Source organism: Marivirga tractuosa DSM 4126 (assembly GCF_000183425.1).
In the GTDB taxonomy this organism is placed as follows: domain Bacteria; phylum Bacteroidota; class Bacteroidia; order Cytophagales; family Cyclobacteriaceae; genus Marivirga; species Marivirga tractuosa.
Window position 1 is genome coordinate 2,015,001 of sequence record NC_014759.1, and the last position, 230,686, is coordinate 2,245,686.

198 protein-coding genes and 2 tRNA genes (2 of these 200 only partly in view) are annotated in these 230,686 nt (G+C 35.4%); 63 read left to right on the top strand and 137 right to left on the bottom strand.

The window, feature by feature from the left end; all coding sequences use genetic code 11:
- From FTRAC_RS08405 to rpmH, 4 genes are all read right to left on the bottom strand, one after another.
- Positions 1-244, bottom strand: the 5' portion of a protein-coding gene (locus FTRAC_RS08405; RefSeq protein ID WP_013453810.1) for a sulfite exporter TauE/SafE family protein. It extends 569 nt beyond the left edge of the window; 244 of the gene's 813 nt are visible here — the first part of the coding sequence; it begins with the start codon at positions 242-244; the stop codon falls past the left edge of the window.
- Positions 244-1,905: a S41 family peptidase gene (locus FTRAC_RS08410; protein WP_013453811.1), complete on the bottom strand. Its 1,662-nt coding sequence runs from the start codon at positions 1,903-1,905 to the stop codon at positions 244-246. The genes FTRAC_RS08405 and FTRAC_RS08410 overlap by 1 nt, the downstream gene beginning before the upstream one ends.
- A gap of 231 nt (positions 1,906-2,136) precedes the next feature.
- On the bottom strand, positions 2,137-2,538 hold the full coding sequence (locus FTRAC_RS08415; RefSeq protein WP_013453812.1) for a ribonuclease P protein component: 402 nt from the start codon (positions 2,536-2,538) through the stop codon (positions 2,137-2,139).
- A 21-nt stretch (positions 2,539-2,559) separates the two neighbouring features.
- Entirely contained in the window at positions 2,560-2,721 is a 162-nt protein-coding gene (rpmH, locus tag FTRAC_RS08420; protein WP_013453813.1) for a 50S ribosomal protein L34, read from the bottom strand.
- Between the two features lie 175 nt (positions 2,722-2,896).
- Between rpmH and FTRAC_RS08425 the strand changes: the two genes are divergently transcribed.
- Positions 2,897-4,594 carry a M61 family metallopeptidase gene (locus FTRAC_RS08425; protein WP_013453814.1) on the top strand — a complete coding sequence of 566 codons (1,698 nt, stop codon included), beginning with the start codon at positions 2,897-2,899 and terminating at the stop codon, positions 4,592-4,594.
- A 226-nt stretch (positions 4,595-4,820) separates the two neighbouring features.
- Here the strand turns inward: FTRAC_RS08425 and FTRAC_RS19270 are convergent, their stop codons facing one another.
- The 8 genes from FTRAC_RS19270 to FTRAC_RS08465 form a co-directional block, all read right to left on the bottom strand.
- Complete coding sequence (locus tag FTRAC_RS19270) at positions 4,821-5,603, bottom strand: M48 family metallopeptidase (RefSeq protein WP_013453815.1); 783 nt, start codon at positions 5,601-5,603, stop codon at positions 4,821-4,823.
- Positions 5,603-6,094 carry a DUF4870 domain-containing protein gene (locus FTRAC_RS08435; protein ID WP_013453816.1) on the bottom strand — a complete coding sequence of 164 codons (492 nt, stop codon included), beginning with the start codon at positions 6,092-6,094 and terminating at the stop codon, positions 5,603-5,605. The genes FTRAC_RS19270 and FTRAC_RS08435 overlap by 1 nt, the downstream gene beginning before the upstream one ends.
- On the bottom strand, positions 6,091-6,687 hold the full coding sequence (locus tag FTRAC_RS08440; RefSeq protein ID WP_013453817.1) for a DUF4389 domain-containing protein: 597 nt from the start codon (positions 6,685-6,687) through the stop codon (positions 6,091-6,093). The genes FTRAC_RS08435 and FTRAC_RS08440 overlap by 4 nt, the downstream gene beginning before the upstream one ends.
- A 172-nt stretch (positions 6,688-6,859) precedes the next feature.
- A complete protein-coding gene (locus FTRAC_RS08445) occupies positions 6,860-8,662 on the bottom strand; it encodes an acyl-CoA dehydrogenase family protein (RefSeq protein WP_013453818.1) in 1,803 nt (600 codons plus the stop codon).
- Between the two features lie 153 nt (positions 8,663-8,815).
- Positions 8,816-9,985 carry a thiolase family protein gene (locus tag FTRAC_RS08450; protein WP_013453819.1) on the bottom strand — a complete coding sequence of 390 codons (1,170 nt, stop codon included), beginning with the start codon at positions 9,983-9,985 and terminating at the stop codon, positions 8,816-8,818.
- Positions 9,986-10,026: 41 nt separating this feature from the next.
- Positions 10,027-10,386: a four helix bundle protein gene (locus FTRAC_RS08455; RefSeq protein WP_013453820.1), complete on the bottom strand. Its 360-nt coding sequence runs from the start codon at positions 10,384-10,386 to the stop codon at positions 10,027-10,029.
- 52 nt (positions 10,387-10,438) lie between these two features.
- Entirely contained in the window at positions 10,439-12,841 is a 2,403-nt protein-coding gene (locus tag FTRAC_RS08460; RefSeq protein WP_013453821.1) for a 3-hydroxyacyl-CoA dehydrogenase/enoyl-CoA hydratase family protein, read from the bottom strand.
- Between the two features lie 28 nt (positions 12,842-12,869).
- The gene (locus FTRAC_RS08465; RefSeq protein WP_013453822.1) at positions 12,870-13,325 is read right to left on the bottom strand and encodes a MarR family winged helix-turn-helix transcriptional regulator; all 456 of its coding nucleotides are present in this window, start codon (positions 13,323-13,325) and stop codon (positions 12,870-12,872) included.
- Between the two features lie 321 nt (positions 13,326-13,646).
- Here FTRAC_RS08465 and FTRAC_RS08470 point away from each other — a divergent pair, with 321 nt between their 5' ends.
- Together FTRAC_RS08470 and FTRAC_RS08475 are read left to right on the top strand one after the other, a co-directional pair.
- A complete protein-coding gene (locus FTRAC_RS08470) occupies positions 13,647-13,838 on the top strand; it encodes an LPXTG cell wall anchor domain-containing protein (RefSeq protein ID WP_013453823.1) in 192 nt (63 codons plus the stop codon).
- Positions 13,839-14,214: 376 nt separating this feature from the next.
- Entirely contained in the window at positions 14,215-15,312 is a 1,098-nt protein-coding gene (locus FTRAC_RS08475) for a cyanophycinase (protein ID WP_013453824.1), read from the top strand.
- Positions 15,313-15,384: 72 nt separating this feature from the next.
- On the opposite strand, the gene nqrF is transcribed toward FTRAC_RS08475, so the two are convergent.
- Both nqrF and FTRAC_RS08485 read right to left on the bottom strand, forming a co-directional pair.
- The gene (gene nqrF / locus FTRAC_RS08480; RefSeq protein ID WP_013453825.1) at positions 15,385-16,689 is read right to left on the bottom strand and encodes an NADH:ubiquinone reductase (Na(+)-transporting) subunit F; all 1,305 of its coding nucleotides are present in this window, start codon (positions 16,687-16,689) and stop codon (positions 15,385-15,387) included.
- Between the two features lie 152 nt (positions 16,690-16,841).
- Complete coding sequence (locus tag FTRAC_RS08485) at positions 16,842-17,822, bottom strand: radical SAM protein (protein ID WP_013453826.1); 981 nt, start codon at positions 17,820-17,822, stop codon at positions 16,842-16,844.
- Between the two features lie 213 nt (positions 17,823-18,035).
- On the opposite strand from FTRAC_RS08485, the gene FTRAC_RS08490 reads away from it, so the two are divergent.
- Entirely contained in the window at positions 18,036-18,554 is a 519-nt protein-coding gene (locus tag FTRAC_RS08490) for a hypothetical protein (RefSeq protein ID WP_013453827.1), read from the top strand.
- Between the two features lie 88 nt (positions 18,555-18,642).
- Here FTRAC_RS08490 and accD read toward each other — a convergent pair whose 3' ends face one another.
- Positions 18,643-19,482 carry an acetyl-CoA carboxylase, carboxyltransferase subunit beta gene (gene accD, locus FTRAC_RS08495; protein WP_013453828.1) on the bottom strand — a complete coding sequence of 280 codons (840 nt, stop codon included), beginning with the start codon at positions 19,480-19,482 and terminating at the stop codon, positions 18,643-18,645.
- 290 nt (positions 19,483-19,772) lie between these two features.
- Here accD and FTRAC_RS08500 point away from each other — a divergent pair, with 290 nt between their 5' ends.
- Together FTRAC_RS08500 and FTRAC_RS08505 are read left to right on the top strand one after the other, a co-directional pair.
- Complete coding sequence (locus tag FTRAC_RS08500) at positions 19,773-20,363, top strand: TetR/AcrR family transcriptional regulator (RefSeq protein ID WP_013453829.1); 591 nt, start codon at positions 19,773-19,775, stop codon at positions 20,361-20,363.
- A 29-nt stretch (positions 20,364-20,392) separates the two neighbouring features.
- Positions 20,393-21,469: a 3-oxoacyl-ACP synthase III family protein gene (locus tag FTRAC_RS08505; protein ID WP_013453830.1), complete on the top strand. Its 1,077-nt coding sequence runs from the start codon at positions 20,393-20,395 to the stop codon at positions 21,467-21,469.
- Between the two features lie 58 nt (positions 21,470-21,527).
- Here the strand turns inward: FTRAC_RS08505 and FTRAC_RS08510 are convergent, their stop codons facing one another.
- From FTRAC_RS08510 to era, 4 genes are all read right to left on the bottom strand, one after another.
- Positions 21,528-21,809, bottom strand: coding sequence for a YtxH domain-containing protein (locus tag FTRAC_RS08510; RefSeq protein ID WP_013453831.1), 282 nt, complete (start codon positions 21,807-21,809; stop codon positions 21,528-21,530).
- Between the two features lie 66 nt (positions 21,810-21,875).
- Positions 21,876-23,183 (bottom strand): ribosome biogenesis GTPase Der, encoded by a 1,308-nt coding sequence (gene der, locus FTRAC_RS08515; protein ID WP_013453832.1) that lies wholly within the window; start codon positions 23,181-23,183, stop codon positions 21,876-21,878.
- A gap of 55 nt (positions 23,184-23,238) precedes the next feature.
- A complete protein-coding gene (locus FTRAC_RS08520) occupies positions 23,239-23,625 on the bottom strand; it encodes a four helix bundle protein (RefSeq protein ID WP_245546040.1) in 387 nt (128 codons plus the stop codon).
- A 64-nt stretch (positions 23,626-23,689) separates the two neighbouring features.
- Positions 23,690-24,574, bottom strand: coding sequence for a GTPase Era (gene era / locus FTRAC_RS08525; RefSeq protein WP_013453834.1), 885 nt, complete (start codon positions 24,572-24,574; stop codon positions 23,690-23,692).
- Positions 24,575-24,684: 110 nt separating this feature from the next.
- On the opposite strand from era, the gene FTRAC_RS08530 reads away from it, so the two are divergent.
- Together FTRAC_RS08530 and FTRAC_RS08535 are read left to right on the top strand one after the other, a co-directional pair.
- Positions 24,685-24,757, top strand: a tRNA-Met gene (locus FTRAC_RS08530).
- A gap of 73 nt (positions 24,758-24,830) precedes the next feature.
- Complete coding sequence (locus FTRAC_RS08535; RefSeq protein ID WP_013453835.1) at positions 24,831-25,127, top strand: GIY-YIG nuclease family protein; 297 nt, start codon at positions 24,831-24,833, stop codon at positions 25,125-25,127.
- Positions 25,128-25,739: 612 nt separating this feature from the next.
- Here the strand turns inward: FTRAC_RS08535 and FTRAC_RS08540 are convergent.
- From FTRAC_RS08540 to mltG, 8 genes are all read right to left on the bottom strand, one after another.
- Positions 25,740-26,195 (bottom strand): DUF1772 domain-containing protein, encoded by a 456-nt coding sequence (locus FTRAC_RS08540; protein WP_013453836.1) that lies wholly within the window; start codon positions 26,193-26,195, stop codon positions 25,740-25,742.
- Positions 26,196-26,801 carry an START domain-containing protein gene (locus FTRAC_RS08545; protein ID WP_013453837.1) on the bottom strand — a complete coding sequence of 202 codons (606 nt, stop codon included), beginning with the start codon at positions 26,799-26,801 and terminating at the stop codon, positions 26,196-26,198.
- An 11-nt stretch (positions 26,802-26,812) separates the two neighbouring features.
- On the bottom strand, positions 26,813-27,223 hold the full coding sequence (locus FTRAC_RS08550) for a hypothetical protein (RefSeq protein ID WP_013453838.1): 411 nt from the start codon (positions 27,221-27,223) through the stop codon (positions 26,813-26,815).
- A gap of 96 nt (positions 27,224-27,319) precedes the next feature.
- Entirely contained in the window at positions 27,320-27,892 is a 573-nt protein-coding gene (locus tag FTRAC_RS08555) for a Crp/Fnr family transcriptional regulator (RefSeq protein ID WP_013453839.1), read from the bottom strand.
- A gap of 546 nt (positions 27,893-28,438) precedes the next feature.
- Positions 28,439-28,523 (bottom strand) — tRNA-Ser (locus FTRAC_RS08560).
- Between the two features lie 86 nt (positions 28,524-28,609).
- Positions 28,610-29,545: a YihY/virulence factor BrkB family protein gene (locus FTRAC_RS08565; protein WP_013453840.1), complete on the bottom strand. Its 936-nt coding sequence runs from the start codon at positions 29,543-29,545 to the stop codon at positions 28,610-28,612.
- Complete coding sequence (locus tag FTRAC_RS08570) at positions 29,542-29,946, bottom strand: acyl-CoA thioesterase (RefSeq protein ID WP_013453841.1); 405 nt, start codon at positions 29,944-29,946, stop codon at positions 29,542-29,544. The genes FTRAC_RS08565 and FTRAC_RS08570 overlap by 4 nt, the downstream gene beginning before the upstream one ends.
- A gap of 3 nt (positions 29,947-29,949) precedes the next feature.
- Positions 29,950-30,984, bottom strand: coding sequence for an endolytic transglycosylase MltG (mltG, locus tag FTRAC_RS08575; RefSeq protein WP_013453842.1), 1,035 nt, complete (start codon positions 30,982-30,984; stop codon positions 29,950-29,952).
- Positions 30,985-31,077: 93 nt separating this feature from the next.
- Here mltG and FTRAC_RS08580 point away from each other — a divergent pair, with 93 nt between their 5' ends.
- The 8 genes from FTRAC_RS08580 to FTRAC_RS08620 all read left to right on the top strand — a co-directional run bounded on the left by FTRAC_RS08580 (position 31,078) and on the right by FTRAC_RS08620 (position 42,007).
- Entirely contained in the window at positions 31,078-31,701 is a 624-nt protein-coding gene (locus FTRAC_RS08580; RefSeq protein WP_013453843.1) for an L-threonylcarbamoyladenylate synthase, read from the top strand.
- A gap of 23 nt (positions 31,702-31,724) precedes the next feature.
- Positions 31,725-32,354, top strand: coding sequence for a WbqC family protein (locus FTRAC_RS08585; RefSeq protein ID WP_013453844.1), 630 nt, complete (start codon positions 31,725-31,727; stop codon positions 32,352-32,354).
- 90 nt (positions 32,355-32,444) lie between these two features.
- Positions 32,445-35,039, top strand: a complete 2,595-nt coding sequence (locus tag FTRAC_RS08590) for an ATP-dependent Clp protease ATP-binding subunit (RefSeq protein ID WP_013453845.1) — start codon at positions 32,445-32,447, stop codon at positions 35,037-35,039.
- Positions 35,040-35,348: 309 nt separating this feature from the next.
- Positions 35,349-35,612 carry a hypothetical protein gene (locus FTRAC_RS08595; RefSeq protein ID WP_013453846.1) on the top strand — a complete coding sequence of 88 codons (264 nt, stop codon included), beginning with the start codon at positions 35,349-35,351 and terminating at the stop codon, positions 35,610-35,612.
- A gap of 874 nt (positions 35,613-36,486) precedes the next feature.
- Complete coding sequence (locus FTRAC_RS08605; protein WP_013453847.1) at positions 36,487-36,954, top strand: Lrp/AsnC ligand binding domain-containing protein; 468 nt, start codon at positions 36,487-36,489, stop codon at positions 36,952-36,954.
- Positions 36,955-37,761, top strand: a complete 807-nt coding sequence (gene lgt, locus FTRAC_RS08610) for a prolipoprotein diacylglyceryl transferase (RefSeq protein WP_013453848.1) — start codon at positions 36,955-36,957, stop codon at positions 37,759-37,761.
- Positions 37,762-38,191: 430 nt separating this feature from the next.
- Positions 38,192-41,056: an excinuclease ABC subunit UvrA gene (uvrA, locus tag FTRAC_RS08615; RefSeq protein ID WP_013453849.1), complete on the top strand. Its 2,865-nt coding sequence runs from the start codon at positions 38,192-38,194 to the stop codon at positions 41,054-41,056.
- 51 nt (positions 41,057-41,107) lie between these two features.
- Complete coding sequence (locus FTRAC_RS08620) at positions 41,108-42,007, top strand: bile acid:sodium symporter family protein (protein ID WP_013453850.1); 900 nt, start codon at positions 41,108-41,110, stop codon at positions 42,005-42,007.
- Positions 42,008-42,176: 169 nt separating this feature from the next.
- Here FTRAC_RS08620 and FTRAC_RS08625 read toward each other — a convergent pair whose 3' ends face one another.
- The 15 genes from FTRAC_RS08625 to FTRAC_RS08695 all read right to left on the bottom strand — a co-directional run bounded on the left by FTRAC_RS08625 (position 42,177) and on the right by FTRAC_RS08695 (position 59,806).
- On the bottom strand, positions 42,177-45,266 hold the full coding sequence (locus FTRAC_RS08625; RefSeq protein WP_013453851.1) for an efflux RND transporter permease subunit: 3,090 nt from the start codon (positions 45,264-45,266) through the stop codon (positions 42,177-42,179).
- 45 nt (positions 45,267-45,311) lie between these two features.
- On the bottom strand, positions 45,312-45,659 hold the full coding sequence (locus FTRAC_RS08630) for a four helix bundle protein (RefSeq protein ID WP_013453852.1): 348 nt from the start codon (positions 45,657-45,659) through the stop codon (positions 45,312-45,314).
- Positions 45,660-45,694: 35 nt separating this feature from the next.
- Positions 45,695-47,206, bottom strand: coding sequence for an efflux RND transporter periplasmic adaptor subunit (locus FTRAC_RS08635; protein ID WP_013453853.1), 1,512 nt, complete (start codon positions 47,204-47,206; stop codon positions 45,695-45,697).
- A gap of 21 nt (positions 47,207-47,227) precedes the next feature.
- On the bottom strand, positions 47,228-47,512 hold the full coding sequence (locus FTRAC_RS08640) for a hypothetical protein (RefSeq protein ID WP_013453854.1): 285 nt from the start codon (positions 47,510-47,512) through the stop codon (positions 47,228-47,230).
- A gap of 19 nt (positions 47,513-47,531) precedes the next feature.
- The gene (locus FTRAC_RS08645) at positions 47,532-48,716 is read right to left on the bottom strand and encodes a TolC family protein (protein WP_013453855.1); all 1,185 of its coding nucleotides are present in this window, start codon (positions 48,714-48,716) and stop codon (positions 47,532-47,534) included.
- A gap of 80 nt (positions 48,717-48,796) precedes the next feature.
- Entirely contained in the window at positions 48,797-49,267 is a 471-nt protein-coding gene (locus FTRAC_RS08650) for a hypothetical protein (RefSeq protein WP_148230056.1), read from the bottom strand.
- Positions 49,268-49,515: 248 nt separating this feature from the next.
- On the bottom strand, positions 49,516-49,758 hold the full coding sequence (locus tag FTRAC_RS08655) for a hypothetical protein (RefSeq protein ID WP_013453857.1): 243 nt from the start codon (positions 49,756-49,758) through the stop codon (positions 49,516-49,518).
- Between the two features lie 112 nt (positions 49,759-49,870).
- A complete protein-coding gene (carB, locus tag FTRAC_RS08660; protein WP_013453858.1) occupies positions 49,871-52,684 on the bottom strand; it encodes a carbamoyl-phosphate synthase large subunit in 2,814 nt (937 codons plus the stop codon).
- Positions 52,685-52,760: 76 nt separating this feature from the next.
- A complete protein-coding gene (locus tag FTRAC_RS08665) occupies positions 52,761-53,363 on the bottom strand; it encodes a class I SAM-dependent methyltransferase (RefSeq protein WP_013453859.1) in 603 nt (200 codons plus the stop codon).
- Complete coding sequence (locus FTRAC_RS08670) at positions 53,356-54,195, bottom strand: UbiA family prenyltransferase (RefSeq protein ID WP_013453860.1); 840 nt, start codon at positions 54,193-54,195, stop codon at positions 53,356-53,358. Before FTRAC_RS08670 ends, FTRAC_RS08665 begins: the two co-directional genes overlap by 8 nt.
- 124 nt (positions 54,196-54,319) lie before the next feature.
- A complete protein-coding gene (rplS, locus tag FTRAC_RS08675; protein WP_013453861.1) occupies positions 54,320-54,670 on the bottom strand; it encodes a 50S ribosomal protein L19 in 351 nt (116 codons plus the stop codon).
- A 100-nt stretch (positions 54,671-54,770) separates the two neighbouring features.
- Entirely contained in the window at positions 54,771-55,451 is a 681-nt protein-coding gene (gene trmD / locus FTRAC_RS08680) for a tRNA (guanosine(37)-N1)-methyltransferase TrmD (protein ID WP_013453862.1), read from the bottom strand.
- The gene (rimM, locus tag FTRAC_RS08685; RefSeq protein ID WP_013453863.1) at positions 55,441-55,989 is read right to left on the bottom strand and encodes a ribosome maturation factor RimM; all 549 of its coding nucleotides are present in this window, start codon (positions 55,987-55,989) and stop codon (positions 55,441-55,443) included. Before rimM ends, trmD begins: the two co-directional genes overlap by 11 nt.
- A gap of 12 nt (positions 55,990-56,001) precedes the next feature.
- Positions 56,002-56,622 (bottom strand): 30S ribosomal protein S16, encoded by a 621-nt coding sequence (locus FTRAC_RS08690; RefSeq protein WP_013453864.1) that lies wholly within the window; start codon positions 56,620-56,622, stop codon positions 56,002-56,004.
- A gap of 151 nt (positions 56,623-56,773) precedes the next feature.
- The gene (locus FTRAC_RS08695) at positions 56,774-59,806 is read right to left on the bottom strand and encodes a sensor histidine kinase (RefSeq protein ID WP_013453865.1); all 3,033 of its coding nucleotides are present in this window, start codon (positions 59,804-59,806) and stop codon (positions 56,774-56,776) included.
- A gap of 346 nt (positions 59,807-60,152) precedes the next feature.
- Here FTRAC_RS08695 and FTRAC_RS08700 point away from each other — a divergent pair, with 346 nt between their 5' ends.
- The 3 genes from FTRAC_RS08700 to lpdA all read left to right on the top strand — a co-directional run bounded on the left by FTRAC_RS08700 (position 60,153) and on the right by lpdA (position 65,976).
- Positions 60,153-62,885: a 2-oxoglutarate dehydrogenase E1 component gene (locus tag FTRAC_RS08700; RefSeq protein ID WP_013453866.1), complete on the top strand. Its 2,733-nt coding sequence runs from the start codon at positions 60,153-60,155 to the stop codon at positions 62,883-62,885.
- Positions 62,886-62,913: 28 nt separating this feature from the next.
- The gene (gene odhB, locus FTRAC_RS08705) at positions 62,914-64,509 is read left to right on the top strand and encodes a 2-oxoglutarate dehydrogenase complex dihydrolipoyllysine-residue succinyltransferase (protein WP_013453867.1); all 1,596 of its coding nucleotides are present in this window, start codon (positions 62,914-62,916) and stop codon (positions 64,507-64,509) included.
- Positions 64,510-64,572: 63 nt separating this feature from the next.
- Positions 64,573-65,976, top strand: a complete 1,404-nt coding sequence (gene lpdA / locus FTRAC_RS08710; protein WP_013453868.1) for a dihydrolipoyl dehydrogenase — start codon at positions 64,573-64,575, stop codon at positions 65,974-65,976.
- 85 nt (positions 65,977-66,061) lie between these two features.
- On the opposite strand, the gene FTRAC_RS08715 is transcribed toward lpdA, so the two are convergent.
- From FTRAC_RS08715 to FTRAC_RS08740, 6 genes are all read right to left on the bottom strand, one after another.
- Positions 66,062-66,667 carry a YkgJ family cysteine cluster protein gene (locus tag FTRAC_RS08715; RefSeq protein WP_013453869.1) on the bottom strand — a complete coding sequence of 202 codons (606 nt, stop codon included), beginning with the start codon at positions 66,665-66,667 and terminating at the stop codon, positions 66,062-66,064.
- A gap of 80 nt (positions 66,668-66,747) precedes the next feature.
- Positions 66,748-68,007: a M16 family metallopeptidase gene (locus tag FTRAC_RS08720; protein WP_013453870.1), complete on the bottom strand. Its 1,260-nt coding sequence runs from the start codon at positions 68,005-68,007 to the stop codon at positions 66,748-66,750.
- Positions 68,008-68,047: 40 nt separating this feature from the next.
- Positions 68,048-69,217 carry a type IX secretion system outer membrane channel protein PorV gene (porV, locus tag FTRAC_RS08725; RefSeq protein WP_013453871.1) on the bottom strand — a complete coding sequence of 390 codons (1,170 nt, stop codon included), beginning with the start codon at positions 69,215-69,217 and terminating at the stop codon, positions 68,048-68,050.
- 26 nt (positions 69,218-69,243) lie between these two features.
- On the bottom strand, positions 69,244-72,621 hold the full coding sequence (gene porU, locus FTRAC_RS08730) for a type IX secretion system sortase PorU (RefSeq protein ID WP_013453872.1): 3,378 nt from the start codon (positions 72,619-72,621) through the stop codon (positions 69,244-69,246).
- A gap of 110 nt (positions 72,622-72,731) precedes the next feature.
- On the bottom strand, positions 72,732-73,418 hold the full coding sequence (gene pssA / locus FTRAC_RS08735; RefSeq protein ID WP_148230058.1) for a CDP-diacylglycerol--serine O-phosphatidyltransferase: 687 nt from the start codon (positions 73,416-73,418) through the stop codon (positions 72,732-72,734).
- 3 nt (positions 73,419-73,421) lie between these two features.
- Positions 73,422-74,066, bottom strand: a complete 645-nt coding sequence (locus FTRAC_RS08740; protein WP_013453874.1) for an MBL fold metallo-hydrolase — start codon at positions 74,064-74,066, stop codon at positions 73,422-73,424.
- 122 nt (positions 74,067-74,188) lie between these two features.
- On the opposite strand from FTRAC_RS08740, the gene FTRAC_RS08745 reads away from it, so the two are divergent.
- The 3 genes from FTRAC_RS08745 (at position 74,189) to FTRAC_RS08755 (ending at position 79,474) form a co-directional block, all read left to right on the top strand.
- Positions 74,189-75,247, top strand: coding sequence for an NAD(P)/FAD-dependent oxidoreductase (locus FTRAC_RS08745; RefSeq protein WP_013453875.1), 1,059 nt, complete (start codon positions 74,189-74,191; stop codon positions 75,245-75,247).
- Between the two features lies 1 nt (position 75,248).
- Positions 75,249-78,497, top strand: coding sequence for a PD40 domain-containing protein (locus tag FTRAC_RS08750; RefSeq protein ID WP_013453876.1), 3,249 nt, complete (start codon positions 75,249-75,251; stop codon positions 78,495-78,497).
- 98 nt (positions 78,498-78,595) lie between these two features.
- Complete coding sequence (locus tag FTRAC_RS08755) at positions 78,596-79,474, top strand: YicC/YloC family endoribonuclease (protein WP_013453877.1); 879 nt, start codon at positions 78,596-78,598, stop codon at positions 79,472-79,474.
- Between the two features lie 214 nt (positions 79,475-79,688).
- Here the strand turns inward: FTRAC_RS08755 and FTRAC_RS08760 are convergent, their stop codons facing one another.
- Entirely contained in the window at positions 79,689-80,189 is a 501-nt protein-coding gene (locus tag FTRAC_RS08760) for a DUF6702 family protein (RefSeq protein WP_013453878.1), read from the bottom strand.
- 84 nt (positions 80,190-80,273) lie between these two features.
- Here FTRAC_RS08760 and FTRAC_RS08765 point away from each other — a divergent pair, with 84 nt between their 5' ends.
- Together FTRAC_RS08765 and FTRAC_RS08770 are read left to right on the top strand one after the other, a co-directional pair.
- Positions 80,274-80,861, top strand: a complete 588-nt coding sequence (locus FTRAC_RS08765; RefSeq protein ID WP_013453879.1) for a HupE/UreJ family protein — start codon at positions 80,274-80,276, stop codon at positions 80,859-80,861.
- Between the two features lie 26 nt (positions 80,862-80,887).
- On the top strand, positions 80,888-83,197 hold the full coding sequence (locus FTRAC_RS08770; RefSeq protein ID WP_013453880.1) for a M1 family metallopeptidase: 2,310 nt from the start codon (positions 80,888-80,890) through the stop codon (positions 83,195-83,197).
- A 538-nt stretch (positions 83,198-83,735) separates the two neighbouring features.
- Here the strand turns inward: FTRAC_RS08770 and FTRAC_RS08775 are convergent.
- Positions 83,736-84,125: an STAS/SEC14 domain-containing protein gene (locus tag FTRAC_RS08775; RefSeq protein WP_013453881.1), complete on the bottom strand. Its 390-nt coding sequence runs from the start codon at positions 84,123-84,125 to the stop codon at positions 83,736-83,738.
- 278 nt (positions 84,126-84,403) lie between these two features.
- Here FTRAC_RS08775 and FTRAC_RS08780 point away from each other — a divergent pair, with 278 nt between their 5' ends.
- Complete coding sequence (locus FTRAC_RS08780; protein ID WP_013453882.1) at positions 84,404-84,634, top strand: cytochrome b5 domain-containing protein; 231 nt, start codon at positions 84,404-84,406, stop codon at positions 84,632-84,634.
- Here the strand turns inward: FTRAC_RS08780 and FTRAC_RS08785 are convergent.
- Positions 84,623-85,822: a Na/Pi symporter gene (locus FTRAC_RS08785; protein WP_316928291.1), complete on the bottom strand. Its 1,200-nt coding sequence runs from the start codon at positions 85,820-85,822 to the stop codon at positions 84,623-84,625. The two genes, FTRAC_RS08780 and FTRAC_RS08785, sit on opposite strands and share 12 nt — an antisense overlap.
- Before the next feature lie 278 nt (positions 85,823-86,100).
- Between FTRAC_RS08785 and FTRAC_RS08790 the strand changes: the two genes are divergently transcribed.
- Positions 86,101-87,240: a hypothetical protein gene (locus FTRAC_RS08790; RefSeq protein WP_013453884.1), complete on the top strand. Its 1,140-nt coding sequence runs from the start codon at positions 86,101-86,103 to the stop codon at positions 87,238-87,240.
- Positions 87,241-87,652: 412 nt separating this feature from the next.
- On the opposite strand, the gene FTRAC_RS08795 is transcribed toward FTRAC_RS08790, so the two are convergent.
- The 8 genes from FTRAC_RS08795 to dapF all read right to left on the bottom strand — a co-directional run bounded on the left by FTRAC_RS08795 (position 87,653) and on the right by dapF (position 98,609).
- Positions 87,653-88,336: a hypothetical protein gene (locus tag FTRAC_RS08795; RefSeq protein ID WP_013453885.1), complete on the bottom strand. Its 684-nt coding sequence runs from the start codon at positions 88,334-88,336 to the stop codon at positions 87,653-87,655.
- Positions 88,337-89,229: 893 nt separating this feature from the next.
- Positions 89,230-89,553 carry a type II toxin-antitoxin system PemK/MazF family toxin gene (locus FTRAC_RS08805; protein ID WP_013453887.1) on the bottom strand — a complete coding sequence of 108 codons (324 nt, stop codon included), beginning with the start codon at positions 89,551-89,553 and terminating at the stop codon, positions 89,230-89,232.
- On the bottom strand, positions 89,544-89,789 hold the full coding sequence (locus FTRAC_RS08810) for an AbrB/MazE/SpoVT family DNA-binding domain-containing protein (RefSeq protein WP_013453888.1): 246 nt from the start codon (positions 89,787-89,789) through the stop codon (positions 89,544-89,546). Before FTRAC_RS08810 ends, FTRAC_RS08805 begins: the two co-directional genes overlap by 10 nt.
- A 665-nt stretch (positions 89,790-90,454) precedes the next feature.
- A complete protein-coding gene (locus FTRAC_RS08820; RefSeq protein WP_013453890.1) occupies positions 90,455-92,242 on the bottom strand; it encodes a hypothetical protein in 1,788 nt (595 codons plus the stop codon).
- A gap of 212 nt (positions 92,243-92,454) precedes the next feature.
- Complete coding sequence (locus tag FTRAC_RS08825) at positions 92,455-93,648, bottom strand: M20 metallopeptidase family protein (RefSeq protein WP_013453891.1); 1,194 nt, start codon at positions 93,646-93,648, stop codon at positions 92,455-92,457.
- 258 nt (positions 93,649-93,906) lie between these two features.
- The gene (locus tag FTRAC_RS19275; RefSeq protein WP_013453892.1) at positions 93,907-94,416 is read right to left on the bottom strand and encodes an SPOR domain-containing protein; all 510 of its coding nucleotides are present in this window, start codon (positions 94,414-94,416) and stop codon (positions 93,907-93,909) included.
- Positions 94,409-97,762, bottom strand: coding sequence for a preprotein translocase subunit SecA (gene secA, locus FTRAC_RS08835; protein WP_013453893.1), 3,354 nt, complete (start codon positions 97,760-97,762; stop codon positions 94,409-94,411). The genes FTRAC_RS19275 and secA overlap by 8 nt, the downstream gene beginning before the upstream one ends.
- A gap of 67 nt (positions 97,763-97,829) precedes the next feature.
- Positions 97,830-98,609: a diaminopimelate epimerase gene (dapF, locus tag FTRAC_RS08840; RefSeq protein WP_013453894.1), complete on the bottom strand. Its 780-nt coding sequence runs from the start codon at positions 98,607-98,609 to the stop codon at positions 97,830-97,832.
- 180 nt (positions 98,610-98,789) lie between these two features.
- Here dapF and dcm point away from each other — a divergent pair, with 180 nt between their 5' ends.
- Entirely contained in the window at positions 98,790-100,028 is a 1,239-nt protein-coding gene (gene dcm / locus FTRAC_RS08845; protein WP_013453895.1) for a DNA (cytosine-5-)-methyltransferase, read from the top strand.
- On the opposite strand, the gene FTRAC_RS08850 is transcribed toward dcm, so the two are convergent.
- The 6 genes from FTRAC_RS08850 to FTRAC_RS08875 form a co-directional block, all read right to left on the bottom strand.
- Entirely contained in the window at positions 100,004-100,768 is a 765-nt protein-coding gene (locus FTRAC_RS08850) for an Eco47II family restriction endonuclease (RefSeq protein WP_013453896.1), read from the bottom strand. The two genes, dcm and FTRAC_RS08850, sit on opposite strands and share 25 nt — an antisense overlap.
- 35 nt (positions 100,769-100,803) lie before the next feature.
- Positions 100,804-102,627: a TrkH family potassium uptake protein gene (locus tag FTRAC_RS08855; RefSeq protein WP_013453897.1), complete on the bottom strand. Its 1,824-nt coding sequence runs from the start codon at positions 102,625-102,627 to the stop codon at positions 100,804-100,806.
- Positions 102,628-102,650: 23 nt separating this feature from the next.
- Positions 102,651-104,471 (bottom strand): TrkH family potassium uptake protein, encoded by a 1,821-nt coding sequence (locus FTRAC_RS08860; protein ID WP_013453898.1) that lies wholly within the window; start codon positions 104,469-104,471, stop codon positions 102,651-102,653.
- A gap of 40 nt (positions 104,472-104,511) precedes the next feature.
- Positions 104,512-105,507, bottom strand: coding sequence for a bifunctional heptose 7-phosphate kinase/heptose 1-phosphate adenyltransferase (locus FTRAC_RS08865; protein WP_013453899.1), 996 nt, complete (start codon positions 105,505-105,507; stop codon positions 104,512-104,514).
- A 1-nt stretch (position 105,508) separates the two neighbouring features.
- On the bottom strand, positions 105,509-106,711 hold the full coding sequence (locus FTRAC_RS08870) for a pyridoxal phosphate-dependent aminotransferase (protein WP_013453900.1): 1,203 nt from the start codon (positions 106,709-106,711) through the stop codon (positions 105,509-105,511).
- Positions 106,712-107,254: 543 nt separating this feature from the next.
- Positions 107,255-108,085: a hypothetical protein gene (locus tag FTRAC_RS08875; RefSeq protein WP_013453902.1), complete on the bottom strand. Its 831-nt coding sequence runs from the start codon at positions 108,083-108,085 to the stop codon at positions 107,255-107,257.
- 94 nt (positions 108,086-108,179) lie between these two features.
- Here FTRAC_RS08875 and FTRAC_RS08880 point away from each other — a divergent pair, with 94 nt between their 5' ends.
- Both FTRAC_RS08880 and chrA read left to right on the top strand, forming a co-directional pair.
- A complete protein-coding gene (locus FTRAC_RS08880; protein ID WP_013453903.1) occupies positions 108,180-109,154 on the top strand; it encodes an isopenicillin N synthase family dioxygenase in 975 nt (324 codons plus the stop codon).
- Between the two features lie 3 nt (positions 109,155-109,157).
- Positions 109,158-110,336, top strand: a complete 1,179-nt coding sequence (chrA, locus tag FTRAC_RS08885; protein WP_013453904.1) for a chromate efflux transporter — start codon at positions 109,158-109,160, stop codon at positions 110,334-110,336.
- 72 nt (positions 110,337-110,408) lie between these two features.
- Here the strand turns inward: chrA and FTRAC_RS08890 are convergent, their stop codons facing one another.
- The 14 genes from FTRAC_RS08890 to FTRAC_RS08955 form a co-directional block, all read right to left on the bottom strand.
- A complete protein-coding gene (locus tag FTRAC_RS08890; RefSeq protein WP_013453905.1) occupies positions 110,409-111,593 on the bottom strand; it encodes a hypothetical protein in 1,185 nt (394 codons plus the stop codon).
- A gap of 57 nt (positions 111,594-111,650) precedes the next feature.
- Positions 111,651-112,577 (bottom strand): S66 peptidase family protein, encoded by a 927-nt coding sequence (locus FTRAC_RS08895; protein WP_013453906.1) that lies wholly within the window; start codon positions 112,575-112,577, stop codon positions 111,651-111,653.
- A 90-nt stretch (positions 112,578-112,667) separates the two neighbouring features.
- Positions 112,668-113,198 (bottom strand): OmpH family outer membrane protein, encoded by a 531-nt coding sequence (locus tag FTRAC_RS08900; protein ID WP_013453907.1) that lies wholly within the window; start codon positions 113,196-113,198, stop codon positions 112,668-112,670.
- Positions 113,199-113,216: 18 nt separating this feature from the next.
- Complete coding sequence (locus FTRAC_RS08905; protein ID WP_013453908.1) at positions 113,217-113,759, bottom strand: OmpH family outer membrane protein; 543 nt, start codon at positions 113,757-113,759, stop codon at positions 113,217-113,219.
- Between the two features lie 6 nt (positions 113,760-113,765).
- Positions 113,766-116,432, bottom strand: a complete 2,667-nt coding sequence (locus tag FTRAC_RS08910) for a BamA/OMP85 family outer membrane protein (protein WP_013453909.1) — start codon at positions 116,430-116,432, stop codon at positions 113,766-113,768.
- Entirely contained in the window at positions 116,429-117,157 is a 729-nt protein-coding gene (locus tag FTRAC_RS08915) for an isoprenyl transferase (protein WP_013453910.1), read from the bottom strand. Before FTRAC_RS08915 ends, FTRAC_RS08910 begins: the two co-directional genes overlap by 4 nt.
- A gap of 78 nt (positions 117,158-117,235) precedes the next feature.
- Positions 117,236-117,952: a type IX secretion system protein PorG gene (gene porG / locus FTRAC_RS08920; protein ID WP_148230060.1), complete on the bottom strand. Its 717-nt coding sequence runs from the start codon at positions 117,950-117,952 to the stop codon at positions 117,236-117,238.
- Between the two features lie 3 nt (positions 117,953-117,955).
- Positions 117,956-119,188 carry a hypothetical protein gene (locus tag FTRAC_RS08925; protein ID WP_013453912.1) on the bottom strand — a complete coding sequence of 411 codons (1,233 nt, stop codon included), beginning with the start codon at positions 119,186-119,188 and terminating at the stop codon, positions 117,956-117,958.
- A 61-nt stretch (positions 119,189-119,249) separates the two neighbouring features.
- Complete coding sequence (locus tag FTRAC_RS08930) at positions 119,250-120,137, bottom strand: NAD kinase (RefSeq protein WP_013453913.1); 888 nt, start codon at positions 120,135-120,137, stop codon at positions 119,250-119,252.
- Positions 120,130-120,792, bottom strand: coding sequence for a CBS domain-containing protein (locus tag FTRAC_RS08935; protein ID WP_013453914.1), 663 nt, complete (start codon positions 120,790-120,792; stop codon positions 120,130-120,132). The genes FTRAC_RS08930 and FTRAC_RS08935 overlap by 8 nt, the downstream gene beginning before the upstream one ends.
- The gene (locus FTRAC_RS08940) at positions 120,789-121,556 is read right to left on the bottom strand and encodes an alpha/beta fold hydrolase (RefSeq protein WP_013453915.1); all 768 of its coding nucleotides are present in this window, start codon (positions 121,554-121,556) and stop codon (positions 120,789-120,791) included. The genes FTRAC_RS08935 and FTRAC_RS08940 overlap by 4 nt, the downstream gene beginning before the upstream one ends.
- A gap of 133 nt (positions 121,557-121,689) precedes the next feature.
- On the bottom strand, positions 121,690-122,286 hold the full coding sequence (locus tag FTRAC_RS08945) for an anthranilate synthase component II (protein WP_013453916.1): 597 nt from the start codon (positions 122,284-122,286) through the stop codon (positions 121,690-121,692).
- Complete coding sequence (locus FTRAC_RS08950) at positions 122,283-122,816, bottom strand: CvpA family protein (RefSeq protein ID WP_013453917.1); 534 nt, start codon at positions 122,814-122,816, stop codon at positions 122,283-122,285. The genes FTRAC_RS08945 and FTRAC_RS08950 overlap by 4 nt, the downstream gene beginning before the upstream one ends.
- The gene (locus FTRAC_RS08955) at positions 122,813-123,265 is read right to left on the bottom strand and encodes a GatB/YqeY domain-containing protein (protein WP_013453918.1); all 453 of its coding nucleotides are present in this window, start codon (positions 123,263-123,265) and stop codon (positions 122,813-122,815) included. The genes FTRAC_RS08950 and FTRAC_RS08955 overlap by 4 nt, the downstream gene beginning before the upstream one ends.
- 56 nt (positions 123,266-123,321) lie before the next feature.
- Here FTRAC_RS08955 and FTRAC_RS08960 point away from each other — a divergent pair, with 56 nt between their 5' ends.
- The 6 genes from FTRAC_RS08960 (at position 123,322) to FTRAC_RS08985 (ending at position 127,497) form a co-directional block, all read left to right on the top strand.
- Positions 123,322-124,041 (top strand): pyridoxine 5'-phosphate synthase, encoded by a 720-nt coding sequence (locus tag FTRAC_RS08960; RefSeq protein ID WP_013453919.1) that lies wholly within the window; start codon positions 123,322-123,324, stop codon positions 124,039-124,041.
- A gap of 101 nt (positions 124,042-124,142) precedes the next feature.
- Positions 124,143-124,541 carry a transposase gene (locus tag FTRAC_RS08965; protein WP_013452759.1) on the top strand — a complete coding sequence of 133 codons (399 nt, stop codon included), beginning with the start codon at positions 124,143-124,145 and terminating at the stop codon, positions 124,539-124,541.
- A gap of 8 nt (positions 124,542-124,549) precedes the next feature.
- On the top strand, positions 124,550-125,386 hold the full coding sequence (locus FTRAC_RS08970) for an IS3 family transposase (RefSeq protein WP_013452758.1): 837 nt from the start codon (positions 124,550-124,552) through the stop codon (positions 125,384-125,386).
- A gap of 251 nt (positions 125,387-125,637) precedes the next feature.
- Positions 125,638-126,402, top strand: a complete 765-nt coding sequence (locus FTRAC_RS08975) for an alpha/beta fold hydrolase (RefSeq protein WP_013453920.1) — start codon at positions 125,638-125,640, stop codon at positions 126,400-126,402.
- 24 nt (positions 126,403-126,426) lie between these two features.
- Positions 126,427-126,879, top strand: a complete 453-nt coding sequence (locus FTRAC_RS08980; protein WP_013453921.1) for a YciI family protein — start codon at positions 126,427-126,429, stop codon at positions 126,877-126,879.
- Positions 126,880-126,897: 18 nt separating this feature from the next.
- Entirely contained in the window at positions 126,898-127,497 is a 600-nt protein-coding gene (locus tag FTRAC_RS08985) for a trimeric intracellular cation channel family protein (RefSeq protein WP_013453922.1), read from the top strand.
- 2 nt (positions 127,498-127,499) lie between these two features.
- Here the strand turns inward: FTRAC_RS08985 and FTRAC_RS08990 are convergent, their stop codons facing one another.
- The 5 genes from FTRAC_RS08990 to FTRAC_RS09010 form a co-directional block, all read right to left on the bottom strand.
- Positions 127,500-127,955, bottom strand: a complete 456-nt coding sequence (locus FTRAC_RS08990; RefSeq protein ID WP_013453923.1) for a hypothetical protein — start codon at positions 127,953-127,955, stop codon at positions 127,500-127,502.
- Positions 127,956-127,981: 26 nt separating this feature from the next.
- The gene (locus FTRAC_RS08995) at positions 127,982-129,472 is read right to left on the bottom strand and encodes an MltF family protein (protein WP_148230061.1); all 1,491 of its coding nucleotides are present in this window, start codon (positions 129,470-129,472) and stop codon (positions 127,982-127,984) included.
- Positions 129,473-129,684: 212 nt separating this feature from the next.
- Positions 129,685-130,233, bottom strand: a complete 549-nt coding sequence (locus FTRAC_RS09000; protein WP_013453925.1) for a DUF4199 domain-containing protein — start codon at positions 130,231-130,233, stop codon at positions 129,685-129,687.
- A gap of 40 nt (positions 130,234-130,273) precedes the next feature.
- Positions 130,274-130,738, bottom strand: coding sequence for a nuclear transport factor 2 family protein (locus FTRAC_RS09005; protein ID WP_013453926.1), 465 nt, complete (start codon positions 130,736-130,738; stop codon positions 130,274-130,276).
- An 88-nt stretch (positions 130,739-130,826) separates the two neighbouring features.
- Positions 130,827-131,552, bottom strand: coding sequence for an RluA family pseudouridine synthase (locus tag FTRAC_RS09010; protein WP_245546043.1), 726 nt, complete (start codon positions 131,550-131,552; stop codon positions 130,827-130,829).
- Positions 131,553-131,655: 103 nt separating this feature from the next.
- On the opposite strand from FTRAC_RS09010, the gene FTRAC_RS09015 reads away from it, so the two are divergent.
- The gene (locus tag FTRAC_RS09015) at positions 131,656-132,054 is read left to right on the top strand and encodes a transposase (protein WP_013452759.1); all 399 of its coding nucleotides are present in this window, start codon (positions 131,656-131,658) and stop codon (positions 132,052-132,054) included.
- An 8-nt stretch (positions 132,055-132,062) separates the two neighbouring features.
- Positions 132,063-132,899: an IS3 family transposase gene (locus FTRAC_RS09020; protein ID WP_013452758.1), complete on the top strand. Its 837-nt coding sequence runs from the start codon at positions 132,063-132,065 to the stop codon at positions 132,897-132,899.
- Between the two features lie 215 nt (positions 132,900-133,114).
- Here FTRAC_RS09020 and FTRAC_RS09025 read toward each other — a convergent pair whose 3' ends face one another.
- The 10 genes from FTRAC_RS09025 to FTRAC_RS09070 all read right to left on the bottom strand — a co-directional run bounded on the left by FTRAC_RS09025 (position 133,115) and on the right by FTRAC_RS09070 (position 149,858).
- Positions 133,115-134,308: a class I SAM-dependent rRNA methyltransferase gene (locus FTRAC_RS09025; protein WP_013453928.1), complete on the bottom strand. Its 1,194-nt coding sequence runs from the start codon at positions 134,306-134,308 to the stop codon at positions 133,115-133,117.
- A 239-nt stretch (positions 134,309-134,547) separates the two neighbouring features.
- On the bottom strand, positions 134,548-135,384 hold the full coding sequence (locus FTRAC_RS09030; RefSeq protein ID WP_148230062.1) for an endonuclease/exonuclease/phosphatase family protein: 837 nt from the start codon (positions 135,382-135,384) through the stop codon (positions 134,548-134,550).
- Positions 135,384-137,663: a beta-glucosidase BglX gene (gene bglX / locus FTRAC_RS09035; protein ID WP_013453930.1), complete on the bottom strand. Its 2,280-nt coding sequence runs from the start codon at positions 137,661-137,663 to the stop codon at positions 135,384-135,386. Before bglX ends, FTRAC_RS09030 begins: the two co-directional genes overlap by 1 nt.
- A 7-nt stretch (positions 137,664-137,670) precedes the next feature.
- Positions 137,671-138,459, bottom strand: coding sequence for a carboxylesterase family protein (locus FTRAC_RS09040; protein ID WP_041650555.1), 789 nt, complete (start codon positions 138,457-138,459; stop codon positions 137,671-137,673).
- The gene (locus tag FTRAC_RS09045; RefSeq protein WP_013453932.1) at positions 138,449-139,786 is read right to left on the bottom strand and encodes a glucoamylase family protein; all 1,338 of its coding nucleotides are present in this window, start codon (positions 139,784-139,786) and stop codon (positions 138,449-138,451) included. The genes FTRAC_RS09040 and FTRAC_RS09045 overlap by 11 nt, the downstream gene beginning before the upstream one ends.
- Before the next feature lie 98 nt (positions 139,787-139,884).
- Positions 139,885-141,879, bottom strand: a complete 1,995-nt coding sequence (locus FTRAC_RS09050) for a glucoamylase family protein (RefSeq protein ID WP_013453933.1) — start codon at positions 141,877-141,879, stop codon at positions 139,885-139,887.
- Positions 141,880-141,956: 77 nt separating this feature from the next.
- On the bottom strand, positions 141,957-143,252 hold the full coding sequence (locus FTRAC_RS09055) for an Ig-like domain-containing protein (RefSeq protein ID WP_185094449.1): 1,296 nt from the start codon (positions 143,250-143,252) through the stop codon (positions 141,957-141,959).
- 46 nt (positions 143,253-143,298) lie between these two features.
- Positions 143,299-144,774 carry a RagB/SusD family nutrient uptake outer membrane protein gene (locus FTRAC_RS09060; RefSeq protein ID WP_013453935.1) on the bottom strand — a complete coding sequence of 492 codons (1,476 nt, stop codon included), beginning with the start codon at positions 144,772-144,774 and terminating at the stop codon, positions 143,299-143,301.
- Positions 144,775-144,784: 10 nt separating this feature from the next.
- On the bottom strand, positions 144,785-147,754 hold the full coding sequence (locus FTRAC_RS09065) for a SusC/RagA family TonB-linked outer membrane protein (protein ID WP_013453936.1): 2,970 nt from the start codon (positions 147,752-147,754) through the stop codon (positions 144,785-144,787).
- Between the two features lie 265 nt (positions 147,755-148,019).
- Positions 148,020-149,858, bottom strand: coding sequence for a 7TM diverse intracellular signaling domain-containing protein (locus FTRAC_RS09070; RefSeq protein WP_013453937.1), 1,839 nt, complete (start codon positions 149,856-149,858; stop codon positions 148,020-148,022).
- A 194-nt stretch (positions 149,859-150,052) separates the two neighbouring features.
- Between FTRAC_RS09070 and FTRAC_RS09075 the strand changes: the two genes are divergently transcribed.
- The gene (locus FTRAC_RS09075; protein ID WP_013453938.1) at positions 150,053-151,555 is read left to right on the top strand and encodes a hypothetical protein; all 1,503 of its coding nucleotides are present in this window, start codon (positions 150,053-150,055) and stop codon (positions 151,553-151,555) included.
- A 143-nt stretch (positions 151,556-151,698) separates the two neighbouring features.
- Positions 151,699-156,978 carry a trifunctional serine/threonine-protein kinase/ATP-binding protein/SpoIIE family protein phosphatase gene (locus FTRAC_RS09080; RefSeq protein ID WP_013453939.1) on the top strand — a complete coding sequence of 1,760 codons (5,280 nt, stop codon included), beginning with the start codon at positions 151,699-151,701 and terminating at the stop codon, positions 156,976-156,978.
- 94 nt (positions 156,979-157,072) lie between these two features.
- On the opposite strand, the gene FTRAC_RS09085 is transcribed toward FTRAC_RS09080, so the two are convergent.
- The 3 genes from FTRAC_RS09085 to FTRAC_RS09095 all read right to left on the bottom strand — a co-directional run bounded on the left by FTRAC_RS09085 (position 157,073) and on the right by FTRAC_RS09095 (position 158,485).
- Positions 157,073-157,273, bottom strand: a complete 201-nt coding sequence (locus tag FTRAC_RS09085) for a hypothetical protein (RefSeq protein ID WP_013453940.1) — start codon at positions 157,271-157,273, stop codon at positions 157,073-157,075.
- Positions 157,274-157,370: 97 nt separating this feature from the next.
- Positions 157,371-157,865 (bottom strand): VOC family protein, encoded by a 495-nt coding sequence (locus FTRAC_RS09090; RefSeq protein WP_013453941.1) that lies wholly within the window; start codon positions 157,863-157,865, stop codon positions 157,371-157,373.
- An 11-nt stretch (positions 157,866-157,876) separates the two neighbouring features.
- A complete protein-coding gene (locus tag FTRAC_RS09095; protein ID WP_013453942.1) occupies positions 157,877-158,485 on the bottom strand; it encodes a nitroreductase family protein in 609 nt (202 codons plus the stop codon).
- Positions 158,486-158,712: 227 nt separating this feature from the next.
- Between FTRAC_RS09095 and FTRAC_RS09100 the strand changes: the two genes are divergently transcribed.
- Positions 158,713-159,114 (top strand): GxxExxY protein, encoded by a 402-nt coding sequence (locus FTRAC_RS09100; protein WP_013453943.1) that lies wholly within the window; start codon positions 158,713-158,715, stop codon positions 159,112-159,114.
- Positions 159,115-159,300: 186 nt separating this feature from the next.
- Here the strand turns inward: FTRAC_RS09100 and FTRAC_RS09105 are convergent, their stop codons facing one another.
- The 4 genes from FTRAC_RS09105 to FTRAC_RS09120 form a co-directional block, all read right to left on the bottom strand.
- The gene (locus tag FTRAC_RS09105) at positions 159,301-159,996 is read right to left on the bottom strand and encodes a DUF4230 domain-containing protein (protein ID WP_013453944.1); all 696 of its coding nucleotides are present in this window, start codon (positions 159,994-159,996) and stop codon (positions 159,301-159,303) included.
- A gap of 177 nt (positions 159,997-160,173) precedes the next feature.
- The gene (locus tag FTRAC_RS09110; RefSeq protein WP_013453945.1) at positions 160,174-162,654 is read right to left on the bottom strand and encodes a ribonucleoside-diphosphate reductase subunit alpha; all 2,481 of its coding nucleotides are present in this window, start codon (positions 162,652-162,654) and stop codon (positions 160,174-160,176) included.
- 88 nt (positions 162,655-162,742) lie between these two features.
- On the bottom strand, positions 162,743-163,738 hold the full coding sequence (locus FTRAC_RS09115) for a ribonucleoside-diphosphate reductase small subunit (protein ID WP_013453946.1): 996 nt from the start codon (positions 163,736-163,738) through the stop codon (positions 162,743-162,745).
- Positions 163,739-164,110: 372 nt separating this feature from the next.
- Positions 164,111-164,617, bottom strand: a complete 507-nt coding sequence (locus tag FTRAC_RS09120; protein WP_013453947.1) for a hypothetical protein — start codon at positions 164,615-164,617, stop codon at positions 164,111-164,113.
- A gap of 289 nt (positions 164,618-164,906) precedes the next feature.
- Between FTRAC_RS09120 and rplU the strand changes: the two genes are divergently transcribed.
- The 3 genes from rplU (at position 164,907) to FTRAC_RS09135 (ending at position 167,927) form a co-directional block, all read left to right on the top strand.
- Entirely contained in the window at positions 164,907-165,218 is a 312-nt protein-coding gene (rplU, locus tag FTRAC_RS09125; protein ID WP_013453948.1) for a 50S ribosomal protein L21, read from the top strand.
- An 8-nt stretch (positions 165,219-165,226) separates the two neighbouring features.
- Positions 165,227-165,484, top strand: a complete 258-nt coding sequence (gene rpmA, locus FTRAC_RS09130) for a 50S ribosomal protein L27 (RefSeq protein ID WP_013453949.1) — start codon at positions 165,227-165,229, stop codon at positions 165,482-165,484.
- Between the two features lie 325 nt (positions 165,485-165,809).
- A complete protein-coding gene (locus FTRAC_RS09135) occupies positions 165,810-167,927 on the top strand; it encodes a tetratricopeptide repeat-containing sensor histidine kinase (protein WP_041649663.1) in 2,118 nt (705 codons plus the stop codon).
- Here FTRAC_RS09135 and FTRAC_RS09140 read toward each other — a convergent pair whose 3' ends face one another.
- The 5 genes from FTRAC_RS09140 to FTRAC_RS09160 all read right to left on the bottom strand — a co-directional run bounded on the left by FTRAC_RS09140 (position 167,928) and on the right by FTRAC_RS09160 (position 172,733).
- Positions 167,928-170,600 carry a DUF5686 and carboxypeptidase regulatory-like domain-containing protein gene (locus tag FTRAC_RS09140; protein WP_013453951.1) on the bottom strand — a complete coding sequence of 891 codons (2,673 nt, stop codon included), beginning with the start codon at positions 170,598-170,600 and terminating at the stop codon, positions 167,928-167,930. It abuts the gene before it with no gap.
- A 68-nt stretch (positions 170,601-170,668) separates the two neighbouring features.
- The gene (gene nadD / locus FTRAC_RS09145) at positions 170,669-171,247 is read right to left on the bottom strand and encodes a nicotinate (nicotinamide) nucleotide adenylyltransferase (protein WP_013453952.1); all 579 of its coding nucleotides are present in this window, start codon (positions 171,245-171,247) and stop codon (positions 170,669-170,671) included.
- 4 nt (positions 171,248-171,251) lie between these two features.
- On the bottom strand, positions 171,252-171,827 hold the full coding sequence (gene gmk, locus FTRAC_RS09150; RefSeq protein ID WP_013453953.1) for a guanylate kinase: 576 nt from the start codon (positions 171,825-171,827) through the stop codon (positions 171,252-171,254).
- Complete coding sequence (locus tag FTRAC_RS09155) at positions 171,824-172,072, bottom strand: anti-sigma factor family protein (RefSeq protein WP_013453954.1); 249 nt, start codon at positions 172,070-172,072, stop codon at positions 171,824-171,826. The genes gmk and FTRAC_RS09155 overlap by 4 nt, the downstream gene beginning before the upstream one ends.
- An 88-nt stretch (positions 172,073-172,160) precedes the next feature.
- Positions 172,161-172,733 (bottom strand): sigma-70 family RNA polymerase sigma factor, encoded by a 573-nt coding sequence (locus tag FTRAC_RS09160; protein WP_013453955.1) that lies wholly within the window; start codon positions 172,731-172,733, stop codon positions 172,161-172,163.
- A 94-nt stretch (positions 172,734-172,827) separates the two neighbouring features.
- Between FTRAC_RS09160 and FTRAC_RS09165 the strand changes: the two genes are divergently transcribed.
- Positions 172,828-173,940 (top strand): glycosyltransferase family 4 protein, encoded by a 1,113-nt coding sequence (locus FTRAC_RS09165; RefSeq protein ID WP_013453956.1) that lies wholly within the window; start codon positions 172,828-172,830, stop codon positions 173,938-173,940.
- Positions 173,941-174,041: 101 nt separating this feature from the next.
- Positions 174,042-175,091 (top strand): glycosyltransferase, encoded by a 1,050-nt coding sequence (locus tag FTRAC_RS09170; RefSeq protein ID WP_013453957.1) that lies wholly within the window; start codon positions 174,042-174,044, stop codon positions 175,089-175,091.
- Between the two features lie 13 nt (positions 175,092-175,104).
- On the opposite strand, the gene FTRAC_RS09175 is transcribed toward FTRAC_RS09170, so the two are convergent.
- The 6 genes from FTRAC_RS09175 to FTRAC_RS09200 all read right to left on the bottom strand — a co-directional run bounded on the left by FTRAC_RS09175 (position 175,105) and on the right by FTRAC_RS09200 (position 181,027).
- Positions 175,105-175,923: an FkbM family methyltransferase gene (locus FTRAC_RS09175; RefSeq protein ID WP_013453958.1), complete on the bottom strand. Its 819-nt coding sequence runs from the start codon at positions 175,921-175,923 to the stop codon at positions 175,105-175,107.
- 114 nt (positions 175,924-176,037) lie between these two features.
- Positions 176,038-177,126 (bottom strand): glycosyltransferase family 4 protein, encoded by a 1,089-nt coding sequence (locus FTRAC_RS09180; protein ID WP_013453959.1) that lies wholly within the window; start codon positions 177,124-177,126, stop codon positions 176,038-176,040.
- Between the two features lie 57 nt (positions 177,127-177,183).
- Positions 177,184-178,020, bottom strand: coding sequence for a glycosyltransferase family 2 protein (locus FTRAC_RS09185; RefSeq protein WP_013453960.1), 837 nt, complete (start codon positions 178,018-178,020; stop codon positions 177,184-177,186).
- 9 nt (positions 178,021-178,029) lie between these two features.
- On the bottom strand, positions 178,030-178,806 hold the full coding sequence (locus FTRAC_RS09190; RefSeq protein WP_013453961.1) for a glycosyltransferase family 2 protein: 777 nt from the start codon (positions 178,804-178,806) through the stop codon (positions 178,030-178,032).
- Between the two features lie 80 nt (positions 178,807-178,886).
- Positions 178,887-180,188: an adenosylhomocysteinase gene (gene ahcY, locus FTRAC_RS09195; protein WP_013453962.1), complete on the bottom strand. Its 1,302-nt coding sequence runs from the start codon at positions 180,186-180,188 to the stop codon at positions 178,887-178,889.
- Positions 180,189-180,292: 104 nt separating this feature from the next.
- Positions 180,293-181,027: a biotin--[acetyl-CoA-carboxylase] ligase gene (locus FTRAC_RS09200; protein ID WP_013453963.1), complete on the bottom strand. Its 735-nt coding sequence runs from the start codon at positions 181,025-181,027 to the stop codon at positions 180,293-180,295.
- Between the two features lie 150 nt (positions 181,028-181,177).
- Between FTRAC_RS09200 and rsfS the strand changes: the two genes are divergently transcribed.
- Positions 181,178-181,588, top strand: a complete 411-nt coding sequence (gene rsfS / locus FTRAC_RS09205; RefSeq protein WP_013453964.1) for a ribosome silencing factor — start codon at positions 181,178-181,180, stop codon at positions 181,586-181,588.
- 66 nt (positions 181,589-181,654) lie between these two features.
- Positions 181,655-183,760 carry an ATP-dependent zinc metalloprotease FtsH gene (ftsH, locus tag FTRAC_RS09210; RefSeq protein ID WP_013453965.1) on the top strand — a complete coding sequence of 702 codons (2,106 nt, stop codon included), beginning with the start codon at positions 181,655-181,657 and terminating at the stop codon, positions 183,758-183,760.
- Between the two features lie 50 nt (positions 183,761-183,810).
- Here the strand turns inward: ftsH and FTRAC_RS09215 are convergent, their stop codons facing one another.
- The 5 genes from FTRAC_RS09215 to FTRAC_RS09235 form a co-directional block, all read right to left on the bottom strand.
- Positions 183,811-185,109, bottom strand: a complete 1,299-nt coding sequence (locus FTRAC_RS09215; protein WP_013453966.1) for a thioredoxin-like domain-containing protein — start codon at positions 185,107-185,109, stop codon at positions 183,811-183,813.
- A 73-nt stretch (positions 185,110-185,182) separates the two neighbouring features.
- Positions 185,183-185,632 (bottom strand): SRPBCC family protein, encoded by a 450-nt coding sequence (locus FTRAC_RS09220; RefSeq protein ID WP_013453967.1) that lies wholly within the window; start codon positions 185,630-185,632, stop codon positions 185,183-185,185.
- 36 nt (positions 185,633-185,668) lie between these two features.
- Positions 185,669-186,172, bottom strand: a complete 504-nt coding sequence (locus FTRAC_RS09225; protein ID WP_013453968.1) for a histidine phosphatase family protein — start codon at positions 186,170-186,172, stop codon at positions 185,669-185,671.
- 19 nt (positions 186,173-186,191) lie between these two features.
- A complete protein-coding gene (locus tag FTRAC_RS09230) occupies positions 186,192-188,027 on the bottom strand; it encodes an ATP-binding protein (protein WP_013453969.1) in 1,836 nt (611 codons plus the stop codon).
- A gap of 405 nt (positions 188,028-188,432) precedes the next feature.
- The gene (locus FTRAC_RS09235) at positions 188,433-189,032 is read right to left on the bottom strand and encodes a carboxypeptidase-like regulatory domain-containing protein (protein WP_185094450.1); all 600 of its coding nucleotides are present in this window, start codon (positions 189,030-189,032) and stop codon (positions 188,433-188,435) included.
- 294 nt (positions 189,033-189,326) lie between these two features.
- On the opposite strand from FTRAC_RS09235, the gene FTRAC_RS09240 reads away from it, so the two are divergent.
- The 3 genes from FTRAC_RS09240 (at position 189,327) to FTRAC_RS09250 (ending at position 192,437) form a co-directional block, all read left to right on the top strand.
- Positions 189,327-189,710 (top strand): ArsR/SmtB family transcription factor, encoded by a 384-nt coding sequence (locus FTRAC_RS09240; protein WP_013453971.1) that lies wholly within the window; start codon positions 189,327-189,329, stop codon positions 189,708-189,710.
- Entirely contained in the window at positions 189,698-190,402 is a 705-nt protein-coding gene (locus tag FTRAC_RS09245) for a YjjG family noncanonical pyrimidine nucleotidase (protein ID WP_013453972.1), read from the top strand. Before FTRAC_RS09240 ends, FTRAC_RS09245 begins: the two co-directional genes overlap by 13 nt.
- Before the next feature lie 133 nt (positions 190,403-190,535).
- A complete protein-coding gene (locus FTRAC_RS09250) occupies positions 190,536-192,437 on the top strand; it encodes a DUF3857 domain-containing protein (protein ID WP_148230063.1) in 1,902 nt (633 codons plus the stop codon).
- Here FTRAC_RS09250 and FTRAC_RS09255 read toward each other — a convergent pair.
- From FTRAC_RS09255 to FTRAC_RS09285, 7 genes are all read right to left on the bottom strand, one after another.
- Positions 192,434-193,459 carry a hypothetical protein gene (locus FTRAC_RS09255; protein ID WP_013453974.1) on the bottom strand — a complete coding sequence of 342 codons (1,026 nt, stop codon included), beginning with the start codon at positions 193,457-193,459 and terminating at the stop codon, positions 192,434-192,436. The two genes, FTRAC_RS09250 and FTRAC_RS09255, sit on opposite strands and share 4 nt — an antisense overlap.
- Positions 193,460-193,492: 33 nt before the next feature.
- Entirely contained in the window at positions 193,493-194,329 is an 837-nt protein-coding gene (locus FTRAC_RS09260; protein ID WP_049784251.1) for a UDP-2,3-diacylglucosamine diphosphatase, read from the bottom strand.
- Between the two features lie 263 nt (positions 194,330-194,592).
- Positions 194,593-195,456: a DUF4249 family protein gene (locus tag FTRAC_RS09265; RefSeq protein ID WP_013453976.1), complete on the bottom strand. Its 864-nt coding sequence runs from the start codon at positions 195,454-195,456 to the stop codon at positions 194,593-194,595.
- On the bottom strand, positions 195,456-197,831 hold the full coding sequence (locus FTRAC_RS09270) for a TonB-dependent receptor (protein ID WP_013453977.1): 2,376 nt from the start codon (positions 197,829-197,831) through the stop codon (positions 195,456-195,458). The genes FTRAC_RS09265 and FTRAC_RS09270 overlap by 1 nt, the downstream gene beginning before the upstream one ends.
- 180 nt (positions 197,832-198,011) lie before the next feature.
- Complete coding sequence (locus FTRAC_RS09275; protein ID WP_013453978.1) at positions 198,012-198,263, bottom strand: acyl carrier protein; 252 nt, start codon at positions 198,261-198,263, stop codon at positions 198,012-198,014.
- A gap of 44 nt (positions 198,264-198,307) precedes the next feature.
- Positions 198,308-199,606 carry a sensor histidine kinase gene (locus FTRAC_RS09280; RefSeq protein ID WP_185094451.1) on the bottom strand — a complete coding sequence of 433 codons (1,299 nt, stop codon included), beginning with the start codon at positions 199,604-199,606 and terminating at the stop codon, positions 198,308-198,310.
- Positions 199,607-199,643: 37 nt separating this feature from the next.
- Positions 199,644-201,035 carry a sigma-54-dependent transcriptional regulator gene (locus FTRAC_RS09285; RefSeq protein WP_013453980.1) on the bottom strand — a complete coding sequence of 464 codons (1,392 nt, stop codon included), beginning with the start codon at positions 201,033-201,035 and terminating at the stop codon, positions 199,644-199,646.
- A gap of 220 nt (positions 201,036-201,255) precedes the next feature.
- Between FTRAC_RS09285 and FTRAC_RS09290 the strand changes: the two genes are divergently transcribed.
- Complete coding sequence (locus FTRAC_RS09290; protein ID WP_013453981.1) at positions 201,256-201,684, top strand: FKBP-type peptidyl-prolyl cis-trans isomerase; 429 nt, start codon at positions 201,256-201,258, stop codon at positions 201,682-201,684.
- Between the two features lie 62 nt (positions 201,685-201,746).
- Here the strand turns inward: FTRAC_RS09290 and FTRAC_RS09295 are convergent, their stop codons facing one another.
- A complete protein-coding gene (locus tag FTRAC_RS09295) occupies positions 201,747-202,541 on the bottom strand; it encodes an SDR family oxidoreductase (protein WP_013453982.1) in 795 nt (264 codons plus the stop codon).
- Between the two features lie 148 nt (positions 202,542-202,689).
- Between FTRAC_RS09295 and FTRAC_RS09300 the strand changes: the two genes are divergently transcribed.
- Entirely contained in the window at positions 202,690-203,817 is a 1,128-nt protein-coding gene (locus FTRAC_RS09300; protein ID WP_013453983.1) for a DUF4221 family protein, read from the top strand.
- Positions 203,818-203,830: 13 nt separating this feature from the next.
- Here FTRAC_RS09300 and FTRAC_RS09305 read toward each other — a convergent pair whose 3' ends face one another.
- A complete protein-coding gene (locus FTRAC_RS09305) occupies positions 203,831-204,511 on the bottom strand; it encodes a septal ring lytic transglycosylase RlpA family protein (RefSeq protein WP_013453984.1) in 681 nt (226 codons plus the stop codon).
- 99 nt (positions 204,512-204,610) lie between these two features.
- On the opposite strand from FTRAC_RS09305, the gene FTRAC_RS09310 reads away from it, so the two are divergent.
- The 7 genes from FTRAC_RS09310 to FTRAC_RS09340 all read left to right on the top strand — a co-directional run bounded on the left by FTRAC_RS09310 (position 204,611) and on the right by FTRAC_RS09340 (position 212,914).
- Positions 204,611-206,674 carry a GAF domain-containing SpoIIE family protein phosphatase gene (locus FTRAC_RS09310; RefSeq protein WP_013453985.1) on the top strand — a complete coding sequence of 688 codons (2,064 nt, stop codon included), beginning with the start codon at positions 204,611-204,613 and terminating at the stop codon, positions 206,672-206,674.
- Positions 206,675-206,718: 44 nt separating this feature from the next.
- Positions 206,719-207,072, top strand: coding sequence for an STAS domain-containing protein (locus FTRAC_RS09315; protein ID WP_013453986.1), 354 nt, complete (start codon positions 206,719-206,721; stop codon positions 207,070-207,072).
- Entirely contained in the window at positions 207,056-207,481 is a 426-nt protein-coding gene (locus FTRAC_RS09320; protein ID WP_013453987.1) for an ATP-binding protein, read from the top strand. The genes FTRAC_RS09315 and FTRAC_RS09320 overlap by 17 nt, the downstream gene beginning before the upstream one ends.
- Before the next feature lie 82 nt (positions 207,482-207,563).
- Positions 207,564-209,705, top strand: coding sequence for a peptidylprolyl isomerase (locus FTRAC_RS09325; RefSeq protein WP_013453988.1), 2,142 nt, complete (start codon positions 207,564-207,566; stop codon positions 209,703-209,705).
- Positions 209,702-210,595 (top strand): peptidyl-prolyl cis-trans isomerase, encoded by an 894-nt coding sequence (locus FTRAC_RS09330; RefSeq protein ID WP_013453989.1) that lies wholly within the window; start codon positions 209,702-209,704, stop codon positions 210,593-210,595. Before FTRAC_RS09325 ends, FTRAC_RS09330 begins: the two co-directional genes overlap by 4 nt.
- Complete coding sequence (locus FTRAC_RS09335; protein WP_013453990.1) at positions 210,576-211,925, top strand: peptidylprolyl isomerase; 1,350 nt, start codon at positions 210,576-210,578, stop codon at positions 211,923-211,925. The genes FTRAC_RS09330 and FTRAC_RS09335 overlap by 20 nt, the downstream gene beginning before the upstream one ends.
- A gap of 5 nt (positions 211,926-211,930) precedes the next feature.
- A complete protein-coding gene (locus tag FTRAC_RS09340; RefSeq protein ID WP_013453991.1) occupies positions 211,931-212,914 on the top strand; it encodes an AAA family ATPase in 984 nt (327 codons plus the stop codon).
- A 149-nt stretch (positions 212,915-213,063) separates the two neighbouring features.
- On the opposite strand, the gene FTRAC_RS09345 is transcribed toward FTRAC_RS09340, so the two are convergent.
- The 4 genes from FTRAC_RS09345 to dnaK all read right to left on the bottom strand — a co-directional run bounded on the left by FTRAC_RS09345 (position 213,064) and on the right by dnaK (position 217,747).
- Entirely contained in the window at positions 213,064-213,909 is an 846-nt protein-coding gene (locus FTRAC_RS09345; RefSeq protein WP_013453992.1) for a TlpA family protein disulfide reductase, read from the bottom strand.
- A gap of 221 nt (positions 213,910-214,130) precedes the next feature.
- The gene (locus FTRAC_RS09350) at positions 214,131-214,310 is read right to left on the bottom strand and encodes a hypothetical protein (RefSeq protein WP_013453993.1); all 180 of its coding nucleotides are present in this window, start codon (positions 214,308-214,310) and stop codon (positions 214,131-214,133) included.
- Positions 214,311-214,484: 174 nt separating this feature from the next.
- Positions 214,485-215,636, bottom strand: a complete 1,152-nt coding sequence (locus tag FTRAC_RS09360; protein WP_013453995.1) for a DUF4221 family protein — start codon at positions 215,634-215,636, stop codon at positions 214,485-214,487.
- Between the two features lie 173 nt (positions 215,637-215,809).
- Positions 215,810-217,747, bottom strand: coding sequence for a molecular chaperone DnaK (dnaK, locus tag FTRAC_RS09365; RefSeq protein ID WP_013453996.1), 1,938 nt, complete (start codon positions 217,745-217,747; stop codon positions 215,810-215,812).
- Positions 217,748-217,936: 189 nt separating this feature from the next.
- Between dnaK and FTRAC_RS09370 the strand changes: the two genes are divergently transcribed.
- Complete coding sequence (locus FTRAC_RS09370) at positions 217,937-218,449, top strand: TrmH family RNA methyltransferase (protein ID WP_013453997.1); 513 nt, start codon at positions 217,937-217,939, stop codon at positions 218,447-218,449.
- Positions 218,450-218,502: 53 nt separating this feature from the next.
- Here the strand turns inward: FTRAC_RS09370 and FTRAC_RS09375 are convergent, their stop codons facing one another.
- From FTRAC_RS09375 to FTRAC_RS09390, 4 genes are all read right to left on the bottom strand, one after another.
- The gene (locus FTRAC_RS09375) at positions 218,503-218,982 is read right to left on the bottom strand and encodes a DUF4168 domain-containing protein (protein WP_013453998.1); all 480 of its coding nucleotides are present in this window, start codon (positions 218,980-218,982) and stop codon (positions 218,503-218,505) included.
- A gap of 127 nt (positions 218,983-219,109) precedes the next feature.
- Positions 219,110-219,691, bottom strand: coding sequence for an LOG family protein (locus FTRAC_RS09380; RefSeq protein WP_013453999.1), 582 nt, complete (start codon positions 219,689-219,691; stop codon positions 219,110-219,112).
- A gap of 50 nt (positions 219,692-219,741) precedes the next feature.
- On the bottom strand, positions 219,742-220,257 hold the full coding sequence (locus FTRAC_RS09385) for a DUF4269 domain-containing protein (protein WP_013454000.1): 516 nt from the start codon (positions 220,255-220,257) through the stop codon (positions 219,742-219,744).
- An 82-nt stretch (positions 220,258-220,339) separates the two neighbouring features.
- Positions 220,340-221,677, bottom strand: coding sequence for a dihydroorotase (locus FTRAC_RS09390; protein ID WP_013454001.1), 1,338 nt, complete (start codon positions 221,675-221,677; stop codon positions 220,340-220,342).
- 34 nt (positions 221,678-221,711) lie between these two features.
- Between FTRAC_RS09390 and FTRAC_RS09395 the strand changes: the two genes are divergently transcribed.
- From FTRAC_RS09395 to FTRAC_RS09405, 3 genes are all read left to right on the top strand, one after another.
- Positions 221,712-223,031, top strand: coding sequence for a DEAD/DEAH box helicase (locus tag FTRAC_RS09395; RefSeq protein ID WP_013454002.1), 1,320 nt, complete (start codon positions 221,712-221,714; stop codon positions 223,029-223,031).
- A gap of 312 nt (positions 223,032-223,343) precedes the next feature.
- Entirely contained in the window at positions 223,344-224,546 is a 1,203-nt protein-coding gene (locus tag FTRAC_RS09400; RefSeq protein WP_013454003.1) for an MFS transporter, read from the top strand.
- Positions 224,547-224,697: 151 nt separating this feature from the next.
- Complete coding sequence (locus tag FTRAC_RS09405; RefSeq protein WP_013454004.1) at positions 224,698-226,710, top strand: hypothetical protein; 2,013 nt, start codon at positions 224,698-224,700, stop codon at positions 226,708-226,710.
- 262 nt (positions 226,711-226,972) lie between these two features.
- Here FTRAC_RS09405 and FTRAC_RS09410 read toward each other — a convergent pair whose 3' ends face one another.
- From FTRAC_RS09410 to FTRAC_RS09420, 3 genes are all read right to left on the bottom strand, one after another.
- Positions 226,973-229,348, bottom strand: a complete 2,376-nt coding sequence (locus FTRAC_RS09410) for a S9 family peptidase (protein WP_013454005.1) — start codon at positions 229,346-229,348, stop codon at positions 226,973-226,975.
- 195 nt (positions 229,349-229,543) lie between these two features.
- Positions 229,544-230,119 (bottom strand): hypothetical protein, encoded by a 576-nt coding sequence (locus FTRAC_RS09415; RefSeq protein ID WP_013454006.1) that lies wholly within the window; start codon positions 230,117-230,119, stop codon positions 229,544-229,546.
- A 54-nt stretch (positions 230,120-230,173) separates the two neighbouring features.
- Positions 230,174-230,686 carry the final stretch of a PKD domain-containing protein gene (locus FTRAC_RS09420; protein WP_013454007.1) on the bottom strand. Its footprint extends 1,869 nt past the window's final position, so only the last 513 of its 2,382 coding nucleotides appear in the window; its start codon lies off the right edge, out of view — the gene reads right to left on this strand; the stop codon is at positions 230,174-230,176.

Genomic DNA, 230,686 nt, shown 5'->3' on the forward strand with positions numbered 1-230,686 from the left:
AAATTTGTTTAGGATAGAATTCACCATGCTTAATATGGCTATAAGTTGCAAAAAGCCCAGCAAAAAATGTCCCAAACAAAGAATTAGCTATTGTAAATTGTGCAATTTCCTCGTAGGGAATCCCAATAAAATGGAAAGCAATAGGAAGAATTAGAATATATACTATTCCGCCACCTACTCCCAAAAGACCTGAAATTAGTCCTCCAATCAAGCCCGCTAAGAACAATAAAAAGTAAAAATCCATTACTTCGCAGCTTGAAGGAGATTTCTATAACTGTCTTTATCATTGAGTAGCTTGATGGCTTCATCCACTTCTTCATCATTTTCAAAAGAGGATTCAATCATTCCCTGTCTTTTATGATAGCGGGAAATAATTTCCTCTTTTAAAGCTTTCTTAATTTCAGCTTGAAATACTTTCAAATCTTCCTTTTTATGTTCCTGAATTTCTTTTTCCAGAGCAGAAATCTCTTTTTCTAAAAAGTCAAAATATTTATCACTATCAGCGGTTTCTCTCAACTCCTTAATAGTTTCCTCTGTTGCAGTCGTATAACTATAGTCTTTTACTGAAACCCAGTTTGTGAATTCAGAATAAAGCTCATCAGAAATAGAAAACACTTTAGGATCAGGCTTCATATCCTCATGTTCATAATAGTACTCCGTTGCGAAATCAAAAATAAAACCTTTCTTCATCAATTGAATGGTGATCGGTGCATACCCTTTGTTTACTACATCGTAGTCAGGTGAGACTCCTCCACCATCATAAACCACTCTACCTGCTTGTGTTTTAAACTCACTTTTTAAAGAATCTGGAATTTTACCAATGCTTCCATCTTCATTTCTATGACTATAATCAATTGCCTGAATACATCTTCCACTTGGAATATAATACTTTGCAGTGGTAATTTTTAATTGACTATTGTAACTTAAAGGTCGGGTAGCTTGAACTAAACCTTTTCCGAAACTTCTTTGACCCACTAGAATCCCTCTATCATAATCTTGCATAACACCTGCAACAATTTCGGACGCTGAAGCACTATTATTACTAATCAGAACCGCTAAGGGTATATTTACATCAACCGGGTTTTTATTAGCAGTATAGGTTTTATTCCATTCTTCAATTTTACCTTTGGTACTTACTACTTCCAATCCTTTGGGAATAAATACATTGGAAACCTCTATTGATTCATTTAAGAGCCCACCAGGATTACCTCTTAAATCTAAAATAACCTTTTTTGCTCCCTTCCCTTTTAATTCCACCAAGGCAGAACGAACTGAAGAACCTGCTCCACTTGAAAACTCTGTCAACCTGATGTAGGCAATATCTTCAGCTATCAGCCCGTAATAAGGAACGCTTTCTATATTAATGCTTTCTCTACTGACAGTAAATTTTAGTGGCTTTTTAATTCCTTTTCTTTTGATTTCGAGATCAACCGTTGTACCAATCTGTCCTTTCAAAAGCTTGTTAATTTCATCTATCGAATAGTCTTCTATTGGATTACTATTTATCTCGAGCAATTCATCTCCAATCTTCAGACCTGAAGTTTCAGCAGGAGAACCTTCAAAAATCATCATAACTACATGCCGGTTCTCAATCTTGCCCATAGTAGTACCAATACCAGCATATTGACCAGTTGACATAATGCGGTAATCTTCAATTCTATCCTCAGGAATAAAGTTGGTATAGGGATCTAGAGATTCCAACATGGCTTCTATGCCTGTTTCCATTATATCTGTTGGATTGATCTCATCTACATAATAAGTATTGAGCTCTTTATATAAGGTGGTAAAAACATCCAGGTTTTTAATGATTTCAAAATACCTATCGTTCTTTTTAATTTGAAATGACACCAAGCCAATTAAGCCAAGGGCTAAAATTGAGATTATTATTTTATTTGAAAGCTTCATGGACAGTTCTAAAATTAATTTTATCGATTCTATATATTAATAGTAAAAATCTACTCTTTTATTTTCTTACTTTCTTTTTGCTACTATTTAACCGGATTCTGACATTTCAGCTAAAACCCCTAAAGTACCTTCAAAGGGACAGTCTCACAGATTAACACCAGTAGAAACTATAAGCTTTATCACTATTTTTTACATTAGCTAAAATCTTATTATCTCTTTTGAAATTCAGTTTTAATCTGTAAATTCTTGATGCAAACGCTCTAAAGTCTTTTTTAGTTTTTTTGTTAAGGCATCAGAAGGCATCTTTTTATCAGAAGTGTAAATATAAGCAATCCTCAAACTTTTACTTAGTTTTTCAGGATCAATCAAATATTTGTTATGTCGATAAGCTTCTCTTACTTGCCTTTTGATAAAATTTCGGTCTGGAGCTTTTTTGAATTTCCTTTTGGGAACGGAAATCAATAATTGCTGAGGTTTGATTACGGAATCAAGCGGCTCAGCAATATAAATGACCTTAAATGGGTATAAATAAAAAGAGGAGCCTTTTTCAAAAAGCTCCTGAATATCATTCCGGTGATGTAAGCGCTCTGTTTTCTTGAAAGAAAAATCGTTATTGTCCGAAATTACAGACATGCGCTTAATTGCATAGAAGAATTATTTTCTATGCTTACCTTTTTCGTCTGAAACAGTCAATTTGTGACGACCTTTCGCTCTTCTTCTCGCCAAAACGTTTCTTCCATTCGCAGATTCCATTCTAGTTCTGAATCCATGTTTGTTTTTTCTTTTCCTTTGAGAAGGCTGAAATGTACGTTTCATATCTTTATATTTTAAATTTTCTCTTGTTCTTTTATAAGGGCTGCAAAGATAAGCAGTTAATTTCTTTTCGCAAAATTGTTTTTCAAAATACTATAAGAATATCTCGTTTTATATCTCCTTAGAAATCATCAACTTTACGATGCAAATGTAGTATGATTAATTAAATAAATTGATAATGATTCAATATAGATTATCACAAAAGTTTCCGCATGATTCTTTTTTACAAGTAGAAATACTGATTAAGCCTACAAAAGCTGATTTTGAAGTAAAACTTCCTGACTGGAGACCGGGAAGATATCAGCTTGGAAACTTCTCTAAATACTTGAGAAACTTTAATGCTTTTGATAAAAATGAAGAGCCATTAAATTTCAAAAAAACTAATAGAAACACCTGGTTAATTCATTGCGAAGATGAGGAATGCATCATCCGATATGAAATTTACACCTCTATTATAGATGGCGGAAGCACATTTGTTGATGAAGAACATTGGTATTTGAATTTCATTAACTGCATGATTTATCAAGCTGATGACATGAAACAAGTTCACAAAGTACACCTTGATATTCCAAATGATTGGGAAATTGCATGCGGTTTGAAAAAAGAAGGGAAAGAATTAGTAGCCGACAGTTTTTATGAATTAGTAGACAGCCCTGCATTGGTCAGCAACAAGCTGCAGCATTTAGAATATAGAGTTCAGGAAACTAATTTTCATTTATGGTTTAGGGGAAATGCCGATTTAAAAAATAAGAATCAGATTTTAGATGATTTCAAAAAATTCACTGCTTATCAAATAGAAACTATGGGCGAATTTGAAAGCAAGGATTATCATTTTTTATTTCAAATTCCTGATGAAAAGGCTTATCATGGAGTGGAGCATCTAAATAGCACTTGCATAGTATTAGGTCCAGCTAAGGAATTTAATTCAGAAACCTTTTACAATAATTTTCTAGGAATCAGCTCTCATGAGCTATTTCATTATTGGAATATCATTAGAATCAGACCTGAGGAAATGTATCCTTATAATTTTGATAAAGAAAATTACTTCATTACTGGCTATGTTGCAGAAGGCGTTACCACTTATTACGGTGATCTATTCCTTGTCAGGAGTGGTGTAAAAGATTTGGATTGGTATATAGATGAACTAAATATACTTTTCAAGCGACATTTTGAGAATTATGGGAGATTTAACACTTCAGTAGCGGAATCCTCTTGGGATTTATGGTTGGATGGTTATGAAGCAGGAATTCCCCACCGGAAGGTTTCCATTTATGTTAAAGGAGCTTTGATTGCTTTAATTCTAGATTTAAAAATCATTTTAGAATCGAATGGAGAAAAAAGCCTTGATGATGTAATGAGAAAACTATGGACTGATTTTTATAAGAAGGACAAGGGCTATAGCTCAGAAGACTATTTAAAGACAGCTGAAGAAGTTATTGGGTATGAATTAACTGATTACTTGAATAAATTCATAACAGGTTGTGAACCAGTTGAAAATGAGCTTAAAATATTATTAGATCAATTCGGCTTTGAAATGGAATTGAAAGCAAATGAAAATTCTATTACTCATCATTTAGGATTAAAAATAAATGAAGAAACGGTGATTAGCATTGCTCCTGATAGTCCAGCTGAAAAAGCGTTTAGAATTGGCGATAAATTAATAGGTATTAATAAGCAGAAGTTTGAGGAAATTCAGGATGTAATTCACTTTGAAGAGGAAACGTCTTATTCTTTTCAATTTTTCAGGAATAATAATTTGAGAGAGGTCACAATTAAAACTGAAAATGGTGGATTTTACAGTCGGTATATTCTCAAGGGAAATAATGATATAAAAGAAGATGAAAAAATCATGAGAAAAAAGTGGTTGAATGTGTGATTAAAATACAAAAGGGTAGGAAAAGCGAAAGGCAGCTCCCCAGCTGCCTTTCTATTTCAACCAAAACCTTACAAAGTCATTGACTTGTATAAGATGTTATAAATGTAGAATGATTTATTTTAGCAGTCAAGCCCCTATCAAACTTTTTTTTAAACTTATTAGAAAATTACTATTTTTAAACTATATTTCTAATTAAAGTACAAACTAATTGTTGCTACATGTAATATTACTTTAAGGATTTTTTAAACGAATCCCAATCCAATTCAATTGCTACCTCGTCAATAGAATCACCAATATTTTCAGACACAAATTCAATTCTTTCTTTTAATGCAGGGTGAGAAGAAATCCATTCAAATCCATTTGGGATCTCTCTATTCTTTTGCTTTAGCTTTAAAAAGAACTGGGTTAATCTGTTAGGGTTAATATTTGCTTCTCTTAAATACTTAATAGCATACTCATCCGCTTCCCTTTCCATCCTCCGACTAAAACCGCTACTCACTACCAACTTGGTAATTTCTTGCATTACTACAGGATCACCACCTGATATAATTAGAATCAAGGAATTCAATCCTATCTCCTTAACTAGGTTTTTGATTACATGTCGCTTTTCTGCATGAGCTAATTCATGTGCTAGCACTGCAGCCAACTCCTCAGGTGATTCGGTTTGTTCAATTAAGCCTGTAAAAAGGAACAATTGCCCATTAAAGGCTGTAAAAGCATTTACTTGATCAGATTTTAAAACGTAAATATCGTATTCATAGCTAACCGTATCCATACCTTTGGCCAACCTCTTAAAAATAACATTCATTACAGAATCTGTTCTTTCCACATTGATTGAATCAAATTCTCTAAAGATTTGATCATTGAAAAAATCTGCAATTTCTGCCTCCTGCTCCAAAGAAACCAAATCTTGTTGCTCAGTTGTGGTTGAAAAATAGGTGAAACCAGCCCATATACCGACCGCAACTAAGATAATTATACCTAAATCTCGAAAATTTTTATTCATCATTACATTTTAGGTGGCTGATTTACCACAGCATGATCATCAAGTTCTTTCTTCTTAAAAACAGACTGATAAGACACTCTTCCGAAGAAAAGAAAGTAGTACATCTCACCCTTTCTTGCTTTCACTGCACCTATGATACTGAAAACAATATAGATTAAATTCGCAATTCCTACCAGCCATAAGTAGCCTTTGAAAACATCTGAAAAAGCGTAGTCAAGAAATATTATCCTAGCACCCCAGAAAACAGCAACAGCATTCAAAATACTTGTAGGAAGTTGGCTTAGTAAAGATTGCAAAGAGTGAAAGCGAACAAACAGACTCTTTCCTTTATTGATATAATAATAAATAATTGCTGCTACCAAATTCAAAATAGGCAAAGGAAGCCCTGCACCTAATGCTGCAAACATCATAAGGTAGGCTCCCATTGCATCTTCTCTTTCCCTAATCTCTAGCTCCTCAGGTTGAGGAATTGGTTGATATTGATTTTCTGTCATTGTGCTAATGGTTTTCCTGTGAACGGTGGATACTCATCTGTCATATACCACATATAAAGATTAACTCTGGTTTGCCATCTTAAGGTCCCAACGATAAATTCGTGCCATGATTTTGGAAATTCGCCTGTAAATAAAACAACCCACCATGCAATAATCACCAAAATTTGACACCAAATTAACCTAAAGAAAAGCACAAAAGCGTGAGGAATCAATACGTAAATAATCCCGAAGAATGCTCTCAACAATACCAAGCCCCTGCTAATTCTTTCTGGGTACTTAACATCTACAGCAATGTACTCATCTTTTGCATCCAACCCAAAAGGAGGATAATCGTCAGCTAAATTAAAGATACGGGCATTTAATCTGGTCTGCCAGCGGATCAACTGCACTTGAAACTCAAAGAAACTTTCTGGATATCTTCCAGTAAACAAAACAATAAAAAAAGAAATAAACCTTAGAATGGCACCCCACAATCCTACAAAAAAAAGTAGAAATAGATGCGGAATCTGAATATAGAGCCAACCAAAAAAAGACCGGAGTAATAACTCGCCACGTGAATAGCGATCTTGATGTTTAATATCAAAAGTTAACATAGTGAATATTGATTTAGTTAAGCCCGAAATTGTAAAATCTTACGATAAATTACAATTTTTAGAGTATTTAATAACGAGAGTATTTTCTACACCATATCTTAAAATGCTCGAAATCAACAAAAAAGGCTCGTAAATTTCCGAGCCTTTTAATAATTAGTATTAAACTTTACGATTAAAACTCGTAAGCTTGCTTTTCCAATACATGACCTGCAATCGATCTTCTTACTTCTTTTAAATTCATAGGATCTATTTTTGTAAATCTCTTCAATCCTAATAACATCATGCGCTGTTCATCACCTTCAGCAAAAGCAAAGATTGCTTCTTTACCTGCTTTATTAGCAATTTCAACTGCTCGGTGCATGTATAAGTTAGTCATATTGATTTGCTGTTTGCAAGCTTCTTCTCCTTTGATATCAACCAATTTCTCAGTTCTTAAAAGAGCAGACTCAGCAGCATAAACCTCAATCAACATATCAGCTAAATTCATTAAGATTTCCTGCTCTTGAGATAGTTTTTGCATATACTTTTGAACAGCCGCACCAGAAATCATTAAGCCAGCTTTTTTCAAATTAGCTAATACTTTTTTCTCTTTAGCAAATAATGAATCATCTTCATCCGCTCCGAAATCAGGAATAGATGTTAATTCCTTCTGCACATTCATTGCAGGCGTCATCAAATCCAATTTACCTTTCATGGCACGTTTCAAAAGCATATCGATCGTCAACATTCTGTTGATTTCATTTGTACCTTCGAAAATCCTGTTAATACGCGCATCACGGTAAGCTCTATCCATAGGTGCGTCAGCAGAGAAGCCCATACCACCATAGACTTGAACACCTTCGTCAGCTACGTAATCTAAAACTTCCGAAGCATGCACTTTTATAATTGCACATTCAATAGCAAATTCTTCAACAGATTTCAATTTGGCTTCTGCCTCTTCCATTCCACCAGCTACTAAATCTTCATAAGCATCGTCAATGTTTTGACCTGCTCTATAAGCTGCTGATTCTGCTGCATAAGTTCTAGCAGCCATTTCAGCTATTTTGTGTTGAATAGCTCCAAAGCTGCCAATAGAAGTACCAAATTGCTTTCTCTCATTAGCATACTGAGCTGCTTGACCTAATACTGCTTTAGATGCGCCAATAGCAGAAGCCCCTAACTTAATTCTTCCGATATTAAGAATATTTACCGCTATTTTAAAGCCATTTTCTCTTTCAGAAAGTAAGTTTTCAACCGGTACTTTGCAGTCGTTAAAGAAAACCTGACGGGTAGAAGAACCTTTAATCCCCATCTTAGCCTCTTCTTCATTCATGGTGACACCACCAAAATCTTTCTCAACAATAAAAGCAGAAAGATTCTTATCATCATCAATTTTTGCAAAGACGATGAAAACATCTGCAAATCCACCATTGGTGATCCACATTTTCTGACCATTAACGATGTAATGCTTTTTATCTTCTGTTAAAACTGCTTTAGTTTTAGCTGCATTTGCATCAGAACCAGAATCCGGTTCAGTTAAGCAGTAAGAAGCTTTCCATTCACCACTAGCCAATTTTGGTAAATATTTCTTCTTTTGTGCGTCATCGCCATAATATAAAATTGGAAGTGTTCCTATTCCAGTATGTGCCGATAAAGCAACAGCAAAAGAATGCCCCGCTCCGATAACTTCAGCAACTAACATGGATGTATTAAAATTCATGCCGAAGCCTTCGTATTCTTCTGGAACTGAAGTTCCTAAAAGACCCAGCTCTCCTGATTTATCCAATAACTGAGGCATTAATTCAGGATTACCTTTTACATCATCGATTTCATCTAGTTTAGGATATACTTCCTGATCCAAGAAATCTTTACAAGTTTGAGCAATCATTTTTTGCTCTTCTGTCCACTCTTCTGGAGTGAATACTGCCTGTGCAGGAGTTTCTTCGATTAAGAATGCTCCTCCCTTTGCTGTGAATTTTTTTTCTGTTGTACTCATATTATTAGTATCTAGTATCTAGTATCAAGTATCGAGATATCAGATCTAGATATTTGATACTAAATGGGTTCTACAATTGTTTATTTTATCACTATGTTTATTTAAAACCAACAAATAATCTAGAGTCTAGCATCTAGACTCTAGATTCTACTTTTACATCATTTCATAAATACCTGCAATACCTTGACCACCACCAATACAAGCTGTGACCATTCCGTATTTACCGTTTGTTCTTTTCAACTCGTTCATAACCTGAACCGATAGTTTAGCACCAGAACATCCTAATGGGTGACCTAATGCGATAGCTCCACCATTTACATTTAATTTACTTTGATCAATATCCAGTTCACGAATTACAGCTAAAGATTGAGCTGCAAAAGCTTCGTTTAATTCGATCAGATCTATGTCATTCAATTTCAAACCTGCATTTTTCAAAGCTTTTGGAACTGCTTCCACTGGTCCGATACCCATGATTCTTGGTTCAACTCCTGCTACACCGAAGCCAACCATTCTAGCGATTGGCTTAACGCCTAATTCTTTAACCATTTTCTCAGACATCACCATTGTAAAAGAAGCTCCATCATTTGTAGGTGATGAATTACCAGCCGTTACAGAACCGCCTTGAGCAAACACAGGTTTTAGCTTTCCTAAAAGATCTGTATTTGTACCTGCTCTAGGTCCTTCATCTTTATCTACTGTAAAATCTCTTGTTTTCTTTTTACCATCCTCTACATAAGTTTCCTTTACATTTATAGGGACAATTTCATCATCGAATTTTCCATCTTTCTGAGCTTGAAGTGCCTTCATATGAGAATTATAAGCAAACTCATCCTGATCTTCTCTTGAAATTTTCCACTGTTGCGCAATCTGCTCAGCAGTTAATCCCATAGAAGTATAATAATCAGGCGTTTCTGTTGCAATCTTATAATTCAAAGCTGTTTTATATCCCATAATCGGAACCATAGACATCGACTCTGTACCTCCAGCAATGATGATATCAGCATAACCTGCCTGAATCTTTGATGCAGCCATATTGATTGCCTCTAAACCAGATCCACAATATCTATTGATTACTAAACCGGGCACTTCTTTACCAAGTGCTAATAGTGATATCATTCTTCCCATTTGCATTCCTTGCTCTGCTTCCTGCACAGCATTTCCTACAATTAGGTCATCTACCATTTTATTTTCCACACCTTCCACTTGTGAAACAAGGTGTTTGATTACATCGGAAGCCAGATCATCCGGTCGAGTGAATCGAAAGCCTCCTTTTTTGGCTCTTGTTACAGCCGTTCTATATCCTGCTACTATATATGCGTCCATTTTTTTAATTTTTAAGATTTTTAGATTCTAGAGCCTAGAGCCTAGACTTCTACATTCAATTTCTTTATAAAAGAATTAAGCATTTTCTGGACTTCATTTAGAGTGATTTCAAGATTATCAAAATCATCATGTGAAATAAACTCCAGCTTCTTACTTAACAATAATTGAGTTTCTAATTCAAAACTAGAACCAATAGATATTCTCAAGAACCTAGAAAAGTCTTTGCTTGAATCTCTAGAAGATCCTTCAGCGATATTAGACGGTATAGAAACTGCACATCTTCTGATCTGAGATATCAAACCAAATCTTTCCTCCTTGGGAAAAGTACTTGTGATTTGATAAACCAATAGAGATAACTCCATTGATTTCTCCCAAATTTTAAGCTTTTTATAATTATGCATTTTCTATAAATTTCAGTCTAACATCTAGATTCTAGATTCTAGTATCTAACCTCTAGTTTCTCAAAGGTTTTCCTCCTTGCAATACTGCTTGAATTCTTTCAAGTGTTTTCTTTTCTCCTAATAGAGATAAGAAAGCTTCTCTTTCTAGATCCAATAGGTATTGTTCTGAAACTTCCTGAGGATATGATAAATCTCCACCGCACATCACATAAGCTAGCTTATCTGCGATCTTTTGATCATGTTCTGAGATATATCTCCCCATCTTCATACCAGAAACACCTGCCTTAAATAAAGCGATGCCTGTTTTACCCTGAACTTTGATATCTGTTCTTTGAACTGGCATAGTATATCCAGCATCTGCTAAACTAATTGCAGCAGCTTTCGCATCAGCAATCTGACGACTTCTGTTTATAGAAATACCATCTGAAGGTCTTAATATACCCATATCTCTAGCCTCATGAGCTGAAGTAGCCACTTTTGCCATTGCAATATTCATGTATGCATTTTGTAAAGCATTTAACTCAACATCACCATCTTGATATCTATCTGCAACTCGAAGGGCATTTTCTTTAGTACCACCCCCACCAGGAATTACACCAACACCAACTTCAACTAAACCAATATAGGTTTCAGCTGATGCCTGAACATGATCTGCATGCATAGACAATTCACAACCTCCACCTAGTGCCATATTGTGAGGCGCCACTACAACTGGAATTGCAGAATATCTAGCTCTCATCATGGTTTGCTGGAACTGACGGATCATAAAATCCAATTCATCATAATCTTGCTCGATTGCATACATGAAAATCATTCCAAGGTTAGCTCCTACTGAGAAGTTTGAGCCCTCATTGGAGATTACTACACCTCGGTATTTTTCCTCAGCCATCGAAATAGCCTTGTTAATGCCTTCTACAACTCCGCCACCAAGTGAGTTTGACTTCGATCTGAATTCCACATTAATAATGCCATCTCCTAAATCAATGATTCCGGCTTCTGCATTACTCCAGATTTCCTTACCACTTTCTTTTAAGTTTTCAAGAATGATAAATTCTTCAGTACCTGGGATATTTACATATTTCTTGCTTTCAATATCATAATACTGTTTCTGTCCTGCTTCTACTCTGTAGAACGAATCAGCACCGGATTCTAACATGTCATAAACCCATTGATTTGGCTTATAACCTGCTTCTTCCATTTTTTCAACTGATTTCTTAACACCTAAAGCATCCCAAGTTTCGAAAGGACCTATTTCCCAACCGAAACCAGTGCAAAGTGCTTGGTCAATTCTATATAACTCGTCAGAAATTTCAGGGATACGATTAGATGAGTATTGAAATAACCCATAGAATGAATCTCTATAGAATTCACCTGCTTTATCTTTTCCTCCCACTAAAACTGGGAATCTTTCTTTCAAATTAGAGATTTGCTTGGTAGACTCAAGTGTTGAAAACTTAGGCTTTGTCTTTGGCTTGTATTCCATAGAATCCAAATCCAAAGTTAAGATTTCAGTTTTTCCGTCTTTCTTGGTTTTTTTATAGAATCCTTGTCCGGTCTTATCCCCTAACCATTTGTTTTCTTCTAATTTCCCAATTACATCAGGCAATTTAAAAGTATCTCTAGCCTCATCATTTGGAAGATTTTCGTATAATCCGTTGGCTACTTTAATAAGCGTATCTAATCCTACCACATCTGAAGTCCTGAAGGTTGCTGACTTTGGTCGGCCGATAACTGGGCCCGTTAATTTGTCTACCTCATCGATGTTCATGTCCAGTTTTTGCATGGATTCCACTACTTTCAAGATGGCATAAATTCCAACTCTGTTAGCGATGAAGGCAGGAGTATCTTTACATAAAACGGTGGTTTTCCCTAAATATAAATCACCATAATGCATCAAGAAATCAGTGATTTCCTGATCTGTTTTTGGTGTAGGGATAATCTCCAATAATTTTAAGTAACGCGGTGGGTTAAAAAAGTGCGTTCCAATAAAATGCTTTTGAAAGTCTTCACTTCTGTCTTCCAACATCATGTGGATAGGGATACCCGATGTGTTAGAAGAAATAATGGTTCCTTTAGTTCTATGTTTTTCAACATTTTCAAAAACCTGCTTTTTGATATCCAGTCGCTCAACAACGGCTTCCAATACCCAATCGCAATCTTTGATTTTGTGCATATCATCATCAAAATTTCCCAAAGAAATTCTCTTGGCAAAATCTTTATGATATAATGAAGCTGGCTTTCCTTTTAAGGTTGACTCAAATGCGTCATTCACGATGCGGTTTCTCACTTGTGGGTCTTCCTTCGTTAAACCTTTTTCTTTTTCGGCATCCGTAAGTTCGAAAGGCACGATGTCAAGCAAAAGTACCTCCACACCAATATTGGCAAAGTGGCAGGCGATTCTTGATCCCATAATCCCCGAACCTAAAACGGCTACTTTTTTAATGTTTCGTTTCATTTAGTCGCTGTGGTTTAAATTTTAAAAATTAATGAACTGATTCTTTAGTATTGTAAATCTCATTTTTGTCGATTATGTCATTCACTTTATGAATGACATCAAAAAAAGCTTCCAATTTTTCGGGTTCAATGGTATTGAACACCTCCTCATTGAAAGTTTTTACCGTTTCCCTTGAAATCGCTTTCTTCTCTACTCCCAAGTCTGTCAAAAAGATTCTAACAGAGCGTTTATCTTCTGGGTCAGGCTTTTTATAAATAAGCCCTTTTTCCTCCATGCTTTTCAACATGCGGGTGAGGCTCCTACTTTCCAACCCCATAAGCGGGGCAATTTTAGTAGCGGGAGTTCCCTCTTTTGTATTAATATTTAACAACACAAAACCGATGGAAGTAGTAATTCCGTATTTGACAGCTTGCTGGTTGTACATGCGTGAAATGGCATGCCAGGCTGCTTTAATATTGTAGTCTATGGATTCTTCTCTTTTCATGTGTATATGATAGACTTAAAATGCCATCCTGATAAATCGGGACAGCTTATGGATTTCAAATATACAAAAATATAGTATGCATGCATACTATATTTAGAAAAAATATTTTATTTGGTATAAATAATTATTCAAGAAGAATGAATGTTAGAAAACGTATTTGAAGGTATAAAGATGTGTGAAAATGAATATGATACAATTTTGATGCATTCCTAGGTGAATTTATATTTATAACACAAACTAGATATTCACGCTTACAATTTTAGGATCAGGAAAAACAGCTGCGGTATATTCTCGTTGAATCAATATAAACAACTATTTAATATGACACTTTTACTACAACTTTTAGTTCAAATTCCTCAAGGCGTTCCGCATCCAGATGACAGCGACCCCCTACTGTTGCAAACTCCATTTGATTACATATTTTATATAGGACTGCCAATTCTTATTTTGATTGGTGGTTACTTTTGGTGGAGAAGGAAAAAGAAAAGAGAGGCAGAGGACGAAGACCTATAAACACTATAACAACCTTGCAAATATACAATTTCAATACTAACATTTTTTCCCCTATATTATTGACAATCAACATTTTTATTTGCATATTGGAAATGTATGAATTTCAAATTCAACACATATTACAATTCTACCATTAACCCTAAAAAGATTTTCGGGCTCAAATTCTTGAGCTTCAAACCGGTTCACAGGCGAAATCTGCAACCGGTTTTCGATTGTTAGCCAATACTTATTACTTCATATAGCTTTCAAACTTCGGAAGCAGGGTAACTTATGCGATTTTTATTAAGCATAGATTACCTAACAATAATTTAAGCCTATCTAAATAGGCTGTATTAAATATTTATATCAAAATTTCAAAAACTTAAATCATAATAATATGAAAAGGATAAGTTATGCCTTACTGGCAATCGCATTAATTTTCTCTGGATGCATAGAAGAGAACTTAGATATGGGTAAACCCGACCATGCAGGTGGCCCAAAAAAAGATAAAGGTGGAGATGATGGAGGCAGTAGTGATGGTAGTGTCACTTACTATTTGACAGGAAGTTCAGAGGATATTCAAACTAATAGCACGCTAGGATACTTGTTAGCAGGTGGTGCAAGTGATCAAAAATCATGGTTTGACTGGATGGTCAATAAGTCAGACGGTGGTGATTTTGTTATTATTAGAACAGATAATAGTGATGGATATAATGATGATACCTTTATAGAAGGCGCAAATTCTATTCTCACTTTAGTGATTAACGATCAAGCTACTGCAAATTCTAACTTTGTGAGAGACAAAATCAGAGGAGCTGAAGCATTATTTATTGCTGGTGGTGATCAAACTCAATATTATGACCTTTGGAATGGTACTGAGGTAGAAAATTCCATACATTACTTAGCAAATGAAAAAGGTGTTCCTATCGGAGGTACTTCTGCTGGTTTAGCCATTTTGGGAGAATTTGCTTATATCCCTCAATCCTCCGGAGTAATATCCTCTGAAGCTTTGAATGATCCATACCATCCTTATATGGAATCTATTAAAACAGACTTTTTACAACTTCCGGGTTTGGGAAATATCATTACAGATTCTCATTTTTCCGAAAGAGACAGATTAGGAAGGACAATCACCTTTATGGCAAGATTAATTGCTGATGGAGTGGTAAGCAGCTATCAGGATATAAAAGGAATAGCAGTGGACGAATTTACAGCTGTGGCTATTGAAGCAAATGGGGACGCTAAAGTTTTGGGTGATGGAACCTATGAAGATTACGCATTTTTCTTTAGTGCTAATTCTGTGCCTGATCAATGTGCAGAAGGTCTAGCTTTACATTGGACTGATGCTATTACTGCCTATACGGTTAAGGGAGTATCTTATCCAAGTAATAGCTTTAATATTAGCAATTGGAATTCTTTAAGCAGTGCAGCACAATCGAAACAGGTAAATGTTAATTATGGAAGTATATCTAATGACATTCAACAGCCAGATTAATTCTTTTTAAAATTATCTTTCAATAAAAAAAGGGGCTTGAAGCCCCTTTTTTATTATCTAATTTTATTAAGATTATCCACCGAAATCATCAAATCGGATATTTTCTGGCGGAACACCCATGTCATCTAACATTTTTAAAACTGCTGCATTCATCATAGGAGGTCCACATAAGTAGAATTCTACTTCCTCTGGCTCTTTATGATGCTTTAAGTAGTTATCATATAAAGCATTGTGAATAAATCCAGTGTATCCATCACCATCTTTATCATCTAAGCTTTTCTTGATTTTCCAGTTATCTTCTTCTAATGGCTCAGATAAAGCAACATGGAATTCAAAGTTCGGATTTTTCTTTTCAATATCCCTGAAGTGATCTACATAGAACAATTCTCTTTTTGATCTACCACCATACCAGTAAGAAACTTTTCTATCAGTTCCCTGCGTATGGAATAAGTGGAAAATATGAGAACGCAGCGGAGCCATACCAGCACCACCACCAATGTAAATCATTTCAGCATCAGATTCATTGATGAAGAACTCACCATAAGGACCTGAAATCGTTACTTTGTCGCCTGGTTTTCTAGTGAAAACATAAGAAGAGCAAATTCCAGGATTAACATCCATCCACGTATTTTTAGCTCGATCCCAAGGTGGCGTAGCAATTCTAATATTCAACATGATGATATCTCCCTCAGCTGGGTGATTCGCCATAGAGTAAGCTCTAAAGATAGGCTCCTCATTTTTCATGACTAAATCCCACAATCCGAAATTATCCCAATCTTCTTTGAAAATGTCATCTTTGTGACCTAAGTCAGGATGCGGAGCGATATCAATATCCTTAAATTCGCAAGTTATCTCAGGAACATCTATTTGAATATAACCACCTGATTCAAAATCTAAAGTTTCGCCTTCTGGCAACTGTACTACAAATTCTTTAATAAAAGTCGAAACGTTGTAGTTAGATTTAACCGTGCACTCCCACTTTTTAATACCAAAGATTTCTTCTGGTATGCGGATATGCATGTCTTCTTTCACCTTCACCTGACATGAAAGTCTAACATTTTCTTTCTTTTCCGACCGGCTTAAATGACCTTCCTCTGTAGGTAAAACATCACCGCCACCATCTTCCACAACACATTTACACATGGCGCAAGTACCACCACCACCACATGCAGACGGCAGGTAAATATCTTGACCTGATAAAGTAGAAAGTAAAGTGGAACCGGCAGAAGTTACAATTGGATTGTCTTCATCTCCATTAACATAAATATTAACGGGGCCAGATTGAACTAATTTCGATTGAGCAAACAACAGAATCAATACCAAAAGAAGTATTAAGACGGTGAATGCAATAATTGAGGTTATAACTACTGATGTCATGAACTTTTATTTTGTTCTAAATGATTCAATTAATTGAGTTGCAAATATATTACTTAAAATGTAAACCTATAAGTTCGATTCGATATTTTTCTGATAATATATTCGCAAATCTAACAGTTAGATCATTCAAAAAGTTGGCAGAAAGTAAAAATTTATTGAAAAATATTTTTCCAGGTTCCTTTTAGTCGATTGTATTTGATTGTAGAGGGTAATGCTTTCCAAAAATACTGGTTGATTTCCACTGCAAATGAGGGCTGCATATAGCAATTAATAGCACATCCTTCACATTCTGGAAGTCTTCCTTCTAATGCTGCTAAATTCTGTACTTCATCAGATTTATACAATGTGAATAAATCTCCATTGATAGGATATTGTTTTTTCCCAAGATGATAACACGGCAACACTAATTCATTTTTTGGAGAAATCACTAAAGAAGATGAAGCCGCTTTGCAAACTGGGTCGGTGACATGATTTCCGCCATTTTTTCTCAATTCTATGAAAGCTTCATTCAAATAAATATTTTTCTTTTTGCCCATTCGGGTGAGGTAATTCAAATTATCATTTGTTAAACCTCCTCCTGTTTCCACCGCATTATAATCGAAAATAGGATTGACTATTAAAACCAGATCATTGGGCAAGCAGATGGATTCATAAACTTTCTCCAGTTCCTCAATATTTTCGTTCATAGCAGTGAACAAAACATCGGGCTTCTCCCCTAGCTTTTTTGCTACCTCTATTGATTTCATCACAAAATCAAAACAGCCTACACCTCTCACTTCATCATGCTGCTGAGCGTCTGCAAAATCTAATGAGAAATGAAGCATATCTACCATGCCTTTCAATTTATCCGCTTTTTTGGGATAGAGCAAGCCGTTAGTCGTAAGGGTAGTGATAAAGCCTATTTCTTTAGCCATCATCAGAAAATCATGGATTTCATTGTGTAAAAGAGGTTCACCTCCAGTGAAATCAATTACCTTAACACCTAACCTTTTGAGATCTTTAAGATTTTGCTTTACATCCGCTTTATTAATGTAAGGACTAGGTTTTTCCCAGATATCACAAAAATGGCAACTGGCATTGCAGCGATAAGTTACATAATAATTACATAAAACAGGCTTCCTTATTAGACGCATTTTGCTAATTTAGAAAGAAGGCTTTCGAAATACTAAAATGACATCAGGAAATGAACATAATTTTTAGAATACTCCATATACTAACCGAGGATAGCTTGACTGCTTCCGGCAGGAATAAAATTTATTGAATTCTCACATAGGGATCCCTTTGGGGCATCCCAGTAAATACGGGACAAGTTGTGACCCTTGGTAATAAAATTATAGACATGAATTATGGATTTGAGAACAAAATTAAAAACTAGAATTAGCAAGGAGGGAATAGAAAATCTAATTCAAACAGTAAATAATGACAGGATTTCTATAGAGGAAATAATTGATCTCCTTAAAAATAGGGAAACACAATTTCAAGCATCTTGGCTGATGACCCACTTGGTCGAAAAAACCCCAAGTATTTTAAATCATACACATATTAGTCAACTGGCGAAAATTATAGAAAACACTAAACTAGAAGGTTTAGAGCGAAACATATGGCGCATACTAAATTTTGTAGAAATACCACCAAAGCTCCATGAAGGTTTGATAAACCTAGCATTTGAAAAGCTAGAAGACCACAAAACTGCAGTAGCAATTCAAGTTTTCTCAATGAGCGTATTAGAAAAACTTCTGGTCAATAAAATGGAATTGCAATTGGCCTTAAAGGCAGTATTAGAACTAAAAATGGAGCGTCAACCAACCCCAGGATTAAGATCAAGAGCCACCAAGATCATCAATAAGATCAATTCAAAAATTTAAAATCATAAAAGAAAGCACCGATTTTCGGAAAGGCAAAAAAAATGCCATTTGTTCAGAATGGCATGTACAAGATCTAATTAACTAACTTTTATTTCAACATCTTTAATAAAGTAGTTAACTTATTTTTCAATTGTCTTCTGTCCACTATAAAGTCTAAAAAGCCATGGTCTAAAACAAATTCAGCACTTTGAAAGCCTTTAGGTAAATCCTTCCCTATGGTTTCACGGATTACTCTTGGTCCAGCAAAACCGATTAAAGCACCAGGCTCTGCAATGTTAAAATCACCCAACATCGCGTAAGATGCCGTAACACCGCCAGTGGTCGGATCTGTTAATAAAGAAATATACGGAATTTTAGCCTCAGAAAGCTGGGCTAATTTAGCTGAGGTTTTAGCCATTTGCATTAGCGAGAATCCTGCTTCCATCATTCTAGCACCACCTGACTTAGAAATCATTAAGAATGGCATTTTCTTTTTGATGGAGTAATCAATTGCTCGAGCAATTTTCTCTCCTACAACTGAACCCATCGAACCTCCGATAAAACTGAAGTCCATACAGGCTACACACAAATCCATTCCATTCATTGTACCATGAGCGGCTCGAACTGCATCTTTTAAGTCAGTCTTCTCCTGAGATTGTTTTATTCTAACTGGATAAGGCTTGCTATCAACAAATTCAAGCGGATCAGCGGAGCTCATGTCTTTATCCAGCTCAGTAAATTTATTGTCATCAAAAAGAATCTCAAAATATTCTTTAGAACCAATTCGAACGTGATATTCATCATCAGGACTTACATAAGCGTTTTCCTTAAGCTCACGCATGTGAATGATTTTACCACCTGGTGTTTTATACCACAATCCGTCTGGTGCTTCTTTTTTATTTTCTGTGGGAGTTAATATCCCTTTATTTTGTCGCTTAAACCAAGCCATATTGTTTCAAATTTTATCAAAACCTATAACAGGTTTTTTGTTGGAGGGTCAAAGATAAATGAATTGATGGTCAATTGCCAAAGTAAAAGTTTAAAACCCTTCCTGATTAGTAAATTTACATTATATCTTTTACAAAACGTTTAAATTACATATTGTTTTCGGTTTACTTTGTTCTTTACATTGACAAACACCATCAATACCACCTAACAAACGTTAGTAACTGATTTACAGGGCATTAAAAATAATGCTAAAAATTTTGTTGGGAAATATAAACCCACCAAATTTACGGAATGAACGTTCATTCCGCATTACAAAATAAACTCGATAAAAAGACATTGATATTGGAAACCACTTTAGATCTTATTTCTGAAAATGGTTTTCATGGAACCCCTATTTCGATGATCGCTGAAAAAGCAGGAATAGGCGCAGGTACGATTTATCGATATTTTGAGAATAAGGAAGATTTGATAAACGAATTGTTCAAAGAAATTAAAAGACGCGTGATGCATGCCATGCTATCTGACTATGATGAAAGCAAAAGTTTTAAGGTTAGATTTAAGCACCTTTGGATGAATTTAATCCATTACTTCATGGATAATCCCAAAGCTTTTCAATTTATAGAACAACACCGATATGCATCTTATATGAGCAAATTGACAAGAGAGGAAAGCTTTATGATCATGTCTCCGGTCATGATGTTTTTTATTGAAGCCAAAAGGGAAAAAGCCATGAAAGATTTGCCGGTCTATACCATCATTTCCCTATCGTATGGACCAATTACCTCTTTGGCAAAATTACAAATTGACCATGAACAACAATTAAGTGCGGAACGGATAGAACAAGCAGCAGATGCATGCTGGGATGCAGTAAGAAGAATTTAAAAAGACAATAATATCACAAACATAAAATTATGAAAACACCTAATATAGTTTTTAACGGAATAGGTTCTTATGTACCAGAAAACATAGTACCCAATGCGCATTTTCTAAACCATGAATTCTTCATGGAAGATGGAAAGCCATTTGATATACCTAATGAGGAAATAATCAAGAAATTCGAAAAGATAACAGGGATAAAGGAACGAAGATATGCCAGTGATGATCAATTAAACTCTGATTTAGGTCATTTAGCTGCTGAAAACGCCTTAAAAAACAGCACTATAGACAAAGAAGAATTAGATTACATTATATACGCACAAAATTTTGGCGATATAGAAGCTGGTACAAACCGGATTGACAATATGCCCAGCTTAGCTGCTAAAGTGAAGCATAAATTAAAAATTAAAAATCCAGATGTGGTGTGTTATGATGTGATTTTTGGGTGCCCGGGCTGGGTACAAGGTGTAATTCAGGCTTATCAAATGATTAGAAGTGGGTTTTGCAGAAACATTATGGTGATAGGAGCCGAAACTTTAAGTAGATGCGTTGACCCACATGATAGAGATGGAATGATATTTTCTGATGGTGCAGGGGCAACAATTGTTTCTGCCTCTTACGATGACGATCGAAAAGGAATATTAGGCTTTGCTAACAGAACGGATGCCAATGAAGAATTAAATTATCTGGCTATGGGGAAATCCAATAAACCCAATATGGATGATAACGCCAGATACATCAAAATGAAGGGTAGAAAAATCTATGAGTATGCATTGGATGAAGTCGCAACTGCAATACAATCTTCCCTCAAACGATCCGGAATTTTTATGGAAAACATTCAAAAAGTATTGATCCATCAAGCCAATGAGAAAATGGATGAAGCTATTTTGAGAAAATTAGGCCAATTATATGAGCTAAGGCTGGAAGCAAAGGATATGATGCCTATGACCATTCAAAAATTTGGTAATAATTCGGTAGCCACAGTTCCGGTTATGCTGGATTTGGTTTTAAAAGGGGAAATTGAAGGACATGAGATCAAAAAAGGTGATGACATTATTTTAGCCTCAGTTGGTGCTGGCATGCATATTAATGCCATAGTTTACAGAATGTAATTTGACAAAAAAAAAGACCGCAATTGCGGTCTTTTAAAAACTTCAAATTGAGAAAGTATTACCCTTCAACTTCTTCCTTAACTTCTTCGGTTGCTTCTTCCATTTCTTCACCAACATCCTCAGCTTTTTCCTTTCCATCTTCTACACTTTCCTCAACATCTTCTTTCATTTCTTCAGCAGCATCACCTACTTCGTCAGCTGCATCTTCTACTGCATCTTTTACTTCTTCAGTAGATTCTTCCATTTGCTCTTTAGCTTCTTCTTTTTCGCTCTTGTTATCACATGCAACTACAGCTAATGTAAAAGCACCTAATAAAAATAATGTGAATAATTTTTTCATAGTTTAATAGATTATGGTTTAAGGTGTAAATGTATCTAATTATTAAGACTGACAAAAGTATATTTACTATTTTTTTCTAAATACGAGCTTAACAGGCACCCCTTCAAAGTCAAAATGCTCTCTTAATCTGTTTTCTAAGTAACGCTCATAAGGCGGTTTTATATACTGCGGTAGATTACAGAAGAAAGCAAAAGTAGGGGTATAAGTAGGTAACTGCGTTGCGTATTTAATCTTAATATGCTTACCCTTTAATGCAGGTGGCGGATATTTTTCAATTTCTTTTAACATAGCCTCGTTCAGTGCAGAAGTAGTCACTTTCTCGGTTCTGCTAAAATAAATCTTAGTGGCCAATTCTATCGCCTGGAATATCCTTTGCTTTTCAGTTACAGAAGTAAAAATAATAGGGATGTAATCTAATGGGCCTAGTTTTTCCTGAATTTCCTTCTTGAACTTATCATGAGTCTTGCCATCCTTCTCAATCAAATCCCACTTATTCACCATAATCATGATGCCCTTTTTATTTTTATGAGCTAGTCCAATAATTTGCATATCCTGGGACTCAAACCCACGAGTAGCATCAATCATGACAATACAGACATCACTATCTTGCAAAGCTTGAATAGCTCTGATAGTTGAATAAAATTCTATATCATCCTTTGTTTTAGTCTTTTTCCTTAGTCCTGCAGTATCCGTCAAAATAAAATCTTTCCCATATAATTTATAATGGGTGTTGATGGAATCACGAGTTGTACCTGCAATATCCGTTACAATAGTTCGCTCATCTCCCAGCAAAGCATTTAAAAAGGAAGATTTTCCTGCATTTGGACGACCTAAAATTGCCAATCTTGGAACTCCTTCAAAGGGATCTTTGTGATCATCCTCAGGAAAAAGGGCTACCACTGCATCCAAAACCTCTCCGGTTCCAGAACCACTAGCTGAAGACATACTGAACACTTCATCGAAGCCCATGCTATAAAATTCACCCGCCATATAGCTTTTTTCGGTGTTATCCGCTTTGTTTGCTACGACAAAAACAGGCTTACCGACTTCTCTTACTACATTGGCAAAATCTTTATCCATATCGGTCAGACCGGTGTGACAATCAACCATAAAAAGAATAACGGTAGCTTCTTTCAAAGCCTCTTTAACCTGTTTCCTTATTTCCTTTTCGAATATATCGTTGGATCCAGTCACGTATCCGCCTGTATCAATCACAGTGAATTTTTTACCAATCCATTGCGCCTCACCGTACTGTCTATCGCGCGTTACACCCGATTCGTTATCCATAATCGCCTGCTTGCGCTCCACTAAACGATTAAAAAAGGTGGATTTACCGACATTCGGTCTCCCTACTATTGCTACTATGTTTGACATTTTTAATTACGAATTAATAATTTTTTAATTACGAATTGGAAATGAGCACTGAACTTTATTCCATCTTCGCTTTTGTAGTTTTTTGTATTGAACCAATGATTTTTAATATTTCTTCACACTTCTCAATCATAACTGATGCTGTATTAGCTTCTAATAATCCAGAATCTTTTATTAGCCTTAACCAATAATGTGTTTCTCTTGCTTCTTTGTATGAAATTGAAAGTTTAGCTAAAAAGTCCTTCCTTGATTGAGCGCCAATCGCTTCCTCGACATTTGCCCCGATAGAAGTACCTGATCTTAATACCTGGGAGGATATCTCAAAATGAGTTCCCTTTTTTAATAATTGAGCAATTCTAATAACCTCTAGAGCAAATTGATAACTTTTTAATTGAATTACATTTTGCGATTTCATTTTGGGGATGTTTAGTTGAAAATTTTTCATGAGATGAAGTTAATAAAAACTATCAATGTCATCTCAAATTTCCCAATTGATAATTCGTAATTATCTAATAACCAAATCGCTTCAATTTTAAGTCTTTCTTCCGCCAATCTTGCTCTACTTTTACGAAGGTCTCTAGGTGAATTTGCTTATTGAAAAAAGTTTCTAAATCCTTGCGGGATTCTATTCCTACTTTTTTAATCGCTTCACCACCTTTACCAATGATAATCCCCTTTTGGGATTTTCTTTCTACATATATTTCTGCTCTTATTCTGATGATCGTTTCATCTTCTTTAAACTCTGTCACCACCACCTCACAGCTGTAAGGCACTTCCTTCTTATAATTTTGAAAAATCTTTTCCCTAATGATTTCCTCCACAAAGAATTTCTCCGGCTTATCCGTCATTTCTTCTTTAGGAAAATATGGCGGATGAACCGGCAACAAATCCATCAATTTATTAAAAAGCCCATCTATATTAACCTTTTCGAGAGCTGAGACCATGATTTGATGATCGGGCTCAATAATTTCTGCCCAGTATTTCATTTTATCTTGCGCTTGGGATCCTTTAGATTGATCGATTTTATTCATGATCAAGATAATCGGAACTCCACTATTTTTAATTCGGTCGATCAATACATCGCCTTCTTCATATTTTTCATACAAATCTGTTACGAATAGCATGATGTCAGCATCTTCAAGTGCCGCTTTTACAAAACGCATCATGGAATTGTGCAGCTCATATTGCGGACTTAAAATGCCAGGCGTATCAGAATAAACAATTTGAAAGTCTGCTCCACTCAAAATCCCCATAATTCTATGACGAGTCGTTTGAGCTTTAGAAGTAATAATAGAAAGGCGTTCACCCACTAATGCATTCATTAAGGTGGATTTCCCCACATTAGGCTTACCCACTATACTTACAAATCCGGCTTTATGCTGATTTTCTGACATTAATTAAAATTTATTTTGCAAAGGTACTTGATTTTTCGAAAACCTTATCATACCTTTGTAATCCTTTTGAGAGAAACACGAGAAAAAGTGTTCAAATCAAGAGTTTATATCGCGGGGTGGAGCAGTTGGTAGCTCGTTGGGCTCATAACCCAAAGGTCACAGGTTCGAGTCCTGTCCCCGCTACTAGAATCACAAACCAGTCTTACTCAAGACTGGTTTTTTTATGTCTTGATTTTTTTTTAGATTTTATTTTGCAATGGAATGCTTTGTCTACATAATCTATTCTGAAAAACTTGACCAATTCTACAAAGGGCAAACGCAAAATATTCAAAAAAGAATTGAAAGACACAATGCCGGTAGTGAAAAAGCTACTAAAGCTGGTTGCCCTTGGAGATTTATTTGGTCTGGCCAAAAAGATTCAAGGTCTGAAGCTTTATTGTTAGAAAATAAACTTAAAAACCTATCTAGAAAAAGATTAATCCAGTTTATGTTGAAATACAGTGAAGGCTTCGCAACCCAAAATGAACTTTTGTTTATCCAGAAATTATCATGATTGTCACTTGAACAATTCGAGCCAAGACGAATTTCTGCTCTTGACAGAAATTGTCTTGATGCTGACAAGCTTTGCTTCGTCAGCATCCTGTCCCCGCTACTAAAATCACTAACCAGTCTTAGCTTAAGACTGGTTTTTTTATGCCAAAAATCATATGAAAATGCTCGTTAGGCTTTTATCAAAAAATTAAATCGATAAAACAAGTTCGGATTAGCACTTTTTCTAGCCATGGTTAAAAGCGTGGCTTATCGATGTTTTAGACGGATAGAAAGAGCTATAGTCTGCGAATTCATTCGTGAGCTATAATTTTTCTCGTTAGGAGAACATAGAAGAAAGCGCATCAAGTGCAATGGTTTTCATAAGTTTGAGTTTTAGTTAAAACTAATTAAACACTAAAGCGCATCTTATTTAGGGAGATTCGCAATAGGCGTGGATGGGTAAGATGGAATCTGTATATCGATGCTATTGATTGATAGGAACAGAGAAGTGTATTAAAAAAGACCATCCCAGCCATTGCGGGAACAAAGGTAAATTGGACATCTCAAAGTATTTTCTAGCATCAGTCTTTGCAAATAATTCTGCTGGCTTATAGTGATAGAATTTTTTATACTTTTAAGATTTGAGAAGTAATACTAGTGATAGTACAAAAGCGATACTTTCAAAAGCAACTCGAGTCCAGTGCCAGTTACCCCATCTTCTTAATTCTGATGCAAGATCTTTATGGGATATACTTTTCTCAGAAAAACTTTCATTAGCATTTTTGAAAAACACAAAATAAGTGGAGAAAAAGCAAAGCGTTGAACTGCCCATCACTAGTACAATTAGTAGTTCTTCTGATCTTTTAAAAATGAAGAAAGCGACCACACATAGAGTTGAAAGGGTAGCAATAATGGTTAAGGGAGCATAGAACTTTTTCAGCTTATAACCATTGGTACTGAAAAAGTCAAAAAATTCCTCTGGTGATAGCTTCTTCCAATAAGGAACTATCAAGCAGCCTTCAGCTATTTGTGCTCCCAAAAAAATTCGCAAGCTCCACGTAGAAAGAAGTAATAATGTTTCAGATATCATCTATTTGTTCTTTTCAAGGATTTTTTTCAACCCCGATAATGTCTTAAAAGGGAGTTCCGCAATAGAATTGTTGGCAAGCCACACTGGTACAGTATCTCCAGGCTCCGAATGAAACTGATAGGTAACCTCGACTTTATCAATTATTGATTTCAACAATAGGGTACCTTTTGCTTTTTGCATCCGGGTAATTCCATTTTTTTTAGGAATAAAGTCTGGGATTCCTTCCAGTGAAATAAGCAATTCTCTTGAATTCAATTTATTAATTGACATTTTATAGACCATGTCTCTATTACTAAAAGGCCAGGGAAAAATGGTCTCTACATAATTATACTGGACGTTCTTTTCTTCTTTCAGCACTTTGGAAGTTTTCGTAAATCCATACCAAGCTTGGTAGTTATCGGCATCTTTCAATACTTTGATCACTTCATTCAAAGTTCCTTTCACCTCCGTGATGGCTTTGAAAGATTTGAAATCTGAATGCTCCTCATCCCGTGTGTAAACAATTATGTCATCTTTATTCATGGCCGTCTCCCAGTTTGATTGAGCATGAGCCATGAAACAAAAAGCCATTGAGGTTATGAATAAGATGGGTGCTTTTAACTGCATAATTTCTTCTTTTATAGTATATTTTGCTTCGTTTTGTAAAGCCTAATGATATAATAGAGGAATAGTAAGCCGAAAATCAAATCGCCAATAATGACCACAAAAACTATGGGACCAGCAATACCCGATAAATAGAACTTTAGCAGCGAGATGGCAAACCCCACTTTTCCTATACCTCCAACAATCACGATGCCAGTATGCTTTAGAGGATTGTAGGCAACTATGGAGTACCCAATAAAATAAACCAGTGTTGTTCCCCATGCACCTTGATAGATGCTGTAGTAAAGTGGGTCTGTAAGTTCCCGATTAAAAAAAAACTCGAAGGCATGTGCCGTATTGAAATAGCCGAAAATTGCACCTATTAGGTTCCAGATGGCTGAAATGATGAAAAGTATCCTGAAGAGAGTTAGTTCTTTGTTCTGCATTGCAATAAAATTTAGTAGTCATCAACTTGACAAATGATATTGCAAAGAAACTAGCCATAGTGTTCTATTCCATTTACATATGTAAAGAAATACAACCTATTTCGTTCGGTTTTTTCGTATTCTGCTAAGTTGAGTAGGGCTGATGCCAAGATATGCAGCAATGTGATATTGTGGTATTTTCAATTCGATCTCAGGATATTCTTCCTGCAGTATCTGATAACGCTTTTCAGCATCCAGCAAGGCCATTTCTATTTCCTTTTTTTCATTGCTCAAAAAGTAGCTTTCAGCAATAATTCTCCTTAGCCTTTCAACCTCTAAATTGCTCGCAGACAGCTCTTCAATTTTATTAAAGGAGGCTTTCCAGATTTTACAGTCAGTTAGTGCCTGCTGGGCAACCACATTAGGTTGTTTGTTAATTAGGGCCGCATAGGATCCAATTATTGTGGGGGCAGCAAAAAACGTCTTATTGTATTCCTTACCTTCATTATTGATGTAGTATGCTCGTACGTAGCCTGACTCTAAAAAGGCAATTTCTTTTGCATACTGCCCTTTGTCAATAAAGTATTCCCCTTTTTTTAAAGTAGCAGGTACAAATAGTCCCTTCATCAAATCCACAGTTGGTTTAGATAATTGAAGAATATTATTAAAGAATGAGATGACGTTATTCATTATGTGCTAAACATTCAATTTTTTTAGTGTAAACAAGCTATAGATTAAATCTATTAAGCATAGCAATTCGCTATTAACTAAACTAATATCTATAATTATTCTATTTTTGATAGCTAAATTGTATCAACAATTTTGCATTCCAATTTAACACAAGCTAGCCGAAATAATATTAAATTGTCAGAATAATCAATGACCTTAATAAACTCACACAATTCTAAACAAAACTTGGTAATGAGTAATATTAGCATCTCCTGTAAAATAATATTTCGATCTGAATTACTTGTGAGCTTCCTGAAGGTCAGAAGCTTCATTGAAAGCTATATCTATTAAAACCTTTTTTAGCCACAAAAAACCCTGACAACTTTTGTTATCTTGGTTAGGTAATTGCAGAGGCGGAGTGATTACTCATACGCTCATGGCATGCCGCACAATCCCGTAGTGAACCTGTGGTTTCGAACCGGTTCTCCTCCCGCCTTACTATGAAATCAACTATTTTTAGACACAAAAAAACCCTGACAGTTTTCACTATCAGGGTTTGGATTATTGCAGAGGCGGAGGGATTCGAACCCCCGGTACCTCGCGGTACATTGGTTTTCAAGACCAACGCAATCGACCACTCTGCCACGCCTCTAAAATGTAATATTGATCTGCTTTATGCGAATCGGATTGCAAATGTAGGTGAAAATATTTTTTGTGCAAACGGAATCCTAAAAAATATTATTCAGCTTTAATTTTATTCTTAATTCTCGCTTTCTCTAAGCTTACATTCAACTGCAAGCCTACAATTAAAAATAAAGACAAAAAGGAAAACCAGATCATAATAGCAATCAAAGCTCCAATGGAACCATACAGCTTATTGTAAGTACCGAAGTTGTTGATATAAAAGGAAAAGCCAAAAGAAACCGCCAAACATAAAAAGGTTGCTAAAATAGAACCCGGATTGAAGAAATGCCATCTTTTATGGATTGCAGGCGCCCAGTAATAGATCACTGAAATAGCAATTTGAAAAAGAAAAAATATAACCAAAAATCTTAATCCTATGAAAATATAGACTTCAAAGCTATCACTTATAATACCGAAATCTTCTAAGAAATAAATTACTTGTTGAGCTACAATAAGCAACACAATAGAGGTAACTAGAACAAAGGCCAACAAAAACGTAAGACCTATAGCAATGGCTTTGGCTTTCACAAACCCTCTACTATCTTTTGTTCGATAGGTCTGATTAAAGGCAGTCATCAACGCACTTGTTCCATTAGTAGCAAAATAAAGCGCAAAGATAAAACCCACAGACAGCAAGTCACCCCTCGACTTCGATAAAATATCAACGATCGTTGATTGTGCCACTTCGTAAACGGACCCAGGCATGGTTTCTTCTAACAAGCTCATGACCTCCTGCTGTAAATTATCTATAGGCAAATAAGGGATAAGCGTGAACAAAAAGATAATAGTAGGAAATATGGCTAATGTAAATTGAAAAGCCACATTATTTGCTCTTTCAATCAAATTATGATCGCTTAATTCTTGGATGAAGATCTTGAATAAAGTAAAATAAGAAACGCCACTCCTTTTCAAGCGCTTTCTTTTTAAGAAGTGTATAAATCTTCTCAAAAAGCCTATGGACATTATGATTCGTAAATACTTAAACCTCATTCGAAAAACGGATGTATAATTTTAGTTAATATTTCAGGCATTTGACAGGGTTTTCCTGTATTTCTATCCACAAAAACCAAAACAGTATATCCCTTATGGATTATTTTATCTTCCTTAAATACCTCATACTCATATCGAATTCTGGTATCAGGAAATTTAGGGATAGTTAATTTAATAGTCAATTCATCATCATATCGAGCCGGTCTCAAATATTTTGAATAATTCTCCAATACGGGCATAATTACTCCTTCCTCTTCAATTTCTTTGTAAGACAACCCTAAACTTCGGATAGACTCTGCTCTGGCTACTTCAAAGTAAGTAGCATAGTTTCCATAATACACATAACCCATTTGATCGGTTTCGGCATAGCGAACCCGTAATTTGTGTTCAAATTGATACATAAACTATTTATAAATATTTGAGCGATTTAAAGCATTTTGATAGGCTCTTGCATTGACATTATGCTGCCTTAAGTTGGTTGCAAAAGCATGATATCCGGAAAAATCAGGTTTCGCACAGAAATACAAATAATTATGCTCATCTGGATTCAAAACTGCATCTATGGATTCAATTTCAGGTAAATTAATGGGGCCAGGTGGTAATCCTTTGTATCTGTATAAATTATACGGTGAGTCTACTTCCTTGTGTACATTTAAGACCCTCTTAATAGTAAAATCACCGACCGCATAAACTAAAGCAGGATCAGCCTGCAAAAGCATATTTCTTTCCAACCTATTTAAATAAACCTCGGCCACTTTAGGTCTTTCGTCCGGCTGAATCGTTTCCGCCTGCACAATGGAGGCCAGGGCACTAACTTCCGTAGGCGAAAGCCCAAGTACTTCTGCCTTACGTTTTCTTTCTTCAGTCCAAAAACGCTGGTATTCAGCATACATTTTATCGAACAAACTCTGCTCTGAGATGGTGTAATACACTTCATAGGTATTTGGGATAAACATGCTCAAAATATTATCCTGAGTAAATCCGTAAGCAGTTACTAAAGAATCATTATTCAATAAGGCTAAAAACTCTACTGAATCTGCCTGCAAATTATCAGTGATTTTCCCAGCCAAATCAGACTTTAATCGAACATTATTAAAAGTAGTAGTGGTGGGTATTTGCTCTCCAGCCCTTAGCATCCTAACTGCCTGAAGATTGGTCATATCCTTTTTCATTAAATAAAGACCAGGCTTCATGTTTTCTTGGTAATCCAAAAGCTTAGCTACAAAACTAAAAGATAACATATCATTCACTATTCCTTTATCATAAACGATATCTTGCAAATCTTGAAAATCCATATCCTCTTCTATTACAATCAACTGATCTCCTTTCTCAACCAAGATATTTTCGGAGAAAAAGACTTGATAAAAATAGAAAACAAAGGAAGTGATAAGAATAGAAAACACTATCACAAAGCCTATTAGAAATTTATTTCGCTGCATATATTTTTTATTGATACATTTTAAAATGCAAATTTAAGAATTTTGTTTGGGCTTGAACTATTCTATTTAATTTCAAATTGATTAATATTGTGTATGGCAGCTGAATTTATCAAATTATTCGAAGAAAATCCTGACCCAAGGAAAATCCAACAAATAGTTGATCTTTTAAAAGATGGGGCAGTTATTATTTATCCTACCGATACTATTTATGGACTGGGTTGTGATTTGACCAATCGAAAAGCCATTGATAAGCTTTGCTGGGTAAAAGACATTAAGCCGGGAAAAATTAATCTTTCATTCATTTGTGAAGATATGAGCCACATTTCTGATTATGTGAAAAATCTTTCTACCCCTACTTTTAAGTTGATGAAGAAAAATTTACCAGGACCCTTTACTTTCATTTTACCGGCCAACAGCAATGTGCCAAAAATCGTGAACGCCAACAAAAAAACGGTAGGTATCAGGATTCCAAATAACAATATCCCAATAGCTTTAGTAAAAGCTCTGGGCAATCCACTTATTACCACTTCCATAAAGGATAATGACGATATAGTGGAATATCCTACCGACCCAGAGGAAATTTATGAATCTTTCAAAAACTTGGTGGATGTAGTAATTGATGGTGGATATGGGAATAACAATCCGTCAACAGTTATAGATTGCACTAAGGAGCCTGCTGAAATTGTAAGGGAAGGCTTAGGAGAAATCATTTTGTAATTATCGGAGGAATCATTTTTTAAATGCATACATCTATTTTAATAGAAGCACAGTACTTACCCTGCATAGCTTTTTTTTCAAGCCTGGTGGGAAAAGAAAAATTGATACTTGAAGCAGAGGAATTTTTTGAAAAGCAAACTTATCGAAATCGGTGTCACTTGTTGTCTTCCCAGCAGATTGAAGTTTTGACGGTTCCGCTTCAGGGCGCTAATAAAAAAATAAAATCAAAAGACATTAAAATAGATAAGGATCAAAAGTGGAATAAAAAACATTGGCGAAGCATTCAAACTTGTTATGGTAAATCTCCGTTCTTTGAATTCTTTGCGGATGAATTCAAACCGATCTATGAAAAGGAATATGATTTTTTGTGGGATTTGAATTTAGATTTACTGACAATTTGTCTCAAAATCACAGGGCAAAAATTGATAATCACCGAAAGTGACAGTTATGAAAAAAATGTTTCGGGAAACGTTATGGATGCCAGGTCGTTAATACACCCTAAAAAACCTGATTATTTAAATCAATTTTATAAACCTACAGCCTACGGCCAGAGTTTTGGCAACAATTTTGAACCGAACTTGAGTGTTATAGATTTGTTGATGAATGAAGGACCAAACGCAAAAACTGTCATTCAGCAGTCAAATTTTAAATAAATTAAACCTTAGGTTTTTTATTTAGTTTTTATAATAGTTACATTTAAATATGCCTTTGGGCATTAAGTTAGAATATCGAGCAGTAAGCATATGGAAGCAAAATTTTCAAACAGAGTAAAAGAGGTAATTTCTTTGAGCCGTGAAGAGGCGCTTAGATTAGGCCATGACTATATTGGCACAGAACACTTACTTTTAGGAATGGTAAGAGAAGGGGAAGGTGTGGCAATCAGTCTCTTGAAAAAGCTTGGCGTTTCGCTCGATGAACTTCGAGGGGAATTAGAACGAAGCACAAGAGGAACCGCAACGAACAACGTTAAAAATCTAGCCAATATACCGTTGACGAAGCAATCCGAAAAAGTTTTGAAAATTACTTATTTGGAAGCTAAAATTTTTAAAAGCCAGTTAATCGGAACAGAACATTTATTATTGTCCATATTACGGGATGAAGACAATATTGCATCTCAAGTAATGGAGAAATTTGATGTGAATTACGATGTAATAAAAGAGCTTTTAGAATATCAAACGCAAAACCCTATGGCTTCTTCCGATACGGAAGATAGCGATGAGGACTCAGGTAAAATTTTTGGTGGTGGACCAAGAGATACTGGATCTGGTTCTGGTGGATCTAAATCAAGCGAAAAATCTAAAACTCCTGTTTTGGACAATTTCGGACGCGATTTAACTAAAATGGCTGAAGAAGATAAGTTAGATCCTATCGTAGGTCGTGAAAAAGAAATTGAGCGTGTAGCCCAAATATTATCCAGAAGAAAAAAGAACAACCCTATTTTAATTGGTGAGCCAGGTGTTGGTAAAACCGCCATAGCTGAAGGTTTAGCATTAAGAATTGTTCAACGAAAAGTTTCCAGAGTTCTATTTGGAAAAAGAGTAGTGACCTTAGATTTGGCTTCTTTAGTAGCTGGGACAAAATATAGAGGTCAGTTTGAAGAAAGAATGAAAGCCGTGATGAATGAGTTGGAGAAATCTCCTAATGTTATCTTATTCATTGATGAGTTGCATACCATAGTGGGTGCAGGTGGCGCTTCAGGTTCTTTGGATGCCAGTAATATGTTCAAACCGGCATTAGCTAGAGGAGAAATTCAATGTATTGGTGCTACAACATTAGATGAGTATCGTCAATATATTGAAAAAGATGGTGCATTAGCCAGACGTTTCCAAATGGTAATGGTAGACGCTACCACGCCAGAGGAAACGAGAGAGATTCTAATGAACATCAAAGATAAATATGAAGAACATCATAATGTTAATTTCACTGATGAGGCAATTGAATCATGTGTGAAATTAAGTGATCGATATATTTCTGATAGATTTTTGCCTGACAAAGCCATTGACGTAATGGATGAGGCAGGTGCACGAGTTCACTTGAACAATATTCATGTTCCTGATGCAATCGTAAAACTTGAAGCTTCAATTGAAGATATCAAGAAAGAAAAGAATCAGGTAGTCAGAAGTCAGAAATACGAAGAGGCGGCTCGACTTAGAGATACAGAGAAAAAACTTATCGAAGAGCTAGAGAGCGAAAAAAGAAAATGGGAGGAAGACACTAAAGCTAAGCGATACACCGTAAAAGAAGAAAATGTTGCGGAAGTTATTGCTATGATGACGGGTGTTCCAACCAAGCGAGTAGCTCAAAATGAAAGCGTTAAGCTGAAAGGAATGGGTGATGATTTGAAAAAGCAAGTTATCGGTCAGGATGAAGCAATTGGAAAACTTTCTAAAGCTATTCAAAGAACAAGAATTGGCTTAAAAGATCCGAAAAAGCCGATTGGTTCATTCGTTTTCTTAGGCCCGACTGGTGTTGGTAAAACTGAGCTAGCAAAAGTTCTTTCTACTTATCTATTTGATAAGGAAGATGCGCTTATCAGAATTGATATGAGTGAATATATGGAGAAATTCTCTGTATCGAGATTGGTAGGAGCGCCTCCGGGCTACGTTGGCTATGAAGAAGGTGGTCAGCTTACTGAAAAAGTAAGAAGAAAGCCTTATTCAGTTGTTCTGTTGGATGAGATTGAAAAAGCGCACCCAGATGTTTTCAACTTATTGTTGCAAGTTCTGGATGACGGTATCTTAACTGATGGGCTGGGAAGAAGAGTAGACTTTAGAAACACCATTATTATCATGACTTCTAACATTGGGGTTCGTGATTTAAAGGATTTTGGTGCAGGAATTGGATTCGCAAGTAGCGCCAAAGCTGATAGCTCCAATGAGGTGATGAAATCGACTATTCAAAATGCACTGAAAAAGGCTTTCAGTCCTGAATTCTTGAATAGATTGGATGATGTGATTGTGTTTAACCATCTTGAAAGAGAGCATTTGCATAAAATCATTGATATCTCATTGAAAAAAGTCTTTGACAGAATGTTGTCATTAGGTTATGATATTGATTTAACTGATGCAGCTAAAGATTTCTTATCCAAGAAAGGATATGATCAGCAATATGGTGCAAGACCATTGAACAGAGCCATCCAGAAATATCTGGAAGACTTAGTTGCGGAAGAGATCTTAAACGAAAATATAAAAATTGGTGACTCCATCATAGCAGATCATGATGGTAAAGCAGAAACACTCTTTATTAAATCGAAGAAAAAGAAGAAAGAAGAAAAAAAGAACAAGAAAGACCAAGATAAAGAGGATACTAACCAAGAAAACAAAAAAGAGGCTGATTAATCAGCCTCTTTTTTTTTGCAAATCATATTTCTGCTTCCTTTTTTCAGTGCGTTCCCGACTTATTGTGCGGGACAGGCTATTCCTTTGAAGAAAGGAATCTATCCATTTCAATATTCGATTAAAATACAGGACAATCTATCAACCTAAATTCCTTCAACCCCACCAAAACTTACATCTGTAAATCACAGTATACATCCTTTCATTAATGACACTGGTAGCCTAAACATTGCACTTAAACGATAAAATATAGAGTTATTTTGAAATATGAAGGATTTAAGCGAGATTTACATTATACAAAATCACTAAATCATGCATACGACCACCGTGAACAAAACCAATATTATTGAAAAATTCAGCAACCAAATAGAATTAAGTAATACCCCATATAACGAATGGAAAATCGGAATTGCTTCTTTGGAGAGAATTTCAAGATTGGATGTTCAGGAAGAAATATTATATCAATTTTGCGATATGGATACCGCAAAAGAAATCCTGTTCAATTTCATAGCGCAGGGAGTGCAGACTTGCAAAATGAGCAAATCTAATTTTAACGGAATCTATCTTTATAGATAACACCCACTTTAGCTAAAGCTACGATGAGTTTTAGCTGTAAGGGGAGGATTCGAACCTCCAAGGAGTAGTTAGGCTACAGTTTCCACGATAAACTGTTGTACAAATTATCGTGGGATACCTGCGCTTTTTCCCAAACCTCCACCCCCGAGACAGGAGGGCATGTTTGCCAATTCCATCACCTTACAATTTTAATTCTTTTTTTCACAGTGATTGAATCCTATATCTGATTAATCAAAGAACTCAGGGCTTTCTAATTATCCATTGTTTCAATCTTTACAAACCGTTTGTTTGCTATTTTTTTGTATACTCTAGCTGTAAGGGGAGGATTCGAACCTCCAAGGAGTAGTTAGGCTACAGGTTTTCACTATAAACTGCAATGCAAATTATCGTGAAATGTCTGCGCTTTTTCCCAAACCTCCACCCCCGAGACAGGAGGGCATGTTTGCCAATTCCATCACCTTACAAGATAAAAGACTCTTAAAAAGCCCCTTGTCAAAATGACTCAGGGCTTTCCAATTATCCATTGTTTCAATCTTTACAAACCGTTTGTTTGCCTTTGGCTGTAAGGGGAGGATTCGAACCTCCAAAGAGTAGTTAGGCAACAGTTTCCACGATAAACTACAACTAAGCAAATTATCGTGAAATGTCTGTGCTTTATCCCAAACCTCCACCCCCGAGACAGGAGGGCATGTTTGCCAATTCCATCACCTTACAATATCTAATCTTCCAGGCACTTTTTACCTTTCTGATATTTCAAAGGTAATAAAAACATCAATACGTTAAATATTATTTAATAATATTTGATAATAAATACAGTATTCGTAATTTTATTTATATTTGTTTACTTTATCAATAATTACAGACTTACAAATCCATGGAAAATTATCAACTTGATAATACCGATTTAGCCATATTAAACATCTTGATGCAGGATGCTCGTAGGCCCTTCACTGAAGTAGCTGAAGAAGTATTTGTTTCGCCTGGCACAGTGCATGTTAGAATGCGAAAAATGGAAAAATTAGGTTTGATTAAAAATTCACAGTTGCAGGTGGACTTATCTAAACTTGGCTTAGACGTAACTGCCTTCTTGGGTGTTTACCTGCAAAAAAGTTCTTTATATGATGAGGTGGTAGCCGCTCTAAAGGCAATACCCGAAATAGTAGATTGTCATTACACCACAGGAGCCTACTCTATGTTTGTGAAAATAGTTTGCAGAGATACTAATCACTTAAAAAATATACTACATGACTTTATTCAACCTATAGAAGGAATTGAAAGAACGGAGACTTTTATATCTTTGGAGGAAAGTATAAATAGACAAGTTCAATTAAATAGGAAATAAATGCTCAACTACATCATCTGGAACCCCGATGGAACTTTAATCGATTTTGGCTTTTACCAATTAAGATGGTATTCAGTCCTCTTTGGATTGGGCTTTGTTTTAGGCTATCAATTTGTAAAATGGCGTTTCAAAAGAGATGATGTTAGTACAAAACTGCTGGATAATCTTGCAGTTTATTTGGTAGTAGGAACCATCATCGGTGCCCGATTAGGACATTGTATTTTCTACGATTGGGATTACTATCAAAACCATTTATTGGAAATTCTGCTACCTTTCAGTTTTTCTCCTTCTTTCGAATTTATTGGTTATCGTGGATTGGCGAGCCATGGCGGAGGTGTAGGTGTTATTGTTGCTCTGTTAATTTTTGCCTGGCGAGAAAAAATCTCCAAACTCTGGATTTTGGATACCATTGCCTTAGTGATTCCTTTGGCTGCGGTTTGTATTCGATTAGGTAACTTAATGAATTCTGAAATTTACGGTAATCCCACCAATGTAAGCTGGGCTTTTATTTTTAAAAATATTGACAATATTCCACGTCACCCAGCACAATTATATGAAGCCCTCTCCTATTTAGTGATATTCGGAATATTATTTTGGTTAGACAAAAAGCAAAAATTCCAAAAAGGTTTTACTTTAGGGTTGATGCTAGTTTTAATGTTCACAGCTAGATTTTTTATAGAATTCGTAAAAGCAGACCAGTCTGCATTCGAAGCCAATATGGCTCTTAATATGGGGCAATGGCTAAGTATTCCTTATGTTATTTTAGGATTAGTATTTATTTGGTTTGGGGTGAAGAGGAGATATTAATTCTACTTGGCACACGCGACACGCATGCGCCAGCGGAGTAAGCAATTCATAAATACCATATACTGCCTGTTTATGGCTCCATAGGAGCCTAATTATGGTAACTTTAAACTATAGACATTTCCAAAGCTCCGTAGGAGCGACCTTATTGCCTAAAAAGTTTCAATAAAATCATAGTCTTCTTTTTTAAAAGTCATGTTTAAATGAGACTCTCATTGAGAACTTGGGGCTAATTCATATCTCATAAGGTCGTTCCTCTGGAACTTATGGTAAATAGTGAAGAATATCCGAAAGTTAGCGCACGCGTGTCGCGTGTGCTTAGGTAGACTTGCAATACGTACTTAAAACTCAATACCATTCCAAAATAAATCTTTCCCAAAACCAAACAATCCTCTATGCTATTTTGTAAATTAGCAGGTTATAAATTTAGAGAATGAGTTTAACGAAAGAAGCAGATCATAAAGTCAAAAATACAACCACAGCCAGTCAGGAAGAATACATTGAAGTAATTGGCGCCAGGGAGCATAATCTTAAAAATATAGATATTTCAATTCCTCGTGATAAGCTTGTTGTTGTGACTGGAATTAGCGGCAGTGGCAAATCAAGTTTAGCTTTTGACACCATTTATGCGGAAGGGCAAAGACGCTATATGGAAAGTTTTTCTGCCTATGCCCGCTCTTTTATTGGAAATATGGAGCGTCCTGATGTAGATAAAATCAACGGACTTTCTCCTGTTATTTCCATAGAACAGAAAACCACCTCTAAAAACCCGCGCTCAACGGTTGGGACTCTTACAGAAATTTATGACTTTTTGCGTGTGCTCTATGCACGTGCTGGAGAAGCCGTTTCTTACAAAACAGGTAAGAAAATGCAGCGCCAAACGGAAGATCAAATTATCGGGCATTTAATCAGTGAATTTCCTGATGCTAAATTGAGCATATTAGCACCAGTGGTAAAAGGTAGAAAAGGACATTACCGAGAGCTCTTCCAGCAGATACGGAAAATGGGCTTTACAAAAGCTCGTGTGGATGGTGTGATTCTGGAAATTGATGCCCGCATGCAGGTAGATCGATACAAAACACATGATATTGAGATTGTAGTGGATAGGATTGTAGTCAGTGAAAAAGACAAATACCGCATCACTCAATCGGTGAAAACTGCCTTAAAGCACGGAAATGGCATCATGATGGTGCGAGATACGGATGGAAACATTCAACATTTCTCTCAAAACCTGATGGATCCAGAAACAGGTTTAGCTTATGATGAACCAGCTCCCAATAGTTTCTCTTTTAATTCTCCTTATGGCGCTTGCCCAACTTGCAAAGGCTTGGGAGAATTAGAAAACATTACCAAAGAAACCGTAATCCCAAATCCGAAATTGAGTATTAGCCGAGGTGGAATCGCACCTTTGGGTGAATACCGAGACATCTGGATTTTTAAGAAAATAGATGCATTACTGAAAAATACTGATGTAAATCTGACTACACCTATCGAAAAATTTCCAGAGGAAGTTTTAGATATATTGCTTTATGGCAGCAAGATGAAAGTAGAAGTCAGTTCCAAAAAATACCCAGGCACGCAGTGGAGTACTAGTTTCGAAGGCATTATCAAATTTTTGCAGAAACAACAGGAAAGCGGTACTGATAAAATGCGGGATTGGCTTGAAGAATATACAGTTATTCAACTATGCCCCGATTGTAATGGTCAGCGATTGAAGAAAGAATCACTTCACTTTCTGATTGACGGAAAAAACATCTCCGAATTGGCGCTAATGAGCATAAGCAAATTAGGAGATTGGTTTGAAGATATTGAAAAAAGACTTTCTGATAAGCAAAACCTTATTGGTGCTGAAGTTTTAAAAGAAATCAGAAAGCGAGTGGGCTTTATGCTGGATGTCGGATTGGATTATTTATCACTCGACCGACCGTTAAAAACACTTTCTGGTGGAGAAGCACAAAGAATTAGATTGGCAACACAAATCGGAACTCAATTAGTAGGTGTTTTATATATTCTGGATGAACCCAGTATTGGATTACATCAGAGAGACAACACTAAATTAATCTCTGCCCTTCAGGATTTAAGAGATTTGGGCAATACCGTGATGGTAGTGGAGCATGATAAAGATATGATGCTGGCTTCGGATTTTATTTTAGATATCGGTCCAGGAGCTGGTCGACATGGCGGAAAGATTGTAGCTGCAGGATCTCCGGAAGAATTTCTAAAGCAAGGAAGCAAGACTGCTAAATATTTAACAGGGGATTTAAAAATTGAAGTCCCTAAAGAAAGAAGAAAAGGCAATGGTAAGAAACTCCAACTCAAAGGAGCTAAAGGCAATAATCTACAAAATATAAATGTGGACTTTCCTTTGGGCACCATGATGTGTGTAACAGGCGTTTCAGGTAGTGGGAAATCAACTTTAATTCACGATACACTTTATCCCATTTTAAATCAGAAGTTCTATCGCTCCAAAAAAGACCCTATGGAACATCAATCCATAAAAGGCTTAGAGCATTTGGATAAAGTAATTGAAGTGGATCAATCTCCTATTGGAAGAACTCCACGTTCAAATCCGGCTACTTATACAGGAGTTTTTACAGATATTCGTGCATTGTTCAGTAATCTTCCTGAAGCCAAAATAAGAGGTTATAAGCCAGGTAGGTTCTCTTTCAATGTGAAAGGCGGAAGATGTGAAACTTGCGAAGGAGCAGGTATGAAATTGATTGAAATGGACTTCTTGCCAGATGTTCACGTTCCTTGCGAGACTTGCAAAGGCAAAAGATACAATAGGGAAACACTTGAAGTTCGCTTCAAAGGAAAATCAATTTCTGATGTATTGGATATGACAGTGGAACAAGCAGTAGAATTCTTCACTAATCAGCCTAAAATTTTAAGGAAAATTCAAACCCTTTCAGAAGTAGGTCTTGGCTATATTACTTTAGGGCAACACGCCACTACACTTTCCGGTGGTGAAGCTCAAAGAGTGAAATTAGCCACTGAGCTATCAAAAAAGGATACTGGAAACACATTCTACATTTTAGACGAACCTACTACAGGATTGCATTTTCAAGACATTGAACATCTGCTAGAAGTTTTACAAAAATTGGTGGATAAAGGAAATACTGTTTTAGTGATAGAACACAATATGGATGTCATTAAAGTAGCGGATTACATCATCGATCTAGGTCCTGAAGGTGGTACAGGTGGCGGCTCCATTGTATTTACAGGGACTCCTGAGAAATTGATCAAAATAGAAAATAGTTATACAGGTAAATTCTTGAAGGCAGAATTAGTGCATTAAAACCCATAATATTTTTAATACCTTCAATATTATTTTTTATATATTGTCGCTATGGAAATGGACGAAGTAACGCTTAACTTCAACAGCGAAAGCTTATTATTATTAAATTTTTTGCTCGGTTTTATCATGTTTGGCGTAGCGCTTGACCTGAGAGTCGAGGATTTCAAACGGGTATTACTCAATCCTAAAGCATCAATTATTGGATTAATATCACAATGGGTGGTTTTGCCTATTATTACCTTAATCTTGATTTTTGTATTTGAGCCAAGACCCAGTATGGCATTGGGTATGATTTTAGTAGCCTGTTGTCCTGGGGGAAATATAAGCAACTTCATAAGTAAATTAGCTGGAGGAAACGCAGCACTTTCTGTGAGCTTAACGGCTTTAACCACCTCAGCAGCAATCTTTATGACTCCATTCAGCTTTGCTTTTTGGTCATCTTTTATTAGCAGTGCTGAGGGACTAAAAAGTAGTATTTCTTTGAACATATGGGACATGTTCTCTACTATAATATACTTGATTCTGATTCCCGTAATACTTGGAGTATCTTTTGCACAATATAAACCTGCAATTGCTCAAAAAATCAGAAAACCAGTTAATATACTATCAATCGTGATATTTGCAGCCTTTGTGGTAATTGCATTCATGAAAAATGCCAACTACTTCTTAGAATACATTCATGTCATTTTTGTGATCGTATTATTTCACAATGGATTAGCCTTTTTAAGTGGCTATTGGATGGCAAAATTAGGGGGCTTAGAAGAAAGCGAACGTAAAGCCATTTCCATTGAAACAGGTATTCAAAACTCCGGTTTGGGATTAGTTTTAATCTTCAACTTTTTTGATGGAATTGGCGGCATGGCCATCATTGCCGGCTGGTGGGGTATTTGGCATATTGTAGCTGGATTGATAATAGCCTTTATTTGGTCGGGGAAGAAGGTGCTTGTTTAAATAAGATAAAATTTTAATATCAAAAACAGCAATCTGTCGTATCCAGCTTATTTTTTTGCTCTTATTTATTAGTAGCTTATTGATTAGCTTACTACTTTGTGGAATTCACAAAAAAAGCCAAACGAATTCGTTTGGCCTTTACTAGAGTTATTTCTTGCTCCTTATAATATCATGTATTTTCTTTTTTAAGCTTTACAAGTTCGTATGCACAAGGAATCACTATCAAATTCAGTATGGTAGCTGAGAGTAAACCTCCTAAGATCACTACCGCCATCGGACTTTGAATTTCATTGCCTGGCTGGCCACCTTTCAGGGCAAGCGGAATCAAAGCCAAACCAGTCGTAAAAGCAGTCATTAAGATTGGATTCAAACGATCCAATGCGCCTTCTTTCAATAATTGAAAACCTGCCAAACCTTCATTTCTCAATTCCTCATATCTGGACACTAATAATATCCCATTCCTTGTAGCTATACCGAATAAACTAATAAAACCTATTGTTGCGGCTATGCTAATGATTCCACTGGTGAAATACACTATTAAAATTCCTCCAATCAAAGCCAAAGGTAAATTAATCAAGACAATAAAGGATAATTTGAGATTTTTGAACTCAAAGTACAGCAATAAGAAAATGACCAAAATAGCAGCTAATGCAGTAATCATCAGCATCTGAGAAGCCTTTTCTTCACTTTCAAATTGGCCTCCATACTCTACTCTGTAGCCTTCAGGCAATTCAATATTTGCCTCTACAATAGTTTGAATTTCATTCACAACACCTCTCAAATCTCTACCCTGAACATTCGCTGCTACCACTATTTTCCTTCTCACATCTTCTCTTGAAATAGTATTAGGGCTACTCACCGAAGCGACTGTAGCTAACTGATTCAAAGCGATCTGTCCACCATTAGGCAAACTGATCAAGGCTGATTCAAGCGCTGCTTTATTATCTCTTGTTTCTTCCTTGAAACGGACAATGAGATCAAAATACTTTTGCCCTTCATAAATTTCTCCCGCTTTCTCTCCAGCAAAAGCAATATCCACTTGCTGCATTAAATCACCGACCGTCATGCCATAAGCTGCCAGCATTTGACGTTTGGGCATAATGCGGATCTGCGGCACTTCTATTTGCTGATCTACGGCCACATCCGCTATTCCTTCAATGCCATTAATATTATTTTCAACAGCTTTACCAAGCTCGAACAATCGTTGCAAATCATCGCCAAAAATTTTAATAGCGATATTGGCGCGAGTTCCGGAAAGCATATGATCTATTCTATGTGCTATCGGCTGGCCAAGCGTAATATTGACACCTGGCACCACACTAAGCTTAGTCCGTACCTCTTCAAAAAACTGTTCTTTACTCTTTTCTCCCAATGTAAACGGCACATCTATTTCAGCAGCATTGACCCCTTGAGCATGTTCATCCAGTTCAGCTCGCCCCGTTCTTCTTGTGACGACCTCTACCTCTGGCATCTCTAAAAGTAGCTCTTCTATCATTTTACCTGTTTTATTACTTTCTTCTAAAGACATTCCGGGCACTCCAACAGCACTGATCACCAAGGAACCTTCATTAAATTCAGGTAAGAAACTTCTGCCTAACTGACTAAATAGAATTAAACTGCCAATAAAAACACCAACAGTTAGACCTATAATTGTCTTGGGATATTTCAACACAGCTTTTAAAACACCTGCATATTGGGCCCGTAACCAGCGCTCGACTTTTGTTCCTTCGGCTTGCTTTTTCAGCACCTTCTCACTTTTCAGCAAATAAGAACACAAGACTGGTGTGAGTGTCACCGCCACTACTAAAGAAGTCAATACCGAAGTGATAAAAGCAATCCCCAGTGGTTTTAATAAACGACCTTCCATACCGCTTAAGAAAAACAAAGGCACAAAGGACACGATAATAATGAGTGTGGCTATGATGATGGAACTACGAATCTCCACCGAAGCATTTTTCACTACTGTCAGTGTAGCTTCTCTTTCCGCTTTGGGCTTTCGTATATTTTCTCTTAATCGCTTAAATACATTTTCTACATCAATAATAGCATCATCCACCAAAGCCCCAATTGCAATGGCCATACCTCCCAAACTCATAGTATTAATCGTATAGCCCATCAACTTGAGCACTATAATAGAAACTAATAAGGAAACCGGGATGGCTAATAGAGAGATGAGTGTGGTTCGCCAGTTCATCAAAAAGATAAACAATACAATCACCACAAAAAAGGCTCCTTCCAATAAGGTTTGATTCAAATTGTCAATCGAAGCTTCAATAAAATTCGCTTGCCGGAAAATATGGCTTTTGATTTCTACTCCTTTTGGCAGCGTATTTTGCAAATCAAGAATGGCAGCATCCAGGCGTTCCGTTAATTCCAAAGTATTAACATCGGGTTGTTTTGAAATGGTAAGAATTACTGCCGGATTCGCATTTAAAGAAGCATCTCCAATTTTATCCGCAGCGCCTACTTTTACTTCGGCAACATCTTTAATTTTGATGGATTGCCCATTTACACTTTTTACAACCGATTCCGCTAATTGCTCAATAGAATAAGCACGTCCGCTTCCTTTGATGATATATTGATTTCCATATTCATTCAAAAAACCACCAGGTGCATTCACATTGCTTTCCTCTACTTTTTTCAGTAGTTCAGCAAGGCTGATATCATAATATTTCAGTTTTTCAGGATCAGCCATCACCTGATATTGCTTATAGTCACCTCCGATAACCACCACATTAGCAATACCTCCAATTGATTTAACTCGAGGTCGAATCGTCCAATCAGAAAGTGTCCTTAGCTCCATAGGCGATAAGCTGTCTGAGCGAACGCCTAAGAGCATCACCTCTCCCATAATGGATGAAATAGGTGCCATGGTTGGAGCACTTACACCCGATGGTAAATTTTCACGCACCATCGGAATTCTTTCACTTACAATCTGTCGGGCTCTGTAAATATCCGTTCCCCATTCAAACTCTACCCATACAATGGAAATACCCGCTGCCGAAGAAGATCTAATCCTTCTTACATTGGGAGAACCATTCATCGCAGTCTCTAACTGGTAAGTAACCAGTTTTTCTACCTCTTCAGATTCCAGCCCATGGGCTTCCGTTAAAATGGTCACCGTGGGGGCTGTCAAATCAGGAAATACATCCACATTCATATTACGCGCAATGTATAGACCCGATAAAGTCAATAAAATAGCTGCCAAAAGAACCAAAAGACGGTTCTTAAGGGATATTTCTAATATCTTATTTAGCATTCTTGAAATTTTGAATTATCAGTTTTGAATTTTGAATCAAATGGTTCATTTGTTTTGAGATGTTTTTACGATTGATGTTAGAATCCTAATAAGCTCCTCATTTTTCGTGAGTAATTCATCAACTTCTATCTGTACTACTTGACTATGCTTAATAAGTCTGAGCCAGTATTTTGTCTCTCGGGCTTCCTTGGATGATATGGACATTTTATGTGTAAAATCCTTTTTACTAAATCCAGCCATCGCTTCTTCGATATTCGCACCGATACTTGTTCCGCTTCTCAAAAGTTGTTTTGATAGCACATATTCGTTTTGAGCAACCATTTTTTTGTATAAATCGACCACCTCCAAGGCAAAATCAAATGACTTCACAAGTATGATATTTTCCTTTTCCATTATTCAAGGATTAAAAATTCAACTTTCAACATTAATTAATGTGAATGTCCGTGTGCAGGCGCTTGTCCAGACATGGAAGCCATTTTCACCTGATAAGCTCCTTTGCTAACCACTACTTCTTCAGCAGATAAGCCTTCCAAAACCTCCACTTCATTTCCATTGCGGTTACCAACGACAATATTTCTCCTTTCGAAACTTTCACCAGAAAGTTGAACCATCACAGAAAATTGACCATAATCTTCTAAAAGGGCACTGATTGGAATAACCATACTTTCTTTTCCCGATCCTACGGCTAACTGGGCAGCGGTAAAACTTCCTTCAGGCATATTCACTTCTTCCGCTACCGAAGCAAAAACAGAAAGTAATGGATCACTTGGTGCAACCTCTCTACTTTTGGTAAGTATGCGCCCTCCAGTCTCTTTTAAGCTTGACCATTTGTTTGAGCTGGGCTGATACCAGATATTTTGAATATGGTCTAAGGCTACATTTGTTTCAGGGCTTAGCTGAACTTCTAGTAATGATCCTTTGTGTTCAGCTATGCTAAGGAGTTTTTCACCCTGCTCTACAAAGCTGCCATTTTCAACCACTAATGATTTTACATAGCCATCCATTGGTGCCAAAATCTGCTTTCCTCCAGACCTAAAGCTCTTCGCCAAAGTCTCATAATTGGTTTTTGCTATCTTGTAGCGCTGCTTTACAGCTTCCCACTCAGACTTAGGAACAATTTCATCTTCAAAAAGAGATTCTTTTCGTTCATATTCTGATTTTGCTTTATCGTATTCTGCTTTAGCTTTTTGGATTTCAGCATTCAGATTATTAGTGGTTAAACCAGCACTGCTTACGGTCATGAGCAATTCTCCTTTCTTGACCTCAGCTCCTTCCAGCAATGAATTTTCTAGAAAATCTACTTTCCCAGAAGCTGGCGCTACTAGGCTTTGATAAGCATTCGGATCTACCATCCACTTACCCGATGTTGAGATGGTTTCATAAATAGTTTTTAACTCAACTTGTGTGGTCTGAAATTCCATTTTCCAGGCTTGCTCCTTAAGAAAAGTAATCGCATTTCCATCTTCACTAGCTAATCCTTCAGCATTTTGCGCTTCCTCTATACTTTCAAAGACTTGAATTCCTTCTATCGCTATTCTGTCAGAATAGCTTGGAGTTTTTAATTCAAAAATCAAAGTATAAATACCTGCAGCTTTAGGTTGTAAGGACGGAGTGAAGATACCAGGGGAAGATGGTGCTTCTACTGTATGTCGTATCCCTTTTCCTCCTTTTATCAAACTCACTGTCACATTACCTTCCTTAACCGCTTGATGTTGATCCATCTCGGTAAAATGAGCAGCAAAGCGACTGGTCTGACCCGCTACTAAAACTGGGAACTCTACAAAAAGCTCCGTGCTTTTTGTCCACACAGTATAATCTACTGATGGTCTATTTCCTTCGTCAGCTGCATGACCACCATTTTCATCGTGTGCATGACCATGATCTTCCGTTGACTGGCAAGAAAATGCCAGCAACGAAAGGAATATTACTATATATCGCATATCTCTTCTGTTTTTTATTGATTAATGATCGTGATGCTCGGAACCATCCTCATGCTTATGAGTACCGGATTGTTTCATTTCTGATGAGTCCTCCTCCACGGTGAATTCTTCTTGTTCATGATGTTCTTCATGTTCATGTCCGTGATCGCCTTCAGTCCCTTCATGGCTGTGGCCATGAGCCTCTTCAGTATGCGTTGCAGATTCCGAATCATGCGCATGGCCATGGTCGTCTGATTCTGATTTTTTGCTTGAACAAGCAATAGCGAATAAAAAAGTAAATGCGAGTATTATATTTCTGATTTTCATAATTCTTTGATTTTAAATTTTACAATTGGTGTTTTAATAATTGAGTTTGCGATATATGTAATTCATACTGCATCCGCAGCATTTCATCATATGCTTTTCTGTAGAACTGCAATTCCGCAAAATAATCCAGAAATGACAGTTCACCTGATTGATAAGCTTTGTAAAGTAATTCATTACTATTCAAGGAATTTAGCGTGCTTTCATAAGCCTCATATTTTTCCTGCATGAGCTGATACTGGTTATACTGCTTTTCAAAATCAGTGTAGCGCTGAAAAGTCTCAGCATTTTTAAATCTCTCCTGATATTGAATTTCTGAAGCTGCTGCCTTCACCTTATTCCGATTACTCCACAACGGAATACTAATCCCTGCATATAATCCTGAAAACCGCTCACCAGGAATACCTTGGCTGTTAAACCCTGCCGTGATATTCGGAAGCGCTTTATTTTTTGCAAGTTTCAGAGTCTGTTGCGCAATGAGCTGTTCTTGCTCCAACTTCAAGAGCGCTGGATCTAAAAGTAGTTTTTCCTGCCAAATACTATCTCTTTCTGAAACCTTTAAAGAATTTTCATAAGTATCAGCAGTGAATGCAATGGGCTCATCACCATTTAGGCTTTTTAATTGCAAAGCCACAGCATTGAGTTCATTCTCAAGTTCCTGAATTTTAAATTGATCCTGAAGCCAGGCAACTTTTGCCTTATTCATCTCCATTATCCCTACTTGCTCCTTAGCAAAGAGTTCCTTAACCTGCTCAAAAACCTTTTCAGCCTGTTCAAGCCTGGTTTCTTCAATTGCTATTTGCTTTTGTAGGTAGATCAAATGCTGACAGAATTCTTTAGCTTGAGCTAAGACTTCTTGCCGTTTTGACTTATAAACTAATTCTAGCTTTGCTACTTTTTCATCAATCAAATTTCCTCTCGCGCCATAAACAGTGGGAAATTCAATCGTCTGACTAAGCTGAAATTCGGTATAATTAGCATCTGTATGATCAGCAATCGGTAGATAAAAAGCACCAAATTGAGGATCCTCTAGATTATTACTGCTTCTCAAAGCAAGCTTTTGACTGTTCAAATAATCGGCAAAAGCTTTTAATGATTTATTATTTTGCTCTACCTGCGTTAGCACACTTTCTATAGTAGGCGTCTGCGCATATGCCAGTCCTGAAAGCGTACAACACCAAAGTATGAACACAATTATTTTATACATTTTATATAATTTTAATGTAGTCTGATAAGTATTTTTACATCATGATTGATGTAGGCTATATTATTTTATAGCCGTCTGAATCAAACTTTAGAGGGAGGGCCTCTGAGTGGATTAATGGATAAATTGACCGATTCATAAGGACGGATTAAAGCATTAAAGCCCTGTTTTAAATCTGCTTCCCTATGAGGAACTACAATTTCAACCTGTCCAAAATTCTGAATTAACTTTTGATCAAGCTGTTTTTTTGACTTTAAGGGTTCTAATAATAAAGGAGTGTACTGATGTGTATGATTGGTCGATGAATGCCCATCAAGTAAGACTTGAAGGAAATTTAAATCTTGCCAATCTTGTGAGCTATCCTCATGTTGTTGGGTTTCATGCTGATGACTTTCATGCTGATGATTATGATCATGCGAATTATGATGAACTTCATGCTCCGTATCAGTGCTATGCTGGTGTTGATGATGCACGTGCGGGAATGCATTATGCCCCAATGCGAACAGCAATACGCTTAACAGTAGAAAGGCTTTTATTTGTTTAAATAAATTCATCAGATTCAAATGTAAGAATTTGAAACTTGTATTCATAATAATTGCTTGCAAAGCGCAATTAAGCAAGTTTTAATAATTATCAGAATTAATATATTTACTAAAACTGGTGATGGATTTTTGATTTAAAGTAGATAGGGGCTATAATTTGACTCTAATTAGTATTGGAAAGTAAAATATCTCGGTGTATTGAAATTGTTGAGGATAACCTTTTTGGACTAAAGGTAAATTTATTTAATCCCAACTACTTTTTACAACTCCTCATAATCCACATATTCACCACCTTTGAAATTCCCACCGGTTCTTTTCCCTTTCTGATTGGGAACGTGGTCAATATTAATCCCATCTTTAGTGGTTCTACCCTTGTTGTTTTGCTTATATTGTCTTTCTTGAGCTGCTTTATAAGTTCGCCCTAAAAACAACCTAAACAGAAATCCTCCTATTTTGAAAATAAGATATCCTACCAAAAAAAGGATTAATAAAAATTTAAACATAATATTTGTTCCTTATGGCTTATGCCAAAATTTATTTCTTACTATACAAAATAACAAATTCCCACTACTAAAGTTTCAAATTTAGCAGTAGGAATTTGTCATTCTATATCTACTACCTACTCAAGTAAAGGTTTCGTTCTGAAACAATTTTAAGGAAATAATCATCCATCAAATCATCAATGAAATAGATGGATTCACCAGTTGATTTCATCTCTGGACCTAATTCCTTGTTTACATTCGGGAATTTATTGAATGAGAAAACAGGTTCCTTAATTGCATAACCCTTTTTAACAGGATTAAAATTGAAATCCTTCACTTTTTTCTCGCCCAACATCACCTTAGTTGCATAATTTACATAAGGCTCTTGATAAGCTTTGCAAATGAATGGCACTGTTCTGGACGCTCTTGGATTTGCCTCGATGATGTATACTATATCATTTTTAATGGCAAATTGAATATTGATCAAACCTTTAGTCTCTAAAGCTAAGGCAATCTTTTTTGTATAAGTTTCGATTTGTGTTAAAACAAAATCCCCAAGATTATATGGAGGTAAAACCGCATAAGAATCACCAGAGTGAATTCCAGCAGGCTCCACATGTTGCATTACACCAATAATATAAACATCTTCACCATCACAGATTGCATCTGCTTCGGCTTCAATTGCACCATCTAAGAAATGATCTAATAAGACTTTATTACCAGGAATATCTCTAAGAACATCTACTACATGCTCTTCCAACTCTCTCTCGTTGATCACGATTTTCATTCCCTGTCCACCTAGTACGTAAGAAGGTCTAACCAACATTGGGAAACCAATATCTTTAGCCATTTCTAAAGCATTATCCGCATCTTCCACTACCGTAAATTTCGGATAAGGAATGTCATTATCGGCCAACAATTTAGAGAATGAACCTCTATCCTCAGCTAAATCTAAAGCATCAAATGAAGTTCCGATAATATTAATACCATATCGGTTTAATTTTTCAGCCAATTTCAAGGCAGTTTGACCTCCCAACTGAACAATTACACCTACTGGCTTTTCATGTAAAATGATATCATAAATATGTTCCCAGAAAACAGGCTCAAAATATAATTTATCAGCCGTATCGAAATCGGTAGAAACCGTTTCAGGATTACAGTTGATCATGATGGTTTCGTAACCACATTCTTTTGCAGCAAGCACTCCATGGACGCAAGAGTAATCAAATTCAATTCCCTGTCCAATTCGGTTTGGACCTGAACCTAAAATGATCACTTTCTTTTTACCACTATCAACTGATTCGTTTTCCTCTTGGAAGGTAGAGTAGTAATACGGAGTTTGCGCTTCAAATTCTGCGGCACAAGTATCAACCAATTTATATACTCGCTTGATGCCCATTTCGTGACGTTTCTTATAAACTTCGCTCTCCAGACACCGAACCAAGTGTGCAATCTGCCTATCCGCATATCCTTTCTGCTTCACCTCCATCATCAATTCCTTAGGAATATTATCAATGGAGTATTTCTCCACTTCTTTTTCCAATACCAACAGTTCTTCGATTTGCTCCAAGAACCACTTATCTATTTTAGTCAGCTTTTGTATCGTTTTGAAAGGGATTCCTAACTTAAAGGCATCGTAAATATGGAATAATCTGTTCCAGCTTGGATTTTCTAAGCTGTAAAGTAATTCGTCTTGTTTTCTAAGCTCTTTTCCATCAGCTCCCAATCCATTTCTTTTTATCTCGAGAGATTGACAAGCTTTTTGTAAGGCTTCCTGGAAATTTCTTCCAATTCCCATGGCTTCACCAACTGATTTCATGGAGAACCCTAATCTTCTGTCAGAACCTGGGAATTTATCGAAATTCCAACGTGGGATTTTTACGATTACATAATCTAAAGAAGGCTCGAAGTATGCTGAAGTGGTTTTGGTAATCTGATTTTTGAGCTCATGTAAATCATAACCGATAGCCAATTTCGCAGCTATTTTGGCAATTGGATAACCCGTTGCTTTTGATGCCAGGGCAGAAGAACGAGAAACCCTTGGATTAATCTCAATCCCTATTATATCATCATTTTCTGGATTTACAGCAAATTGCACATTACATCCGCCTGCAAAATTACCAATTCCTTTGATCATTTTGATGGCCAAATTCCTCATCTCCTGGTAAACAGTGTCTGGCAAGGTTTGAGCCGGGGCAACTGTGATAGAATCTCCGGTATGAACACCCATTGGATCAAAATTCTCTACAGAACAGATCACAATTACATTCCCTATATTATCTCTAAGAATTTCTAACTCATATTCTTTCCATCCCAAAATACTTTGCTCAATTAGCACTTCATGAATTGGTGAAGAATGAAGACCATCCTTCAATGCGTTGTCAAATTCAGCCGGGTCTTTCACAATTGAGCCTCCAAGCCCCCCAAGGGTGAAAGAAGAACGAATCACTAGAGGAAATCCTATTCTTTGAGCTATTTCTTTACCTTGCAAAAAGGAAGTAGCTGTTTCTCCTTCACAAACACCAACACCCAATTCTTTCATTTTTAAGCGAAAAAGCTCTCTATTTTCAGTAGTATCAATTGCATCAACATCAACACCAAGCATTTTCACTTTATATTTATCCCACACGCCTGCTTTATCGCATTCAATGGCAAGGTTCAGTGCGGTTTGACCACCCATGGTAGGCAAAACCGCATCGATGTCGTGCTTCTCTAAAATTTCAATGATTGACTTCTTAGTCAGCGGTTTCAAATAAATATTATCGGCCGTAACCTCGTCTGTCATGATGGTAGCAGGATTAGAATTGATAAGTGTTACTTCAATTCCCTCTTCTCTCAAAGAACGAGAGGCTTGTGAACCTGAATAATCAAATTCGCAAGCTTGTCCGATAATGATTGGACCTGAACCGATGATGAGTACTGACTTAATACTGTTGTCTTTAGGCATGAGCTTTTTTATTTGTTTCGGGGCTAAATAAATTGGGCAAAATTAAGATGATAAATCCGAAATCGAAAGGAGTTGGTCAATCAATCTGATGATAAATTTTGCTTTCTATCATAGAATGATAGAAAAGGGCTTTTCTTTTTAAATTAAATTGATGCTTTTCGAAATGCGAATCAAAATCTACTAATTCATCTATATTCAAATTTGCGGTCAACTTAAAAAACACATACATGATCTTGATCAGTAGTTTTTGCATTCTATTTTTAGGATAAAAATCTGTTTGAATCCATTTCCCCTCTTTTTTTAGTGATTTTTTAAGTCTATCAAGAAGCAAATCTAAGCCTGTTGCAGTAAAGCAATCTAATACAAAAGGGGTCATAATGTAGTCAAAATCATGTTTTGGTATCCACTTCAAAACATCACCTTGAATAAAATCTACGGAAGCTGTAGATACCACTGTTTTGGCTTTAAGAATCATTGCTTCTGAGAGCTCTAAGTAGGTGATTTCATGACTAGATTTAAATTTCTTCAAGATTTCGCCCGTACCACCTCCTATTATTAGAACTCTGGCATTGGGCGGAATTTCCTTTAGGAAACAAGAAGTAGCATCATCGATTCGATTACCAAACACTACTCTTTTTAAAAAATCATAGATTCCAGCTACTTGGTCAAAATTAGCCATCTATAATTATGATTTCGATGAGGGGAAGTACGAACACAATATCACCAATAACCCTGTACCATTCTTCTTGCCTTAACACCACTTCCTTGCTAAGAACCATTGCCAAAACGGATGCCATCAAAATAAACATTGCTTGATAATCGAGTAATTCTTCAGCTTCGAAAAATAAAAAAGAAGATGACCAAATAAGAGCGAAAGCAAAAAGTAGAAATAAGATAACCTTACGCGAAAAATCAGCTCCTTTTACTGTAGCAAAGGAATTAAAACCCAATTTTTTATCAACCTTATACTCTATCATATTGAACAATATAAGATTAATACTGGCCAGTATAAACAATTGAACCCAGAAGTAAATAAGAATTGGGGGGATATTTTGAATGTAGGCAAAGGTGGGCAAACAAATTCCAGTAGCATAAACTAAGGCAATAAACCATTCTTTACCCCAATAGACCTTTTTACGAATAAAATGTATGAATACCAGGTAACAGAAAACAGAAAATCCTAATGCAAGTCCATAGCCTATTAAAAACGGCTCCAAATTTTGAAGTAAAAAAATTAAAACCATGGAGACTATGGCGATTAAACCAAAAATGTAAGGTGCATTTTTATAATGGATTATATGCCTAAATAAGGCGTCCTGAGATTTTATTTTTCTGGCATCTAACAAATGGTCAATTGTGTAGATCAACCAAACTGTTAATCCTAAAGCCAGAATTGCAGATGAAGGAATATCTGCATTAAAATAATTACCAATCCAACGAGCACTAATAACAGCACCTGCCACTACATCTAAACTAAAAGCCCTGATATATTGGTAAAATTTTGAAAACATTAACGCAAAAATAGAATAAATCTAAGAATTAATTCATTTCATCGAGTTAATTCTAGATTTCAACGAATAAAAAAGGCGATTATGTTTCCATAACCGCCTTGAATTTCTTTTAGAATCTAAATAATTAGATCTTTTCTTTAATCCTTGCAGATTTTCCTTTTCTACCTCGTAAGTAGTACAATTTAGCTCTTCTTACAGAACCTTTTCTCACTACTTCAATTTTATCGATAGCTGGAGAAATCAAAGGAAATATTCTTTCAACAGCAATTCCACTTGAAACTTTTCTAACTGTAAAAGTAACAGAATTACCAGAACCTCTTTTTTGTATTACAGCACCTTGGTATTGCTGAATACGTTCTTTGTTTCCTTCTTTAATTTTCACGTGTACGTTCACAGTATCACCTGCCTTAAAATCAGGAAATTTACTTACTGCTTCGTGATATTCTTTTTCAATTTCTTTGATCAAATCGCTCATGGCTCTTTCTTTTTTCCGATAATGGTTTCGGTACTTGCCCGAAAAATGGAGTGCAAATATAAGGATAATTTTATTCTTTGCATCCCTAAACTATATTTTTTTATTCTTTTTTCAATAAATCTGGCCTACGCTCTTCTGTTCTCTTCACCGCTTGCTCAAATCGCCACTTTTCTATATTGGCCGCATGGCCGGATAACAATACATCAGGTACTTTTAAACCTTTAAATTCTGCTGGTCGACTATAAACCGGTGGAGCTAACAATCCATCTTGATAGGAATCTGTGAGCGCTGAAGTTTCATCTGACAAAACACCTGGCAATAATCTCACTATTGCATCCGTCACTACAGCTGCTGCTAATTCTCCACCAGATATCACATAATCACCAATACTTATTTCTTTGGTTATATAATGTTGTCGAACTCTTTCATCAACCCCTTTATAATGCCCACATAAGATCAATAGATTCCCCTTAAGCGCTAGTTGATTTGCTAAAGTTTGGGTAAATTGTTCTCCATCTGGACTCATATAAATCACTTCATCGTAAGTCCGTTTAGATTTCAAATCTTCTATAGCCGCTGCAATTGGTTCAATTTGCAAGACCATTCCTGCACCACCACCGTAGGCATAATCATCAATACTTCTTTGTTTATGAGTTGAATAAGCTCTTAAATCATGAACATGGATTTCAACTAATTTCTTTTCCTGAGCACGCTTTAAAATACTATCAGAAAATGGCCCTTCTAACAACTTTGGCAAACATGTGATAATATCAATTCTCATCAGGCTTCTCCTCCTCTTCCATATACAATTCCAACAAGCCTTCAGGCAGACTTACCTTTAGTAAGGAGTTTTCTCTATCCACATTCAAAATCACATCATCATTAATTGGAATAAGCACTTCCTTACCCTTATAATCCATCCCGATTAAATCTTGATGCCCTGCTTCAAACACCTCCTTAACCACTCCAAGCATACCCTTTTCGGTATCTTCGATTTGAAAACCGCTAATTTCATGGAAATAAAATTGATTTCCAGTTAACTCTGGCAACTCCGTTAAAGGTAAATGAAGAGTAGATCCTCTTAAAGCTAAAGCACCCTCTTTGTCTTCAACATCCTCAAACTTTACTAAAGCTTCTTTATTTTTAAGTTGGATATGCTCAATAAAAAAAGGAACCAGTTTTCCGTTTTGCAACAGGAATACTGATTCCAATTCTTGATAATCTTCTGGATAGTCTGTATCCAGAGAAATGTATAATTCTCCTTTTAATCCATGAGGCTTTAACACCATACCTAACTGAAAGCATTGGTCAAGCTTCATGACAAAAGAATATTAATCTTCTTTCTTTTCTTCTTCAGATTTCTCTTCAGAAGCGTCCGCTTTTGGTGCTTCTTCAGTAGATTCTTCAGCTTTTGGAGCTTCTTCACTTGCTGCTTCCTCAGCAGGAGCTTCCTCTTCAGCTGGTGCTTCTGCAGCTTTTGCCGCAGCCTCAGCCTCATCTTGACGCTTCTTGATAGCTTCTGCTCTAGCTTCGTTCACTTTAGCTTCTGCTTCCAATCTTGCTTTCTTCTCAGCCGCTGCTTTATCTGCTAATGATTTCTCTTTACCTTCAATTGCAGCTTCCTTGTTCTTCATCCAAGCTTCTAACTTTTTATCAGCTTCCTCTTGAGTCATAGCACCCTTGATCACACCAATTTGCAAATGCTTCTTGTAAAGCAAGCCACGGTACGACAACATAGCGCGAACCGTATCGGTAGGCTGGGCACCATTCATCAACCACTGAAAAGCCTTTTCGTTGTCCATATCTATAGCGGCAACAGGCGTATTAGGGTTATAAGTACCAATTTTTTCAATAAAGCGACCATCTCGTGGTGCACGGGCGTCAGCTACGACTACATCGTAAATCGCCATTTTTTTTCGACCTCTTCGGGCCAATCTGATTTTTACTGCCATTTCTTATTTTGTTTTTAGCAATTGCGAAGGATCACGTCCCTCTTTTAATTAGTCTGCAAAGGTAATGAAAAAGTTTTTAATAATAAATATGTTCAATTAATTATTGAATAGAGAGCAAAAGGAATAAAGAAACTACTATTTATTCCTCACTTTACAAATTTAAAAAAGGTATGATGATATCAAATTTTGTCCCCTTATACCTTTCAGAACTCATAGTAATAACTCCTCCTAACTTTTCAACTGTTTCCAAAACGATATAGAGGCCTAAGCCAGAGCCAGTACTTCTTTCAGTAGCACGATAAAACATTTTAAAAACCTCTTCCTGCTCATTTTTTGAAATCCCTATACCATTATCTTCAATAATAATGTGTGCACTCTTGGAGTTACTCCTAATCTCTATTTTCAAAAAAGGATTTTCTTTCGAATCATCGTAATATTTTAAGGCATTAGATATGAGATTTCTAAATATGATAGCCATTCTTCGCTTATCAGTTTGAAAAATACAGGATTGCTGAATATTTATATTTTTCCTTACTCGTTCATTACTATCTAAGAATGATAATTCCTCAATTATATTATCAACAATAGGCTCAAATTCTAATTGATCACACACTACTTCTTTTCTTTCATTACTGGAGAAATCAATAATCTCAGCAATAAAGTCATCTAATCTTTTCACACTCTTCTCCATTTTATCCAGATAAAGTTCAATATTTTGAGTATCACTTCTGCCTAGATTTATTAAACCTAAAAGAGAAGCTAGAGGAGATCTTAAATCATGAGACGCACTATAAACAAAGCCATCAAGCTCGCTATTCACCTTCATTAATTTTGTATTCATCTTTTCAATTGCATTTACTCGCCATTTATAAATGAGATAAATTAGAAGAATGATTATCGCCCCAAAAAGCAGGTAAAACCAAATGGTTTCGTAAAATGCAGGCTTAATAACGAAATGGCAAATGGCTATTGGTGTAGTCCAATCCCCTTGATTATTGGTAGCATAAACTAAAAATTGATACTCACCTGGCGCCAGATTTGTATATTCCGCACTCCTATTTCCTGAAATTGTGGTAAAGTTTTTTTCCTGGCCTTCTAATTTATATTTAAATTGAATTGCATCAGGTGATAAGTAGCTGAGAGCAGTGAAATTGAATATATACCGATTACTTTTAGCGCTTAAGATGATATTAGCGGTTTGTTTATAAGTACTATCCTGCGTTTCTAGACTCTCGATGAAAATATTAGGCAAGATCTTATTTTCCTCCATTTTATCTGGAGTTATAACACTTACTCCTCCAACAGTGGGGATAAAGAGCCTTCCATCTGACGACTTTAATGATTGAACAGCACCTGTACACTTCTCATTTTGCATACCATCCGCTTTAGTAATAAGTCGTGTTTTTACCTGATAATCTGGATTTTGCTCAAACTTTTCTAACTCTTCTCTGGCAATATTGATTACACCTTGATTGGATGTGATCCAAATATTTCCATTATCGTCCTCTAACCAATCAAACATGCTAATTGCATCAAAGGATTTCTCAAAATTCAATTTAACAACCTCTTTGTCTTTAATTAAATAAATACCAGCAGTGGTTACTGCCCAGAAATGATTTGGCTTATTCACTTGAATATTGAATACAATAATTCCTTCATCATTAGCAGTAATGGAAATATTTCGGATTTCGCCCTTCGAATTTAAAATGCTCACTCCTCCACTATTGGTACCAACATATAAATTACCTTCTCCATCTTCTTCTACGCATAAGATGAAATCAGATTTTAACTGGTTCTCCCTATCAAATACCTCCAGGACTTTTTCATCTCGCCATTTAATTAATCCCCCTGACCTGCTAGCTAACCAAAGATTTCCTTTGCTATCCTCCAATATCCTTCTAATATCCAAAGACGGGAGCCCATCTTCCAAACCGAAAAGTTCTTCCTGATCACCATTCTTCTTTAATAAGCCTTTGTAACTGGCAATCCATATAATTCCATTTTTCTGTTGATACACATCTCTTATAGCTGTGGGCTTTATATCTGATTGAATCTCAAATTCGTTTATTTCACCATCTCGCAAGCTATAAATACTTCCATTATCGCTTCCAATAAAATATCCCTGATCTGTGGCTTTAGCTCTAATTACATTAATGCTTTCACTTTCTAATCCATCAAATCGATTATAATTAATAACACCGGTCTCTCTAAGTTGAATAAGGCCATTTCTTCCAGTAGCTAACCAAATACTTCCTTCTCGATCAATGATTACATTATTCGTTCTTGAAACATCTATATCCCCAAAAGATGAGATTAACTCCGATTTTTGTGTTTTAAGGTTTATTCTTGCTAATCCATTGTCCAAGCCCAACCATAAAACCCCATTTTTAGCAGTCACATTATTAACGGATTGGCCATTCAAAAAATCAACAGATTTGAATTCATTTTTATAAAGTAAGTTGAGCCCATTTCTTGTCCCGAAAAAAATAGAATCCCCTACAGCTTTAATCACATTTACACCACTGCTTAAGAGTCCGTTTTCGCGAAAATATTCATTTATAATTTGATTATCACTAATTTCATAAGCTCCATTCCCTTCGGTGCCTATCATGATGTGGCCATTCTTTGTTTCACATAAACTTAATACGGTGGAGGTTTTAATAATGGGATGTTCAAATTGATAAGCACTATCACCTTGCATTATATATAAACCATCATTACTGGAACCAATCCACATGCGACCAGAGTGATCGATAAGAACATTTTGTATGGAAGTAGGGAGTTTACCCTTAGTTACTTTTAGTTGCTCAAAACCATCACTTACATCATATTTTATGATACCGCTACTTTGCGATGAAAAATATAATGCATTGTCAAATGGACTTTGATAAACGGACCTAAACCCACTACTCCTTAGAAATGGTAATTGTGAGGTACTATAAACAGTATTTTTATAACCATCAAATTTCTGAATTCCATTATAAGTGGCCATCCAAATATATCCTGATTCAGATTGTAAAATATCAATTATATTATTAGAAATATTGTTTGATGTTTTGGTCGACCAATCAACAGCCATTAATCTATCAAGCGCAACATTGTCTTGACCCAAAGCTGAGTATAAAATATTTGATAAAAATATCAGAGTAAAAGCACCATATTTCCCCAACTTTTTACTTTTCATCTTGATTTATATGAGAGAACAATAAGATTCCCACAAATTAAAAAGTTTTTCCTAAGTTATCTAAATAATTATGAACCCACTCTGCAGATAAAAAAATTATTCTTATTTAATTGTTATTCAACAAAACCCAAAATAACTGTAAAACTAAAGTTTAAAATTTAATCATAAAGACAACTCCTTCCGTAAGTTATATGTATTAAATTAAAATAAGAACAAAATAACCAGCGAACCGTTCTTTATTGCTAAATACTTGATAATCTATAAAATTTGCTTAATCGCATAGGCAATTTTAATACTGTTTTAGAAGTTTTTATATTTGCTTATCGATAAATAAAACAATTCCATAATGGATAAATACACATATATCGCCAATGCCCATGGCAATTACATAGAGGAACTTTACCAATCCTATAAAAACGATCCACAATCTGTTGATGAATCTTGGCAGAAATTCTTTGAAGGTTTTGAGTTTTCTCAGAAGGATTTTGGAGGAAATGGAAAAGCTCAAGAAACTAGAGTATCTTCAAAAGAAACTCAAGTAAGGAATCTGATCCAAGCTTATAGAATGCGTGGTCATTTGAAATCTAAAACCAACCCTGTTAGAGACAGAAGACCGCATGACGCCAGAATTAGCTTGGAAGAATTTGGCTTAAAACAAGAAGATTTAAAAGAAGAATTTTCGATTGGTCAAGAAATTGGACTTGGGAAAACAAGTCTTAAAAATATAATTGAAGCTTTAGACAAAATCTATGTAGGCTCTATTGGATTTGAATACATGCATATCCGTGACCCTAAAATTGTGGATTGGTTTATCGATAAAGCAGAGAGCTCAAAAGGTGATTATCAGCCAAAGCTAGAGGAAAAGAAAAGAGTACTTTCCAAATTAAATGAGGCTGTAGTATTCGAAAATTTCCTACACACAAAATTTTTAGGGCAAAAAAGATTCTCACTAGAAGGCGGGGAAAACACTATTCCATTCTTAGACAAAGTGATTAATCGTTCTTCAGAGTTAGGCACTAAGGAAGTGGTTATAGGAATGGCGCATCGTGGTAGGCTAAATGTATTGGCCAACATCATGAATAAAACTTATGAGCAGATTTTCTCTGAATTCGAAGGCAGTACTGATCCTGATTTAACCATGGGTGATGGTGATGTGAAATATCACATGGGTTACTCTAGCTACCTAGAAACCTCAAATGGAAAAAAATCTTATGTGAAATTAACGCCAAATCCTTCTCATTTAGAAGCTGTGAATTCAGTAGTTTTAGGCTATACCAGAGCTCAAATTGACGATGAATATGGTGAAGACGTGAATGCCGCACTGCCTATCTTAATTCATGGTGACGCTGCAGTTGCAGGACAAGGAATTGTGTATGAAACCACTCAAATGTCTTTATTAGAAGGCTATTCAACTGGCGGAACAGTGCATTTGGTTATCAACAATCAGGTCGGATTCACTACAGATTATGATGATGCGCGTTCATCAATTTACTGTACGGACATTGCTAAAATGATTGATGCTCCAGTGCTGCACGTCAATGGAGATGATGCTGAGGCGGTCAATTTTGCAGCTAATTTAGCCGTGGAATATCGAAATAAATTCCATAAAGATATTTTTATAGATTTGTTATGTTACAGAAGACATGGGCATAATGAAAGTGATGAGCCTAAATTCACTCAACCTAAACTTTATAACAAAATTGCCAAGCACCCTAACCCTAGAGAGGTTTATGTTAAAAAATTAACTGAACGAGGTGATTTGGATAATGATTCAGTAAAAAAACTGGAGAAAGATTTCAAAAAACAGCTTCAAGACAGGCTAAATGAGGTAAAACAAAAACCTTTACCTTATAAACCACAAAAAATTGAAGAAGAGTGGGAGCAATTAAGAAGAGCTAAGTCCGATGACTTTTTAGAATCTCCTGACACTTCCATTTCGCAGGGATTGGTAGAAAAAATAGGAAAAGCCTTAACCACTTTACCGAAAGGGTTTAAACCATTAAAGCAAATAGACAAACTTTTAAAAGAGCGTAAGAAGAATTTCTTTGATGAGAAAATGCTCAATTGGGCAGATGCCGAATTGCTTTCTTATGGTTCTTTATTAGCCGAAGGGAACATTGTAAGAATGTCAGGTCAGGATGTGAAAAGAGGTACATTCTCTCACAGACACTCTTATTTGTTTGATGCTGAAACCAATGAGCCATATTGCAACCTTGATCATATTGAGGAAAATCAAAAAGAGAAATTTAAAATCTTCAATTCCTTATTATCAGAATTTGGAGTTTTAGGTTTTGAATACGGATATGCAATGGCCACACCAAATGCATTGGTGATTTGGGAAGCTCAATTTGGTGATTTTGCTAATGGAGCACAGGTTATGATTGATCAATTCATTACTTCAGCCGAAAGTAAATGGCAAAGAATGAATGGTTTAGTTATGCTATTGCCTCATGGCTATGAAGGACAAGGTCCAGAGCATTCAAATGCCAGACCTGAAAGATTCCTTCAATTAGCCGCAGAGGAAAATTTAATTGTAACCAATATCACTACTCCTGCCAATCTATTTCACATGTTTAGAAGACAAGTGAAATGGGAATTCAGAAAGCCTTTGGTTCAGTTTGCGCCTAAATCATTATTGCGTCATCCAAAAGTGATTTCTCCAATTAAAGAATTTACTGAAGGCAAATTCAGAGAAATTTATGAAGATGATTTCGTAACCAACAAAAATGTAAAAAGAGTATTATTGTGTACTGGTAAAGTCTATTACGATTTATTAGAAAAGCAACAAGCTGATGAAAGAAAGGATGTTGCCATCATCAGAATCGAGCAGCTACATCCGTTCCCAATGAACCAAGTAGACAAAGCTTTAAAGAAATTCAAAGATCCGGAAGTTTTCTGGGTACAAGAAGAGCCATCGAATATGGGATATTGGACCTATATGTTAAGAACAATAGCTAACAAGGCAGGCTTGCAATTGATTTCAAGAAAATCAAGTGCTTCTCCAGCTACTGGTTATGCCAAAGTTCATAAAGCAGAACAAGAAGCATTAGTTGAAAAAGCTTTTGACACAAAGAAATAAAATTTTTTAAGATAGAATTCAGAGAAACATGAGTTTAGAAATAAAAGTACCGGAAGTAGGCGAATCAATCACCGAAGTAACCATTGCCTCATGGTTAAAAAAAGATGGCGATTTTGTTGAACAAGATGAAATCATCGCAGAACTGGAATCAGATAAAGCAACATTTGAATTGCCTGCTGAAGCTTCCGGTGTATTGACAATAAAAGCTCAAGAAGACGAAACCATTGAAGTTGGCTCAGTCATTTGCGAAATAGACGAAGATGCCAAAGGAGGTGAATCTAAATCAGAAGAAAAATCTGAGGACAAGAAAGAAGAAAAATCCGAGCCAAAACAGGAGAAGAAAGAAAGCTCTTCTTCAAACAACGGACCAAAAAAGACTGGAGAAGTTCATGAAATGGTAGTTCCTACCGTTGGTGAATCTATCACAGAAGTGACCATAAGTTCTTGGTTGAAATCTGATGGCGACTATGTGGAAATGGACGAGGTTATTGCAGAAGTTGAATCAGACAAAGCAACTTTTGAATTGCCTGCAGAGGCTAATGGTTTCTTACAAATAGTTGCACAAGAAGACGATACTATAGAGATCGGAGCTACAATCTGTAAGATTGAGGTTACTGAAGGGGGAGCTCCTAGCGAATCTTCACCAGAGAAAAGTTCTTCTGAAAGTGATTCAAGCTCTGATTCCCAAGAAGAAGGAAAAGAAACTTATGCAACGGGACATGCTTCACCGGCCGCTGCTAAGATATTGAAGGAAAAAGGTATTGATCCTTCCAACATAAAAGGAAGCGGAAAAGATGGTAGAATTACAAAAGAGGATGCTGAAAATGCAGAAAAGCAATCATCTAAAGCTCCAGAAAAAGAAAGCAAATCATCTGATTCAGGAATAGAAACAGACAAATTACCTTCTCCAGATGCAGGTGGAAATCGTGAGCAAAGAAAAGAAAAAATGTCGAGCTTGCGTAAAACTGTTGCCCGCAGATTAGTAAGCGTAAAAAATGAAACGGCTATGTTGACCACTTTCAATGAAGTGGACATGAAGCCAATCATGGATTTACGTAAAAAATACAAAGAGCAATTTAAAGAGAAATATGAAGTTGGATTAGGCTTTATGTCATTCTTCACAAAAGCTTGTACGATGGCATTGAAAGAGTGGCCAGCCGTTAATGCTCAAATTGATGGAAACGAAATGGTTTACAGTGATTTCGTAGATATGTCCATTGCTGTTTCCTCTCCAAAAGGCTTGGTAGTTCCAGTGATAAGAAATGCTGAGAAACTATCTTTTCATGAAATTGAAGGTGAAGTAATCAGATTAGCTAAAAAAGCTAGAGATGGAAAATTGAGTATAGATGAAATGAGTGGAGGAACATTTACTATCACCAATGGTGGTATATTTGGATCCATGCTTTCTACACCAATAATCAATGCGCCACAATCGGCTATTTTAGGAATGCATAATATAGTAGAAAGACCAGTTGCCATTAACGGAGAAGTACAAATCAGACCGATTATGTATGTAGCCCTTAGCTATGACCACAGAATTATTGACGGTAAAGAATCAGTAAGCTTCTTGGTAAGAGTGAAAGAGTTATTGGAAGATCCAACTCGTTTACTTTTAGGCATATAAACAACACATTAAATAAATTGATGCACTTTAATAAAGGTGCTATAATTCATAAATATTAATAAAATGAGCAAGTATGATGTTACAGTAATTGGTTCTGGTCCTGGTGGATATGTCGCAGCAATCCGTTGTGCCCAGCTAGGGATGAAAACAGCCATTATTGAAAAATACGATACACTTGGTGGAACTTGCCTAAATGTAGGCTGTATCCCATCAAAAGCTTTATTAGATTCTTCAGAGCACTATCACAATGCTGAAACTACTTTTAAAGAGCATGGAATTAATCTTAGTAATTTAAAGGTGGACATCAAGCAGATGATCAACCGTAAAGCCGATGTGGTAAAGCAAAATGTAGATGGTATTGCTTACTTAATGAAGAAAAATAAGATTGATGTACACACTGGTGTTGGTTCATTTAAGGATAAAAACACGGTTGTGGTTACAAAATCGGATGGCAAAAAAGAAGAGTTAAGCACTGAAAAGGTAATCATTGCAACCGGTTCAAAGCCAGTAGAGCTTCCATTTGCAAAATTTGATAAGAAACGAGTAATCAGTAGCACTGAAGCTTTAGAATTAAAAGAAGTTCCAAAGCATTTGATTTTGATTGGCGGTGGAGTTATCGGACTTGAATTAGGCTCTGTTTATAAAAGAATCGGTGCAGAAGTAACTGTAATTGAATTTATGGATAGCCTTATTCCAACCATGGATAGCACGATGGGCAAGGAAATGAAAAAGAGCATGAAAAAGCTCGGCATGGACTTGAAACTGAAACATAAAGTGACCAAGGTTGAAAATAAAGGTAAAGAAGTAGAAGTTACTTTTGAAACCGATAAAGGTAAGGAAGAAACCATCAAAGGTGATTATTGCTTAGTAGCCGTTGGTAGAAAACCCTATACAGAAGGTTTAAATCTTGAAGCAGCAGGACTTAAAGCCGATGAAAAAGGGAGAATTTCTGTTGATGATAATTTAAAAACAGAAGTTGATAATATTTATGCTATTGGAGATGTAGTAAGAGGTGCTATGTTAGCACACAAAGCGGAGGAAGAAGGCGTATTTGTAGCTGAAACAATGGCAGGTCAAAAACCACATATTCATTACAAATTAATTCCCAACGTAGTGTACACTTGGCCTGAAGTAGCTGGAGTAGGATATACCGAAGAAGAGTTAAAAGACAAAGGAACTGAGTACAAAACAGGATCATTCCCTTACAAAGCACTAGGTAGAGCTAGAGCAAGTGGCGATATGGAAGGTTTAGTAAAAGTAATTGCTGATAAGACAACAGATGAGATTTTAGGCATCCATATCATTGGAGCTAGAGCTGCTGATATGATAGCAGCTGGAGTTACTGCCATGGAATATCGTGCTTCTGCTGAGGATGTATCTCGTATGTCTCATGCTCACCCTACTTATATGGAAGCAGTAAAAGAGGCATGTTTGGCAGCTACTGATAATAGACCTATTCATATGTGATTGTGAGAATCAAGATTCAAGATATAGTTTTGAGCCCGAGAGATTAAACTTTCGGGCTTTTTCTATATTTGAGATTTAATAAAATTTATGCTACTCCTTTCCCAACAGGAAAAGCTCTGTAGGCATAATATTGCATAACAGCTTCTAAGGCTGTTTGAATGGCTTCGTTTATAGGGAGCATATCTTTTGCCAATCTAAAATCTATTTGCATCAGCTTTTGATAATAATCAGCAAAAACCGGAACGGTAGATTTTGTTTTTAGCATTTCTACTGCTTTCTCGTAATTTTTAACTTGATTTTCCTTTATCAATTTGCAAGTAACCATTCGTAGCTGACCATATTTATCTTTACCAGCGCCATAGCCAAATAACCTGCAAATTAATCCTCTGTACTGATATTCACCACAATGCCCATGATTGGGGTCATCTAAAGAAAGAGGCTGATAAACCATGCAATTTAGGGATTGGTTTTCTTCCAGTTTTTGAAGCATTTCCTCTGCTTTACCTTGGGAAAACCAATGAAAGGCCAAGGGTAAAAATTCAAGCGGAGAAGCTTCTATATCTGGTTTATTACAGCATTTTCCGCATCCTGAAAAACAATAAATGCCAGATTCCTTTCTGAATTCAGTGATTTCCTTATCAAGGCGTTTGAATAATCTTTCAACCGCTAAAACCTTATTTTTGATTGTCATATTTTGGATGCAAATGTAGATTGAAAATCAATCATTCTATCTAGTTTGCCCCAAAATATTTTTACTGAAGGAAAAGGAAATTATGCCACTTTTACGACACAATATTTCTCTGAAAAGTACTTCTTGCTGATCTCTAGAATACGCTCAGCTGTTATATTCCTAATACTATTAACATAAGCTTCAAAATAATCCAAATAATCAGCACCTTCTGAAAGTTTTACTTTATAATTTTCCGACTGATGAAAAACCGTATCTAAACTACTTGCTATTTTGCCGAGCATATAGTTTTTAATGGTTTTGATTTCTTCTTCAGGAACTAAATTGGTCTTTAGCTCCTCCATTTCCTTATAAACTTCTTGAACGGTATCCTCAACATGATCAATTTTCACATCTGCACCAATAATATGATAGTCCAAATGCCTATAATTTATCAAAACTGAATAAATACCATAAGTAAAACCTTTATCTTCTCTAAGATTTTTCATCAAGCGAGAACCAAAATATCCTCCCAGAATTTCATTTGTTATTGATAAGTCAAAATAATCAGGATGGTTACGAGGAATAGAAACAGACCCCATTCTGATGGAAGCTTGGACAGAACCCTCTCGTTTAATTAAATCCTCCTCAATTATTGGCGACAAGGTATTATCATACTCATCAGCAAATTTTGAGAATTCCAGCATACCAAAGTGCTCCTCGAAATAATTGAATATATCTTCATCAAAATCCCCTGCCACAATAATGGCTGGCTTCAATGTCAGAAATTGATCAAAATAATTTTCAATATCCTTTTTAGAAATCTCAGTTAAATGTTCTTCTTCTAATGTTTGGGAATAGGGTGTGCCGTTTAGCAACTTCTTTCTGAGGCTTTTTGTGGCGATAAGAGCATTCTTCTGATTATTTACTCTTATTTTCTGTAATTGCTGCAGTTTGATTTTCTCAAAATCTTGAGCTTCAAATAATGGTTCTGTGATAGCACTCTTCAATACCGGCAATAGCGGATTAATGTGCTCTTTAAGACATAATAATGTAACTGTGGTATAATCATAGTCAACAGTTACATCCAGATGAGCTCCATAATGATCTAAAAGCTCCTGCAATTCACTTCCAGGATAACTTTTAGTCCCCTCAACCATCACTTTAGCACAAATCAAAGATTGGCCAGGCTTTTCGTCATTAACTCTTCCTGCTTCAAAAAGCAGATCGATTTTCAATACTGGATTTGTATCGTCTTGTATGATATGAACAGACACTCCATTGCTTAAATCCTTTATTGCAGGTTTAGTTAATGACAAATCTTTTAACATAAAGGATTCGGGAGCCAATTGTCTATTGAGCATATAAAGTATTTAATAATTTAAATAAAATGAATCAGCAGTATTATTCAGTAACAGAGGCTTTTGCTATGCCCATATCTTCAAATTTAAAGACTGCTGTGAACCTAAGCGTTTCTGCCAAAGGATTGTTTTGGGTTGTAGGGATTAGATAAGAAAAATCAAGACCTAAAACTTGATACCTGAACCCTAAGCCAGCTGTAAAATACTGTCGCCCACCTTTGGTAAAATGCTCATAAAAATAACCAGTTCTTACTGCGAAGACGTTATTGTATAAATATTCAATACCAGTAGAAATAGTGATCTCTCTCATTTCCTCCTGAAAACCTCCGGGAGCATCACCAAATGACCCAAACATTCCTTCTAATAAAGTTGCAGTAGTGGTATCACCCTCAACTGGTGTAGGCACCATCAATTTATTTAGATCAAGGGCAACTGTTAATTTATTATATGGATCTAAGGCAGTAGTAAATGCAGTCCCTAGTTTTAAATTAATTGGCAGGAATTGTTCATTATCATCACCGCTATAAGAAATCTTATTTGAAATATTGGCAATCTGTAAACCAGAAGAAAACTCTGAATCTTTACCGTTAAATAAAAGTTCTTTAGTGTAAAAAAGACCTAGATCCACTCCTATGGCTGTAGCAGGGCTAGGGGCTGCTGCGTTATTATTGGAGTAATTCCCAAATAGATTTGATCGAGCAAATTTACCTGTTAAAGATGCGCTTAAGTTATCACTTAATTTTCTCGCATAAGCAGCAGAAATCGAGAATTCTTTAGGGGCAAAATTAGTTCCAGTACTACCATCATCTGTGAAGAATATATTACCTAAATCAAAGTATTTCATGGATACTCCTACCACCTGTTCTTTACTGATTTTATAATATCCACTTAAATAAGAGAGCGACATATCGTCCACATTAATACTTCTTAACCATGGAGAGTAAGAAAAAGAAGCACCAATTTCGTTTTCAACAAATGCTAATCTAGCGGCATTCCATTGCATGGCATTGGCATCTGCCGAAAGTGCAGCACCCACATCTCCCATACCTGCTGCTCGTGAATCTGGTGAGATTAAAAGGAAAGGCATTGCTGTTGTGATTACATTTCTTTCAGGATCAGCTCCAGTTAATCCTGAGGGGTTTGCTATTTGTCCATGAACTAAACTGCTCATAAACATTGCTGCTGTGGTAAAAATAAGTTTTGCTGCTCGCATTTTATCTTGGTTTACTTCAAATATACTTAATTGATTACAATTAGCTTTTTAAATTGGTCAGTTTTTGCATTATCTTCTACAGAACGAAGAAAAACTCTGACAAAATATATTCCCGGTGAAAGTTTTTTGCCGTTATAGTCTTTCAAATTCCAAACATCTTTTCTCAAGTCATTAATGGTACTATAGCTATGGGAATAAATTAATTTCCCTTGATTATTTAGAATCTGATAACTGAATTCTACCTCTTCATTCTTCCTGTTCTGCCGAAATTTAAAATTCACTTCTTCACTGGCCGGGTTCGGATACATTACAAAATCTAAAATGGATAATTGATCATTTCCAACTACTTCAAATTCAATGGTCGCTTTAGATTTATTATTAAATACATCAAGCGCAGTAACAGTCAAAAAATGATCTCCCTCCTCTAAATTTGACACATTATAACTAATTGAACCTTCCTGATAGGAATCAAGATCATAATAGAAAAAATCATTTATATTAATAGCCTCATTTCCATCGATCGAAAACCTTATACCAGGGTTAATATTGCTATTCGCTACACTGATTCCATGTTCATCAAATAAATCAATTATTAGCTCCACATTAGAACCTGTTTTCCCTCCATTTACAAAATCTCTATCATTCAAAAACAAGCTGATATCAGGGCCTATATTGTCCTGATTAGCTAAAGGACTACTTCCGCCAATCAAGAAATCATCATTGAAACCACTAGCATCGCTCAATGCTCCTTCTTGCTTTGCATATAAACTAAATTTTCCATTATCTACTTTGTAGTCAATTTCTTTAGGCACATAAAAAGTAAAATCAAATTCCCCATTCTCTACAAACGATTTTCCTCTGTAAATTACTTGATCGTAGGTTAAAAAATTAAACTCATTTTCAGAAGCATCAATTGTACTGCTTTCCCTTGGTTTATCGTAAAGCTCTGCTGTTAATATCCCATTAAAATTGCTAATTTTTTGATTTGAAGAATTCTTAACTATCCCACTAACTGTAATTTTTGACATGCTATTGAGCGTATCTGTACTGCCATTTTCATTTACAACATTTTCAATTTTGAGATTATTTTGAGGCTCAGCCAAGGTTACTGCAGGGTCACCCAAGAGGATAAAATTCCTGTTTTTAACTCCTACTATTCCTGAATTCTTAGTGCTTCTAATAATGTCTCCAAGTTTTTGAGGCTTTCCATTCTCAGTTTTAAAAACATTTTCGAAAAATGCTCGATTTAGGGTTGCATTTGAACTTGACTCTACCGGACGAGAGGTTGTCAACAATGCAATAGCTCCACCATCTGCTTTCAATAACATTTCCTGGGCTCCTGATACTATAGTTGGATTATCAAATCTACCATATTCGCAGGTTGCTGTAACAAATAAGGGTAGTCGATCTAAATTATTCCAATCATCGACCATACTCTTGATAAGAATAGCTTCATTTGACCAACTATTTTCAGAACCATGGCCTATATAATTTACAATTAAAGCTCCCTTTTCCGCCATATTATTAATGGCCGCTCTCATCTTAGGAGAACGCTGAGTGCTTGCAAATACTTCCTGCTCAAATGCCCCCAAATAAAGTTTGTTGATATTATAAAATCCAAAATTATCAATTACATATTCACTCAATACCTCGGAATCTCTATGATGCAAATTTCCATCTTCGTCATCTGCAATAAAATATAAATCATTTCTCCATTTATCAAATACCTGAGGGCTACTCTCATAATGAATAATTTTATTGATTACGTCTTTTGCTTCAGCTCTGCTTTTTACTGGAATTCTTCCAATGCCTATATCAACATCATCGATATTATTAGATACTTCCTCCCAAACACCTTCAGATTCATCCATAAAACCATAAAAGTCATCGGAAGCATAAGTAAAAACGGGATGCAAGGAATTTCTAGACTGATAGACAGGTACTAAATTAGTATTATCATTCACCCTGTTTTTATAGTCATAAGAAGATGCACCAAACATTAATACATATTTTAATTTAGTTGGATTCCTTTGATAGAAGTATTTTATATAATTCCTTATTGCTGCTACGTCTCTTCTCCCTGATCCAAATTCATTAAATATTTTACTTACTTGCACCACTTCAACATCGTATCCATTGTGGGTTCTTCTATATTGAGCCAACTCATTTGCCTCTTGAAAAAACTCATCATATGTAATAATCAAATAATCAGGACTATTGCTATTTTTAATGCTTTGTGGACTGATTTCATCGATAAAAGTAGGTATATGAGCAGTAGCTTGCTCAAAAACTACAAATTTACGTTCACCTAATGCATCTGACTGACTAAAATTAAAACTCTGATTTTCAAGATTTAGCTCTTTATAATTTATCAAATCAGTTACATCCCATACTGAGTGCGATGAAGTAAGCCCCTCAAATTTTAATTCGTAAACACCATCAGTTTGAAATACTCTATTTCTTACAACAATCTGCTTATTGTTGATTTTAAGCTTTTCAGGCACAGTGAGGAATACATAATCTAAGTAACCATCTGATCTTCCTGAACCTAAAGCTTCATGTGTGATTTTAATAGACAGTTCATTCCCAGATAAGAGCGATGTACTAATTGTAGAATTATTTTTGACAATCTCTCCTTTTTCCCTATATGGGAAAATAGTGAAGTCTGAAACCGTAGTCAGTCCTTCCGAAGCTAAATCAAAGTTATTCAGGCTTATATTCAGATTTGCAGGACTGTAAGTCTGAGCCACATACTGAGTAGTTAACCCCACTTCCTTTGACTGAGCTAGTTCATGCGAAATTGGAAATGAAAAAGTTTGGGATTTATTAACACTAAATGATTCTCCAAACCATTCCCTGCCAGATCTCAGTATATTGGTTTCATCGATTTCGTGGTAATAAATTGCATCAAACCAATTAATAATTTTGTCAGCTTGGGTTGCATTCGAATTGAGGGTTTCTATTAAATTAATATCATTGCCATTAAAATCTATAAAAAAATACAAGGAGTCACTGTACAGATTATTACTGTATTGATAAATCTCACTATCAAAATCATATTTAATATTTCTGACAGCATCAGCATAGAAATACACTGATTCTCCTGCTTCAAAAGTGCTATTTTGATTAGCACTAATTTTCACAGGAATTGGCTGTGGATCAAAAGGATATTCAACTGCATTAGATTGAGGAATATGGCCACCTGGCATTCCATAAACTTGAATACGATTGGGATCAATTTCTTGAGCATTTAAACCACTTGATTCAATTAAAGACAAATCGATCTTATGAACGCCCTCTTCCGTAGTTGCTACCTTTACAAGTCCTTCTTTTTGTAGAATAGATTGACTACTTAGGTGGTGAAAAGCAGAAATGGTCAATATAATACTGAGAAAGTATTTCAAGTGTTTTTTGTTGTTTTCAAAGGTCAGCCCTAATAAATCAATATGTTATAGAATTCACTTATTTTTTATGAACTACTGTGGATCAATAGCTTAACAGCTTATCACTAGAATTAATTTCTAGGAAACAAAGTAAATTTGATCATCGATAATAGAATATAAAGCAGGATAACGACCGGTATACCAGAAAATTGAAAAATACTGATTAAAATTATAGCCATTAAAATAGTTAAGTACCTAAAAATATTATCCTTGATCTTAAAATTTTTAAATTTTAATGCAATCATCGGTAATTCTGCCACCAACAATAATGAAAACACAACAGAGATAGTTAGCAAAGCGGGAATTTTAAATAAAAATTCTAGCATTTGCATATCTCCAAGATAAAACAGAAAGCCAACAAACAATGCATTAGCAGGCGTTGGCAAGCCTATAAATTCTTCTGATTGTCGAGTGTCAATATTGAATTTCGCCAAGCGGATAGCAGAAAAAACTGCGATCAAAAATGCTGTAAAACTTAAGATACCCGCATCATTCATTTGTAAGAATTGGAAAAGAACGTAAGAAGGCAAAAACCCAAACGTCACCATATCAGCCAAGGAGTCCAGTTGCTTCCCGATTTCGGAATGGACTTTTAGCAATCGTGCTAACATTCCATCTAAAAAATCAAAAAGTGCTGCCAAAACAATACAGAAAGCTACCCATTCAAACTCAAACTGACTCGCAAAATAAACACCAACAGCTCCTGTAAAAAGATTAGCTGATGTAATGATGTTCGGAATATTTTTTTTTATCATCATCTTCTATTTTATGGCACAGAAAGGATTAGAGACTTTTTCTTTTCCTAAGGTGGTTTCCGGACCATGTCCGCAATAGACTTTCACATCATCATGATATTTAAAAAGTTTATTTTGAATACTACTAATCAATGTATCATGGTCACCACCTGGTAAATCAGTTCTACCTATACTTCCATCAAATAACACATCCCCTCCTATAAAAACCTTTTCTTTCTCATTCATAAATCCGATATGTCCAGGGGCATGCCCAGGCAGGAATAAAACTTCAAATTCGATATTACCAATTTTGTGAATATCACCCTCCTTTAAAAAATGATCAGGTTGTGAAGGTTGATAATTAGCAAACCCGTAAGCAGCAGAATAAGTTGGGACTGCTTCTAAAATTGGCAGATCCTTTTCATGCATATATAAATCTACCCCAAACTTATCTTTCACAAAAGCATTACCCAAAACATGATCTATATGGCAATGTGTATTTATTAATTGCTGAACATTCAAGCCTTCCGTTTTAATGAAATTCACCAACTCATCTTGTTCATACCCTTCATAACAGCCTGGGTCAATTATGGCTGCATTTTTGCTGTCATCGTATACCACATAGGTATTCTCCATGAAAGGATTAAAAACAAATTGCTTTATGTTTATCATATCATTAAAGTTTGATGCAAATTTGCTGAAATTAAAACTGTTTGCCTAAAATAAGGATTACTAAATAGTGAGTTTTAAGCAAAATCAGGAAGAATTAACAAATATTATAAACCAATTAATGTATGAAAGTTGATTTCATAATAGTGGGGCATGGTTTAGCTTCAGTAGCTGTGATCGAACATCTCATCAAACAGGATGCATCTTTTATAGTTTTTTCGGACGAAAACCCTAATTCAAGCTCTAAAGTGGCAGCAGGATTATACAATCCAGTAACTGGCAGGAAAATGAAGCAAACCTGGATGGCGGAGCAACTTTTCCCTTATCTCGAAGAATTTTATGGCGGTTTGGAGAAATCACTTAAGGCTAAATTCCTACATAAAAAGGCTATTTACAGACCTTTCCTTTCATTAGAAGATCAAAATGATTGGATGGCTAAACAAAATACAAATAACCAATTTATTAAAGATACTTTCACAAATTCTCAATTTAGTGAATTTATCAGCGATGAATTTGGTGGCATTTTACTTAATCATAGTGGATTTTTAGATGTGAGCACAATGCTTGATCGGCACAAAGAAAAGCTAATAGATAATAAGCAATTGACAAAGGAGAAATTGGAATACGAGAAATTAATAGTAAATGAAAGTCAAATCAATTATAAAGAAATAGAAAGCAAAAAGATCATTTTTTGTGATGGCCCTTTGAGCCGAAACCCTTTTTTTGAATGGCTCCCAACCGCTCCCGTAAAAGGAGAAATTCTTCATATCAAGACAGAAAAGCCATTACCCGATGATCTGATTTTCAACAGAGGTGTTTTTTTAGTTAATAATCCACATCATGATTACTACAGAGTGGGAGCAACATATGAGTGGAAAAATCTAGACTATCAACCCACAGAGAAAGCTAGAAAGCAGTTAATTGACAAACTGGATGATTTGCTCCAACTTAAATATCAAATTTTAGATCAAGTTGCCGGGATAAGACCAGCTAGTAAAGACAGACGTCCATTAATTGGGAACCATCCCGAAAGAAAGAACGTATTTATCTTCAACGGATTAGGCACAAAAGGAGTATCGCTAGCCCCCTATTTTGCTCGTCAGTTTGTAAATTCAATATTTAATTTCGAAAAATTGAACGATGAAGTAAACATAAACCGTTATTATCCATTATATTCAAATTAGTATGAATTGGAGAATTATTAAATACACCACATTTTTTTTCAGCATCATTTTTTTGATGGTGTCTGGCTCATTATTTTCTCAAAATGCAGAAGAAGTTTATGGTAAAAGCAGAATACAATACCGCTTCTTTGAATGGAAGTATTACAGCACCCCTCATTTTGATGTTTATTACTACTATGGAGGCCAAAAGCTTGCTAAGCAAGTGGCCGAAAACATTGAAGAAGAATTCCTTAGAATTACTGACATAATGGGCTATGCTCCTTTTGACAAGACAAAAATATTTATCTTCAATAGTAATTTAGATCTCAATCAAAGTAATGTTGGATTGAATGAGGCTCAATTTAGTATTAGCGGGCAAACCAATTTTTTAAAGACCCATATAGAACTCGCTTTTGAAGGATCCTACAATGAATTCAATGAAGAATTGATATACAAAATATCAAAGCTTTATGTGAAAGACATGCTTTTTGGGGGCGGAATAGTCTCTGAAGTGTTTCAATCAAACTCATTATTTACAGTTCCTGATTGGTTTGTGGATGGAGTAGCCGCCTATATTGCTTATGGGTGGAGTGCAGAAATGGACGACTTTATACGTTCATTTTTAATAAGAAACCAAGCAGACAATATTGATAAACTAGATGGAAAGGAGGCGCAATTAGCCGGACAGTCCATTTGGAATTTTATTTCAGAAAAATACGGAAGGATCAATATTTCTAACACCTTAAACCTCACTAGGATTATTAGAAATGAGAAAAAAAGTATTACAAATACATTAGGCATGGATTACCGAGTGTTCTTAAATGAATACAGGTATTTCTACATTAACAATTTCTCAGATATAGAAACGGAACAACCCTCAAATAAAAACCAACTCTCAAAACCTTGGAGGAAAGACCTAGTCTATAAATCCAAATTAAGTCCAAATGGTGAATTTTTAGCTTACTCAACAAATAATAAAGGCAAGTACAAAGTTAAGATTAGAGATATAGAAAGTGGTAGCGAAAAGACGGTTCTCAGAGGTGGTCAAAAAAAATTAAAGGACAATTTTTATGTTGATGCACCTGTATTTGACTGGGGTGATAGCACCACACTCGGAATTGTCAATTATGAGAGAGGTATTAACATATTATATCTATACGACCCGTATACAAACAAATTTCAAAAGAGAGATTTAAGAAGATTTGATCAGGTAAACCATATGGATATTTATCCAAACGGGAAAACAGCGGTTTTAAGTGCAAATGTCAACGCTCAATCAGATCTTTACTTAATCAGTACCGGAAGACCTAATATCAGAAGATTAACTAATGATGTATTTGATAATCTATACCCTTCTTTTATACCTTCTACCAAAAGAATAGTATTTGCCTCTAATAGAAAAAGTGATTCCCTTTCAACTGAATTCAAGTACGAGGATGTTACTGATAACTACAATCTATTTGAGTTAGACATTGATCAACCCTCTCAACTGAAACAATTAACCAACTACTTTGGGCAAATTACCCACATCACAATTCCTGACTCTTCTACTGCATTTTATTTGAGTGATAAATCAGGGATTTTCAATTTATATAGACTGGATCTCAATAAAAACACATCCAAACAGATAACAGCATTTGGATCAGGGATAAAACAATATGACATCTTACCTGAATTCAATTACTTTACCTATGTTATGGATTTTAATGGTGAAGAGAAGTTTTACTTGGAAAAGAATTTCAATTCAAATGAAGGTAAATTTCTACCCTCAACATTAAGAAAACAAGTCCAACTAAGTAGAAATATTAACAGTCCATCGAATAAGGAAGAAAATAAGAGCCCTGAAATTGAAATATCCAGTAGACCAATCAACGTTTCTGACTCAATAGAAATGGAGGCCAATGAAAAAATTAATGCTGACATTAAGGATACTGGCAAGCTAAACGCAGATGACTTTGAATTTCAAAAACAGATGTTTGAGGCAAGACCAGAAGAAAGTTCATTGATGAAAAATCTTAACAAATTAAGAAGCAAGGCCGGTACTATGGGGCCTTTTGATTATGAGCCGACATTTACAACCGATAATGTAACAGCCTCATGGTTAATAGACCCACTTGTTGGTCTATCTATTTATTCAAGATATCAAATGAATGATTTAAGGGAAAACAATAAATTCAATGGTGGATTTAATTTCTCTTTACGAGATTTTAAAAGTGGATTGGTTTTCGGTGAGTATCACTATCTTGAAAGATTAGTAGATTATAGCGTTCGTTTTGAAAGAGAAGTATATGCTAAAAATTTAAACAATAGAGAGACCGAACAAATTTACTCTTTAAATACATTGAGTTTTGGAGGATCATTCCCACTTTCCAACACTTCTAACATAAGTTTTAAGCCCCATTTTGCATTCAAACAATTTTCTGAAACCAGCACATTTGTACTAAACCAAAGAGGTAGCTTAAAAAAAGACCCGCTTCAAAACGAATTTCTGTTTGGCGGAAAAATTGAATACGTTTTTGATAACTCTGAGCCCATTGGATTAAATATGAGACAAGGGTTAAGAGGGAAAGTAGCCATTGAGAATTATACCAGCGGTTTTGGAGAAGGAGAATCTTTTAGCAAGCTCTATTTAGACTTTAGAAATTATCAAAAAGTATTTAGGGAAATCACTTTTGCAAGTCGACTCTATGCTGGAGCTTTTTTCGGTAAAAATTCTCCATACTTCATGCTAGGAGGAGTAGACAACTGGGTTTTCCAGAAAATAAATGAACCTGGCCCTAATGAGGAGTTAGCCCCTGAAGAAAACCCTCTAGCACTTACTACTGCGGAAAATCCTATATTTAACTCCAACATATTGTTTCATGAATTTGTAACGGGTTTAAGAGGATTTCAATTAAATGAATTTAGTGGTAAAAACGTTATACTATTAAGTAATGAGCTTAGACTCCCCATTTTCAGAGTGTTAAGCAATAATACAATGACATCTGATTTTGCTAAAAACTTCCAATTTATTGGTTTTTATGATATCGGTACTGCTTGGCTGGGTGGAAGTCCATGGGATCAGGACAACAGCATCAATCGCCAAAATATTGAAAAAGATAATTTTAAGGCTGTCATTAGAAATTATAAAAACCCATGGTTATCTTCGCTTGGCTTAGGTATACGTACTACAGTTTTGGGCTATTATATAAGACTTGATTACGCTTATCCGATTGAAGATTACATAGTTCAGGATCCAAAATTAAGTTTAAGCATCGGCTACGACTTCTAATCCATATTTTTTTAATAAATTTCGACTGTTTAATAATCATTTCGAGATTCGACTCGAAATGATTTGAGTGAATATCTAACTATAGATTTTAATAATCCATGATTAAATCAATGACTGGCTTTGGCATTGCTGAAGCACAAAACGATAGCATTACTATTGAGGTAGAAATTAAAACGCTTAATTCTAAATTTTTAGACTTATCCTTAAAACTTCCTAAAATTTTAAATGCCAAAGAAATTGAGGTCAGAAATTTAATTACAAAAATGCTAATCCGCGGAAAAGCATCAGTATCTATTAATATTTCCAAAAAGAACAAGCAGCTAGCCCTTCCTAATATCGACCAAGAACTTTTTGCAGCATACTTAGAGAAGCTTTCGGAGTTAGAAGAGCTAAATGGAAGAAAATTTCATGATATCATGAAAATGTCATTGGATGCTCCAGAGATTATTAACTATGAAAATGATCAACTTAGTGAAGAAGATCAACTTTTGATCATTGATACACTAAAAGGTGCATTAGAGAAATGCAACGAATTCAGGGAAGCAGAAGGCAAAACAGTTAGCGATATTTTGGCTGGCTACATCAATACCATTTCCGAAAAATTAGAAAAAGCAAAAGATATTGAGCCTAAAAGAATGGAGAAAATCCGCACACGACTGCAGAACAATATTAAAGAATTAACGCTATCTGTGGATTATGATCAAGAAAGACTAGAACAAGAATTAATTTACTATTCTGAAAAATTGGATGTAAATGAAGAAATTGAACGCTTATCCATTCACCTGAAATATTTCTTGGAAACGCTTAAAAGCAATGCAGAATCCCATGGTAAGAAATTGGGCTTTATCAGTCAAGAAATTGGAAGGGAAATCAACACTTTGGGCTCAAAAGCAAATGATTCTGATTTGCAAGAGCAGGTAATTCAAATGAAAGAAGAACTGGAAAAAATTAAAGAGCAGAGTTTGAATGTTCTTTAAGTAGGGCTTGCTTAAAAACAGCTAACTTAAAAAATAAATTGAATATAGTGTCCTCGAGAGGATTATTATGAAATAGTTTTTAAGCATGTGCAAGACTTTTAAGGGAATTAATCATTTCTTTTAAAGCAGGTTCTAAGTAAAACACTAAATTGGAAATTGCCGTATAAGTTCGCAATTTCCAATTCCATAATTCGTAATTATAAATTCGTAATTTTTAATAAACCTCAAACTCCACTTCCTGAGTTCCGTCACCTTCTGTCAATCTTAAGGTTTTGATTTTACCGCCTAAATCGGTGTGGACAAGATTAGATTGGGTATCAAACTCATCAAATAAAACCGTATTGGTGATTCTGAATTTTTCAGGCTTCCTTACTTTATAAATCTCCTGATATATCCATAGTACATTTTCCTCCAATTCGCTTCCGATGTAGGTGATCTCCTGTTCTTTTCCATCTATCTCAACTGCAAATCTTTTGGAATAATAATCCTTTAACATGTCATCAATCTCTGCAGTGCTTTCCATTGCCAAAATATCAAGATTGACATTGTAATGCTTATTCAAGGTTTGCTCAAAATCATCCACAAACACTTTGTGCATGATTTGAACTGACTTTGTATCTTCTTTATAAACCAAATCAGTAATGGAAACATAAAAGGGATGTAGCATTCCACTAAGCATCAGGAAAAAGCCGATAATAAAATTACTGTATAACATTTTTAGTAGTCTCGTGTCTGTTTTACAAAATTATGGTAATATTATGTTTTGTTACCATAAAACTCAAAAATTACTTAAAAGGATATGTCAACTTTTAAAGCCTACTTTCTTGAAGGACTTGATCACATACTGGACATTAACGGATACGATCACATTTTATTCGTCTTGGCACTAGCTGCCATTTATTTAATGCGCGACTGGAGAAAGGTTCTGATTTTAATAACAGCCTTTACAATTGGTCATTCCATAACCCTAGCACTCTCCACGCTAAATTATGTAGTGATTAAACCAGAGTTAATTGAGTTTTTAATTCCTGTCACCATTTTCATAACTGCATTTGCTAATCTGTTCAAAAAGGAAAGAGATTTGAAAAGCACCGGAAGTATGCAATTAAATTATATTTTCGCATTACTTTTTGGTTTGATTCATGGCTTAGGTTTCAGTAATTATCTAAAAGCAATCCTAGGCAAAAACAGTTCTATAGTCATGGAATTATTGGCTTTCAATATAGGCTTGGAAGTAGGCCAAATCATTATAGTACTGGTCTTCTTGGTTTTATCTTTTATCTTTATAGATCTTTTTGGTTTAAAAAGAAGAGATTGGGTGCTAATTGTCTCAAGTGCCATTGCAGGAATCGCTGTGACAATTATGATGGAAACAAAATTTTGGTAAGTAGTACATTAAAAATTAAAATAGATATGAAAAGAATATTTACCGCCTTTATGGCATTTTTTACTATTGCAGCAACTGCTCAAGAGTATAAAAACCAGGGCAAATTTGAGCAATTGGATTACATGTTGAGGTCACCGAATGTTTACAGGACAGCTTCAGGTGCCCCAGGACACATGTATTGGCAACAAAAAGCCGATTACAAAATTGATGTAACCTTGGATGAAGGAAAGAATCAGATCATAGGTTCTGAAACCATCACTTACACCAACAATTCACCAGATCAATTGACTTATTTATGGGTACAGCTGGATCAGAATATGCGTGCAAAAAACAGTATGACCTATGATGTGTCTGAAACAAGTGTTCCAGACAGAGCAAGCGAAGGACAAATTGACCGCATGATGGGATACCCTGATTATGATGGTGGACACAAAATTCAAAAATTAGTGGATGCGGATGGAAATGATATGCAATACACCATCAACAACACCATGATGAGAATTGATTTGGATGAGCCTTTAAAAGCAGGTGAAGAAATTTCGTTCTCTATTGATTGGTATTATAACATTAACGACAGAGCTAGAATGGGCGGTCGTGGTGGATTTGACCATTTTGAAGAGGATGATAACACAGTTTACACTATCACACAATGGTTCCCTAGAATGGCGGTTTACAATGATTTCGAAGGATGGCAAAACAAGCAATTCATCGGAAGTGGTGAGTTTGCATTGCCTTTCGGAGATTATGAGGTGAATATCACCGTTCCAGAAGATCATATAGTAGCTTCAACTGGTGAATTACAGAATGCTGATGCAGTATTAACTGCTGATCAATTAGAAAGATGGGAGAAATCTAAAACAGCGGATGATCCTGTTTTGATCGTCACTAAAAAAGAAGCTGAAAAAGCAGAGAAAAGTAAAGCTAAAGGCACTAAAACCTGGACGTATCATGCAGAAAACGTTCGTGACTTTGCATTTGGTTCTTCTCGTAAATTTATTTGGGATGCAATGGGCGTTGACATTGAAGGCAAAACCGTAATGGCCATGTCTTATTACCCTAAAGAAGCTTGGGGATTATGGGATAAATATTCTACTAGAGTAGTTGCTCACACATTGGAAGTTTATTCTAGAATGACTATTCCTTATCCATATCCGGTAGCTATTTCAGTTGAAGCGGCAAATGGAATGGAATATCCGATGATTTGCTTCAACTACGGAAGACCGGCTCCAGATGGCACTTATTCAGCCAGAACTAAATACGGAATGATTGGCGTAATCATTCATGAAGTGGGGCACAACTTCTTCCCGATGATTGTAAACTCCGATGAGCGTCAATGGACTTGGATGGACGAAGGATTGAACAGCTTTGTACAGTTTGTTGCAGAACAGGAATGGGAACCTAATTATCCAAGTAGAAGAGGTCCAGCCGGAAATATTGTCTCTTACATGAAAGGAGACAAAGATAATATCCGTCCGATAATGACTAATTCAGAAAATATTATTCAGTTTGGAAATAATGCTTACGGGAAACCTGCGACAGCACTCAATATTTTAAGAGAAACTGTAATGGGCAGAGACCTTTTTGATAAAGCATTCAAAACTTTCTCTGAAAGATGGGCATTCAAACACCCTACACCAACTGACTTTTTCCGCACTATGGAAGATGCATCAGCAGTTGATTTAGATTGGTTCTGGAGAGGTTGGTTCTATTCAGTTGATCATGTGGATATTGCAATTAAAGATGTGGAATGGTACAAATTGGATTCTAAAAATCCTGATGTAGAAAACAAAATCAAAAAGGAAAGAGCAGAAGAAGAAAGCTATCATGTCACTCCCGATAAAAATAAGGAAGAAGGCATTAAAACAGTAGTAGAAAAGCATCCTGAATTGAAAGATTTCTACAACAGTTATGACCCTTTTGAAGTGGATAGCGATGATAGAAAAGCTTATAAATCATTCAGAGCTTCATTGTCTCCAAAAGAAGAGGAATTACTAGATGGAGGATATAATTTCTATGAAGTAAAATATGAAAACAAAGGTGGATTAGTAATGCCAATCATTGTGGAAGTTACCTATAAAGACGGAAGCAAAGAAACCTTAAAATATCCTGCTGAAATCTGGAGAAAGCGAGAAAACACCGCTACCAAGGTGATTATTTCTCAAAAGGAAATCGTTCAATTTCAGGTGGATCCTAAAAGAGAAACGGCTGATGTAGATGAAGAAAACAACTACTGGCCGCCAAGAAGCATTCCTAACAAATTTGAATTATATCAAAGAAGGAATTCTACGCCAAGAGGTCAATCGCCAGCTGACAATGAAATGAGCAGAAATAAATAAAGTAGTTTAACTACAAATACTATTTTAACCACAAAAGAGTCAACAGAAAACAAATGTTAGTTTTAATTGATTCTTTTGTGGTTTTTTATTCAAAATAAAAATTGATCAAGTTTAATATCCTTTGTGCCCGCATATGCAGACAGGTGCTTAGTGGATTTCTTAGAGAGACTCGTATTTTTATGTCATAAAAATAAATATAGCGTGCTTATGTCCGACATTTGAAATGTCGGACATTAATCAATTGGATTATCACAAAATATCTCGAATTTTCTAACGGTGTGAATAAAGTGTCCCACATAGGCTAATTTTATCAATAAGTCATACTGTTTGAGACCAGAAAAAGAACAATACAAAATTGGTTGGTTAAGTAGAATGTCTGACATGGGCTACCCCTCATTGTGAAGCTTTTAGGTTAACTTTGAGGTTCTTAGTGGTTAAAGAAACCAGCTTTTAGGCTGTAGAAAGACAAAGGCAGGGAACCACCCCTGCCTTTTTTGTTAACCTAAACTAAACTATTCCCTATTTAACAAGAAATATCTTATGCTTTCAACCACGCTTTGGCATCCTCCAAGTTGTTGAAATATTGAAAATTCAATTTTCCTTTTTGTTTATCTAAAATATTTTTAGCAGCAAATTTTCTAAATACATCCTTTGAAACTACTACCGCGATCTTCTCTACTTCCTGAGCTGCTTTAGGTATCAGGTTTTCTGAAACCCACTTTTGATCATCTAATGACAATACTCCAGCGTCAGTATTATTTTGCAGCCAATTTTTAATATGTGGTTGCTGACACAAATCATAATTTGATAACATTGCAGCACGGTATTCTTCACTTTTTAAACTACCGTGAAAGGTAATCATGGCTGCTTGAACATCAGTTTGTTCCTTAATGGTTACTTTCTCTGCTTGAGATACTACAGTTGACATATTTTTATATTATTTTATACAATGCAAAAGTAGCAGGCTGATTTAAAAGTGTTTTATTTAGCTAATTCATAAAGTTACAGAGGTAGTTCTTTAGAATATTTTCAATTATTTCAAGTGATGAATTTTGAGTTTAAAAATACTACTTGTACGGATAAAGAGAAATAGACTATTTTATTTCAAAATATCACCTTATTTCGATTTTTTATTCTGAAATTTGAATATAATTGAGATGTAATAAAATTATATATTGATTTAAATTACTTGAAAAAACATAATTAATGAAGAAATACAGCCCTCAACAGCTTGCATTACGCAATGGACAGGACAAGGAAGAAATCTGGATCGCTTATAAGGGAATTATATATGATGTAACCAATTCAAAGCTATGGAAAAATGGCACGCATTACGAACATTGGTCTGGACAAGATCTAACTGAGGAGTTAAAAGATGCCCCACACACGGAAATGGTGTTCGAAAGATTAAATATAATAGGAGAATTAATCCAATGAATCAGTCGGATTGACAGACTTATTGATACTTTCCTCTATTTTATCATCTGTCTCTTTTTCATTTCCCTCCTCTTTATTAAAGGAAATCAAAACAAAAGGGATCAAAAAGAATGTGAATATAATATAAGCAAAACCAGCAATCCTAAACTTCATAGCCAAACGCCCGAAGGACTTAGCCATTTGAACCGGAATATTTCTTATAATTGGAAAAGGGAGAAAGATCAACACTCCTATCAAATTAAAAAACAAGTGCACCAAGGCAATGCTTACTGCAGCTTCTGACTTAAATAGGGCTGCAACTAGTGCAGTAATGGTAGTCCCGATATTTGCCCCCAAAATAAAAGTAAAACTTTGTTTTAAGCTGATCTTTCGAGTAGCTACAAAAGGAACGATTACCGAGGTGGTTACCGAGCTGCTTTGAACACCAGCCGTAAAAACTATACCCCAGAAAAAGGATCTGTAAGGACTGCCGAAGAAATATTTTTGTAAAAATTCCCGTGAACCACCTGTAATGGATTTATATAATGTTCTAGATAAAAATTTAACTGTTACAGCCAATAATACGAAGGAAGAAATAGCAAGAACAACAGGATAAGGTACTAATTCACCAATAAACAACACTATCGGTTTAGTAAAAAGGAAATATCTGAATTCCGAATTCTGCGCAACATAATCAGCCCCCAAAATAAAATTAGAGGCCGAAGAGGATAGATGTGTTAATAATCCATACTTATACTCCAACGGAAATAGTATAGCAACAACCAGTATATTGAAGAAGTCATGGACTACACCTGCCCCAATAGCTTTTCTGAATTCATCTCTATTTGTAATGAAACTTAATGAAACCAAAGTACTGGTTAGCGTAGTTCCAATATTTGCACCCATAATCATAGGGATTGCATCAGAGAACTCAATAGAGCCAGAGGCCACTATTGCTACAATCATGGAAGTACTAGTGCTGCTGCTTTGGATGATGGCTGTAATCAAGAGCCCAATAAAAAGACTTATAAAAGGATTTGCTGTAAGGTTTATAATAGAATTAGCTATATCCTTATTCAATAATCGGAATGAATAACCTATAAAATCTATTGCCAACAAAAATAGAAAAATGTTGAATGCAATCAGTATCAGCCTTTTTAAGGTTGATTGCCATTTCTGCTCACTATTTAAAACTGGATTGCTAATGATTTGATATTTTTACGATTATTAAAATGCAAAATTAACTGCAAAATTCTTAGTAATAGCAATTGCAAAGTAAAGCAATTGTTAAGAATTAAATATTACCTCAGTTAACTTAAACTTAATATTATTTCTGCCCTGCAGCATAAAATTTTAAGTATTAGGAATATGATTAACATTGAAGTAATATTGTTAACAATTTTTTAACTCAATGTTTCACTAAGATTAATTAGCTTTGTGCTTGAAACATAATTTTGCTAAAAAAGCAGTATTGAATCACATTTTTTATGGCTAAAAAACCATTCCTTAAGTATAACAGAAGCACGGTTTCTGAAGTAACTTATAAAACCTTTGAAATAGCAAAGAAGGAAAAAGCTTTCATTACCATGATTGCTATTTTTACTTTTGTTTGCGGACTCATCACACCATATCCTCAAATTGCCATGTGGGTTGGTTTTGGTTTGGCGGCCTATTCTGCCATTGCCAATGATAGTATTCAGACCATTGGAACATTTATAGCTTCGAACAGTAAAAAGCCCTGGTGGATTTTATGGCTATTTATGGGGTTGATTTTCCTTGCAACAGTAGGTTATAGTTGGGTGGTTTTTGATGGAGACGTAAGTAGTCAAAGGCTATTGACAAAAGGATTTGACAAAGCACCTACTTCATTTAGCTTTTTACAACTGGCCGCACCAATTTTACTATTAGTATTAACTCGCTTTAGAATGCCGGTTTCTACTACCTTTTTACTTCTAAGTGCCTTTTCAACTCAAGCATCATCAATAGGTGCAATGCTAGGAAAAAGTTTAACTGGTTATTTGTTGGCATTTGTTACGGCCATATTTGTTTGGTTTATCGTTTCAAAATTTGTCTCAAAGTATTTCAAAAGTAAAAAACCAGCCAAATTCTGGACACCAGTACAGTGGATCATCAGTGGAGCTTTATGGTCCGTTTGGGTGTCTCAAGATGCAGCAAACATTGCCGTATTCCTTCCCAGAAGTCTTAATATTTACGAATTTATAGGTTTTGCTGGTTTTATATTTATTGGCATGGGGCTTCTATTTTTTCTTAAAGGAGATAAAATACAAAGTATTGTAAATGAAAAAGCAGGAGTAACCGATGTTAGGGCAGCCACTATAGTAGATTTCGTTTATGCAATCCTCCTTTATTATTTCAAAGTTATAAGTACTGTTCCAATTAGTACAACCTGGGTTTTCATAGGACTACTAGGCGGTAGAGAAGTAGCCATTGCCATCAGTAAAAAGCGCTATAAAAAGAGAATAAAAAATATTAGAAGAGCTAGTAAAATTGTTGGTAGAGATTTCCTTTACGCTACAATCGGATTAGTTTTATCTGTACTTCTAGCCATTGGGGTAAACAAAAAATTCCAGGATCAGATTGTGAACGAAATCATGAATTTCTTTTAGGAGAATTTAAAAAAGCCTGTCTTCAATAGTTGAATTCGGGCTTTTTATTGATTTAAAGACTAAAATCATAAGATCAAATTAGGGAATATTAATAAACGCCTGTACAAAACCCGTTTGCCATACTAGGCTATGAAATACTTAAAGTAGTAACTTAGACCTTCTTCTCAAACTGCCCCCTATATAAATTGCAAAACATAAGAAAAATTAACTCCAGTCAATGCACAAAAAAATATCTTTAGATGCAAGCTGTGAAAAGCAATCATAAATTACGTATTATTTAGCAATCTTCTATCTAAAAGGTATTGAGCAAACACTTCACTTATTAACATGATTCATGCTTAGCTTAGTGTTATTAATCCTCCTGACTTTTCAAGTTAATTCATAACTTAAAAAAGGCGTTGCGAACCACTTTTCAGAAAAATACAAAAGTTGATTTCCCCTTTCCATTTTTTATTTTTAATTCATCTTGATTTGAATTTAAGGCTAAGCATTTAAATGAATAATATACCGCAACTTGTTGTAATGGGCGTTCAATTACCCTTATGCTATCAATACTAAAATCAAAGTCTTCAGCTGTAATTTGTTGATCGAAAGAAAATGAACTGTATCCAAGCTTTGCTTCGTTCGTAGCTTGATCAGTTAAATAGTACCCTATTTTAACATTGTGTAAATTAGAAGCTGGCTGTACAGCTTGACTATAAACAAATTCACTTCTATCAAAAAAATCTATAAAGTCAGAAAAATTTGAGTACCTAGGAAAAGTTGCGGTTAATTTATCATTTGATTCTAAAGTCCCAAATGTCACGAAAATATTTATGTCATTATTGGTTTGTGTAGATTTATAACCTATTTGCATATCTATATAAGTAGAATCTACATTTTGTCCATTCGTATTTGCGGAATTTGATTTCCCAGAAACATCTGTTGTTACTAAAAATTCTTCACCAAAATCACCGAGGATATAATCATCATAAGACTGCAAAGTATCTAAAGCGACTGCATAATAATTATTGACAATAGGTTTAACATCTTCTGGTTCATTACCACAAGAGGTGAAAAATATTAGTAGCGATGTTAAAAATAGTATGTTTTTCATTGGTTCAATAGTTTTTTTAAGCTGGTTGATAAAGCCGGTATAAAATCCGTTTATTATAAATGGCTATGAAATACTGAAAGTAGTGATTTATGTATTCTCCGCAAACTAAACTAATTGATTAGTTGCAAACGATTAGGATAATTAAGCACTATACTTACCAAAGCAATATCTTTGCTGTCGAGCCATGAAAAGCAAGGATAAAATATGAGTGATTTAGCAAAGGGGCTGCAAAGTGGAAAGCGAATGGGTTATATATGAAATTAGGTGTTTTTTATTCTACTTCTCAGTTTTTGGACTGCTGGGTGATCTGAATAAAATAGAAAAAACTCTGTATAACCAATAAAAACTATTCGTTTCCCAAATTCACACTTTTCTTCAAGAGTAATGAAAATAATCCTTGGAAACATTATTATATGTGATACACTTTTCATATTTGAAAGTGGAATCTTAGCCGATTTGAAAAAATTGTCCGCATAGAGATATTGATTATCCATGTAAAGATTTTTAGTCCGGATAAAGAAAAAATACAGAACTGATATGAGAAGAAAAACAGCAAAAAGTGTAGGTAATAATTCTAACTCATTTTCTCTTATTTCCTTAATCACAAAAGTTAAAAATCCCCCGATTAAAATTAAAGGAAATACAAATTTCCAAAACAAAGTCAATGTGGTAGATAGTCTGATCATCTTTATGCAACGCCACTGTATAAAATTCGTGGCTGATTAAAAGTATAAAAATTTGCGTTAACTACCGAGGCAATCCGCAGGATTGGCTTATTAAATTAAGTCTCACCAATAAGTCAATCCTGCGGATTGCCGGACTATCTACGAAGAGCAGAAGGAACAATAACCTACTAACAGCCATGATTTATGACAGAATGTTAGGCTTAGTTATTAATCTACAAAAGTTTCCTTTATTATGCTTTTAACTTCTTTTATCTCTGGTTTTGACAGCCGATCGAGAGTTTTTATAATTCTTTGCTTATCAACAGTTCTGATCTGATCGAGCACAATCCAACCCATTTTGTTATCGTGTTTTACTTCTACTCGTGTGGGATAATTTTTTGAGCTCGTTGTCATGGGAGCAATCACGATCGTCCTTAGGTATTTATTCATCTCGTTTGGAGAAATCACAACGCAAGGTCTAGTTTTTTGGATTTCACTGCCGATTGTAGGATTTAAATTGACTAAAACGATTTCGTACTGATTTATTTCCATTCGTTTAGGTTTTCATCCTCGAACACATCGTTAAATAGTAAACTGTCATCCTTATTGTCAGACATTTCCTTAAATGCCTTTTCCCACCCTTTTCGAGGTTTTGAAAGAGGCTTTATGATGATTTGGCCTTTTTCTAGAATCAGATCAACCTTATCTTTAATATTATATTTCTCTAAAATAGTCTTACTAAATCTTATTCCTTTAGAATTTCCTATCTGTACAACCGAAACTTCCATAATTCCTCTTTAATTAATGTAATTACAAAGTTACTACTTTCTGCTGGAAATAAGAAGATGAAGGTGAATTATTTTTAGGATTACAAGATTCGAATGGAGCAGAAATTAAGTCTAACGTTAGGTATAAGAAACGTAGGGCTATGCAAAATTTATAAAAGGATGGTGAAGTTGCATTCCACCTTACAAATTATCAAATAACCACAAAGCCCTATGTTTTCTTATATGGTGTTAGGCACTTTTATCTTTTTCTTCAAAATATTGCCATCCCACTAATTACTATCCATTTGTTTTCTTAATAAAATAATTTGAAATATAGACTAATAATGGTGTGGTTATCAACAAAGTTATGACTGTAATCCATTTAAAATTTTTGATAAAAGAGCCTTCTAGAATAAATGGAGAGTAAACTCCAATGAAAACAAGAACCATCAGCGAAAAAGCTATTATCCAATTATTCATTCTGGTCTTTTTTATCAAAAAAATGTGAAGAAGAGTTAAAGAAAAATAAACCCAATAAAAAGTAAGGAACATAAGAAAAGGATTCATCCAATTTATGCCGTTTCTATCTATAAAACTAGTATAAAATACACCGAACAAATAGTGACATAAAAAAATTATTAAACTACTAAAAAAGGCTACTTTAAGATTTTTCATGATCATTTTTTTTAATTACAGCCTAAGTCTGAAACTGATTTAGTTCCATTTAAAACAGCTTCTAATTCTTCTATATCAATTCTTTCTATTGATGATTCACCCACAGTTGCTGTACCTCCATTCTCAGTATCATTAATAAAATTTTTCAAGTTATTTTGCAAGCTTGACCAAATTTCTTCACCTCCTTCAAAAGCTCCTGCTGTATTCGGTAGTTCAGAAACTAATTCATCAAATGATTCAGCCACTCTGTCAACTCCCGCTGTATAAAATGTGTATGTGCCATCAGGATTTGCTGTTAATCCAAATTGACGATTACCACTTACCGGATGACTGTGGTCTTGAGAAGTATAAATAGTAGAAAATATCCATGACTGATTTTGCTGATCTGTGCAAAGTACAGAGCCGTCTTGTTGGCCGGGGAATATACCAAATAAGGAAACTGCAATATCAAACCTCATCACAGTGCCTAAGTAATTAGTGCTATTCCACCTTTGAGCCTCTGTCTGATTGTAAGGCCCAAAGCTTGTATTGTCATTAAAGCAGATGTCCGCAAAGTTTTCTCTTATGTAATTGAAGAACTCCCGTCCTGTAAATGTTTCACCAGTTGCTGGATTTTCTGGTAATTGAGTAATTTCTACTGGAAAATAATCCATATTTACTATTGCACCAGATGCATCTTCAATATACTGCATTTCAATATCATAGCTTTCTTGGTTTAACTGCTGAACTCTGTCTTTTACAGCTTGATTAGGTTTATGTTCGGCAAGATCTTTCCAAGCCTGACTCAATTCTTCGCATGGTATATCAATTAAAGCGAAGGGGTCTTCTTCTAAAATTGATTTAAGAATCGCAGTTCTTACCTCAACTTCATCAACACATACTCCATCAATTCTTACTTCTCCATCACCGCACTCTGGCAATGGTGTTGGTCCGTTAAGGGGAGGCTCTAATCCAATAAGGTCATCTTCTGCTTCTCCTGGGTCTGAAGGACTGCCACCATCATCGTCTGGTGAACTGGGATCTCCAGAACTACCTCCTCCTGGACTAGTACCTCCACCTGTCTCGGTATCTGGAAATGGGGTGCCCCAATCTGATCCGTCACTATCACCCCCACCTTCATCGCAATCTCCCGAGGTAATTTCAATGACATAGACTTCCTCTGCATCATCGCAGGGACGACCAAGATTTGAATTCCAACAATCATATTCTACAATAACTTCAACATCTTCTACGCAGTCTTGACTGGAGGATCTTCGATTGAATTGATTGCCGAAAGAATATCTTAATAATGGCTCTCCCGATAAATTGTATTTATTTACTTCTTGAAGAGCGTTAGTTGGACTGCTATCTGTATCGGTTTGATATTCATATTTAAATAGAGCGGCATAAAACCCATCAGATTTTTCTTTCAACACTAAATTAAGAAAGTTATTTTCATCTTGTTGCGCTATGGAAAAGGTATAATTGGAATAGTTACCATTACCTTTTTGAACAATTTGAAGTACTCGACTTTGATCTACCATGTCCCAACTGAATTGAAAGGGAAAGTTGGTTCTATGGTTAGGTCGGTTCATAAACTCTTTTGCCTGCATAAAGGCTTCATTTAGTTTTTCTGAATCTTCTAGCCTAATATAGCCATTTTTTGCCACTTCAGCAGGTAAATCAGCTTCCACATTATTCTCTTGGCAAGAGAATATAAAAGCCAAAAAGAAAATTAGGCCTAGTGAAGCAAGTTTGTAGAGTTTAAGAATATTGATTGACTTGTAAACACAGCTGTGTTTGGGGAAATTTGGTTTCATATTTTTTATTTAAATGGTTTTGTGGCAATTGTGCCTAACAATTAAATATAGTCACCCCCCAGGTGACTATATATCTATTATGTCAGTCTAAACTTAATGATAATTATAATGGAAGCAAAAGCTGTACAAATTGACCTAAAGCAACAATTCTATCATTAACCGTAAAATTAAACGTATAATTCTACGCTAGAAATCAACCTAGTCTCTTATGATTATTTGCTTTCCAACTCTTTAATTGCCAGCCAAGCCATTAATCCCATTCCAGTTTCCAACGCAAGTGGATCAATATCAAAAGTTGGGGTATGTACAGAGGAGTTGATTCCTTTCGCTTCGTTTCGAACTCCTAATCGATAAAAGCAGGCATCGGTAGCCTGAGAAAAGTAGGCAAAGTCTTCAGCAGCCATCCACAAATCCAAGTCCTCCACATTTTCCTCTCCTAAAAATTCTATGGCATTGGCTTTGGCTCTTTCGGTCAATTCGGGCTCATTCACCAAAAATGGATAGCCTTTTCTGATTTCGAATTCGCATTTAGCACCCATGCTTTCTGCCATTCCCTCTGCCATTTTTCTCATCTTCTTTTGAGCAGAAGCTCTCCATTCCTCATCCATGGTGCGGAAAGTACCTTCTAAATAGACCTCATTCGGAATTACATTGGTAGCTCCCTCGGCAATTACTTTCCCAAAAGATAATACAGATGGGATTTTAGGACTGGCATGTCGGCTTACAATTTGCTGCAAAGCGACTAAGATATGGGCTGTGATAATGACAGGATCAACATTCAATTCTGGCATAGCACCATGACCGCCTTTTCCAATGACTTTCATGTATAATTCATCCGTGCTGGCCATATACATGCCGCTTCGGAATCCTACTTTACCAGCATCTATTAAAGGCATTACATGCTGACCTATGATATTATTCACATCAGGTTTTGTCAAAACGCCTTCCTTAATCATTTTAGATGCGCCACCCGGAACTCTTTCCTCTCCTGGTTGAAAAATCACCTTGATCGTGCCTTCGAAATGTTCTTTTAATTGATTTAAGATTTTTACTGTGCCCAGCATGGAAGAGGTATGGACATCATGCCCACAAGCGTGCATGACCCCCACATTCTGGCTTTTATAAGGAACCTCATTTTGCTCTGTAATAGGAAGGGCGTCAATATCAGCTCTAAGCGCAGTTACTTTTTTATCTGGATTTTTCCCTTTGATTAAAACCACGGTGCCGGTATCTGCCACTCCTGTTTGATGCTCAATTCCCCATTCTGTTAAGGTTTTACTGATGAATTTAGCGGTTTCAAACTCTTCGAATGAGAGTTCTGGATTGCGGTGCAGATGTTCTCGTAATCCTTTAATTTCTTCGAACTGTGACTTTGCCAGTGATTGAATCTCTGATTTTAAATCCATTTTATGTTTTGATTTTAAGTCTTTGGCTAGTAGTCTTTATTGAATAATTGGCGACAAAGAATCATTTGCAGTCCTATTATCCAGCGCCAGAGGCGCTAGTAATCATCACCATCCAGAGGATAGCGTTAGAGATAAAGTAATTTCCTTCCGCTAGCGTCTCGCTAGTGGAAATTACTAACGTCTCTGGCGGATTTTATTTATTATTAATAACCTATTAACCTACTATGCCAGGGCATTAGTAAAAATCACATGCCCCAATTAATTAATATAAATCCTTTGCGGAACGGAGATAGCACTTGGAAACTTTGGTTTCAGTTTTAATAGGGTTCTTTGCACTTCCAGTCTTTCTGTAAATCTTCCAACCCTCACTTTGTAAATTGGCTGTTTGTATTCCACATCTGTTCTTATTTCTGGAAGAACAACTCTTGCTGTATCTCTGGCAGCATAAGCTTCAGAACTACTACTACCACTATAAACCTGAATTGAGTACCCATTTACATAGCGAATCTCCTTATTGTTCTCTGCTAAGGTATCTAGCTTTTTATTCAGTAATTCGGTGACATCAGCATTGGGCTCGAAGTTTTCACTTGTCGTTCTAAAAGCGCTTTCCTCTTCTACCATTTTATAGCTAGTATCAACTTCAGGTCGATATTGGCTTAAATCTTCACTGTATGATTTACTTGCAGTTGAAGTAGGTTGAGTTGTTACACAACCTATAATTAAAAACCCAACTAAAAAAAACGCTATATAGGCTCCAAATTTATTCATCTAATAAAACACATTTATTGCTTTTAACATCCTCTTCCACCGTCTTGAACTTGACGTCTTTCTTTACACTTCCGTCTTGATACTGAACAGAAACTCTGTCATTTCTCCCTACTACCTTTTCAGATTTTGCTGGCATCTGCTTCTCTACTGGTGGTCTGTTTTTATTTTGACCTCCACTTAATACAGAACCTGACTCTTCTTTACTTTCTTTATAATTCTGCTGCTGTTTTCTTTGAGCAGCCGTCTGAACCTGAGAACTATCTTGAACTGGTAAATCAAGTTTCATCATAAATGAACTAGTATCTTCATTCAATTTACCGATAAATCTTTTGAATAGCTCAAAACCTTCAAATTTATAAATCAATAAAGGGTCTTTCTGCTCGTATACAGCATTTTGAACGGACTGCTTTAAGTCATCCATTTCTCTCAAATGCTCTTTCCAGTTTTCATCAATGATGGCTAGCGTAGAGATTTTCTCCATGGAAAGTATCAATTCCTGACCTTCAGTATCCAGATTTTTCTGTAGATCAGTGACTACCCCAATTTGCTTTTTACCATCTGTAAATGGAACCATGATTTCTTTCACGGTTGCCCCTTTGGTTTTAGAAATATCTTTTAGAATAGGGAACGCCTTTTCTCTTATTTTATCATTTTTAGCTTTATAAGAAGAATACACATGATTGTACAATTTCTCAGTCAGCTCGTTTGGCTTCATTGCTTCGTAATCTTCTTTGCTGATTTCAAAATCAATTCCGAAAGTACCTAGAATGCTTAATCTGAAGTCATCAAATGCATCCATTGCTTTGGAGTTATTCACGATATCTTCGCAAGTATCAAAAAGCATATTCATGATATCCAACTGCAATCGCTCGCCATAAAGCGCATTCTTCCTTCTCTTGTAAATCACTTCACGCTGAGAATTCATAACATCATCATACTCCAATAATCGCTTACGTGTACCGAAGTTATTTTCCTCTACTTTCTTCTGCGCTCGCTCAATGGATTTTGAAATCATAGAATGCTGAATTACTTCACCTTCTTCTAATCCCATTCTATCCATTAGTTTGGCGATTCTGTCTGAACCAAACATACGCATCAAGTTATCTTCAAGGGAAACAAAGAACTGAGAAGAACCAGTATCACCCTGACGACCGGCACGACCTCTTAGCTGTCTATCAACCCTTCTTGATTCGTGTCTTTCTGTACCAATGATTGCAAGACCACCAGCTTCTTTCGATTCCTTAGCCAATTTAATATCCGTACCACGACCCGCCATGTTGGTAGCAATGGTAACTGTTCCTGGTTTTCCAGCTTCAGCTACCACATCTGCTTCTTTTGCGTGTTGTTTTGCGTTCAATACTTGGTGTTTGATCTTACGCATGTTCAACATACGACTCAGAATCTCAGAAATTTCCACGGAAGTTGTACCCACTAAAACAGGTCTTCCGGCTTTACTCATTTCTTCAATTTCAGCAGCAACGGCATTAAATTTCTCTCTTACTGTTTTATAAACTTTGTCTTGACGGTCATCCCTAACAATTGGCTTATTGGTAGGAATCACTACCACATCCAATTCGTAAATATCCCAGAACTCTCCTGCCTCAGTTTCAGCAGTACCGGTCATACCCGCTAATTTGTGGTACATTCTAAAGTAGTTCTGCAATGTGATAGTAGCATAAGTCTGCGTGGCATCCTCTACTTTCACATTCTCTTTTGCTTCAATCGCTTGGTGGAGACCATCAGAATATCTTCTTCCTTCCATCACTCGACCTGTCTGCTCATCCACAATCTTCACTTTCCCATCTACCAAAATATACTCAGTATCCTTTTCGAAAAGTGTATAAGCTTTCAATAGCTGGTTTACAGAATGAATACGTTCCGCTTTCTCTGCATAATCTTTGATTAAAGTATCTTTCTTCTCCAGCATTTCCTCATCAGAATAAGACTCGTCTTTTTCCAAATTGGCAATTTCTACTCCTATATCTGGTAGAATAAAGAAATTAGGATCCTCTCCATCTCTTGTGATTAAGTCAATCCCTTTTTCCGTAAGGTCAATATTATTGTTTTTCTCTTCTATAGTGAACAATAAAGGCTCATCTGCCTCTGGCATTAATTTAGAATTATCAGCCAGGTAGATGTTTTCCGTCTTTTGCAAAATTTGACGAATACCCTGCTCACTCAAATATTTAATTAAAGGCTTATGTTTCGGCAAACCTCTAAATGCTCTGAACAATGCCAAGCCACCTTCATCTTCCTTACCTTCTTTGATGAGCTTTTTGGCTTCTAAAAGAAAGTCTGAAGTTAATTTTCTTTGCTCTTGTACTAGTTTTTCAATTCTTGGCTTAAGGGAATCAAATTCATGAACATCTCCTTTGGGAACTGGCCCTGAAATAATTAATGGAGTTCTGGCCTCATCAATCAAAACAGAATCCACCTCATCAATCATGGCAAAATGGTGTTTTCCTTGAACCAATTCTTTGGTTTCACGCGTCATATTGTCACGCAAATAATCAAAGCCGAATTCATTATTGGTTCCGTAAACTATATCCGATTGATAAGCTTTTCTTCTTTCTTCTGAGTTAGGTTTAAAATTATCGATACAATCCACCGAAATTCCGTGGAACTGAAATATAGGCGCCATCCACTCAGCATCACGTTTTGCTAAGTAATCGTTTACGGTAACAATATGAACACCTCTTTTCGCTAAAGCATTTAAGAAAGCTGGTAAGGTGGCCACTAAAGTTTTACCTTCACCTGTTGCCATCTCAGCAATTTTACCTTTATGGAGCACAATACCACCTATCAACTGCACATCATAATGCATCATGTCCCAGGTCACATCATTTCCAGCAGCTTTCCATGTATTATTCCAAACAGCTTTATCACCCTTCAAATTTACATGCTCAGCCTTGCCAGACATTTCTTTATCGAACATAGAAGCAGTCACTTCCAATTGTTCGTTTTCCATAAACCTGCGGGCAGTATCTTTAACGATAGCAAAAGTTTCAGGCAATACTTCTAAAAGCACTTCCTCCAACTTTTCATTTCGCTTCTCTTCCAGGGCATCAATTTCATTGAAGACATCCTCTTTAGTATGTAAATCCATATCAGGATTTTCATCTACCTTGGTATGAAGAGCCGCTATTTCATCATCAATTTCTTTTAAATATTGATTGATTCTTGCTAAAACATCAGCAGTTTTAGCTCTTAATTCATCATGTGATAAGTCCTTCAACTTGGCAAATTCTTTATTAATCTGCTCCACCAAGGGGAGAACTTCTTTTATATCTCTATCAGACTTAGTTCCGAAAACTTTTGTTAGTCCTTTTGCTAAAAAATCAAACATGTTTTTTTGCTATAATAATTTTAAATGTGCGCTAATTTACACGCTTTTTTATGATTTATTTCAATTTTTAAAGTTCGATTTCACCTTTAAAAACATTCTTTGCCGGTCCTGTTAACCAAACATTTCTGGCAGATCCTTCATCCAACTCAAATTCAACAACCAATTGTCCTCCTAAGGTTTCAATTTGAACTGGAGAAACACCACCATGCAATACATTCGCAATAGCGCAAGCCGTTACTCCAGTGCCACATGACAAGGTTTCATCTTCTACTCCTCTTTCATAAGTCCTCACTGAGATTTTATTCTCAGAAAGCTTCTCTACAAAATTAACATTGATACCTTCAGCTGCAAACTCTTCATTATAACGAATAGATGCACCTTCTTCTTTTACGTCTTTATTTTTTATGTTGCTGGCAAAAATAACATAATGAGGAGATCCTGTATTAATCGTGAAGTGCTCTGGAAAAGTATTAATTTCTGACTGGGCAACATCGTGCATGCTCAAGCGAACAATATCGCCTTCTATTGTGGCTTCATGTACCCCATCTGTTGAAAGAAAAGTAGTTTCACCCTTAATTATACCTAAAAATTGAGCAAATTTCACTGCGCATCGGCTTCCATTCCCGCACATACTTTGCGAGCCATCAGGATTAAAAAATATCATTTCAAAATCATACTCGTCATGATTTTCAATTAATATTAGACCATCAGAACCCACTCCGAATTTACGGTTACATAATTTTTGGGCAATCGTTTTGTCCGTTTTATCCAGCTTTAGGGAGCGGTTATCCACCACCACAAAATCATTGCCTGTGCCCTGATATTTATAAAATTCAAATCTTGCCATGTGCTCCATGAAGCGAAAATAACACCAAATAATTTCTTATGCCAGAATGGCACTTTGGAAATAGATTTAGTTCAAATTCAGAGTTGAAAAAAATCTCAAACTATTCAAATTTAGAGTGAATATTTTAAAATATAAACACTAAATTTGTAACCATTGTGTAACGTTTACTAAGATGGTTATATGAAAGAATACTTATCATTATCAGAAACATCGGAATTAGTCGGTAAAAGTAAGGAAACTTTAAGAAGGTGGGACAAAGAAGGAATATTAAATGCCGTTAGAGAACCGGTTTCAAATTATCGTGTTTATAAAAAATCTGATGTTCAAACTTTTTTAAAACCCTTATTTGATAATAATATAGAGGATGAGGTTTCTAATTTCGAAAAACCTGATAATGAATATGCAGTATTAGAATTATTTGCTGGAGCCGGTGGATTAGCTGTTGGCTTAGAAAAAGCTGGATTAAAATGCCAAGCATTAAATGAAATTGATAAATGGGCCTGTCAAACATTACGGAATAATAGACCTCATTGGAATGTTCTTGAAGGTGATATAAAAGATTTTGATTTCAAAGAACTTGAAAATCAAATAGATGTAGTAACAGGAGGCTTTCCTTGTCAGGCATTCAGTTATGCAGGAAAAAAACTGGGGTTAAAGGATGCAAGAGGCACTTTGTTTTATGAATTTGCAAGAGTAGTTACAGAAGTGAAACCAGCAATTTGCATAGGTGAAAATGTAAGAGGTCTTTTAAGCCATGACAATGGAAATACATTGCAAGGCATGATTTCCATTTTAGATGAAATAGGTTATAAAGTTGTTCCTGTTAAAGTCTTGAAAGCTATACAATACAGGGTGCCTCAAAAACGTGAAAGATTAATTTTGGTGGGCATCAGAAAAGATATTGATATTGAATTTCTATACCCAAAACCTCACAAAAAAATCTATAATTTAAAAGATGCCCTGAAGAAAGGACCATTATTTAATTCCGATGTTCCTAAATCATTAGGTGCCAAATATCCTGAATACAAAAAAACAATTTTGGACTTAATTCCTCCTAAGGGATATTGGAGAGACTTGCCTATAGAGCTTCAGAAAGAATATATGGGCGGTAGTTTTTATTTGGGCGGAGGGAAAACCGGAATGGCTCGAAGAATTGGTTGGGATGAACCTTCCCTTACTTTAACTTGTAGTCCGGCACAAAAACAAACTGAAAGATGTCATCCTGATGAAACCCGCCCTTTTACGGTCAGGGAATATGCAAGAATTCAAACCTTTCCAGATGAATGGGAATTTGCTGGCTCAATAGCTCAACAATACAAACAAATTGGTAATGCTGTCCCTGTAAATTTAGGTCAGGAATTAGGTTATTCCATTATAAAATTTTTGAATCAATATTACAGCCTTTCAAAACCTAGATAGTAACTATAATTTTCAAAAGTAATTTGATCAAAAATTGAGCGCTGAGATTCTGAAATCGATTCTTGTATCTCAGTTAAAGCTGAGTTTTCTTGAATTTCATTCTCAGATTTGATGGAGCCTAAATAATCGGAAATTGCTAAAGGAAGGTTTTTATAAAGTTTAAAAAAGGCATCCTCTTGACCGGTTAATAATGAATAGAATTGATCCCCGGAAATTTTATAAACACGACTGTGACTGTATTCTTTACCATTTATCTCTGCAAACCACTTTTCGTTAAAACTCTTCTTAGCCAAAATCTGAACCCAATAGCATTTTGCTTGCTTATAATCATCAGCATATCTTGCTAATTTCTGGAACAAGCTTTCCGAAGAGCTACTGTTCATGGTATTATGCTTATTTTTAATATCAGCAAATAGTGTGTCATCTTCGGCCTTTATATCAAATCCGCTTAAATCCCCTTTTTCATAGCCATCAATCCCTCCCAGCAATTCTTCATGAAATGTACCTATTGAATTATTGATAGATTTATCTATTTGTCTTAACACTTCAGTTTCAATTATTTCTTCCTCATCCAGATTATTAAATTTTGAATCAAAGATTAGTTTTATGGTATCTACCTTATTTTTATAAAAAGTCTTTTTGGAAATATTTTCTTTCGCCTTCAAATATGAATTATGAAGATTTTCGACACATTTTAATAAATGCTCATCCGCCACAAAATCAAGGTATTTATTTGCCATAGATAATTCTTTGATTTAAAGTTATTAAAATAAATTTACCCCACCATCAAATGCGCCCTAGGATATTTGTGTGTCGTGCTTGTAGCTCTATTGCTGAGGGCTAAAGCAAAAGTTAAAGTACCTACTCTACCAATAAACATTGATAAAATAATGATAATTCTACCGCCAAGTGATAAATCAGCAGTAATCCCAGTACTTAAGCCTACCGTACCGAAAGCTGAAACTTGTTCAAAAATCAATCTTTCCAGCGTAATATCACCATCCGTTATGGTCAAAGCAAAAATAGCCATCAAATTCATAGTTGCGGCAAAGAAAAAGACTGACAAGGCTTTATAAAGTAATTCTTTAGGTATGAATTTTCTATCGATCTCAATTTTAGCCCTATTATTTAAAGTTGCAACCACTGATTTAATCAACAAATAAAAAGTTGAGGTTTTAATCCCTCCACCCACAGAACCTGATGACGCCCCGACAAACATTAAGAAAGAGATTAGCACCAAGGCCGGGATTTTCAAGGCACTAAAGTCCACAGTGTTAAATCCTGCCGTTCTTGCAGTTGCAGATTGAAAAAAGCTGGTGATCAAAGCTTCCATAAAATTCATATCAGCCAAAGTGTTGTCTCTTTCTATAAAATAAAAGGCTATCATGCCTGTGATGAGCAATACTAAGGAAGTATATACTGCTATTTTGGTACTCAATTTCCATTCCTTCCAAGGGTTTCTAAATCTATCCCTAAGATTGGAAAGTGAAAACAAATCCTGTAGTGAAGAAAACCCTATCCCTCCTAAAATCAGAGTTATGGCAATAATAATATGTAAAATATAACTGGTGGCTACTCCTTGTTCAAATAGGCCATTGGTAAATAAACTAAAACCTGCATTACAAAATGCACTGATAGAATGAAAGGCTGAAAAGAAAACCTTCTGCCCCACGGTATTAAAATGAACATCCTGCCCCCAAGAGAAGAATATTAAAACAAAGGCAATAAACTCCACTAAAAAAGTGATAAAAAAGATTTTGCTCAATAAGCCTTTGGCGGAGAATAAAGAATCACTTTCAAGGAAATCTTGAAGCATTAGTTGTTGCTTGATCCCTACTCCTGTCTTTAAAAGTGAAGCTAAAAAAGAAGCAAATGTAATGATGCCCAAGCCACCAAACTGCATTAAAATCATAATGACAAATTGCCCTTTCAACGAAAAGTAAGTAGCCGTATCTACAACAATCAAACCTGTCACGCAACTTGCACTTACAGCAGTAAACAATGCATCCATGAAAGGCATGGTTTCGTTTTCCACTGACATTTCAGGAAACATTAAAACACCAGTCCCAAAAAAGATCAAGATTATAAAACTAATGATAAAGGTTCTGGCAGGTTTCGTTTTGAGTTGAGATAAAATTACACTCGCTTTTACTCCTTCATATGAAATTAAAATAATAAAATAAAAAGCCAGCAAAGTTTGATAGGCGTCCGCATAACTATTGAATTCAAAAAAGTCCTGTAAAAAATATACTATTCTATTATCAAAAGCATAATAACTAATAGAATTTACGAGGATAATGATGACTAATATAAATTCTAGTTTATGAGATTGTAAAAATTCCAGTCTTCTAAAAGAGTAAAGCCATCGAATGAGGAAACTTAAAAAATAAAAAAACAGGATTATATCCAATGCCAGAAACACCTGTTCTAACTCCTCTTTATTTACATCAAATCCAAATTCATATAGTAATATGACCGAAGCAGCTATCCATAAAAACACTTTAACAGAGCGAACCGTGGTGAGGACGGGCTTTTTACTCTTATAAATTGCGTTATTCAGCAATTCAATTATTGTATTTTTAAATCTAGAGATTTTCATTTAATACTTTATACATCATAATATCAGCCCACCATCAAATGCGCTTTAGGATATTTATAGTTTTGTGTAGTCTGCCTGCTACTTAATGCAAAAGCAAATGTAAGCGTCCCAACCCTTCCAACAAACATAGAAAGAATTATAACCGTCCTACCAGCAGTAGATAATTCAGAAGTAATACCAGTACTTAAACCTACTGTTCCAAATGCCGAAACTTGTTCAAAAATAATTTGAACGAATGAGAAATTACTATCTGTTAATGTTAAAATAAATACCCCGATCAAATTAATGGAGGCGGCAAAGAAAAAGATAGACAATGCCTTAAACAGTAATTCTTTTGGAATAAATCTTTTGTCAATTTCGATTTTTAACCGCCCCCTAATCGTGGCAAATACCGAAACCAGAATTAAATAAAAAGTAGAAGTTTTAATTCCGCCACCTACTGAGCCCGAGGACGCACCAATAAACATGAGAAATGCCAGCAATATTAGTGTTGGGGTTCTTAAAGCTCCTATATCCACTGTATTGAAACCCGCGGTTCTGGTTACGGATTGAAAAAAGCTAGTAATTGTAGCTTCGATAAAGTTCTTATCTGACAAGATATAATCTCTTTCCAATAGATAAAATACCAACATCCCAAAAACAATTAAGAAAGCAGTGGTGTAAACTGCTACTTTGGTGCTTAAATTCCAATCTTTCCAAGGGTTTTGATAACGGTCTCTTAATCGTTGAACATTAAAAATATCCTGAATAGTAGAAAAACCGATAGTTCCAAATATCATGGAAACAGCTACAACAATATGAAGGATATAACTAGTGGCAACTCCATGTTCGGCCAAGCCATTTGTAAAAAGGCTAAAGCCTGCATTACAGAAAGCACTGACTGCATGAAAAGCCGTAAAAAAAAGTTTTTGAGCTTGTGAATTGAAGACCACCCCATCTCCCCAGGTAAAATAAATCAATACAAAGGTGATAAGCTCCAATGAAATGGTGATGAAAATGATTTTCCGCAATAAGCCCTTTGCAGAAAAAAGAGATTCACTGATCAGGTAATCCTGCAAAAACAATTGCTGTTTAATGCCTACTCCGCTTTTCATAATATTAGCAAAAAAGGCCGCAAAAGAGATTATCCCTAGAGCACCAATTTGCACTAACATCATAATTACGATTTGCCCCTTTAGAGTAAAGAAAGTAGCTGTATCTACCACTATCAATCCTGTAACACAACATGCACTCACAGAAGTAAATAAGGCATCCATAAATTTCATCGAACCCTCTTGAACTGTCATGGCGGGCAACATCAGCATTCCTGTTCCGAAAAGTATCAATATAATAAAGCTGACTATGAATGAATGAGAAGGGCTTGCTTTAAGGCGAGAAAATATATCAGATGCGTTGACCAGTTCATAAAGAATCAGGATAATGAAGAAGAAAGTGATTAAAGCCAAATAAGCATCTTCGTAGCTTTCAAACTCAAAATTCTCGATAAAAAAACCCATTATCTTATTATCAAGAAACAGATGACTAATGGTATTAACGATGATAATCAATACCAAAAAAGTCTCTAATTTATTATTTTTAATAAATTCGGTACGTCTAAACTCATAAAGTAAACGAATAAGAAAAGTGCTGAAATAAATGATAAGCACTACATCCAAACCCAAGAAAACTTGCTCTAATTCATCCTGTTCGGTTTCAAAACCAAAAACATATAAAAGAAGAATAGTTGCGGTAAGCCAAATAAATGCTTTTAAAGAAACCAGTGTATTCAAAACTTGCGTTCTGCTACTGTAAAGCAAGTTATTCAGCCATTCTGCAAAAGCATTTTTGAGTTTTGAAAATTTCATTCCGTAAGAAACACTTGGCTTTTAAGTTTAATGCCTCAATTTATAACTGTAAATTATGCTTTATTGCCTCTACTTCCAACTTTTTGGCATCAATTGGCACTACACCTAATTCTTCGCATACAATTCCTCCTCCTAAATTTGATAATGTGGCTACAAAATCTGCCTTTAAATTCAAGGCCATGCAAAGAGCTGCAATGCTAATTACTGTATCGCCCGCTCCCGAAACATCCGAAATACTTCTTTTGTAAGCCGGAATCAAAAAATCCTCTTGTTCGGATTGTATATAAACTCCTTTTTCCGATAAAGTAGTCATCACCATTTTGCATGATAGGCGTTCTCGAAGTAATTGAGTTTGTGATTTTAACACTTCCTGATTTGAATGCTCAAAATTCACATTCATCCCCTCTTTCAGTTCTTTCAGATTAGGTTTAAATAAATCCACTCCTTTGTAATAAAAGAAGTTATTTTTCTTAGGATCTACCACTACTGGTTTACCTAACTCCTGAGCTCTTTCAACAGTATCTTGAATAATTTGAGCATTGATGGTGCCTTTATCGTAATCCTCAAAAACCACTACATCCACTTCTGGTATCAGCTCCAAAATTTTTTGCGATAGTAAATTTTCTTCTGAAGAGTTTAGGGGCTCAAGGCTTTCCGAATCAACCCTTAAAAGATGTTGAGAACCGGACAAAACCCGCTCTTTAATGGTGGTTATTCTGTCTTTACTTCGAATAATCCCTTTAGCTGTAATATTTCTTTTCTTTAGTAAATCTTCAAAAATATTGGCTTCCTCATCATCTCCTAAAACAGCGCATAAAATGGGTTCTGCACCTAATGATTGAAGATTTAGGGCAACATTGGCCGCCCCACCCATTCTTTTTTCACGGTTTTTCACATTTACGACTGGCACGGGTGCTTCAGGAGAAATCCTGGAAACAGTGCCCCAGATATAAGCATCAATCATCACATCACCAATGACTAATACTTTTAGTTTTTGAAATGCTTTAAAAAGGTCAGGAATATTTTGAACAGGCATATTATTTTAATTCTGCCAATACTTTTTTCAATCGAGCCATTGCTTCTTTCAATTCATCATCGGAAGCCGCATAAGAAATCCTTATACAATTAGGCGCACCAAAGGCTGTTCCCGTCACCACTGAAACATTGGCTTTCTTCAGAATGTAAATTGCCAATTCATCAGCATTTTTCACTTTAGTTTCTCCATCAGATTTTCCAAAGAAATTGCTGATATCAGGGAAAATATAAAAAGCTCCTTTTGGCACATTAGTCACCACCCCTGGCATTTCTTTCAATAAATCGAGCATCATATCCCTGCGCTTATGGTATGTTTTGGTCATATCCATCGTTGGCTTTAAATCTTCTGTAATGGCAGCCAAGGCCGCTCTTTGTGCAATAGAAGAATTACCTGAAGTAATTTGCCCTTGAATTTTAGTGGCCGCTTTTGCTATTGGCAATGGAGCAGAAATATAACCTACTCTCCAGCCTGTCATGGCAAATCCTTTGGAGAAACCATTTATGGTAATGGTTCTCTCTGCCATTCCTGGTAAAGATGCCATACTCACATGACCTTCATTTCCGAAGTTGATGTGCTCATAAATTTCATCAGACATTACAACTATATTGTCATATTGCCTTAAAACCATTGCCAATTTCTCTAATTCTTCTTTGGAGAATACGCTTCCTGTAGGGTTGCATGGAGAAGAATAAAGTACAGCTTTTGTATTATCGGTAATAGCATCTTTTAATTGCTCTGCAGTGGGCTTGAAATCGTTTTCCAAAGTCCCTGTTACATAAACAGGTGTTGCCCCCGCTAGCTTAACTAACTCAGTGTAACTCACCCAAAATGGTGCAAATACAATAACCTCATCCCCTGGGTTTAATAGAGACAACATTAAATTGGCTATGGATTGTTTAGCACCATTTGATACTACTATTTGGTCGGGAGAACTTGGAATTCCATTTTCCTTTTCCAATTTATTAGCAATCGCTTCACGTAAATCTTGATAACCTGAAACAGGTGGATATGCAAAATATTTCTCGCTATCAATTGCCTTTTTAGCTGCTTCTTGAATATGCTTAGGCGTTTTAAAGTCAGGTTCTCCCAAACTCAAACTAATAATATCAATCCCTTGAGATTTTAATTCTCTCGCTTTAGCCGCCATCGCTAAAGTTGCAGATTCAGACATATTCTTGATGCGATCGCTTATTGGATAGTTCATAATGTATATGTTATTACTTTATTGCATGAAATTCAGAGGTAAATTGGATAACAGGCTAATTTCACCACCAATTTCATTGATTTTTTAATTCAGCGCTAAAATTAAGTAATTAGCTATTGATGTGCTAATTTTTCAATTGACAAATCATTAGATCAATTGACAATTAATGCTTACTAACTACGAGCTGGGAAGCTAGTACCAGCTCGGGTACTATAAGGTCGTTCCTACGGAACTTAAGGGAGTACATTGATTAGAGTTACCATAAGTCCGTCCCGCTGGGACATGTAAAAGCACCCTGAAGTTTTAGTTTAATAATATGAAATCAGATGTTTAGCAACGTAATATTCATTTCACAATTGTATATAGTCTTGAGAGCCACAGTATTTCAGGCTCCATAGGGGCTGAATAACGGTAATTATCACCTAAAAACTGCCTCTCCAAGCTCCGTAGGAGCGACCTTAATTGATCTGCTTTGGTTTTAAATAAAAAAATAGCCTGCAATTTCTCCATCGCAGGCTATTTAATCAATAATTAATCTCTATTTCAAGAAGCGTCTCCTGCTTCTAAAGTAACTGTTCTTTCAACAGGATTAAATGGACTAGGAATTAATTCTCCTTTTGCATCTAATAATTCTAACTTAATAGACATTTCGCCCATTTCCGCTCCTTCTATGAAATATGGCTGCCATTTATCGAGCATAAATTCTTCACCATTGATAGTGGCTCTTACTTTATTTCCTTCTTCAGAAAGCTCAGTATTCAATAAGTAGAAGTCTAACAATACTTTTTGAGCATCTTTTCCAGTATAAGTTCCTTTCGGACGGCTATAAAACATATGAGGGTCTGATAAATCAGCTATTTCCTGACCGCTTGGTTCTTTACCTACAGTAAACTGACGAATATTCGCTGCTCCATAACTCTTAACACTTTCGTGATATGAGCGAGACAAGAAAGATAAAGCTACATAATGACCTTCTTCCAAATTTTTGGTGAATTCTGATTCGTAATGTGCTGAATACGGTTGGTTATTCAATATCAAGTGAATATGCTGACCTTTTGGTGAATTCGCACAATTTTTAACATCAGCATCAATTGTCTGGGTTGCTAATTCATAATTCTTTACATTGTAAGAAAACTTAACAGCACCGGGCTCTAAATTGGTTTCATTTTCCATTGGAGACAACATCTCCAACATAGAATCATCAAATTCTGGGGATTCTACCGGTGTCAAACTAATAGAAGAAACTGATTCTTCTGTTTTTTCTTCCATTGATTTATCTTCTGTTTCGGCTTTTTCTTCTTTATTTCCGGTGCTACAAGCAAAAATTGCCGTCATCGCAAATAAAATACTAAATCTTATAGTGGCTTTTTTCATGGTTTTATGTTTTTTGTTTTATTTTACTTTACTAAAGTGTACTAAGGTAGTGTGAATATGTTACACTATCAACTCAATAAACCTCGATACTGTTATGAGCAAAAAATTATATGATGAAATCCCTTCCTTAAATTTGGAAGATTTCACAAATGGAACGGAAGAAACTAAAGCGCAATTTGTAAAAGAATTAGGTGAAGCTTACAATAACATAGGATTTGTAGCCATAAAAGGACATTACCTTAGTAATGAGTTAAGCCAGAAACTTTATGCAGCTGTTGAGAAATTCTTCAACTTAAGCACAGAGCAGAAGAAAGCTTACGAAAAAGAAGAGCTCGCCGGGCAAAGAGGGTATACAAGTAAAGGAAAAGAGCAGGCAAAGGGCCATAAAGTACCCGATTTAAAAGAATTTTATCAAGTAGGGCAATTTGTCCCAGATGATCATGAGTTGAAGAAAGAGTATCCCGACAACTTATGGCCTTCAGAAGTGCCAGAATTAGCCGAATTAGCCAAAGACGCTTATCAAAAACTAGAAAAAACTGGTTTTGAAATGTTAAGAGCCATTGCGATTTACTTAGGCCTAGACGAGAATTATTTTGATTCTGAAGTGACCTACGGAAACAGTATTTTACGTGCAATCCACTATCCACCGATTGAAAATCCCGAAGATTTGCCAGAAGATGCAGTAAGGGCAGCTCAGCATGGTGATATTAATTTGATTACATTGTTGATGGGAGCTAGTGCTGATGGATTACAGGTTTTAAGAAGAGATGGTGAATGGATTCCAATTACTGCATTACCTAATCAATTGGTGGTGAATGTAGGTGATATGTTGGCAAGATTGACCAATGACAAATTGAAATCTACAATACACAGGGTGGTGAATCCGGCTAAAGAGCAAATGAAGTCTTCTCGATACAGTATTCCATTTTTTATGCATCCTAAATCGAGTATGGACTTAACTTGTTTAGATAGTTGCGTAGATACCGATAACCCTAAAAAATATGAAGATATGTCAGCAGGAGAGTTTTTAGCGGAAAGATTAGCAGAAATTGGGTTGCTGAAAAAATAATTAGTGGTTAGAAATATTCGATATCTAATCTACTTAAAGGATATTTTAATCCTGTCTCTCACCACATTTGGGGGTGCTACTGCTCATTTTGCGTATTTTTTAGATCATTTGGTTTATAAAAGAGGCTATTTAACTGAAAAAGAATTGATAGAAATGAATGCCCTGTGTCAAATGTTGCCGGGGCCTTCTTCTACCCAAATCTTAACCGGTTTAGCAGTAAAAATTGGAGGAGCACCTTTTGCTTTTTTAACCTTATTTGTCTGGGCCATTCCAGGAGTTGCTTTAATGACTGGTTTTGGGATTTTAATGTCGAATATAGATGAAAAAGAATTATCTACCCACTTTTTAACCTTTGTACAACCTATAGCCGTTGGTTTTGTGGCCGCTGCAGCATATCGGATTGTAAAAAAGGTTATTCATACTAAAACAAGCGTGATTTTATTGGTAATATCTGCAGCTATATCGGTTTGGATTAATTCACCATATTTATTTCCTGCATTGATTTTAGCAGGTGGCTTTATTACCGCTTTTAAATATAAATCCCAACCAATAGAAGAAAAAGAGAAAATCAAAATTAGATGGACTGCTTTAATCATTTGGATTAGCGCTTTGATTTTAATTGCCTTAATTGGTTTATATACTCAATCTTTACCTATCCGACTACTAGAGAATTTCTACAGGAACGGAAGTTTGATTTTTGGCGGAGGTCAGGTATTGATCCCATTTTTATATACAGAGTTTGTTGATTTTAAAGACTATCTCTCTTCATCAGAATTTTTGAGCGGTTTTGCTATTGCACAAGCTATTCCTGGCCCTACTTTTTCATTCGCCAGCTATATTGGGGCACTCTCAATGCGGGAATATGGCGTTTGGGGCGAAATCTTAGGTGGCTTTTTAGCAGCGGTAGGAATATTTGTACCAGGTACTTTAATGATGATTTTCTTAATCAGGTTCTGGGATCAGCTGAAAAAATTCAGAATCATCAAAGCCTCCTTGGAAGGGATTACGGCAGTCAGTTCTGGGATGGTGGTTGCCGCAATATTCTTATTATTTGAACCTGTACAAGCAAACTTATTAAATTTTAGCTTGATAATTGGAACGCTAGCCATCTTGCTTTTTACGAAGATTCCAGCTCCTTATGTGGTATTGATTGGGTTGCTAGCTGGGTTTTTGTTGGGGTGAAATAAATATTTGAGATTTTATATCTTAATAATGATAGTAAACCCCAAAAATATTTATAAGTACTTTTTAGATCTATTTAGCTTTTGAATCTTTATTATCACGATTAATCAACTCTAATTCCTCTGGGCTGAGTGAGACATGAGATGCATTTTTCCAAAACTCGCTTTGATAGTCAGTTCCATTTTTAGCAATAGATTTTTTTCGATATCTATCACCCCAACTAATGCTCTCTTGATTTTCGGATGGTTTTAGGATACTTAGGTCATTGATAAAAGTATTGGTTTGATCTATTTTCTTATCATTAAAAAGCCTCATTTCGACATTCATCCTCACATAATCCAACATTAAATTATCCTCAATCGCCCTATATTTTACTGTAACTCGATAATCCTTTATTTTTGATTTCATAATTACAGCATTTACAACCTTCATATTTTCTATGGAAATAGGATGCAACTGAAACTGAAGGTAAGAAATCGTGGAATCACCCTTATTCACTAAAATCTTACCATTACTATAAGTGTCACTATCGGGTTTCTTTGGGCTAGCCAGAATAGTAATAAAAGACTCTCCATCTTTAATGGAATAATTATAGTTGTCAAACTTATTTACGTTTAGAAAACGACTAACCCTGCTAGGATCAGTATAAGAAAGTGCACTTTCAAAACCTATAGGTGCTACTAGAGATAAATCAATTTCTTCACTCGTTTCTAAATTTACAGCTCTACTTTCCAGTAAGCTTGCTTCTATATTTAAATCACCCCTTTTCTCCTCCAGATAAAACTGCATAGAACCATCTGCAAATGAAATATACTTGTCATTCTCTAAAGTAAACTCCTTATAGTAAGCATCATATTTGACAGGCAACTTTAATTTCCTTTCTGTATTGACCACAATATCTTTTAAAAATTGTTCTACTGTCGTTTCTGCATAGACCACCACCTCATCTAACACAAAATCTTGCGGCTTGATATATACCGTGTCTTTTAAATCTTTGGAGATTGAAAAAGCTGTGGTTTCATAATTCACATGATGGACAAATAGAGAGTCATTTTTTTGCCATGATTGTGGTATTTCAAATAATCCATTACTATTACTTATGGCATTTGTATATTGTAATGCACTATTTAATATTAATGCACTTTCAATTGGCTGCTTGTTTTCATTATCCCAAAGAATAAGCGTTCTATTTTGACCATTCGATTCTTGAACTAAAACTGAAAAGCAAATAATTAAGATTATTGTAATTGGTTTCATTTGGGTTAATAGTTAGTTAATAAAGTTCAGCTAATAAACTTACAAAAGTTTAGATTATTATATTGGTAAGTTACTTTCTGCATGATTAATTAGATATTTCAAATTAGCTTCCCTTCCGTTCACTTCAAAATCTACATCAGCCCCATGAACTAACGGCACAATATCATCACCATGCCCAAAAGGAAAATTAAACCCAATCGGGTAATCATAATCTTGACAATGAAACACAAGTATTTCCTCCACTGATTGCCCATAAATGGATTTATCTTCAGATAGATTCGTGAATTGACCAACTACTAGTCCAGCTAAATCCTTTAATTTACAAGCCCTTTTTAATTGCAGGAGCATTCGGTCAATATGATATAATGGTTCCGCTACTTCTTCTAAAAAAAGAACTTTACCAGCATAATCTAATTCTGTTGGCGTTCCAATTTGATGAACCAATAGGGATAAGTTCCCTCCTATTAACTGCCCACTTGCTTTTCCCGGCTTATGAAAAGTACTTTCAGCCTGTAAATTACTAATATCACCAGATAAAGATTCAATTAATTTGTTCTGATAAGCTCCTGACAGTTTTGGAAATCCTTGCAGTACACTGGCATGTAAAGAAGAAAATCCATTTTGAAATGCGGCATTTAAAAGTGCCGTGATATCGCTAAAGCCAATTATCCATTTTGGATTTTCCTTAAACTGTGTCCAGTCCAAAGCATCAATGATATGAGTAATACCAAAACCACCTCTGGCACAATATATGGCTTTTGCTTCAGTATGATCTAAAGCAAATTGCAAATCAGAAAGTCGCTCTTGATGTCTTGCTCCAAATTTGAAATGAGCATTAAAGGTATTGGGTGTGAATTCAATTCTATAACCTGCTCTTTTTAAACCATTTGCTCCTCCTACGACCAAAGCTTCGTCCACTACTCCAGACGGGCTAATTACTAGAATTAAATCATTCTTTTTTAGAAAAGTTGGTTTTAAACTCATATTGTTGGAAATAAAAAAGCCCCGAATAAATTCGAGGCTAATTTCACTAAATTTCTTCTAAATAGAAATTTAAAATATGTTCAATGATGATTATTCATCAGTTGCTGAGGCATCTGGTGCTTCAACGCCTAATTTATTTAAAACTAACTCTGAAATATCACCAGCATCTTCGTCAGAAATATATAATAAAGCTTCTGCTCTTAATACATGAGTGTAGCCATTCTCTTCTGCAACTTTGTCAATTGCATTTTGAATTTTCTCATATAAAGGCTGATACAATTCTTGCTGTTTACGTGCAATAGATTGCTCGGCATCTTGCTGAAACTTTTGCAGAGATTGCTGCAACCCTTGTAATTCCTGCTCTTTTTGCGCTCTAACCTGTTCGGTCATCGTTGGTGCATTTTGCTGATATTCAGCTACTTGAGCCTGAAAATCTTGGTATTTCTGCTGAATTGAATTTGAAAATTGCTTTTCATATGCTTCAACTTGAGATTGTACCTCTTTAGATTCTGGCATTAAGCTCAAAACATAATCAGCATTTGTAAATCCTATTTTCGTCTCTTGGGCACTTGCTGTATAAAATAAGCCCAAAGCTAAAATTAATATTAATCCCTTTTTCATCTGTCTATTTTTACTTTACTAATTTTTATTTAAATCGTTTTCGTCAATTAATCCAAGTTCTTCTAAAACCAAGTCTGTATAATCATGCACTGGGTCCGTATAAATCATTATAAGTTCCCCTGCCTTATCAAATACAATTTGTAATCTTTCCTTTTTTGCGACAACTTCAACTGCTTCAAAGACTTTATCTTGCACAGGTTTCACCAATTCTTTCTTTTTCAGAAAAAGCAAGCCATCAAATCCAAAAACTTTGTTCTGGTATTCCTCCACTTCCTTTTCTTTCTTTTCGATTTCGGCTAAGCGTTCATCTTTCAATTCCTTTGTCAAAAGAACTTCCTCAGCTTTTAATTCCGCATACATTGACTCTATTTCTTTCCGCATGGTTTTTATTTCATTTTGCCATGCTGAGGTCAATGCATTAATTTCTTCTTTAGCCTCTTTATATTCTGGCATTTTGCTCAGAATGAATTTTGAATCAACATATCCAAACTTTTGAGCAGCCGCAATTTGCGAAACCAAACTTAAAATTACAATTGTTATAATGACATTAACAAATCTCATACCAATTTATCTTTGTTGATTACCAATTGTAAAGTGAATTTGTCCACCGCTTGCTGTATTGGTACCTGGTGCGTTATCAAATCCATAACCCCAGTCGATACCGATTGTACCAAATGCAGGCATGAAAATTCTAGCTCCTACACCAGCGGATCTCTTTAAATCATATGGATTATAATCATCAAAACCAGTCCATGTATTTCCTGCTTCCCCAAAGCCTAGAACATAAATTGTTGCAGAAGGATTTAAGGAAATTGGATACCGCATCTCCATAACAAATTTGTTGTATATAGTTCCTCCAGAAACTGGTCGCACATCCACTTGACCATCTTCAAAGCTTCGTACTAATTCAGTAGGACGTAGTGAATTATCCTCATACCCCCTTAGAGCTATGATATCACTACCTAAAATAAAGCCTTGGCCACCTGCCAAACCAGAGCCACCCAAAATAAATCTTTCAAAAGGGCCAACTCCAACCTTATCACCATAACTAGCTATAATTCCGAAATTAGCTCTAGTATTAATAACCAAATCACCAACAACTTGATTAAAGAAGGAGGCATCAAACATCCACTTATTGAATTCTAAGAAATTGATACTTTGCTCGAATGAAAGCTTACTATAATCTTTATCGCTCAACAAACTATATGGTGGAGTTAAAGAAACTGCCAGACTAATATTTGAACCACTTCTTGGGAAAATAGGATTATCAATACTATTACGAGCAATAGTGGTCTTGAAATTAAAATTATTGGACTCACAATTAGAACACCCAATTTGACCTCCAAATCTTAAAGAGTTATTCAACGAATACCGCGAATACTCTAAGGAATTGGCTAAAGTAAAATAGTTATCTGGCCATTTAAGTCTTCTAGACAAACTAACAAATCCTCTAAAGATTTTGAAAGAACCGGATATTCCTGACCTTGGATTTCTAAAGTCTACAAACTCTCCTTGGTTAGAAAAACTACCCCCAATGGTTAAGGCATTAGGCTTTTTACCTCCAAGCCATGGCTCAGTAAAAGATGCATTATAACTTTGATATTGCCTTCCGTTAGCCTGGAATTGCAATGAAAGCACCTGGCCATCTCCCACAGGAAGTGGATCCCAGTTTCCAAAATCTAAGAAGTTATTTATAGAGAAATTATTAAAAGTTACTCCGAGGCTACCAACGAAACCGATGAATCCACCCCAACCACCTGAAAGTTGAATTTGATCATTTGAAACTTCCTCTAATTCCCAATTGATATCAACTGTTCCATCATTAGGATTCGGCACTGGAGTAGGATTTACTGTTTCAGGGTTGAAATAGCCCAATTGAGATAACTCTCTTTGTGTTCTAATTAATTTTTGACGACTAAATTTTTCACCCGGTATAGTTCTTAACTCCCTTAACACCACGTGATCATTAGTTCTGGTATTACCTGAAATCGTAACCTTGTTGATAGTAGCTTGCGCACCTTCGTAAATTCTTAATTCTAAATCAATAGAGTCTTGATCCACATTAACCTCAACAGGAGTCACATTAAAGAATAAATATCCATTGTCCATATACAATGAACTTATGTCATTACCGCTGGGGTCGTAATTAAGCTTACGATTAATTTTCTCTAAATTATAAACATCGCCTTTATCGATATTCAACACAGTACTTAATACCTCATCGTTGTAAGTGAAATTTCCTGTCCAATTGATATCTCTGAAATAATATCTTTGTCCTTCATGTATACCAATTTCAATGGAGATATTGTTTCCTTCATCAAAAATACTATCGTAAGTGATTTCAGCATCACGATAACCTTTGCTGTTATAAAAATCAATAATTGAGTTTTTGTCCCCCTCATAATCAGCTCTTACTAGTTTAGATGACTTAAAGAAATTAATATTTACGTGCTCTCCAAAGTAATCTAATGCTCTTGATAACCCTACTGAATCTTGCTTTGCAAAAAACCTGAACCAATGCTTAGGTTTGGAATGGATAGCCCTACTAACAATATCTTCAAATAATGTAAATCGTAACCTTTCTCTAGTATTTTTAAGTTTACCTTTAATTCTTCGGTCACCAAAAGCAGAATTTCCAACAATATATAAGTCTTCAATTTTCACTTTTTTCTTTTTGTCAATATTGAAAACGAGTTCTACACCATTGGACACCAGCTCGTCTGTTTCTTGAACTGAAGAAACTTCCACATTTAAATACCCCTTACCTCTAAAATATTTTTTTATATTCAGCTCTGCATTTTTAATAGATGCATCAGTTAAAATTCTGCCTTTTACCAGGCTGAGCTCATCAGAAATTTCAGATTCTTTGGATTTTTTTATTCCATTGAACCTATACCTAGTAAGCCTAGGTCTTTCTGTCAATTCTAAGATTAGTTTGATTTTACCTTCAGAAACAATTTCGTAATTCACTTCGATGTTTGCAAACAACCCCTGCTTCCACATCTTTTTTATTGCAAAAGAAATCTCATCTCCTGGAATATTAATTCGATCCCCTACTCTGATTCCGGTTATAGCAATTACTGCCCCTTCATCAAGGTATTGCAACCCATTAGTCACCACTTCGGTAACTTCATATTTCCTAGGTTTACTGTAATCAAGAGATGGATTGATTTGCGCCACCATTACCTGCGATGTGAGCAGGAATATAATTAACATTAATAAATTTCGTATCATTCACTTATTACTTTTCCGAATCTTCTTTCTCTAGTTTGATAGTTGCGCAATGCGTTTATTAAATGTTCTTTTCTGAAATCCGGCCAAAGGACTTCGGTAATATAAATTTCGCTGTAAGCTAATTGCCATAGCATGAAATTACTGATTCTAAATTCACCACTAGTCCTTATTAATAACTCAGGATCAGGTATACCAGCTGTTGATAAAAAACTTTCAAAGTTTGAATCTGTCAAATCTTTATCTGACATCTCACCATTCTTGCAAGCGACTAAAGCTTTTTTACATGCTTGGGTTATATCCCATTTACCGCTGTAATTCAATGCCAAAATCAAATTTAGCCCCTTGTTTTGAGCAGTTTGTTCTTTAGCTGCTTTTAACTCATTAAAGCATTTACCTGGTAAATTCTCTATATCGCCAATGGAAGATAACTTTACATCATTTTTCATCAGCGTTTTCATTTCACTTTTGATAGTAGAAACCAACAATTGCATCAAAGCATCTACTTCATTTTTCGGTCTTCCCCAATTTTCAGTAGAGAAAGCATAAAGACTTAAATGAGAAATTCCTAGTTCAGCACAGCCTTCAACAGTATCACGAACTGCTTTAATAGCATTTTTATGACCAAACACTCTTGCCGCACCTTGCTTTTTAGCCCATCGCCCATTACCGTCCATGATAACGGACACATGCTTTGGTAAATTGTTTTTATCCAAATTTTTTTCCATCTACAATCTGCTGCTCGAAATAAGAGCGCAAGGTACAAAATTCATTGTTATTACTAAACCTATGAGGAAAATCAAGCGTTATTTTTTTAAAGGAACTGGGCAATCCACTCCCCAAAAAGTGTAGCTTAGCGTAAGACCAGTAAAATAATACCAATCATTATCATTCCAATCACCATACTGAAAATTAGAATTTCTTTTATCGGTGATTTCCTGCCGGGAAATATTATCTAAGTAATCAAAAAACAATTTCCTGGCAGAAAACTCAAAATTAATAGTCCAAAGTGGACTTAAACTATATTTAATACCACCACCAAATGGGATCATCAATTGGATGTCACTATAAGTAGCATTTTTCTCTGCTCTGTTAATTAATAAGAAGCCAGCACCTACTGAAAGATAAGGGGTGAAATCAACCAAGGCTTTGTCTGATCTGAAATCTAAGAACTCATAATTAGCCTGACCTGAAATCTCAGTCAAAAAGTCTCTGAAAGCAGCATTTCTTACTTGGGCTTGCGGATCAATAGGATTTTGATCACTCCCCTTTATTCTGCCGGCAGCAAAATTTAACTTGGCACTCCACCCATCTTTGAAATTCCGGACATAAAATAAGTTCCCTGCTATCGTTTGATTTGTGATATTATAGGTACGGATAAGATCTCCAGTGTAATTAAAACTAGCTATGCCTCCTCCAAATTCCTTCGATTGGGAAAAAGCATCTTGGCCAAAGCTGAAGATCATTATAACTAAAAAAGGAAAGCTTAAATGCTTTCCTTTACGGAAAAACATTTTCATCATAAATTATCTAAACTTTGCACCTCTAACGAATCCACCGCCCATAATGTATGTAACAGAGATATTTGTTACAATATAAATATCGTTGTCATTTTGATTTCCTCTATTATTCCTTCTAACATCATCATTTCCAATTCCAGCTGCTTTTCCGTATCCAGCAGCACGACTCCAAGTAAAGTCTGGGTTTAAAGCAGTATTGTAGGTGGAAATTCTTGAAGTATAAATTGCTGGCAATATATTTTCGTTGAAGGTTTGAGCATCAAACTGATTCGACTTATCGGACATTGCCATTGCTAAGGCCGCATTCGGATCAGTAGACGGATCGCCAAAACCAGAAAGGTCTACATATTCACCACTAACATCATCAAGGTAATCAGTGAAAGTATGTCTATAACCTATTTCTAAAGCAATATCTAGATTATTAGTAAGCTTATATCTTGCACCAATCCCTACTGGTAAAACGATTTGTATTCGGCTGTAAGGTTGAGGTAATTCCTTTTCGTATAAATCTTGATACTCCGCTCTAGTTTCAGCATCAAAAAATTGTCCTTCTGTTCCTAAATCTCGCAAGCTTACCCATTGCCCAGCTTGTTCCAATTCATAGTAGCGCGGTGAACTCCCCCCAAGGAAATCAATTGGGTTATCAACCAGGTATGGGTCTCTTGTGAAATACTGAGGGGCAAGTCCCTTTGGATTATGATAGATTACACCAACACCAAAAAAAGCATATATATTTAATGGAGGTCTTGAAGAAAATCTTCCACCATGCTTAAACAAATCTAATTGACCTTGGAACGAAAGTTCAAAAATATCATTTCTAAAATCTAAATTTCTTAAATATCGATTCGCATTTTCTGCTGTAAAGTTGCTTGTACCTACTGTTTCTGTATCAGAAGCATTCAGCCTACCCCACATGAAATTCACTTTCCAGCTGTATCTATCTCCAAATTTTTGCTTTAAAAACAAATTCACACCTGGGCGAGTAAAGGAAATATCAGTACTTAATGTGGTAGGTCTTGGTGCAATTTCACCAAAATAATTTAAGGCATTAATCCCACCTCCGAAGGCGAAGTATGATATTTCAGGATTGAAAAGTCTTTTAGATCCTGAAAAAGAACCTATTTTCCGATTGCCTCTTCTCCTTTTATTCTTACCTCCGAAAAGCTGGGCATCGGCAAAATCTGGCATTATCATCATTGCCGACATCACGATTGAAAAGCTAAGTATTAGTTTTTTCATATATACTTCAGTTCTTTACTTAAAGAGCAAAAATAACACAAATAATTTAAATATATGGTACTCAATTCCTTAAATCTAAGCCCCAATTTAATTTTTGCCTAAGTGTATCAAAATAGTTCAACTGATCAAACGTAATCAATTTGGCTTTAAAATCCCCTTTTCTCACTGACATTTTGATGGAAGAATCGACAGAATGGGATTTTGAATCGAGGGACACCAAGAATTTGTTGCTGCGACCTTCAATTTTAAACGAAATCACGCTTTGATCTGAAACAATTAAGGGCCTAACATTCAGGTTGTGAGCACTTACTGGCGTAATCACAAAATTATTGGAATGAGGGAGAATTATTGGCCCACCACAACTCAAGGAATATCCCGTTGATCCGGTAGGAGTTGCCACAATTAGCCCATCTGCCCAATAAGAATTTAAATATTCTCCATCTACATACGTATGAACTGTAATCATGGATGAGGAATCCGTTTTCAGAATTGCTAATTCATTTAAGGCAAATGGCTTTTCGCCAAATACTTTTGAGTCTGTTTCTAAATGTATTAATGCTCGGCTGTCAATCTTATAGTTTTTATTTAATAAATCTGACAAAGCCTTATCTATTTTATCTTTTGGTGTGGTAGCTAAAAACCCTAGTCTACCGGTATTAATTCCTAAAATTGGGGTTTCTAATTCCCCAACATAATTTACTGCCTCCAGCAGTGTACCATCTCCTCCCAAACTAATGAGGTAATCCACATTGTCAGAGGCCTGGAGTTTATTGAACTGATCAAAATTAGAATATTGTGGAAAAGCTTCTTTAAATTTTTTAGCAAAAAGTTGAGAAACAATAAGTTCGGTATTTGAAGCTTCTAGGTAATCCACAACTTTTTTGATATGCGGCTTCACCTCATCGTTAAATACTTTGCCGTGAAGTGCAATTTTAACTGGATTAGGCATCTAAATATCTCATTAACATATCCAAGCGTTCTTTCTCGTTGGATACTGATTTCACTTCCTGATATTTGGCTATTACTTTATAGCCAAAACGCTCTAAAGTGGCGATTATATGTGTTAGATCTACTTTATTGATTTTTAAGGTCAATCTAAATTTAGTCGGTTCATTCTTATCAATATTCAAGCTAGAACCCATTATCTGAGCCTCATTTGATTCAATTAAACGACTTATTTCACTCAGGGAATAATCTGATTGATTCATCGACAAAACAATCACACCACCCTCGCTTTGAATAGATGCAGACTGTGAAAAAATGGATAATGCATCCGACAACACTACCACACCCAAATATTCATTTTCGGAATTAAGGACTACTACGCACTCAAAATCAAAATCAGTTGCTTTTTTTACGGCTTGATAAGCATGCTGATAATCAAAAACGAAGCAATCATCTCCTTTTAACATAAAGTCAGCTGCTTTAGCATCAACATTGTTATGATCAATTATCATATCTTCCGTCAAGAAACCCAAGAATTTCTTATCCTGAATAACAGGAAGCGCATGAAGCCTCAATTCTTCCATCCAAACCAATGCTTTGGCTGCATCATCAGTCACCTTAAGAGGTGGGATCATATCGTTTATCAAATCTATTGTCATGCTGTTGTTACAAGTTCAGTATTTTTCAACCAATCATCCAAATAATTGTTAAAAATCTCCGGATGTTCCATCATGGGAGCATGGCAACATTTATCAATAAATTTCAAAGTAGTATTAGGGATCAATTTATCAAATTCATGCGCAACCATCGGTGGGGTTATGGTATCATTTAAGCCCCACACCAATAAAGTTGGTGCAGTAATTTTCTTGATTTCTTCTCGCATGTTATGTCTTTGAGCCGATTTGGCGATAGCAACAATCCGCATACATTTCGGGATACTTTTAGTTGTTTCAAAAACTTCATCTACTAATTCCTTTGTTGCTGTTTTAGGATCGTAAAAGGTGTAAGCAACTCGTTCTTGAATATAATCATAACTTCCTCTTTTAGGAAATGACCCGCCCATTGTATTCTCAAAAAGACCAGAACTGCCTGTCAATACCAAGCGCCTAATTTGTTCTGGATGTCTCAAAGTATAGATCAGTGCCACGTGTCCACCCAATGAATTCCCTATTAAGGTCATTTGATCCAAGCCTTGTTGCTCTACAAAACCTTCCACGAAATCAGTTAACGCACCTAGTCCTGCTTGTTTGATTGGCATATCATAAATAGGCAATAGAGGAATTAAAACTCTATACTCTTGAGAAAATCTATTTACCACAGCTTCCCAATTACTTAAAGCTCCGAATAACCCATGCAAAAGAACCAATGGCTCTCCCGATCCTTCATCTATATAACTATATTCTCCTTTTTTATGTATTTCCATAATCTATTTTAATTCTCTTATAATATATAATCTCCCTTGATGAAAAAAAGCACTTTTCATAAAAAACAACTTCAATTTTCATTAAACGCTAGAAGATTTATTTGGGTTAAATATATCAATTTCATTTAAACTACTACAATTTATTCTCTATTGCTTGACTTTTTTGCTTAACTAAAGAATTCCAGTTTGATAAAATTTTTAATCCATGCTCAGTAAGTGCTGCTTCAGGATGATACTGAATACCATAGATTGGAAGCAATTGATGTTTAAAAATCATGTTTTCATTTTCTTGAGTGTTCGCCAAAGGAAGCAAGATAGTATCTTCCAAACTTCCCACCACCAAGGAATGATATCTCACTGCTTGAAAGTTTTGATTTATTCCTTGAAATAATTCATCATCTAATAAAAGATGAACCCTAGATAGTTTGCCATGCATAGGTCTTATGGCTTTTATCACATCAATACCATGATGTTTGGCAATCGCCTGATGTCCTAGACATATACCAAGAATTGGTAGCTCATTTTCAAAACTCTCAATGTAGTCCATTAAAAAACCAGCTTCTTCAGGTTTTCCTGGACCGGGAGATAAAACTACTGCCGAATATTTCCTTTTATTAAGCTTTTCAGGTGCAACATCATTTCTGATAACTTCGCATTCCTCTCCCAACTGATTAAAATAATCAACCAAATTGTAGGTGAATGAATCGAAATTATCAACAATTAAAATCATGATTGATCGAATAAGAATTGAGACTTCAATTGATTGAAAACATCCTGAATAAATGGCATATAATTAGAAATTAAATCTACCACAAATGGAGCAATAGAAGCCACGATAGGATAAATATAAGTTCCTTCAGCCATTTCAGCAGAAACACTTATTTCAATTGATTCTCCCAACCAAAGTACTAAACTGACTCCAAAAGCCCATTTCAATAAGCCTATTACTGCTCCAGCAAAATTATCTAAGCCGCCTAACAAGGTCATATCCAAAATCTTTTTGACAATCTTCCCTACCAAATTCACTATCAGCAAAATTGCTATAAAAAGTAAGATAAAGGAGATAATAGGCAGGGCTTGCTCCCAATTTTGGAAATAAGGTTGTAACACTTCCATGCCAAAGTCCAATAATTTGAAAGCCCCTAGTATGGCTAAAATCAGTGCGACCAAGGAAACAATTTCCAATAACAATCCTTTTTTGAAGCCCAAATAAGCTCCAAAAAACAATGGTATCAGCAAAATAATATCGAGGGTCTTCAAGAAGCCAAGATTTCTTTAACTAATTGGGAAATCATCTTTCCATCAGCTTTACCAGCTAATTCCTTAGTAGCAACTCCCATTACTTTACCCATATCTTGTGGGCCAGAAGCACCTAACTTGGAAATAATATCTTCTAATTTTGATCTCAACTCCTGCTCAGACATTTGCTTTGGCAAATACCTTTCAATTACATCTAATTCAAATAATTCTGCTTGAGCCAGTTCCTCTCTACCATTACTCTTATAAGTGTCTGCTGATTCTCTTCTCTGTTTAGCTGCTTTCATTAATAATTTCATTTCAGCATCTTCAGTAAGGTTTTCTTCTGCGCCTTTTTCTGATTCTGCTAATAAAATCATAGACTTTACAGAACGCAATGCTTGAAGCTCTTCTTTATTTTTAGCTTTCATTGCATTTTTAATATCCGTATCAATTTGTTGTTTTAAGCTCATAGTAAATTTTTAAAATCATTAACTTGCCGACAAAGTTATCATATAAAAATAAAATTATGACAAGCTTAAGCGTCAATATCAATAAGATTGCCACTTTGCGGAATGCAAGAGGCGGTGAAAACCCAAATGTAGTCAATGTTGCCAAAGATTGCGAACGTTTCGGTGCACAAGGTATTACTATTCATCCACGACCTGATGAACGACATATCACCACAAAAGATGTCTATGATTTAGCACCAATTGTGACTACTGAATTTAATATTGAAGGCTATCCTGATGAGCGATTTTTAGAATTGGTGAAGAACAATAATCCTGCTCAGGCTACTTTGGTCCCTGATCCACCAGGTGTTTTAACATCTAATGCGGGTTGGGATACAGTCAAACATCAAGATTTTTTGAAAGATGTAATTTCACAATTAAAAAATATGGGAGTACGAACTTCTATTTTTACTGGCACTGATCTTAAGCATATTGAAGCAGCTGCAAAATTAGGTACTGACAGAATTGAACTGTATACAGAACCTTATGCTGCGAATTACGCTAAGGATAGAGAAAAAGCAGTAGAACCTTTTGTTTTGGCTGCCAAAAAAGCTCAGGAAGTAGGCTTAGGGATTAATGCCGGTCATGATTTAAGCTTAGAAAACTTGAAATTCTTAAAAGAAAAAATTCCTTTTTTGGATGAAGTTAGCATTGGCCATGCTTTAATTTGCGATGCGCTTTATTTTGGGTTGGAGAATACGATTCAGTTGTATTTGAGAGAGCTCAGAGAAGATTGAAGACCCCTAATCCCTAATGGGGGAATGAAGTAGGGAGCTTGAAGTAGGAAGTGGGGTGAATGTACGTCTCTGGTATAGGTTGACCATATAAGTCAATATATATGAAAGCGAAGGTAAAATTAATTGAGAAGTACCGTAAGTATTCGGAAGGCTTTAAAAAATCTATTGTCGATGATTTTGAAAGTGGTAAATTTAGTGTGAGCCAATTGGAGCGCATACACAAGATTTCTAATCAGAGTATCTATAAATGGATTTATAAATACTCGAACCATAATGAACGTGGTCAACGCATAGTAGAGATGAAAGACAGTAGTACAGAAAAATTGAAAGCTTTGGAGCAACGCATCAAGGAGTTAGAGCAAACAGTTGGTCAGAAGCAGATACAGATTGATTATTTTGAAAAGATGATTGATGTAGCCAAGACTGAATTAGATATCGACATCAAAAAAAACTCCAACACCCCACAATCGAGTGGTTCAGCAACAACCAGAAGAAAATAAACTTTTCCATGAACCAGTTGTATGAAACCATAGGCATTAGCAAGCAGGCTGTACATCAGTATGCAAAGCGTCAAGCTATCTTTGATAAGAAAGTAGCAGATTTAGTTATGGAGGCTGATCAGTTAAGAGAAGCCCATCCCGGTTGTGGGGTTGAGAAAATGTATGACACACTACGTCCTGATTTCATTGGAAGAGATCGCTTTGTATCTCTGTTCATGGCACTAGGCTACCGTTTAAAAGCTAAAAGAAATTACAGAAGGACTACTTATTCCTCAGATGTGTATTATCCTAACCTCATCAAAGGAATGAAGATAAAAGGTCCTTCTCTGATTTGGCAATCTGACATCACTTATATCCGCATAGGTGAAAAGTTTTATTATGCTGTATTTATCATTGATGTTTATACAAAGAAAATAGTCGGCTATCATGTAGGTGATCATATGCGAGCGACTGCCAATATTAAGGCGCTTAAAATGGCATTTAAAGATCATAAACCACCTAAGATCCATCATTCAGATCGAGGTAGCCAGTATATCTATCATCAGTATATTGATCTTCTAAGAAGTGAAAATTGTGAAATAAGTATGGCTAAAACTGCACAGGATAATGCTTATGCAGAGCGAATCAATCGAACAATCAAAAATGATTATATCGAATTATGGCAGCCCTCCAGCTTTGATGAGTTAAAAAGGAAAATGAAAAAAGCAGTACAGCACTACAATAATGTAAGACCACATAACCATATTGGAAAAATGAGTCCAGAAGAATTTGAGAAAAAATTGTTGATGAAAAGTACTTTTCATCAACAATCAATCACTATATTCAATAATGAAATAAATGTTTAAAAACGGTCAACTCTATTCAGGGAAGTGCAGAATTTCTGTGACGAGGTCAGTACCGAAGGTTAGACCGAAAATAGAATTAGAGGTGGAAATAAGATTGTAATAAAGCTGAATTAAGGTAGTTGGTAATAAATTCTGCATTTTAACTTATTACTTAAAACTTATAACTAAAAGTAAATGGTTGGATGCATGGTAAAACCTGAATTATAAAATTTGTCTAGATTCTAGTATCTAGGCTCTAAAAATCTAAAAAAATGAAATTAAATTATAAAGAATTAGGAGATGGCGGACAGCCGCTAATTATTTTACACGGACTTTTTGGTTCTTCTGATAATTGGATGACAATTGGACGAAAGTTGTCAGAGCAATTCCATGTTTATTTAGTAGATCAGCGAAACCATGGTGATTCACCTCATGATGATGTGCACAATTATGAGGTGATGGCTGAAGATTTGGAAGAATTTATTGAATCCAACAATATTGAAAATCCTCATATTATTGGTCATTCAATGGGCGGAAAAACAGCTATGTATTTTGCCGTTCAGCATCCAGATTTATATGATAAATTAGTAGTGGTCGATATTGCACCAAAAGCATATCCCGTTCATCATGATACTATTTTGGAAGGATTATGTAGTCTTAAATTAGATGAACTTGAATCAAGAGGTGATGCAGATAAAAAATTGTCTGAGTATGTGCCTGAAAAGGGTGTAAGGCAGTTTTTACTCAAAAACCTGACCAGAAATGAGAATAAAAAATTCGAGTGGAAAATCAATTTATCTGTTTTAGAAAAGAACATTGAGGTAGTGGGTAAAGGATTAGAGAAGAGATTATCCACTGAGAAGGATACATTATTCATAGGAGGCAAAAATTCTAACTATATAAAATCGGAAGATCATATTGCCATCAACAATTTCTTCCCGAATGCCAAAATTGAAATGGTAGAAGATGCAGGGCATTGGATTCATGCCGAAAAACCAGAAGACTTTTTAAATTTGATTGAAGACTTTTTGCGATAAAATCACATTCTAAATACAATACACATGAAAAATCTACTCTTGCTTTGCCTTTTATTAGTCTCCCCATTTTTGGTGTTCTCACAAAATCCTGATTATGATAAGAATTTAGCCGACTCATTAGGCGCTGATGATTACGGGATGAAATCTTATACATTGGTGATGCTGAAAACTGGTGGGGGAAATATAGAGGACAAAGCAAGAGTTGATAGTTTGTTCAGAGGACATATGGAAAATATTGGAAGAATGGCTGAAGCAGGTGAATTGATTGTGGCTGGTCCTTTGGGTGAAAATAGTAATGATTATCGAGGGATTTATATTTTTGATGAACCTGATAAGGCAAAAGTAGCAGAGCTTTTACTTACCGATCCTGCCATAAAAGCAGATTTATTAGCTTATGATATTTACAATTGGTATGGATCAGCCGCTTTACCTGTTTATTTAGAAACTCATTCTAAAATCGAAAAAATCCGCCCATAATTTAATAAAAGTTGATTTATGCAAATCCAATATGCACTTGAACTTCTAGGAACCTTAGTTTTTGCTATTTCAGGTGCATTAGCTGTAAAAGACAAGTCAGAAGATTGGTTTGGTGCAGGTTTTACAGGATTTGTAACAGCAATTGGAGGCGGAACTTTAAGAGATATCATGTTAGGCAGCTACCCATTATCGTGGGTTGGCGATATGACTATTATCTACACTATTCTTTTTGGTGTATTGCTCACCAGTTTTTTCAATAAATTCCTCCAAAAACTACGAAAAACTTTGAGCCTATTTGACTCAATGGGAATTGCGCTCTTTACTGTTGCAGGAGTTGAAAAAGCATTATCCATGGGTTTAAGATGGGAAATTGCTGCAATCATGGGAATGTTCTCTGCTGTTTTTGGAGGAGTAATTCGCGACACATTAGTAAATGAAACACCCGTTATTTTCCGTAAGGAAATTTATGCTAGTGTATGCCTTGTGGGCGGAATGCTTTATACTCTCCTAAACTATTTCCAACTTGATAGAGATCTTAACTTTATTGTGACGGCTTCCTTTATAATGTCAGCACGCCTGCTAGCAGTAAAATACCATATTAATTTCCCTAAAATATAATGCTAAAGTTCGATATCTTCCAAGCCTAATTCCTTAGTAAGGAATTCAATATCTTCATTTTCTTCTTCAGAAACACCATCTGAAGCGCTGGCAAAGAGATACATGGTTTCTACCACAAATTCTCTGGCAGGTTCATTTTCATTGAAATAGTCTTTTAGTGCAGCTAGAAATTTATCTTGCCATTTATCTAAATTTCTGACCAAGTGCCGAAACTCAGCTCTATAAATCAACATGAGGTTTTCCTCCTTCTCTTCACCTAAATCATCTGAAGCAAATTCATCACCAAGAATTTTAGCAAGTCTTTTCACCGTAACCCATTCTTCCTGGTCAACAATTCCATCTGACATTACCACTCTTAAGGCAGGAAAAAGATTCACAATATAAACGAATTGTTCTTTGTTCAATTTGATGAAACGCTCTTGCGTATACTCTTTAAAAAGTTGATCTATTTTTGACATTTTATAAATTAAATAAAAATTAGGCTTTAAATAACCGGGGCTTCATCCCCATCCTCAATAGTTGACGCATTCAACAATAAAACATATTGCTGGTACCTCTCTAAAATTTCATGTACATAATTTACAGGCTCTTCGCCCCTGCAATAGCCATATTTCACCACCGGATCTGTATAATATTTCTTTTGAGATTTTAATAAAAGGTATTTTTCAACATTCCCTTCCCATTTAGTTGGATCTCCACCATATTTTTTTGTTAGGCGAATCGCATCTTGCATATGCCCAATACCGACATTATAAGAAGCTAAAACATACTTCTGTCTTTCCACGCTGTCTTGAATTTGCTTGGTAAATGCGTTTTGTAACCAGTTAATATAGTTGCCCCCAGCTTCTAAGCTTTGACTAGGATCGTATAAATTTTTAGCTCCAAATTCACGAGCTGTAGGTTCCATCATTTGCATCAATCCCTTAGCTCCTGCCCAGGATTTCACTTTAGGGTCGAATTTACTTTCTTGGTATATTAGTGCTGCCAATAATTTCCAGTCCCACCCAATTTCCTGTGCAGTAGCCTTGATTTCTTCATCAAAAGAAGAAAGTTTATCCCCTCCAACCGATGAAAACTCAGAATAAGACCTATCTACCGATCTTTTTAAATTTTTGAAATACTTGTTGTAGATCACGTAGTAATCGGTTTCCTTTTGTCTCTCTTCTAACCAACTGTTAATTTTATTCTCCAAGGTGTCAGCATTTGACCTCATAGCCCAGGCAATTTGCTGAGAAAAACTCACAGGAGTTTTCACATCTATTATGGGATAGTAAGTAGCATTTAACATTGCAACATCTTCATCTGAAACTGTATATTCAATCTCCCCTTCCGCCACCATTCTTATTAATGTTTCTACCTCCAAACTACTACTATCTTCAATAATTATAATGTCACCACCAATTTCATCTGAAAGATTAGCTAAACGAGTTGAAAAAGCAGAACTCTTTCTAACATGTACTTTCTTGCCTGTTAATTGGATTGGGTCTCTTATGAGTTGATTTTCAATTTCATGGACCTTCATTTGCCTCCAGTTTTCTGGTTTCCGCTGTACCAAAACTTGTCTTACGAAGTACAAAGGATTTGTAAAATCCACATATCGTTTTCTATCTTTAGTGACGGTCAAATTAAAAGCTGCAATATCCGCTTCACCTCTATTCACTTTCTCAAGCGCAGAAGAAATACTATTATCTTTTATTATTTTCAATTCAACATCTAAATCGTCTGCTAACCAATTTAACATTTCATATTCATAGCCCATTGGCTGACCCTTGTAGATAAAATAACTGGTTGCACTATTATCGACCACCGCAGTTAGATACCCCCTTTCTTTAATTTTATCAAAATCAAAATCTACAGGTTCAATATCGTAGGATACATCCTGTGATTTGGTATCAGTTTTTGTGGAACATGCCCACGTTAAACTAAATAGAACTGTTAGCAGAATGTAAAAAGACTTGTTGAAAAATTTCATCATATCTTTATTTTAAGGTTGACAATATAGCTAATAAATTAATCCGTGAGTAAATAGGGTTAATTTTTTCGACTGATCACTTATTTTGTTGGATGATCATAATCCCATATAAAATACTCATAAATAGAGAAAGGGTTTATAATTGTAATTTACATGTCAATAAAAAAGCCATTCAATTTTGCGTTGAATGGCTTTAAAATAAGATTTTGATTAATCTAAAATTCTTCTTCTTTGTTCTTCTTCTTATTGATTGCCCCTACAATTAAGGCTCCAATAGCATAAATAATCAGGCTCCATAAAAAGCCCATTGCCTGGCCTTTCAAGGTATAGCTTTCTTTAATTCCATCTGCCATGCCATCCATCATTTCAGTATTTCCAGCTCCACCCAATGCTTCCATAGTCTTCATTGCATTTCCCATTTGTGCCTCTACTAAGATTGGAACAATGTCTGGATCAATGAAATTAAATAATAAATAATTAAAAACTGTTCCTACAAAACCTGCAATCACTAATACTACAAAAGCATGCGTAAAAGCTTTCCCAAAGGACATATATCCTCCTAATTTAGATCGGTAGTCTCGTCCTGCATATATCAGAGCTGCTAAATAAACCACAAAAATAATGATCCCAACGACAGATTGTGCTAAGAGTGTAATATCAATAAGATAAACAAGGAGTGTAATAATAATGGAAATTAATCCCAATATTAAACCCCATTTTACCGAGTGTTGATTTGTTCCAGATTCTAATTCTTGATTTTCCATTTTAATTTCGATTTAGGTTATAGTTTTAAGTTTAATTGTACTAATTACAATCCTTTGTCTTTCTTGAATCAATTATATAAATAATTTTCCACTTTTCATCCATTTTTATTAATTGGAATGAATTTGTTCCGCAATGGCTCAATTGATCCCCTAAATAAAATTTATAATCCATCCAAGCAGTGGCAATGGCGCCATCAGATGTGATCCTCAAATTATCTATTACTTCATTCCAAACTGCTCCATTATTATTAGCTACTGCCTTCAGCCAGCCCTCTGCTCCATTCAATTGACTGATCTGATTGCCGCTGTCTCCCACATTCAAGCTTTGCATTTTTACCTTTGGATGCATGTATGGAGCCATTTTGGAAGTATCCGATTCTCTCATCCCATCAAAAACATCGTGGATAATTTTTGCTATATACGTAGAATCATTTTGATAATTTTGTGAGAAGCCCCAAAAATAATTACAAAAGATAAAAGCAGATAAAAGTAAAATTTTCTTCATAAATAAACTGATTCAATCGAAAATTCAGAAAATTTCAACATGGATACAATGGTATTTACACCAATGGTAAAGCGCCCTAATTTAGCTTTTAGATCACATCCTCAAAAAACGACCAAACAAATGCTTTTGGAATAGGACTTACTACATTGAATGGCTCTTTTTTCACAGGATGCACAAAGCTAATTGCTCTGGCATGCAAAGCTATTGAACCATCTTTAGTCGGTTTAGGGAATCCATATTTCACATCTCCAATAATCGGACATCCAATTCTAGCCAACTGCACTCTAATTTGATGCGGACGTCCTGTGTGTGGTTTGACTTCTATCAAGTTTCTGTCGCCCAATGCACGAACCAGACGATAGGAAAGCGTAGATTTCAATCCTCCTTTTTTATCACTCATATGGGCGTGAGTCAAATTCTTATTAGAATCTTTTTTGAGCCAATGGGTAATAGTATCTTCTGTTTTGGGTGGTCTTTTTTCAGTAATTGCCCAATAGGTTTTATCGACCTCACCATCATGAAATAATTTTGACACTCGCTCCAGCGCTTTAGAAGTTCTTGCCAAAACCAAGGTGCCGCTCACGGGTCGGTCAATTCGGTGAGGTGTGCCACAGAATACTTTACCTGGCTTATCATATTTTTTAGCTATATATTCTTTCGCATGTTCCGATATTGGAGTATCCCCTGTTTGATCTCCCTGAACTAGCATACCTGAAGGTTTGTTAACCACTAAAAGGTGGTTATCCTCATACATTACTATTTGTAAAAATTCCTGATAAGTCATAAATGCAAAAGTCGTAAAATTTGGGTACAATTTATAGGTTCAAGAAAATAAATAGTTGGAAGTAGGGAGTTTGAAGTAGGAAGTGGGGTGGATGTACGTCTCTGGTATAGGTTGACCATATAAGTCAATATATATGAAAGCGAAGGTAAAATTAATTGAGAAGTACCGTAAGTATTCGGAAGGCTTTAAAAAATCTATTGTCGATGATTTTGAAAGTGGTAAATTTAGTGTGAGCCAATTGGAGCGCATACACAAGATTTCTAATCAGAGTATCTATAAATGGATTTATAAATACTCGAACCATAATGAACGTGGTCAACGCATAGTAGAGATGAAAGACAGTAGTACAGAAAAATTGAAAGCTTTGGAGCAACGCATCAAGGAGTTAGAGCAAACAGTTGGTCAGAAGCAGATACAGATTGATTATTTTGAAAAGATGATTGATGTAGCCAAGACTGAATTAGATATCGACATCAAAAAAAACTCCAACACCCCACAATCGAGTGGTTCAGCAACAACCAGAAGAAAATAAACTTTTCCATGAACCAGTTGTATGAAACCATAGGCATTAGCAAGCAGGCTGTACATCAGTATGCAAAGCGTCAAGCTATCTTTGATAAGAAAGTAGCAGATTTAGTTATGGAGGCTGATCAGTTAAGAGAAGCCCATCCCGGTTGTGGGGTTGAGAAAATGTATGACACACTACGTCCTGATTTCATTGGAAGAGATCGCTTTGTATCTCTGTTCATGGCACTAGGCTACCGTTTAAAAGCTAAAAGAAATTACAGAAGGACTACTTATTCCTCAGATGTGTATTATCCTAACCTCATCAAAGGAATGAAGATAAAAGGTCCTTCTCTGATTTGGCAATCTGACATCACTTATATCCGCATAGGTGAAAAGTTTTATTATGCTGTATTTATCATTGATGTTTATACAAAGAAAATAGTCGGCTATCATGTAGGTGATCATATGCGAGCGACTGCCAATATTAAGGCGCTTAAAATGGCATTTAAAGATCATAAACCACCTAAGATCCATCATTCAGATCGAGGTAGCCAGTATATCTATCATCAGTATATTGATCTTCTAAGAAGTGAAAATTGTGAAATAAGTATGGCTAAAACTGCACAGGATAATGCTTATGCAGAGCGAATCAATCGAACAATCAAAAATGATTATATCGAATTATGGCAGCCCTCCAGCTTTGATGAGTTAAAAAGGAAAATGAAAAAAGCAGTACAGCACTACAATAATGTAAGACCACATAACCATATTGGAAAAATGAGTCCAGAAGAATTTGAGAAAAAATTGTTGATGAAAAGTACTTTTCATCAACAATCAATCACTATATTCAATAATGAAATAAATGTTTAAAAACGGTCAACTCTATTCAGGGAAGTGCAGGATGTTGGATAAGGGATGACGGGTGATTAGGTCAGTACAGAAGCTCAGACCAGAGACAGATCGAAATTAGAAGTCAGAAGCTGGAAATTGGAAGTGTGCACTTGTCCATCCATAAATAGCATTGACCGTATTGTTTCTTGAATCTTAATATCAATACTTGATCCTAGCAACTATCTACTTCCTTATCAAACCACTCGCAATACCAAACCCTTCAAATACTCACCTTCAGGATGGAAAATATTAATCGGGTGATCTGCTGGTTGATGGAGTTGATGCAGAATTTGAACTTGCCTTCCTGCTCTGGCTGCAGCTGAAAATATTACCGTCCTGAATTGCTCTTGATTGACTACTTGCGAACAACTAAAAGTAAAAAGTACACCCCCCGATTTCATATTCTTCATGGCTTTTTCATTGATAGTTCTATATCCCTGTAAGCCATTCTTTAATACTTTTCTGTGCTTGGCAAATGCCGGTGGATCCAAAACGATCACATCATACTGCTCTGGCATTTCATTTAAGAAATTAAAAACATCAGCTGTGAAAGATTGATGATTTTGAGCATCCGGGAAATTCAATTTCACATTTTGATCAGTCAAATCCATTGCACCTTGAGAACTGTCCACACTATGAACTAATTCAGCACCCGCTTGCAGAGCAAAAATGGAGAACCCTCCAGAATAGCAAAAAGTATTGCAAACCTTCTTGCCTTTACTGTAATGCTCCAACAATTTCCTATTCTCTCTTTGATCTATAAAAAAGCCGGTTTTTTGCCCAGTTACCACATTGATATTAAAGGTGTTGCCATATTCCTTTACCAACCACTCTTCTTTCTCTTCTCCGTAAATAAATGCATCCGTGGTTTCCAGTTCTGCCTTGAAAGGAAGTGTATGATTACTTTTATCGTAAACTGACTTCAATTGCTCTCCTAATAGATCTTTTAGGGCTTCTAAGAATACTTCCTTAATCTGGTACATTCCGACTGTATGTGCTTGAAAAACCACACAGCCGTCATAATAATCCACTATGAGACCAGGGAAACCATCTCCCTCGCCATGAACTAATCTAAAAACATTGGTCTCAGTATTATTCCAGAGATTTGCAGTCTTCCTCAGCTCAATTGAAGATTGTAATTTCCTTTTCCAAAAATCCTGATTGATTTCCTCTTTTTGGAAAGTCAGCATTCGCACGGCAATGGAGCCCACTTGGAAATAACCAATTCCGATAAATCTTTTATCTTGTGTTTGAATTTCTACAAAATCGCCCTCTTTCACTTCCTGAGGAACAGGATGAATAGCACCTGAAAATATCCAAGGATGGAAACGCTCTAAAGATTTTTCTTTTCCTTTTTTGAGGTTGATGATGGGTAATGGGCTTTGCATAATAATTGGATTCTAGAATATTATGCAAAGATGGGGAAAATGGACTTAAAACTTAACTGATTATTCATATTTACACTTTTAGTTAAATATTTCAGCTTTGAAGCTTTTCCACTTTGCAGGTATTTTCACCTGCAAATTTCCATGAGTTTCTTGAGCCGGTAGTTACTAAAGTTTCGGTGAAAACACCGAAACGGGGAGTGCGTGTATGTTAATCCTATAATTTGATAAAACAAGATACCCTATTCAAATTCAACCACCACTGGAAAATGATCTGATAAAAAAGTATCCTGGATTCTTAAGCTATAATTTTTATAGCTTTTGATTTTAAAGCCTTGATAGAAAACATAATCTATTCTTCTCTCATAGTTTTCTCCGATTTTGAATGCATTGTATGTTCCAATAGGTCCCAAATTTAATTCAGCTTCAAAAGCATCATTTAATTCTGAATCAATAATTTTTTGTATGGGTTTAGATTGAGGTTCTAAATTAAAATCACCCATTAAGATTACTTTTCCATTATGTTCGAGTTCATTGATCTTTGACAAAATTAAATCCACACTTTTTGCACGTGCTTCACTTCCTACATGATCAAAATGGGTATTTAAAACAAGAATTAAATCCTTTGTATCCTGATCTATCAATTTAGCCCATGTGCAAACCCTTGGAAGTGCTGCATCCCATGCCTTAGCAGGAATCTGAGGATTTGGAGATAACCAAAAAGTTGCACTATCAATTATGGTATATCGATCCTTTTTATAAAAAATAGGAGAATATTCACCTTTGCTTTTTCCATCATCTCTTGCCACTCCAATTCGAGCATATTCAGCTAAACCAGCTTCCAGAAACCGAATTTGTGAATGTACTACCTCTTGCATTCCAATGATATCAACATCCTCTATTTTTATGAGTTTCAGAATTTGCTCTTTTCTGTTGTCCCATTGGTGAACTCCCTCCTTTGGGTTTTCATATTTGATGTTAAAAGTGCAGACTTTGGTTTGTGAAAACGAATTCACAGAAAAAAGGAGCACAACAGAAAAAATCATCCCATACTTTAGCATAAATACTGATTTATTCACTACTTCAGTTCAAATTCGGATTCTAAAACCTCATCGGAACTGGTTCCAACGAAAACTCTAAACTCACCAGGTTCCGCATAAAAGCTCATATCTTGATGATAGAACCCTAATTCTTGCTCACTCAAGGTGAATTCTACCGTTTTGGTCTCTCCTGCTTTCAATTCTATTTTTTGAAAGCCTTTCAGTTCTTTCACGGGGCGTGTAACAGTTCCCACCAGATCGCGGATGTATAATTGAACAACTTCTTTTCCGGTAACATTTCCTGTATTGCTAACTTCCACGGTAACCCTTAATTCACCCCCTTTATCTATGGCCTCTGAGCTTAATTTCAAATTATCATAAGAAAAATTAGTGTAACTTAATCCGTATCCGAAAGGAAATTCCGGTTCATTGCTCACATCCAAATAATTGGATTTGAATTTCTGGAACCACTCTCCTTCCAAAGGACGACCTGTGTTTTTATGAGCATAATAGATAGGAATTTGACCTACATTTTGCGGATAGGTCATGGTCAGTTTTCCGGATGGATTGACATCTCCGTATAAAACATCAGCCAAGGCCAAGCCCGCTTCAGAACCCGGAAACCATGCATTCAAAATAGCATCGGAATCTTCCAAAATCTCATCGAGTACCAATGGCCTTCCACTCAATAAAACTACCACGACTTTTTTACCAGTAGCTTTTAATGCCTTTAATAAATTCACTTGAACTTCAGGAATACTGATATCCGTTAAACTAGAACTTTCCCCTGAACTTTCTGAGGCCTCCCCTAAAACAGCCACTACTACATCAGAATTCTTAGCTAGGCTAACGGCTTCAGCAATCATCACAGATTCAGCCCTGTCATCACGATAGGTGTTTTTTCCAAACATCCCAATTCGTTCTTCTAAATCGGGATCTGCCACTAAATTTGAGCCTTTAGCATATTTTACATTTTCAGGATTAGTGGAAACTTCTTTAATCCCATCATAAATGGAGATGGACTTACTGATATCAGAACTCACACTCCAAGTACCTACCATATTTTCTTTATTGTTCGCCAATGGACCAATTAAAGCTATTTTAGCATCTTTCCGAAGTGGTAAAGCATCTTCATTTTTCAATAAAACCATGGATTCAGATGCTACTTTCCGCGCAACTGCTCTGTTTTCATCGGAAAAAATTTCAGAAGCTCTTTCTTCATCCATATAGCGATAAGGATCATCAAAAAGACCTAATTGAAACTTTGCTTTCAAAATCAGTCTAGCTGCATTTGTTATGGTTGCTTCGGAAACTTTCCCTTCCGCTACAGATTTTTCCAGTGTGGTCAAAAAGCCTTCACTTACCATATCCATTTCCACCCCGGCATTGATGGCCAATGCAGAAACCTGTTGTAAATCCCCCATTCCGTGGGCAATCATTTCGCTTACGCCTGTATAATCGCTCACTACAAATCCATCAAAGCCCCATGCTTCGCGCAAAACATCGGTCATCAACCACTTATTACCAGTTGCTGGAACTCCATCTATTTCATTAAAAGAAGCCATAGCAGTTCCCACACCAGCATCGACTGCTGCTTTGTAGGATGGGAAATAATCGTTATACATTCTCAATCGCCCCATATCTACAGTATTATAATCTCTTCCAGCTTCCGAGGCACCATAAAGCGCAAAGTGCTTTACACATGCCAACAAAGTGTTGGCTGCTGATAAATCATCTCCTTGATAACCCTTCACCATAGCCTTGGCTATTTGAGCGCCTAAGTACGGATCTTCCCCGCTACCTTCCGAAACTCTACCCCATCTGGGGTCTCTAGAAATATCAGTCATAGGAGAGAAGGTCCAGGCAATGCCATCGGCTGATGCTTCTTGAGCAGCAATTCTTGCAGACTTTTCAATTAACTCCATATCCCAGCTTGCTGAAAGTCCGATTGGAATTGGGAAAGTCGTTTTATATCCATGAATAACATCTTTAGCAATAATTAATGGGATGCCTAATCTACTTTCCTCTACTGCTACTTTTTGAACTGCTCGGATTTTATCCAACCCATTGATATTAAATAATCCACCTACTTTACCTTCTTTTATTTGCTTTGCAATGCCCTTATTGGTACTAATTCCAGTACTCACGTCACCAGCAGATGGCAAATTCAATTGGCCTATCTTTTCTTCAAGGGTCATGATAGCCAGCAGCGAATCTACCTTTTGATCGAGGTCAGCGGTACCTTTATCTTCTTGGGGATTGTTACATCCTCCTAATAAGAAAAGTAAACCTAATGCTGATAGTAATATAAATTTCATCTTTATTTTATTTTGAATTTGAAAATAACCAAGTGAGCAATTCAGGCTCTGCAAAAGCAGGATCCCAGCTATTGTGATTCGCTTCTGGATAAAGCGTAAATTTCACATTAGCCCCAGCCGCCTTTAAACTTTTTACCATTTCTTTTGAATACTCAGGATCAACAACATCATCTTTTGCTCCGTGAAACACCCATAAATCTGTCTTATCAGCATAATTGCCAACACTATAAGGATTGCCAGCACCACAAATTGCAATGGCTGCTGCAAATGTATTAGGCATCCTGCTCAAAATCTCAAATGTTCCCATGCCACCCATTGAGAGGCCACCAACATATAATCTATTCTGATCGATAAAATGATTTTGGCTATATTGATCAAGTAGTTTCATTACCAATCCCAAACTTTTATTGGGCGTTCCTGAATAATCAAATCTGAAAGTATTGCCTTCAGTAGAGCGCACTATATCGGCCTTTGCCCAGTATTCCGAACTTGGGCATTGTGGGAAAATTACAACTGCAGGAAAATTCTCTCGGTTTTCTTGATTGAGAAACAATGAACTACCATGAACAAGCTGTTTTTCGTTATCACCTCCTCTTTCACCTGCGCCATGCAAAAATAAAACAAGTGGATATTTTTCGGCAGGATTAAAATTTTTAGGGTAAAGAATTCGGTAACTTAAAGTGTCCTCATCTTCAATTAATGTTGCTTTTAAAAATTCAGATTTATCCTGTGCATATAAATTCAGGGTAAAGACCGTCAATAGAAATCCAATACAAAATTTCAGTTTATTCTTCATAGTAAAATCCCAATTTAGAAAGCCCATTTTCGATTTCTTTATTCTGCATAAAAAGTTCCCATATCAAGCCTGATCGATGGTTTTCGATCATGACAGGTATAGGACCTTGATCAATAGCCAAATAGCGAGGTACATACCAATCATGCTCAAAAGAAAATGCATCATAAGGCCCATAATTCCCGATTAAACTGTCCCTTTTGGGTTCATACAAGAATTTTAGGAATTGCATGCTTTCCTTAGGCGTATAAGGAAAAGATGAAAGTGCTGCAGTTGGAGAAATCACACCTAAATCATCATCAGGATTATGTCCGGCATAGCCTTTCATGGAATAGCTAGAAGTTAAGCCCCACATATTTTCACCATATCCCTCGAATTCCTTAGGATTTTCTACTGCATATCTGTATTGTATCAATGCATGATTTTTATTCAAATCCCAGTAGTCCCCATATTTATCATTCAGATTTTTAGGATTTAAACCCAAATAAGAATAATGTGCCCAAAACAATGGTCCAACTGCTTTATCAGCATGTTCGTAATGATCCAAAATGGTAGGCAAACCGTATGCAGTGGTATCATTTGCAATAGCGCCATCTCTTGCCCAGCCTTTGTGATAAACATCAGCGTCTATTGCATGAGTTGGAGATGAAGCTGCCAAGACATACATTATCAAACATTCATTATAACCTCCTACTGGAAAATTCATATCCCACTCATAGTTGGGAGACCAGTGCCAGTATAGAACATCTTCACCTTTTGTGTACCAATCCCATTCTACCTCTTCCCAGATCTTAGTAATTCTTTGTGCGAGATTTTTCTCTGCTTCAGTTGAGGCATCCAAAAACTGCCTTACAGTTAGAAGACCCTGAATCAGAAAAGCTGTTTCAACTAAATCTCCACCATCATCCTTTTTGCTAAATGCTTTCACTTCTCCTGTTTCACCATTCAACCAATGTGGGTAAGCCCCATGAAAACGGTCAGCTGTTTCAAGAAAACCCACTATTTTTCCGAATCTTTCGATGGCTTGAGCTCGCTCAATAAAGCCTCTTTCAACCCCCACAATGATGGCCATTAATCCAAAACCAGATCCTCCAGTCGTTACGATATGCTTGTCATTAGAAGGATAAATGTTATCCTCGTGAAATCTTTCCCTGGCTAGTCCAGAATTAGGCTCAGCACCCTCCCAGAAGTATTGGAAAGTTTGATATTGCACTAAATTCAAGAGTGAATCCTCATCGATTTTATTCGTGCTGGCTTCCTTTTCTTTTTGGGGTGAAGAACAAAAAGAGAAAAGAAGTGCCGTAGTAATTAATAAGAGTAAATTCTTCATTTCAAATCATTTATATGGATTTCAAAAATATTTATCATTTGGTACTAACTATCAAAGAGATACAATTTTCTCTCAAGTAATTGCCTAATAGGCTCTATTTAAAAAGTAAATCCTAAATCATTTAATCCGTTTTGTACATCTGGGTCTTGCATGAAGATATTCCAGATCAATGCCGTTCGGTGATTTTCAATCATCGTAATAATAGGACCCTGGTCTATTGCTAAATAAGAATCCGCATACCAATCTTGGGTCACATTAAAAGCATCATAAAAGCCATATTCTCCCCATAACCTATCTCCTAACAAATAATAAAAATGCCTGATGGCCTTCATAGATTCTTCGGGAGTATAAGGAATAGAGGAAATAGCGGCCGTTGGCGTAATTACACCCAAATCATTCCCAGGCGAATGAGCGCTATACCCCTGATGATTATCGCTGGCTGTTAAGCCCCAGCAAGCTTCACTGTAGCCCACAAAATTGTTGGGATTATCAATACAATAAGCTTGATTGATTAAGGAATGCGCCTGATTTTGTTCCCAATAATTGGCGTACTGATCTTGTAAATTTCGAGGATCTAAACCCAAAAAGGAATAATGTGCAAAAAACAAAGGACCACCTCTATCTTCCCCTAATGGCATAGAGATACCATAAGTAGAATTTCCATTGACTATCCCTCCGTTTCTTGCCCAACCTGCATCATGAACTGATTTTTCAATAGGATGAGTAGGCGATGAAGCAGCCAATACATAAATAATCAAACTTTCATTCCAGCCCCTAATGGGTAAATCCATGGCCCATTCATTTTCGGGCGACCAGTGCCAATACAAAACATCTTCTCCCCCTTTTGTAAACCAATCCCATTCAACTTCTTCCCATAGCGTGGTGATTTGATTGATAATGGCCAGTTCTTGTGCATTTGATTCATCTAGATATTGTCTAACTGCCAATAGGCCTTGGATCATGAAGGCGGTTTCCACTAAATCTGCTCCATCATCCAATTCGCTAAACGGAATGGTATTCCCTGTATTTCCGTTCATCCAATGAGGCCAAACCCCATGAAATCGATCGGCATCGGCAAGAAAATTCACAATTCTTTCAAAGCGGTCTATCCCTTCCTGTCGGGTAATAAAGCCTCTCTCAACACCTACTATAATAGCCATTAAACCAAAGCCTGAACCTCCAATGGTCACTACATCACCAGATGTGTTTCTTTCTCTGGCCAACCCACTATTAGGATGGGCAAAATCCCAGAAATACTTAAAGGTTTGTTCCTGAATTTTGGTTAATAGTGCCTCATCTGATATTTCATCAAATTTGTAGGTGGAATCCAACTGCGTATAAAAGCTTTTAGAAAAGCCTTGAAACTCAAATTCAACTTCACTTAGGAAATTTTCAGATATTCTAAAGTCGTATTTTACCAAGTCCCTTGCCTCTTCTTGGCTTTGGATTTGCAATGTTTTTTGGTCTTCTGAAAGGTTGAAACTTAAAGGCAAGCGAGCTCCTTTGTTTGTTAATGTTATAAAATCTTCAAAATCTGTTTCTGGATTCAGGCTTTGATCAAAAGTCAAGATCATTTCAGGATTAAGCGAAACATCTTGAATCCTATTATTTGTTTGCAGTGAAATTCCATCAACTTCTGCACTCACTAATTGAAACTCTCCTTGCTGAGTTTGAAATTGATAGGTAGCACCTGGAAATTCCTTATTGTTAATGGAAAGTACAGCTTCTATAGAAACGGTATAAATGGTATTATTTTGAAAATCATTTTCTGGTATAGCGGAAACGGCTCTATCCTCATTCAAATAGGAAAAATTTAAGGCTATATTTCCTTCATCTGTGGAAATGGAAATATTTTCTTCGGCTGAGCTCCTATCTAATGCGTCAGTAAATTCAATGACAAGTCCTTTGTCAAATGGGGCATCTTCGGTTAATTCATTTTCAACTAAATCTAGCGTCCCAAGTCTTATGGTTTTCAATTGCAATAATCCCGTTTCATCGGGTTCTTGTTCTGGGTTTTCTTGGCAGGAATAAATGAAACCACTGAAAAAGGCTACTAGAATTAAATAAAATAAGGGTCTAAGTGAATTAAACATCTAAAAATAATTAGAGTTGAAAAGAAAAAGCAGAGGCTTTTTACAGCCCCTGCTCTATGAAAAAAACAATTAAACTATTATGGTCTTTCTGCTTCGTAAAGCGTAGCTACATCATCTTCAGAATAGGCAGCATGAATGATTCTAAAATCATCTAACCATCCTTTAAAATGGTTAGCATTTGGATTTTCATAGTTTCCAAATGCTGCATCATCAAATAAAGTTCCTGCACGAGAATGAATAAAGCCTAAAGCTAAATCATCAAATACCTCAGGTTCTGCACCTCTATAGTCAACACCTGCAGCTGTTTGCTTTGGATCACCATCTGGCCAAAGATTAAAATCAAAGCTCTTCATTAATTCACCGTTGAAATATAAATATCCCTTTTTCTCTGCGGCATTATAAGTGAACACATTATGATACCATGTTTGAGTTATTGTATTTTTCATTTCGGTAACACTTAAGCTTCTTGCAAAATCCCAACCTTGCCATCCACCATTTGTATTATCGGTAGCATTGCTTGGAAAGAACATATCTTCTGCAAATTGGGTACCCTCATCATTTACATAGGAAACTGCATATTTAGAGCCATCATAAGAACCAAATATTTCATATTGAATACCATAGAAAGCACCTAAACCGAATACAAACATTCCAGTTTGGTTTCCATCATCATTAAAATGATTAGTAGTATCAGGTTTTAGCCAAAAACTAATTGTGAAATCTTGTGTCTCAGTCATAAGAGCGCCCGCATCTGCAATCTCAATAATACTTGCGTCACCATCAAAATATGCTGCACTTTCGATTGTTCCAAATCTATCTGCCTGATATTCAACTTCTACTTCTGTTCCGTCTGCATAGTTACCCATTTCATCTGATGCATTACCATCTAGCTTCCAATATGCCACTTGAGCATCTTCTTGCGGAGCTACTACGGGCAATCTTCCCGCTGTCTCAAAGGTTCTTGAACCATTTGTTACAGTTCCACCATCAGAAGCGAGTAAAGCAGTAGAGACTGTAACCGTATAGTCTGTTCCTTGAATCAATTCTTCATTTGGAGTTACCGTCACAACGCTTCCATCAGCAGTAACAGTTAAAGCAACATCATTATCGCCATCACTTATGGAAATATTTGAAGCACTTACTGTTTCGGTATCAATTTCTCTATCAAATGTAATTTCGAAAACTGCATCAGGTGGCACATCAGATGCCGAACTTGCAGCATTCAAGTCAACAGTTACTTCTTCGCCTGTTTCAAGACTAGTTCCTGTGGCAGTTAAAGCTTCAATGGTTAAAGCAGGTGCTTCACCTTCTTCGTCATCGCAAGCCGTAAAAACCAGTGCTCCTAGTATTAATGCACCGATCCAATACTTCATTTTACTTAGCATTCTCATAATCGTTTTTGTTTAAAGTGTAAAAAATTTAATTCCAGTTTGGGTTTTGGTCTAGTAAACCGTTGGTTATGTCTCGTTCAGATTGTGGTATAGGCAATAATTCATGTTTATCTGTTTGAAAGCCGTAAGGACCGAATATATCTGCTGCATTTCCAGTTCTCACTACATCCCAAAATCTATGGCCTTCCATAGCTAATTCATGCCTTCTTTCTCTCAAAATTAAATCTTCTAAAAGGTCTGGATTAGTTTCAGTAATGTCTGGCAATATGGACTCATCTCCTTGGCGAGCTCTTTCTCTTACTTCATTAAGATAAATTAAGGCTTGAGGAGTACTTCCATTTCGATTTAATGCTTCGGCAGCTATTAATAGGACTTCGGCATATCGAATTAGTCTTCTATTATGGGCTCTATTAGAAAAAGGAGTTGTTCCAGGCACCCAAATTTTCTGATTATAAGTTTCAATTTGCCCTGTGTCTGTAGTATCGGGTGTTTGGGAATCACCAATAATTTCAATGCCATCCAAAACTTCTCCTACAAAAATCACAGTAGCATCCATTCTTGGATCATCTTCTTCAAAAGATTCGATCAAATCCATAGATGGTCTATTAGCTCCTATTCCTCTATTGGGTGATCCTCTTACTCCCTGACCACTGGTATAGTCATTATTCCCAGCTGCTACACCACCCTCAACTCCAATTCCGCCAATTTCAAAAACAGATTCTATTCCAAATTCTGTTGATTCTCTGAACGCACTTTCAAAGTTACTTTCCAATTCGTACTGTTGAGAATTTATTACTTCTTCAGCAAAAAGAGCCGCACTATCATATTCTTGTTGATATAAATATACTCTTGCCAATAATGCCCGAGCTGCTCCTTTTGTGGCTCTTCCTAAGTCCTCTGGACCATATTCGGATTTTTCTGGTAAGACTTCAATTGCACTTCGCAAATCCGACTCAATAAAATCATAAGTTTGCTCTAAAGTGGACCGCGTAAAGTCAATATTAATTTCGGAGTTTTTAACTAAAGGTACTCCTCCGTAGCCTCTTGCCAAATCAGAATAATATAAAGCCCTAAGAAAACGGGCTTCACCTATAAACCTCGATTTTAATTCTTCATCCATATTGACACTAGGCACACGCTCTATCACTACATTAGTGCGTCTCACTCCCGTGTATAATGCTGACCACCAATTGGCAATAAAGTTATTAGTAACAGTATGCTGAAATTCATCAAAAGGCTGAAGGTCAGCCTGAAGGTCTGAAGGACTACTCCCTTTCAAAGCATCATCTGACATCACATCATCAATAGGATAAAATCCTCTATGATAAGAACCAGTTCTCAAAACTTGATAAGATGCATTAGTGGCAGCTAGTGCATCTGATTCATTAGAAGGGAAATTATCTTGCGTAATAAGATTCTGCGGTGGTTTCTCTAAAAATTCATCTTTACATGAAAACAAAATCACCGTAAGAAATACGACCGATAGTACGAAAATTCTTTTCATAATTATTCGTTTAAAAATTAAGGTTAATTCCTGCTGTGTAAATACTTGCAACCGGATAGGTACCTGTATCTATCCCATTAATCAATGGGTTACCATTGGCTACTTCTGGATTATATCCTGTGAAATCACTTAAAGTGAACACATTATTTCCTCTTAAAAACACCCTAGCCGATGTCATTCCAATGTTTTTTATAAAATCTTGAGAGAGATTATATGAAAGCGTAACCGTTCTTAATCGAAAGAAGCTTCCATCTTGGATATAACGTGATGAAATTCTATAATTATTCCCTCCCTCAGTCGGTCTTGGTTCCGTATTGCTAGTTCCTTCGCCTCTCCAATAATCATAGTATCTAGCCTCATAATTATAAAGAGCTGGCCTTACAGTTTCTTTATAATTTAATATCTCATTTCCTTCTTGCCCTTGAAAAAGGACATCTAAACTAAAATTTCTATAAGAAGCCCCTAAGCTGATTCCGTAGGTTAAATCTGGAATAGGTGAACCGATAAATGTTCTATCATCACCGTTTATTACTCCATCATCATTAATATCGGCAAAAATAAGATCCCCAGGATTTGTCCCCGTAAAAGATGGAGTATTAGCAATTTGATCTTCATTTTGAAAAACTCCTTCTACCTGATAGCCATAAAACGCTCCAATAGGAAGCCCTGCTTCTGTTCTGGAAACTACATCGTTATTAATTCTTCCAAATAATTGGTCTGAACCCTCAACCCCACTAACGAAAAGCATTTCATTATTGAGAGTGGCTCCATTAATTCCAATAGTATACTCGACTTCTCCAACATCATCTTGCCATTGAACATTAAATTCTAAACCACTATTCCTTACTTCCCCCGCATTAAAAAAGACATTGCTATTACCATTTCCTAGATAACTAGGAACAGGCAAGTCTATCAAAATCCCTTCTGTGGTTCTTTGGTAATAATCAAACTCACCTAACAATCTTGCTTCAAACAAATCAATTTCTAATCCAATATCAAACTGCTCAACTATTTCCCATTTGAGGTCTGGATTTCCGAAACCACTATCAGATTGACCAAAATATATCTGTTCTTCCTCTCCGAAGACTGCATTTAAATCATTCCCTATCACGTTATAGGCCGATAAATAAGAAATTTTATCATTACCAACCCGACCCCAACTACCTCTAATTTTTAGATTGGTAATTTGTTCCGGAAGGTTAATAAACTCTTCATTGATGACATTATATCCTAACCCTACTGCTGGAAAATTTCCAAACTTATTATCTCCTAAAAACTTAGATGATCCATCTCTTCTGAAAGTAAGAGTGGCGATATAACGATTATCGAATGAATAATTTAATCTTCCTAAGTATGAAATTTGATTATAGAAATCTCCTACATCCCTGATACCATTTTGTATACTATTAGGATCCAGGTTATTAGGATTTAGATATCTAAAATCATTACCATCTCTAAATAAATCTCTTCCTATAAGATTTAAATTCTCGTTGGTAACACTTTGAACTGTATAGCCCACTACTGCATTAATCTGATGCTGTTCAATAGTTTTATCATAATTTAAAGTGTTTTCCCAAATGATTGACGAACGTCTGAATAGGTTTTTGGAAAAACTATTGACTTCATTTTGTTGAGGAGAATCTCCTACTGAATATACTGGTGTGAATGATTCATTTTCTTCCAATAGTAACTCAATTCCTAAGCTGGTTTTAAATGTAAATCCATCCCAAAAAGTAGCTTCGCCAAAAAGTTGACCAACCGTAGTAATTCCTCTGGTTTTATTATCAGTATTGTATTTAAAGTCTGCCAAAATATTACCCACATTTGGCACCACATTAAAATTCCCATTTTCATCTTTAGGAGAAATAATCGGCCATGCCCGGTAAGCATTAAAAGGTGCATTTCCTATCGTATTATCTCTGTTTGACAAAGAAAAATTAAGATTGGCCCCGATAGAAAGAAAAGACTTCGGGCGGTAACGTTCATTGAATTTCAAATTCAGTCTTTGAAATTGCGATTCCGGAATAGTTCCCTTTTGATCAAAATAGCCCAATGAAAAATAATACTGATTCTTTTCGGATGCTCCTGAAAGAGATAATTGGTGGTTTTGAATTGGGGCGGGCTCAAATATTAGCTCTTGCCAATTAGTTTCAGGTAAAGCACCTACATTGTTGTACGTCCCGGGATTAATTACATTTACGACCTCAGCAAACTGATCTCTATTTAATAAATCAATTCTATTTTGCTGAATTTGAATGCTGAACTCAGAGGAAACTGAAAGCGTAGGTTTTTTACCCTCTTCTCCTAATTTGGTACTTACAATAATTACTCCATTTGCCCCTCTATTTCCATATATTGCCAATGCAGAGGCATCTTTCAGTACTTCGATGGATTCAATATCTGTAGAGTTAAGAAATGAGATATCATTGGTAATTACTCCATCTACCACATAAATAGGTGATGGATTCCCAGATGTACCTACTCCTCTTATTCTTACTATTGGTGAACTTCCAGGGGCCCCAGAGGAATTAGTTATTTGAACACCGGATACTTTTCCTTGCAAAGCATCAACTGGATTTGCAGTAGGAACTGTCTTGAGCTCTTCGCCTTTAATAGATGTTACAGAACCTGTTAAATCACTCTTTTTAATTGCACCATATCCAACTACAACTACTTCCTCAAGCGCTTCTATATCTTCTTTTAATTCAATATTTATGGTAGACCTGCCGTTTACAGATACTTCCTGAGTCTTATATCCTATAAATGAAAAACGCAAAGTGGCATTTTCATCTAAATTCAATTTATAATTACCATCTATGTCAGTAATTGTCCCTCTGTCGGTTCCTATAACTTGAATGGATACCCCTGGAATAGGTTCTTGATTGGCAGCATCCGTTACTGTTCCTTTTAATTCTACTTGAGCCATGGCAGAGCTGGCCATGAGAAATAATAAGAAAACTAATCGTATAATTTTATTCATAAGAAAACATTTTAGGCATCTAAAAAAGCCGTAATTCTAACTTATTTTATTTGAAGTTACATGAATGTTTTCTTGAAATCAAAATTTAAAAATGGATATTTTTATATTATACAATTGAAAAAAAAGGCACATTTTCAATTTATATAACGCTTTAAAAACATAATATATATTATGATAAGAGCTAATGAGATGATATTTTATTTTTGTTATCCTGATTAAAAAACAATAAAAATAAATTTTGAATAATATTAGAATATTACAATTTTTATCTTGCTTCCACGAAATTTGTTAGCCTTTCGTATCCAAAGTGAAGCAAGTTGTTGAGATATGCCTTACCGTTATTTTCTATTTCTACTTCCACTTTACGCTTAAATTCCCAAATAGTATTTCTTCGCATCTCCATTATTTCTGCAAGTTCGTCCAGAGTATAGCGATCCTCATTGAGGTGCGTATATACAATGAAAAATGCTTTGGGTATATCAAATTTAATGCCTTTAAAAATGGTGTATGCAGTGGGGCTTTCATTATATCCACATTTGGTGCATCTTCTTGCCAAATTTTCATTATTGAGATAATATTTTTTGCTGTCACATTTCTGACATTCAAATCCATCCTTCCATTTAAATGAAGCTAGTATTTCTAGGCATTGGTCTTTGGTATTAAAGATTTCCGTAAACTCATCGAAATTAAGGTTCTTATTTAAAAGCCTTTCACGCTGTATTTTTTTAATATTATTTTTCAATCGATAATTATCTAAGTCGAGCATAGAATTAATTTGTGCAATTTCCCTAGACTGCTTATTGATCTGCGCGTTTCTTTGTTCCAGCTCTATATTTTTCTCATTCAAATCCTTAGTTCTTTCTTCTACTTTCCTTTCTAGTCCTCTATTTATTCTATTAATTACCTGCACATTCTGCTCATGCTGCGTTACAATTCTCTTCAAAGCGCGGTCTCTATTTGCTTTCAATATTCTAACCCGATCAGACAATGCAAAAGTCAAAAATAGCATCTCCAGTATAAAACCTATATGCAAGCTGTAGTAATTAAAAGTGTTGAAAGGTATAATTGACCAATTGATTAGCGCACGCATTAAAAATCCTAAAAATAATATGCCGTACGCCACCACGAAGAATCGTGCAGGTTTGTAGCCCCTTCTAAAAACAAAAATACTGCTTATAAAAATTATGGAAAGCAGTATGATTTCAATATTCCGAAACCGGAATAAACTAGGATCGAAAAATAGTGAATAAAGGAAAAATGCAGATCGTGCCGTTAAAACAGCAATAATTAATTTATGAATTTTGGGTGATCTCATTTTTGTATTCAAAAAACGTATGGAAAATATAGTTGACCATAGGATAATCGAATAGAGTGCCACACCATACGCTAACTGATTCCAATCCGGCTGCTCAGGCCATAAATATTGATAAGCTATACCGTCAATACACAATGCATAAAAACCAACACTCAAAATGTAGAAAGTATAGTAAATATATTTAATTTCTCTTATAGCCAGGAAAATCAATAAATTATAAAGTGAAATGATTAAAATCATCCCGTAAAAAATTCCATATAGAAAATATTCATTTAGGCTATACTGAATAAAACGGTCTATACGCTTTATAGCAATTCTAATATCAGCATATTGTGAATTCCGAACTTGAATGTATGCTTCATATTCACTGTTGGCATCTAGTGTCAAATCGAAGTTTTTGTGCTTGATGGATTTGCTACTGAATGGATAGGCATCCCCCAAATTATACTTTCTAAACACACCTTTATCTTGCCTTATAAATACATTTATACTGTCTATAGTTTGATCATAAAACTCCAATATATAATTTCCTTCATATTCGGGGAGTACAAAGTTTAATTGCACCCAGTAGGTAGAATTCCTATTATAATCATCGGGTTCAAAATCCGTTCTTTGCCTAAAATTTGATTCAAAGGAAGGGGATTTAACATCTGAAAAAGTCAGCTGATTGCTTTTGTCCTCATATGAATACAACTCCTTCATGCCTAGAATTACCTCATCCTGATCTTGATTTATTTCAAGGGGGCTAAATGAAATTTGAAATGATAAAATGAATATATATAGCAACATCTTCTACAAATTATGAACTCAATTTAAGCTTTATTAACCTAATAAAATAAACTAGCATTAATTTTCAAATATTCTTTAACTGTTAAAAACTAAAGCAAAAGGATTTGAAATAACTTTCTTTATCGTTTTTGACAGAATTATTTATATTGCAGTATATTAGATTTTTAATACTTTTTTAATCTTAAATTATAATTATGTTCAATTCAAAACCTTTCAATCCCTTGGCTTATCTTGCTATTGTACTAATTTCAACTTTTTGGTCAGCTTGCTCACAAAAAAAAGAGGAATACAAAGCTACAGATACAAATTCGCAAGCACAGAAAATTACACTAGAGCCTTTTGCAAATAATAATGGTGTATACCCACCTGATTCCATTTATTCCGGACCATTTTTTAAAGCAAATTACGATTACCCAGAAAAAGTAGCTCCCAAAGAATATCCATGGGAGAACATCACAGCAGGTCAGCCCATCACTCAAGAAAATGCTGCTGATTATATCATGTCCATCAGAAAATACATTGGCGATGCTATGGCTAAAATGATTGATGAACCAGAGAATTGGCCAAACAGTGAATTCCGAAAAGATTGGTACAATATGGCTTGGAGTGCTCAAACCTATGAAAAACAGGGATGGGAAGGCCTCGAAACGGTCTATGGAACTATGACTGGACAGGTACTAAAAAACGATATTTTTAAAGACTACGGATTTGAAGGCCCCATGCAAAATCATGCATTGGTTTATTATAATGATGTAGCCTCTCTTACCCTAAATGAACTATGGAAATCGAATGATGAAAGTGGTTTCTATCCAGAATATACTACTAAAGCCGCACAGTTTAAACAAAACGCTATTATTATCAAAGCTGCAGGTACTACGGCAACAGCTGAAGACTGGGATATTATGGAAGGCGCAAAAACTTTCCCTATTTACAGAGAGATGGCTTTTGGACCGATGAAAGGCAAAGGTCCTGTTTTGCAGGATTTGGCTTGGATACAATTTGATATTATTATTAAGGATACTATTGCGGCACCAGAAACAGGCTGGGTATTTTCCACTTTTATTTACGACAAAGAAAGTGAAGGTAAAACCACTTTTGAACGCCTAGAGCTTTTGGGAGTTGCTTGGGGAAATGACCCAGGACAAATGGATACTAGCAAAGCATTGACTGAAACATACCTGAATCCTGACGCTCCAGATTATTACAAGGCTAATATAGGATACGGAGATCGACTTTCAGGCCCTATTGATGTAGCCATGGTAGGCGGAATAACTGCAGATGGAACCCCCGATAGCGTTTTTGTATTAGATGAACAAGGAACAGCATCAGGCGGTAAATCGTATTTACACTTTAGAGCTTCTGCTTGTATGAGTTGTCATGGCACTGCTACATTCCCACCACAAAATGACTTCTACCCATCGCCTAAGCAAAATTTAGTATATACTGACACGCTTTATAATCCTTCAAGCAAAGGCTGGAGTAATTACTTTCAAAATAGAGCAGGGACTGAAATTATGCCTGCTTTGGATGGAAAGCAAAAATCAATTATGGCTTTGGACTATGACTTATTTATGCAGTTTGCACTAAACAACTCACGATTGGCAGGAAATTACGATAACAAACCTGAAAAACCGCAAGATTATAAAGGTTTAAGCCATGAAGAATATCCAGCACTTTACATGCCGAGGTCTAAATAATGACAAAAAGGGAGGCTTCTTATCGATGATTTAAAGCCTCCCATCTTAAAACAACCGTCAGAATTTTATTTTAATAGGGTAAAGTGGATATTTACACTTAATAGGGGATTAATTAACATAGGGAAAGTGTTCAAAATAATGATATGGAAGGAGAATTAATCTACAATTCAACATCAACAAGTATTTTTAAGACCAAAATAGCAAAATACGATTCCGATGTATTGGTAAAACTGCTTAAAAAAGAGCAAGAAACAGAGAAAAAAATTAATCAGTTTGAAAATGAGCTGTATATAAGCAGCAAATTAGAAAAAAGTGGATTCAGAAAAGCATTAGATAAAACCTTTATTGAAGGGCAACATGCGCTTGTTTTGGAATACGTCCCAGGACTTCCATTATCTCAAGTATTTGCAAAACCCGTTGGCATTGGTGAATTCTTAAATATCGCCATTCAGTGTTCTACATTGCTAGGTAGTTTACATCAAAAGCACATTATCCATAAAGATATTAATAGTAACAATATCCTTTATGACAATACAAATAAGAAAATCTCGATCATAGATTTTAATATCTCATCTGAAATTAACTTAAAATCTAATCATCTTGAAAACCCAGATCGACTAGAAGGCACTTTACAATACATCTCCCCTGAGCAAACCGGTCGTGTAAATAGAATAATTGACTATCGTTCAGATTTATACTCATTAGGCATTACACTATACGAATTACTAATTGGAACTCTACCTTTCGAAACTGACGATTCACTTGAGTTAATTCATTTCCATATAGCTAAAAAGCCTACTGCTCCGCACAAGCATAATAAAAATATACCAGAGGTACTCTCTGAAATTATTTTAAAGTTGCTATCCAAAAATGCTGAAGACCGCTATCAATCTGCTGAAGGATTATTACATGACCTCAATAAATGCCAAAGATCTTGGGAAAAAGATTCCAAAATAGCGGATTTTGCTGTTGGTATGGAAGATTTCTCCAATCAATTTAGTATACCGGAGAAACTATACGGTAGATCAAGTGAAAAACAACAACTAATTGAGGCTTTCACAAGGGCAAGCAACCATCAAAAGGAATTAGTGCTGGTATCAGGAGCTTCAGGGACCGGTAAATCGGCCCTAATAAGTGAAGTAAACAAACCAATAACCGAGAAAAAAGGGGAATTCTTGAGTGGTAAATTTGACCAATTTCAACGGAACAACCCTTATTTCGCCATAAGTCAGGCTTTCAAAAGCTTTACCCAGTCCATACTTACTAAAGAAGAAAGCCAATTAAAAATATGGAAGGATAGAATTCAAAAGGCACTAGGTGAAAACGGAGAAGTACTTTTGGAAATCATTCCCGAAATGGAGCTTATCATTGGTGCTCAGCCAGCATTGGCAAGCTTGGGTGCAGCCGAATCTCAAAATAGACTGAATTTCGTCTTTCAGAAATTTATAAAAGCCATTGCAAAGCCTGAACACCCCTTTGTGCTTTTTATTGATGATATGCAATGGGGAGATACGGCTTCCTTAAATCTACTCCATGCCATTCTATCCGATAAGGAAATTGAGAATTTGTTGGTGATATTATCCTACAGAGATAATGAGGTTACAGAGGCTCATCCTTTCCAATTAATGCTGGATAAGCTTAAAAAAGATGAGCTTGTAGTCAATAATATAGAACTGGAGAACCTGTCACTCACTTCTATTGTTGCCCTTTTGGAAGATGCGCTTTTAGACAAAGGAGCGCATGTCAATGCATTAGCTGAACTAATAAAAAACAAAACTGGAGGAAATGCTTTTTTCGTCACGCAATTCCTAAAGAATCTTTACGAAGAATCTTATATCACTGCTAAACCCAATGAAAGAAAGTGGAGCTTTGAATTAGATAAAGTAAGTAAAATGGGATTCAGTGATAATGTCCTGGATTTAATGATGCAAAAAGCTGCAAAACTACCTTCAGATTTGCAAGAAATACTTAAAACCGCTTCGGTAATAGGTAATACATTTAGTTTACAGGAATTGGCTCAGCTTAGAGATAAAAGAAATGAAGAAGTTGTACCTCTTCTAAAAAATGCCCTTCAGGAGAACCTAATTCTTCCTTTAAGGGATAATACAGCACTTTTATCTTCATCTGAAATAAAGGAAAAGATTGAATTCAAATTTGTACATGATAGAATCCAACAAGCATTTTATGAATTATTAGGTATTGAAAAAGCGCAAGTTCTGCATTTATCAATCGGGAGAATGATTAAAGCGCAAGTAACTCCTGCAGGTGAAAGCAACTTGCTTTTTGATATGGTCAACCATTTCAATCAGGCCTTAACTCTTATAACATCAGCGGAAGAAAAAATTGAGGTAGGTAAGTTAAATGCCGCTGCGTGTAAAAAAGCAATCCTAAGTGCAGCTTATGAATCAGCTTTAAGCTATGCAAAAAACGGGATGAAACTTATCGAAGGGGAAGATCTTAGTAATGAGGCTGAACTAGTATATCAAATAAATTTAAGCAGGGCTGAAGCTGAACATTTGTGCGATCAGGATGAGACTGCTAATCAGTTTTATGATAGAGCCATTGAATTAGCAACAGACAAAAATCAAAAAGCTGATGCCTACGAGAAAAAAATTCATTTCTACACTAATATAGGTGAGTTTAGAAGTGCTTATGCAACTGGAAGTGAAGTTTTAAAGAAAATATTCAACATAAAATTACCGAAAAACCCTCCAAAGCCTGCTTTAATCATCAATATGCTAAAAACCAAAAGCAGATTTAAAGGGCAACCGATTAGGGATTTTGTTAATCACAAAACTGCTGAAGATCAAGATATCATTATGGCTGTAAAATTAATGGCAGCCATCTTAAAATCTGCTTATCAAATCAAACCTGAATTAGCGGTTGCCAATGCCATGGTTATGGTCAATTTATGCATGAAAAATGGTAACACATCTGAAAGTGCCATTGGATATTTAGTGTTTGGCGGAATTTTCATGGGTGGCATTTTAGGAATGCGAAAAACAGGTCAGCAATTTGGTCAATTAGCGCACGACCTGAATGAAAAGTACGGCAATATGACTCAACGAAGTGAAGTGCTTTTCGTGAACGGTTATTTTGCTACTTCCTGGCTAAATCCTGCGATTGAGGCAGAGCAATACTTTACGAAAGCATATGAGTCGGGTTTGGAAACAGGCGATCTTTTCCATACAGGATGTAGTTGCTGTGCTACTTTACAGAATCAATTAATGCGCGGAGTTCCATTAGATGAAATTGAAAAGAAAGCTTCCGCATATGAAGAGTTACTCGAAAATTTGTCCAATAATCAAGAACTAATTGGCACGGTTAAGGCTGTAAAACAAGCTGTAATGTGCTTTCAAGGTAAAACTGACAGAGCTATTTCATTTGATGATGAACATTTTTCAGAGAAAGAATATGCTACTAAAACCGAAGATTATGTATCTCAGCATTTTGCACATTACTTCTTTATTAACCAATTATGCAACAACTATTTAAATAGAGATTTTGAAAAAACTGATGAGACCATTAATAAATCGAAAAAATTAATGGATGCATCTGCCGGAATGCTACACAGCACTGAACACTATTTCTGGTCAGGAATGAATGCGGCATTAATGTCTACAAAATCAAAGGGGAAAAAGTCCCTTTTAAATGTTGCAATAAAGAAATTTAAGAAATGGAAAGAGCAGAATCCACATAATTTTGAAGCGAAGTACTTGTTTTTGAAGGCCGAGAGCGAATTTTTAGTTAAAAAGTACTGGCAAGCTTCCAAAACTTATGCTCAGGCAATTCAAAGTGCTAGAAAATACAATTACAATCATTTACCGGCAATGATACATGAACGGATAGCTCAATTAATGGATATTGAAAACCGTCATGAAGAAGCAAAATACCACCTTAACAGGGCAATTATAATATACAGCAAGCAAGGATTCCGTAACAAAGCGGAACACCTGCAAAAGAAGCAAAGCACTGTTTACGGGACTAATGACATCACCATGTCGACTCAGGCTACAAGTTCTGCCAGAATAACTGATTATAGCTTTGAAGGAGCGAATACAATTGATATCAATACCATAATAAAATCTTCTCAAACCTTATCGGGTGAAGTAGTCCTATCCAAATTACTGGATAAGGTTATGCACTTGGTTATCGAAAATGCAGGTGCTGAAAAGGGTTTCTTACTATTGAAAAATGAGGAAACCCATCAATGGTTTGTAGAAGCCAGCTGTGATGTAGAAAATACTGAAGTTGAGTTAATGCAACATATCCCCATTAAAGATATGATGCCAAGAGGGAAAAACCCTCAAATATCAGCAGGCATTGTAAACTATGTAATGCGAACAGAGGAAAGCGTAGTACTGAATGATGCTACCAAGGAAGGGAATTTCACGCAAGATGAGCATGTAGTACTATACAATCCTAAATCTATTTTATGCATTCCTTTGGTTTACAAAGGCAAATTGCTAGGGATTTTATATTTGGAGAATAATCTTTCTTATGGTGCTTTCAATGCTGACCGCACTAAGATCTTAAATATGCTCACTACTCAAATGGCCATCTCCATTGAAAATGCAATGTTATATGAAAATCTCGAAGAAAAAGTACAAGAGCGAACTGCTGAGGTCGTGGAACAAAAGGAAATTATTGAGAGGAAAAATGAAAATATTACAGCCAGTATAAAATATGCGGAAAGAATTCAAAGCGCTGCATTACCGACTAATGAAAGCATCAGCGAATCACTGAAAGAGAATTTCATCTATTTTAAGCCTCGAGACATCGTGTCGGGTGATTTTTATTGGTTTGCTAAAACAGAAAACAAAATATTTATCGCCGCAGTGGATTGCACTGGTCATGGCGTTCCGGGTGCTTTTATGTCATTAGTAGGAGAATCTCATTTGACCAGTATTGTTAAACAAAATAATATTTTGGAGCCCGGAAAAATATTGGATCATTTACATGAAGCTATACAGCGCTCTTTAAAACAAAAAGAAACCAACAATCAAGATGGTATGGATGCTGCGCTGTGCGCCATTGATATTGAAGCTAATACATTAGAATTTGCTGGTGCCAATAATCCATTGGTGATGGTTGATAAAGAAGGGGAAATGACAATCATTAAAGCCAACAAAATGGCGATTGGCGGCAAACGCAAAACCAAGAGGAATGAGAAGTTCACCAATCACAAATTCGATTTAACCAATGGAACCACTTATTATATCTACTCTGATGGATATGCAGACCAATTTGGTGGCCCTGATGATAGAAAATTCATGGTAGGTAAAATGAAAAAATTACTTCAGGAAATTGCATTGGAGCCATTGGATAAACAAAAATCTATACTTGATGATAGATTTGAAAGCTGGAAAGGACAACAGTCTCAAGTTGATGATGTGTTGGTTATAGGGTTTAGAATCACTTAAAGGGGAATAAATTAGCTAAATAAATCGTTTAAAAAAAAGGAGGCTTTCTTAATTGTATTTTTAAGAAAGTCTCCATCTATTATATTTAAAATATTTATTTTCCTCCCTTAGATCTTAAGAAAGCACCTACTAAAAGCACTACCACGCTAACAATAAGCGGTGTCCAATCTGCTGAACTTACCGCTATATCCATTCCCAAGACACTAAAACTTTCAGAGTCCTGCATTGCTTGATAGCCAAACATTATGGTTCCAACAATTCCAATAACTAAAATAATTGTTCCAATCGTTTTCATAAATAGTCGTTTACAATTAAAAACGAAGAAAAATACCTTCATTTGTATTTAATACAAACGGCATTACAAACAATTAGTTGCTGAGCAAACATAGTTACTATTTTTCACCTAGCTCAGCTGTCAAGTCTTCAATATTTAGCGGGCGCGTATACATCTGGACTTTCCCATCAGCACTTCTTGGCCATTCTTCTTTAGGTCTATCCCAATATAGCTCTACGCCATTTTCATCAGGATCATTCAAATATAGAGCTTCGGATACACCATGATCTGCTGCTCCAGTGAATTTATAGTTGGCTTCTCTTAATCGAACGAAGATTTCCGCTAGGGATTTTCTGGTGGGGTATACAATAGCCGTATGAAATAATCCTGGGGCGTAATCTGGTGCGGGATCAGCTCCTCTGCTTTGCCAAGTATTTAGGCCGATGTGATGATGATAGCCACCAGCTGAAATAAAAGCTGCTTGATCTCCCATTTTTTGAATAATTTCAAAGCCTAACAAGCCATGGTAAAAATCCAAAGCTTTTTCCAAATCAGAAACTTTTAAATGAACATGACCGATGCGTGTTTGTGCTGGAATTTTATAATTCTCCATCTTTTCTATTTTCAAAAAGAGCTCTCACTCCATTCGTTATCAAAAACAATTTCATTAAGGGGTTTTCTTGTGCGCTCTTTAGTTTCTCGGGCTATTAAATCTTCAGGTACATCTTCAATGTCTAACTTATATCCTATAGCAATTCCAGAAACCACATCATAATCATCAGGTATATCGAAATCATTTAAAATATTCTCCCTTACAATACCTGCCATTTGATGTACATATAATCCCATAGCAGTAGCCTGAGCAGACATATTGCCCACAGCCAAGCCTAAGTCATGCCAGCTGTGCATATTCGGCTTTCCATTTTTATCAAAGGTTTTCTTGGCAAAGGTGAGCATCAATACAGGAGCATTTTGCGCCCAAGTTTGATTATGGGGATGGATGCCATTCAAGACTTTCTTATAATGATCACCCTGATCTCTAGTAGCCACCACAAATCGCCATGGTTGCTCATTAAAACAGGATGCTGCCCACCTTGCTGCTTCAAATAGTTGCTCCAATTGATCTTTAGTGACTTCCTTATCCGAAAAAGCCACTGGACTTTTCCGCTTTTTGATTAAATCTAATTGAAGTTGCCCTAAATCTTGTGATGTATCTGTAGTTTGATTTTCCATAATTCTCTTTTTAGATCAATACGCAAATTCAAATTACATGTTGCTACATGGGTTTTGGATTTCAATATATAAATTGAACCACAAAAGAAACAAAAGAACACAAAGTAAATTTACCTCAGGTAAATTTTATGATGATTTGTAAATCAATGTCATATATTATACTTTGGTAATTAGTTTATAAGACAAGTTTATTAATTTATAAAGTATTTCAGCCTAAGTTAAGACCAATGAATACCCGTAAAGCTTTTTTAAAAGAATTAACCTATAAAATTAATGGTGCAGCAATAGAAGTTCATAAAGAATTAGGACCTGGTTTGTTGGAAAGTGTATATCATCAATGTCTGATCCACGAATTAAAAAATCAAAATATTTATTTTCAAACAGAGAAATTAATTGAAGTAAATTATAAAGGACTGAATTTAGATACCAATTTAAGATGTGACATCTTAGTTGAAAATTCAATATGTATCGAACTCAAAGCCGTAAAAGAAATGCTGCCGGTTCATGATGCTCAAATTTTATCGTATATGAAGCTATTAAAGGTACCAAAAGGTATTTTATATAATTTCAATGTCTACAATCTTTTTAACCAAGGACAAAAAACTTTTGTAAATGAGTTTTTTATTTAATTAAGATGATCTATTTAGAGTCATTCAAAGTACAAGAGCAAAACCTCAACTAAGAATTGCCAGCGGCAATTCCTCTTTTGTGTTCTTTTATTTCTTTTGTGGTTAATTTTATATGGCGGCTCCCGACTTTCAGTGCGGGACAGGTTTTGCGTGAATCACCTTTTCGGCTTTGCCGAAATAATAGCCTTAATACTCCATTCCAATATCTTTTTGCGTATCAAAAGACATCAATTCCTTTTCCAAGTCATTCAAAATCTCTCCTGAAGTCACCAATGAATTTTCAAACTCATCGGCTTCTTCATCACCAGCAAAGCGAATGCTTACCTCCTGATCAAGCGGTAAAAAAATAGCCTCAAAAACTTCAGATAATTGTAATTTAGTAAGCTCCAAAATACCGGAATTCAAAGCTGCTTGGGTAATCTTATCTTTTCTTTCCGCTTCTATTTCTTTAATCTCCTTCATGGCGGCTTCCATTCTGTTTTCAAAGAGTGTGATATCCAAATCCAACACTCTTAAACTTTCAAATTCAGCCTGATCCCATTTGAAATTTGGAACATCCAGTTTCGGATCGGGCAGAAGGATAGTGATATTCTGATCATCATCACTACTGACCACCATATCCTTTAAATCTACAAAAGCAGAAATCTCTACTGGAATTTCATAATAAGCAATAATTGGTCGGTTGGGTTTGTTTCGCCTATGGACAAAATAAACATCATTCAATACCACTTTAGCACCATGGAAATCTTGTTGCAGAATCACCTCTTTAACTTGGGCTTCTTCGAGGTACTTTCGTGGATGTTGCAGCTCCAGAGTAGCCCAAACTGCCAAAGGTGCTACAATTAAAGTCACAAAAAGAGCGGTTAATAGATAAGGTTTCATTCGGTTCTGTTTTGGTGAATACAGAAGTAAATGTAAGGAACGATTTTAATTATTGAAAATAAGCTCATTTAAAACCAAAAAACCACCCAGTTTCCCAGGTGGTTTTCGGCTATGAATAAACAATTTGTGTTTATTTTCTTTAGTCTAGAATCTTTTATCTAGGTTCTTAGGTCTCATTTAAGATCCACACATTTCGCAATCATCAGGATTGTCCAATGAGCAGGCTACTTGTGCTGCTTTTAATGCCGCTAAGTCGTCTTCTGCATTGGCTTGTGGCCCTTGACCTTGTGTTCCAACACTATTTTGCGGTCTGTTTACCTTGGTGTCCGTACTTTGTGTGATATCCTGAGGCTTTTGCTCCGGCTGTGGCTCGTTCAACTGACTCTTATCAACAGTAAACTGAATTGCACTTGTTGCTGCTTTAGAGCGCAAGTAATACATACCTGTTTTCAATCCTTTCTTCCAGGCATAGAAATGCATAGAAGTCATTTTACCGAAATTAGGGTCTTGCATGAACAAGTTCATACTCTGTGACTGGCAAATGTAAGCACCACGATCTGCCGCCATATCAATAATGGCTTTCTGAGAAATCTCCCAAACCGTTTTATACAGTTCTTTGATATCCTGTGGAATATCCGCAATATCCTGAACAGAACCATTGGCTGCGATCAGTTTATTTTTCATATTATCATTCCACATGCCTCTTTCGATCAAGTCTCGCATTAGGTGCTTGTTCACTACCACAAACTCACCTGACAAGGTTCTTCTGGTGTAGATGTTAGAGGTATAAGGTTCAAAACACTCATTATTTCCTAAAATTTGAGAAGTAGAAGCCGTTGGCATTGGCGCTACTAATAAAGAGTTACGAACTCCATTTTTCTTCACTTCCTGCTTCAATGTAGTCCAGTCCCATCTATCAGTTGGCTCTACATTCCACATATCGAATTGGAAAATGCCTTTAGAAACCGGTGAACCTTTATAGGTTTCATAAGGGCCTTCTTTAACTGCCAAATCTTTAGAGGCGGTCATAGCTGCAAAGTAGATAGTTTCAAAGATTTCCTTGTTCAATTTTCTTGACTCTTCTGAATCAAATGGATAACGCAATAACATAAAGGCATCTGCCAATCCCTGAACACCCAACCCAATTGGTCTGTGTCTCATATTGGAAGTTCTAGCCTCTTCTACTGGGTAATAATTCACATCAATCACACGGTTTAAGTTTACTGTAGCCGTATAAGTGATGTCATATAATTTATCGTGATCAAAGAATTTCTGTCCATTTTCATCCTCTTGCACAAACATTGGCAATGCAATAGAAGCCAAGTTACAAACCGCTACTTCATCCTTAGAAGTATATTCTAAAATCTCAGTACATAAGTTTGAAGACTTGATCGTACCTAAGTTTTTCTGATTCGACTTTTTGTTGGCCGCATCTTTATACAACATATAAGGAGTACCCGTCTCAATTTGAGATTCCAAAATCTCGAACCAAAGCTCCTGTGCTTTTACGGTTTTTCTGCCTTTTCCTTCTCGCTCGTATTTTTCATAAAGCTTTTCGAAATCATCACCATAAGCTTCATCCAAGCCTGATGCTTCATTCGGATCAAATAAAGTCCATTCAGCATTAGCTTCTACTCTCTTCATGAATAAATCAGACATCCACATAGCATAGAATAAATCACGCGCACGCATTTCTTCTTTTCCGTGGTTCTTTTTCAAATCCAAGAAATCGAAAATATCAGCATGCCAAGGCTCAAGGTAAATAGCGAAACTACCTTTTCTTTTTCCACCACCTTGATCCACATATCTTGCGGTCATGTCAAAGTTTCTCAACATCGGTACAATACCATTGGAAACCCCACCGGTTCCTTTGATGTATGAACCTGTTGCTCTAACATTGTGAATGCTTAGTCCGATTCCTCCGGCTGACTGAGAGATTTTAGCCGTTTGTTTTAAGGTATCATAAATTCCATCTATACTGTCTTCTTGAATAGTCAACAAGAAACAAGATGACAATTGTGGTTTAGGAGTTCCAGCGTTGAAAAGAGTTGGTGTAGCATGCGTGAACCACTTTTCAGACATCAAATTATAAGTTTTGATCGCTGACTCTATATCTTCCCCATGGATACCAATCGCCACTCTCATCAACATATGTTGCGGACGCTCAACGATTTTACCATCCACTTTCATTAAATATGAACGCTCTAAGGTTTTGAAACCGAAGAAATCATAACCAAAATCACGGTCATAGATAATAGCAGAATCTAATTGAGCCGCATGTTTTTTGATGATGCCGTAAGTCTCTGTAGAAAGCAAAGGTGCATTCTGTCCTGTTTTTGCATCCACATAAGTGTAAAGTCTTTTCATCGTATTGCTGAAAGACTTACTTGTGGTTTTATGCAAATTAGAAATGGCAATTCTAGCAGAAAGCTTGGAATAGTCTGGGTGCTTCACCGTCATAGAAGCAGCAGTTTCAGCCGCTAAATTGTCCAATTCCTGAGTAGTTACGCCATCGTAAATACCATTGATTACTTTTCTCGCCACATCAATTGGCTGAATGTAATTTAGATCCAGGCCGTAGCATAGTTTTTCTATGCGGGCAGTAATTTTATCGAATTTAACGGTTTCTCTCCTACCGTCTCTTTTTACAACTAACATGCTATTATTTTTATTTTATGGGGTTATAGTTATAGGTATTTATTTTAATGAGATTCCCGCCTCTGCGGGGATGACGCCTAGAAAAATCTTAGAAGTCTTCGTCCAATGAGAATTTAGCTTTATCGCTATCTTCCTCTTTTTTCATTACACCAGCTTTTTGGTAATCCCCAACTCTTTTCTCGAAGAAGTTAGTTTTACCTTGTAATGAAATCATTTCCATAAAGTCGAATGGATTGCTTGATCCATATACTTTATCACATCTTAACTCTTGTAATAATCTATCTGCTACAAACTCGATATACTGACACATCAAATCTGCATTCATTCCAATCAATTTCACTGGTAAAGAATCGGTCACAAATTCTTTTTCAATTTCAACAGCATCTGTAATAATAGCTGTCACTTTTTCTTTCGATAATTTATTTACTAAATGATCATTGTAAAGCAAGCAAGCAAAATCACAATGCAATCCTTCGTCTCTTGAAATTAATTCATTGGAGAAAGTCAATCCTGGCATTAACCCTCTTTTCTTTAACCAGAAAATAGAACAGAAACTACCAGAGAAGAAAATACCTTCCACAGCAGCGAAGGCAATCAATCTTTCCGCATAATTTCCTTCATCAATCCAACGCAAAGCCCAGTCTGCCTTTTTCTTTACACAGTCCATCGTATCGATCGCATTGAAAAGCTTATCCTTTTCTTTATTGTCTTTAACGTAAGTGTCTATCAATAAAGAATAGGTCTCGGAGTGTACGTTTTCCATTGCAATTTGAAAGCCGTAGAAAAACTTGGCTTCGGTATATTGAACTTCAGCCACAAAATTTTCGGCTAGGTTTTCGTTTACGATTCCGTCACTTGCTGCAAAGAAAGCAAGCACGTGTTTAATAAAGTGTGTTTCGCCTTCCGTCAGATTTTCCCAGTCTTTTTGATCCTGGCTTAAATCGATTTCTTCAGCAGTCCAAAAACTAGCTTCTGCCATCTTATAGAATTCCCATATATCTTTATGTTGTATTGGGAATAAAACAAAGCGGTCTTTGTTCTCTTTCAAAATCGGTTCGTCTTGGAATGTGGTTACTTCACTCATCTTTGAAATATTTTTTTTTTGTTTCTTAATAAATTCTCAAAGAAAACAGGGTGGCAAAGGCTAATGAATTCTTACTAAAGCAGATAGAAAAAATTACGCAGTCAAAAATCTTTTTTCTCTTCCCTATTTTCTTGGCTGTGTTTACAAATATTAGCAACTCAACTGAAAAATCAAAGGGAGAAAAGTTACTGACAGAGAGCTGTGGATAAGTATATATATAACTTATTTTCAATTACTTACACGCTTTTATCTCAGCTTCACTTAGGGGTATTTCGAGCGTATTCAAACATTAAAAAAAGTTGCGAAAGTTTTCCACAAGCACAAGCAAATGAGCACTGAAAAAATTGGCCGTAAAGGCACTATATTACATCGCTAGTTATTATACAAAAGCCTCTCTTTCAGGTCCTCCGGCATAAATTCAATCTGCGGTTCATGCTGATTTAAGAAAAATGTTATTGGGCCGTAGTATGTATTGCTTGTTACGGGATCTTCGAATTTGCGGTACACTCCTTTCTTCATTTTATTGGATAAGGCTGCTGAAACAGAGCTCCTTACTTTTGATTTATTCAGGTCTGGCTCCTTTTCCATGATAAAATCTACCACTTCATTAGTTTTGACCAATTTCCGCTTAAAATCAATAAAATAGGCTATTTTCTTTGTCCAAGCCCATTGGTCATGATATGCATTAGTTTTCTGATGCAATAAATTTTGCGCTTCATTTTCCTGAAAAAGAGGCAAGTTTACCAAGTTAGAGAGGTGGCTATCGATCTCTTCAATCTCCGCCTTGAATTGATTGATTTTCATTTGCAAAGCTTTCTTTTTATCTCCTAAAGCTTTTATATATAGGTCAGTATATTTCTCAGGAATGTTTACCTTCATCTTTTAGAATATTTAGAGTGCTTAATAGTTTCAAAATAAAGCAATACAAGCGCACAAAGCAAGCGCTTCAAGCAATATATACAGCTTGAAAAAACTCCAGAGGCATTATGTTGCTGTTATCGCTCGCATTTGAAGGTATTTAAAGCAATATTACAATCGCTTATCAAATGTGCAGAACAGAAATTCATTAGATTTAGATGAGTAATACAATAGCTTTTGTAACTATAAATAAAATCACTATATTTGCATTCCTTTTGGGAAATAGTATACTTAATAAACAATTATTTCAATGTACGCAATTGTAAACATAGCCGGAAAGCAGTTCAAAGTAACGCAAGACCAGTTCGTATACGCTCCAAAGATGGAGGGTGAGGATGGCGCTTCCGTAGAGTTCGACAAAGTATTGTTAGTAGACAATGATGGAAAAGTCGAAGTTGGTGCACCTTTAGTAAAGGGCGCTAAGGTATCAGGGAAAATCCTTGGTCATGTAAAAGGCGATAAAGTAGTCGTTTTCAAAAAGAAAAGAAGAAAAGGCTACAAGAAAAGAAATGGACATCGTCAAGATTTCACAAAAGTTTTAATCGAAAAAATTACAAAATAATATAAACCATGGCACACAAAAAAGGAGTCGGTAGTTCCAAAAACGGTAGAGAATCGGAAAGTAAACGATTGGGTGTGAAAATATATGGTGGCCAAGCTGCAATTGCAGGAAACATATTGGTTCGTCAGCGTGGTACTGCTCATCACCCCGGAAATAATGTGGGTATGGGAAAAGATCACACATTATTTGCACTTACTGATGGAGTGGTTCAATTTAAAAGAGGCAAAAAAGATAGATCTTACGTTTCTGTTGAGCCTGTAAATTAAGAAACAACATTTAAAATATTTTTAAACCCATTGACTTTCTAGTTAATGGGTTTTTTTATTTATACTCCCACACAAAACCAAAATTGGCTCGCTTGCGTTTTTTAAAGATGCAAACTTACAGTTAAAGACTCTTTAATAAATCAAAGAGTCAGCAACAATATTACATACTAAAACCACAAGTCTCCCTACAGCTGTATTTATTTGCTTCCAAGTCTTCAAATAATTACTTATATTATAAAATAATACAATTGAGTAAAGTTTAATTCTACTGTTGAAATTAAAATTTCTATATATAGCCCTAATTATCTTATTGAGCTCTAAACTGATGGCACAATCAGAAAGCGACAGTTTAAGATCAAAATTGATTGCCGCAAAAGGTGAAGAGAGAATTAATATTTTACATTCCCTAATTTTTAAAACTTGGTTAAACTATCCAGATTCGGCTCTTAAATATGCCGAGCAAGCTTTACTTCTGTCTCAAAAGGTAGGTGATACAAAAAATATATCAAAATCCTTACGGCTTTTGGGAGGAACTTACAATTACAAAGGGGAATTTGAAACTTCACTAGAATACAACTTAAGAGCTCTTAAAATAGCAAATCAAATCAACGACTCCATCCTGATCCACAATGCATTAAACAATATCGGTTTTGTTTATATCAGTTTAGGAAATTATCAAAATGCATTAGAATATTTAGTGAGATCTTATGAATTAAAGCAAGAGTTAGGGGTGAATTATGGATTAGAACATACGTTAAATAATATTGGCTTAGTTTACGCACAAGCCAATATGTTTGATAGTGCTATTCATTATTTTAATAGAGGATTAAAAGTTGCCCAAGACAATGATGATTTCAACATAGTAATTTATTCACAAAACAATATGGGGAATCTACATCTAGCTCAAAAAAATTATGATAGAGCTGGAATGTACTTCAACTCCTCCCTGTCTCTAGTTGAAAGCTATGAAAACAAAAACTGGGAGTCCGTAGCCTTGCAAGGGATGGGGCAAGTTGCTATGGCACAAGGCAAATATGACTCAGCTGAATATTACTATAATCAATCATTAAGAATCAGAAAAGAGATAAGCGAACAAAAAGGCATAGCTGAAATCTATCTTCTAAAAGCAGAAGTTCTAATTTTAAAAGATGAAACTGATAAGGCATTAAACTTACTTAATCAATGTGATTCTATTGCCCAGAAAATTAAAGCGAAAGATTTGGTATTGGGAATTTATAGGGTTTGTGCCGAATTGTACAAAAAGAAAGGCAACACCCCCTTGTCAAATGAATATCTGGAAAAATTTATCTCCCTTAAAGACTCATTGTATCTTGACGCACTAGAAAGAAACCTATCTTTAATTCCTTTGAAACTTGAGGAAAATGAAAACAGAATGAAATTGCAGGAAAGTGAAATCGCCTTAAAAGAAAAAAGCTTTCAAAATTTAGTGTACATTTCCCTCCTTATCTTAGTCACTCCCTTTTCATTCCTGATGATATTGATTTATCAGCGAAATAAGAAGATCAACAGCACATTGAAGAAACAAAATGACAAGGTAGAAGCCCAAAAGGAAGAAATTGAAACTCAAAAAGAATACTTAGAAACCAATCTTAATGAATTAGAAAGAGCAAAAAATGTAATCAGCCAACAAAAAGATGAATTAGAAATTTTAAATCAACAATTAGCCGGAACAGTTGACAAACGGAATTACGAATTAAAAAAGGTAAATGAGAGATTGCGTACGACAAGCTTAGAATTAGATAATTTCATTTATAAGTCTTCTCACGATATCAAAGGGCCAATTGTTAGGTTGATGGGTATTTGTGATTTAGCTATGAAGGATGTAAACGATGCTAAAGCGCTAGAATACTTCAGCATGCTTGATAAAGCCGCTCTTAGGCTCAATGTGATAATTGAAGAGTTGAAATTGATAAGTGAATTAAACGACAAAGCTGTTGAGCATTCATTAATAGATTTCAAATCAATAGTTCAGGAATGTTTTAATGAAGTTGCTTACATTGAAAACATTAACGAATTTAATCTAGACATTAAAATTGAAGATCATTTAGTTTATTATTCGGATGAGGCATTGGTTCGCCTGATTATCTTCAATATGCTGCAAAATTCTTTACAGTTTATGAAAAGCGAGCAATCTAAAGATTACAAAATTGGATTTTATATCACCGATGACCCCAAAAATATACATATAAGCTTCAAACTTTTTGACCTAAAACTGTTAGATGCCGAAACTTCCAAACTTGTTAGTAGTTTTTCAAAAGCTCAAAGCAAGTTTGAAAACATCAGTATTGGGCTTTATACAGTCAAACAGTGTATTCAAAAATTATCGGGCAGTTTCAACATGATTCTAGAAGAAAAAGAGCATACTAAATTTGAAATTCAACTGCCAAAAAAATTGAATTCTATTTCGGAAAAAAGTCCATGATTATTCATCATCGCTTACATTAATTGACATATCACCTCCAAGTGAGGTGGAAATCCCTACTCTAACTCCCCATCCTCTATATTGGAAATCCTCATACTGAGTGGCTATTTCTATACGGAAAAGATTGATTATCCCTTCTACTGAATAGCCTAACTCTGAATAGTTTTTACTATCGGGAGTATACAAATAGTTGATAAAAACTCCTTCTTTCAATCCCATAAATCGGGTGGCTGGAATTTGAGTAATCATTAATTTTCTGAATCGGTGGAAAAGGAAATTCTGGACATAAAACTGATCCGTACTAAATCGGTAATAGTCCAATAGTCTAAAGGACTTCACAGGATCCGCTTGAGTGATGAAAGAACGATTACCCGGAAAATGAGCATAATCCATAAATCCTAATGCGTTATTATTTAAAAACCCTCCAACATTGGTATTTATATAAGTCCTGCCCTTTGCACCAAAATCAAACTCATCACGATAACCTAGCTCAAGCCTGTCAAAATCCACTTCACTTCCAGCCAAATTTTTAAATCCCTTAAAATATTCAAATGAAAAGCGAGTATCTCTAGTAAATTGTGGACGCCTGACATTGTTACGGATCACATATTTTACAAAGGGTTTATAATAAGCCTTGAAATTAGCAGTCAGTGCTTTCTGACCATCAAAGTCTTCAATGGGATTAATATTTACCGGAAAATTAGGAGTAAATTCTCTTTTCCAATCAACCGTTCGAAAATCAGCATTATTCAATAATCGATTTCGTTCTTCATATTCAATTTCACCTTCTATATCAAAACTGGCGGAAAATCTTCTTGTAAAATTTAATCTCAGGAAATCCTTTTCATAGATTTTCATGAAATTCTGTTCCCAAAGCGTAGTGAAACTGGTATTGATCAAAGGTTCAACAGCTGGTGCATTATTGAATTGCTCCACATATCGCCCAACCCTAAATGCAACTTCTCCCTTCTTATACTGATATTTTGCTAATAGTTTACCTGTCACCACATTTCGGGCAACTGAATAACGAAAGGTCGGTTTTATCAAGGCATAGGAACTCCAATTGAAATAACTTCTATCAATTTCATCATTTTCTCTAGTAGTATCATATCGAATTGGTAGTATTTTCTTTAGACCAATACTATAATCCATGTTTAGCCCTTCTACCGTATTATATTGAATATTAAGGATTGGATTATAAATTTTAAACCTCCATTGCTTCAAACTGTCCAAATAATAGCGTCCTCCTAGCAGGATATCCGTAATCTGGAAACTTGACTTTTTGACATTTGCAATAGAATCTTTTTCAGCCTTTTGATCTTGAATAATATTTAAACTATCAACCTTGGCATAACCTCTGGCTTCATCAGATGAAAGTGGTATGGGCCGTACTTGTGCCCAAAATGTTGAATCCTGATTGTATGCCCCTGAATCAACTTTAAAATTATAAACCCCAATAACATCTTGTTTAGCTAAAGAATCCTGTTGAGTCTTTTTATAATCCTTCATTATACCCGATAAATCTTCAGACTTTACTACTATTTCTTCTTCCTTTTTTGCTTCCTGAAGTTGAGAAACTTCTTCTAAAATATCTTCCTTCATTCTGCCTTGCTGATCATCATCCTTATCCAAAATTCTAAGCTTTTGCGGCAAAGCAGGGTTCAATTCAATGCTGTAATTGCTCATTGAAGCCAAGTACTTCCCTTTAAAACCAAATCCCATAGGGTCTCCATTAAAATCAAATTGGTGAGTTATGGGCATCCAAGCCAAATCATTGATCTTTTGATATACCTGCCGAATCCTAACTTTTATTCCAAGATCAATCTGCGCATTCAGGTCGACCCTAAATAAGGCCCAGTCTTCTTCCACTAATTGTATTTCTCCTTCAAATACATTTGGAGCTGGCACTTTAGGTATTACTTTTATCTTATTAATTAGATTATTCCCATCCATAAAAGCTCCCAAATGCTTAAATCGATAATATCGAAAAGCTTTGGATGAAAGCGGGGAAATAACGGAAGCAATTTCATCTTGATAAAAACTCCCCGCAATGAAACGCATAGGATTTGCATTGATATCTGTTTTTTTGGAGGCGTAAATAGAAACTACCTTTTCAGAAAACTGATTGGGCCTTCTGTAGCTTACTTCGCTTACAGATTCCGTAATAATGATTGTTTCTTCATCTATTCCTTCTCTTTTTAAAACACTCGTCATATAAAAAGGAATATCTACAACCTCTAGTTTCCCTTTTACATAGACCCGAGCTGAATAAGCATCAATTTGTTGGCGATGGTAACTACTTTTGGCTATGGCTTTTCGCATCATCCAGTTAGCAGGATCAGTTGCTTTGGCTGATGTAGTTACTTCATCTAATAACAGACTTTGTTTTGGAAGTACTACATCCAACTTTAAATTCTCATTGGCAACAGTAATTTTCTTTATGACCGTTTCATAACCAACAAATTTATATTGAAGCGTATAGTCGCCCGGCTTTAGCTGTAATTCGTAATATGCTTCTTGATTAGTGGAAGTTCCTGATCCCGTTTGCTCTACATAAATAGTAGCAAACGATAGGGCTTCACCATCATCTCCATACACAACACCTCTCACACCCTGAGCCTTAATTTGAAAGATAAAACAGATTAGTATACAGAGGGTAAGATATTTCTTCATAAAATGATGCAAATGTGGTTCAAGATATTAATTGTAAGGATGAAAGTTCAAGCCTAAAAGTTAAAAACTTATATATAAAGTTTCTTTCCTTTTATTCTATCTAAAACCGCATCAGGTACTAAATATTTCACAGAGCGATTATTTTTTATGGACTTTCTGATAAAGGTAGCAGAAATATCCATCATTGGAGCTTCTACAAAACGAACATTCTCATGCTCTTTCAATTCAGAATTTTTAGCATTTGGCCGTGGGTAAACCAACAAACCATAATCTCTCAATATGATATCGCTATTCTTCCACTTAGGAAAACTTTTCAAATTATCTTCTCCGATGATTAACTTAAAATTATGATTAGGATTTTGATCTGTTAAATATGCTAAAGTATCTGCCGTGTAGCTTGGTTTAGGCATATTGAATTCAATATCCGTAACTTTCATATGGAAATGATCACCTATAGCTGCTTGAACCAAGTCATATCGATCAAATTCGTGTGCCAGTGATTTCTGCTTTTTAAATGGGCTTTGGGGGGAAACAACAAACCAAACCTCATCTACATCAGGCTCCTCCAACATGGTGTTGGCAATAATTAAATGCCCCACATGAATTGGGTTAAATGAACCAAAAAATAGACCTACGTTTTTATTCATAATTTTATTTACCAATAAAACCAGCCACCATATCTTCTGCTTTTTTGAGAGAGGTTGGTAAATCCTCATTTACCAAAGTTACATCAAACTCCTTTTCAAAAGTCATTTCGAATTTAGCTTTATACATACGTTGAGACAAACTCGATGACGATTCAGAGTTACGCTTTTTCAATCTTTCTTCCAAAACTTCAAGTGAAGGTACTTTAACGAACACGGCTAATGCGTCATCTCCAAAATATTTCTTGAGTTTTAAACCGCCTTTTACATCCACATCAAAAATAACTGCTCTACCTGAATCCCAAATTCTTTGCACTTCTTCTTTTAAGGTACCATAAAAATTCCCTTCATAGACTTCCTCCCACTCTACAAATTCCTCTTTGTCTATGCGTTTTTTAAATTCTTCTGGGGTCAGGAAATAATAATCAACGCCATCAACCTCTGTTCTACCTCTTTTATCGCGTGTGCAAGCAGAAATAGAAAAACCTAGCTCAGGATGTTGATCTAATAAATGTTGGACTATAGTGGTTTTACCAGCTCCGGATGGTGCTGAGAAGATAATTGCTTTACCGTTATTCTTCATTTGATGGAAGCTGCTGTGTCAGAAATTTTATTTTGGATGGAGTTTACCAAATCCTTGGGAGTGCCGTTAGCTTTGACGTGGCTTTTGAGACTTTCTTTGATTACTTTACTCAATAAATACTCTTCTCTGCAACTTTCGCATTCTTCAAGATGCTTCATCAACTCCTGATGTTGCTCTTTTGTAGCTTGTCCATCAATTACTAGTTGTAATAATTCTGTACACGCTTGGTTTTGCTCAACTTCCATGGTTTGCTTTTTTATTAAAAAATTAGGCGATTACCTTTTTATTCCACAAATATGCCCAAAGTTTCTTTCACCTAAAAATCTCCTATAATTATTTTCGCTTATCCTTATAGCCTAAGGAACTAGCATATTGCTTAAGCTTCTCTTTCAATAAATTTCTGGCTCTGTGCAATCGACTTCTGACAGTTCCTATGGGGATATCCAATATCTTGGCCATCTCTTCATAAGTGAAGCCTTCCAAATCACACAAAATAATAACGGTTCTGAAATCGACATCAAGTGAATTAAGTGCATTTGTGATCTCATCCCCTATTAAATGCTGAACAGTTTCAACCCTAAGGTCTGTTGTAATATTTTCATTCACAGAATCAGAATTATAGAACGACTCCACTTCCTGATAATCGACCTTATTCGGCTGTTTACTTTTCTTCCTATAATTATTTATGAAGCTGTTCTTCAAGATTCGAAACAGCCAAGCTTTTGCATTGGTTCCCGTTTCAAAAGAATTGATGAATCTATAGGCTTTCATGAAGGTTTCTTGCACCAAATCTTTGGCATCGTCCTCATCCAAAGTTAACCTAAATGCGAAATTATACATCGCATCAACATGCGGCATAAATTCCTCATTAAATACTCTTTTCTTATCTTTGCTTTCGTATGACATACGCTCTCCCACAGACTAGTTTAATTACTGTATATAACCGAAAAATGGAGAGAAGGTTATACCTGTCAATTCTTAATTTTATATAAATTCTATTATGAATATTCTTATTCTTTGTGCACAGGGCGGTGTGGCTGGTTCTACTTACAGTATTTCCTATTTAGCTAAAGGGTTGGCTGATAGGAACCACAATGTTTTTTTAGGCTTGAAAAAGGACACTTTTCTGGATAGCTTAATCGAGGATTCTAAAGTTAAAAGAGTCTATTTGCCATTTAGAAGCAAAACGGATAAAATTACTAGGAACATAATCAAAGAATTAATTGAGAAAGAAAATATTCAAATCATTAATGCACAGTCTTCTAAAGACCGCTATGTTGGGCCATTGGTGAATTTCTTGTATGGTAAAAAAGTTAAAATAGTTCAAACAAGAAGACAAAACCCTAAGAAAATGATAGGGTTAAACAAATTTTTCCAAAATGTTTTCAATAATTACTTCTGCGATAAAGTAGTGGTGGTTAGTGAAGCTCTAAGGAAAATTTTTATTGAAAGAGGAATTCATCAAGATAAGCTTAAAGTGATCCATAATGGCACTCCAACTGATCAATATCAACCCAACTTAAAACTAAGAAAAAAACTACAAGAGGAATTAGGCTACACGGATGAGGATATTGTGATAGGCTGTGTGTCTCGATATAAGAATCAACCCCAACTAGTAAAAGCTCTTCAGTTTTTACCTAAAGAATGGAAAGTACTTTACGTTGGTTTGGACGAGGAAAATTACAGAAACAGATTTCCAAATGAACCAGACATCCACGATGTTCCTCAAGAAGTGAAGTGCTTAGGAATAGTCAATAATAAAGCTACTGTTATTCAATACTATACTCTGATGACCGTAAACGTATTACCCTCCACCATGGATGGCTTTGGATTAACTTTGGTAGAAAGTATGGCAATGGACACACCTGTGGTGGCGACAAATTATGCGGGGATACCTGATGTAGTACAACATGAAGAAAATGGATTGCTATATGAAAACGAAGATTACCAGGACTTTGCCCATCAAATAAAACGCTTAGTTGAAGATCAGGCTTTAAGACAAAACATTTTGGAAAATGGAAGAAAAACTGCCTTTGAAACTTTTTCGATAGAAAATACACTAAACAAACATGAGGACTTTTTTACGGGTTTAATCAAAAGCCATCTCGTCTAAATAAAAGCGATAAAAGCACATAATTTACAATTTTTTGTATCTATAATTCGAATGAATACCCTTACATTTGATTAAATTTACGCCTCTAATTTGGAATTGAGATGAATATATTATTTGCCGGCAAATCCGACTTCAACTATAATAGAGTTCAAGTTTTATTGAGCGGTTTAAAGAAAATACCCAATGTTAATATAGATTACTTCTCTATTCCAAAAAGAAGCAGCTTTGATAAAAACAAGTTTCAATTAAAGGCCGATTGGGCAGATTACATTTTTATTCCACCTTTCCGACATAAAGATGTTGGATTTATCAAAAATCATACTAAAACACCTGTCATTTTTGATCCTTTAATATCCAAATACTTAACCAAACTGGATTATGGTCATTTTTGGAAATTACCTATTAAATTCTTTCTAGATAAAATACCTTTCCAAAAAGCTGACGTTCTACTAACCGACACAAAGGCTCATAGAGAATACTTCATCAGAAAATTCAGTTTGAATCGTGACAAGGTGTATCATCTATATATAGGATCAGATACCGATCTGTTCTTTCCTGATGAAGAATCAAATGATAAAAAAAAGATTTTTACTGTAGGTTTTTACGGCAGTTTTGTACCCTTACAAGGGGTAAAAAAGATTATTGAGGCTGCCAACATCTTGAAAGATCATATTGACATCAAATTTGAACTTATTGGAGGTGGCTATACTTTCAAAAAGGCAAAACAAAAATCAGAAAAATACGGACTTTCTAACATTAGATTTCGAGGTAGAGTGGAATATAATGAATTAAATGAGATCATAAATTCTTTTGATGTTTGCCTTGGAATTTTCGGAGATTCAGAGAAAGCAAATTTAGTCATCCCTAATAAAATCTATCATTATGCTTCAATAGGGAAAACTATCATTACCCGAGAGAGTACTGCGATTAAAGAGATTTTTACCAACCGAGAGAATATTATACTTATCGAAAATACAGCAACTGATTTAGCAAATGCAATACTAAAAGCAAAAGAAAACAGCCTACTACTAAAAACATTAGGAACTAATGCCTATCAACTGATATTGAAAAGTTATAATTCTGTTCAAATTGCTAATCATCTCCTAAACATTATAGCTGAATTCGAAAAGTCCTCAAAAACTACTAAGTGAGGACTTTTATTTCTTATTCTCCTAATTGGTTGAAAACTGATATACCGAGCTTAAAATCTTTCCTTACGGCTATGCTGTCTCTCCCTAATCTTCTGATTAAATAGCCGTGATCCACAAAATAATTTTCAGCCTCTGCATATTCCAAATCTTTTAAAAGATCACTCTCAAAAACTACAACCTTTGGCTTAAATTTACTAAGGTCATATAATTTTATCACCTCATAATCAAATCCTTCTACGTCCACTTGCAATATATCTACTTCACCAATTTTGTATTTCGTTCTTAGAAATTCAAACGTCTTGACCTCTACTTTCAACTCATCAATATATTCCGCTCTTCGCTTCGGCACCTTCAAATTACGTTCTCTAGCGATTTCGTCTACACGCCCGCTATCTACTTTAGCTTGCAATGTTGGTTTATAAAAGCTCGTTAAACCAGTAGCCCATCTTTCCCTAGTAAAACTGATTTTATACATATCCATCAAGCTAATCTCTTCTCCAATAGCAATATTCTCCATCCAAATGCCTTCATCCCGCATATAAAGTGGGAACAGTTGATATCTAAACACATCCGGTTGCGGTTCTATCAAAAGTCCTTTCCATTTGTCTCGTTTTACAAATTTATGAATCGGATCATGATTGATACCATCATTTGCACCTACTTGTATCACATACACATCCTCCAGATTTTTGGAAACCTGATCGTAAAAATAGTCTAAGCTTCCTTTTTTTGGATTGAAAAAGTATTTGTAAAACACTCTGAAAATTATAGAATTTCGTGCTGACAATCTGAAAACGAACTTCTTATAAGCTTGTGTAAAATACTTTTTCATTCGAAAAATGATTATACAATTAATGAATATGCAATAATACTAAGAATCAGGTTTGAGAAAGAAGAATTAGATAACAACTGAAACCTACCTCACTTGTAGGTTGCATTGAAACAGTTAATTAACGATCAGTTCTTTGTAGAATTTGTCGTACTCTTCAACTGTTTTACTGGTGTGAAAAACCGTTTGAATTCTGTTTTGGGCAGCTTTTCCATACTTGCTAATGAGGTCAGGATTATAAATATATTTTTTCATCCCTTCCGCTAGTGACTTTGCATTTGCCTTTGGCACAACAATGCCCGACTCCCCTGAAATCACCAGTTTTCTATTGCCGGGAATATCAGTAATCAAAGGTGCTTTGCCTAAGCCCATGGCTTCAATTGCCGCTTTAGTTATGGACTCACCGTAAAGAGAGGCCAACACAAAAACATCGCAGTTATTCTCTACTTCCAGAATATCCTTTCTGAATCCCAAAATATGAATCTTATCCTTCACAGGACTGTCATTTATCAACTTCAGAAATTCAGGCCTATCCATATTCCTACCCGCCAAGAATAATTCAAAAGGAGCATCTTTGTCTAAATAATGAGTGGCTTTCAGTAAATATTTTACGCCCTTCATTTTTCGATCATTAGCAGTACAGATAAATTTCACATTGTCGGGCTTTTGTGTGTATCCAGATAAATCTGCCTTCTCCTCTACTTGATACCAGGAAATATCATGACCCTTATTAATGGTTTTAAAAATAATCCTGTTCCCAAAGTAATTCTTTAGGAACAGTTCTTCAATTGCCTTCACATTACAGATAACTGCATCAACAGTTTTGTTGAAATATTTAAAATAAATAAAAGGATCATACCACGCAATATTTCCAGTATAACCCCTATATAAAATCACTTTTACAGGAAGGCCTTTCGCAGCTGGAATTCCACTGAGATAAGCAAGGCTATTGTACATCTGCAGAACATCATATTTTCCTCTTACTAATTCCTCCCTTATGAAAGCAATACTTTCTTTATCGCGTTTCTTTTCGGGGTGAAATAGAATGACTTTTATCCCATGTTCTTCAAATCGTGGAATATATTCGGATTCCTTATAAGTCATTACGGTAATGTCATGCCCTTTTTTCGCTAAACCGATAAAAATTTCTGCTTCGGGCCTTACCGTAACAATTGATCTGAAATTGCTGATGACTAGTATCTTCACTTTAATCTATTTAAAACTGTAATAAATCTTTTTGAGTCGATTGACCTTCTTTTTTTACTAATTTAAGCTAGCTTCCCTTATTGAGGAGTTATGGTCTGCTCCAATTCGCAGAAAATTTTGCGTAAAAGTTTTCGAACTAAGTCCCCATTTCATAATAAACTGAATTCTTCCTGTATTTTTGCCTAATCTTTTGGTGGATTTAGAACCAAAATGATAAACCAGGCTTTCACCCTTACTTTTGAAAATTCTAACACCAGCCTCATAGATTTTTTTGGAAAAATCTGGATCTGAATACATCCCCGGGCTGTACTCTATGCTTAAGCCACCCTCCAAATCCCAAAGCTCGACTGGCATGATGTTAGGCGGCCAGGTACTACCACTCCAATCTTCTCTCACCAAATTTTTATATTCACTTAATAACTTCTCCTCCTTAAAATCATCAAATCCATTCCCATAATCCTGTTTAACAACACAAGAATTACCTGTGTCAGTTGGCTCAATTAAGGTTGCTGACAGCATGAACATTTTAGTATTCAAGGAATTAATTTCTTCATAAAGCACTTTATCCCATTCAGGCAAAACGTACATATCATCATTCAAATACAGCATATAATCTGCTTCAAACAAATTTCTGCAACTATTCAAGGCATAGCAACTTCCGACATTGGTAGGGCTAAACACATAATCAAGATCGTTTTGGGATTTCACCCATTCCAAAGTGTCATCTTTCCCTTCATTGATAAATACAATGATTTGATGATTTAAATTAGAATGATTGCGGATTGCTTTAATGCAGTTTTTTAAAATATCCCAATTATTCCATGTTGGAATAACAATAGAAAAGATGGGTGGATTGTCCTTTTTGTTGCTGTATGATTTAAAATTATCTAACATTCAATCTAATCAACTAGGTTTTTGATTTAATTTTTCGGCTCTTTCTAACTCCCAAAGTTTTATGATTTTTGAATAGGTTTCAACTGCCGTAAGTAAACAAATCGTCAAGCCTCTGATACCACCAAGAAAGCCATGCTTGAGAAAATAATCTCGGAAGAACCTCCAGAACGGTTTAAAAACCAACTTTAATATATTGAATCTTTTTCCTTTATCATGAGCTGCTTTAGCTGCTATTCCAGAAAAATAATTGATCTGTTTGATGTGTTCTTCTATTGTGTGGTAGGTGTAATGCAACAAGTCCCCTTTGAGAAACTCTTTACTATTAGTTGAAAGAACAATTTTATCATGAGGATTTGTACCTCCCCATTTGGCAAGCCTCCTGTCAAAAAGTCTTATTTTCTGGTCGGGATACCAACTTCCATGTGGAAAAAACTTGCCGCAATAAGAAGATAGCCGATTGAAATAATATGCATCATATTTCCAATCAGCTTTAATTTCTAAAATAGATTCGATAAGTTTTTGAGAAAGTTCTTCATCGGCATCTAAAGAAAGTATAAAATCATTGGATGCTTGCTGCAAAGCGAAGTTTTTTTGTTGAATGTGCCCTTCAAAAGGATTTGTTCTGAAATCACATCCGAATTCCTTGCAAATTTCCACCGTCCGATCGGAAGAAAAAGAATCCACAACAATTATTTCATCCGCAACTTTTACTAAAGAATTTAAACACCTCCTGATGTTTTTCTCTTCATTAAAAGTAATCACAACTGCGGATAATTTAATCTTCAAGGAATAGGCGTTTAAAAAATTAAAAAACCAACACCTTCTTCCTAGTTAAGAACTGTGGAATCAGTGTTGGTTAAAAAATATTAATATCTGTAATACTCTGGCTTAAATGGTCCTTCAACCTCTACACCAATATAATCTGCTTGGTCTTTACTTAAAGTATCTAGTTCAACTCCAATTTTAGACAAGTGCAAGGCCGCTACTTTTTCATCTAAGTGCTTAGGAAGCATATAAACAGCATTTTCATAATTATCTTTACGTGTCCACAATTCAATTTGAGCCAAAGTCTGGTTCGTAAATGAATTGGACATTACGAAAGAAGGGTGACCAGTCGCACAACCCAAGTTTACTAATCTTCCTTCAGCTAACAGAATGATTTGTTTACCGTTCTTCATAGTAATCAAATCTACTTGCGGCTTTATGTTATCCCACTCAGCATTTTTATGTAACCAGTCTACATCGATCTCATTGTCAAAATGACCAATGTTACAAACAATTGCCTTGTCTTTCATCGCTTCAAATAAATCAGAAGTAATGATATCCTTATTTCCAGTAGCTGTAACAATGATATCAGCTTCTTGCACTGCTTTTTTCATTGGTTTCACTTCAAAGCCATCCATTGCAGCCTGAAGCGCACAAATTGGATCAATCTCCGTAACAATAACTCTAACACCAGCACCTCTTAAAGAAGCAGCAGAACCTTTCCCTACATCACCATAACCACCAACAACGGCAACTTTACCAGCCATCATCACATCTGTAGCTCTTCTAATTGCATCTACCAATGATTCTTTACATCCGTACTTATTATCAAATTTAGATTTAGTAACTGAATCGTTAACATTGATAGCAGGCATTGGTAAGGTTCCTTTCTTCATACGCTCATATAATCTATGAACGCCAGTGGTAGTCTCCTCAGAAAGCCCGTTGATGCCATCTGCAAGTTCAGGATAGTTGTCTAGCACCATATTGGTTAAGTCACCACCATCATCCAAAATCATGTTCAATGGCTTCTTGTCTTCACCGAAGAAAAGTGTTTGTTCAATACACCAGTTGAATTCCTCTTCTGTCATTCCTTTCCAAGCATAAACAGGTATACCTGCAGCTGCAATAGCAGCAGCAGCTTGGTCTTGAGTTGAAAAGATGTTACAAGAACTCCATGTTACTTCAGCACCTAAAGCCACTAAAGTTTCAATCAAAACTGCAGTTTGGATAGTCATGTGCAAACAACCCGCAATTCTAGCACCTTTCAAAGGTTGCTCTTTTCCGTACTCTTCTCTTAATGCCATTAGGCCAGGCATTTCTGCCTCAGCAAGCGTAATTTCTTTTCTTCCCCAAGCAGCTAGGGAAATGTCTTTTACTTTGTAATTCTCTGTATCTGTCATTTTAACTTATTTTCTTCTTTCTAAATGCATTTAGCAACACAAAATTACCACATTAGTTTTAATAATTAAAGAGAGTATGTGTTTATTGAAAGAAAAGACTACTATTATGACAGCAAGCGGACTTCCTTGAAATGAAATTTTTTAATAATTCCACTTTCATCTTCGATTTCCAGTACCCCATCGGGGTAAACTTTACGAATAATCCCATTGAATTTCCCGCTGGCATCTTCATAAAAAGCCACCTTATCTTTAAGATATAAGTTTGATTCGTACAGCTGATGAATGAATCGAAAATCCCCGCTTCTTAAAATTAAATAGTAATGTTCTAATCTCTGAACAATATCTAACAGGATCTTGTCTAAATTAAAATTCTTATCAAATTGCTGTGCTAAAGATGTTGCCGTTGGAAGAATATTTTCCATTTGATTAACATTCAATCCAATCCCGACAATACTTTCAGAAATTCCATTTTGATTGATGGAATTTTCAATTAATATCCCCGCTACTTTTTTCTTATTTACGATAAGATCATTAGGCCATTTAACAAAAACTTTTACTTCATCGGAAAGGCTTTTCACAACATCCAAAAGCGCCAAAGAGACCATTCTATTGAGTTCAAATTGCTGCGCTGCTTTTAGGAATTGTGGTTTAAGAAAAATTGAAAAAGTTAAATTTTCTCCATCAGGAGAATTCCACTGATTACCTCTTTGCCCTTTCCCTTTAGTTTGGTGTTTTGTAATGATAATTGCACCTTCGTAAAGCTGATTTTTGGCAGACATTTGTGCCATCAAATCATTGGTGGAATGACAGCTTGGCAGGGAAATGAATTGTTTCCCCATAAATAAGGTATTGGCAAAGATTTTATGCAATATTATTTCGTAGTTTTACAGCAAAGAAACATCTTAGATTTGAAACCAAAAAATATTTAATGAAATGAGCATGAATCTAGAGTCCCTAAATTTACTAATCAAGGGATAGGTTGCCTGCCTATGACAGGAATAGATTTATGGGAATTCCATGTAGCCGTAAAAAACCATGATATACACATGAATTCAGAAGCTTTAAGTAATATAGTAGTGAAGGGAATGCAGGAGAGAAAAGCTCAAGACATCACCATTTTGGATTTAACCGCAGTGAAAAATGCAGTAGCTGACTACTTCGTGATTTGTTCAGCAACTTCCGACACTCAAGCAGATTCCATATCTGAATCCATTGAAAAATTTGTGCATAAAGAAGCAAATGAAAAACCATGGATGACTGAGGGAAAAAATAATAAGGAGTGGATTCTGATTGATTTTGCAAATGTTGTTGCCCATGTCTTCAAAAATGACAAAAGAGATCATTATAATCTGGAAAGTCTATGGGGCGATGCCAAAATCATAGAGGTAGAAAGTGTTTAAAAATTTATCATAAACATAATGCTAAATGCTAACGTTATGCTAGCAGCATTGTAATAGTTAAAAGTAATGGCAGAAAAACCAAAAGATAACAAAAGAAAAAAAATCATACCAAAACCACCACAAAAGCCAAATTACCAAATTTGGGTAATTATTATTTTGATTTCAGTGGTGTTTGGTATTTCATTATTCAGTGGCAGTAGCAATGCCATTAAAATCTCAGAAAAGAGATTTGAGAGAATGTATTTAAGTAATGACGTTAAAAAAGTGTTGTTACTCAAAAACCAAGGCCTCGTTGAAGTGTATCTAAAAGAAGATGCCCTTCAAAATTCCAAATACATTCAAGAGCTAGAAAACAGCAACCCTTGGAATTATCAGCAAGGACCTCATTATCAATTTGAAATTCCTAGCTTAGATATTTTTGATAAAAACTACTCTGAACTTGAAAGCCAAGTTCCCGAAGGAGATAGAATTGGTTATGAAGTCGAAGAACGTACGCAATGGTCAGAAATGTTTTGGAGCTATGGCTTCTTGATATTCCTATTATTTGGTGTTTGGTTCTTAATGAGAAGAATGTCTGGACAAGGCGGTCCTGGCGGTCAAATTTTCAACATCGGAAAATCCAAAGCAGCTTTATTTGACGCAGAGAATAAAGTAAAGATTACTTTTAAGGATGTTGCAGGATTAGATGAAGCAAAAGAGGAAGTAGCAGAAATAGTAGAATTCTTAAAGAATCCTTCTAAGTTCACTACATTGGGTGGTAAAATCCCTAAAGGCGCATTATTAGTAGGCCCTCCAGGTACTGGTAAGACATTATTAGCAAAAGCCGTGGCTGGTGAAGCTGAAGTACCTTTTTTCTCATTGTCAGGTTCCGATTTCGTTGAAATGTTTGTGGGTGTTGGTGCGGCCAGAGTAAGAGATTTATTTAAACAAGCAAAGGAAAAAGCTCCGTGCATTGTCTTTATTGATGAGATTGACGCAATAGGTCGTTCTAGAGGTGGCGGAAGAATGCCAGGTTCAAATGACGAAAGAGAAAACACATTGAACTCTCTTTTAGTGGAGATGGACGGTTTCTCAACTGATTCTGGAGTAATCATTTTAGCAGCTACCAACCGACCCGATGTGTTGGATTCAGCATTAATGAGACCTGGTAGATTTGATAGACAAGTGAGTATTGACAAACCAGACATCATTGGTAGAGAGGCCATCTTCAAGGTGCATTTAGGCCCTTTAAAAGTTAGCAAGGAATTAGATGCTAAAAAATTAGCAGCTCAAACACCAGGCTTTGCTGGTGCAGAAATTGCCAATGTTTGTAATGAAGCTGCATTGATAGCTGCCAGAAGAAATAAGAAGGCAGTAGATATGGATGATTTTCAGGATGCAATCGATAGAGTAATCGGTGGTCTTGAAAAGAAAAATAAAATCATATCTCCTGATGAGAAGAAAATTGTTGCCTATCACGAAGCTGGTCATGCAGTGGCTGGTTGGTTTTTAGAACATGCAGATCCATTGGTAAAAGTCAGTATTGTCCCAAGAGGTATTGCAGCATTAGGGTATGCACAGTATCTACCTAAGGAGCAATTTTTACATCAAACAGAACAGCTTTTTGATGAAATGTGTATGGCTCTTGGTGGCCGTGCAGCTGAGGAAATCGTCTTCGGTAAAATTTCTACAGGTGCATTAAGCGATTTGGAAAGAATTACCAAAATGGCCTATAGCATGGTAAGTGTTTATGGTATGAATGAAAAAATTGGAAATGTTTCCTTTTATGATTCTAAAGATGGTGGAGATTATAAATTCACTAAACCATATTCAGAAGATACTGCAAAAGTAATTGATGAGGAAGTGAACAAATTGATTGCTAAAGCTTATGTAACTACTAAAAAGCTCTTAACAGAGAAAAGAGATAAGTTAGAAATATTAGCTCAGCAACTATTAGAAAAAGAAATCATCTTCCAGTCTGATTTGGAGAAACTTATAGGCAAACGCCCTTTTGAGCAGCAAACAACTTATGAAGCTTACACCAATGGTAAGAAGCAAGACGAGTTAAAAAAAGAGAAAGAAAAGAAAGAAAAGAAGGAAAAAGAAGAGGAATCAGTTGCTGAAACAGAAGCAAAATCTGATAAGCCATCTTCTGATGAAGCTGCAGATAAAGAAGACAAAAAAGAAGATTAAGAAAACGCTAAGTTTAAATTTAATAGCCCTGCAAGTCAATATTTGTAGGGCTATTTTTTTGTACTGATAGATTTCATCTTGCTTGCTAAGCGTTGGCTAATTTCTAAGGGAACAGATTCGGTTTCAACCATCTCCCCAGCATGATTAGTCAACACATAAAATGGAAAGTCTCGAATCTTCAGCGCTTTTCTATATTTACTAACCCTAAATGCTCTTGATTGCTCTGGTAATAAATGAAAGCCGTCTACCCTATTTTGATAAATAAATGATTTTGTTTTTTCTGGAGCTTCATATGCATCTATGCAAATGTGCACAAAATTAAATTTTTCCTTAAAGTCTTCCTTTAAACCGCTTAAAAGACTGAATTCTGTTTCCATTTTTTTATCCCAACTAGACCAAAACACTAATAAGTGCATTTTTTCAGATGAATCCCTAGCGAAATAACTTTCCATTGACGCATCGATGTCAATGCCAAATAGGAAATCTATTTGTGGGGAATTTGATAAATTCTTGACAGCTTTATTTTGCATCAAAGCCTCAACCAGAACTTTCTCTCTTTCACTTAAAGCTGTTGCAAACAACTCAAAATTCTCTTTAAGATCATTTAGTGATAAGCCAACATTGAAGAAATGATGGAAAACTAAGAATTTTGATTGAGGATCAGGAAAATCAGTTTCTATTTCAGATTGGATTTCTTTTTTATTGAAACCTTTGAAAGAATTAGTATGGTAATATTGGTAGTATAATTTGTATAGCAATTGCCAATAGTTAGCATATTCGGGAATATAGTGAATTAGGTTTTCATCAAATTGATAACTGAATGACTCTACAGCAAAATTGTATAGACGCTTGGCGGAACGACTATCCCAAACAATTGTGCTAAATGAATTTTCATATCGATGCTGCTCATTAGTTTCCGCTAGATTATTTAAACTATCCAAAGCATTCGAATAGTAACTATCAATTTCATGTACTTTTTTTATACGCTCAAGTTTTGAATCAATTTTTCCAGAGAGCCAATTACTTTTGGATATTAGCACATAATTAGTAGTGCTTGTTTCAGCATCTTCTAAATTCACATTTGTATTTAAAGTTAGGTCTTCAACCCATAAATAGTATTCCTTAGAATTAAATATTACGGAGTAAAAATGAAAATCCGTTTCTGTTAACTGAAAAATGGTAGCACTAGGGTATTGAAATGTGGGCGTATAAGCTAAATGGCTTGGGTATACTGCATCTCGTAACTTTACTTCGATTGTTTCATTATGGAGAAATGTAAGGGTGCCTGCAGAAATCTCCTTAAAAGAACTCAAACCAATAATTGTCACAAAAATTAATCTTAGCACCATAATATTTATATTATACTAAGCAAAAATATAAATATTAGTCAGTATTATTCAGAAATACCTCAATTTCTAATGTTTAATTTACTGGAGTACTAAATAACTTTTTATAAATAGGTTTTCGATATGCAAACTGAAGCCATAAAACAGGATATAGGATAAAGTCCATCAATTTGAATGGAGATTTGAACTCGATATCATCAATAATAAATGACCTATTTTCTTGTGCTTTCTCTACTATATGATGATGTTTCCAATATTTTAGAAAAAAGGGTAATTGAGTGCCTTCATCAATAAACTCAAAAACGCTTTCGGAAGTACGATCAAAAGTGATTTCGCTTATCCAGTCTTGTTTAAAAAAGATAAAGTTCAATTCTAAATGGACTTTATCTCCTTTTTCACACCCACCAAATTCTTTCAATTTAACAGGAGGAAACGGTGGATTCAATGATAAAAACAACTTTGCATCAAATCCATTTTTCACGGATAAATAATCTTGCTTAACTTCTGTCTTAAGTTTTAACTTCATGAAAAGATAATAGAAACAAGGGTAAAATGTTTTCTTTTACTCCTTATATTTTGAGCCGTATCTATGCGTAAACATCTCATCGCTCCCTAATCGCAACTCAAATATTTTATCATACTCTTTTTCATTGATTTTTTCTTGCGGACGATCAAATCCTAAAGCTTCAATTTGTTCAAGTATAGTGTTGCTATGCCCAATCACTAAGATGGTATCTGCTTTCATATTTTTCAATTGATTGGCAAATCCTTCAAAATCCATTGCCTGGTATATTGATAGATCCAGACCTTGTTGCTCAATTAAGGGCTTTGCAGTCTCGCGCATTCTAACGTAATCAGTCGAAAATACTGTGTCGATACTAATATCCTTAAACCAGCTTGCTAAGTCCACAGACCTAATCACACCATCTGTAGTTAAGGGAGGATCATTTTTTGGGAAAGCATCCTTCTCAGCATGGCGAACCATATAGACCACCTTTTTTTCATTTTCATTTGAACATGAAACTGCCATAAAGGCCACTAAAACAATTGCAACTAAAATTCTCATCGGAAATATTATTTTAAAATTAAACCTTAGGAAATGCCACTATAAATTTAGCCCCTTTACCTAATTCACTCTCACACCACACACTGCCATTCATTTCTTCTACGTATTTCTTCACAATAGATAAACCCAAGCCCGTTGAAGTTTCATCTCCTGTAGGCTTCGCAGAAAGGGTCATATATTTAGTGAATAATTTGACCTTATCTCGTTCTGATATTCCTGGTCCTTGATCCTCCATATAAACATGATGATAATCATGATGGCTTTCGGTTCCAATAAACACTGTACTCCCAAAGGGCGAAAACTTCAAGGCATTACTTACTAAGTTTTCAAAAACTTGTTTGAGGAAAAAGGGGTCAACCATAACGGTTTTTCCATTCACAATATGGGAAATATCTACTGAAATATTTTTAGATACAGCTTTTTCCTCAAATTCGGACACCGTTTCTCTCAGTATTTCTGCCATATCCACTGTAGTGATCTTATAGTTTAGGCTCTTCTTTTGAATCGACTCCAAATCTAATATTCGCTCTACCAACTCCTTTAAATGGAAATTTGAGTTCTCAAGTTTTTCAAAAATCTCAACCTCCTCTTTATCCCATTTTTCACTTTTAAAACCTAAAATAGTGATTAAGCCACTCATTTGGTTAATCGGACTTTTTAAATCATGAGCCACTATGCCAATTAATTCATCCTTTTGCTTATTTATATCTGACAACTCCTTGTTTTTTCTCTGAAGCAATTGTCTTTGATGTGATATTTCATCTTTATTTTGATTCAGTTCATTTAATAATTCCTGTAATTGTTCACTTTTCTCTTTTAAAAGTACATTGTCTCTTTGTCTCATTCGGTTTGAACGAACCAATAACAAGACTATAATTACTACAAAAACAAGACCTATGCTAACAGATACAATGATGACCCACTGCAATTCTTTTTGACGTTCAGCAGCAATTAGACTTTGACTTTGTATTTCCTTTTCCTTGTTTAGAAAAGCAATTTCGTCAGCTCTATCTGCCACATTATCTCCAGCTAGCCCCCAAATCAATTCTGAATAATCATTCCCAAGATATCTCCTTATTATTTTATCTGCTTCAGCACGGTACAAGTAACTCTCAAAGTAGTTTTTAACTGTTTGCTCCCATCCGTTCCCTAGTTGATATATGAATCTATATCCATCTCTTTTGACTTGAAACTTGCTATGCCGCTTTACTGGATTCCCCTTCCCTATTTCAATAACATAAAATGGAAGACCAACATAACCTACCATTTCCCTGTTTCGACTAACCAAACGTATGATATCCTCATCATTCGGAACGTCAACATAATTTAAGTCTAACTCAAACCTCTTACTAAGCTTATCCAAATCATCTTTATAGGTAGTACTTGAAATGGTAGCTGCTTCAAAGCCATTAATATGTGTCTTTAGAGCTTCTCCATCTTTTAAAAATGGGACAGAAAGGTGAGTAATAAACACGCTTACATCAGGCATATAGGAATACGAAAAACCTACTAGTTTAGCCCGATCCTCAGTTTTAGAAATAACTGAAATACCGAAAGCTGGAATCTCGGATTTATTAACATAATCAAACACAGAATCAAAAGTTGGGACTTGCTCCCATTCTACGAAAAGCTTTACAGAATATTTCTTTTCAATAAAACGAAGATAAGAATCCATCATTTCCTTTTCTATACCCAATAAATTCCCAATTTCATCCTTATAAATGAAAGGTTCAATTGGATAGTAGTAGACCTTGACTTTGCCCGATCCTTCATCAAGAATATCCTGAAAAGACTCTGCAGATACTAGCCTTCCCTGAAATAGAAATAGAAACAATATGATAACAGATATTCTCAAATAAAAATATATTTCATATATACAATGCTTTTAAATTGCCACATGGAATTCCCATAAATATATTCCTGTCATAGGCAGGCAAGCTATCCCTTGCATGGTAAATTAGGGACTCTAAATTTATGCTCATTTCATGTGTACTCTCTCTTCTTTAAGAACAGCCCAATTCTCTGGACAAGTATGCTACAAATCACAATCTTCTTCACTCCTCATTCCCTTTTCAGGATTTGGATTACTACAATAACTGCATCTAACATAACATTCAATTCTTAAAATAAGCAGAAAGCCTCCATTAAAAAAAATATTCGACCACTTATGGACAATATTTATCAAATGGTTTTAAAGCAAGAAAGTAAATTTTATTGAGAAAAACTGTTTGGATTAATACAGAAAGGTACAGACTTGTTATTAATCGTTATTATTACTAAAGTCGCCACGTTTGATTGCTCTGTAAATTTCAATCCACGACATTGGGTTTAGTAAAGGATTAATTCTTACAGAATTCTTAGTCTGATTGTAATAGGCTTGTTGTTGAACGAACCACCTATGATTCATGGAGCCATCTGCTGGTAAGGTCTTGTACATCTTCTGAAGGGTGGCAGGATCGAGGTTCTTGTCCATATTACTGAATTCATCTGGAAGTCTTACAGCCAAAACAGCTTGCTTAAAGGCTTCAACAGTGGGAGGCATATTATAAACTTGAACTTCATCTAACAATTCCGTGTCCTGCTGCAACCGAAAAATTACTTTAAGGGTAGTGCTTTTAATTTCAGGTACAACATAGGTTGCTTTTTTGAAACCAACCGCACTGATTACAAGACTATCACCTTCCAATGCAGGCATAGAAAAAAAGCCATATTGGTTAGTTGATGTACCTCTTCCAAACACAGGTGTATAAATATGCACCCCCGGTATCGCTGAACTATCACTGTCTAAAACTACTCCAGTAAATTGTATTACCTTTTCCGTTTCAGTTTCTTCTCCTTGAGAATAGGAAAAAAATGACACGAACAACAGTATTAATAATATGGGAAGTTTTCTTTGAACCATATTTCACAAATATAATAGATTATAAACTAAATTATTAACGATTCGGTTACTCTTTAGTTATTGTAACACTAATTTAATCCAACTTTGTTATTTTACAACACTAATATCTCTAGAGGGACGGACATATGTATTTGCACTTCTTCCAATAGAATAATGATCTTCCTAACAAAGCAAGGATAAATTATAATTGCATTTGGATTGTTAAAGTTCATTTATCGTTTTGTACTTTTACTTTTAGTGACTAACAAGCTTATGAGGCTCAAGAACTTTACTTTAAATTTCAGTGTACAATTTTATAAATGCCTTTCTGATGACTCCCGCTTGCGCATGCTATTTTTGGTGCATCAGAACCAAGAAATGTGTATCTCTGATTTAGAAATGATTTTGGATTTCACTCAAGCCAAAACTTCCAGACATCTATCTTTTCTAAAGAATAATGGCGTTCTAAATTCTAAGAAAGTTGATCAATGGGTGTTTTATTATGTGAAAGAAGAAGTAAAGGATCTTTTAGCACAAACCTTTAAATTCGTAGAAAAAGACCAACAATTACAGAAAGATTTAGAAACCTTTAAAGTGATGTATTCCAATAGAACACTAGCTTTAAATAAATTACACAGCAAAAAATGGGTGAAATAAATTCATATAAACATATTTTCTTTGATTTGGACCATACACTTTGGGACTATGAAAAAAATTCTAATGAGGCATTAAGCGAATTATTTCTAAAACATGAACTCAACAGCCTTGGAATTAGTAGTTGTGAGCAATTCAATCTTTGTTTTGAAGAAGTAAACCGAAATCTGTGGGATGATTATAATAAAAACAAGATATCTCGTGATGGAATTAGAGAGCAACGATTTTTGCAGATATTAAACCGATTTAAAATAAATAACTTCGAACTGAGTGAAAAACTTTCTACTGAATATTTAATGCTTTGTCCTACCAAGCCTCATCTCATTCCTTATACTTTTGAAGTGTTAGACTATCTCAAAGATAATTACCAACTTCATATTTTAACTAACGGCTTTAATGATGTTCAGAAACTAAAATTAGAAAAATCTAGGTTACATACTTATTTTTCAACTGTGGTCACTTCTGATAGTGCTGGGTACAAAAAACCAATGACTTCAATTTTTAAATATGCAATTGATAAGGCGGAAGCAAGGAAAAATGAGAGTATCATGATAGGGGATAATCTGCAAACTGATATACTTGGAGCAAGAAACTTTGGAATGGATACTATATATTTCAATCCAAAGAAAGAAACCCACAAATCAAGTGTTACACATGAGATCGATTGCCTAAGTCAATTAAAATCGATATTTTAATAAAGGCAAGTTCCTATCCAACTGATTGAAATATTAAACGTATCAATGAAATGAAAAAATATAATTGGAATAATAATTGCTAGCTTTAGCTGAGCTAAAGAAATATAGAGTCTATCAACAAAATCATATCAAAATGCAGAGGTTATTTTTAAGTATACTGTTATCAATAGTATTTTCATTTCAAATCTTAGCGCAAGAAAGCAACACACCAAAAGATTCTGCATTTGGTATCGGTGCTGATGCTATCATTCTATTGGATAGTGGACATAGTGTATACAACGATAATTTCGAGCTTGTTTTCACCCACACCACCAAAATCGAAATTCTTACTGAAGAAGGGCTAAGCTGGTCAAAGGTAATGATACCCTACAGCGAAAAAGACTCACTCCTTTTTATTAAAGGCCACACTTACAACTTAGGTGAAAATGACTCACTGCAGATTGATAGTTTGCAATCTTCTGACATCAGCAAAAAAATTAATGGCGGAATAGTTGAGAACTATTTCTCCATGCCAAAAGCTAAAGTAGGAAGTGTAATAGAATATACTTATCAAATTAAAATAGCTGATTGGCAAGAGTTAAATAGCTGGTATTTCCAAAATGACATACCCGTTGTAAAATCAACTTATACTACTGAAGTACCCAATTATCTATTGTTTTACAAATATTTGGAAGGCACTTTGAGTTTAGATGATTTTAGCAGAAAAACTGTTAAAAAAATGATTAAAAATAAGCAAACAGATGTTTTGATCGAAAACTTCGAAATAGATAGTATACCTGCTTATGTAATGGAAGAAGACGTTCCTGGATCAAACTACTTTATTTCAAAATTGAGATTTAAGCTAGCTGAATACACTTTGCCAAATCAGTCCACTGAATTTATCCTACCTCAAGATTATGAAGAATTAGCCTACAATTGGGCAGGCGCTCCCTTTTTCAAAAATGTATATAGCCGCAGTAGTTATCTACAAAAAGAAATAGATAAAATATACCACCCTGAATTATTTGAAATAGATGTTATAAAAGGCTTCTTTTATTTTATTAGAAATAATTTCACTATTGATTTAACATTTAATGATAAAAGCTTGGAAGAGGCGTATAAAGCAAGAAAAGGCACGCCACAACAGATCAATATGCTTTTAACTAAAATGCTCAACCAATCAGGTTTCGATGCTTATTTAATTGCTTTAAGTTCTATCGAGAATAGACCAACTTATCCAGAAAACCCTTACTTTGAACTCTTTGATGTCTACATTTGCATGATTAGACACAATGGCAAAAATTATTTCTTAGATGCTTCTGATAAGAACTTACTATTCAATATGCTGCCTCCAAATTATATCAATAATGGTGGATTAGTCATTTCACAAAAAGCACCCGGTTTTGTGCCTTTGGAATTTAATTTTGAAGATAAGGAGAAGGTAACCGGAGAATTTATAGTAACTGATACTGCAACCATTGAAGGAACTTATGAAGTAAAAAGAGAAGGATATGCGGTTTATTCTTTTGACGCAAGATTCCTTAGTAACAATAGATCATATAATGACTATTTGATTGAAACTATATTCGAAAATATGGATTGGAACATTAAAAACCATGATGTAGTTGATGAATATGATGACAATAAATATTTAAAAGAGTATTTATCTTTTGTTAGACCCGCAGATTCGGTGGCAAAAAATTATATTGAGATTCAGCCTATAGTTTTTAATGAATTTTCAAAAAACCCACTTCAAACTGAAAAAAGACAAAATCCACTTACACTTTATACCCCCCTGATAAGAATGGCAAGCTATGCATATGAAATCCCAGAAGGGTGGACTGTTTTAGAGTATCCAAAAAACAAAAGCATTGCCTTACCTGATGGTAAAGGAAAATTCATGTATCAGTTTAATAAAACAGGCAATAGTTTAAAAATAGAATATACTATTGATTATGATCAAGTAATCTATATGCCTGATGAATATTCAATGATTAAAAAATTCATGCAAGAAGTAACAAGCACTCTAAATCAAAAAATCATTTTGATTCGTTAATTGTGCTCTCTCAAATAGCGTAAGCTTTCAGCTACTACATCTCCCATGGTTATACAATCATTAAAAGACTGATGTTTATAATGTTCTGCTAACTCAGCCCTCAGGTTAGCGATATTTTCAGGTGTTGAAATTACGTCTTTTCTCATGGCCTTCATTAATTCCTTTAGGCTATGGTCAGATGCCTTCATTCTATTTACAATCAATGAGCGCTCCTCTTTTTGATATTGTTTAACCGTGGCAGGAGTCATCAACTCCAATCCTAATTCAATAATAGGATTGTTCTGTTTAAAATATTGAGGCATGTATACTGCTTTCCTGCCTTCATAAGACTGCTGATCGAAGTCGATGGATTTTATCCTGTAATGGATTTCCTCAAAATCAGGCGTGATATCGATAACAAAATTGTTGGAATGCATATCGCCTAACAATCGGACAAAACATCTTTCGGTAAACTTTACGAATTCTTTAGCTAATCTGATTTTATTCAGTTTATCGTCATTCATATAATTCCTGATAAACTGATCTCCTGGAATCCCTGGAATATGCTCTTCAATAAGTGTGTCTCCATTTACGATATAACTCATTCTGTTCGGAGAAAGAAGATGCTCTAATTCCAAACCATAAATTCGAGAAGCATCGGCTTTTTTAATGTAGAAATAATCGAAGTTATCATTGATTTGATTAACTATTCGTACTCGGAACGGATAGGTATTGCCATAAGTGCAGGCATCCACTCGGTCGACATAAAGATGTTCCATTACAGATAAGTCTCCATCTGCTTTTAAAATGGCATAAATATTCTTCAAACCATAGTAAATATGTTTCATGTCATCCTGTGGAAAAAAAAGGGTTTCCCACAGCGTATCGTTGTCCTCGCTGTCATACAAAGGAATTGCATTATTGGACCTCGTTAAATCACTATATTTGATGGGGATATCGAGTTGCCTGCCATGATTGCGCAAGTACTTCATCAAATTATTACTAACAGGAAATATTTTTTTCTTCTTACTTATTAAAGCCATATTCGAATATAAAGCCTTTTCAGTAAAATTTTATTATGCAGTCTTTTTTCGTATGTTAATTTCTTCTGTACTAAAAGTAGATGTATTGTTAATATTCAACTCTTCGACTTTTTTATGGTTTAATTTGTATGGAGAAGAATCGGCATAATAAACCAAAGACCAATTACCATCTTTATCTTCCCCCAAAGCACTCATACTTTCTACCCAATCACCTGAATTCATATAAATCAACCCATCGATTTCTTTTAATGCTGGCTGATGAATATGGCCACAGATGATTCCATCACAATCTTTAATTTTCGCAATTTCAAGAAGTTGCTTTTCAAAATCATCAATATAAGAAACCGCAGATTTTACTTTTGATTTGACCACTTGGCTGAGAGAATAATAGGGTAAGCCCTTACTTCTTCTGTATTGATTATATTTGGAATTCACCCACAATAAGAACGTATAACCAACATCTCCTAACTTGGCAACCCATTTAAGATTAGTGGTGATTGAATCGAAGATATCACCATGCACTACGTAGAATTTTTTGCCATTACTTTCAATTATTAAATCTCTAGTAATGGTAAGGTTTCCTACTTTAAATGGAAGTACCTGATCCAAGAAATCATCATGATTCCCTCTTAAATAAATCACCTCGGTTTTATGTTCCTCAATCATTTTCAAAATTCTATTGATAAAGCGAGTATGTTTCCTTTTCCATGTGCCGTATTTTTTGAGTTGCCAACCATCAATAATATCTCCATTGAGGATTAACCTATCACAACTGCATTGTTTAAGGAATTTAACTAGTTCTTTTGCTTTGGATCCTTTGGTGCCAAGATGAACATCAGAAATGACTAAAGTTTTGTAGTGTGTTAACATGACCTCTTTTGGTTTCCTAAAGGTCATCATTGAATATTAATCCATGATTAGTTGGTTGTTAAACAAAAAAGAAGATTTGAGGCACTTTTCAAATTTTAGTAATGTTGGTATAAAAATACCTCAACATTAAATTAATCCTCAATTTTAAAAATGTTCAATCTTACCCAATAATAGGTGGTCTATATCCTAAACTAGGGTTAGCAAGCTTAAGTTAGATTTGGGAAAACATATACCAGAAGCAGAGGCATCTCCATGCCACAGGCTTAATCTCTTTTTTTAATAACTAAGCTCCTTCTTTGGATAGAACTAAACTGTATAAATCCTAAAGGTTCATTTTCGGGATTGGTCAAGTTTTTAATATTGGAATCAGGATTTACTGGTGGTGGGCTAAACACTCCGCCATCATTAAATAGTAGGTTAATAAATTCCACATAATATTGATAAACATCTTCATTTAGCGTATAAAGCTCTAAAACTACAGAATCATCTTCCTCAAAAGATCCAGGCACTGGAAGTGCTTGAAATTCTGATCCAAAAAATTCTGATGTTAAGACAGAGTTAGAAAAATCGTTCCTAGAATTTCTCAAAGTATCATTGACAGTAACCTCAAGCTTGAAATACTCAATACCTTCATTATTCAATTTCCCGTTTACGAACATGAAATAACCATCTCCAAAAACAGGCTGACCTAGTGCTTCTAATTCTTCAGCTGACAAATAATAAAGTGAATCCAATGTAGCATTTTCCAACACATGTCCTTTTACTTCCAGAAGTTCCTCTTTCGCTTCGATTTGAATAATGTATTCTTGGCCAACAGCTAACCCGAACGGGCTATTTGATTGATAAACACTATCTTCGGAACTGTAAGTAAAATAGAATAAAGAATTATAATCAACATCCATTAACCTGACAACTGCTTCCGTATACGGTGCTAATTCAGAGGTGTCATAGTAATTTAAGCTTTCTGATATTTTTATTTTTTGGATGACTCGTTCATTAGTCAAGTTCCCTTCAATAACTAATTTTGGTTCAGATTGATCTAATTCCAAATCGATTATTTCTTGGCAGCTCCAACTGAGCAAAACTGCTAAAAACAAGCTCAATATTTTATTCTTATTTGCTTTCATCAGTTAAAAGAAAAATTATATGTGATAGAAGGAATGATTCCAAATAGCGAAGTCTTCACTGCTGCAGGTCTTGTACTAGTGACTGGCCCATCTTCTGATTCATTGAAAGTTGCATCGTTATTATTAACCTGCCTGAATTCGATTGAAAATGGATTTTTTCGATTATAGACGTTATAAAATGAAACCGTAATCTCGTGGCTATAACGATTTACATCACGAAACTTATAGGTCAAGCCTAAATCCATGCGATGGAAATCGGGCATTCGACTAGTATTTCTCTTGCTATCATCATAGTAAGGAATATTCTGCCCATTCATAATATATCTTCCTTCAGGGAAGGTCACTGCAGCACCTGAAGCATAAACCCAGTTTCCAGAAAAAGAGATTTGTTCTGAGAACTTATGAGACAATACCAATGCAATGTCATGGGGCTTATCGTAGCGAGCTAAATAAGGCTCCCCGCTAGCAACACCTTCAATCTGCCGTTGAGTCCTTGATAAAGTATAACTCAACCAACCCGTTGTTTTTCCAATATTTTTCCTCAACATAAATTCAGCACCATATGACCAAGCAATTCCATCTGCCACTGCAGTTTCAATTCTATCATTTAATAGCACATCCTCTCCAGGAAGAAAATCCACTACATTCTGCAACCATTTGTAGTAGCCCTCAACTGATACTTCCCATTTATTTTCGTTAATATTTCTAAAATACCCTAAAGCCACTTGATCTCCAATTACTGGTTTAATATGGTAGTCTGCTGGAATCCAACGGTCAGTAGGGAATCCTGCCGTTGCATTGGTCGCAACTTGTAAATATTGTCGCATTCTATTGTAGGAGGCCTTTAAACTTGTCTTAGAGTTGACCAAATATCTGACTCCTATTCTTGGCTCAAAGCCTCCATAATATTTAACAACATCTCCACTTTGATAAACATCAGTTCTTATTTCGTTCTCAGGCATTTTCCTTTGTCCCTCTTGATAGATTGAAACAGAATCGGGGCCAACTTTAGCAAAAGAGGAATAACGAACCCCATATTCTAAACTCAACTTATCATTAACCTCTTGTTGATTACTGACATAAAGCGCAGTTTCTACAGCAAAATCATTCTGCAGATTAAAATCCTGAATATTTGAATCTTTAGAGGCGATTTCTGCAGGTGCAAAGACATGGTATATAGCATTTGCACCAAAGAACAATGTATTATTGTTGTTAAGAAAATAATCAAAATCCAGTTTCAGATTATATTCCTGTAAACCTGAATTCCAATTGAACCCTGATCCGGCCGAATTCACATCAAAACCATAATCGAAATTACTATAGAGCAAGGTCGTATTTAGAAATAATTTATCATTAAATAAGTGATTCCATCGTGTAGAAAAAGTGGCATTTCCCCAGTCAAAACCAAATAAGTCTTGAAACCCTAAATTATCTCTTCCGAAATAGCCCGAAACAAATATTTTATCTTTATCACTGAACCTATAATTGAATTTCGTATTAAAGTCATAGAAATAGAGCGTATTATTTCTAATGTTTTCATCTTGAGCAAAGGCCAAAAACACATCTGCATATGTTCTTCTTCCAGATAAAAGCAATGACGATTGATCTTTTACAATTGGAACTTCTGCTGTCAATCGGCTGCTGATGGTTCCAAGGCCACCAGACACAGCAAATTTTTGATTATTCCCTTCTCTCATTTGAATATCCAAAATAGAGGAAACTCTACCTCCATACTTAGCAGGGATTCCCCCTTTATAAATTTCGACATTCTTTACGGCATCTGGATTAAAAACTGAAAAGAAGCCCAGTAGGTGGCTGGCATTGTAAACTGTAGCTTCATCTAATAAAATCAAATTTTGATCTGAACTACCTCCTCTAACGAACATACCAGAGGTGCCTTCTCCTGCTGTGGAAACACCAGGCAGCAATTGCAAACTTTTTACCACATCCACTTCACCAAAAAGAGCAGGCATGGATTTAATTCTTTCAATTTGCAGTTTCTCAGTACTCATTTTTACTGAACTCACATTTTCATCGCTACGCTTTGCAGAAACTACTACTTCCTCTAGGCTTGAAGCTTGTTCTTCTAAATTGAAATTAAGAGAGATGTTTTCTTTGAGATTTACTTTGATCTCTTTATTTGCGAAACCTACATAACTGGCTTTTAGCGTATACTCTCCTTTGGGCAATTCGAAAGAATAAAAGCCATATACATTAGTGGCTTGACCAACTCCTGGCTCATTTTTGTCTACAACGGTGGCTCCAATTAATACTTCACCGGAACCAGCATCTTTAACATATCCGCTAATAGTATATTTCTGAGCATGTAATGAAGAAGCAAAGAAAAACAGTATTATTATGATTCTAAATTTCATAAGGTTTGATAGTAGGAAAATTCACTGTCAGGAAAACGAAGCAGCATGGCTTTTGTTAATGAATTAATAAAAACTTAACAATAGCATTTATAAATGGAGAAAATGTAGGATAAATAAAAACCGATGGCGATAAATAAAAAACCATCGGATTCAATTCAAGTGGTAAAAGTAAAGGCTTTTTTATTCAGCAGACTGAATCTTTTCATCAATATACTTCACTGCTTGATTGATAGTAGATAATTTTTCAGCATCCATATCTGGAATTCTAATATTGAAATTTTGCTCAAATTCCATTACCAATTCTGCATAATCTAAAGAATCGATACCCAAATCTTTTATAAAACTTGCATCAGCTGTTACCTCCGAACTAGCAATACCTAGTTTTTCGACTAAGATACTTGTAATGGTTTTTTGAATTTCTTCTTTTGGCATTTTGACTATTTTTTCCACAAATATAACTTTTTAAAGGGTAATCACTAAAATTTTAATACAAACTCTGTACCAACACCTAACGTAGACTGTACTGAAATATTACCCTGATGTTTTCTCACTATTTCTTTGGATAAACTCAGGCCAATTCCAGAGCCGTTTTTCTTAGTAGTGAAGAACGGAATAAATATTTTTGTTAAAGCCTCTGGTTCAATTCCTGCACCATCATCTTTCACACTAATAACGACTCTTTTTTTGTTGTCGAGGTTGGAACTAATCCATATATTTTTTTCTTCCTGTTCTGAATCAAAAGATTCAGATGCATTTTTAACTAAATTAATAATAACTTGTTCGATTAATTCCCGATCGATTGAAATCTCTGGAATCCTTTCATCCAATGACTTATGAACATTAATTGACTTCCCTTTTAATTCTTTACTCATTAATAAAGAGATTCCTTCCAATAGAACATTAATATTTTCATTTTTGAGTTTAGGCGTTGGTGTATGAGTTAAATTTCTAAACTCATTTAAAAACCTAATCAGTCCTTCGCTCCTACTTTCAATTGTTTTGAGAGAATACATCAAATCCTCCATATCGTCCTTTTGGATTGGGACTTCTTCTGCACCATTCACCTTGTAGCCACTTAGCATTTCTCTTGTAGTGCCAGTTAAGGATGATATAGGCGTAACAGAGTTCATGATTTCGTGCGTCAACACTCTAATCAAGTTTCTCCAAGCTTCCATCTCTTTTTCATCCAACTCTGTTTGAATATTCTGTAAAGAAACCAGCTTAAAATGTTTATCATGTAATTGTAATTCAATGGCATAAACAGACAGCTGTCTGCTTTCTTCGCCAATGTTCACTTGAATCAACTTACTTCCACCAGTTTTTAGCTCCTTAAAAGTATCGACCAACTCTTCACTTACATTAGTTAATTGTTGGATATTATGAACCTGATAGGAAGTGTTCAATAATTTTTTGGCAGCAAAATTATACAATTGGATTTCACCTGATTTGTTGAAGGTGATAATTCCAATACCTACATGCTGTACAATATTTCTAAAATACTGGTATTCAGCTTCCTTTTCCTTCTGTCTATCTTTAATAGTGGAAATAATAGATTTATATTGCTGCTTTAGCTCCTCATTTTTTTCTTCTGGTTCAAAATCAATTTCCTTATTTTTCAATTGTTCCAAAAAACGATTTATTGAAATTTCATTTGCAGCCTGCTCTTTAAAGAATGACCTTAATTGAACTCCCGTCAACACTAAAAATATTAAACCCAAAAATGTTGATTCATTATGAACCACTACTATTGCCCATACAAAAATTGTTAAGGTCAATAAGACAAGTCTAATTAAAAATCTTTTTAAAAGGGGATTATTGAAGGTCATATTTACTTAATCTTCTATATAAAGAGGCTCTCGTAAGCCCCAACTCTTCTGCAGCTTTTGAAATATTTCCCCCATGAATTTGTATTGCTTTTTGGATAGTCTGCCTCTCAACATCTTCAAGGTTAAAACTATCGTCCATTGTTGTTGATTGCTGTGTGCTTGAATTACCACCTTTTGATAAAAAGAAGAAATCATCTGCTTCCAAAGTCGATTGGTCTGCCATTATCAAAGAGCGTTCAATAGCATGCTGCAATTCTCTGATATTTCCCGGCCACTGATATTTCTGCAATAACCTTAATGCATTCTGGCTGATTTTCATATCGCCTTTCTTATACTTTTTGGCATATATTTTTAAAAAGTGATCAGCTAAAAGTGGAATATCCTCAATTCTTTCCCTAAGAGCAGGCAAATGAATTTCAACCGTATTGATTCTATACAGTAGATCTTGTCTGAAATCGCCCTCATTCACTCTGGCATTAATGTCTTCATTGGTTGCACATATTAGCCTCGTATCAAAGGGAATAGCCTCATTACTACCCAAGCGAGTAACCGTTCTACTTTGTAGAACATTTAATAATTTTGCTTGAAGTGGCGCACTTAAATTACCAATTTCGTCTAAGAATATGGTACCCTTATCTGCAATCTCAAATCTACCTGCCCTGTCTATTTTAGCATCCGTAAAAGCGCCTTTTTTATGTCCGAAGAGTTCACTTTCAAACAAGGAATCTGTTAAGGCTCCCATATCCACGCTCACAAAAGAATGGTCTTTCCTAGTTGATTTCTTATGCAATGCCCGAGCAATCAATTCTTTTCCAGTACCATTCTCGCCCAAAATAAGCACATTCGCATCAGTAGCCGCCACTTTATCAATAATCGTGAACACATTTTGAAGTGCTCTACTTTCGCCTATAATTGACTTGAATGGTGCGTCTATGGATTCTTCCAATTGCTGCTTCTCCTGTTCCAGTCGGCTGACTTGATTATAAGAATTTTTCAATTGAGCAGCCGCATGAATAGTGGCCACTAATTTCTCATTTTGCCATGGTTTTAATACGAAATCAGTAGCTCCTTTTTTCAAAGCATTCACAGCAGTTTCCACATCGCCAAAGGCCGTTATTAAAATTACCACTGCTTTGGGATCTCTTTCTTTTATTTGTTCCAACCAATACATCCCCTCTTTTCCGCTGGTAGTATCCTGACTGAAATTCATATCCAATAGAATCACATCATAGGTTCCCTGATTTAAAAGAAATGGAATCTTTCGAGGATCTTTTTCAATAAACACTTCCTTTACATGTTTTTTCAACAGCATCTTGGCTGCGAAGAGCACATCCTCATCATCATCTATTATTAATACTTTATTGATTTCTTTTTCCATTACATTTGATTTCTATGTTGAATAAGATAAAAACAATGCCAAAACCCAAAAGGAGGTTTTCAGCTTACAATTTAGCAAATCGGATGGAATAACTGTTCATTTTCGTACATTATTGTTGCATTACCGTACAATTTTAGGATTTAAGTGAGAATATTTTTTCTTTAGGGAATGATAGTAGTAGCTTTGTGGTTTATAAAAGCAAATTACAAAAGCAAAAATTATGTCAACAGCAAAAAAAGGCGACAAAGTAAAAGTTCACTACACAGGTAAATTATCAGACGGTACTGTATTTGATAGTTCTTTGGAAAGAGAACCTATTGAGTTCGAATTAGGTGCAGGACAGATGATTGCCGGTTTTGACAAAGCGGTAGATGGAATGGCAATTGGAGACAAGAAAACAGCCGACATCCCTAGCGCAGAAGCTTATGGTGACAAAAGAGATGATATGATGGTTCCGGTTCCTCATGATAAAGTTCCTGAAGAAATCAAACCAGAGGTAGGTATGCAATTGTCAATGCAACAGCCTGATGGTCAGGCTTTACCTGTTTTAGTAGCAGAAGTAAATGATGACCACATAGTTTTGGATGCTAATCACCCTTTAGCAGGAAAAGACTTGAATTTCGAAATAGAATTAGTTGAAATCAGCTAATCAGTTTAAAAACTTAATAATGAAAGCCTGACAATTGTCGGGCTTTTTTTGTGACCAATTTTTCACCTCACACTCCTCTTTAAAATTATCTTGGCAAATAACCCTGGAAACAATCTTTTCAGGAGCACTCCAAAACGTTCCGTTCCACCAACAACGGTTTCCAACTTATCTTTTTCAACTGCACTAATAATTCTTTTAGCACATTCTTGAGCAGACATTCCGTTGGCTTGAGCATTATCCATTTCACCTGTTGGTTTTCCATCGGACCCTAAGGCATTGACTGAAACATCAGTTTTAATAAAGCCAGGGCAAACCATGGTGACTTTTATATTATCATTATGAAGTTCAGTTCTTAAAGAATCAAAAAAGCCGTGGAGCGCATGTTTAGCCGCAGCATAAGATGAACGCCAAGGCGAACCAAATTTACCCACTAAGCTACTGGTAACTACAAAGTGTCCTGCTTTTTGATTGACCATATGTGGAGCTACCGCTTTAGTCAGGGCTATAGTTCCGAAATAATCAATTTCCATAATTTTCCTGTCCACAGATAAATCGGTTTCCAATGCCATCCCTCTTTGGCTAATTCCTCCATTGTTGAAAAGAATATCAATCCTACCAAAATGAGCCAATACTTCTGCTACTTTGGAATCAAAAGTTTTAATGTCAGCCAAATCCAAAGGAAGAATCATTATATTCTCGGGCTTAGAAGATTTAGCCCTAACCTCTTCCAATAATTCCTTTCTTCTAGCTGAAATCACCACTTTAGCTCCCTTTTTAACAAGTTCAAAAACTATAGCTTCCCCTATCCCTGAACTTGCACCTGTTACCCAGGCAATCTTATTTTTAACTTTTGTCATATTTGACTCATTTCATCATCTAATAAGCGAATTTACATTATATCCACCTCATTTCGCTAGAAAAAACGCAGGAAAATTCAACTATTTAATTAGTTTTATAGAAAATTATTTTATATTCACCTTTTTGCTACTAAAACTTAAAACTGGCATGAAATATATCTCTTTAATTCTTACTATAATCTCTGCTATATCATTTACTTGTTGCAACCAAAAACAGGAAAATACTGATAAGGCATCGAAAATAAGTATCTCGATCGATTCAACCATAGTGGATTCTAATGAAGAAATCATTGACACTAAATACGGGCTGAATACTTTTGGATTTGATAAAGAAAAAGACTTTATCTATAAGTTCAATAGCAATAATCGTCATGGATTAGAGGTGATCGATATGAACAAAATGGAACTAGTAGGATTTATTCCTTTTGAAGTTGAAGGACCGAATGGCACCACAAACAGAATTACAGATGTCAATTACCTTGAAAATAATTCAATTGCTCTAACTATTCATCAAGCCATTCTACTATTTAACATGGAAGGTGAATTACTGCAGAAATACGTTATCTCAGAGGAAGATTTTGCAGGAGATTCAATCCCCAAAGATTTCAATATGGAGCCCAGTGGATTATTCCTGCCAGCAGAGAAGCTTTCCTTCAATCTAATTAATAAAGGATTTGGAGAACTAAGAGGCTTTTCTCAATTAGATCTGACAACAAACTCCAGGAGCGTATTCCTTCTTGATGAATTCAAAAAACTATCTGACTATCACATATCACTGACAATAGATGGCAGAATGATGATGTTGAGGACTTATATATATTCAAATTTTCAAAATGACAGATATATTTTAAGTCATGACATGGAGAATGAACTATTCTATTATGACTTAAATTCAGATAGTATCATTCATAAGGAATACAAAAGTGAATTGAGTGCCAATAAAAATGAGGTCTACGGCAAAGATGTTGAATCCAGAGAAGAACTAGGGAAAATCATGTCTGCCCGAAATAAAAGTATTCGATTTAAAGACATCGTATTTGATCAATCTCGTAATCAGTATTATCGCTTCTCTTCCTATTCCACTACACCAGATCAAGAGGAAGACAAATGGAATATTATCTTGACTATTTTTGATAAGGATTTAAATCAACTCTTTGAAATTGATAATATCCCTTTAGAAGAAGTGCCTGAAACCTACTTTGTGAAAGACGGAAAAATTTACATTTATAAAAACATGGAAGATGAATTAGGCTTTTTGACTTTGGCTTTCAATTAGAACTATTCAAGTTTCAATATTTGGTTACAAAAGCATCAGGAAAGCGATCTGAAATTTTTTCTTTAAGTTTATCAGCTCGTTTTCTATTGCCATAGTCACCCAATATTAACGCATACACTTTATCCCCATTCAATTCTTTTACTTCCACATAGAGTTTTGCTCGATATGATTTTTCAACGTTTTCTGAAAGTTTAAGCATATTATCAAATCCTTTGAAACTGCCCACTTGAACACCAAAGCCCGCGGGATTTTTTCTTTTAACTTTCATTTGAAAGTATGATTCATTTTCAATGTTTTGGTCAATCTGTACTGGTCTATTGCTGTTTGATCTTCCATCTCCTGCATCAACCACTTCAATTCGAACTTTAGCTAAACCCTGATTGATGAACTTCAATTTTTCAGCAGCAGATCGTGATAAATCAATAACTCTTCCGTCCACATAAGGCCCTCTGTCATTTATCCTTACTTCCACGGTTTCCTGATTATCTAGGTTTGTAACCTTCACAATTGTTCCGTAGGGTAGACTTTTATGGGCTGCTGTTAATTTTTTATGCTTATATTTTTCGCCACTTGCAGTTTGTTTACCTTCAAATTTATCGGCATAGTAAGAAGCGGTACCTGTTTGCACTTGAGCAAAAGATGCTCCAAGACTAATTAAGGCAATTGAAAAAGTAAATATTAGTTTTTTGAGCATTTTAGTTCTTTTTTTGTGTGCATGAATTTAATGTTTGTAAAACTATTTTCACAATAATTTATAAACGCTTAATTTGCCGAAATATAGAAAAATAAAAAATTGATTTCAGAAAAAGGACTTTTACGCCTCACCATACTATTTGCGGTACTCTGCTGGCTTTCGTTAGTGCTGGCTGATCTATTCTTGCTTTTTGCAGAAATCAATGAAGCAAATGCTGGGATCACCCAGGAAATCCCGCAATTATTGCTTTCCCTGTATATTATTTTCGTCTATTTCTTTTTCAAAATTAGAATACAAAAGGCAGAAAGCATCAATTTTATTGATTTACTCTGGCATGTTTTTTCAACGGGGCTCATCGTTTCTTTAGTTCAACTTGCAGTAAGCCTCTTTTTCTATTTGCTCAGCGATAGTAAGTTGATGCAAAACCCTTTAATGGTGAATTTCTTTTACCACATCAACCTGGGCGCTGTTATTATATTTTTGGTTTCCACTTTCATCGTTTGGAAAAGATTAATTCTCTATCAGAAAAATAAGCGCCTTTTAATAATATGGCAAATATTCGAATATTCATTATTGGCTTCCTTGCTCTACAGCTTCTTCCAAACTAATGCTCAACAGTGGTTATTCAATGGCCTCTTAGGTATTTTTATACTTTACGGACTAGTATTGTCTTTCAATTTAAAATGGATCGCTTATTTAAATTTCAAGCAAAAATGGAGAAGTATTTTACTACTGGCCTTAGTAATTTTATACCTCTATTATTTCATCAATAACCTTTTTGGGTTTTCTCAAGAGTTTAATTTGGTAATGGACTTATTAGATAATGTATACATTTTATCCATTGCCGGATTTATATTTATTTATGCTTTAATCTCCATACTAGTAATTCTTTTCAACCTACCGACTTCTTCTGTTTTTGAGCAAAAGATAAGTGAAGTATTAAATTTCCAGCGGCTCAGTCAATCTATCCAGAAAGGTGACAGTGAAAATCAAGTTTATGATGTTTTGCTTGAGAGCAGCAATAATGCGGTATTTTCTACCAGTGCATGGTTGGAAATTTACCAAGATGACGAACCCATTGATATTCTCAAATCCGATATAACTGATCTTAAAATCACTCAAGTTCGAAAAAGCATTCAAGACAGCGGCATTTATGCCTATTTAAACAAGCACAAAAATAATAACTTCAAGAAGGACTTAAACCTTAATAAGCTAGCCACCAATCTAAATGACCCAGATTATGGTTCGGTGCTTGTAATGCCCTTAATCATTCAAGATCGGCAAATCGGTTTGCTAGTATTGTTAAAAGATGTTTCTGATGGTTTCAACAAAGAGATGATCGATATCATAAGCTCTTTTGTTAACCAGGCTTGTATATCAATTGAAAATTTTGAATTACTTACAGAGGCATTAATAAATGAGCGCTATAAAGAAGAGTTGAAAATTGCTTCCCGTGTTCAAAAAAGTTTGCTCCCACACTCCTTGATTTCTGATACAGAATTTGAGATGCATGCTTTCTATGAATCTGCAGACGAAGTAGGAGGTGATTATTATGATTTCTTTAAAACTGCAGCACATAAAACTGCAGTGATTATTGGAGATGTTTCGGGAAAAGGAACTTCTGCTTCCTTTAATATGTCTCAGATGAAGGGAGTGTTTCATAGCTTAGTGCAGTTTGATTTAGACTCTAAATCCTTTTTCACCAAGGCAAACCATGCTTTAAGTCACTGTTTGGAGAAAACTTCTTTCATAACGGCCGCCTACTATATCATAAACTCTCAGGAAAAGAGCATCAGTTTTTCAAGAGCTGGACATTGCCCAGGGCTCTTTTATTGTAAGAAGGAAAAGAAAGCAGAGTATTTCCATAACAAAGGAATGGGCTTGGGTATAGTGAGAAACGACAGTTTTGAAGAATTTATTGATATTAACAAAATACATTACAGTAGTGGTGACATTCTTTTCCTCTATACAGATGGCATAATTGAAGCCACCAATTCTGAAGGTGAAGAATTTGGTTATGATAGGTTAAGTAGCTATCTGGAGGGAAATAGCGAGAAAAACCCTAAGGAAATTCAAGACGGACTCATTAAATATTTGTATGATTTTATAGGTTCGGAAAATTTGGAAGATGATTATACTGCTTTAATAATCAGATTTTTATAACATAGACTTCAACTTACTGAAAATAAGCACGTAATAAGATTTAAATGATAAACATAACAACAAATATTGAGGGGGAAGATCACATCATAATAGTGGAAGGTGATGTTGATGCAAGTTCAAGCATTCATTTGGATGAAGCTTTAACTGAGTTGGCTAATGATGACTTAGTGAAATTTATTTTAGTAGACGGCACACAGCTTAATTATATTTCCTCTGCAGGTTTAGGCGTTTTTATGTCTTACATTGATGATTTTAAAAGTAGAGATATCAAAATGGTAATATATGGTTTAAGCGAAAAAGTATTGAATGTCTTTCAAATTTTGGGCTTAGATCAGTTGATGACTATTGCGAGTGACAAAAAGGAAGCGAAGGAGAAATTACATGAAGTTCAATCTTAAAGTATATTGCGAAAAAACACGCCTAAGGGATATTCGGGGTTTTATCACCGAAAAACTGAAGGCATATGTTCATGATGATCTAGAAATCAACCAGATGGTTTTAGCAGTTGATGAAATCTGCGCTAATCTCATTATTCATTCTAACTACTGTAATGCAAATGAAACCATCAATTTAGAAGTGTCCGTAGAAAAAGATGGGATTACCTTTGAAATATCTGATGAAGGTGAAAAATTTGACATCAATAATTATAAGGAGCCCTCTATTCAGGAAGTGGTACAAACCAAGAAAAAAGGTGGAATTGGCTTAATGTTGGTCAGGCGAATTATGGACAAGGTTGAGTTTGTTAATAAAGAACAAAAAAACACTTGCATATTGCATAAAAGATTCAATAACACCCAAAAAGAATAATATAATTACTTCTCCGATCGCCTAATATTTTCCTGTGTGAATCCATTTGCATAAATTGCCAACAAAAATTTAGTTTAGCCAAATGCGGAACATCAAAGGTATAATTATTCCTCTCCTATTCATTTTCATAAGTTCTTGTAAGACTACCCAAAAAGCTCCTAAATCTGAGGATAGAGAACCTCTTTTTACGATAGATTCCTTGGCAGTCTATCCCGATGAATTCATGTATGCTTATGAGAAAAGCAATAAAAATAAAGGAGAAATTGAGCCCATTGACGATTATTTGGATCTGTACATTAATTTCAAATTAAAAGTAATAGAGGCCAAAGCTGAAGGTATCGATACTACAAAAGCTTACAAAAGTGAACTCAATGGCTATCTTGAAGAAATAAAAAAACCTTATCTGACTGCTGAAAAAGTAAACAAAGCATTAGTCAAAGAAACTTACGAGCGTTTACAACATGAGGTAAATGCTAGTCACATTCTCATTAGAGTTGATAAAGATGCAAAAGCAGAAGATACTCTAAAAGCTTATCAAAAAATTGAGGAAGTAAAAAACAAATTTGATGCCGGAGAAAGTTTTGAAGCACTTGCTAGAGAGTATTCAGAAGACCCTTCTGCAAAAAGCAATAATGGTTTATTAGGTTGGTTTACTGCTTTTCAGATGGTTTATCCTTTCGAATCGGCAGCATATCAAACAGAAGTAGGTGAAATTTCCCCCATAACTCGTACACAATTTGGATATCATATTATTAAAGTAAATGACAAAAGAGAAACCTTAGGCAGGATTAAAATAGCTCATATCATGAAGCGATTTCCTCCACAAGCTTCCTCAGAAGACTCTCTACAGACAGAAAAAGAACTCAAGAAGATATATGAACAGTTAAACTCAGGTGAAAACTGGTTTATTCTAGCCACAAAAGAATCAGAAGATTTAAGCACAAAAGATAATGGTGGAAGTCTTCCATGGTTTGGTGCTGGGCGTTTGCCTGCATCATTAGAAACTGTCGCCTTTGAATTAGAAGAGAAAGGGGACATCTCAAAACCAGTGGAAAGCCCTTATGGGTGGCATATTCTAAAATTAGAAGACAAAAGGGGAGTTGGGAGTTTAGAAAGCATGGAAGAAAGTCTAAGCAGACGAGTGCAACGTGATCAAAGATCTGAATTAAAAGAGGTGGAGGTTATTAAAAAACTAAAAGAGGAAAACAACTTTAAAATAAACACCGAAGCTTATGCTCTCCTAAAATCAAAAGAAAATTTAAATCCAGGCAATTTTAAAAGAAAGGAATTAGGAACGACACTTTTTAGCATTTCGGAAACGGATTTCTCCTTACTTGATTTTTTAAATGAATATGACTCTGCAAACAATATTGACTTGGAATTAGAAAAATACGAAAAATCCAAACTAATCCAGTATGAGGAAAATAATTTGGAGTTAAAATACCCTGAGTACAAATTTTTAAGGCAAGAATATAAAGATGGTCTACTTCTATTTGAAATAATGAACCAAAAAGTGTGGAGTAAAATCAGTGAAGATACTACAGCACTTAAAAAATATTATGAAGAGCATAAAAACAGATACAAAACCGATGGAGAATTAAAAGTAGCCAGAATTGTATTCTCAGATACCTCTTCAATAAAGCCATTCAAAAAGCCAATAAACGATGCATACTTTCCGTTAACAGATCAGCTTGAGTATGTTGATAGCAAAACAACATTAAAACAAATTAAAATAGATGACAACGGTGATCACAAAGTATTCATTAGTCTTGTTTTGCCTCAAAACATCAGTGAACGCGATACCATTAAGCTCTTTGAAGATTTAAATCAGACATTTAGCAATATGGATGTTGTTAAACTTATCTATTCCGATGAAAATAAAATATATTTGCAATTGCTTTCAGAAGCAAATGAGCTTTTAGCCAAAAATAATGACAGGATAGAATCCGCTTCTACTGAAACAATTGAGTCACTGGAGAATTCAAAATGGAGTGGTCTTAATGAAGGAGAGTTTACTAAAAATGTTGACAAAAGAGGGATGATTGAATTTAATTATATTTTAGAAAGTTATCCCCCAAAGCAAAAAACACTTAGTGAAGCAAAAGCAGAACTGATGGAAGATTATCAAAAACAACTTGAACTAGATTGGTTAGAGGAGCTGGAGAAAAAGTATAGCGTCACCATAAATGAAGCAGTTTTGAATACATTAAAATCAGAAATTTGAGAAATAAACATTTAACCATATCATTAATTATTTTCTCTATCTGCTTTTGGGGATGTGACTATATCAATTTGAAAAATCTTGGTCAGGAAGAGGTAGAAACTGAGGAAGTTGAAATCCCTGTTGCTAAAGTTGGTAACTCCATCTTATATCAAAAAGACCTTGCCGGAATAGTTACTAGAGAAATCGACCCAAAAGATAGTGCGAATCTGGTAAGTCGGTACGTTAATTCATGGATTAAAAAGCAACTACTCATATCAGAGGCAGCTGAAAAAATCAATTTTGATCAAGCTTCCATCGAAAGAAAAGTATTGGATTACCGTTATGCATTAATGGTTCATGAATACAAAAAATACTATGTCGACAATAATTTAGACACAGCAGTTACCGAAGAAGAGATACAAGAATATTATCTTGACAATAAGGACAATTTTGAATTAAAGCAGAATATAATCAGAGGGTATTTCATTACTGTAACTAAGGATGCCCCAAAAATTGATCAGTTAAAAAAATTGATCAACTCAAATGATCCAGATGATTTCAAAGAATTGAAATCATACTGTTTTCGATTTGCTGAGACTTATTTTCTGGAAGATTCAGTTTGGATAAACTTTGATGAAGCGATTCGAAACACCCCATTTGTGGGTGTGACGAATAAAGTTGATTTCTTGAAATCAAATAAATTCGTTGAGGATTCAAATGAGGAAAACCTTTACTTCCTACGAATAAAGGAGTACAAAATATCGGATCAAATTTCCCCTCTTGAATTCGTGAAGAATGATATTAAACAAATTATTTTAAATAAAAGAAAAGTGGCTTTAGCCAACCAATTAGAAGAGGAAGTTTTTGAAAACGCGAAGAGTTCGAATAAATATGAAATTTACAAACCATAATATCCTAACATTTTTCACATCACTAGCATTTTTGTTTGCGCCAATCTGGGTAGAAGCCCAATCGGAAGTGAAAACAGTTGATAAAATTATTGCTAAAGTTGATAATTATATCATCCTAGAATCCGATCTGGCTTTAGCTTACAAAGATCGATTATCCAGAGGCGGTCAACAAAGCGCAGAAGGGCGTTGTGAGGTGCTTGAAAGTCTGATTGTGAATAAACTTATGTTAGCAAAAGCCGAAATAGATTCTGTAACTGTTCTTGAATCACAAGTTGATGCCCAATTGGAAAACAGAATGAAAATGATGGTACAGCAGATTGGTTCTGAGGAAAAAATTGAAGAATACTATGGCAAATCATTGGATGAGTTCAAAGTAGAAATCCGTGATGATGTAAAAGAACAAATGATCATAGGAGAAATGCAAAGAACCATAACCCAAGACTTGGAAGTTACTCCTAAACAGGTTCAAAACTTCTTTGACAACATCCCAAAAGATAGTTTACCCTTCTATTCAACTCAAGTTCAGGTAGGGCAAATTGTGAAAAAACCTACTATGAGCAGGGAAGCAAAAGAAAATATAAAAGCGCGTTTAAATGGGTTAAGAGAGCGAATTTTAGAAGGGGAGAATTTTGAAGATATCGCACGATTATATTCACAAGAACCTGGAGCAAAGCAAAGCGGGGGAAATATTGGCTACTTTGAAAGAGGGCAATTAGCCCCAGAATACGAAGCTACTGCATTAAGATTGAAGCCAGGTGAAATTTCAAAACCAGTAGAAACAGATTTCGGCTTTCACATCATTGAATTACTAGATCGAAGAGGAAATGAATTCAATACAAGGCACATCCTAATCTTACCTAAATTCACCAAAAGGGACATGGAGAAATCTGTTCAATTTTTAGATAGTATTAGAAACTTGATTATAAAAGATAGTATTACTTTTGAAAAAGCGGCAGCTGAATATTCAGATGATATGAATACCTCATCAAGTGGCGGTTATTTTATTGAAAGTGAAGCAGGTGGTACTAAAATCTCTGTAGATGAATTAGACCCTAACATTTTCTTTACCATCGACACCATGGAAGTAGGAAGTATCACAAAACCTATTATTTTTAGACAACAAGATCGATCTGAAGCAGTAAGAATTATTTATTTTAAAGATAAAATAAGACCTCATAGAGCTGACATCAGAAAAGACTATCAAAAAATTAAACAAGCAGCACTGAATAAGAAGAAGAGTGAAAAATTGGCAAAATGGTTTCAAGATTCAAAATCGGAAGTTTTCATTATACTTGATGATCATTACAAAGACTGCCAAATTCTTAACTGATAAATATGGAGAAATTTGAAAATGAAGTAGAAGCTGCAAATGCTTTACATGAAAAATTCGAAAGCTTAAAAAAGGAAATCAGGAAAGTTATTGTTGGTCAGGATGATGTAATCCGGTTGGTGATTAGTTCATTTTTCTGCCATTCTCATAGTCTTTTGGTTGGTGTTCCTGGTTTAGCAAAAACCCTTTTAATCAATACCGTGGCATCTGCCATGAACCTAAAATTTAACCGAATACAGTTTACTCCTGATTTGATGCCTTCAGACATCATTGGCGCTGAAACTTTAGATAAGGACAGGAACTTTAAGTTTATCAAAGGGCCTATTTTTAATAATATCATCCTTGCAGATGAAATTAATAGGACACCTCCCAAAACACAAGCTGCACTATTGGAATCGATGCAAGAGAAAAATGTGACTGTTGCGGGTGAAACTTATGCTTTACCTGATCCATTTTTTGTATTGGCAACCCAAAATCCTATTGAACAAGAAGGAACTTATCCGTTGCCAGAAGCGCAATTAGATCGATTTATGTTTAATATCACATTAGACTACCCTTCTTATGAAGATGAATTGAATATTGTAAAAACATCAGGGCAAGAGCTTGAAGGAGTAGAAGCTGTAATGACTTCTGAAGAAATCCTTTACTTTCAAAAATTGGTTAATAAAGTACCCGTTACTAACAATGTGATTGAATTTGCTGTAAAATTAGTACATAGTACAAGGCCTAATACTGAAAAAGCATATAATATCACCAATGAATATTTAGAATGGGGAGCAGGGCCTAGGGCATCTCAATTCTTAATTAAGGGCGCTAAATGCAATGCTTTGTTAAGCGGTAAGTACTCTCCCGACATTGAAGATGTGAAAGCTGTGGCAATTCCAGTCTTACGCCATAGATTGGTGAAGAACTTTAAAGCTGATGCAGAAGGAATGAGCATCGAAAAAATTATTGAAGAGCTAATCTGGAAAGTAGAGGGAAAAGGCTAAAGTATTGATTTTTGTTTTTTGGAATCAAAAACATTCTTTATGTGTGGAAACTTGATTATGACAAGTTGATGTTTTTTAATTGGGTATTTCGTGCAGCAATAAGAAAGCATTGAGACAGCTTCTTAACAAAAAGAAATTTCACATTGATTTCACTCAATTAAAAGTTCTTCTAGCAAAGGCTTTAGACTACCCTCAAGATCTTCTGCCTGATTGTATCCTTCATGTTTCATGCGAACATTTCCTTTCTTATCAAGAATGACTAAGGCCGGAACTCCAGTAAATCCAAATTTCTTATGAGCCACTGAATTTTCATCGTAAGCTAATCGAAAATTAGTCGCTCTCTTCAAATGAAATGACAATGCTTTTTCAGGAGTATCTCCCCCCGTATCAGTACATGCAATAATAAATTCAACTTGCTCGCCATTGCTAACCAGATTGGCTCTTATACCCTCCAATTCTTTCATTTCCGCAATGCAAGGAGCGCACCATGTACCAAAAAAATCGATCACAACCACCTTATTTGAAAATGAGGTATTATCTAAATCCTTTTGCTCGATCAAGTCAAGCATTTTAAATTTCGGAGCAGGATCATTCACTTTTTGACTTAAGTTATCCGCTACAATATTGGGCACCCAGAAAAGAGCTACTACCACAGAAAATGCTGTAACCAAAAGGCCAGAGCTAAGCTTTGCTAGCTTTCCTGTATTCAGCAGCCCCAGTACAACCGCTATGGCAAATATTACGATCGATATCCACAACCCTGGAAGTTCTCCAAGGATCAACAAATAATAGACTAGACTCAAAGGCCCTAAAATTATTACCGCTTTAATCAGAAAGTGAATTGAGTTTTTAATTTGAAAAGAAGAGAGTAAGAATAACAATACTGTCCCGAGAATAATAGAATAGCTCATATTCAAACTTATGAACTTCATAAAAATGGCTAAAACCACAGGCGGTATGAATCCTGTTAAAAATAAGCTTCCAATTCTTTTCATTGAGTATCAGGTTTTATCAAGACCAGCAACTTTCAATAGTGGAAAACTAATCTCAAGGCAATTTTCAAATTACCATTACTAAGTTATGCACTAATAGGATAGCTCTAGTGATTTTTAGCCAACTTTTTTTTTCTAATTACAGCTGAGAATAAGGATCATTTAGCTAGTACCTTAACGATTCTAACTTATTGCATTACAACGTCTTTCATTAATAAATTTGTCTAATTATCACCAATAGTATAATCTTTGGCTTGGCTTAGTTCCACCTTGTATTCAAATTTCCATTTGTCTTTATATTTTGAATTCCAAACTAAAATTTCGCCTTTTTTGTCCGGAAGTTCTAATTCAAAAGTGCCATCCTTTTTTGGAACAGTACCAATTCTATGACCTTCAACAATCATATTGGTATTGATGCCGTTTTTGTTGTTTTTTTTGGAATGCTATGTGCCCAAGCATATAAGTCTTTCCATCATCTTTTTTCTCAAACTTATATTTTACCATAAAGTCCTTGTTTTGGGCGGTATGTGGGTACTCAGTTTGAAAAATGACAAGGCTAAATAATATAAGTAAGGTTTTCATTGAGTAGCGTTTTTAAGTTTAAATAAATCAAAAGAAAATTGGCTGTCATCTTCTTTTTCATATTGATAATTATTGAAGAAATATAAGCCATCCTCATTGATAAAATTGATGCCAAATGAGTACTTTTTAGCATTTATTGGGCTCTCCCCAATTATTTTAAATTCGTTATTTAAAATAATAATAGAGGCGTTTTTGCCTAATGTGCTTCTATCCGCAAATTTACTAATGGGATTATAAGCAAAACGATAATACACTTTACGCCATCTGTCATATTTTAAGCCTGAATAAAAACCCTGTTCTGCCTGAATTCTAAAGGTTCTTTCATCATCATTGTAAAGTTCACCGGCTAAGGGTTTTAAGGTTTTCATTTCAGAAGAGCCACCAAAATGCTTGGACTTATTGCCTTGGGCATCTGTCACGTAAATATATTCATCATTGGGGAAACTCATAATGATACTATTATTATCTTCATTAAAAGTAGAGATTGCTTTCCTATAGCTATGTTTATCCCAAAAACCTTCATCGTATTTCTCAGATAAATTGTATTTGGTACCTAAGGATTTCCTAGCTATATCAAATTCCACCATGCCGTAATCTGAAGAGGTAGCATTTTCCATTGGAGAGGGGTAAGTTGGTAGATAAAGTTTGGTCTTTTTAAAATATGCAGGATGAATTCCATCTGGATATGTATAATGCAGATCCTCTAATTGGAGACCGAATTGATCAATATTATTACCAGCAGAATCGACAAGATAAATTTGTTGGGGTAATGGATCAAATAGAAAGATTGAATCAAAGTTGTGCGTATAGGCAAAGTTTATACTTTTCGGAACACTTTTAGATCCTTCAAAATCAAACTGGTTTTCATTTAATAAATCCTGCGATTTCAAATCATAGATGGAAGTATATTTCCCGTGAGAATGGAACAATAACAAATATTGAGGATTTTGACTTGGATATACCTGTACACCTCTGTTATAGGCAGTTTTGGTATTATCTAAATCAAAAGTCAGTGAACTTGCAATTTCAAGTGCGAAGTTAGTTTGTGAGTTTTCTGCATTTTGATACGATTTTTGGCAGGAGTTTAGAATTGAGATAGATAGCAATGCAAATATGAAAATAGGGATTGTACGGAGGTTTTTCTGCATATTAAACTTGATCTGAACAATAGCTATTTTTGACTTAATTATAAAGCTAAGATTAAAAAAGTAATAGGGCAGTTTACTATCTAATAAAGTAAGATTGACTCTAATTTACATACAAAAAAAGCCCCTCAGATTTCTCTGAGAGGCTTTCACTAAAATTTATGATTTATTGATTCTTACTTAGAATCTTTTTTATCATCATCATTTACTTCTTCATATTCCACATCATCTACGCCATCAGCACTTTCGCCTTGTGCTTGCTGCCCTGCGTCTCCGCCTGGCTGTCCTTCAGCACCACCAGCTTCTTGCTGTGCTTGGTAGATTTCCTGTGAAGCTGCTTGCCATGCATTATTTAAACCTTCCATTGAGCTATCAATTGCTTCAACATCTTGGCTGCTATGTGCTTCTTTCAATTTAGCTAGAGCATCGTTGATGGCCGTTTTGTTGCCTTCAGATAACTTGTCACCAAATTCTTTCATTTGCTTCTCAGTTTGGAAAATTAAAGAGTCAGCTTGATTGATTTTGTCAATCTTCTCTTTCTCTTTTTTATCGGTTTCAGCATTTGCTTCCGCCTCTTTTCTCATTTTCTCGATTTCCTCTTCGGACAATCCTGAAGAAGCCTCAATTCTGATTTTTTGCTCTTTACCAGTTCCTTTATCTTTAGCAGATACATTCAAGATACCATTGGCATCAATATCGAATGTTACTTCGATTTGAGGAACACCTCTTGGTGCTGGTGGAATACCATCTAAGTGGAATCTACCAATTGAACGGTTGTCTTTCGCCATTGATCTTTCACCCTGCAATACGTGGATTTCCACTGAAGGCTGATTATCAGAAGCCGTACTGAATGTTTCTGACTTCTTAGAAGGAATCGTAGTATTTGATTCAATCAATTTAGTCATTACTCCACCCATAGTCTCAATACCTAATGATAATGGAGTTACATCCAATAAAAGAACGTCTTTTACCTCTCCAGTTAATACACCACCTTGAATTGCAGCACCAATTGCCACAACTTCATCAGGGTTTACACCTTTAGAAGGTTTTTTGCCAAAGAATTTCTCTACTTCTTCCTGAATTCTTGGGATACGGGTTGAACCACCTACCAAGATTACTTCATCAATTTCAGAAGGAGATAATCCAGCATCTTCCAAAGCCTTCTTAACCGGAGCCATTGATCTCTTCACTAAGTCGTCAGATAATTGCTCGAATTTCGAACGGCTTAATTTTCTTACCAAGTGCTTAGGCACGCCATCCACTGGCATTATATAAGGCAAGTTCACTTCTGTTTCAGTAGAACTAGACAACTCAATCTTAGCTTTCTCAGCAGCTTCTTTCAATCTCTGCAAAGCCATTGGGTCTTGTTTCAAGTCAATGCCTTGCTCATTTTTAAATTCGTCTGCTAACCAGTTGATAATCACTTGATCGAAGTCATCACCACCCAAGTGAACATCACCATTAGTAGATTTTACTTCGAATACGCCATCGCCTAATTCTAATACAGAGATATCGAAAGTACCACCACCTAAATCGTAAACGGCAATGTTTTGATCTTTATCTCTTTTGTCTAGACCGTAGGCCAAAGCCGCAGCCGTTGGCTCATTTATAATTCTTTTTACTTCTAATCCTGCAATTTGTCCAGCTTCTTTGGTTGCCTGACGCTCTGCATCGTTAAAGTAAGCAGGAACCGTGATAACAGCTTCTGTCACTTCTTGTCCTAAGTAATCTTCTGCAGTAGACTTCATTTTCTGAAGAATCATTGCAGATAATTCTTGAGGAGTATAATTTCTATCTCCTACTTTAACTCTTACTGTATCGTTTGCTCCAGATTCTACTTTGTAAGAAGCTATTTTTTTCTCTTCTGAAACTTCGGAGAACTTCTTACCCATAAATCTTTTCACCGAAGCAATTGTATTGGCAGGGTTGGTAATAGCTTGACGTTTTGCAGGATCACCTACTTTTCGTTCGCCTTTCCCTTCATCCAAAAACGCTACAATTGAAGGAGTAGTTCTTCTACCCTCACTGTTGGGGATTACAACGGGCTCATTACCCTCCATTACCGCCACACAGGAGTTGGTAGTACCTAAGTCAATTCCAATAATTTTTCCCATGATCTATTTATTTTCTAATTTTAAATTCATTTTTCACATCAAGTAACAATGGATGTGCCAATAGCAAATGAGTTCACTTTGTCTGACATTATGACATTTGTAAAAAGATTTCATGGGAATTCGGCAGATTTTATAGTCCATTGAATTTCAAAAACCTTTATTTTGTCATTCATATTATAAGCTGACATCATGATTCAAAAAGAGCATGAACATATCGAAAACACCAAGCACGACTTGCAAATCGTTTTAATTGCTGAAAATATTCGAACGCCTGAAAATTTGGGAATGATCATGCGTTTATCTGAGGCTTTTGGGCTTGAAAAGATCTATTTCGTGGGTGAGCATGCCATTGATCTGACAACCAAGGCGAAAAGAGCTTCAAGAAACACTTACAAAACCATGGACTATGAATTTGTAGTAGATGTAAAAAAGCAATTTAGCCAACTCCTAGAAGTAGGATACCACGCAATTGCTTTAGAAATAACAAAGTTTAGCGAGCCTATACATAATTTGAGAATTAATAATCAAAAAAAGGTTGTGCTTATTATTGGTTCAGAAAGACAGGGCATATCAGAAGAATTGCTTCAATTTTGTCAAAACCATTATCACATCCCTATGTTTGGAGGTAATTCTTCAATTAATGTCGTGAATGCATTATCTATTGGATTGTTCAAAATTACAGAGAATCCAAACAAGCATTAAAAAAGCCATTCACCTTAACGGAAATGGCTTATCATTATGAAAATAATCTGCTTTTAACCCTGTGATTTCGACTGAACAACGGTATCAACTTTTTTCCTAAAATCTTCATCTTGTTGATACGCCATCATTATTTTCTGATATTTCTCTTGGCTTATATCATGATTTTCAAGTGCAGCTACCATTTTTGATTGGGTCTTCTGATTGTTGGCCATAATTTCTTGAGCAGCAGCGTTGAAAGCTTTCATTTCCGCTTTGCTGGCTTCTTCATCTGATTGACCTTGCTGAATTGCCACAATTTCGTTGAACCTATCTAAATCCAAATCATTCTTTTTAATGATATTCATGGATTCCTTTTTTGCTTCTTGCTGTACTTTGGTAACATCCAAATTTGCCTCTACAAATGTCTCAATTTCCTCATCGCTATAATCTGTTGTTACCTTTTTTTGTTGCTGCTGCATTGGCATTTGCTGTTGTGCAAATGCAACTACTGCAAACATTGATAGTATAGCGGTTGTAAAAATCTTCTTACTCATCGTTTTCTGGTTTTGTTTTAATATAATTTTTCAACCATGGCAACGAATGAGAATTGCATTGTTGCCTTTTTTTAGAAGATTTTCAAAAGTTCTTTATAAACTGAAATAGATTGTTAAAATACTGAAATCAAGTTTCCGACTCAAGCAACCATTTTGGGGTTTCTGGTGCTTGGTATTGTTCCATTTTCGTTAACAAATTATCAATACTTTTATCGCTCAAAAGCATTTTTCTATTTATATCCTTCAAAAAGTCTTGTGCTGTCATCTGAGAAAGCATATCCAAAAGTGGTTGGTAGAAGTTTTCCATATTCAATAAACCAACTGGTTTTTTATGCAAACCCAATTGACCCCAAGTCAGGATTTCAAATAATTCTTCCATGGTGCCAAATCCACCTGGTAAGGCAATAAAGCCATCTGCCAAATCATGCATTTTTAGTTTTCTTTCATGCATAGACTCGACCACTATCATTTCAGACAATTCAGTATGGGCAACTTCTTTGGTTTGCAAAAAATCAGGGATGACTCCAATCACTTCTCCCTTTTCACTTAGAGCACCATCTGCCACAGCACCCATTAAACCGATTTTTGCACCACCATAAACAACACTTATATTTTTTTGAGCTAAAATTTTACCCAAAAGGAATGCTTCCTCTCGATATTTTCCGTTTGTACCTGCGCTTGAACCGCAGAAGACTGTTATTCTCTTCATACCTAATGATAGCTTTATTTTAAGTTAAAACAAATGATTTTCTTTTGCATTCAATATTCTAAAAGGCTTTGATATGGATCCCCTTTTAAATTTAATAATTCGGCAAATGCAGGCTCTGTTTTCATGCCTGATTCCTTCAAGCTGATAATTTCTTTTTTGAAGTCTTCACTTCTAGCATTTAAGATCTCATGCTCAATCAACATATGCTGAAATGCTATTTGTTGATTGGAAGGCTTACTTTGACCAAATATTTCTACAGGAAAATTGTCCATCATAAACCGCACTATTACTGTAGGTTCATCCTGAAATATTTTTTCCATCATAGAAAATTGGGGATAATTGCTAAAATCCTTTTGAATATCATCTTTAAACACCTGCTTATCTTCGAATGAGCAAACAATATCTAGATCACTATCATTTATGGCTATGTCAATTGGAATCGTTCCAGCTAGAATAGGCTGGAAATTTGACAGTTTGTCCATGACTTTATTATCAGTCAACACTTTATGAGCTTCTTTTTGAAGCTGGCTTCCATTTTTGAGATAGTTGATAGACTGGAAATTCATTTTTGTTGCTTTTATTTAACACTTTGTAATTTTGTTAAACTCATAAAACAGTTTTACAAATTGTTGTTAAGAAACAACACTATTAAACCTTAAACAACATCCTCTCTCCCGCTCCTGCTTCAATTATATTTCCCTTATCATAAACTTTCTGTCCATTCACGAAAGTGCTTTCAATGGATGACTGGAAAGTATGTCCTTCAAAAGGAGACCAACCGCATTTGGCTAAGATATTTTCTTTAGTTACTGAATATTCCTTATCTAAATCGACCAAAACGCAATCTGCATGATAGCCTTCGCGGATATAACCTCTCTCTTCTATTCTGAATAAAGTCGCCACATTATGAGAAGCTTTCTCAACTATCTTTTCAAGGCTGATTTTTCCTTGCTTATAAAAATCAAGCAATGCCATTAAATTATGCTGAACCAATGGTCCACCAGATGGTGCTGAAAAATACTTATTTTGTTTTTCCTCTAAAGTATGCGGTGCATGATCTGTTGCCAAGACATCTATTTTATCATCTAATAAAGCCTGAAAAATAGTTGCTCTATCATCTGCAGTTTTTACAGCTGGGTTCCACTTTATGAAAGTCCCCTTTTCTTTATAATCAGCATCTGAAAACCATAAATGATGAATACAGGCTTCCGCAGTAATCTTCTTTTTCTCTAGGGCGATCGAATTATCGAATAGCTCGGTTTCTTTTCCTGTTGAAATATGTAGCACATGCAATCTCGAACCGTGTTCTTTTGCCAATTTCACTGCCAATGAAGATGATAAATAACAAGCTTCTTCTGAACGAATGATAGGATGCATTTCAATTGGGACATCCTCTCCATATTCCTTTTTGAATTTTTCTGTATTAGCTCTGATGGTGGCTTCATCTTCGCAGTGAGTAGCTATCAGCATGGGAACTTTAGAGAAAATATTGTTCAGGGTTTGCTCATTATCCACCAACATATTTCCAGTGGAGCTACCCATAAACACTTTCACGCCACAAACTTTTCTTGGGTCTGTTTTTAAAACCTCCTCAATGTTGTCATTGCTGGCACCCATAAAAAATGAGTAATTGGCAATAGAGTTTTTAGCGGCAATCTGATATTTATCTTCGAGTAATTCTTGAGTTAATGCGTTAGGCACTGTATTAGGCATTTCCATAAAGGAAGTAATACCTCCTGCAACAGCTGCTCTTGACTCTGTAAATATATTTGCTTTGTGCGTTAAGCCAGGCTCCCGAAAATGCACCTGATCATCAATTAAGCCAGGTAAAAGATATTTTCCATTGGCATCAATTACTTCATCAGCCTCCTCAGCATTAATGCTGGATGCAATTTTTTCAAAGCGTCCATTTTTCATCAGCACATCTAGCTGCTGAATTCGCCCTTCATTTACTATATTTGCATTGACAATCAGAGTGGTTTTCATAATTCAGTTAATTTTTTTCTAAAGAACAGACTTCATGTCGCAAGATACCGCATCCTTTCAAGATTTTAAACTCAACAAACAATTATTCAATGCCATTGATGATTTGGGTTATCAAAAACCTTCTGAAATTCAAGTAAAAGCAATCCCTAGGATTTTGAATGGACATGATGTTATTGGCATTGCGCAAACTGGGACAGGCAAAACAGCAGCTTTTGTATTGCCACTTTTAATGAAATTGAAATATGCTCAAGGTCACGACCCCAGGGCTTTGATCATAGCCCCTACCCGCGAATTGGTGATGCAGGTATATGAAAACATTCTTGAGTTGGGGAAATACACTGATTTACGAACTGTTTGCCTTTATGGTGGAATTGGTCCAAAAAAACAAGCACAAGAAGTAGCCGAAGGTTGTGATATTATAGTCGCAACTCCCGGCAGGCTTTTAGATATTTATAGTGCTGGCGTATTACAACCCAAACAAATCAAAACTTTTATATTGGATGAGGCTGACAGAATGATGGACATGGGATTTATGCCGCAAATCCGTAGGGTTTTGGAACTTTTGCCGATGAAAAAGCAAAACCTATTTTTCTCTGCTACCTTTCCTGAGAAGGTTGAAAAATATGCTTATGAATTTACAGACTTCCCAGAAAAAGTAGAAGTCACCCCTGAAACTATGACTGCCGAATTAATTGAGCAGTCTTTATATCACGTACCCAATTTCCTAACCAAAATAAACCTCTTGAAATATCTTTTTGAAAATGAAGATTTCAGTAGGGTTTTGATTTTTGTAAGGACTCGAAAGAATGCTAATAATGTTTACAGTTTTATTGAGCGGAAAATCAGTGAGGAAGTGCGTGTGATTCATGCCAATAAGGCACAATCTACCCGAATCAATGCCATCAATGAATTCAAATCGGGGAATGTGAGGGTATTAGTAAGCACTGATGTAACGGCCAGGGGAATTGATGTTGAGGAAGTGAGCCATGTAATCAACTTTGAAGTCCCTAATAAATATGAGGATTACGTTCACCGTATCGGGCGAACTGGCCGAGCAGAACACCATGGGATTGCCATTAGCTTTGTTGACCCTTCCGATGTTTACCATATCAATAAAATTGAGGAATTAATTCAAAAGAAAATCAAGGTAATTGATTTGCCAAAAGAAATCGAATTGATGGATACCTTGCCGTCAGAGAAAAAGGATATGGAGCAGGAAATTGACCGGCAAAAGCATCTAGAAAATCCTGATTTCCAAGGCGCTTTCCATGAAAAGAAAAAGAAGAATCTAAGCGGAAAAGCCAGGGACAAGGCATTTGGCAACAAGCCGAAGGATAAGCGGAGGAAGAAATGATTTATTGATGTGCTGATGATTCGATATGCTGATGAATTAATTTTCTTACGTATATCTCTTTTTTAATTGAGTTATAGAAATAAATGGAGATAAGTTGTAGGCTATCTCATATGTTATCTTTACATTTTTTCAGGTTTATCTGTCGATATTGAGTTGTAAATTGAAATATAGTAGAAATAGAATTTTAGCACTGAATTGAACTCAGAACTTTTTGTCAATTGTTGATTGTCAACTGTCTATTTATTGGAAGTATCTGAATAAGTGGAATTTTTGAAGTCTTGGTTCTAGATTCTAGACTCTAAAATCTCAAGCATGAGTAATTGGAAAACATTAATTACAGAATATAAATACATTTTAAGCTTAGGCTTTGTATTTGCCTATTTTTCCAGTTTTGGGCAGACCTTTCTGATTTCGCTTTATGTGCCTGATATTGAGAGTTGGTTAGGGCTCAATAATACTTCTATGGGTAGTTTATATGCAGCAGCGACAGTTGCATCAGCTTTCACTTTGCCTACTTTAGGGAGCGTATTTGACCGAATGAAGTTGGGCAGTTATATGGCTATGATTTTAATAGGTCTAATGACTGCCTTGCTGGTTTTATCATTCTCTATGCATATCATCATGGTTTTTGTTGGACTTTATATGTTAAGACTTTTTGGACAGGGATTGATGAGCCATACAGCTGTTTCCACCATGTCGAGATACTTTGACAGCAATCGAGGGAAAGCCATAGGAATTGCTACAACTGGCCATCCATTTGGAGAAGCTACTATGCCTGTTGTCATTACTTTATTAATAGGGTGGCTAGGATGGCGTGGATCGCTACAGTTAAATGCGGCTATTGTATTTGTGTTTATCATGCCATTAGTTTATTGGCTCTACAGCAAAAAACAGAAAGGACAAGTCCAGGTTGAGCTGGAAGTTGGTTTGGGTACAACTAAAGTGAGTGCCTGGAAGATCTTAAGCCATAAAGCATTTTTAATTATTGCTCCCGCTGTTTTTGCTTTAGGATTTACCAATACAGCCATCTTCTTTTTCCAGTTAAAGTTAGGTGCAGCAAAAGGCTGGAGCGCAGCTTGGGTTTCTTCTTCTTTGGCAGCCTTTGCCGGAGCAAGCGCTTTGGGAATGTTTATAGCTGGACCTTATATTGATAAACTGACCGCCAAAAAGCTATTCCCTTTTGTGTTGATTCCTTATGTGATTGGAGTGCTGACCCTATTAATCAGTGATTCGCCCATTATCTACCCTTTATCTCTAGCTCTAATGGGTTTTGCTAATGGATTTGGCGGGACGGTGAAAAATGCTCTTTTCGTAGAAATATTCGGTGCAGACATTATCGGGAAAGTAAGAAGTTTATTTGTGACTGTTATGGTGTTAAGTACTGCTTTAGGTCCTTTGTTTTTCGGAGTTTTAGTTGATGCAGGATATACCTTTAATGAAGTTTTTCTACGTAATGCTCTTGGGATTGCGTTAGTGATTTTGTGGAGTTTTAGAATTAAACGCTTCCAATCATGACCCATCCATAATATCCTATTATGATATTGATATTTCATTACTAGATTAGAATTAACTAGCTACAGATTCTAGGTTCCAATTTTGATTTCCGAAACATTTTTTTATGTTCTATTACTGTATATAAAATATTTGGAATCAAAGATTTTAAGCTATGATCAACTTTATACAGTTAAAAAAACTAACCTTATTCATCCTTTCAATTATTACATTTTCAGCTGCTTTATCAACGAATATCAATGCACAAAGTGCAGAAGAAGATTTTAAAAGTCTTTTAAAAGAAGAAGCAGAGGATTTTAAACTATTGAGTCAAGAATTTATTAAAAACAATTCCAATGAGTATTTATTAAAATCCACTTATAAATATGATAATAATGGGGAAGAAATAGAGGTACCAGTACTAATGGGATATCCCAGTAAATCAAATTTAAAAGAAGCTGGAGTTAGCAAACCAAGCTCCGTTCATGATATTTATTTTGGTTTAAATTTTGAAGTTTTGGAAGGAAAGCTTGAAGGGAATAAATTATATGGATTAAAATATGAAATTGAAAAGCTATTTAAGAAGGGATACTTAATAAAGTGGCAAATTCAACATGGCGACATTCTGAATGATCAGCCAGCACTAGCTTTGTTTCCTTTAGATCTTGAAAACTTCAATATTCAAGATCTGTCAATATACGAAGGTCCTTCTTCTAGAAGTATCAGTAATTCCGTGAAGTATTTCAACGCTGAGCTTGATAAGTCTATAGAGGTGAAAATTGACCACGGATTAAAAGCGAGAATAAATTTTGAAGTTTGTGAAAAATCCGAATCCTATTCTGTAAATGGGAATGAGTACCATGTAGAAAAAAACACTTACAGAAGAAACAAAACAAGTCTTACTTTAAAATATTTTCAAAATGAGATATTGGTTACCCTTAGAACCGATGCAGATGAAAACCGTAACTTGCAAGCCGAATTAGAAGAGCTAAAACCTTTGCTAGCAGCCTTGGACATAGAAGCCATGGAGCAATTCGAATTTCTTTCAGTTCAACAACCATTTGAAAATGTATCCAAAGTACCTATGGATAAGGAGGTTTTCAAGGACTTCATCACCATTCAAAATGATGACTACCAATTGGATAAGGTGACTACTCGAGAAGACAAAATGATAGTAACTTATCATATTTCAACTCCGCCAGAAGAGGCAAATTTTAAACTTCACCTTGCATACGGTGATTTCGGAAAGGAAATCAAAGGAAGTATAATGAGTTTGTACAGAATAAAGCAATTCACCGTATTCGAAGAATTTGAATGCGATAATGCTGAAGATAATAGAAAAGATAATCTAGATAAGATAAGGGATTCCTTTTCCTTTGACAAAATAAAAATTGCCCGCTGGGAAAAAGAAAATATAGATTTTTCAAGAGTCAATTCATTAATAGAGTTAGGGCCTGCTCAAATTGGTGAATTCGAAATGACAATTTTCAATCCTAACGTGAGCGACCCTGAAGCATATTTCATTTACACAAATAAAAAAGGTACGAAAATCAAAATGGAATTTACTTATGGTGATGAAGCCATAAAAGAATATCTTCAATACCAATTGTTAACTTTTAATAAAAGTGAAGATATTAATAATGGGGTATTAAGCGTCAATGATTTCAATTACCACTATATTGTAAAAAGAGGTGGTCTTATTGTCTACACTTTTGATGACAACCTATTAATTGCTTTTTATATTGGTAGTGAAGGAAGTACCATAAAAAAATCCAAAGCAACTTTAAAATCATTTTTACGAGAATTTGAAATTGAGAAAGTCTTGAACTGGGAGCGCCCAAAAGATCATGAAATTACCTTTCCAAGTAAATCTAAAGATGGTGTCGATATATGCTTAGATACAGAGTGCATGGAAGAAAAACTAGCCAATTGCGAACCTGCAGTATTTGGTGGATCATTAACTCCTAGGCTAAGCGTATTCTATCAAATTGAAGAATTAGAAGGTAATCAGTGCAAACTCTCTATGGTTTATGATCACAATCCAAATGAAAATTGGGAAGGAAAACCCTTATATTTCACCATACCGAAAGATGGTGATTTTGATCAAGAGGTAGTTCAAAAAGTTACAGATTGCTTGGAAGGAAAAAGTAATGATTGTTCCGGTCCATTACTAGATGAAATTGAATAAGACTTTAGCAATTATTATATTTTGATTAAGAAAAGTGGATTTCCAGTCGATGATTTTGATTTACTTATAGGTGCTACTGCCGTAACAAATAATTTAATTTTAGTTACAAATAACGAAAAACATTTGAAGCGTTTTGCAAAAATTAAAATAGGAAACTGGATAAATTAAAATCCTCTGGAGATTAACTTTAAAAAGGGCATTCCAAATTATATGAAATGCCCTTTTACTTATTACGTATAACTTAATACTTATTACATACTTATTACTCCTTCAAAGTATCCTCAAACAACTCAAAAATCCTTCTATATTCATCTGTCCAGCTGCTTGGCTCTACGAATCCGTGGCTCTCTACAGGATAAACTGCCATTTCCCAATTTTCTTTGCCTAATTCAATTAGTCTTTGGGATAACCGCACTACATCCTGAAAATGCACATTGGTATCTACCATGCCATGAGCAATTAATAAATTTCCTTCTAAACCTTCAGCAAAATAAATGGGTGAACTTCTTTCATAGGCAATCGGATCATCCACTGGAGTATTTAAGATGTTGCTTGTATATCCATGATTATAATGCGCCCAATCTGTTACTGATCTTAAAGCAGCACCTGATTTGAAAGTTTCCGCTTCATTGAAAAGCGCCATTAAAGTGATGAAACCACCATAAGAACCACCATAAATCCCTATATTTTCTTCATCTACGCCCAATTCATCAACCAAATACTTGGCGCCATCTACTTGGTCACTTAAATCTTTGCCTCCCATGTGGCGGTAGATTCCCGTTCTCCAATCTCTGCCATAACCGGCACTTCCTCTGTAGTCAATATCTAAAACCGTATAGCCATTATCTGCTAGTAGATTATGGAACATGTATTCTCTGAAATAGGAGCTCCACCATTGATGAGCATTTTGCAAATAACCGGCTCCATGCACAAAAATCACAGCTGGTTTGCCATTACTTCCACCTTCTGGCTGATAAAGACGAGCATGAACCTCTGCTCCATCTTCGGCTTCAAAAGTAATGTATTCTGGAGTTCTCCAATCGTAGGATTTAAATTCATCAGAAATGGAATTGGTAATTCTTTTAGCTTCTGCATTGGGTTGATTATCCATAACATATAGTTCCCAAGGTTGAGCAGCGGTACTTTTCCTTATGGCAATTTTACTTTCATCGGGTGCAAGTGCATATTCCATTCCACCTTTATCAGAAGTCAACTGCTCCATCTTCCCACCGCTAACAGGTAATTTATATAAATTCCGAATTCCCGGGCTTTCAGGATTAGCCAAGAAATAGAAGTGATTTTTGTCATTGGATAAATTCACATCATAAATTTCGAATTCGCCTTTTGTCAATTGCTTTTTCTTCTTTTTTGTTTTGCTTAAATCCACTGAATAAAGATGGCTGTAACCACTTTCTTCGGACTGAAAATATAATGTCTTATTATCAGCCAAAAATCCTTTGGTAGACCCTCCCCATGCATATCCTACTCCTGGACCAGCAATCCAAGCTTCATCTCTTTGTCGGTCAACTAAATCTAATTTGGCTGTTTCAGGATTGAGCAAAAACAACCATCTGTCTTTATTATCAGTAGCTCTAGCATCAATCACAACGAAATTACCATCATCAGAAAATAAAGGCGATTGAAAAATCATTTTTCTGCTTTCAAAATCTTCTTCTTTTCTTTCAGGATAATCACTCCAGAATTCAGGAATTTGTTTAAGCCCTTCTACCTCATCAATGTTTACTATTTTACTCTCTCTAGTTTTGAGATTGAAAACACCCAACTCCATGTGCGCTTGTTCCCCTCCAACTTTTGAACGGGCATTTAAATCCTTTGTATAACCCGACTCGGTCACGTAATCTGGCACAATGGTATTATCATCTCCTTTCGGAGAAATGTATAGTCGGTATATAACATAATTTCCATCAGGACTGATAATGGATTCAATCAATCTTTTGCCATCTAAATAAATGGTGGGAATACCATCAGACTTAATACTTTCTTTATACTCGTCAGATTTTTCCTTTCTCTCCTTGTTTTCTTTCAGCACGCTAAATAATTCTAGTTGTTGATTATTTAACCACTCTTCCTTATCTGATTTTTTGGCACTCTTCTCTTTAGGTTCGGCTTCTTTACTAAATTCCACCAATTGGCGAGTTTTACCCGATTTCCTATCCCAGGTAAAAATATTGTTATTGACTACATAAAATATTTTCTGCTCATCTAATAAGAAGCCAGTGTTAGAAATTCTCTGTGAACTCTCAATCAAAGGCTCGATATTCCCTGTTTTAATTTCCGATAAGTATAGATTGCCATCTCTAATAAAGAGTTTCTCTGTTCTGGCTTTATTGTAAATTCCTCTACGATCAGGATATTTCAATTCCTCTTCATGGCTTATTAGTATCGCCTCACCTTTTTCAAAATTATAGGCATAAAGTGAATCATCGGGATGATCTTGGGGATTCCAATTAAAGAAAAGTTGATCGTTGTTTTCTCCCCAATAGAAATTATCGGGTGAATGCCCTATCCACGCGGGATCACGCATTATTTTCTGAACACTTAACTCCCCAATCTCCTGTGCAATTGAAGTTGATCCATATAGGATAACTAATAAAAGACTTAAAACTAATTTTTTCATAAGGTGCTATTTTAAAACTAAGGTCTTAAACTACACTTTTATGAGAGGAACTGAAAATGATATTTGATGAAAGGAGGATTTGGTTAGCTAATCTCAATAAAAAACCGCCTCCATAGGAAGCGGCTTTCCGGCTTAAAATGAAAAAACAACACCTAAACAAACACCTGTTTTGTTTAGGTCTCGCCTTATTTTCAGTTACATTTTTAGGGTAAGACCTAGAGTTAAATAGCTTAAAGCTCCTCTACCTCCTTCAGCATAAAGGGCAAAGTTATCGCTGAAATAATATCGAGCTCCTAAGGCTGGTCTCAGAAATACAAAATCAACGTCTCCTTCGAAATTTGTATCGCCAGTATAAGTAAATACTTCAAAACCAAAATTGGCTAAGATATACAAATCCCATTTAGAGTCATCAATATCAACATCCAGTTCTTCTTTCAGTAAAGTACTGTAATGGAACGAGCCTCTTGCCCCAAAAGCAATTATATTGAAGCCATAATCATCATTTAAATAAGAGTATCTCCAGCCTTTATAGCCCACATATGGACCAATTCCAAAATAATCGTGCACCCCTATTTCATAATTTGCCGTAAGTGCGGGCAAACTAAAAGTTTGATTACCTACTAATCCATATCCGTAATAGCCTACACCAATTCCAGGATTAAATAAATTATCGCCTTTTTGGTAAACAGTTCCACCACCTTCACCCTGTGCCTTACTTGTAAAAGACAAAAGACTGAGTACTGATATAAGTATTATTGTTACTTTCTTCATAGTTTAAATATTAAGAAGCGAGGCAGAAATTAAACCTACCTCGCTGACTATTTATTAATCTATAAGGACTGACCCTGATACATTCCCAGAAAAAGTATTACTTGCAGTTGCCCCTTCAACATCGTTTACTGAGGCTCCACCTGATTGATCAATAGCTATGCCATATCCACCTGAACCAGTGAATTGTGAATTGGTGATGCTAATAACCGAGTTCGTAAAAACACCAAGATTACATTTAAAATCAGCATTGCTAGGGAAAGGCATTTCTGAAAAACCACCGTTACTTATAATTACATAATCAAGCTTATTATTGGCATTTGAAGAGGCAATCCTTAGACCTTCCCATTTAATCCCACTGGTTGAAGTAAATGTAATCTCATTTCCTGCACTTCCTTCGGCAATAATTGAACCATCTATTTGAATATGTCTGTCTTCTCTTGCTTCAAAATATGCACCTGCAGCAATAGTTAAGTTTCCATTTATATCAAGATTTCCATCGATAATATATTTTGAAGAACCATTTAACTTATTCCAAGTTACAGTCTCTTCAGGAACTAATGAAGATCC

Excerpts from the sequence above, each read along its gene's own strand:
- gmk (WP_013453953.1), bottom strand. The coding sequence starts at position 171,827 with ATGAAGAATAACGGTAAAGCAATTATCTTCTCAGCACCATCCGGAGCT.
- FTRAC_RS08975 (WP_013453920.1), top strand. The coding sequence starts at position 125,638 with ATGAAATTAAATTATAAAGAATTAGGAGATGGCGGACAGCCGCTAATT.
- FTRAC_RS09360 (WP_013453995.1), bottom strand. The coding sequence starts at position 215,636 with ATGCAGAAAAACCTCCGTACAATCCCTATTTTCATATTTGCATTGCTA.
- FTRAC_RS08540 (WP_013453836.1), bottom strand. The coding sequence starts at position 26,195 with ATGATATCTGAAACATTATTACTTCTTTCTACGTGGAGCTTGCGAATT.
- FTRAC_RS08915 (WP_013453910.1), bottom strand. The coding sequence starts at position 117,157 with ATGGAAAAAAATTTGGATAAAAACAATTTACCAAAGCATGTGTCCGTT.
- FTRAC_RS09175 (WP_013453958.1), bottom strand. The coding sequence starts at position 175,923 with ATGAAAAAGTATTTTACACAAGCTTATAAGAAGTTCGTTTTCAGATTG.
- carB (WP_013453858.1), bottom strand. The coding sequence starts at position 52,684 with ATGCCTAAAGACAACAGTATTAAGTCAGTACTCATCATCGGTTCAGGT.
- FTRAC_RS08475 (WP_013453824.1), top strand. The coding sequence starts at position 14,215 with ATGAAAAGGATAAGTTATGCCTTACTGGCAATCGCATTAATTTTCTCT.
- FTRAC_RS09090 (WP_013453941.1), bottom strand. The coding sequence starts at position 157,865 with ATGGAGAATTATAAAATTCCAGCACAAACACGCATCGGTCATGTTCAT.
- FTRAC_RS09000 (WP_013453925.1), bottom strand. The coding sequence starts at position 130,233 with ATGGAAAATCAAGAATTAGAATCTGGAACAAATCAACACTCGGTAAAA.
- FTRAC_RS08825 (WP_013453891.1), bottom strand. The coding sequence starts at position 93,648 with ATGGATTTAAAATCAGAGATTCAATCACTGGCAAAGTCACAGTTCGAA.
- FTRAC_RS09290 (WP_013453981.1), top strand. The coding sequence starts at position 201,256 with ATGTCAACAGCAAAAAAAGGCGACAAAGTAAAAGTTCACTACACAGGT.
- FTRAC_RS08860 (WP_013453898.1), bottom strand. The coding sequence starts at position 104,471 with ATGAAATTTTCAAAACTCAAAAATGCTTTTGCAGAATGGCTGAATAAC.
- FTRAC_RS08450 (WP_013453819.1), bottom strand. The coding sequence starts at position 9,985 with ATGGACGCATATATAGTAGCAGGATATAGAACGGCTGTAACAAGAGCC.
- FTRAC_RS08855 (WP_013453897.1), bottom strand. The coding sequence starts at position 102,627 with ATGAAAATCTCTAGATTTAAAAATACAATAATTGAATTGCTGAATAAC.
- FTRAC_RS08890 (WP_013453905.1), bottom strand. The coding sequence starts at position 111,593 with ATGAAACCAATTACAATAATCTTAATTATTTGCTTTTCAGTTTTAGTT.
- odhB (WP_013453867.1), top strand. The coding sequence starts at position 62,914 with ATGAGTTTAGAAATAAAAGTACCGGAAGTAGGCGAATCAATCACCGAA.
- FTRAC_RS08940 (WP_013453915.1), bottom strand. The coding sequence starts at position 121,556 with ATGGAAATACATAAAAAAGGAGAATATAGTTATATAGATGAAGGATCG.
- lgt (WP_013453848.1), top strand. The coding sequence starts at position 36,955 with ATGCTCAACTACATCATCTGGAACCCCGATGGAACTTTAATCGATTTT.
- FTRAC_RS08565 (WP_013453840.1), bottom strand. The coding sequence starts at position 29,545 with ATGAGGTTTAAGTATTTACGAATCATAATGTCCATAGGCTTTTTGAGA.
- FTRAC_RS08670 (WP_013453860.1), bottom strand. The coding sequence starts at position 54,195 with ATGTTTTCAAAATTTTACCAATATATCAGGGCTTTTAGTTTAGATGTA.
- FTRAC_RS08585 (WP_013453844.1), top strand. The coding sequence starts at position 31,725 with ATGCATACATCTATTTTAATAGAAGCACAGTACTTACCCTGCATAGCT.
- FTRAC_RS09320 (WP_013453987.1), top strand. The coding sequence starts at position 207,056 with ATGAAGTTCAATCTTAAAGTATATTGCGAAAAAACACGCCTAAGGGAT.
- FTRAC_RS08715 (WP_013453869.1), bottom strand. The coding sequence starts at position 66,667 with ATGACAATCAAAAATAAGGTTTTAGCGGTTGAAAGATTATTCAAACGC.
- FTRAC_RS08765 (WP_013453879.1), top strand. The coding sequence starts at position 80,274 with ATGTCAACTTTTAAAGCCTACTTTCTTGAAGGACTTGATCACATACTG.
- FTRAC_RS09300 (WP_013453983.1), top strand. The coding sequence starts at position 202,690 with ATGAAATATATCTCTTTAATTCTTACTATAATCTCTGCTATATCATTT.
- rimM (WP_013453863.1), bottom strand. The coding sequence starts at position 55,989 with ATGAAGCTTGACCAATGCTTTCAGTTAGGTATGGTGTTAAAGCCTCAT.
- der (WP_013453832.1), bottom strand. The coding sequence starts at position 23,183 with ATGTCAAACATAGTAGCAATAGTAGGGAGACCGAATGTCGGTAAATCC.
- FTRAC_RS08720 (WP_013453870.1), bottom strand. The coding sequence starts at position 68,007 with ATGCTCAATAGACAATTGGCTCCCGAATCCTTTATGTTAAAAGATTTG.
- dnaK (WP_013453996.1), bottom strand. The coding sequence starts at position 217,747 with ATGGGAAAAATTATTGGAATTGACTTAGGTACTACCAACTCCTGTGTG.
- trmD (WP_013453862.1), bottom strand. The coding sequence starts at position 55,451 with ATGAGAATTGATATTATCACATGTTTGCCAAAGTTGTTAGAAGGGCCA.
- FTRAC_RS09160 (WP_013453955.1), bottom strand. The coding sequence starts at position 172,733 with ATGTCATACGAAAGCAAAGATAAGAAAAGAGTATTTAATGAGGAATTT.
- FTRAC_RS08795 (WP_013453885.1), bottom strand. The coding sequence starts at position 88,336 with ATGAAAAACATACTATTTTTAACATCGCTACTAATATTTTTCACCTCT.
- mltG (WP_013453842.1), bottom strand. The coding sequence starts at position 30,984 with ATGCAGCGAAATAAATTTCTAATAGGCTTTGTGATAGTGTTTTCTATT.
- FTRAC_RS08935 (WP_013453914.1), bottom strand. The coding sequence starts at position 120,792 with ATGACAATAGATTTGATAAACGATATGATCCCACCTCTTAAGGTGACT.
- FTRAC_RS08945 (WP_013453916.1), bottom strand. The coding sequence starts at position 122,286 with ATGATTTTAATTGTTGATAATTTCGATTCATTCACCTACAATTTGGTT.
- FTRAC_RS08620 (WP_013453850.1), top strand. The coding sequence starts at position 41,108 with ATGGAAATGGACGAAGTAACGCTTAACTTCAACAGCGAAAGCTTATTA.
- nadD (WP_013453952.1), bottom strand. The coding sequence starts at position 171,247 with ATGAATAAAAACGTAGGTCTATTTTTTGGTTCATTTAACCCAATTCAT.
- FTRAC_RS08850 (WP_013453896.1), bottom strand. The coding sequence starts at position 100,768 with ATGGCAAATAAATACCTTGATTTTGTGGCGGATGAGCATTTATTAAAA.
- FTRAC_RS08700 (WP_013453866.1), top strand. The coding sequence starts at position 60,153 with ATGGATAAATACACATATATCGCCAATGCCCATGGCAATTACATAGAG.
- FTRAC_RS08645 (WP_013453855.1), bottom strand. The coding sequence starts at position 48,716 with ATGTATAAAATAATTGTGTTCATACTTTGGTGTTGTACGCTTTCAGGA.
- FTRAC_RS08760 (WP_013453878.1), bottom strand. The coding sequence starts at position 80,189 with ATGTTATACAGTAATTTTATTATCGGCTTTTTCCTGATGCTTAGTGGA.
- FTRAC_RS09040 (WP_041650555.1), bottom strand. The coding sequence starts at position 138,459 with ATGAAGAATAAACTGAAATTTTGTATTGGATTTCTATTGACGGTCTTT.
- FTRAC_RS09095 (WP_013453942.1), bottom strand. The coding sequence starts at position 158,485 with ATGGAAAATCAAACTACAGATACATCACAAGATTTAGGGCAACTTCAA.
- FTRAC_RS08865 (WP_013453899.1), bottom strand. The coding sequence starts at position 105,507 with ATGCCTGTTCAAAATATTCCTGACCTTTTTAAAGCATTTCAAAAACTA.
- FTRAC_RS09065 (WP_013453936.1), bottom strand. The coding sequence starts at position 147,754 with ATGAATAAAATTATACGATTAGTTTTCTTATTATTTCTCATGGCCAGC.
- FTRAC_RS09225 (WP_013453968.1), bottom strand. The coding sequence starts at position 186,172 with ATGAGAATTTTAGTTGCAATTGTTTTAGTGGCCTTTATGGCAGTTTCA.
- FTRAC_RS08630 (WP_013453852.1), bottom strand. The coding sequence starts at position 45,659 with ATGGAAAAGGAAAATATCATACTTGTGAAGTCATTTGATTTTGCCTTG.
- FTRAC_RS08550 (WP_013453838.1), bottom strand. The coding sequence starts at position 27,223 with ATGCAGAACAAAGAACTAACTCTCTTCAGGATACTTTTCATCATTTCA.
- FTRAC_RS09315 (WP_013453986.1), top strand. The coding sequence starts at position 206,719 with ATGATAAACATAACAACAAATATTGAGGGGGAAGATCACATCATAATA.
- FTRAC_RS08990 (WP_013453923.1), bottom strand. The coding sequence starts at position 127,955 with ATGTCAAAAATAGATCAACTTTTTAAAGAGTATACGCAAGAGCGTTTC.
- rpmH (WP_013453813.1), bottom strand. The coding sequence starts at position 2,721 with ATGAAACGTACATTTCAGCCTTCTCAAAGGAAAAGAAAAAACAAACAT.
- FTRAC_RS09080 (WP_013453939.1), top strand. The coding sequence starts at position 151,699 with ATGGAAGGAGAATTAATCTACAATTCAACATCAACAAGTATTTTTAAG.
- FTRAC_RS08895 (WP_013453906.1), bottom strand. The coding sequence starts at position 112,577 with ATGAGTTTAAAACCAACTTTTCTAAAAAAGAATGATTTAATTCTAGTA.
- FTRAC_RS08605 (WP_013453847.1), top strand. The coding sequence starts at position 36,487 with ATGGAAAATTATCAACTTGATAATACCGATTTAGCCATATTAAACATC.
- secA (WP_013453893.1), bottom strand. The coding sequence starts at position 97,762 with ATGTTTGATTTTTTAGCAAAAGGACTAACAAAAGTTTTCGGAACTAAG.
- FTRAC_RS08460 (WP_013453821.1), bottom strand. The coding sequence starts at position 12,841 with ATGAAACGAAACATTAAAAAAGTAGCCGTTTTAGGTTCGGGGATTATG.
- FTRAC_RS09120 (WP_013453947.1), bottom strand. The coding sequence starts at position 164,617 with ATGAAGGTAAACATTCCTGAGAAATATACTGACCTATATATAAAAGCT.
- FTRAC_RS08965 (WP_013452759.1), top strand. The coding sequence starts at position 124,143 with ATGAAAGCGAAGGTAAAATTAATTGAGAAGTACCGTAAGTATTCGGAA.
- era (WP_013453834.1), bottom strand. The coding sequence starts at position 24,574 with ATGTCAGAAAATCAGCATAAAGCCGGATTTGTAAGTATAGTGGGTAAG.
- FTRAC_RS08410 (WP_013453811.1), bottom strand. The coding sequence starts at position 1,905 with ATGAAGCTTTCAAATAAAATAATAATCTCAATTTTAGCCCTTGGCTTA.
- FTRAC_RS08925 (WP_013453912.1), bottom strand. The coding sequence starts at position 119,188 with ATGAAAAAACTAATACTTAGCTTTTCAATCGTGATGTCGGCAATGATG.
- FTRAC_RS08505 (WP_013453830.1), top strand. The coding sequence starts at position 20,393 with ATGAAAACACCTAATATAGTTTTTAACGGAATAGGTTCTTATGTACCA.
- dapF (WP_013453894.1), bottom strand. The coding sequence starts at position 98,609 with ATGGCAAGATTTGAATTTTATAAATATCAGGGCACAGGCAATGATTTT.
- FTRAC_RS08580 (WP_013453843.1), top strand. The coding sequence starts at position 31,078 with ATGGCAGCTGAATTTATCAAATTATTCGAAGAAAATCCTGACCCAAGG.
- FTRAC_RS09085 (WP_013453940.1), bottom strand. The coding sequence starts at position 157,273 with ATGAAAACGATTGGAACAATTATTTTAGTTATTGGAATTGTTGGAACC.
- FTRAC_RS08745 (WP_013453875.1), top strand. The coding sequence starts at position 74,189 with ATGAAAGTTGATTTCATAATAGTGGGGCATGGTTTAGCTTCAGTAGCT.
- FTRAC_RS09110 (WP_013453945.1), bottom strand. The coding sequence starts at position 162,654 with ATGTTAGTTGTAAAAAGAGACGGTAGGAGAGAAACCGTTAAATTCGAT.
- nqrF (WP_013453825.1), bottom strand. The coding sequence starts at position 16,689 with ATGACATCAGTAGTTATAACCTCAATTATTGCATTCACCGTCTTAATA.
- FTRAC_RS08780 (WP_013453882.1), top strand. The coding sequence starts at position 84,404 with ATGAAGAAATACAGCCCTCAACAGCTTGCATTACGCAATGGACAGGAC.
- FTRAC_RS08650 (WP_148230056.1), bottom strand. The coding sequence starts at position 49,267 with ATGAATTTATTTAAACAAATAAAAGCCTTTCTACTGTTAAGCGTATTG.
- dcm (WP_013453895.1), top strand. The coding sequence starts at position 98,790 with ATGAAAGAATACTTATCATTATCAGAAACATCGGAATTAGTCGGTAAA.
- FTRAC_RS08625 (WP_013453851.1), bottom strand. The coding sequence starts at position 45,266 with ATGCTAAATAAGATATTAGAAATATCCCTTAAGAACCGTCTTTTGGTT.
- FTRAC_RS09350 (WP_013453993.1), bottom strand. The coding sequence starts at position 214,310 with ATGATTGTTGAAGGTCATAGAATTGGTACTGTTCCAAAAAAGGATGGC.
- FTRAC_RS08665 (WP_013453859.1), bottom strand. The coding sequence starts at position 53,363 with ATGGCTAATTTTGACCAAGTAGCTGGAATCTATGATTTTTTAAAAAGA.
- FTRAC_RS09390 (WP_013454001.1), bottom strand. The coding sequence starts at position 221,677 with ATGAAAACCACTCTGATTGTCAATGCAAATATAGTAAATGAAGGGCGA.
- FTRAC_RS08415 (WP_013453812.1), bottom strand. The coding sequence starts at position 2,538 with ATGTCTGTAATTTCGGACAATAACGATTTTTCTTTCAAGAAAACAGAG.
- FTRAC_RS09135 (WP_041649663.1), top strand. The coding sequence starts at position 165,810 with ATGGCACAATCAGAAAGCGACAGTTTAAGATCAAAATTGATTGCCGCA.
- FTRAC_RS09050 (WP_013453933.1), bottom strand. The coding sequence starts at position 141,879 with ATGTTTAATTCACTTAGACCCTTATTTTATTTAATTCTAGTAGCCTTT.
- FTRAC_RS09325 (WP_013453988.1), top strand. The coding sequence starts at position 207,564 with ATGCGGAACATCAAAGGTATAATTATTCCTCTCCTATTCATTTTCATA.
- FTRAC_RS08910 (WP_013453909.1), bottom strand. The coding sequence starts at position 116,432 with ATGATACGAAATTTATTAATGTTAATTATATTCCTGCTCACATCGCAG.
- FTRAC_RS08635 (WP_013453853.1), bottom strand. The coding sequence starts at position 47,206 with ATGCGATATATAGTAATATTCCTTTCGTTGCTGGCATTTTCTTGCCAG.
- FTRAC_RS08980 (WP_013453921.1), top strand. The coding sequence starts at position 126,427 with ATGAAAAATCTACTCTTGCTTTGCCTTTTATTAGTCTCCCCATTTTTG.
- porG (WP_148230060.1), bottom strand. The coding sequence starts at position 117,952 with ATGATGAAAATGTTTTTCCGTAAAGGAAAGCATTTAAGCTTTCCTTTT.
- FTRAC_RS08555 (WP_013453839.1), bottom strand. The coding sequence starts at position 27,892 with ATGAATAACGTCATCTCATTCTTTAATAATATTCTTCAATTATCTAAA.
- FTRAC_RS08960 (WP_013453919.1), top strand. The coding sequence starts at position 123,322 with ATGACAAGCTTAAGCGTCAATATCAATAAGATTGCCACTTTGCGGAAT.
- FTRAC_RS08640 (WP_013453854.1), bottom strand. The coding sequence starts at position 47,512 with ATGAAAATCAGAAATATAATACTCGCATTTACTTTTTTATTCGCTATT.
- rplU (WP_013453948.1), top strand. The coding sequence starts at position 164,907 with ATGTACGCAATTGTAAACATAGCCGGAAAGCAGTTCAAAGTAACGCAA.
- FTRAC_RS09075 (WP_013453938.1), top strand. The coding sequence starts at position 150,053 with ATGTTCAATTCAAAACCTTTCAATCCCTTGGCTTATCTTGCTATTGTA.
- FTRAC_RS09240 (WP_013453971.1), top strand. The coding sequence starts at position 189,327 with ATGAGGCTCAAGAACTTTACTTTAAATTTCAGTGTACAATTTTATAAA.
- FTRAC_RS09215 (WP_013453966.1), bottom strand. The coding sequence starts at position 185,109 with ATGGTGCTAAGATTAATTTTTGTGACAATTATTGGTTTGAGTTCTTTT.
- FTRAC_RS09345 (WP_013453992.1), bottom strand. The coding sequence starts at position 213,909 with ATGAAAAGAATTGGAAGCTTATTTTTAACAGGATTCATACCGCCTGTG.
- rplS (WP_013453861.1), bottom strand. The coding sequence starts at position 54,670 with ATGAGCGATTTGATCAAAGAAATTGAAAAAGAATATCACGAAGCAGTA.
- FTRAC_RS19275 (WP_013453892.1), bottom strand. The coding sequence starts at position 94,416 with ATGAATAAATTTGGAGCCTATATAGCGTTTTTTTTAGTTGGGTTTTTA.
- FTRAC_RS09025 (WP_013453928.1), bottom strand. The coding sequence starts at position 134,308 with ATGCAAAGCCCATTACCCATCATCAACCTCAAAAAAGGAAAAGAAAAA.
- porV (WP_013453871.1), bottom strand. The coding sequence starts at position 69,217 with ATGCGAGCAGCAAAACTTATTTTTACCACAGCAGCAATGTTTATGAGC.
- FTRAC_RS08455 (WP_013453820.1), bottom strand. The coding sequence starts at position 10,386 with ATGCATAATTATAAAAAGCTTAAAATTTGGGAGAAATCAATGGAGTTA.
- FTRAC_RS09015 (WP_013452759.1), top strand. The coding sequence starts at position 131,656 with ATGAAAGCGAAGGTAAAATTAATTGAGAAGTACCGTAAGTATTCGGAA.
- FTRAC_RS08510 (WP_013453831.1), bottom strand. The coding sequence starts at position 21,809 with ATGAAAAAATTATTCACATTATTTTTATTAGGTGCTTTTACATTAGCT.
- FTRAC_RS09245 (WP_013453972.1), top strand. The coding sequence starts at position 189,698 with ATGGGTGAAATAAATTCATATAAACATATTTTCTTTGATTTGGACCAT.
- FTRAC_RS08870 (WP_013453900.1), bottom strand. The coding sequence starts at position 106,711 with ATGAACTATCCAATAAGCGATCGCATCAAGAATATGTCTGAATCTGCA.
- FTRAC_RS09295 (WP_013453982.1), bottom strand. The coding sequence starts at position 202,541 with ATGACAAAAGTTAAAAATAAGATTGCCTGGGTAACAGGTGCAAGTTCA.
- FTRAC_RS08750 (WP_013453876.1), top strand. The coding sequence starts at position 75,249 with ATGAATTGGAGAATTATTAAATACACCACATTTTTTTTCAGCATCATT.
- FTRAC_RS09185 (WP_013453960.1), bottom strand. The coding sequence starts at position 178,020 with ATGTTAGATAATTTTAAATCATACAGCAACAAAAAGGACAATCCACCC.
- FTRAC_RS08985 (WP_013453922.1), top strand. The coding sequence starts at position 126,898 with ATGCAAATCCAATATGCACTTGAACTTCTAGGAACCTTAGTTTTTGCT.
- FTRAC_RS09165 (WP_013453956.1), top strand. The coding sequence starts at position 172,828 with ATGAATATTCTTATTCTTTGTGCACAGGGCGGTGTGGCTGGTTCTACT.
- FTRAC_RS08500 (WP_013453829.1), top strand. The coding sequence starts at position 19,773 with ATGAACGTTCATTCCGCATTACAAAATAAACTCGATAAAAAGACATTG.
- FTRAC_RS08740 (WP_013453874.1), bottom strand. The coding sequence starts at position 74,066 with ATGATAAACATAAAGCAATTTGTTTTTAATCCTTTCATGGAGAATACC.
- FTRAC_RS08820 (WP_013453890.1), bottom strand. The coding sequence starts at position 92,242 with ATGAAACCAAATTTCCCCAAACACAGCTGTGTTTACAAGTCAATCAAT.
- FTRAC_RS08695 (WP_013453865.1), bottom strand. The coding sequence starts at position 59,806 with ATGAAAAGTAAAAAGTTGGGGAAATATGGTGCTTTTACTCTGATATTT.
- FTRAC_RS08535 (WP_013453835.1), top strand. The coding sequence starts at position 24,831 with ATGGAATGCTTTGTCTACATAATCTATTCTGAAAAACTTGACCAATTC.
- FTRAC_RS08970 (WP_013452758.1), top strand. The coding sequence starts at position 124,550 with ATGAACCAGTTGTATGAAACCATAGGCATTAGCAAGCAGGCTGTACAT.
- FTRAC_RS09220 (WP_013453967.1), bottom strand. The coding sequence starts at position 185,632 with ATGAAGTTAAAACTTAAGACAGAAGTTAAGCAAGATTATTTATCCGTG.
- FTRAC_RS09380 (WP_013453999.1), bottom strand. The coding sequence starts at position 219,691 with ATGAAGAGAATAACAGTCTTCTGCGGTTCAAGCGCAGGTACAAACGGA.
- FTRAC_RS09140 (WP_013453951.1), bottom strand. The coding sequence starts at position 170,600 with ATGAAGAAATATCTTACCCTCTGTATACTAATCTGTTTTATCTTTCAA.
- FTRAC_RS08520 (WP_245546040.1), bottom strand. The coding sequence starts at position 23,625 with ATGAAAAATTTTCAACTAAACATCCCCAAAATGAAATCGCAAAATGTA.
- FTRAC_RS09305 (WP_013453984.1), bottom strand. The coding sequence starts at position 204,511 with ATGCTCAAAAAACTAATATTTACTTTTTCAATTGCCTTAATTAGTCTT.
- FTRAC_RS09250 (WP_148230063.1), top strand. The coding sequence starts at position 190,536 with ATGCAGAGGTTATTTTTAAGTATACTGTTATCAATAGTATTTTCATTT.
- FTRAC_RS08790 (WP_013453884.1), top strand. The coding sequence starts at position 86,101 with ATGGCTAAAAAACCATTCCTTAAGTATAACAGAAGCACGGTTTCTGAA.
- uvrA (WP_013453849.1), top strand. The coding sequence starts at position 38,192 with ATGAGTTTAACGAAAGAAGCAGATCATAAAGTCAAAAATACAACCACA.
- FTRAC_RS09200 (WP_013453963.1), bottom strand. The coding sequence starts at position 181,027 with ATGGGGAAACAATTCATTTCCCTGCCAAGCTGTCATTCCACCAATGAT.
- FTRAC_RS09100 (WP_013453943.1), top strand. The coding sequence starts at position 158,713 with ATGAATACCCGTAAAGCTTTTTTAAAAGAATTAACCTATAAAATTAAT.
- FTRAC_RS08900 (WP_013453907.1), bottom strand. The coding sequence starts at position 113,198 with ATGAAAAAGGGATTAATATTAATTTTAGCTTTGGGCTTATTTTATACA.
- FTRAC_RS08490 (WP_013453827.1), top strand. The coding sequence starts at position 18,036 with ATGGATTTGAGAACAAAATTAAAAACTAGAATTAGCAAGGAGGGAATA.
- FTRAC_RS09255 (WP_013453974.1), bottom strand. The coding sequence starts at position 193,459 with ATGGCTTTAATAAGTAAGAAGAAAAAAATATTTCCTGTTAGTAATAAT.
- FTRAC_RS08435 (WP_013453816.1), bottom strand. The coding sequence starts at position 6,094 with ATGACAGAAAATCAATATCAACCAATTCCTCAACCTGAGGAGCTAGAG.
- FTRAC_RS08875 (WP_013453902.1), bottom strand. The coding sequence starts at position 108,085 with ATGAAAAAAGCCACTATAAGATTTAGTATTTTATTTGCGATGACGGCA.
- FTRAC_RS09055 (WP_185094449.1), bottom strand. The coding sequence starts at position 143,252 with ATGAAGTATTGGATCGGTGCATTAATACTAGGAGCACTGGTTTTTACG.
- FTRAC_RS09115 (WP_013453946.1), bottom strand. The coding sequence starts at position 163,738 with ATGAGTGAAGTAACCACATTCCAAGACGAACCGATTTTGAAAGAGAAC.
- FTRAC_RS08690 (WP_013453864.1), bottom strand. The coding sequence starts at position 56,622 with ATGGCAGTAAAAATCAGATTGGCCCGAAGAGGTCGAAAAAAAATGGCG.
- rsfS (WP_013453964.1), top strand. The coding sequence starts at position 181,178 with ATGACAGGAATAGATTTATGGGAATTCCATGTAGCCGTAAAAAACCAT.
- FTRAC_RS08445 (WP_013453818.1), bottom strand. The coding sequence starts at position 8,662 with ATGAGTACAACAGAAAAAAAATTCACAGCAAAGGGAGGAGCATTCTTA.
- FTRAC_RS09395 (WP_013454002.1), top strand. The coding sequence starts at position 221,712 with ATGTCGCAAGATACCGCATCCTTTCAAGATTTTAAACTCAACAAACAA.
- FTRAC_RS09260 (WP_049784251.1), bottom strand. The coding sequence starts at position 194,329 with ATGTTAACACACTACAAAACTTTAGTCATTTCTGATGTTCATCTTGGC.
- FTRAC_RS08955 (WP_013453918.1), bottom strand. The coding sequence starts at position 123,265 with ATGAGCTTAAAACAACAAATTGATACGGATATTAAAAATGCAATGAAA.
- FTRAC_RS09170 (WP_013453957.1), top strand. The coding sequence starts at position 174,042 with ATGAATATATTATTTGCCGGCAAATCCGACTTCAACTATAATAGAGTT.
- FTRAC_RS09410 (WP_013454005.1), bottom strand. The coding sequence starts at position 229,348 with ATGAAAAAATTAGTTTTAAGTCTTTTATTAGTTATCCTATATGGATCA.
- bglX (WP_013453930.1), bottom strand. The coding sequence starts at position 137,663 with ATGAAATTTATATTACTATCAGCATTAGGTTTACTTTTCTTATTAGGA.
- FTRAC_RS08905 (WP_013453908.1), bottom strand. The coding sequence starts at position 113,759 with ATGAGATTTGTTAATGTCATTATAACAATTGTAATTTTAAGTTTGGTT.
- FTRAC_RS09155 (WP_013453954.1), bottom strand. The coding sequence starts at position 172,072 with ATGGAAGTTGAGCAAAACCAAGCGTGTACAGAATTATTACAACTAGTA.
- FTRAC_RS09270 (WP_013453977.1), bottom strand. The coding sequence starts at position 197,831 with ATGAAATTTAGAATCATAATAATACTGTTTTTCTTTGCTTCTTCATTA.
- FTRAC_RS09005 (WP_013453926.1), bottom strand. The coding sequence starts at position 130,738 with ATGAAGAAAATTTTACTTTTATCTGCTTTTATCTTTTGTAATTATTTT.
- FTRAC_RS09105 (WP_013453944.1), bottom strand. The coding sequence starts at position 159,996 with ATGAAACCTTATCTATTAACCGCTCTTTTTGTGACTTTAATTGTAGCA.
- FTRAC_RS08425 (WP_013453814.1), top strand. The coding sequence starts at position 2,897 with ATGATTCAATATAGATTATCACAAAAGTTTCCGCATGATTCTTTTTTA.
- accD (WP_013453828.1), bottom strand. The coding sequence starts at position 19,482 with ATGGCTTGGTTTAAGCGACAAAATAAAGGGATATTAACTCCCACAGAA.
- FTRAC_RS09045 (WP_013453932.1), bottom strand. The coding sequence starts at position 139,786 with ATGAAGAATTTACTCTTATTAATTACTACGGCACTTCTTTTCTCTTTT.
- FTRAC_RS08485 (WP_013453826.1), bottom strand. The coding sequence starts at position 17,822 with ATGCGTCTAATAAGGAAGCCTGTTTTATGTAATTATTATGTAACTTAT.
- FTRAC_RS08440 (WP_013453817.1), bottom strand. The coding sequence starts at position 6,687 with ATGTTAACTTTTGATATTAAACATCAAGATCGCTATTCACGTGGCGAG.
- ftsH (WP_013453965.1), top strand. The coding sequence starts at position 181,655 with ATGGCAGAAAAACCAAAAGATAACAAAAGAAAAAAAATCATACCAAAA.
- FTRAC_RS09405 (WP_013454004.1), top strand. The coding sequence starts at position 224,698 with ATGATCAACTTTATACAGTTAAAAAAACTAACCTTATTCATCCTTTCA.
- FTRAC_RS09370 (WP_013453997.1), top strand. The coding sequence starts at position 217,937 with ATGATTCAAAAAGAGCATGAACATATCGAAAACACCAAGCACGACTTG.
- FTRAC_RS08570 (WP_013453841.1), bottom strand. The coding sequence starts at position 29,946 with ATGTATCAATTTGAACACAAATTACGGGTTCGCTATGCCGAAACCGAT.
- FTRAC_RS08465 (WP_013453822.1), bottom strand. The coding sequence starts at position 13,325 with ATGAAAAGAGAAGAATCCATAGACTACAATATTAAAGCAGCCTGGCAT.
- FTRAC_RS09375 (WP_013453998.1), bottom strand. The coding sequence starts at position 218,982 with ATGAGTAAGAAGATTTTTACAACCGCTATACTATCAATGTTTGCAGTA.
- FTRAC_RS09385 (WP_013454000.1), bottom strand. The coding sequence starts at position 220,257 with ATGAATTTCCAGTCTATCAACTATCTCAAAAATGGAAGCCAGCTTCAA.
- pssA (WP_148230058.1), bottom strand. The coding sequence starts at position 73,418 with ATGATGATAAAAAAAAATATTCCGAACATCATTACATCAGCTAATCTT.
- FTRAC_RS09335 (WP_013453990.1), top strand. The coding sequence starts at position 210,576 with ATGAAATTTACAAACCATAATATCCTAACATTTTTCACATCACTAGCA.
- FTRAC_RS08810 (WP_013453888.1), bottom strand. The coding sequence starts at position 89,789 with ATGGAAGTTTCGGTTGTACAGATAGGAAATTCTAAAGGAATAAGATTT.
- FTRAC_RS08880 (WP_013453903.1), top strand. The coding sequence starts at position 108,180 with ATGAGCAAAAAATTATATGATGAAATCCCTTCCTTAAATTTGGAAGAT.
- FTRAC_RS09275 (WP_013453978.1), bottom strand. The coding sequence starts at position 198,263 with ATGCCAAAAGAAGAAATTCAAAAAACCATTACAAGTATCTTAGTCGAA.
- FTRAC_RS08545 (WP_013453837.1), bottom strand. The coding sequence starts at position 26,801 with ATGCAGTTAAAAGCACCCATCTTATTCATAACCTCAATGGCTTTTTGT.
- FTRAC_RS09285 (WP_013453980.1), bottom strand. The coding sequence starts at position 201,035 with ATGGAAAAAGAAATCAATAAAGTATTAATAATAGATGATGATGAGGAT.
- FTRAC_RS08595 (WP_013453846.1), top strand. The coding sequence starts at position 35,349 with ATGCATACGACCACCGTGAACAAAACCAATATTATTGAAAAATTCAGC.
- FTRAC_RS19270 (WP_013453815.1), bottom strand. The coding sequence starts at position 5,603 with ATGATGAATAAAAATTTTCGAGATTTAGGTATAATTATCTTAGTTGCG.
- FTRAC_RS09020 (WP_013452758.1), top strand. The coding sequence starts at position 132,063 with ATGAACCAGTTGTATGAAACCATAGGCATTAGCAAGCAGGCTGTACAT.
- FTRAC_RS08930 (WP_013453913.1), bottom strand. The coding sequence starts at position 120,137 with ATGCCTAATCCAGTTAAAATTGCACTTCACGGCAAAGTATTTAACGAT.
- FTRAC_RS08995 (WP_148230061.1), bottom strand. The coding sequence starts at position 129,472 with ATGATGAAATTTTTCAACAAGTCTTTTTACATTCTGCTAACAGTTCTA.
- FTRAC_RS09400 (WP_013454003.1), top strand. The coding sequence starts at position 223,344 with ATGAGTAATTGGAAAACATTAATTACAGAATATAAATACATTTTAAGC.
- FTRAC_RS08805 (WP_013453887.1), bottom strand. The coding sequence starts at position 89,553 with ATGGAAATAAATCAGTACGAAATCGTTTTAGTCAATTTAAATCCTACA.
- FTRAC_RS08775 (WP_013453881.1), bottom strand. The coding sequence starts at position 84,125 with ATGTCAACTGTAGTATCTCAAGCAGAGAAAGTAACCATTAAGGAACAA.
- FTRAC_RS08470 (WP_013453823.1), top strand. The coding sequence starts at position 13,647 with ATGACACTTTTACTACAACTTTTAGTTCAAATTCCTCAAGGCGTTCCG.
- ahcY (WP_013453962.1), bottom strand. The coding sequence starts at position 180,188 with ATGACAGATACAGAGAATTACAAAGTAAAAGACATTTCCCTAGCTGCT.
- FTRAC_RS08590 (WP_013453845.1), top strand. The coding sequence starts at position 32,445 with ATGGAAGCAAAATTTTCAAACAGAGTAAAAGAGGTAATTTCTTTGAGC.
- lpdA (WP_013453868.1), top strand. The coding sequence starts at position 64,573 with ATGAGCAAGTATGATGTTACAGTAATTGGTTCTGGTCCTGGTGGATAT.
- FTRAC_RS08770 (WP_013453880.1), top strand. The coding sequence starts at position 80,888 with ATGAAAAGAATATTTACCGCCTTTATGGCATTTTTTACTATTGCAGCA.
- rpmA (WP_013453949.1), top strand. The coding sequence starts at position 165,227 with ATGGCACACAAAAAAGGAGTCGGTAGTTCCAAAAACGGTAGAGAATCG.
- FTRAC_RS09340 (WP_013453991.1), top strand. The coding sequence starts at position 211,931 with ATGGAGAAATTTGAAAATGAAGTAGAAGCTGCAAATGCTTTACATGAA.
- FTRAC_RS09265 (WP_013453976.1), bottom strand. The coding sequence starts at position 195,456 with ATGAAAGCAAATAAGAATAAAATATTGAGCTTGTTTTTAGCAGTTTTG.
- FTRAC_RS09060 (WP_013453935.1), bottom strand. The coding sequence starts at position 144,774 with ATGAAAAGAATTTTCGTACTATCGGTCGTATTTCTTACGGTGATTTTG.
- FTRAC_RS08755 (WP_013453877.1), top strand. The coding sequence starts at position 78,596 with ATGATTAAATCAATGACTGGCTTTGGCATTGCTGAAGCACAAAACGAT.
- FTRAC_RS09070 (WP_013453937.1), bottom strand. The coding sequence starts at position 149,858 with ATGTTGCTATATATATTCATTTTATCATTTCAAATTTCATTTAGCCCC.
- FTRAC_RS08655 (WP_013453857.1), bottom strand. The coding sequence starts at position 49,758 with ATGTTTAAATTTTTATTAATCCTTTTTTTGGTAGGATATCTTATTTTC.
- FTRAC_RS09415 (WP_013454006.1), bottom strand. The coding sequence starts at position 230,119 with ATGAAGAAAGTAACAATAATACTTATATCAGTACTCAGTCTTTTGTCT.